The 230,686-nt window shown below is 72.4% G+C and carries 185 protein-coding genes and 1 pseudogene; 105 read left to right on the forward strand and 81 right to left on the reverse strand.

Annotated elements, in window-relative coordinates:
• Both KUM39_RS05495 and KUM39_RS05500 read right to left on the reverse strand, forming a co-directional pair.
• Positions 1-710, reverse strand: a 710-nt coding sequence (locus tag KUM39_RS05495) for a helix-turn-helix domain-containing protein (RefSeq protein ID WP_246619658.1), incomplete at its 3' end; no start/stop codon positions are given.
• Positions 707-1,345 (reverse strand): hypothetical protein, encoded by a 639-nt coding sequence (locus KUM39_RS05500; protein ID WP_217784247.1) that lies wholly within the window; start codon positions 1,343-1,345, stop codon positions 707-709. The genes KUM39_RS05500 and KUM39_RS05495, both read right to left, overlap by 4 nt.
• A gap of 397 nt (positions 1,346-1,742) precedes the next feature.
• On the opposite strand from KUM39_RS05500, the gene KUM39_RS05505 reads away from it, so the two are divergent.
• From KUM39_RS05505 to KUM39_RS05525, 5 genes and pseudogenes are all read left to right on the forward strand, one after another.
• Positions 1,743-3,149, forward strand: coding sequence for an MFS transporter (locus KUM39_RS05505; protein WP_372455716.1), 1,407 nt, complete (start codon positions 1,743-1,745; stop codon positions 3,147-3,149).
• Between the two features lie 134 nt (positions 3,150-3,283).
• Entirely contained in the window at positions 3,284-3,502 is a 219-nt protein-coding gene (locus KUM39_RS05510) for a hypothetical protein (RefSeq protein WP_217784446.1), read from the forward strand.
• A 149-nt stretch (positions 3,503-3,651) separates the two neighbouring features.
• A complete protein-coding gene (locus tag KUM39_RS05515; protein ID WP_308288043.1) occupies positions 3,652-3,918 on the forward strand; it encodes a transposase family protein in 267 nt (88 codons plus the stop codon).
• A 193-nt stretch (positions 3,919-4,111) separates the two neighbouring features.
• Positions 4,112-4,492, forward strand: coding sequence for a hypothetical protein (locus KUM39_RS05520; protein WP_217784249.1), 381 nt, complete (start codon positions 4,112-4,114; stop codon positions 4,490-4,492).
• A 550-nt stretch (positions 4,493-5,042) separates the two neighbouring features.
• A pseudogene (locus tag KUM39_RS05525) lies at positions 5,043-5,273 on the forward strand (transposase); the annotation flags it as partial.
• 53 nt (positions 5,274-5,326) lie between these two features.
• Here KUM39_RS05525 and KUM39_RS05530 read toward each other — a convergent pair.
• The 3 genes from KUM39_RS05530 to KUM39_RS05540 form a co-directional block, all read right to left on the reverse strand.
• Complete coding sequence (locus tag KUM39_RS05530) at positions 5,327-8,653, reverse strand: TIM-barrel domain-containing protein (RefSeq protein WP_504740061.1); 3,327 nt, start codon at positions 8,651-8,653, stop codon at positions 5,327-5,329.
• A 330-nt stretch (positions 8,654-8,983) separates the two neighbouring features.
• A complete protein-coding gene (locus tag KUM39_RS05535; protein ID WP_246619659.1) occupies positions 8,984-9,742 on the reverse strand; it encodes a response regulator in 759 nt (252 codons plus the stop codon).
• Positions 9,739-10,761 carry a HAMP domain-containing sensor histidine kinase gene (locus tag KUM39_RS05540; RefSeq protein WP_217784250.1) on the reverse strand — a complete coding sequence of 341 codons (1,023 nt, stop codon included), beginning with the start codon at positions 10,759-10,761 and terminating at the stop codon, positions 9,739-9,741. Before KUM39_RS05540 ends, KUM39_RS05535 begins: the two co-directional genes overlap by 4 nt.
• Before the next feature lie 243 nt (positions 10,762-11,004).
• Here KUM39_RS05540 and KUM39_RS05545 point away from each other — a divergent pair, with 243 nt between their 5' ends.
• Together KUM39_RS05545 and KUM39_RS05550 are read left to right on the forward strand one after the other, a co-directional pair.
• A complete protein-coding gene (locus tag KUM39_RS05545) occupies positions 11,005-11,289 on the forward strand; it encodes a DUF3040 domain-containing protein (RefSeq protein ID WP_217784251.1) in 285 nt (94 codons plus the stop codon).
• Between the two features lie 190 nt (positions 11,290-11,479).
• Positions 11,480-12,742, forward strand: a complete 1,263-nt coding sequence (locus KUM39_RS05550) for a cation:proton antiporter (RefSeq protein WP_217784252.1) — start codon at positions 11,480-11,482, stop codon at positions 12,740-12,742.
• Positions 12,743-12,756: 14 nt separating this feature from the next.
• On the opposite strand, the gene KUM39_RS05555 is transcribed toward KUM39_RS05550, so the two are convergent.
• Both KUM39_RS05555 and KUM39_RS05560 read right to left on the reverse strand, forming a co-directional pair.
• Positions 12,757-13,134 (reverse strand): fic family toxin-antitoxin system, toxin component, encoded by a 378-nt coding sequence (locus KUM39_RS05555; protein ID WP_217784253.1) that lies wholly within the window; start codon positions 13,132-13,134, stop codon positions 12,757-12,759.
• The gene (locus tag KUM39_RS05560; protein WP_217784254.1) at positions 13,134-13,373 is read right to left on the reverse strand and encodes a hypothetical protein; all 240 of its coding nucleotides are present in this window, start codon (positions 13,371-13,373) and stop codon (positions 13,134-13,136) included. Before KUM39_RS05560 ends, KUM39_RS05555 begins: the two co-directional genes overlap by 1 nt.
• A 94-nt stretch (positions 13,374-13,467) precedes the next feature.
• On the opposite strand from KUM39_RS05560, the gene KUM39_RS05565 reads away from it, so the two are divergent.
• The gene (locus KUM39_RS05565; protein WP_217784255.1) at positions 13,468-14,613 is read left to right on the forward strand and encodes a PP2C family protein-serine/threonine phosphatase; all 1,146 of its coding nucleotides are present in this window, start codon (positions 13,468-13,470) and stop codon (positions 14,611-14,613) included.
• Positions 14,614-14,626: 13 nt separating this feature from the next.
• Here KUM39_RS05565 and KUM39_RS05570 read toward each other — a convergent pair whose 3' ends face one another.
• From KUM39_RS05570 to KUM39_RS05590, 5 genes are all read right to left on the reverse strand, one after another.
• Entirely contained in the window at positions 14,627-15,817 is a 1,191-nt protein-coding gene (locus KUM39_RS05570) for a cytochrome P450 (protein WP_217784256.1), read from the reverse strand.
• Positions 15,818-15,860: 43 nt separating this feature from the next.
• On the reverse strand, positions 15,861-16,754 hold the full coding sequence (ubiA, locus tag KUM39_RS05575; RefSeq protein ID WP_217784257.1) for a 4-hydroxybenzoate octaprenyltransferase: 894 nt from the start codon (positions 16,752-16,754) through the stop codon (positions 15,861-15,863).
• Between the two features lie 188 nt (positions 16,755-16,942).
• The gene (locus KUM39_RS05580; RefSeq protein ID WP_217784258.1) at positions 16,943-17,344 is read right to left on the reverse strand and encodes a DUF6009 family protein; all 402 of its coding nucleotides are present in this window, start codon (positions 17,342-17,344) and stop codon (positions 16,943-16,945) included.
• Complete coding sequence (locus KUM39_RS05585) at positions 17,341-18,867, reverse strand: DNA primase family protein (RefSeq protein ID WP_217784259.1); 1,527 nt, start codon at positions 18,865-18,867, stop codon at positions 17,341-17,343. Before KUM39_RS05585 ends, KUM39_RS05580 begins: the two co-directional genes overlap by 4 nt.
• Complete coding sequence (locus tag KUM39_RS05590) at positions 18,864-19,976, reverse strand: bifunctional DNA primase/polymerase (protein WP_217784260.1); 1,113 nt, start codon at positions 19,974-19,976, stop codon at positions 18,864-18,866. Before KUM39_RS05590 ends, KUM39_RS05585 begins: the two co-directional genes overlap by 4 nt.
• Before the next feature lie 681 nt (positions 19,977-20,657).
• Here KUM39_RS05590 and KUM39_RS05595 point away from each other — a divergent pair.
• Together KUM39_RS05595 and KUM39_RS05600 are read left to right on the forward strand one after the other, a co-directional pair.
• Positions 20,658-21,308, forward strand: coding sequence for a hypothetical protein (locus KUM39_RS05595; RefSeq protein WP_308288044.1), 651 nt, complete (start codon positions 20,658-20,660; stop codon positions 21,306-21,308).
• A 441-nt stretch (positions 21,309-21,749) separates the two neighbouring features.
• Positions 21,750-22,988, forward strand: a complete 1,239-nt coding sequence (locus KUM39_RS05600) for a cytochrome P450 family protein (protein ID WP_217784262.1) — start codon at positions 21,750-21,752, stop codon at positions 22,986-22,988.
• 88 nt (positions 22,989-23,076) lie between these two features.
• Here KUM39_RS05600 and KUM39_RS05605 read toward each other — a convergent pair whose 3' ends face one another.
• The 3 genes from KUM39_RS05605 to KUM39_RS05615 all read right to left on the reverse strand — a co-directional run bounded on the left by KUM39_RS05605 (position 23,077) and on the right by KUM39_RS05615 (position 25,470).
• Entirely contained in the window at positions 23,077-24,183 is a 1,107-nt protein-coding gene (locus KUM39_RS05605; protein ID WP_217784263.1) for an NAD(P)/FAD-dependent oxidoreductase, read from the reverse strand.
• 280 nt (positions 24,184-24,463) lie between these two features.
• Positions 24,464-25,072 (reverse strand): TetR/AcrR family transcriptional regulator, encoded by a 609-nt coding sequence (locus KUM39_RS05610; RefSeq protein WP_217784264.1) that lies wholly within the window; start codon positions 25,070-25,072, stop codon positions 24,464-24,466.
• Positions 25,069-25,470, reverse strand: coding sequence for an ester cyclase (locus tag KUM39_RS05615; RefSeq protein ID WP_217784265.1), 402 nt, complete (start codon positions 25,468-25,470; stop codon positions 25,069-25,071). The genes KUM39_RS05610 and KUM39_RS05615 overlap by 4 nt, the downstream gene beginning before the upstream one ends.
• Positions 25,471-25,798: 328 nt before the next feature.
• Here KUM39_RS05615 and KUM39_RS05620 point away from each other — a divergent pair, with 328 nt between their 5' ends.
• On the forward strand, positions 25,799-28,189 hold the full coding sequence (locus KUM39_RS05620; RefSeq protein ID WP_217784266.1) for an FUSC family protein: 2,391 nt from the start codon (positions 25,799-25,801) through the stop codon (positions 28,187-28,189).
• A 123-nt stretch (positions 28,190-28,312) separates the two neighbouring features.
• On the opposite strand, the gene KUM39_RS05625 is transcribed toward KUM39_RS05620, so the two are convergent.
• From KUM39_RS05625 to KUM39_RS05640, 4 genes are read right to left on the reverse strand one after another with little or no spacing between them, the layout of a single operon-like run.
• The gene (locus tag KUM39_RS05625) at positions 28,313-29,434 is read right to left on the reverse strand and encodes an XdhC family protein (protein ID WP_217784267.1); all 1,122 of its coding nucleotides are present in this window, start codon (positions 29,432-29,434) and stop codon (positions 28,313-28,315) included.
• Between the two features lie 43 nt (positions 29,435-29,477).
• The gene (locus KUM39_RS05630; protein ID WP_217784268.1) at positions 29,478-31,673 is read right to left on the reverse strand and encodes a xanthine dehydrogenase family protein molybdopterin-binding subunit; all 2,196 of its coding nucleotides are present in this window, start codon (positions 31,671-31,673) and stop codon (positions 29,478-29,480) included.
• Positions 31,670-32,653, reverse strand: coding sequence for an FAD binding domain-containing protein (locus KUM39_RS05635; RefSeq protein WP_217784269.1), 984 nt, complete (start codon positions 32,651-32,653; stop codon positions 31,670-31,672). The genes KUM39_RS05630 and KUM39_RS05635 overlap by 4 nt, the downstream gene beginning before the upstream one ends.
• Position 32,654: 1 nt before the next feature.
• Complete coding sequence (locus tag KUM39_RS05640) at positions 32,655-33,278, reverse strand: (2Fe-2S)-binding protein (RefSeq protein ID WP_217784270.1); 624 nt, start codon at positions 33,276-33,278, stop codon at positions 32,655-32,657.
• Between the two features lie 764 nt (positions 33,279-34,042).
• On the opposite strand from KUM39_RS05640, the gene KUM39_RS05645 reads away from it, so the two are divergent.
• Together KUM39_RS05645 and KUM39_RS05650 are read left to right on the forward strand one after the other, a co-directional pair.
• Positions 34,043-35,521: a DNA primase family protein gene (locus KUM39_RS05645; protein WP_217784271.1), complete on the forward strand. Its 1,479-nt coding sequence runs from the start codon at positions 34,043-34,045 to the stop codon at positions 35,519-35,521.
• Positions 35,518-35,919 (forward strand): DUF6009 family protein, encoded by a 402-nt coding sequence (locus tag KUM39_RS05650; protein WP_217784272.1) that lies wholly within the window; start codon positions 35,518-35,520, stop codon positions 35,917-35,919. The genes KUM39_RS05645 and KUM39_RS05650 overlap by 4 nt, the downstream gene beginning before the upstream one ends.
• 41 nt (positions 35,920-35,960) lie before the next feature.
• On the opposite strand, the gene KUM39_RS05655 is transcribed toward KUM39_RS05650, so the two are convergent.
• Positions 35,961-36,815, reverse strand: a complete 855-nt coding sequence (locus tag KUM39_RS05655) for a helix-turn-helix transcriptional regulator (protein ID WP_308288045.1) — start codon at positions 36,813-36,815, stop codon at positions 35,961-35,963.
• 598 nt (positions 36,816-37,413) lie between these two features.
• Here KUM39_RS05655 and KUM39_RS05660 point away from each other — a divergent pair.
• Both KUM39_RS05660 and KUM39_RS05665 read left to right on the forward strand, forming a co-directional pair.
• Entirely contained in the window at positions 37,414-38,682 is a 1,269-nt protein-coding gene (locus KUM39_RS05660) for a ParA family protein (RefSeq protein WP_217784273.1), read from the forward strand.
• Positions 38,679-39,899, forward strand: coding sequence for a ParB/RepB/Spo0J family partition protein (locus tag KUM39_RS05665; protein ID WP_217784274.1), 1,221 nt, complete (start codon positions 38,679-38,681; stop codon positions 39,897-39,899). The genes KUM39_RS05660 and KUM39_RS05665 overlap by 4 nt, the downstream gene beginning before the upstream one ends.
• 168 nt (positions 39,900-40,067) lie before the next feature.
• Here KUM39_RS05665 and KUM39_RS05670 read toward each other — a convergent pair whose 3' ends face one another.
• Positions 40,068-41,036 (reverse strand): aldo/keto reductase, encoded by a 969-nt coding sequence (locus KUM39_RS05670; RefSeq protein ID WP_217784275.1) that lies wholly within the window; start codon positions 41,034-41,036, stop codon positions 40,068-40,070.
• Between the two features lie 17 nt (positions 41,037-41,053).
• Complete coding sequence (locus tag KUM39_RS05675; RefSeq protein WP_217784276.1) at positions 41,054-41,830, reverse strand: SDR family NAD(P)-dependent oxidoreductase; 777 nt, start codon at positions 41,828-41,830, stop codon at positions 41,054-41,056.
• 394 nt (positions 41,831-42,224) lie between these two features.
• Between KUM39_RS05675 and KUM39_RS05680 the strand changes: the two genes are divergently transcribed.
• The 6 genes from KUM39_RS05680 (at position 42,225) to KUM39_RS05705 (ending at position 51,320) form a co-directional block, all read left to right on the forward strand.
• Positions 42,225-43,235 carry an alcohol dehydrogenase catalytic domain-containing protein gene (locus KUM39_RS05680; protein WP_217784277.1) on the forward strand — a complete coding sequence of 337 codons (1,011 nt, stop codon included), beginning with the start codon at positions 42,225-42,227 and terminating at the stop codon, positions 43,233-43,235.
• A 106-nt stretch (positions 43,236-43,341) separates the two neighbouring features.
• A complete protein-coding gene (locus KUM39_RS05685) occupies positions 43,342-44,247 on the forward strand; it encodes an SDR family oxidoreductase (protein WP_217784278.1) in 906 nt (301 codons plus the stop codon).
• A gap of 119 nt (positions 44,248-44,366) precedes the next feature.
• Complete coding sequence (locus KUM39_RS05690) at positions 44,367-45,851, forward strand: aldehyde dehydrogenase family protein (RefSeq protein ID WP_217784279.1); 1,485 nt, start codon at positions 44,367-44,369, stop codon at positions 45,849-45,851.
• 154 nt (positions 45,852-46,005) lie between these two features.
• A complete protein-coding gene (locus KUM39_RS05695) occupies positions 46,006-47,628 on the forward strand; it encodes an FUSC family protein (protein WP_217784280.1) in 1,623 nt (540 codons plus the stop codon).
• Between the two features lie 226 nt (positions 47,629-47,854).
• A complete protein-coding gene (locus KUM39_RS05700) occupies positions 47,855-50,647 on the forward strand; it encodes an ATP-binding protein (RefSeq protein ID WP_217784281.1) in 2,793 nt (930 codons plus the stop codon).
• A 187-nt stretch (positions 50,648-50,834) separates the two neighbouring features.
• Positions 50,835-51,320, forward strand: coding sequence for an SRPBCC family protein (locus KUM39_RS05705; protein WP_217784282.1), 486 nt, complete (start codon positions 50,835-50,837; stop codon positions 51,318-51,320).
• Positions 51,321-51,383: 63 nt separating this feature from the next.
• Here KUM39_RS05705 and KUM39_RS05710 read toward each other — a convergent pair whose 3' ends face one another.
• On the reverse strand, positions 51,384-51,953 hold the full coding sequence (locus tag KUM39_RS05710) for a TetR/AcrR family transcriptional regulator (RefSeq protein ID WP_217784283.1): 570 nt from the start codon (positions 51,951-51,953) through the stop codon (positions 51,384-51,386).
• A gap of 86 nt (positions 51,954-52,039) precedes the next feature.
• On the opposite strand from KUM39_RS05710, the gene KUM39_RS05715 reads away from it, so the two are divergent.
• Both KUM39_RS05715 and KUM39_RS05720 read left to right on the forward strand, forming a co-directional pair.
• On the forward strand, positions 52,040-52,855 hold the full coding sequence (locus KUM39_RS05715) for a LysR family transcriptional regulator (RefSeq protein WP_217784284.1): 816 nt from the start codon (positions 52,040-52,042) through the stop codon (positions 52,853-52,855).
• A gap of 173 nt (positions 52,856-53,028) precedes the next feature.
• Positions 53,029-53,871, forward strand: a complete 843-nt coding sequence (locus KUM39_RS05720; RefSeq protein WP_217784285.1) for an SDR family oxidoreductase — start codon at positions 53,029-53,031, stop codon at positions 53,869-53,871.
• Positions 53,872-53,968: 97 nt separating this feature from the next.
• On the opposite strand, the gene KUM39_RS05725 is transcribed toward KUM39_RS05720, so the two are convergent.
• Complete coding sequence (locus KUM39_RS05725) at positions 53,969-54,274, reverse strand: WhiB family transcriptional regulator (RefSeq protein ID WP_217784286.1); 306 nt, start codon at positions 54,272-54,274, stop codon at positions 53,969-53,971.
• 457 nt (positions 54,275-54,731) lie between these two features.
• Between KUM39_RS05725 and KUM39_RS05730 the strand changes: the two genes are divergently transcribed.
• Together KUM39_RS05730 and KUM39_RS05735 are read left to right on the forward strand one after the other, a co-directional pair.
• On the forward strand, positions 54,732-56,177 hold the full coding sequence (locus KUM39_RS05730; protein WP_217784287.1) for an aldehyde dehydrogenase: 1,446 nt from the start codon (positions 54,732-54,734) through the stop codon (positions 56,175-56,177).
• 124 nt (positions 56,178-56,301) lie between these two features.
• Positions 56,302-57,891, forward strand: a complete 1,590-nt coding sequence (locus KUM39_RS05735; RefSeq protein ID WP_217784288.1) for an MDR family MFS transporter — start codon at positions 56,302-56,304, stop codon at positions 57,889-57,891.
• Here KUM39_RS05735 and KUM39_RS05740 read toward each other — a convergent pair.
• From KUM39_RS05740 to KUM39_RS05760, 5 genes are read right to left on the reverse strand one after another with little or no spacing between them, the layout of a single operon-like run.
• On the reverse strand, positions 57,846-58,751 hold the full coding sequence (locus KUM39_RS05740; protein ID WP_217784289.1) for an amidohydrolase family protein: 906 nt from the start codon (positions 58,749-58,751) through the stop codon (positions 57,846-57,848). The two genes, KUM39_RS05735 and KUM39_RS05740, sit on opposite strands and share 46 nt — an antisense overlap.
• Positions 58,748-59,728, reverse strand: coding sequence for an aldo/keto reductase (locus KUM39_RS05745; protein WP_372455717.1), 981 nt, complete (start codon positions 59,726-59,728; stop codon positions 58,748-58,750). The genes KUM39_RS05740 and KUM39_RS05745 overlap by 4 nt, the downstream gene beginning before the upstream one ends.
• A gap of 44 nt (positions 59,729-59,772) precedes the next feature.
• The gene (locus KUM39_RS05750; protein ID WP_217784291.1) at positions 59,773-60,531 is read right to left on the reverse strand and encodes an SDR family NAD(P)-dependent oxidoreductase; all 759 of its coding nucleotides are present in this window, start codon (positions 60,529-60,531) and stop codon (positions 59,773-59,775) included.
• Positions 60,528-61,865, reverse strand: coding sequence for an enolase C-terminal domain-like protein (locus KUM39_RS05755; RefSeq protein WP_217784292.1), 1,338 nt, complete (start codon positions 61,863-61,865; stop codon positions 60,528-60,530). The genes KUM39_RS05750 and KUM39_RS05755 overlap by 4 nt, the downstream gene beginning before the upstream one ends.
• A 13-nt stretch (positions 61,866-61,878) precedes the next feature.
• Positions 61,879-62,730: a fumarylacetoacetate hydrolase family protein gene (locus KUM39_RS05760; protein ID WP_217784293.1), complete on the reverse strand. Its 852-nt coding sequence runs from the start codon at positions 62,728-62,730 to the stop codon at positions 61,879-61,881.
• A gap of 616 nt (positions 62,731-63,346) precedes the next feature.
• Between KUM39_RS05760 and KUM39_RS05765 the strand changes: the two genes are divergently transcribed.
• The 12 genes from KUM39_RS05765 (at position 63,347) to KUM39_RS05820 (ending at position 75,422) form a co-directional block, all read left to right on the forward strand.
• Positions 63,347-64,393, forward strand: a complete 1,047-nt coding sequence (locus KUM39_RS05765) for a sugar ABC transporter substrate-binding protein (RefSeq protein ID WP_217784294.1) — start codon at positions 63,347-63,349, stop codon at positions 64,391-64,393.
• Between the two features lie 135 nt (positions 64,394-64,528).
• Positions 64,529-66,157: a sugar ABC transporter ATP-binding protein gene (locus KUM39_RS05770; protein ID WP_217784295.1), complete on the forward strand. Its 1,629-nt coding sequence runs from the start codon at positions 64,529-64,531 to the stop codon at positions 66,155-66,157.
• 2 nt (positions 66,158-66,159) lie between these two features.
• A complete protein-coding gene (locus tag KUM39_RS05775; protein ID WP_217784296.1) occupies positions 66,160-67,200 on the forward strand; it encodes an ABC transporter permease in 1,041 nt (346 codons plus the stop codon).
• An 85-nt stretch (positions 67,201-67,285) separates the two neighbouring features.
• A complete protein-coding gene (locus KUM39_RS05780) occupies positions 67,286-67,987 on the forward strand; it encodes a FadR/GntR family transcriptional regulator (RefSeq protein WP_217784297.1) in 702 nt (233 codons plus the stop codon).
• Positions 67,988-68,173: 186 nt separating this feature from the next.
• Complete coding sequence (locus KUM39_RS05785) at positions 68,174-69,118, forward strand: AEC family transporter (RefSeq protein ID WP_217784298.1); 945 nt, start codon at positions 68,174-68,176, stop codon at positions 69,116-69,118.
• Positions 69,119-69,190: 72 nt separating this feature from the next.
• Complete coding sequence (gene mdcA, locus KUM39_RS05790; RefSeq protein WP_217784299.1) at positions 69,191-70,849, forward strand: malonate decarboxylase subunit alpha; 1,659 nt, start codon at positions 69,191-69,193, stop codon at positions 70,847-70,849.
• A gap of 7 nt (positions 70,850-70,856) precedes the next feature.
• Complete coding sequence (locus tag KUM39_RS05795) at positions 70,857-71,759, forward strand: triphosphoribosyl-dephospho-CoA synthase (protein ID WP_217784300.1); 903 nt, start codon at positions 70,857-70,859, stop codon at positions 71,757-71,759.
• A gap of 3 nt (positions 71,760-71,762) precedes the next feature.
• Positions 71,763-72,050 carry a malonate decarboxylase subunit delta gene (locus KUM39_RS05800; RefSeq protein WP_217784301.1) on the forward strand — a complete coding sequence of 96 codons (288 nt, stop codon included), beginning with the start codon at positions 71,763-71,765 and terminating at the stop codon, positions 72,048-72,050.
• Positions 72,047-72,985: a biotin-independent malonate decarboxylase subunit beta gene (locus KUM39_RS05805; RefSeq protein WP_217784302.1), complete on the forward strand. Its 939-nt coding sequence runs from the start codon at positions 72,047-72,049 to the stop codon at positions 72,983-72,985. The genes KUM39_RS05800 and KUM39_RS05805 overlap by 4 nt, the downstream gene beginning before the upstream one ends.
• Positions 72,982-73,788, forward strand: a complete 807-nt coding sequence (gene mdcE, locus KUM39_RS05810) for a biotin-independent malonate decarboxylase subunit gamma (RefSeq protein ID WP_217784303.1) — start codon at positions 72,982-72,984, stop codon at positions 73,786-73,788. Before KUM39_RS05805 ends, mdcE begins: the two co-directional genes overlap by 4 nt.
• 6 nt (positions 73,789-73,794) lie before the next feature.
• Positions 73,795-74,490, forward strand: a complete 696-nt coding sequence (locus tag KUM39_RS05815) for a malonate decarboxylase holo-ACP synthase (protein ID WP_217784304.1) — start codon at positions 73,795-73,797, stop codon at positions 74,488-74,490.
• Entirely contained in the window at positions 74,487-75,422 is a 936-nt protein-coding gene (locus KUM39_RS05820) for an ACP S-malonyltransferase (RefSeq protein WP_217784305.1), read from the forward strand. Before KUM39_RS05815 ends, KUM39_RS05820 begins: the two co-directional genes overlap by 4 nt.
• A gap of 57 nt (positions 75,423-75,479) precedes the next feature.
• Here KUM39_RS05820 and KUM39_RS05825 read toward each other — a convergent pair whose 3' ends face one another.
• Both KUM39_RS05825 and KUM39_RS05830 read right to left on the reverse strand, forming a co-directional pair.
• Positions 75,480-76,838 (reverse strand): cytochrome P450, encoded by a 1,359-nt coding sequence (locus tag KUM39_RS05825; RefSeq protein ID WP_308288046.1) that lies wholly within the window; start codon positions 76,836-76,838, stop codon positions 75,480-75,482.
• The gene (locus KUM39_RS05830; RefSeq protein ID WP_246619661.1) at positions 76,828-77,880 is read right to left on the reverse strand and encodes a (-)-delta-cadinene synthase; all 1,053 of its coding nucleotides are present in this window, start codon (positions 77,878-77,880) and stop codon (positions 76,828-76,830) included. The genes KUM39_RS05825 and KUM39_RS05830 overlap by 11 nt, the downstream gene beginning before the upstream one ends.
• A gap of 561 nt (positions 77,881-78,441) precedes the next feature.
• On the opposite strand from KUM39_RS05830, the gene KUM39_RS05835 reads away from it, so the two are divergent.
• Together KUM39_RS05835 and KUM39_RS05840 are read left to right on the forward strand one after the other, a co-directional pair.
• Positions 78,442-78,897 carry an SsgA family sporulation/cell division regulator gene (locus KUM39_RS05835; protein WP_217784307.1) on the forward strand — a complete coding sequence of 152 codons (456 nt, stop codon included), beginning with the start codon at positions 78,442-78,444 and terminating at the stop codon, positions 78,895-78,897.
• Between the two features lie 31 nt (positions 78,898-78,928).
• Entirely contained in the window at positions 78,929-79,405 is a 477-nt protein-coding gene (locus tag KUM39_RS05840) for a hypothetical protein (RefSeq protein WP_246619662.1), read from the forward strand.
• Between the two features lie 36 nt (positions 79,406-79,441).
• Here KUM39_RS05840 and KUM39_RS05845 read toward each other — a convergent pair whose 3' ends face one another.
• A complete protein-coding gene (locus tag KUM39_RS05845) occupies positions 79,442-80,467 on the reverse strand; it encodes an EamA family transporter (protein WP_217784308.1) in 1,026 nt (341 codons plus the stop codon).
• A 130-nt stretch (positions 80,468-80,597) separates the two neighbouring features.
• Between KUM39_RS05845 and KUM39_RS28670 the strand changes: the two genes are divergently transcribed.
• Complete coding sequence (locus tag KUM39_RS28670) at positions 80,598-81,119, forward strand: CGNR zinc finger domain-containing protein (protein ID WP_217784309.1); 522 nt, start codon at positions 80,598-80,600, stop codon at positions 81,117-81,119.
• Between the two features lie 37 nt (positions 81,120-81,156).
• Here the strand turns inward: KUM39_RS28670 and KUM39_RS05855 are convergent, their stop codons facing one another.
• The 7 genes from KUM39_RS05855 to KUM39_RS05885 all read right to left on the reverse strand — a co-directional run bounded on the left by KUM39_RS05855 (position 81,157) and on the right by KUM39_RS05885 (position 88,809).
• A complete protein-coding gene (locus tag KUM39_RS05855) occupies positions 81,157-81,645 on the reverse strand; it encodes a TetR/AcrR family transcriptional regulator (protein ID WP_217784428.1) in 489 nt (162 codons plus the stop codon).
• A gap of 191 nt (positions 81,646-81,836) precedes the next feature.
• Complete coding sequence (locus KUM39_RS05860; RefSeq protein WP_217784310.1) at positions 81,837-82,589, reverse strand: zf-HC2 domain-containing protein; 753 nt, start codon at positions 82,587-82,589, stop codon at positions 81,837-81,839.
• Positions 82,586-83,161, reverse strand: a complete 576-nt coding sequence (locus KUM39_RS05865; RefSeq protein WP_217784311.1) for a sigma-70 family RNA polymerase sigma factor — start codon at positions 83,159-83,161, stop codon at positions 82,586-82,588. Before KUM39_RS05865 ends, KUM39_RS05860 begins: the two co-directional genes overlap by 4 nt.
• 275 nt (positions 83,162-83,436) lie before the next feature.
• Positions 83,437-83,676, reverse strand: a complete 240-nt coding sequence (locus KUM39_RS05870) for a DUF1653 domain-containing protein (RefSeq protein WP_217784312.1) — start codon at positions 83,674-83,676, stop codon at positions 83,437-83,439.
• A 40-nt stretch (positions 83,677-83,716) separates the two neighbouring features.
• Positions 83,717-85,663 (reverse strand): FHA domain-containing protein, encoded by a 1,947-nt coding sequence (locus KUM39_RS05875; RefSeq protein ID WP_372455709.1) that lies wholly within the window; start codon positions 85,661-85,663, stop codon positions 83,717-83,719.
• A 231-nt stretch (positions 85,664-85,894) separates the two neighbouring features.
• Complete coding sequence (locus KUM39_RS05880) at positions 85,895-86,884, reverse strand: amidohydrolase family protein (protein ID WP_217784314.1); 990 nt, start codon at positions 86,882-86,884, stop codon at positions 85,895-85,897.
• Positions 86,885-87,060: 176 nt separating this feature from the next.
• A complete protein-coding gene (locus KUM39_RS05885; RefSeq protein WP_217784315.1) occupies positions 87,061-88,809 on the reverse strand; it encodes a serine/threonine-protein kinase in 1,749 nt (582 codons plus the stop codon).
• Between the two features lie 367 nt (positions 88,810-89,176).
• Between KUM39_RS05885 and KUM39_RS05890 the strand changes: the two genes are divergently transcribed.
• The 3 genes from KUM39_RS05890 to KUM39_RS05900 all read left to right on the forward strand — a co-directional run bounded on the left by KUM39_RS05890 (position 89,177) and on the right by KUM39_RS05900 (position 92,260).
• Positions 89,177-90,010 carry a fumarylacetoacetate hydrolase family protein gene (locus KUM39_RS05890; RefSeq protein WP_217784316.1) on the forward strand — a complete coding sequence of 278 codons (834 nt, stop codon included), beginning with the start codon at positions 89,177-89,179 and terminating at the stop codon, positions 90,008-90,010.
• Between the two features lie 72 nt (positions 90,011-90,082).
• Positions 90,083-90,577: a VOC family protein gene (locus KUM39_RS05895; protein WP_217784317.1), complete on the forward strand. Its 495-nt coding sequence runs from the start codon at positions 90,083-90,085 to the stop codon at positions 90,575-90,577.
• Between the two features lie 39 nt (positions 90,578-90,616).
• Positions 90,617-92,260: a bifunctional 3-(3-hydroxy-phenyl)propionate/3-hydroxycinnamic acid hydroxylase gene (locus KUM39_RS05900; protein WP_217784318.1), complete on the forward strand. Its 1,644-nt coding sequence runs from the start codon at positions 90,617-90,619 to the stop codon at positions 92,258-92,260.
• A 97-nt stretch (positions 92,261-92,357) separates the two neighbouring features.
• Here the strand turns inward: KUM39_RS05900 and KUM39_RS05905 are convergent, their stop codons facing one another.
• The 5 genes from KUM39_RS05905 to KUM39_RS05925 form a co-directional block, all read right to left on the reverse strand.
• Positions 92,358-93,152: an IclR family transcriptional regulator gene (locus KUM39_RS05905; protein ID WP_217784319.1), complete on the reverse strand. Its 795-nt coding sequence runs from the start codon at positions 93,150-93,152 to the stop codon at positions 92,358-92,360.
• A 149-nt stretch (positions 93,153-93,301) separates the two neighbouring features.
• The gene (locus KUM39_RS05910; protein ID WP_217784320.1) at positions 93,302-94,813 is read right to left on the reverse strand and encodes an aldehyde dehydrogenase family protein; all 1,512 of its coding nucleotides are present in this window, start codon (positions 94,811-94,813) and stop codon (positions 93,302-93,304) included.
• A 109-nt stretch (positions 94,814-94,922) separates the two neighbouring features.
• Positions 94,923-95,705, reverse strand: coding sequence for a class II aldolase/adducin family protein (locus tag KUM39_RS05915; protein WP_217784321.1), 783 nt, complete (start codon positions 95,703-95,705; stop codon positions 94,923-94,925).
• Entirely contained in the window at positions 95,702-97,000 is a 1,299-nt protein-coding gene (locus tag KUM39_RS05920; RefSeq protein ID WP_217784322.1) for an MFS transporter, read from the reverse strand. Before KUM39_RS05920 ends, KUM39_RS05915 begins: the two co-directional genes overlap by 4 nt.
• A gap of 242 nt (positions 97,001-97,242) precedes the next feature.
• Positions 97,243-98,103, reverse strand: a complete 861-nt coding sequence (locus KUM39_RS05925; protein WP_217784323.1) for a Vgb family protein — start codon at positions 98,101-98,103, stop codon at positions 97,243-97,245.
• 182 nt (positions 98,104-98,285) lie between these two features.
• On the opposite strand from KUM39_RS05925, the gene KUM39_RS05930 reads away from it, so the two are divergent.
• Positions 98,286-99,251, forward strand: coding sequence for a helix-turn-helix transcriptional regulator (locus KUM39_RS05930; RefSeq protein WP_217784324.1), 966 nt, complete (start codon positions 98,286-98,288; stop codon positions 99,249-99,251).
• Between the two features lie 253 nt (positions 99,252-99,504).
• Here KUM39_RS05930 and KUM39_RS05935 read toward each other — a convergent pair whose 3' ends face one another.
• Both KUM39_RS05935 and KUM39_RS05940 read right to left on the reverse strand, forming a co-directional pair.
• On the reverse strand, positions 99,505-100,374 hold the full coding sequence (locus KUM39_RS05935; RefSeq protein ID WP_217784325.1) for a LysR family transcriptional regulator: 870 nt from the start codon (positions 100,372-100,374) through the stop codon (positions 99,505-99,507).
• A gap of 170 nt (positions 100,375-100,544) precedes the next feature.
• On the reverse strand, positions 100,545-101,405 hold the full coding sequence (locus KUM39_RS05940; RefSeq protein WP_217784326.1) for an NAD-dependent epimerase/dehydratase family protein: 861 nt from the start codon (positions 101,403-101,405) through the stop codon (positions 100,545-100,547).
• 425 nt (positions 101,406-101,830) lie between these two features.
• On the opposite strand from KUM39_RS05940, the gene KUM39_RS05945 reads away from it, so the two are divergent.
• From KUM39_RS05945 to KUM39_RS05955, 3 genes are all read left to right on the forward strand, one after another.
• Entirely contained in the window at positions 101,831-103,063 is a 1,233-nt protein-coding gene (locus KUM39_RS05945) for an MFS transporter (RefSeq protein WP_217784327.1), read from the forward strand.
• Between the two features lie 244 nt (positions 103,064-103,307).
• On the forward strand, positions 103,308-106,331 hold the full coding sequence (locus KUM39_RS05950; protein WP_217784328.1) for an AfsR/SARP family transcriptional regulator: 3,024 nt from the start codon (positions 103,308-103,310) through the stop codon (positions 106,329-106,331).
• Between the two features lie 238 nt (positions 106,332-106,569).
• Positions 106,570-107,073 carry a sigma-70 family RNA polymerase sigma factor gene (locus KUM39_RS05955; protein WP_217784329.1) on the forward strand — a complete coding sequence of 168 codons (504 nt, stop codon included), beginning with the start codon at positions 106,570-106,572 and terminating at the stop codon, positions 107,071-107,073.
• A gap of 242 nt (positions 107,074-107,315) precedes the next feature.
• Here the strand turns inward: KUM39_RS05955 and KUM39_RS05960 are convergent, their stop codons facing one another.
• On the reverse strand, positions 107,316-109,220 hold the full coding sequence (locus KUM39_RS05960; protein WP_217784330.1) for an RICIN domain-containing protein: 1,905 nt from the start codon (positions 109,218-109,220) through the stop codon (positions 107,316-107,318).
• A 179-nt stretch (positions 109,221-109,399) separates the two neighbouring features.
• Positions 109,400-112,072: a beta-glucosidase family protein gene (locus KUM39_RS05965; RefSeq protein WP_217784331.1), complete on the reverse strand. Its 2,673-nt coding sequence runs from the start codon at positions 112,070-112,072 to the stop codon at positions 109,400-109,402.
• Between the two features lie 218 nt (positions 112,073-112,290).
• Here KUM39_RS05965 and KUM39_RS05970 point away from each other — a divergent pair, with 218 nt between their 5' ends.
• Positions 112,291-112,953, forward strand: a complete 663-nt coding sequence (locus tag KUM39_RS05970; RefSeq protein WP_372455710.1) for a TetR/AcrR family transcriptional regulator — start codon at positions 112,291-112,293, stop codon at positions 112,951-112,953.
• A 616-nt stretch (positions 112,954-113,569) separates the two neighbouring features.
• Positions 113,570-114,220, forward strand: a complete 651-nt coding sequence (locus KUM39_RS05975; protein WP_217784332.1) for a hypothetical protein — start codon at positions 113,570-113,572, stop codon at positions 114,218-114,220.
• Between the two features lie 38 nt (positions 114,221-114,258).
• Here the strand turns inward: KUM39_RS05975 and KUM39_RS05980 are convergent, their stop codons facing one another.
• Entirely contained in the window at positions 114,259-114,846 is a 588-nt protein-coding gene (locus KUM39_RS05980; RefSeq protein WP_246619663.1) for a sigma-70 family RNA polymerase sigma factor, read from the reverse strand.
• Between the two features lie 250 nt (positions 114,847-115,096).
• Between KUM39_RS05980 and KUM39_RS05985 the strand changes: the two genes are divergently transcribed.
• From KUM39_RS05985 to fumC, 3 genes are all read left to right on the forward strand, one after another.
• Positions 115,097-115,852, forward strand: a complete 756-nt coding sequence (locus KUM39_RS05985; protein ID WP_217784333.1) for a YoaK family protein — start codon at positions 115,097-115,099, stop codon at positions 115,850-115,852.
• Positions 115,853-116,250: 398 nt separating this feature from the next.
• Complete coding sequence (locus tag KUM39_RS05990) at positions 116,251-116,589, forward strand: hypothetical protein (protein WP_217784334.1); 339 nt, start codon at positions 116,251-116,253, stop codon at positions 116,587-116,589.
• Entirely contained in the window at positions 116,586-118,052 is a 1,467-nt protein-coding gene (gene fumC / locus KUM39_RS05995; RefSeq protein WP_217784335.1) for a class II fumarate hydratase, read from the forward strand. The genes KUM39_RS05990 and fumC overlap by 4 nt, the downstream gene beginning before the upstream one ends.
• Before the next feature lie 165 nt (positions 118,053-118,217).
• Here fumC and KUM39_RS06000 read toward each other — a convergent pair whose 3' ends face one another.
• Positions 118,218-119,144: a hypothetical protein gene (locus KUM39_RS06000; protein WP_217784336.1), complete on the reverse strand. Its 927-nt coding sequence runs from the start codon at positions 119,142-119,144 to the stop codon at positions 118,218-118,220.
• A gap of 193 nt (positions 119,145-119,337) precedes the next feature.
• On the opposite strand from KUM39_RS06000, the gene KUM39_RS06005 reads away from it, so the two are divergent.
• Complete coding sequence (locus tag KUM39_RS06005; protein WP_217784337.1) at positions 119,338-121,410, forward strand: SpoIIE family protein phosphatase; 2,073 nt, start codon at positions 119,338-119,340, stop codon at positions 121,408-121,410.
• A 68-nt stretch (positions 121,411-121,478) separates the two neighbouring features.
• Here KUM39_RS06005 and KUM39_RS06010 read toward each other — a convergent pair whose 3' ends face one another.
• Entirely contained in the window at positions 121,479-125,570 is a 4,092-nt protein-coding gene (locus KUM39_RS06010; protein WP_217784338.1) for a discoidin domain-containing protein, read from the reverse strand.
• 463 nt (positions 125,571-126,033) lie between these two features.
• Here KUM39_RS06010 and KUM39_RS06015 point away from each other — a divergent pair, with 463 nt between their 5' ends.
• Complete coding sequence (locus KUM39_RS06015; protein WP_217784339.1) at positions 126,034-127,131, forward strand: hypothetical protein; 1,098 nt, start codon at positions 126,034-126,036, stop codon at positions 127,129-127,131.
• 77 nt (positions 127,132-127,208) lie between these two features.
• Here the strand turns inward: KUM39_RS06015 and KUM39_RS06020 are convergent, their stop codons facing one another.
• From KUM39_RS06020 to KUM39_RS06045, 6 genes are all read right to left on the reverse strand, one after another.
• Complete coding sequence (locus KUM39_RS06020; RefSeq protein ID WP_217784340.1) at positions 127,209-128,069, reverse strand: alpha/beta hydrolase; 861 nt, start codon at positions 128,067-128,069, stop codon at positions 127,209-127,211.
• 980 nt (positions 128,070-129,049) lie between these two features.
• Positions 129,050-129,850, reverse strand: coding sequence for an ABC transporter permease (locus KUM39_RS06025; RefSeq protein WP_217784341.1), 801 nt, complete (start codon positions 129,848-129,850; stop codon positions 129,050-129,052).
• Complete coding sequence (locus tag KUM39_RS06030; protein WP_246619664.1) at positions 129,847-130,860, reverse strand: ATP-binding cassette domain-containing protein; 1,014 nt, start codon at positions 130,858-130,860, stop codon at positions 129,847-129,849. The genes KUM39_RS06025 and KUM39_RS06030 overlap by 4 nt, the downstream gene beginning before the upstream one ends.
• A 207-nt stretch (positions 130,861-131,067) precedes the next feature.
• Complete coding sequence (locus KUM39_RS06035) at positions 131,068-131,910, reverse strand: DUF4097 family beta strand repeat-containing protein (protein WP_217784342.1); 843 nt, start codon at positions 131,908-131,910, stop codon at positions 131,068-131,070.
• 124 nt (positions 131,911-132,034) lie between these two features.
• Positions 132,035-132,580: a hypothetical protein gene (locus KUM39_RS06040; protein ID WP_217784343.1), complete on the reverse strand. Its 546-nt coding sequence runs from the start codon at positions 132,578-132,580 to the stop codon at positions 132,035-132,037.
• A gap of 394 nt (positions 132,581-132,974) precedes the next feature.
• Positions 132,975-135,998 (reverse strand): S8 family serine peptidase, encoded by a 3,024-nt coding sequence (locus KUM39_RS06045; RefSeq protein ID WP_308288048.1) that lies wholly within the window; start codon positions 135,996-135,998, stop codon positions 132,975-132,977.
• 317 nt (positions 135,999-136,315) lie between these two features.
• On the opposite strand from KUM39_RS06045, the gene KUM39_RS06050 reads away from it, so the two are divergent.
• The 4 genes from KUM39_RS06050 to KUM39_RS06065 all read left to right on the forward strand — a co-directional run bounded on the left by KUM39_RS06050 (position 136,316) and on the right by KUM39_RS06065 (position 140,943).
• Positions 136,316-137,356 carry a TrmB family transcriptional regulator gene (locus KUM39_RS06050; RefSeq protein WP_217784345.1) on the forward strand — a complete coding sequence of 347 codons (1,041 nt, stop codon included), beginning with the start codon at positions 136,316-136,318 and terminating at the stop codon, positions 137,354-137,356.
• Between the two features lie 65 nt (positions 137,357-137,421).
• Positions 137,422-138,108: an alpha/beta fold hydrolase gene (locus KUM39_RS06055; protein WP_217784346.1), complete on the forward strand. Its 687-nt coding sequence runs from the start codon at positions 137,422-137,424 to the stop codon at positions 138,106-138,108.
• A 400-nt stretch (positions 138,109-138,508) separates the two neighbouring features.
• On the forward strand, positions 138,509-139,942 hold the full coding sequence (locus tag KUM39_RS06060) for a cytochrome ubiquinol oxidase subunit I (protein WP_217784347.1): 1,434 nt from the start codon (positions 138,509-138,511) through the stop codon (positions 139,940-139,942).
• A complete protein-coding gene (locus KUM39_RS06065) occupies positions 139,939-140,943 on the forward strand; it encodes a cytochrome d ubiquinol oxidase subunit II (RefSeq protein ID WP_308288049.1) in 1,005 nt (334 codons plus the stop codon). Before KUM39_RS06060 ends, KUM39_RS06065 begins: the two co-directional genes overlap by 4 nt.
• A gap of 78 nt (positions 140,944-141,021) precedes the next feature.
• Here KUM39_RS06065 and KUM39_RS06070 read toward each other — a convergent pair whose 3' ends face one another.
• Together KUM39_RS06070 and KUM39_RS06075 are read right to left on the reverse strand one after the other, a co-directional pair.
• Positions 141,022-142,548 carry an alpha/beta hydrolase gene (locus KUM39_RS06070; RefSeq protein ID WP_217784348.1) on the reverse strand — a complete coding sequence of 509 codons (1,527 nt, stop codon included), beginning with the start codon at positions 142,546-142,548 and terminating at the stop codon, positions 141,022-141,024.
• Between the two features lie 318 nt (positions 142,549-142,866).
• Positions 142,867-143,445, reverse strand: coding sequence for a TetR family transcriptional regulator (locus KUM39_RS06075; RefSeq protein WP_217784349.1), 579 nt, complete (start codon positions 143,443-143,445; stop codon positions 142,867-142,869).
• Between the two features lie 144 nt (positions 143,446-143,589).
• Here KUM39_RS06075 and KUM39_RS06080 point away from each other — a divergent pair, with 144 nt between their 5' ends.
• A complete protein-coding gene (locus tag KUM39_RS06080; RefSeq protein ID WP_217784350.1) occupies positions 143,590-144,330 on the forward strand; it encodes an NADPH-dependent F420 reductase in 741 nt (246 codons plus the stop codon).
• A gap of 73 nt (positions 144,331-144,403) precedes the next feature.
• On the opposite strand, the gene KUM39_RS06085 is transcribed toward KUM39_RS06080, so the two are convergent.
• Positions 144,404-145,942: a peptide MFS transporter gene (locus tag KUM39_RS06085; RefSeq protein WP_217784351.1), complete on the reverse strand. Its 1,539-nt coding sequence runs from the start codon at positions 145,940-145,942 to the stop codon at positions 144,404-144,406.
• Between the two features lie 864 nt (positions 145,943-146,806).
• Between KUM39_RS06085 and KUM39_RS06090 the strand changes: the two genes are divergently transcribed.
• The gene (locus tag KUM39_RS06090; protein WP_217784352.1) at positions 146,807-147,661 is read left to right on the forward strand and encodes a phosphatase PAP2 family protein; all 855 of its coding nucleotides are present in this window, start codon (positions 146,807-146,809) and stop codon (positions 147,659-147,661) included.
• Here the strand turns inward: KUM39_RS06090 and KUM39_RS06095 are convergent.
• A complete protein-coding gene (locus KUM39_RS06095) occupies positions 147,547-148,245 on the reverse strand; it encodes a hypothetical protein (RefSeq protein ID WP_217784353.1) in 699 nt (232 codons plus the stop codon). The two genes, KUM39_RS06090 and KUM39_RS06095, sit on opposite strands and share 115 nt — an antisense overlap.
• Before the next feature lie 248 nt (positions 148,246-148,493).
• Here KUM39_RS06095 and KUM39_RS06100 point away from each other — a divergent pair, with 248 nt between their 5' ends.
• On the forward strand, positions 148,494-149,162 hold the full coding sequence (locus KUM39_RS06100; protein WP_217784354.1) for a TetR/AcrR family transcriptional regulator: 669 nt from the start codon (positions 148,494-148,496) through the stop codon (positions 149,160-149,162).
• A gap of 301 nt (positions 149,163-149,463) precedes the next feature.
• On the forward strand, positions 149,464-151,464 hold the full coding sequence (locus KUM39_RS28520) for an AfsR/SARP family transcriptional regulator (RefSeq protein ID WP_217784355.1): 2,001 nt from the start codon (positions 149,464-149,466) through the stop codon (positions 151,462-151,464).
• Between the two features lie 62 nt (positions 151,465-151,526).
• Here KUM39_RS28520 and KUM39_RS06110 read toward each other — a convergent pair whose 3' ends face one another.
• On the reverse strand, positions 151,527-152,537 hold the full coding sequence (locus KUM39_RS06110) for a LysR family transcriptional regulator (protein ID WP_217784356.1): 1,011 nt from the start codon (positions 152,535-152,537) through the stop codon (positions 151,527-151,529).
• A 129-nt stretch (positions 152,538-152,666) separates the two neighbouring features.
• Here KUM39_RS06110 and KUM39_RS06115 point away from each other — a divergent pair, with 129 nt between their 5' ends.
• The 3 genes from KUM39_RS06115 (at position 152,667) to KUM39_RS06125 (ending at position 155,115) form a co-directional block, all read left to right on the forward strand.
• Entirely contained in the window at positions 152,667-154,052 is a 1,386-nt protein-coding gene (locus KUM39_RS06115; RefSeq protein WP_217784357.1) for an MFS transporter, read from the forward strand.
• Positions 154,053-154,110: 58 nt separating this feature from the next.
• The gene (locus tag KUM39_RS06120; protein WP_217784433.1) at positions 154,111-154,632 is read left to right on the forward strand and encodes a GNAT family N-acetyltransferase; all 522 of its coding nucleotides are present in this window, start codon (positions 154,111-154,113) and stop codon (positions 154,630-154,632) included.
• An 84-nt stretch (positions 154,633-154,716) separates the two neighbouring features.
• Positions 154,717-155,115: a DUF4291 family protein gene (locus KUM39_RS06125; RefSeq protein ID WP_246619666.1), complete on the forward strand. Its 399-nt coding sequence runs from the start codon at positions 154,717-154,719 to the stop codon at positions 155,113-155,115.
• A gap of 76 nt (positions 155,116-155,191) precedes the next feature.
• On the opposite strand, the gene KUM39_RS06130 is transcribed toward KUM39_RS06125, so the two are convergent.
• Both KUM39_RS06130 and KUM39_RS06135 read right to left on the reverse strand, forming a co-directional pair.
• Positions 155,192-156,241, reverse strand: coding sequence for an aldo/keto reductase (locus KUM39_RS06130; protein WP_217784359.1), 1,050 nt, complete (start codon positions 156,239-156,241; stop codon positions 155,192-155,194).
• A 116-nt stretch (positions 156,242-156,357) separates the two neighbouring features.
• A complete protein-coding gene (locus KUM39_RS06135; protein ID WP_217784360.1) occupies positions 156,358-157,197 on the reverse strand; it encodes an SDR family oxidoreductase in 840 nt (279 codons plus the stop codon).
• Positions 157,198-157,568: 371 nt separating this feature from the next.
• On the opposite strand from KUM39_RS06135, the gene KUM39_RS06140 reads away from it, so the two are divergent.
• A complete protein-coding gene (locus KUM39_RS06140; protein ID WP_217784361.1) occupies positions 157,569-157,895 on the forward strand; it encodes a nuclear transport factor 2 family protein in 327 nt (108 codons plus the stop codon).
• 142 nt (positions 157,896-158,037) lie between these two features.
• On the opposite strand, the gene KUM39_RS06145 is transcribed toward KUM39_RS06140, so the two are convergent.
• Positions 158,038-158,814, reverse strand: coding sequence for an SDR family NAD(P)-dependent oxidoreductase (locus KUM39_RS06145; protein ID WP_217784362.1), 777 nt, complete (start codon positions 158,812-158,814; stop codon positions 158,038-158,040).
• A gap of 299 nt (positions 158,815-159,113) precedes the next feature.
• On the opposite strand from KUM39_RS06145, the gene KUM39_RS06150 reads away from it, so the two are divergent.
• The 9 genes from KUM39_RS06150 (at position 159,114) to KUM39_RS06190 (ending at position 169,478) form a co-directional block, all read left to right on the forward strand.
• Positions 159,114-159,488 carry a hypothetical protein gene (locus KUM39_RS06150; RefSeq protein WP_217784363.1) on the forward strand — a complete coding sequence of 125 codons (375 nt, stop codon included), beginning with the start codon at positions 159,114-159,116 and terminating at the stop codon, positions 159,486-159,488.
• A 353-nt stretch (positions 159,489-159,841) separates the two neighbouring features.
• A complete protein-coding gene (locus KUM39_RS06155; RefSeq protein ID WP_217784364.1) occupies positions 159,842-160,867 on the forward strand; it encodes a LacI family DNA-binding transcriptional regulator in 1,026 nt (341 codons plus the stop codon).
• 132 nt (positions 160,868-160,999) lie between these two features.
• Complete coding sequence (locus tag KUM39_RS06160; protein ID WP_217784365.1) at positions 161,000-162,268, forward strand: extracellular solute-binding protein; 1,269 nt, start codon at positions 161,000-161,002, stop codon at positions 162,266-162,268.
• A 9-nt stretch (positions 162,269-162,277) separates the two neighbouring features.
• Positions 162,278-163,240: a carbohydrate ABC transporter permease gene (locus tag KUM39_RS06165; protein WP_217784366.1), complete on the forward strand. Its 963-nt coding sequence runs from the start codon at positions 162,278-162,280 to the stop codon at positions 163,238-163,240.
• 1 nt (position 163,241) lies between these two features.
• Entirely contained in the window at positions 163,242-164,144 is a 903-nt protein-coding gene (locus tag KUM39_RS06170) for a carbohydrate ABC transporter permease (RefSeq protein ID WP_217784367.1), read from the forward strand.
• A 6-nt stretch (positions 164,145-164,150) separates the two neighbouring features.
• Positions 164,151-165,224, forward strand: a complete 1,074-nt coding sequence (locus KUM39_RS06175) for a glycoside hydrolase family 130 protein (protein WP_217784368.1) — start codon at positions 164,151-164,153, stop codon at positions 165,222-165,224.
• On the forward strand, positions 165,221-166,501 hold the full coding sequence (locus tag KUM39_RS06180) for a Gfo/Idh/MocA family protein (RefSeq protein ID WP_217784369.1): 1,281 nt from the start codon (positions 165,221-165,223) through the stop codon (positions 166,499-166,501). The genes KUM39_RS06175 and KUM39_RS06180 overlap by 4 nt, the downstream gene beginning before the upstream one ends.
• Positions 166,498-168,105: a glycoside hydrolase family 13 protein gene (locus tag KUM39_RS06185; protein ID WP_217784370.1), complete on the forward strand. Its 1,608-nt coding sequence runs from the start codon at positions 166,498-166,500 to the stop codon at positions 168,103-168,105. The genes KUM39_RS06180 and KUM39_RS06185 overlap by 4 nt, the downstream gene beginning before the upstream one ends.
• A complete protein-coding gene (locus KUM39_RS06190) occupies positions 168,102-169,478 on the forward strand; it encodes a phosphomannomutase/phosphoglucomutase (protein ID WP_217784371.1) in 1,377 nt (458 codons plus the stop codon). The genes KUM39_RS06185 and KUM39_RS06190 overlap by 4 nt, the downstream gene beginning before the upstream one ends.
• 108 nt (positions 169,479-169,586) lie before the next feature.
• Here the strand turns inward: KUM39_RS06190 and KUM39_RS06195 are convergent, their stop codons facing one another.
• From KUM39_RS06195 to KUM39_RS06205, 3 genes are all read right to left on the reverse strand, one after another.
• On the reverse strand, positions 169,587-170,804 hold the full coding sequence (locus KUM39_RS06195) for an Nramp family divalent metal transporter (protein WP_217784372.1): 1,218 nt from the start codon (positions 170,802-170,804) through the stop codon (positions 169,587-169,589).
• 61 nt (positions 170,805-170,865) lie between these two features.
• The gene (locus KUM39_RS06200) at positions 170,866-171,909 is read right to left on the reverse strand and encodes a cupin domain-containing protein (RefSeq protein WP_217784373.1); all 1,044 of its coding nucleotides are present in this window, start codon (positions 171,907-171,909) and stop codon (positions 170,866-170,868) included.
• A 116-nt stretch (positions 171,910-172,025) separates the two neighbouring features.
• Positions 172,026-172,850: a PrsW family intramembrane metalloprotease gene (locus KUM39_RS06205; RefSeq protein WP_217784374.1), complete on the reverse strand. Its 825-nt coding sequence runs from the start codon at positions 172,848-172,850 to the stop codon at positions 172,026-172,028.
• 228 nt (positions 172,851-173,078) lie between these two features.
• Here KUM39_RS06205 and KUM39_RS06210 point away from each other — a divergent pair, with 228 nt between their 5' ends.
• The 5 genes from KUM39_RS06210 to KUM39_RS06230 all read left to right on the forward strand — a co-directional run bounded on the left by KUM39_RS06210 (position 173,079) and on the right by KUM39_RS06230 (position 180,557).
• Positions 173,079-173,999: a LysR family transcriptional regulator gene (locus tag KUM39_RS06210; protein WP_217784375.1), complete on the forward strand. Its 921-nt coding sequence runs from the start codon at positions 173,079-173,081 to the stop codon at positions 173,997-173,999.
• Positions 174,000-174,095: 96 nt separating this feature from the next.
• Positions 174,096-174,842 (forward strand): YoaK family protein, encoded by a 747-nt coding sequence (locus KUM39_RS06215; RefSeq protein WP_217784376.1) that lies wholly within the window; start codon positions 174,096-174,098, stop codon positions 174,840-174,842.
• A 139-nt stretch (positions 174,843-174,981) separates the two neighbouring features.
• Positions 174,982-176,568: a Na+/H+ antiporter gene (locus KUM39_RS06220; RefSeq protein ID WP_217784377.1), complete on the forward strand. Its 1,587-nt coding sequence runs from the start codon at positions 174,982-174,984 to the stop codon at positions 176,566-176,568.
• A 227-nt stretch (positions 176,569-176,795) separates the two neighbouring features.
• Positions 176,796-178,166, forward strand: coding sequence for a lectin (locus tag KUM39_RS06225; protein WP_372455713.1), 1,371 nt, complete (start codon positions 176,796-176,798; stop codon positions 178,164-178,166).
• A gap of 231 nt (positions 178,167-178,397) precedes the next feature.
• The gene (locus KUM39_RS06230) at positions 178,398-180,557 is read left to right on the forward strand and encodes an RICIN domain-containing protein (RefSeq protein ID WP_217784434.1); all 2,160 of its coding nucleotides are present in this window, start codon (positions 178,398-178,400) and stop codon (positions 180,555-180,557) included.
• 24 nt (positions 180,558-180,581) lie between these two features.
• On the opposite strand, the gene KUM39_RS06235 is transcribed toward KUM39_RS06230, so the two are convergent.
• Positions 180,582-182,870 carry an ATP-binding SpoIIE family protein phosphatase gene (locus KUM39_RS06235; protein ID WP_217784379.1) on the reverse strand — a complete coding sequence of 763 codons (2,289 nt, stop codon included), beginning with the start codon at positions 182,868-182,870 and terminating at the stop codon, positions 180,582-180,584.
• A 296-nt stretch (positions 182,871-183,166) separates the two neighbouring features.
• Here KUM39_RS06235 and KUM39_RS06240 point away from each other — a divergent pair, with 296 nt between their 5' ends.
• Positions 183,167-184,066 (forward strand): MurR/RpiR family transcriptional regulator, encoded by a 900-nt coding sequence (locus tag KUM39_RS06240; RefSeq protein ID WP_217784380.1) that lies wholly within the window; start codon positions 183,167-183,169, stop codon positions 184,064-184,066.
• Positions 184,067-184,098: 32 nt separating this feature from the next.
• Here the strand turns inward: KUM39_RS06240 and KUM39_RS06245 are convergent, their stop codons facing one another.
• Positions 184,099-185,346: a pyridoxal phosphate-dependent aminotransferase gene (locus KUM39_RS06245; protein WP_217784381.1), complete on the reverse strand. Its 1,248-nt coding sequence runs from the start codon at positions 185,344-185,346 to the stop codon at positions 184,099-184,101.
• 136 nt (positions 185,347-185,482) lie between these two features.
• Here KUM39_RS06245 and cpt point away from each other — a divergent pair, with 136 nt between their 5' ends.
• From cpt to KUM39_RS06285, 8 genes are all read left to right on the forward strand, one after another.
• Positions 185,483-186,019 carry a chloramphenicol phosphotransferase CPT gene (gene cpt, locus KUM39_RS06250; protein ID WP_217784435.1) on the forward strand — a complete coding sequence of 179 codons (537 nt, stop codon included), beginning with the start codon at positions 185,483-185,485 and terminating at the stop codon, positions 186,017-186,019.
• Positions 186,020-186,285: 266 nt separating this feature from the next.
• Positions 186,286-187,602: a multidrug effflux MFS transporter gene (locus KUM39_RS06255; RefSeq protein WP_246619667.1), complete on the forward strand. Its 1,317-nt coding sequence runs from the start codon at positions 186,286-186,288 to the stop codon at positions 187,600-187,602.
• 70 nt (positions 187,603-187,672) lie between these two features.
• Entirely contained in the window at positions 187,673-188,419 is a 747-nt protein-coding gene (locus tag KUM39_RS06260) for an SDR family NAD(P)-dependent oxidoreductase (protein ID WP_217784382.1), read from the forward strand.
• A 66-nt stretch (positions 188,420-188,485) separates the two neighbouring features.
• Complete coding sequence (locus KUM39_RS06265) at positions 188,486-189,523, forward strand: Lrp/AsnC family transcriptional regulator (protein ID WP_217784383.1); 1,038 nt, start codon at positions 188,486-188,488, stop codon at positions 189,521-189,523.
• Positions 189,524-189,616: 93 nt separating this feature from the next.
• The gene (locus KUM39_RS06270) at positions 189,617-190,234 is read left to right on the forward strand and encodes a YceI family protein (RefSeq protein ID WP_217784384.1); all 618 of its coding nucleotides are present in this window, start codon (positions 189,617-189,619) and stop codon (positions 190,232-190,234) included.
• Positions 190,235-190,333: 99 nt separating this feature from the next.
• Complete coding sequence (locus KUM39_RS06275; protein WP_217784385.1) at positions 190,334-190,822, forward strand: nuclear transport factor 2 family protein; 489 nt, start codon at positions 190,334-190,336, stop codon at positions 190,820-190,822.
• A 195-nt stretch (positions 190,823-191,017) separates the two neighbouring features.
• On the forward strand, positions 191,018-191,647 hold the full coding sequence (locus KUM39_RS06280) for a TetR/AcrR family transcriptional regulator (RefSeq protein ID WP_308288050.1): 630 nt from the start codon (positions 191,018-191,020) through the stop codon (positions 191,645-191,647).
• Positions 191,648-191,834: 187 nt separating this feature from the next.
• Entirely contained in the window at positions 191,835-194,219 is a 2,385-nt protein-coding gene (locus KUM39_RS06285; RefSeq protein ID WP_372455714.1) for a glycoside hydrolase family 95 protein, read from the forward strand.
• 59 nt (positions 194,220-194,278) lie between these two features.
• On the opposite strand, the gene KUM39_RS06290 is transcribed toward KUM39_RS06285, so the two are convergent.
• The 5 genes from KUM39_RS06290 to KUM39_RS06310 all read right to left on the reverse strand — a co-directional run bounded on the left by KUM39_RS06290 (position 194,279) and on the right by KUM39_RS06310 (position 198,855).
• Complete coding sequence (locus KUM39_RS06290) at positions 194,279-194,728, reverse strand: RidA family protein (protein ID WP_217784387.1); 450 nt, start codon at positions 194,726-194,728, stop codon at positions 194,279-194,281.
• Complete coding sequence (locus tag KUM39_RS06295) at positions 194,725-195,450, reverse strand: HAD family hydrolase (RefSeq protein ID WP_217784388.1); 726 nt, start codon at positions 195,448-195,450, stop codon at positions 194,725-194,727. Before KUM39_RS06295 ends, KUM39_RS06290 begins: the two co-directional genes overlap by 4 nt.
• Before the next feature lie 67 nt (positions 195,451-195,517).
• Positions 195,518-196,723, reverse strand: coding sequence for a pyridoxal phosphate-dependent aminotransferase (locus KUM39_RS06300; RefSeq protein WP_217784389.1), 1,206 nt, complete (start codon positions 196,721-196,723; stop codon positions 195,518-195,520).
• Positions 196,724-196,792: 69 nt separating this feature from the next.
• Complete coding sequence (locus KUM39_RS06305; RefSeq protein WP_246619708.1) at positions 196,793-198,049, reverse strand: MFS transporter; 1,257 nt, start codon at positions 198,047-198,049, stop codon at positions 196,793-196,795.
• 137 nt (positions 198,050-198,186) lie between these two features.
• A complete protein-coding gene (locus KUM39_RS06310) occupies positions 198,187-198,855 on the reverse strand; it encodes a GntR family transcriptional regulator (protein ID WP_217784391.1) in 669 nt (222 codons plus the stop codon).
• A gap of 139 nt (positions 198,856-198,994) precedes the next feature.
• Here KUM39_RS06310 and KUM39_RS06315 point away from each other — a divergent pair, with 139 nt between their 5' ends.
• Positions 198,995-199,462, forward strand: a complete 468-nt coding sequence (locus KUM39_RS06315) for a nuclear transport factor 2 family protein (protein ID WP_217784392.1) — start codon at positions 198,995-198,997, stop codon at positions 199,460-199,462.
• Positions 199,463-199,519: 57 nt separating this feature from the next.
• Here the strand turns inward: KUM39_RS06315 and KUM39_RS06320 are convergent, their stop codons facing one another.
• Positions 199,520-201,358 (reverse strand): adenosylcobalamin-dependent ribonucleoside-diphosphate reductase, encoded by a 1,839-nt coding sequence (locus tag KUM39_RS06320; RefSeq protein ID WP_217784393.1) that lies wholly within the window; start codon positions 201,356-201,358, stop codon positions 199,520-199,522.
• A 477-nt stretch (positions 201,359-201,835) separates the two neighbouring features.
• On the opposite strand from KUM39_RS06320, the gene KUM39_RS06325 reads away from it, so the two are divergent.
• Entirely contained in the window at positions 201,836-202,690 is an 855-nt protein-coding gene (locus KUM39_RS06325) for an LLM class flavin-dependent oxidoreductase (protein WP_217784394.1), read from the forward strand.
• A 189-nt stretch (positions 202,691-202,879) separates the two neighbouring features.
• Here KUM39_RS06325 and KUM39_RS06330 read toward each other — a convergent pair whose 3' ends face one another.
• From KUM39_RS06330 to KUM39_RS06345, 4 genes are all read right to left on the reverse strand, one after another.
• On the reverse strand, positions 202,880-203,077 hold the full coding sequence (locus tag KUM39_RS06330) for an antitoxin (RefSeq protein WP_217784395.1): 198 nt from the start codon (positions 203,075-203,077) through the stop codon (positions 202,880-202,882).
• Between the two features lie 64 nt (positions 203,078-203,141).
• Complete coding sequence (locus tag KUM39_RS06335) at positions 203,142-203,810, reverse strand: class I SAM-dependent methyltransferase (protein WP_217784396.1); 669 nt, start codon at positions 203,808-203,810, stop codon at positions 203,142-203,144.
• 45 nt (positions 203,811-203,855) lie between these two features.
• The gene (locus KUM39_RS06340) at positions 203,856-205,730 is read right to left on the reverse strand and encodes a glycoside hydrolase family 2 protein (protein ID WP_246619668.1); all 1,875 of its coding nucleotides are present in this window, start codon (positions 205,728-205,730) and stop codon (positions 203,856-203,858) included.
• 441 nt (positions 205,731-206,171) lie between these two features.
• Positions 206,172-207,182, reverse strand: coding sequence for a LacI family DNA-binding transcriptional regulator (locus tag KUM39_RS06345; protein WP_217784397.1), 1,011 nt, complete (start codon positions 207,180-207,182; stop codon positions 206,172-206,174).
• A 201-nt stretch (positions 207,183-207,383) separates the two neighbouring features.
• On the opposite strand from KUM39_RS06345, the gene KUM39_RS06350 reads away from it, so the two are divergent.
• The 5 genes from KUM39_RS06350 (at position 207,384) to KUM39_RS06370 (ending at position 213,371) form a co-directional block, all read left to right on the forward strand.
• Complete coding sequence (locus tag KUM39_RS06350; RefSeq protein ID WP_217784398.1) at positions 207,384-208,709, forward strand: ABC transporter substrate-binding protein; 1,326 nt, start codon at positions 207,384-207,386, stop codon at positions 208,707-208,709.
• An 88-nt stretch (positions 208,710-208,797) separates the two neighbouring features.
• Positions 208,798-209,715, forward strand: a complete 918-nt coding sequence (locus tag KUM39_RS06355) for a carbohydrate ABC transporter permease (protein ID WP_217784399.1) — start codon at positions 208,798-208,800, stop codon at positions 209,713-209,715.
• On the forward strand, positions 209,712-210,644 hold the full coding sequence (locus KUM39_RS06360; RefSeq protein ID WP_308288051.1) for a carbohydrate ABC transporter permease: 933 nt from the start codon (positions 209,712-209,714) through the stop codon (positions 210,642-210,644). The genes KUM39_RS06355 and KUM39_RS06360 overlap by 4 nt, the downstream gene beginning before the upstream one ends.
• On the forward strand, positions 210,641-213,070 hold the full coding sequence (locus tag KUM39_RS06365; protein ID WP_308288052.1) for a glycoside hydrolase family 31 protein: 2,430 nt from the start codon (positions 210,641-210,643) through the stop codon (positions 213,068-213,070). The genes KUM39_RS06360 and KUM39_RS06365 overlap by 4 nt, the downstream gene beginning before the upstream one ends.
• 106 nt (positions 213,071-213,176) lie before the next feature.
• On the forward strand, positions 213,177-213,371 hold the full coding sequence (locus KUM39_RS06370; protein ID WP_217784400.1) for an antitoxin: 195 nt from the start codon (positions 213,177-213,179) through the stop codon (positions 213,369-213,371).
• Between the two features lie 356 nt (positions 213,372-213,727).
• Here KUM39_RS06370 and KUM39_RS06375 read toward each other — a convergent pair whose 3' ends face one another.
• A complete protein-coding gene (locus tag KUM39_RS06375; protein WP_217784401.1) occupies positions 213,728-213,946 on the reverse strand; it encodes a hypothetical protein in 219 nt (72 codons plus the stop codon).
• A gap of 279 nt (positions 213,947-214,225) precedes the next feature.
• On the opposite strand from KUM39_RS06375, the gene KUM39_RS28080 reads away from it, so the two are divergent.
• The 9 genes from KUM39_RS28080 to KUM39_RS06420 all read left to right on the forward strand — a co-directional run bounded on the left by KUM39_RS28080 (position 214,226) and on the right by KUM39_RS06420 (position 230,639).
• A complete protein-coding gene (locus KUM39_RS28080) occupies positions 214,226-215,401 on the forward strand; it encodes an AfsR/SARP family transcriptional regulator (RefSeq protein WP_308288053.1) in 1,176 nt (391 codons plus the stop codon).
• Between the two features lie 54 nt (positions 215,402-215,455).
• Complete coding sequence (locus tag KUM39_RS06385) at positions 215,456-217,765, forward strand: TOMM precursor leader peptide-binding protein (RefSeq protein ID WP_217784402.1); 2,310 nt, start codon at positions 215,456-215,458, stop codon at positions 217,763-217,765.
• Positions 217,766-218,021: 256 nt separating this feature from the next.
• Positions 218,022-219,839 carry a TOMM precursor leader peptide-binding protein gene (locus KUM39_RS06390; protein WP_217784441.1) on the forward strand — a complete coding sequence of 606 codons (1,818 nt, stop codon included), beginning with the start codon at positions 218,022-218,024 and terminating at the stop codon, positions 219,837-219,839.
• Positions 219,840-219,941: 102 nt separating this feature from the next.
• A complete protein-coding gene (locus tag KUM39_RS06395) occupies positions 219,942-221,549 on the forward strand; it encodes a nitroreductase family protein (RefSeq protein ID WP_217784403.1) in 1,608 nt (535 codons plus the stop codon).
• A 19-nt stretch (positions 221,550-221,568) separates the two neighbouring features.
• On the forward strand, positions 221,569-224,484 hold the full coding sequence (locus tag KUM39_RS06400) for a lantibiotic dehydratase (RefSeq protein WP_308288054.1): 2,916 nt from the start codon (positions 221,569-221,571) through the stop codon (positions 224,482-224,484).
• Positions 224,481-225,575, forward strand: a complete 1,095-nt coding sequence (locus KUM39_RS06405) for a lantibiotic dehydratase C-terminal domain-containing protein (RefSeq protein WP_217784404.1) — start codon at positions 224,481-224,483, stop codon at positions 225,573-225,575. The genes KUM39_RS06400 and KUM39_RS06405 overlap by 4 nt, the downstream gene beginning before the upstream one ends.
• Positions 225,572-227,920 carry an ATP-binding cassette domain-containing protein gene (locus KUM39_RS28750; RefSeq protein ID WP_372455715.1) on the forward strand — a complete coding sequence of 783 codons (2,349 nt, stop codon included), beginning with the start codon at positions 225,572-225,574 and terminating at the stop codon, positions 227,918-227,920. Before KUM39_RS06405 ends, KUM39_RS28750 begins: the two co-directional genes overlap by 4 nt.
• Complete coding sequence (locus KUM39_RS06415; RefSeq protein ID WP_217784405.1) at positions 227,917-228,669, forward strand: ABC transporter permease; 753 nt, start codon at positions 227,917-227,919, stop codon at positions 228,667-228,669. Before KUM39_RS28750 ends, KUM39_RS06415 begins: the two co-directional genes overlap by 4 nt.
• A complete protein-coding gene (locus KUM39_RS06420) occupies positions 228,666-230,639 on the forward strand; it encodes a TOMM precursor leader peptide-binding protein (protein WP_308288055.1) in 1,974 nt (657 codons plus the stop codon). The genes KUM39_RS06415 and KUM39_RS06420 overlap by 4 nt, the downstream gene beginning before the upstream one ends.
• Positions 230,640-230,686: the final 47 nt, after the last annotated feature.

Here is a 230,686-nt window from a genome sequence, read left to right on the forward strand (position 1 = left end):
GGGGGCGGGGGGGGGGGGGCGGTGGTTTCCGGGCGGGCGGTGGTCTTCGGGCGGGCGGGCCTGCGGTCCGGGGCGGGGGCTTCCCTTACGGGCTGCTCCCGTACGGGTGCCTCCCTTACGGGCTTCTCCCCTACGGGTGCTTCCCCCAGGGGCGCTTCCCCTACGGGTGTCTCCGGGGTCACCGCACCGCACTCCGCCGGGTCGAGGTGCTGGGCGAAACCGGCGACCTGATGGTGGGCGGGGCGACCGCAGAGGACGCAGGGCTGGGGGGTGGTGAGGGCGGCCACGTCCTCGTCGTAGAGGTCGGCGGCGGGTACGGCGGTGTCGGCGGGCGGCGCGGCGGTGTCGGCGGGCGGTGCGGGGGGCTCGGTTTCGGCCAGCGTCCCCGGCCCCGCTTCTGTCCCCGGCTCCGGCTCTGTCTCCGTCTCCGGCTGCTGCTCCGGCTCCGGCTGCCGCTCCTCTGGTGGGGTCAGTCTCGTGCGGGCGCCGTCGAGGAAGTAGGCGTACTTCTGGCGGAGTTCGCCGCTGGGGTCGCGGCCGGTCTCCCAGCCCTTGAGGGTGGACGGGCTGACGCCGAGGGCGCGGGCGACCTCGGCGCGGGAGAGGTTCAACTCCTCGCGCAGGGTGCGCCGTTCCTCGGCGGGAGGCAGGGGGACCTCCTGCCGGGCGCCGTCCAGGAGGGCGTCGATGGCGTCGAAGCCGCCGTTCATGCGTGCTCCCGGTGGCCGGTGCGGGGTTTGAGGTAGGCGATGGGGCCGCCGGACACGGCCGACTGGACGCGGGCGCCGAGCAGTTGGCCGGTCAGGTCGGCCAGGTGCGGATCGGTGGTGAGGACACGGGCGGTGGCCGGGTCGTCGAGGGTGCCGACGCGGCCCGCGACGGTGGCGGCGAAGGAGTGCCGTACCTCTTGGGGGCCGAGGCGCCGGGTGTCGTCCACGCCGTGCACGGCGAGTACGCCGGTCACCCACCCGGCGACGGCGACGGGCAGCACTCCGGCGGCGACGATGGTCTCGGGTTCGCAGCGCCACCAGCGGCGGGACGCCTGGAGGAACTCGTCGTCGGAGAGGTGGGCGGAGTCGCCGATGTAGGCGCGGTCGTCGTCCGCGTCGGCGGGCGGTCCGGCGGCGGCGGTGCGCAGCACGGGCAGGACACCGTGGGTGACGCCGACGTGCGGGGCGCGGGCGAGGACACCGACCCGGTCGGCCTCAAGGCCGGTGAGGAAGCGGCTGGCCAGCAGTTTGGTGACCGTGTTGGGCGACAGGCCGAGAGCGGTGGCCGCCTGGCTCCGGGTGAGGATCTGCGCGGTCGGGGCCTGCGGTTCCGCCAGGATGATGGACGGGAGCAAGGATCGACCTCTTCGGGCTGTGTCTCTCGGGGCGCTGCGTGGGATGGGTGATCATCCCTGGGGGATCGCCGGGGCTGGCTGAACCCTCACCGGGACCCGTAGGGGTTCACCCTGCTTCACCGGGAGAAGTGAATCACTCGACATTGCCTTGCGTCAACGCACTCCGGCCGCGCGCGCAAATGTCGTGAATCAGTACGTTCCGGTTGCGCGGACCGGCGTGTGCCAGTGGGGTGGTGGGGAATACGGATGAGCCTGGACCCCGGTGAGAGGAGGGCGTGTGGCAACGTCGGAGTCGGGGGCGAGAGCGGGAGAACCTCCGCTGGGGGGACAGGACGACACCTACGTACCGGACCCACGGCGCTGGCAGGCGCTCTCCGTCGCGTTGATCGCGGCGTTCATGACCCTGCTGGACGTCACCATCGTCGCGGTCGCCCTGCCGACGATCCAGCGCGATCTGAACGCCTCGGCCGCGCAGGTGCAGTGGGTGGTCTCCGGGTACGCGCTCACCTACGCGCTGGCCCTCATCACCGCCGGGCGGCTCGGGGACGCCTTCGACCGCCGGAAGATCTTCCTGGTGGCGCTGGCCGGTTTCGTCGTCTTCAGCGCGTGCAGCGGGGCGGCGCCGAACATCACCGTACTGGTCGTCGCGCGGCTCGCGCAGGGGCTGGCCGCCGGGTTCATGGCGCCGCAGAACTCGGCGCTCATCCAGCAGTTGTTCCGGGGCGCCGAACGCGGTCGGGCCTTCGGTGTCTACGGCGCCACCGTCGGCATCTCCTCGGCGGCCGGGCCCATCACCGGTGGGATCATCCTGGCGCTGGCCTCCGGTGAGCACGGCTGGCGGTGGATCTTCTTCGTCAACGTGCCCATCGGTGTCGCCGGTCTCCTGGTCGGCCGCCGGGTGCTGCCGCACTTCCCCAGTTCCCAGCGGCCCCACCTCGATCTGCCAGGCATCCTCATCCTGGGCTGCGGTGTACTCGCGCTGATGTTCCCGCTGGTGGAGGCGGATGCCGGGGGTCTGAGCCGGTTGTGGTGGCTGTTCCCCGTCGCCGCCGTCCTGCTCACCGCGTTCATGATGCGGCAGCGGAGGCTGGTGCGGCAGGGCCGGGAACCGCTGCTGGACCCGCGCCTGTTCACGACGGTGCGCGGCTATGCCAGCGGTTCCGGGCTGGCCACCCTGTACTTCATCGGGTTCAGCGGGGTCTGGCTGGTGTTCGCGCTGTTCTTCCAGCACGGACTGGGTTTCTCCCCGCTGATGTCGGGGCTCGCGGTCACACCGTTCGCCATCGGGTCGGCGTGCGCCGCCGTCATCGCCGGACGGCTCGTGGAGCGGTTCGGGCGGCTGCTGACGGTGTGCGGGCTGGCGGCCGTCATCCTCGGGCTCGGCGGGACCGCGCTGCTGCTGTGGTTCGCGCCGCTGCACATCGCGCCCTGGGTGGCCGCGCCGACGCTGTTCCTCGGCGGGGTCGGCAGCGGGTTCGTGGTGTCCCCGAACATCACCATGACTCTGCGGGACGTGCCGGTGCACATGGCCGGTGCGGCGGGCGGCGCGCTCCAGACCGGACAGCGGCTCGGTGCCGCGGTGGGTACGGCCGCGCTGCCCGGCCTCTTCTACGTCACGCTCGGCCACCAGAACCCCGACTACCGCATGGCGGTGGTGGTGGCGCTGGCCGCCGGGCTCGTCGGCATGGCCGCGGCCTTCGTGCTCGCGGCCTTCGACTGGCAGCGCGACCGGGGCGCCCGCTCCCCGCACAAGCCGTGCCCGGACGAGGTGGCAAACAGCCCGGTGCACTCCCGGCAGAGCTGAACCCCCCGCATCTCGTCCGTCCGTGAGGGTCGGCGGTGGTGGGCTATGACCGTGGCTTACGTCTCCGCCGAAGGCGACCCCGTCAACCGCATCGACCCCAACGGGCTCCTCGACTGGGGCAAGTACGCGACCGAGTGCGTCAAGGGCGGTGCTCAATCGGCGTCATCGGCCTGGCCATCGGTGCGACGGAGACGGGTGTGGGCGCGGTGGCCGCGTTCGGCAAGCACGGCCGCTGGGGGCGGATCTGCGTACTGCCCGACGTTCACAAGACCTCGTTGGAGGAACCGCACTGGGGCCGCAACAGCGAGGGCCGGCCCATCGCGTGGGTGGGCAGCGCACCCGACGACTGGTGAGCGGCGGCGGTGAGACCGGCGACAGGACCCCGGGCGCAGGGCGGCCCGGGGTCCTTCGCTGTCCGGGGCCAGCGGCACCGCACCCAGGCCCTACACGCGCTGAGGTGCGATGCCCGGGGGGGGCTGACCTGCGGTTCTTCCTGGAGGCAGTGCCCGATCCTCGCTCCCGGTGGGGCCGCTGGTACTCGTTGACCTCGATCCTGCTGGTCTGCGCGGCCGCCGCGGTCTCGGGAGCCCGGACCATCGACGAACTCGCCGAGTGGGGCGCCCGCGCCGACGCAGGGCTGCTCGCCGCGCTCGGCGTGCGCCGTCACCTGCTGCGCTGGCGGCATGCGCCGTCCAGGTCGGCGATCGGGAGGGTCCTCGAGCGTCTCGACACCGACCCACACGACGATCCGTCACGGAAAACACCCTGACCGTGAACTTTCACCGTGGTCATCTACGTCTTCCAGTTGCGGCACCCTGCCGCTGAAGCGTGAGCAGCGATGGGCGAACGCGGGGAACGTCCGCCGTCCATGACGGTCGTCCCCGCTCTCCCGCCGCTCGTCCACTCCCCGCCGAACAAATCCGGCGGATACCAACAATCCAATACACAGTAAGGGAAAATAAGTGCGTTTCATCAAGAACACCAAGCGGGTTGCCGCTGCCGTAGTTGCCGCAGGCGCCATGACCGCCGGTCTGCTCGCCGGCACGGCCGGAACGGCTTCCGCCTCCACGATCCAGAACCAGTGGGTCCAGCTGTGCGCCCAGGGCAACTACCCCGCCGTGGTCCAGTTCCCCCAGCGAGGGAATTTTGAGAGCGTCATCGTCTCCCCCGGACAGTGCCAGTGGTGGAACTTCGGTTCCATCCACGCCTGGGAGCCCATCAACGTCATAGACGTCTGGTCGAACAGGACCGTGGGCACCACCTGGTACAACGGCGATGTCTCCGGAGTGGGAATCGGCGCTCAGGGCCAGGAAGGCGGAAGCCAGTGGATCCAGACCTGGTAAGTGCCTGTTTCTGAACCCTTGGACGCGTGCCCTCGGTACCCTGAAATCCGGCAGGGCCCTGGGCCAAGTTGACCGCGGTGAACTTGAGAACGATCAAGGTTCCGAGCGTCCTCAGTAGGCTCCAGGTGGCGACGCTGATCAGCGTGGCGGGTCCTTCCCCTCCCGTCACACCAGCCTCGGAGCTTCGGTTCGGGGAACGGTCACGGTGACCGTTCCCCGAACGCCTGCGCAAAGCTCTCATTCCGGACCGGTGGCCCCTGATCTGTCCCCTCTCATTCGATCTTGTCTCTGTCTCGCCGTCGTCGTCGCGGCCGGGTGCGGCGCAGCATGTGCACGGCCGGGGTGCGACGACGACGGCCAGGAGCGCGAGCAGTTGCCCGGCGCGGCCCGGCGAAGTTCACTGCCTCACACGCGCACGACACACGCGCGCCGTGGAGCCCGCCGGTGGAGCTCCCGGCCCCTGGCGGTGACGAAGAACCTCCAGGGCGGCAAGAACCGGGCGATGACCGACCACCGCCCGCCGGGCACCGGACCCGCCGCCGAACGCATCCCCACCGCCGCCCACCTGGCCTCATACGCCGGCCTCGCCCCGACGACCAAGTCGTCGGGAACCTCGATCCACGGCGAACACGCACCCAGAGGCGGCAACCGGCAGCTCAAACGCGCGATGTTCCTGTCCGCGTTCGTCGCCCTGCACGATGCCACCTCCCGCACCTGCTACGACCGCTGCCGAGCCCGCGGGAAGACCCACACCCAGGCACTCCTCCGCCTGGCCCGACAACCAACCCAGAACCCCACGCCTCGCTCGACGAAAGACATAGAGGCACTCCCCTCTCAGCCCAGACGCACCGTCACCGGCGTTCGGACGTTCTGCGCGGGCAGGGTGACCCGCACGCTGTGCTGCTCGGGGTTCCAGGTCCAGGCCGATGTGTGCAGCCGGGTGCCGTCGGCCGTGACGCTCGCGGGGGCGTGGTCGGCGCCGAGGAACGTCACCGTCCAGGAGCGGGTGCGCGGCTGGCCGCGATATGTGCCCTTGGCCGGGCCGATGCGCAGGGTGCCGTCGCCGTAGGTCAGCGGGGTGACCGCCTTGCGGGACGCGTGGACCGTTCCGGTGCCGTCGTCCTCGTAGAGCGGGAAGCTGCCCCGGCCCCCGGTGGCGACGGTGACCGCGACCCGGTCGGGTGTGCTGCCCGCGTCGTGGGCGACGGGGGTCGCGCGGGTGGTGACGATGCCTCCGGCGCGGACGAAGACGGGCATGGTGTCGAGGGTCGTCGTCACGTCCCGGGTGCTGCCGCCGGGTCCCGCGGTGTACGTGGCGCCGGTGAAGTAGTCCGTCCAGCGGCCCGGCGGGAACCACACGTGGGTGGTGGCCGTGCCGCCGGGCTCGGTGACCGGGGCGACGAGCAGGTCGGGGCCGTACAGGTACTCGCTGCCCGCCCGCGTGTAGGCGGCCTCCTCCTCCGGATACTGGAGGTACAGCGGGCGGACGACGGGCACGCCGGTGGCGGTGGCGCGCTCGGCCAGGGTGTACGTGTACGGCACGAGGTCCTCGCGGAGCCTCAGGAACTTCGTGGCCGAACGGTTCGCGTCCGGGCCGTACTGCCAGGGCAGCCGGTCGCTGTGGTTGCTGTGCAGCCGGTCGATGGGCTGGAAGGTGCCGAACTGCACCCAGCGGGCGTACAGGTCGTCGGGGAGTTTGGTGGTGCGGTGGGTCGTGCCGCCGTCGGTCCAGGTGTCGGAGCCGGGGATGCCGAAGCCGTCGTTGTGGCCGCCGATGTCGTGGCTGACGGCGGACAGGCCGGTGGCCGCCGACTCCCCCGGTGTGTAACCGACCTCGGCGCGCAGGGTGCCCCAGGTGGAGGCGGTGTCACCGGAGAAGTGCACGGTGGTCCGCTTGTCCGCCCACGGCCCGGTGCTCAGGCCGACCCCGCCGCTGTAGCCGCCCGCCTGGAGCGAGCCGTAGGCGCGGGAGAGGACGAAGGGGCGTTCGGAGGTCTCGCCGGTCAGCTCGGTGTACTTCTGGTTGATCCACGCGTCCGGGGTGACGCCCGGTTGCGAGGAGCGCGAGGCGTCGCAGCACCAGTCGAGCCACCAGAAGTCGTTACCGGCGCGTTCCATCGGCCGGTGCAGGTCGAGGTAGGCGCGGAGCTGGTCGGGGTCGCCGAAGTCGAAGACGTAGCAGTCGGCGCCGCCCGCCGAGGCGCAGCCGCCCTTGCGCAGCTTGCCGTTGGCGGTGGCCTGCGCGGCGGGGAAGCGGGGGTCGTCGGCGAGGATGCTGGGGTGGATGTTCAGGGTGTTGTGCAGGCCCTGGGCGGTGGACCAGTCGAAGAAGCCCTTGGGGTCGGGAAACTTGGCCGGGTCGAAGTTCCAGCCGCTCCAGGTGTTGGGCGCCTTGAAGTCGGTGTCGGTGACCAGCACGTCCAGCGGGACGCCCGCCTCGCGGAACGCGGGCAGCACGGTGTTCTGATAGTCGGCGGCCGTGCGGTCCAGATACTCCGAGTACCAGACGCCGTACGCCCAGCGGGGCAGCAGCGGGGACGGGCCGGTGAGCGCGGCCAGGTCGGTGAGCGCCCGCTGGTAGTCGTGGCCGTAGCCGAAGAGGTAGCCGTCCTGGTACGGGCGGCCCGCGTGTCCGGGGCGCGGGGTGGCTCGGTGGGTGCGGGTGTCGTAGACGGCTGAGGGGGTGTCGTCGAGGAGGTACCAGCCGTCGCGGTGCAGCAGGCCGGGGGTGGTCCAGGGGTGCGGGTCGCGGTCGCCGTCCAGGCCGTCGAGGCTGCGCCGGTAGCCGCCGAGGGCGAGGTGCGGCGGGGGTGCGGCGGCACCGGTGCGGGTGACGGCGAGGGTGTCGAGGTTGACGTGGCAGTCGGCGGCCTGCGGGCAGTCGAGGGTGATCTCGTCGGTGCCCGCCCGGAGTTGGACGGGGACGGACGCGGAGGTCCAGGTGTCCCAGTCGTCGGTGACCGGCAGGGCGAGGGTGCGGGTTCCGGCGGCCGTGCCGACCCTGATGTTCCGCGTCTCGTGGCGGCCGTCACCGCCGGTGCCGTTGGCGTAGCGCAGGTGCAGCAGGTAGGTGCCGTCGGCGGGTATGCCGGTGATCCGGTCCGACACCTTTGTGTCCTGGCCGAGTTCGGCGGCGAACGCGTCCCCGGAGTGGTCCCGGTGGTCGGTGGCGATCATGGCCGGGCCGGTCAGCAGGGCGTCCTCCGCCTCGCAGTTGGTGCCGTAGCGGCAGCCGGGCACCACGGTGTCCGCCCGGCCGGGGTAGGCGGCGCCGGGCTGGAGCAGGGCGACGCTGTCCACGTTGACGTTGCCGGAGTCGCCGGGGGCCCGGCGCAGGGTCACGCTGTGCTGCCCGGCGCCGAGGGACAGGCGCAGCCGGGCCACGCCCCAGGTGTCCCAGTCGGCGGTCGCGGGCAGGGTGAGCTTCTGCTCGGCGCCGCCGTCCACCCGGGCGCTCAGGGTGCGGGCCTCGTGCCTGCCGTCTCCGCCCGCCCCGTTGGCGTACCGCACGGCGAACTCGTACGTCCCGTTCGCGGCCGTACGTACGTCGCTGGTCAGGGAGTTGGTGTCCACCTCGAAGCCCGCGAGGAAACCCCGGCCGGTGTAGCCCTTGTGGTCGGCGGCGAGTCCGGTGCCGTCGTGCGGCTGGCCCTCCGCCTCGCACAGCGCGCCCACCGCGCACTCCGGGTGCTGCCAGGGGGCGGTCTCCACGGGGGTGGTGCCCGCCTTGTACACGATGCTCAGGTTGCCCGCGCCGAACGGGCCCGAGCCGAGCCGGTAGCGCAGGGTCAGGGCGCTCGTGGTGATCGTCAGGGTGCCGTTCCGGACGGTGGAGGTGTAGGGGGCGGGGGTGAAGGTGTCCCTGCCGACGGCGTTGAAGGTGGGGCGGTCCTCGAAGCGGCCGTCCGCCGCGTACTCGGTGCGGATGAGGGTCGGGGAGAGGATCTGGAAGCGGGCGTCGGGGAGTTGGACGGTGGGGGTGGTGCGGTGCGGGGCGGCGGCCGTGGTCGCCGCGGGCATCGCAGGTGTCGCGGTCGCACCGGTGGCGGTCAGGGCCAGGGGCAGGGCGGCGCAGGACAGGACGATGCCGAGGGCCCGGGCGCGGCGGGTTCCGGGACGGGTTCCCGGGCGGGGGCGGGGCCTGGTACGGGGTGGTCGCACGGCGCGGCTCCATCCGGAGGTCGGCGCTCGGGGAGCGCGGACGGGCAGGGGGGTGCGGACGGGCAAGGGGGGGTGCCGGGTCGCTCTGCTACAACGTTGTAAAGGGACGCGTCAGGCATGAGAACACGGGCGCCGGACGGCTGTCCATGCCTGTAACAGACATTGCTGGACGAGGTGTTGGGATTTCGGCTGGCGCGTTTTACAGCGCGGGAAATGGCCGGGGCTCTGTGGCACGACCGGTCACGGGAGCGGGAGCGGGAGCGGCACCGGCACCGGCACCGGCAGCGACCTCGCACCGGCAGAGGGTCACGGCCCGGGCAGCGGCACCGGTCACGGCTCCACGAGCCCCGCTCGGATGGCGTACCGGGTGAGTTCGAGGCGGTCGCGGAGGCCGAGTTTCTGGAGCAGGTTGGCGCGGTGGCGTTCGACGGTCTTCACGCTGATGACGAGCAGGTCGGCGATCTGCTGCGAGGTGTGGCCCTCGGCGACCAGCTTGAGGATCTCCTCCTCGCGGTCGGTGATCGCCCGCTCGGGCACCTGGCCGCCGCTCTGCCGGGTGCGGTCCAGGTAGGTGCGGATCAGGGCGTTGACGGCGCCGGGGTAGAGGAATGGCTCGCCGCGCATGGTGGCCCGGCATGCCTCGATCAGATCGCGGTCGGCCACGGACTTCAGGACGTACCCGGAGGCACCGGCCGCCAAGGCCTCGAAGAAGAACTGTTCGTTGTCGTACATCGTCAGCATGAGCAGGCGGATCCCGGGGTGGCTGCGGGAGAGTTCGCGGGCTGCCTGGAGGCCGGTCATGCGGGGCATGGCGATGTCGAGGATGGCGAGATCCGGCCGGTGGGCGCGGGCCGCGTCGATCGCCTCGGCGCCGTTGCCCGCTTCGGCCACGACGGTGAGGTCGGGTTCGGCGTCGAGGATGAGACGGACTCCCCGGCGGACGAGGTGGTGGTCGTCGGCGAGGAGGATGCGGGTGGGGCGCTCGGCGGGGGCGGGGGTGCCGGGGTTCTCCCGGGGCGGCGGCTCGGGGTTCTCCCGGTGCGCGCTCCCGGGGTGCTGGGCCTCGGCGGGCTGGGGTGGGCCGGTCATCTCGGGTGCTCCGTGGGGGTGTTGCCGTACGGGGGCTGTGCTTCCGGGGTCGGCTTCGCCGTCGTCGCCGTACGGGGTCCGCGCGCGCCGTTCGGTACCGCGAGGCGTACCTCCGTACCGCTGCCGGAACCCGGAGTGAGGGTGAGGGTGGCGCCGACTAGGAGGGCGCGTTCGCGCATGCCGCTGATTCCGGCGCCCTCGAGGGCGTCCCCGATGCCGTGGCCGTCGTCGCGGACGCTCAGTTCGATGCCGTGGGCGACGCGGCGGAGGGTGAGGTCCACGCGGTGGGCGCCGGAGTGGCGGGCCGCGTTGGTGAGGGATTCCTGCGCGACCCGGTAGAGGACGAGTTCGGTGTCGTGGCCGAGCGGGGGCAGGTCGGAGTCGATGTGGTGCCGGGCGGTGAGGGCGGGTCCGGTGAACTCACCGGTGAGGGCCTTGAGGGCGCTGGGCAGGCCGAGTTCCTCCAGGACGCCGGGGCGCAGGCGGCGGGCGATGCGGCGGATCTCGTCCAGGCCCGCTCTGGTGGCCTCCTGCACCTGGTGGAGTTCGGTGGCGACGTCGGGCGGGGCGTGGCCGGAGACGCGTTTGAGTTCGAGCAGGACGGCGGTGAGGGTCTGGCCGACCTCGTCGTGCAGTTCGCGGGCGATGCGGTGCCGTTCGCTCTCCTGCGCGGACAGGGCGTGTGCCGCGCTGGCGGCGCGTTCGGCTTCGAGGCGGTCGAGCATCGCGTTGTACGCGGTGATCAGTTCGGCCACTTCGGCACGGCCGGTGACGGTGGGGCGTACGCCGGGGCGCAGCAGGTCGGTGGTGGTCATGGCGCGGGTGAGGCGTTGCAGCGGGGCGAGGCCGACGCGGAGCAGCATGCCGTTGGCGACCAGCATGGCGGCGAGGCCGCCGGTGAGGACGGCGGCCTCGGTGAGCAGTACGGGTGTGGAGACGGTCACCGGGCCGAGCAGGAGTGCCGTGGCGGCGATGAGGACGACGGCGTTGAGCAGGAAGATCCGCCAGAACAGGGACACGGGTGCCGCCTCCTGTCCGCGTCGTCGGGGTGTGAGCGTGTCATGGTCAGCCTGCGGGGGCGGGGCGGTGCTGTCCACACAGGGCCGGGTGTGGGTGTCGCACTCCGGCGGTTTTGGGTGTCGTACCCGATGGTGCGGGTGGGTGGGGGCGTGTGAGGGTGACAGTGATTCCCCGTTGTGGTTCGCGCCGGTACGCCGGTGTGGTTCCGCGTTGCCGTTGCCGTTCCTGCGGAGGGAGGAGTCATGACACAGCCCGGTACCGATCCCCTGCGGGATCTCGCGGAGCAGACGCGGCTCAGCGATTCGCCGTTCGCGCGCGGTATGGAGACGGGGCACCCCCGGCGTCCGCGCGAGTACCGGCGCGGGCGTGGTCCGGGGTGGGCACTGCTGGGGCTGGCGGCGCTGCTGCTGGTGTTCGGGGTGCTGCTGCCCCAGGGGCTGATGCTCGCGTCCGGCCTGGTCGTGGCCGGTATGGGGGCGTATCTGCTGGCGCCACCGGTCGGGCCGCATCATCTGGACCGGCCGTGAGGTCCAGACCGGCCGTGAGGTCCGGACCGGCCGTGAGGTGAGGCCGCCCCTGTCCGACCGAGCCCGCTCCGACCACCTCGCCTCCCCCCACGCCCCCTCCGACCGAGCCCCCTCCCCCCACGCCTCCTCCGACCACGCCTCCTCCGACCCAGCCCTCTGACCCGGACCTCTGAGTGGAAAGGGGTGGCCCGTGGGGCATGCAGACGTCCTCATAGCGATGGGCGGCGCCTTTCTGGCCGCCGCCGTACTCGCCCGGCTCGGCAGACGCATCGGGCTGCCGACCATCCCGTTGTTCATCCTGGCCGGGATTCTGCTGGGCCCGCACACACCGGGGCCGGTGCTGGTCGAGGACGCCGAGGACTTCGAGATGCTGTCCTCGCTGGGGCTGGTGCTGCTGCTGTTCTATCTGGGCCTGGAATTCCACCTGGACGATCTGCGGCGCGGCGGGCGGCGGCTGTTGGCGGCCGGGGGGACGTATCTGCTGCTGAACGTGGGCGCGGGGCTCGGTTTCGGGTTCGCGCTGGGGTGGGGGGCGCGGGAGGCACTGGTGCTGGCCGGGGTGCTGGGCATCTCGTCGTCGGCGATCGTCACGAAGATCCTGGTGGACCTGGGCCGGATCGGGCGCCCGGAGACGCGGCTGATCCTCGGGGTGACGGTGGTGGAGGACATTTTCCTCGCGCTGTACCTGGCCGCGCTCCAGCCAGTGATCAGCGGGGCGCAGGGGGTCGGGGAGACCGTGCTCCAGGCGTCGAAGGCGTTCGCGTTCCTGATGGTGCTGGCCATCGCCGCCCGCTACGGGACGCGGCTGATCGGGCGGCTGATCTCGGTGCGGGACAACGAGCTGCTGGTGCTGAGCTTCCTGGGCGCGGCGATCCTGGTGGCGGGGATCTCCGAGGTGCTGGGCGTGGTGGACGCGATCGGCGCGTTCATGGTCGGCCTGATCCTGGCGGGCACACCGTCCGGGCCGCGCATCCGCTCCCTGGTGCATCCGCTGCGGGACGCCTTCGCGGCCATCTTCTTCTTCGCGTTCGGCCTGGCCATCGATCCGGCCCTGCTCCCCGCCGTCGCCGTCCCGGTGGCCGCCGCCGCTGCCCTGACCATCGTCATGAACATCGTCGCCGGTCTCCTCGCCGCCCGCCTCTACGGCTTCGGCCCCACCCCGGCCGCCAACGTCGCCACCACCCTGCTCGGCCGGGGCGAGTTCGCCCTCATCCTCGCCGCGATGGCAGCGGGCACGGGGCTGGACAGCCGCCTCGCCCCCTTCATCGCCAGTTACGTCCTCGTCCTGGCCGTGCTGGCGCCGGTGATCGCGGGCCGCTCGCATCTGCTGGCACGGGCGTTGGCGGGGGTACGGCCACTGTTCCCGGACGCGGGCACAGCCCCGACGCGCGACGGTCCGCCCGGCGCTCCCCCAACCGCGCCCACGGAGGTGCCGGTCAAGGCGGAGCGGTGAACAGGGGCAGGCCCTCAGCCCTCCGTCGGCCACCCTCGCAGCAGTGCGGTGATCCGGGCCGTCGTGCACGTCGGGTCGCGCAGGAGGTCGCGCAGGGACAGGGCGTGGTCTCGGGTCGGGTGGACCGGGTGGCCGGAGGCTTCGAGGTACATGACGCCGGTCGCGGCGGCGACGGCGAGGTTGGAGCGTTCGAGCCAGCGGCAGCGGCCGAGGACATGGACGAGGGCGGCGGCGCGGGCGTAGGGGCCGTCGTAGACCGGGGTGTCCAGGAGTTCGGCGCGGTGGCAGGCGACGGCGGCGACCGGGACTCCGTAGTCGTCGGGGGCGGGGTCGGCGGCGCCCGCGAGTTCGGCGACCTGGAGAATCCAGGGGACGTCGATGTGGAGTTCCATCAGGCGGCGCGGGGGCCGGTCTCCGCGCCCTCGGTCTCCTCGATCTCGTCGAAGAGGGCCTGGTGCTGGTCCAGGAAGCGGCGGGCGGCTTCGAGACCGCGTCGGCGCATGCCGTCCACGTCCTCGCGGACCAGCGCCGCGATGTAGTCGCCGACGCTCATGCCCCGGTCCTTGGCGCGCGCGGTGGCCAGCTCGGCGATCTCGTCATCGACGCGCCAGCCCTTCTGTGTCTTCGCCATACTGGGATGGTAACAGCCGGTACCACGCCGGTGCGGGGCGCGCGGGCACCGTGCTGCATACAGTACGAAGATCGCCGTCTGTTCGGGAGTTCCTGTGATCGCTCACCGTCGCACCCGGCCCCGTGAGGCCATCGAGCCGCCGCGCAACGGCGGGCTGGCCGCTGCCGTGGGCGCGGCGACGCTGCTGGTGGAGCTGCTCGGCGCGCTGTCCGGGTCGGCGGTGTGGCTGTTCGGGCTGCTGGTCTTCCTGCCCGGTGCGGCCACGGCGTTCTGCAGTGTGGCGCAGACCCGGTGGGTGGCCGCGTGGACGGTGTTCGTGGTCACGCTGGCCGTGGTGGTGCAGGACCGGCACGGCAACGACTGGCTGGACCGGGCGCTGACCGTCGCACTGACCGTGGGGCTGGCGCTGACCTCCGTGTACGCCTGTGCGCGGCGCATCCGGCGCGAGGACGAGATGTTCCGGCTACGCTCGACGGCCGCCGCGATCCAGCGGCACATCCTGCATCCGCTGCCGCTGGTCACCGAAGACGTCCTCGTCCACGGTGTCTACGAACCCCTGCACGAGGACCGGCTGTTCGGCGGGGACATCTACGACGTGGTCGCCTCGCCGTGGGGGACACGGGTGCTGATCGGGGACGTGCAGGGCAAGGGGCTGGCCGCGGTGGGTGCCGCGTTCTCGGTGCTGGGCGCGTTCCGGGAGGCGGCGCACCGGGAGCCGACGCTGACGGGGCTGGTGGACGCCCTGGACGCGTCGGTCGTCCGGCACAACTCCTACGCCGGGCAGTTCGGGGACGACGAGCGGTTCGTCACCGCGCTGGTCCTCGGGGTCGGGGCGGACAGCGAGGCACAGGCCGTCAACTGCGGGCACGTGCCTCCGCTGCTGATGTGCGACGGGTCGGTGGACACGCCTCCGATGCGCTCGGGGGTGCCGCTGGGGCTCGCGGCGCTGGCCGACGCGCCCCCGGTGGTGGACTGGTTCGCGTTCCCGCCGGGCGCCACCGTGCTGCTGACCACGGACGGCCTGACCGAGACGCGCGCCGACGACGGCGGTTTCTACCCCCTCCCCGAACGCCTGGCCAAGCGCCTGGACGTGCCCCCGGCCGAACTGGCCCGCTCGCTGCACGAGGACGCGCGGGAGTTCGCCGGGGGCAGCCGCCGCCACGACGACATCGCGGTCCTGACGGTACGGCGCACACCGGGGCGCACCGTCCGCGAGGAGACCTTCCGCTCCGTGGAGTAGCGGTGGTGGCCGCTCACCACGTCACCGGCAGCTCCCGTACGCCGTAGACCACGGCCTGGTCGCGGAAGACGAGCCGGTCCTCGGGGACGGCAAGGCGCAGGCCGGGGAAGCGGCCGAGGAGCGCGGGCAGCGCGATCCGGAGTTCGGCGCGGGCGAGCGGCTGGCCGATGCACTGGTGGACTCCGAAGCCGAAGGCGACGTGCTGCTGTGCGGCGCGCCGGAGGTCGAGGGTGTCCGGGTCGTCGTAGACGCGCTCGTCGCGGTTGGCGGACTGGAGCGGGAGGATGATGCCCTCCCCCGCCCGGATGGTGACGTCCCCGACGGTGATGTCCTCGGTGGCGACGCGGCGCATGCCGAAGTGGATGACCGTGACGTGGCGCAGCAGTTCCTCGACGGCGGCGGGTACGGCGTCCGGCTCGGCGGTGAGGAGCGCGGCCCGCGCGGGGTCGCGCAGCAGGGCGAGGACGCTGAGCGCGAGGGTGTTGGCGGTGGGTTCCTGGCCCGCGAAGAGCAGCAGGGTGCCCATTCCGGCGGCTTCCAGGGAGGTGAGTTCGCCGGTGCGGACGCGGTGGACGGCGAGTTCGGAGAACAGGTCCTCGCCGGGGTCGCGGTCCTTCCGCTCCAGCAGTTTCAGCAGGTAGTCGCTGAGTTCGGTGCGGGCGGCGGCGACTTCGGCGCCGGGTGCCTCCAGGTCGGAGATGGTGTGCGCGATGCGCTGGAAGAGGGCGTGGTCCTGGTAGGGGACGCCGAGGAGTTCGCAGAGCACGCGGGTCTGGAGCGGCTGGGCGAAGTCCGCGACGAGGTCGGCGGGGCGCGGGCCGTTCTCGATGCCGTCCAGGAGTTGCCGGGTGAGTCCTGCGACGGCCGGCTTGAGCCGTTCGATGTTGCGGTGCCGGAACGTGGAGGTCAGCATCCGCCGCAGCCGGGTGTGTTCGGGCGCGTCGGAGGTGATGAAGGAGCCGGGGCGCGGCGGCCGGTCGTCGGCGCGGATGCGCGGGTAGTCGTCGTGCGCGGGGTCGGCGCTGACGCCGGGGTGGGCGAGCACGGACCGGATGTCGTGGTAGCCCGTCACGAGCCAGTAGTCACGCCCGTTGGGCAGCGCGATCCGGCGCACGGGGCCTTCGGCACGCATGCGGCCGTACGCGCTGGGCGGGTCGAGGGGGGAGACGTCCCGGTCGAAGGGGAGGAGGGGGATGGAGGGCATGACGCGTCCCTGGGGTGGCGGACGGGGGTGGTGGTACGGGCTTTCAGTGCGACTGGGCGAGCAGGGCGGCCGCGAAGACGATGAGCCCGGCCCAGCGGTTGGAGACGAACAGCCGCAGGCAGCGGTCCGGGGAGTCGATGTCGAGGGTGACCAGCTGCCGGACGAGGTGCCCGGCGAAGGGCACCAGCAGCACGTAGTAACCCCATCCGGCCCCGGCGAGCGTGCCCGCCCAGAGGAGTCCGGCGACCGTGAGCGCGTAGAAGAGGCTCACCCAGGCACGGGTGGCGGCGCCGAACAGCAGCGAGGTGGAGCCGACGCCGATCCGCCGGTCGTCCTCCTTGTCCTGGTGGCCGTAGATCGTGTCGTAGCCGATGGTCCAGAACACGCCCGCGCCCCACAGTGCGAGCACGGGTGCGGTGATACGGCCCGTGACGGCGAGGGACCCGGCGAAGGCGTACGTGTTGAAGCACAGGCCCAGCCAGAACTGGGGCAGGTTCGAGAACTTCTTGACGTACGGGTAGATCACGAAGAGCGGGAAGGACGCGGCGACCGCCGCGACCGTGCGCCCGCCGGTGGGGATCAGCAGGGCGAGGGTGACGGCGAGTTGGACGGCGGTGAAGACCCGGGCGGTGCCGACGCCGACGGCGCCGGAGGGCAGCGGCCGGGAGGCGGTGCGGCGGACCCTGGCATCGATGTCACGGTCCACGATGTCGTTGACGGTGCAGACGGCACCCCGCATGAACACGGCGGCGAGCCCGAACAGCACGAGGTCGAGGAGACGGACACCGCTGGTGGTGGAGAGCGCGATGGCCCACCAGCCGGGCAGCAGATACAGCCAGGTCCCGATGGGTGCCTGAAGCCGCATCAGCCGCAGATACGGCACCATCGCGGCGGGCGCTGCGGCCAGTGGCCGGGCCACCAGCCTTCCGTGCAGCATGGGTCGCGGTGTCTTGGGCTCGGTGTGTTCGGCCTGGGTGAGCAAGGCGTACTCCCGCTGGAGCGGAACAGCGCGACGCCTCGGCCATCACTGCGACGGAGCGCCACACAGGGCACGACGTTCGTCGCCCCACCGATAAAGGTGGACACAGCGGGACAGAACATCCCGAACATGCGTAGTGATATGGATCACAACGGCAGCGTTATGCCCAGCTCCTGCATGGCCGTTGACGGAGGGCCGCCCTCGGAGCGTTCGGTCTTGTAGCCCTTGACGCGGGCCGCGAGGGTGCGAGGGTCCACGGCCTCGGCGGGGGCGCCCTTGGCGTAGAGGCCGTCGGGGTCGGTGTCGCGGTCGTGCGGGAGGACCCAGAAGACGCGGCGGCGGAAGGTGCCGGAGGAGCGGGAGGGCTTGGCCTGGGGGCCGAGCCGGGCGTAGCCGATCATGCGGCCGTCGCGGTGGTAGGCCGGCTTGCCGCCGCGCGTGGGCAGGCGGTCCAGGCTCTGGCGCACGTAGTCGAGATCGCTGATGTCCTCCAGCCACACCAGTTCGGTCTCGTGGCTGATCTCGTCCTCGGTGATCAGGGAGCTCATTCGGTCGCTTCCCTCTCCTCGTCGGTGAGCAGTCCGATGCCCGGATAGTGCTTGCGCTGGTTGGACAGGATCATCTCCTTGGGCGATGCCAGCCCGACCAGTTCACGGGTGCGGACGGCGAACGCGCGCGAGGACATGGCGGGTGCCCCTTCATTCTGGCACCAGATCCGGTACGCGGCGTAGAGGGCCGTCTGCTCTGCGCGCAGTTCGGAGCCGAGCCGACAGCATTCGTCGTAGAAGCGCCCGGTGTGGTCCTCGGTCTCGGCGTACGCCGTCGTGGCGATACGGACCCGTTCGGGACCCGTGAGATCCCGGTGCCCGGCAAGATAACGACGAGCACCGTCGATGAGCCAGCCCAGGATGCCCGGCCCCTCCTCCGTGACGAGGATGTCCGCCAGGTTGTCGATCTTGCGGTCGTCGGAGACAGTCCGCTCGAACGGGATCAGCCGCATACGGCGCCAGAACGCGAAGCCACCGGTGCCCACTTCGGGGCGGTGGTTGCCGAGCAGCCAGAGCTTGTGGGTGGGCTGGAAGCTGAAGAAGTCCTGCCGCATCCGGCGCGCCTTGATCCGGTCACCACCGGTCAGCAGCTTCACCCGGGCCTCGTCGAACTTGTCGCCGTGCTTCACCTCGGAGCACACGATGACCCGACGTCCGTGCAGTTCGGCGAGGTCGGTGGGGTGGCCCTCGTAGGGGCGGGCCATCAGGAAGCCGGGCGGGGCCGCGTCGGCGTAGTCCCCGAGGAGCTTCATCAGCACGTCCAGCAGCACCGACTTGCCGTTCTTGCCCGCACCGAACAGGAACGGCAGAACCTGACCACCCACATCACCCGTGATCGAGTACCCGAGGAGGAGCTGGAGGAAGGAGATCATCTCCTGGCCCTCCTCGTCCTCGCCGAAGGTGTCGGTGAGGAAGCGGTTCCAGCGCGGGGTGGCGACGTGGTGGGGGCCGACCGTGGTGGACCGGGAGTGGAAGTCCTTGTTGGGGTCGGGGCTCTTGATGAGGCCGCTGCGCAGATCGACGATGCCGTCCGGGGTGCAGAGCGCGTACGGGTCGGCGTCCAGCAGCGAGGCGTTGAGGACCATGCCGGGGGCGGACTTGGCCTGCGTGAGCATCGCGTTCATGCCGGTGGTGGACAGGGCGCGGCGGCGGTGGGTCTGGAGGGCCTGCGCGGTGTGCATGCCGCGCGGGTCGTGGGCGGCGATGGCCTCCGCGAGGTCGCCCGCGGCCCACAGGACGGTGTCGTCCTCGTCGATCTGCCAGCGGGTGGTGTCCCAGCGGTACCAGCCGATGCCGGGGACGTGCCGGTAGTCGCGGCCGTAGAGCTTCACGAACAGCTTGGCGTTGCCCCGGTCGGTCAGGGTGTCCGGGAGCAGCCCGGAGGAGGTCGCCTCCCCCGTGACGGCGGGTGCGGCGGGGGCCGACTGGGCGGGGACGGGCACCGAGGTGCCCTGTGCGCGGATCTGGGCGGCGACGGCCTCGGGGTCGAAGTCGAAGAGCGTCTCGTTGCCGGGCGACGTCATGGACGCCCTCCGCGGGGTTGCAGGGGGTACTTGAGACCGGCGGTGAGACCGCTGCGGATGATCTGTTGGGCGCGCGGCTCCTGACCGGGGCGGGCGGCCGTCGCGGCGGCTTCCAGGGCGCGTTCGGCCTCCTCCTGGCTGAGCCGCCCGGCGGCGACGAGACCGCCCAGGGTGAACGCGGCCCGGTTCAGGGTGCTGGAGAAACCGGCGCCCTCGGCCTGCTGGCCGCACGCCTCGACGGGGGCGAGTACGGAGGCCAGCAGACCCCGGTCGCGGTCGCGGTGTCCGCCCGCCGCGAGAACGGCCTGCTGGGCGCGTGGAGGGACCGGCCGGGGGGTGGGGATGTTGGGGGCGGGCAGGTGGCTGGTGCGCTCCAGTTCCTGGGCGAGCCAGGCGGGCAGCACGGCGGGTTCGCGGACGGCTCCGACGGGGGTGTAGCCGCCCTGGTGGGTGGTGGTGCCGGGGGCGATGATGTAGCCGCCGTGCGCACGGACGTCCACCTGCCAGGCGAGGGCGCGGCCGGGGCTGGAGCCGGAGGAGCAGTGCCAGCGGCGGTTGTCGGCCGCCCGGTACCAGACGTGCAGGCCCCCCGAGGGAGTGCGGACCCGCAGCGTGGAGTCGTCGTCGGCCGGGCTGGGCTGGCCGCGGAGCGCGGCGAGCACGCCGAGGGTGTGGAAGCCGTTGGCGAGCCCGGTGAGGTCGATGTGGTCGGCGATCCGGATGCCGGGCAGGATGCGGTCCCTGCTGGGCGGCTGGGTGGGGTGGGCGTCGATGTCGATGACGACCAGCCGGGCCGGGCCGCAGGCGATACCGACCCCGAACTCGGGATGGGCACCCCACCACTGGGTGATGCGCTGCTGGTCGAGGGTGGCGGCGTGGAAGCCGTGGCACCAGCGGCCTGCGGGGAGGCAGGGGCACTCGGCGGGCGGGTGCGGGTTGGCGCGGCACTGGGCGCAGTTGGCGGCGGGTGTCTTGCGGCCTGCGGCGAGCGGGTGAACCGGCCAGCCGCGCCGGGCGCACCAGCTCGCGGTGGTCAGTGCGGGGACACCTGGAGTGCCCGGACCGGGGCGCGTTGAGTCGCTGTTGGAAACACGCAGCTCAGCAGGCATGTGGACCCCCCTACCAGCGACCGAAGCGACTCTACGACGGACACAGACTAGCGAACGGAGCAGCTGAGGTCGTGGAGCACGTGCGGAGAACGGTGGTTTACGTGTCGATGGTGACGCCTCGTTCCGGGTGGCCGAAACCCCTGTGGATAACTCCAGCGACTGAGACTGAAGGGGCAGCGACTGGGGGGCTTCAGTCGCTGTTGCTCGTCGCTGTGCAAATGTGCAGGTCAAGAAGATCCAAAAGCTAAAACAGCGACTGAAGCGACTGAAGGCTTCTATATATGACGCACACGAGCACCCTATAACTAGCTCATATATGGGGCCCTTGAGTCGCTTCAGTCGCTATCGAGCAAGGGACACCCCTCTTACCTGCGCTTTCTCTCTGAGACTGAGAGCGACTGAACAGTCGCTGGGTAGCTCCCCCTTCAGTCGCTGTGGCCAGAGTTTCACGCTCTGCTGACGACTGAGGAGCGACCGAGCAGCTACTGAACGAGAGGGGCAGCGACTGAAGAAATCGGCCAGCGACTCAAGCCTCCGGCCGGAGCACCCGGCCGAGGGCCGCCACCGCTCCCGCCGCTGTGCTGAGCCTGTGCGGAAGGACATCGGTAGCGGCTCCGGCCCCGCTGGAGGACCATGACCATGACGACCTCTGTGCCGCTGTCCGGAAGGGGTGCACGCGTCGTGTCGGAACGCAGCGCGGGAGCCACCGGGCTCACCTCCCAGTACTCCGCCCAGGTGGCTGGCGATCTCGAACGCAACCGTCGGGAGCAGGAGCGGATCGGCAAGGAGATCGAGGCTCTCCAGGCCCAGCTCGCCGGGCTGCACCACGACCGTGCCGTTCTGGAGAACATGCGCCAGGTGCTCGGTCTCCAGTCGGTCCAGCAGGCCGCCGTCCCGGAGCCGGTCGGCGCCGACACCCTCGCCGTAATGCCCTCGCCGCGTGCCGACGCGGCCTCCGGGACGGGCACCGAGGGGGCCACGGACATCCAGGGCGCCTCGGAGGCCGTGCCGCCCGCTGAGAGCGAGCGGCACACCAGAGACGCGCCGGTGGACCCCCGCTCCCCCAGAGTCGTACCGCCTACCCTGGTCGAACTGGTCCGTGCCCACCTGCGTGCGCAGGCCGAGCCGCGTTCCGCGCTGGAGATCGCCACCGAGCTGGCCCGGCGCCACCCCGACCGGACCGTCAAGAAGACCGTCGTACGGACGACCCTGGAGGCGCTGGTCGCCAAGGCGCAGGCCCAGCGCATCAAGCAGGGCACGTCCGTCTTCTACACGGCCGCCGGGAGCCACGGACCGGGGTCCGGGCTCCCGGCGGGGCCGAAGTCCTTCTGAGCCGCCCTGTGCGGGCCGGGTACGGGTCCGGCGCTTTCTGGTCTACCTCTGGATTGGCGCGAGCCGTGTACCGCCCGTTTTCCTACGAGCGCGAGGCGTTTGCAGTGCCGTTGCCGCCCTGGGGACCCGAGGGGGCTCTCATCCGCTCTTCTCGGTTCATCGGGTGGACCGGCCCGCGCACTCCCCGCGAGATCGTCGCCGTAGTGGAACCGGTGAGGCCGTCCATCGCCTCCGGACAGCGGAGGCGATGGACCCAACCCTAGGAAGTGGCGGCCGCGAACGGCATACGTCATCCAACTGCGTCCTGTGCCGCCGTCACGCCGTTCCTTAAGCAGCGCACCGCTCCGGCCTGCGACATCTCCGTCTCCGAGGTCCGTTGAACCGAGTCCGCGCGCCGTACGTGTCCAGCACGACGGTTCCGTACGGAGAGGACACCACCTCATGGACGCCACCCCCGGTGCGCCGCACCGCCTGGACGTGTCGGGTGGCTGCCCGCACGCGGCCAACGCCCGCCTGCTCGCCGAGGGGCCGGTCGCCTCTGTCGTGCTGCCCGGTGAGGTGCCCGCGGTCGCCGTACTGGGTCACCAGGAACTGAAGGCGTTCCTGTCCCACCCGGACGTGGCGAAGCACCCCGCCCACTTCGGCGCGCTCCGGCGCGGGGAGATCCCCGACGGCTGGCCGCTCGCGCTGTTCTGCTCGCCCGAGGGCATGGGCAACCGGGACGGCGACGACCACCGCAGGCTGCGCAGGCTCGTCGGTGAGGCGTTCACCCCGCGCCGGGTCGCGGACCTCCGCCCCCGCATCGAGGCCCTCACCGACGAACTCCTCGACGGCCTCGCCGCCGGTGCCTCCCAGGACGGCACCGCCGACCTGCGCGAGGGACTCGCGCTCCGGCTCCCGCTGGACGTCATCGGAGAACTCCTCGGGGTCCCGCGCGCCCACCGGGATCGGCTGCACGAGCTGTCGGGGCGGGTCGTCGCCACCGACATCGGGCCCGCCGAGGCGGTCGCCGCGCACCACGAACTCGCCGCGCTGCTCGGCTCCGTCGTCGCGGCCCGCGCCGAGCAGCCCGGCGACGATCTCATCAGCGCGCTGCTCGCGGCCCGTGACGAGGGCGACCGGCTCACCCAGGAGGAGCTGATGGGGACCCTGGTCATCCTCATCGTCGCCGGGCACGAGACGACCATGCACCTGATCACCAACGCCGTCCGCGCCCTGTGCGCGCACCCGGACCAGCTCGCTCTGGTCCAGGCGGGCAAGGTCTCCTGGGACGACGTCGTCGAGGAGACGCTGCGCTGGGACGCGCCGGTGAGCTACTTCCCGTTCCGCTATCCCGTGCGGGACATGGAGATCGGCGGCACCCCGGTTCCCGAGGGCACCGCCGTTCTCGCCGCGTACTCCGCGGCGGGCCGAGACCCGCGCGCGTTCGGCCCGGACGCCGACCGGTTCGACATCACCCGCCCCGGCCGCCCCGGCGCCGTACGGCACCTCTCCCTCGGCCACGGCGCCCACTACTGCCCCGGTGCTCCCCTGGCCCGGCTGGAGGCCACCGTCGCCCTGGAACGCCTCTTCGCCCGCTGGCCCGGCCTGCGGGTCGCGGCTGCCGAGGAGGAACTTGGCCGCCACCCCACCTTCGTCGGCAACAGCGTGGCCCGGCTCCCGGTCCGGCTCGACGGCTGAGGCGCGCGGCGGCGCTGGTACGGCGGCGGAGGTCGTACCAGCGCCGCGCGCCGCCGGGTCCCCCCGCGTCTCCCCTGCGGCAACTCCCCTACGGAACCGGCTGGTTCAGCAGCCGGGCCACGTAGGGGACCGCCAGATGCCTGCTCTTGACCGCGTCCGTCACCTTGTGCCCGAGCACCGCCAGCCCGTGGCCCTTGACCGGGATCAGGGTCGTCCCGGCGCCGGGACCGAACGGCACGGAGAAGATGCGCAGCGGGGTCGTGCGGTACGGGCGCGGCTGCGAGCCGTGCTTGGCGGTGCGGTCCAGGAAGGAACGGATGTTGTAGGTCGCGGCGGACGCCTGCGCGATGGCGGACGGCGACAGCTTCGCCTCGGCCACGTCGTTCACGTCCCCGATGGCGAAGATGTCCGGGTGGCCCTGCACCCGTAGATGCGCGTCCACCCGGACGTGCCCGGCCGCGTTCAGCCAACTGCCGTGCCCGGCGAGCCGCAGCCACAGAGTGTTCGGCGTGGTGCCGGTCGTCCAGAACACGAGGTCCGCCCGGTAGGCGGCGCCGGACTGGTCGATCAGTGCGGCGCCCGCCGAGGTGATGACCGTGTTCAGCCGCACCCGCACGGCGTTGCGCTCCAGGTGCTCCTGCGCCCTGGCGCCCATTCGGCGGCTCTGGGCGCGGGACAGCAGATACGGACCCGAGTGGGCGAGGGTCACCTCGCTGCCCGGCTGGGTGCGGCGCAGCTCCGAGGCCAGCTCCACCCCGGAGGGACCGCCGCCGACGACCAGGATCGACCCGGCCCGCGCCGCCTGCTTCTGGTGCTCCGTGAACGCCGTCGCGGCCTCGTCCACCGTGACCCCGGTGAACCGCGCGGGCTCCTGGTAGTCGGCGCCGGTGGCGATCACCAGGGCGTCGTACGGCAGCCGCATGCCGCTGCGCAGCAGGACCAGGCGGTCACCGGTGTCGATGCCCGTCGCCTTGTCCCGCAGCACCCGGCCCCGGGCGAGCAGCCTGTCGTACGGGAAGAAGGGCGCGGTGGTCCAGTCGGGATCGACGCTGGCCCGCAGGGAGGCGACCCGGTGGAAGAAGGCGTCCTTGCCGTCCACCATCGTCACGTCCGCGACCTCGTCCAGGTCGCGGGCCAGTTTGACCCCGGCGTAGCCGCCGCCGATGACGACGACCCGCCGTCCGCTTGTGTCCATGCTGCTCGACTCCCGTTGCTGTGCTGCGTCGCGCTCGGGCACCGGCCGCCCGTGCGGGGACGGGAGCGGTCTCCACGGCGGGGCGGGTCCGCCGCCGCCGGAGAGCACGGGCGCGCTGCCTGGCCCGTGGGCCGGTCCGGTGTCGTCGCGGGCGCCGTCCCGGGGGCCCGCCGTCACCGGTCGTACCGGCCGGTGGGAACGCGGTGCGTTCCTGCACAGAGCACGGTCCGGAGCGGGGGAAGGTTCAACCGTCCCCCGCTCCGGACCGTGCTCCACCGGATCAGCGCGCCGACGGGATGCGGTCGGCCACGGCGTCCACCGAGGCCACGACCGCCGCCCGGTGCTGTGCCAGGCGGGTCTTCTCGTCGGCGCCCGCCGGGTTGCGGATGGCGGCCGGGGTGGAGAGCCAGGACTGCGCGGCGGCGAGCGCGATCATCAGCGCGTCCATCCCGCCCGCCAGGTCGGTGCCGTACGCCTCCGCGACCGCGCGGGCCTTGTCGATGTGGTTGTCCCGCTCGGCGTCCGTCGCCTCCGGGCGCTCCAGCGTCCGCCACTGGGTGAGCCGGATGAGGTCCGGGTCGTCGGCGAACGCGTCGAAGAGGGCGCCCGCGTATCCGGCCAGGTCGTCCGGGGTGAAGGGGACGACATCGGCCAGGACGCGGATACGGGCCTCCAGGACCGCTTCGAACAGCTCTTCCTTCGAGCCGAAGTAGGCATAGATCGCCTGCTTGTTGGCGGGTGCGTTCCTGGCGATGCGTTCGACGCGGGCCCCCGCGGGCCCGTGGGTGACGAACTCCTCGTAGGCGGCCTCCAGCAGCCGGGCGCGGGTGGCGGAGGCGCCCCGGCCCGGTGCCGGTGCCCGTACCGGGCCGGGGCGCGTGCCGCTCACCGGGTGCCCGCCAGCAGGCCGAGGAAGTAGTCCGTGCCGACCTCGCCCCAGTGCTCGACGATCTTCCCGTCGCGGATCACGTCCACCGTGGTGCCGTTCAGGGTCGCGGTGCGGCCGGTCGAGGTGACTCCGAGGAAGTCCTGGGTCTGGGTGGCGGTCAGCACCCAGCGGGTGGCCACCTTGTCGCCCTCGGCCACCTGGTCGAGGACCTCGACCGAGATGTCCTTGAACGAGGCGATCAGGGACTTCTCGATGTCCAGCCACGTCTGCCGGGTGAAGGCGAAGCCGCCGGTGGGGTGGATGACCAGATCCTCGTCCACGAACTGCGCCCAGGTGGCGTCCAGGTCGCCCTTGGCGTAGCTGGCCCAGAAGTCGCTGACGACGGTCTTGTTGCTCATGGTGATCTCCTGTGTGGGTGACCCGGCCCGTAGGGGCCGTGGTGTCCGGCTGGTGACTCCCGGCGTTGAATCCATCCGGTTGGTTGAAAACTTACCCCCGACGGATCAGTAAAACAACCGGATGGTTGAAAAGTTCGCTGTGACGCGCGTCACATGAGGGAGGGGGCCGGGCGGGCCGGTGTGGTGCACCGGGACGGTCCGGGAACCGCACCGCCAGGAACAGGAGTGCCGTGTCCGGTTGTTCTTCCTCCGGGTCGCCGTCGATCCGGGCGGCCCGCGGTCACACGGGCACGGTGTCACGCAGGCCCTGACGGAGGTGGGGACGTCCATGCCGATCCCAGGTCGAACACGGGCCGGGGTGTTCGTCGCGTGGCTGCGCGCCCACGATCCCGACCTCGCCGCCACCCGCAGATCCGTGCGCACCGCTCTGGTCATGCCGTCGCTCTACGCCCTCTGCATCGAGGTGCTGCACTCCGTCACGATGGCCACCTTCGCCGCGTTCGGCTCGTTCGCCATGCTGCTGCTCGTGGAGTTCACCGGCCCCATGACCCAGCGGGTACGGGCCCATGTGGCGCTGACGGCCGCCTGGGTCGTGCTGATCTGCCTCGGGACCCTCGTCGCGGGACAGGCGTGGCTCGCCGTCGTCAGCATGGTCGTCATCGGTTTCCTCGTGCTGTTCTCCGGCGTGGTCAGCTCGGTGCTCGCCGGGGCCTCGACCCCCCTGCTGCTGGCCTTCGTGCTGCCGCTGACCGTCCCCGCACCGCTCTCCGCGCTGCCCCAGCGGCTCGCCGGGGTGGGGCTCGCCGCTGTCGTCGCGCTCGGCGCGATCACCCTGCTGTGGCCGCGCCGGGCGAGCGATCCGTTGGCGGCGCCCGCCGCGCGGGCCTGCCGGGCGTTCGCCGGACATCTGCGGTTCCTGGCGGACGGCGGGGGCGACGGCGGTCCGGGCGGGCCCGCCGCCACCGCCGACGTGGCCGGTGCCGAGCTGCGCCGCGTCTTCGACGCCACCCCCTACCGCCCCACCGGCCTCGGCAGCGGCTCGCGTGCCCTGGTCCGGCTCATCGACGAACTCGCCTGGCTGCACGGCATGATCGACGACGACGCCGCCGCCTCGGCCGCCGCTCCCACCCGCATCCCCGCCGTGGACGACGCCCGGCACGCGGCGGCCCTCGTCCTGGACCGCGCCGCCGACCTGCTGGACCGCCCGCAGGCCGACCCCGAGCCGTTCGACGCGGCCGTACGGGAGCTGCGGACCGCGATGGCTGCCCTGGACCGGGACGCGGCGGGCGGACTGCCGCTGCGCCCGCCCGCCGGAGCCGGGTCCGGCGGGCGCCCGGCCGACCTCATCGACGAGTGGGACCGCTCCTTCCGCGCCCACGAACTCTGCTTCGCCACCCTGCTCGTCGCCGGGGACGTGGACCGGATGGCGGCGGCCGAACGGCGCGGCTGGCGCGAGCGGCTGCTCGGCCACGACCCCGACACCCTCACCACCCCGCTGGCCTCCGCCCGGGAACGCGCCGCCTCGCACGCACGGCCGCACTCGGTGTGGCTGCACAACAGCGTCCGGGGCGCCCTCACCCTGGGCCTCGCGGTCGCCGTCGTACGGGTCACCGGCGTGGCGCACTCCTTCTGGGTGCTGCTCGGCATCCTGGCCGTGCTCAGCTCCAGCGCCGTCACCACAGGTCAGCGGGCGCTGCGCGCGCTTGCCGGGACCGTCGCCGGTGCGCTGGTCGGCGTGGGGCTGCTGGAGGTGTTCGGCGCGCACGAGGGGGTGCTGTGGGCGATGCTCCCGCTGGCCATCCTGTGCGCGGGCATCGCCACGCCCGTCTCCTTCGCGGTCGGCCAGGCGAGCTTCTCCGTCATCCTGTGCCTGCTGTTCAACGTGGGTCAGCCGCTGAACCTCCAGGTCGCCGTCGCCCGCGTCGAGGACATCGCGCTCGGCTGCGCGGTCAGCCTGCTCGCCGCCCTCGCCTTCTGGCCGCGCGGCGCCGCCGGAGTCGTCCACCGGACGCTGGGGCAGGCGTACGTGGCCGCCGCCCGGTACCTGGACCGCGCGGTGCGGTACGGGGCGGTGCGGGGCGGGGTGGAAGAGACGGGCGGGGCGGGCAGGGCGGGTGTGGTGTCCGGGGCGGATGACGGCGTCCCGCACTCCCCCGTCCCGCACCGCCCCCTCCCGCACTCCCCCGCCCCCGCTCCCCCGCTGGAGGAGCGGCGGGAGGCGGCAGCGGCGGCGCGGCGGCTGGACGACGCGCTGCGGGGCTACCTCGTGGAGCGCGGTGCCGACAAGCTGCCGCTCGCCGACATCACCACCCTGGTCACCGGCGTCGCCGCCGTGCGCATGGCCGCCGACGCCATCTCCGGGATCTGGGAGCACCGGACCGTCAACCCGTCCGCCGGTGAGGAGACGCGCGCGCTGCTCGCCGTACGGTCCGCCGCCGACCGCATCACCGAGTGGTACGAGGAGTTGGCGGCGAGCCTGGACGGCGGGCGCCCGGTGCCGGTGCCGCTTCCCGCCATCGCCCACGTCGAGGCGATGCTCTCCCAACTGCTGAGCACCACCCCGGCCGCCCGCGACCCGCACGCCGGTACGGCCGTCCTCGTGCTGTGGACGGCCGACTACCTCAAGGCCACCCGGCGCCTCCAGCCCAGCCTGACGGCGGCCCTGCGGTCCAAGGCGGAACGTTCCCGCGCGACGGGGACGCCGAGGGCGAGGCTGTGAGACGCGGGCGCGTGGGCAGGGGTGCGACGGGGGAGCGCGTCGGGGCGTACATGAGGCGTCAGGGCGTACGTGAGGGAGGGGCGCGTCGTGTATTTCGCGCGCCCCTCCCTCACGAGCCGTTCTCTAGGCCACCGGCGCCAGTGCCCTGTTCGTCCTGTTGTGCACCGGGCCCTCCAGCTGGCGCAGCGGCAGGCCGGTGGCGCCGTTCCGGCGGGCGACCACCTCGGCCATGATGGACAGCGCGGTCTCCTCGGGGGTGTGCGCGCCGAGGTCGAGGCCGATCGGCGAGTGCAGCCGGTCGAGCTGGTCCGGGCCGACGCCCGCCTCCATCAGCATCCGCAGCCGCTGCTCATGGGTACGGCGCGAGCCCATCGCGCCGATGTAGCCCAGCGGCATCCGCAACGCCCTGGTCAGCAGCGGTACGTCGAACTTGGCGTCATGGGTGAGCACGCACACCACCGTGCGGGGGTCGGTCGGTGTCGCCGCGAGGTACCGGTGCGGCCAGTCCACGACCACCTCGTCGGCTCCGGGGAACCGCGCCGGGGTGGCGAACACCGGCCGGGCGTCGCACACCGTCACCCGGTACCCGAGCAGACCGCCCACGCGGGCCAGCGCGGCGGCGAAGTCGATCGCCCCGAAGATCAGCAGCCGGGGTGCCGTGGTGTGCGACTCCACCAGCAGCGTCACCGTCTCGTCGCCGCACAGATGATGGACCAGCCCGGTGACACCCGCGCTGAGCAGGGCGCCCGCCTCGTGCGCGGCCCAGCGGTCGAGGTCGCCGCCGTCCAGCGTGCCGACCGCCTCCCCCGCCGACCGGACCAGCATGGCCCGGCCCAGCAGGTGCGCGGGGCCGGAGACCACGCGGGTCAGGGCGACGGACTCCCCCACGGAGGCCGCCGCGAGCGCCGCCGCGATCTCCGGCTGTTCGCCCGGAACCACCTTCTGTACGAAGACGTCCAGTGCCCCGCCGCAGGTCAGGCCCACGGCGAACGCGTCGTCCTCGCTGTACCCGAAGTGTTCGAGGGACGACTCGCGTCCCGCCAGCACCTCCTGGCACAGTTCGTAGACCGCGCCCTCGACGCAGCCGCCGGAGACGCTGCCGACCGCGTTGCCGGAGACGTCCACGGCCATCGCGGCGCCCGCCGGGCGTGGCGCGCTGCCGCTGGTCGTCACGACGGTGGCGACGGCGAACGGTTCGGTTCGCACGCTCCATTCGTGCAGTGCCTCGGCTGCGATGTCCAGCACCGTTTCCTCCGGGGGTGGCTCTGGTGGTCCGGCCGGGCCGGACTCACATACGGGGGTCGAGAAGCTTCTCGGGAGTGATCGGAAGGTCCCGCACCCGACGCCCCGTCGCGTCGAACACGGCGTTGGCGACGGCCGCCGCGATACCCGTCGCGGACAGCTCGCCCACACCCTTGGCGCCGAGCGGCCCGACATGCGGGTCGAACTCGTCCACGAAGGACATGTCGATGTGCGGCGGGATGTCGGCGTTGACCGGCAGCGGCACCCCGGCGAGGTCCTGGGACAGCCAGCGGCCCAGGTTGGGTTCGAAGTGACTGGCCTCCATCGCGGCCATGCCCCAGCCCCACACCAGTCCGCCGATCATCTGGGAGCGCGCGGTGCGCTCGTTGACGACCGCGCCCACGCTGTAGACACCGGTCGCCCGGCGCAGCCGCAGCAGCCCGAGGTCCGGATCGACGCCCACCTCGATGAACATCGCGCCGAACGTCCGGGTGGACATACCGGGCGCCCCCGCGTCGGCGGACGCGCCGTTCGGCAGCACCATCGCGCCGTCGCCGATCACCTCGTCCAGCCGGGCCGCGCGCAGGATGTCCGCGTAGGGCCTGCGGTGGTCGCGCCAGGTCAGGGCGCCGTCGTCGGCCCGCACCTCCTCGGCCGGCCAGGACATGACGTCGGCCAGCCGCCGCAGCACGTCACCGGCGGCCAGGTGCACCGCCGTGCCCATCGCGATCGTGGTGCCGGACCCGTACGTCGGTCCCGCGTACGGCAGTTCGCTGTCTCCGGAGACGCCCTGGACGGAGCGGATGTCCAGGCCCAGGGTCTGGGCGGCGATCTGCGGGAAGATCGTGGTGGAGCCCGCGCCGATGTCGGTGTAGCCCGCCTCGACCTTCACACTGCCGTCCGCCCGCAGCCGCACCCGCGCGTTGGACGTGAACCGGAACTGGCCCTGGGTGCAGTCGGCCATGCCGCAGCCGATCAGCCAGTGTCCGTCCCGCGTGCCGCCCTTGGGCCTGTCCCACCAGCCGAACCGGCGGGCGCCCTCCTCGTACGCCTCGCGGAGCTTCTTCGAGGACCAGGGGGTGCCGTCGGCCGGGGAGACCTCGGCGTAGTTGGTCAGGCGCAGCGTCAGCGGGTCCACGGACAGGGTGTGCGCCAGCTCGTCCATCGCGGAGCCGAGCGCCCAGGTGCCGGGGCCGTCGATCGGGGAGCGCATGAACGACGACAGGTTGACGTTGCCGCGCCGCACCCGCTGGCTGGTGGAGATGTTCGGGACGTCGTACAGCGCCTTGGAGGGCGCCGAGCCGAACTCGACGTAGTCGTCGGTGAGGGCGGTGACGTTGTCCACCTCGTGCACGATCGCCTGGAGCTCGCCGCTCTCGTTCGCGCCCAGCTCGACGCGGTGCTCCATCAGCGGCTGGTAGCCGACGATCGAGTACATGTCCTGCCGGGTCAGTACCAGCTTCACCGGGCGATCGACCGCCTTCGCGGCCTGCGAGGCGAGGATCTCGTGCGGCCAGATGAACGCCTTGGTGCCGAAACCGCCGCCGGTGTGCGGGTTGATCACGCGCACCTTGTCGGAGGCGAGTCCGAACACGGCGGCCAGCGTGTCCCGCACCGCGTACACGTGCTGCACCGAGTCGTGCACGGTCAGCCGCCCGTCGTGCCACTCGGCGAGGATCGCGCTCGGCTCCATCGGATTGCCGTGCCGGGAGGGCTGCGTGTACGTGCCCGAGGCGCGTACCGGCGACCCGGCGAGCGCGCCGGCCGCGTCGCCCTTGCGGAACTCGTGGGCGTCGAGCATGCCGTAACCGCTGTCCGGGGACGGGGTGACGGCCAGTGCGGTGTCCGGGTTGACGAACGGCTGCCGGTCGTAGCTGACCCGTACGCGGGTCGCCGCGCCCTCGGCGGCCTCCAGGGAGTCGGCCAGGACCATCGCCACCGGCTGGCCCCAGTAGTGGATCTCGTCGTTCTGCATCGGCAGGAAACGCGTGGCCAGCGGGGGGCTGGGCAGCCCGGCGAACGCCTCGTGCACGGTCGGCAGCCCGGTCAGCACATGGACGACGCCCGGCTCGGCCTCCGCCTCGGCGGTGTCGTAGCCGGTGACCCGGCCCGCCGTGACCGACGAGCCGACCAGCACCGCGTAGAGCTGGCCCTCGGCGTTGTAGTCGGCCGCGTAGGTCGCCGCGCCGGTGACCTTGGCGGGGCCGTCCTGCCGCGTGATGCCGTAGGTGCCGCTCATCATGCCTCCAGGGCCAGTTCGAGGGCGCGCAGCGCGGTGTTGCGGGCGAGCGGGATCTTGTACGCGTTCGAGGACAGCGGGCGGGCCGCGGAGAACCCGGAGGTGACCGCGTCGCGCACCTCGGGGCTGCCCGGCGTGAGCCCGACGAGGGCCGCCTCCGCGTCGTACAGCCGCCAGGGGCGCAGCGCGACCGAGCCGAGCGCGACGCGGGCGCGGGAGATCACCCCGTCGGTGACCTCGACCGCCGCTGCGGCCGACACCAGCGCGTACTCGTAGCTCTGCCGTTCGCGCACCTTCACGTACGCGGAACGGGGCGCGGGGGCGCCGAGCTCGATGCCGGTGATCAGCTCGCCGGGGCGCAGCACGTTGTGCGCGGCCGGGTCCACGTCGGGCAGGGTGTGGAACTCGGTGGCCGGGATGCGCCGTCCGCCGTCCCCGTGCTCGGTGATGATCTCCGCGTCCAGGCAGGCCAGCGCCACAGCCGGGTCGGAGGGCTGGACGGCGACACAGTCCTCGGTCCAGCCGAAGATGGCGAACCGCTCGCTGTTCGCGCCGTGCAGCGCCGCGCAACCCGAGCCGGGGACCCGCTTGTTGCAGGCGACCGGCCCGTTGGAGCGGAAGTACGGGCAGCGCACCCGCTGCACCGGGTTGCCGCCGATGGTCGCCAGGTTCCGCAACTGGGCGGAGGCGGCCTTCAGGATGGCCTGCGAGAACACCGGGTACGCCGTCTCGACGCGGGCGTCCTGCGCCACGTCGTTCAGCCGGGCCAGCGCGCCGATGCGCAGGCCGCCGTCCTCGGTCGGGGTGATCTCGTGCAGCTCGGGCAGCCGCCCGATGTCCACCAGGCGGCTCGGGGTCTCGATGCCGATGCGGGCCCAGTTGAGCAGTTCGGTGCCGCCCGCGAGGAACATCGTGTTGTCGGTGCGGGCGCTGTCGAGGGCGCCGGGGAGGGTCTCGGCGCGGACGTAGGTGAACGGTCGCATGTCAGCGCCTCTTTCCGGTCGCGGAGGCGGTGACGGTCGCCGGGGTGGGGGCGGGGGGACGCCCGTCGGTGGAGGCCGGGGTACGGCCGGATGCTCCCGCCGGGGCCTCGTCCGAGGCCGACACCGGAGCCGCGTCCGAGGCGGTGGCCGCCGCTGCGGCTTCCACGGCGGCGGCGATCTGCGGATAGGCCGAGCAACGGCAGATGTTGCCGCTCATCCACTCGCGGATCTCTTCGTTGGACCCGGTGTGACCCTCGCGGATGCAGCAGACGGCCGACATGATCTGACCGGGGGTGCAGAAACCGCACTGGAAGGCGTCCGCCTCGATGAACGCGCGCTGCACGGGATGCAGTTCGCCGTCCGTGGCGAGTCCCTCGACGGTCGTGACCTCACGGCCGTCCGCGCTCGCGGCCAGCACCAGGCACGCGTTCACCCGGCGGCCGTCGAGATGCACGGTGCAGGCTCCGCATTCGCCGCGATTGCACCCCTTTTTCGCTCCAGTGAGCCGCAAACGCTCCCGCAGGAGATCGAGAAGAGTGGTGCGCACATCGCATGTCACCTGCGACTGCGCCCCGTTGACCTGCAAGGTCACCGTGATTTCGGGGGTGGGGCTCTCGTCCGGCATGTGCTTCGCTCCTGTGGAGGGCGTGGCGGCCAATCTTTCGAAGGCGAAAGGAAGTTACTTTCCGTAAGGAATGAGTAGCATGCGCATACTATGCACTATGCCGGATTTATTCCTTATCGGCGGTTCGGGCGCGAAAGGATTCCGCGCTCGGTGCCGCCAGGGAATGAGTTCCTGTGTGCCGCACCAGCCTGGCGTGGACGGCCGGGGAGGGCATCAGTCAAGTGACTGGCCGCGGCTACTGCCCCGGTGGGGGCACCGGTGCGGCACCGGTCGGTGCGGTGGGAACGTGATCGCCGGTGATTGGTCGCCTGCTGGATCGGTCGCTTCGGTCGCTGTTCGGGTTCTGGTCGATGACTGTTCCCCGGGCTTTTCTGTTCGGTCGCTGACCACATCCGGTTTCGGTCGCTGTCCGGTCGCTGTCCGGTCGCTGCTGGGGCGCTGCTCGGTCGCTGTCCGGCCCGTCGTTCGGTGGCCGCCGGGGGTGGCGCACGCGGGGGCGCGCGTGCGCGTATAGGCGTGCGTGGGGGTGCGCGTCGTGTGGGACTTTGAGTCGCTTGAGTCGCTCGGTCCTGGTGGCGCACCGCTGACCTGCGGTTTTCCGGGTGGTGGCGGAGATGTGTGGAGATTCTGTTCAGTCGCTCGGTCTCGTGGGCGCCGACGGTCAAGGTAAGGAAGATGCCCTATGCATCTGGTTGATCCGGGTCTTCATCGCTTCGCTACGCTGTGCTCTCCGCTGAGTCGCTTGAGTCGCTGATGGGAGACGCATGCCCGGCCTCCAGGCCGCCACGCCGGGTCGCGGCACCGCGCTCCACGCCGTCGCGTCCGGGACGTCCACCGCCGACAACGTTGCCGCTGAGGCGCGTCTGCTGCCGGACACCCTCTCCGACCGGGGCAACGCGAAACTCTTCGTCCACCTCTACGCCGGGACCTACCGCCACGTGGCCGGGCTCGGCTGGTACCGCTGGGACGGTACGAGGTGGAGCTACGACGAGCACGACAGCGTGCTGTGGGCCGCGGGTGACCTCGCGGAACGCCTCGCCGTGCAGGACGCGCGGGGCGGACACTCCTCCCAGTCGCTCCAGCGGCACCGCTGCCGTGCCCTGTCCACCAAGGGCATCAACGCCATGCTGGCCCAGGCGAAGTCGGCTCCCGGCATGGCCCTCGGCGCCTCGCTGCTGGACGCCGACCCGCACGTCCTGTGCACGCCGCGCGGCATCGTGGATCTGCGCACCGGGCGCCTCAGGAACCCGGACCCGGACAAGGACTTCCACTCCCGCTCCACCACGGTGAGCCCGCTGCCGGTACCCACCCCGCGCTGGCGCAGGTTCCTCACCGACACCCTCGGGGACGACGAGGAGGGCCGGGAGATGATCGACTATCTCCAGCTCCTCCTCGGGTACTCGATCACCGGGGATGTCGGCGGTCAGGTTCTGCCATTCCTGTTCGGTGCGGGCAAGAACGGCAAGTCGGTGCTGCTGGACGTGCTGATGAAGCTCCTCGGGGACTACGCCGACGCCGCTCCCCCGGGCTTCCTCATGGCCCGCCCCTACGAGGAACATCCGACCGACCTCGCCGAACTGCACGGACGACGGGTCGTCGTCTGCTCCGAGGTGAAGCACGGCGACAAGTTCGACGAGACACGGGTGAAGCTGCTGACCGGCGGCGACCGGATCAAGGCCCGCCGGATGCGGCAGGACTACTTCAGCTTCCAGCCCACCCACAAGCTCTGGCTGCTCGGCAACCACCGCCCCGAGGTCGGCACCGGCGGGTTCGCCTTCTGGCGCCGTATGCGGCTCATCCCGTTCGAGCGGACCGTCTCCGACGACCAGAAGATCGACAACCTGGCGGACATCCTCGTCACGGAGGAGGGGCCCGGCATCCTGGGCTGGCTCATCGACGGTGCTCGTCGTTATCTTGCCGGGCACCGGGACCTCACCGGCCCCGAACGGGTCCGCATCGCCACGACGGCGTACGCAGAGACCGAGGACCACACGGCCCGTTTCTACGAGGAGTGCTGTCGGCTCGGCTCCGAACTGCGCGCGGAACAGGCAGCGCTGTACGCGGTGTACCGCGCCTGGTGCCAGCAGGAGGGGGCGCCCCCGATGTCCTCGCGCGCGTTCGCCACCCGCACCCGTGAACTGGTCGGGCTGGTCTCCCCCCGGGACATGATCCTGTCCAACCAGCGCAAGCACTATCCCGGTGTCGGACTGCTGGCCGACGAGGAGAGGGGGACGGTCCGATGAGCTCCCTCATCACCGCGGCCGAGATCAGCCACGAGGCCGAGATCCGCTGGCTGGAGGAGATCGACGGCCTCGACTACGTCCGTCAGAGCCTCGACCGGCTGCCCACCCGCACCGCCCGGCCCGCCTACCACCGCCCCGGCCGGATGGTCGGCTACGCGCTGCTCGTGGTCGGTGCCCGCTCCTCCCGCTCCTCCGGCACCTTCCGCCGCCGCGTCTTCTGGCTCCTCCCCCACGACCGGGACAGTGCGCCCGCCGGTCTCTACGAGACGGGCGCCCCGGCCGAGGCGATCGACCCGCGCACCCTGGCGCCGTGCGTCAAGGGGTACAAGACGGAGCGGTCGGAGGGCGGGCCGCCGTCGGCGGCGATGCGCGAACTGGGAATCACCCTGCCGTCGTAGCCGCTCGGGCCTCTCCCGTACCTACCGCCGGCGCGGGGAAGCTACGGCTGACACAGGGAAGCGAGCTGGAGTTCGGCCGGGCTGCCGGACGGGGTGCTGACCCAGACCAGTCGCTGGCGGCCGTCCTCGCTGCACACGTTCAGCAGATCCACCTCGACCGTGCCGAGCGCCGGATGCAGGAACCGCCTGCGCTCCCGCTGGTCCACCGTCACCTCGCCCTGCGCCCAGACCCGGTCGAACTCCTCGCTGTTCTGCCGCAGTCTGCTGATCATCAGCCGGGTCTCCTCGTCTCCCCCGCGCCGGGCAGCGCACGCCCGCAGATCGGCGACGAGCACACCGGAGATGAACGCGTGGTCCTCCGCCGGGTGGACCAGCCGCAGTTCCGGCTCGGCGAACCACCGGTAGATCATGCTCGCCTCCATCCCCTTCGTCGGCAGCGGTGCCTGGAACAGCGCTCGGCCCACCTCGTTCTGGAGCAGCGGGACATAGAGGTCCGTCATGATCATCGCCGGGACCGCGCCCAGCAGCTCCATCAGGACGACGAGCGCCCGCTGCGGACGGAGCCGCTCCTGCTCCGGGGCGGGCAGCACCCGGCCCGCCACATGGAAGAGATACGTCTGCTCCTCCACGTCCAGGCGCAGGGTGCGGGCCAGCGCGCTCAGCATCTGCGCGGACGGCTGCGCTCCCCTGGCCTGCTCCAGTTCCGTGTAGTACGCCAGGGACACCCCGGCGAGCTGCGCCACTTCGGCCCGGCGGAGTCCCGCGACGCGACGGCGCGGGCCGGGCACGATGCCCACCTCACCGGGCGGGATACGGCGGCGCCTGGTCTTCAGGAAGGCCCCGAGTTCGGGCAGATCCATGCTGTGTCGCCAGCCGTTCGTCTCGTCCTCAAGCACCGGGACGAGGTTCCCGACGCCGGTACCGCCGCACTCCGGGTCACCTGCGCGACGGCCCGGCGAGCGTATCCAGGGCACCTGACCCTGCCAAGGCCGCTCCGTGACCGGGCCGGGCTATTACGCCGTAATAGCCCGGCGAGCCGACAGCCCGGGACAGCACCTGCCCTGCCCTCGGAGGCTCCTGGCGGGGCCGACCTATTACGTCGTAATAGCTCCGGCGCCCCTACCGGGCGCCCTCATCCGGCCCCCCTCCCCCGCGCCGAGCTATTACGCCGTAATAGCTTCGGCCTCCGCTCGGTGCCCCGTCCGGCTCGCCTCTCCCCCGCGCCGACCTATTACGTCGTAATAGCTCCGGCCCCCATCCGGCCCCCGCCCGCAACCCGACCCCGCAGCCCGACCCGGCAACCCCACCCGGCCCCCCTCCCCCGCGCTGAGCTATTACGACGTAATAGGCCGGGTGGGCGTCGGTTGGGGGATGGGGGGTTCTGGGGTGGTGTGGGGGGTATGGCGGTGTGCGGTGGTATCTGATGGGGTGACAGGTCGTCTAACTAACGTGTCAATGGGGCCTGGCGGGGCGGACGTTAGTATGGTGTCTCTCATGAGTTCGCCAGCCACCTCCAGCGACCGCGAGAAGGTCGTCTCCAAGCTGCCGGGATGGCTCCGGCAGAACCTCAAGATCAGAGCCGCACAGCACGGCATCGAGATCCAGGCGGCCGTGGAACAGGGCATCACCGAGTGGTGTCGCCTGGCCGCCTCCCCGCCCACGCTCGACACCGCCGGTGCCGACTCCTTCTCCACCTTCCTGCCCACCGGGCAGTGGGAGGAGTTCCGGAGTGTCGCCGCCGACCGCAGGGTCTCCCTCACTCAGGGCCTCGCCCAGGCCGTCCAGTTCTGGCTGGACACCAACCCCGCCCCGAACGTGGCGCGTCCGGCCGTCACCCGCCGCATCGTCGTCTGCAACCAGAAGGGCGGAGTCGGCAAGACGGCCATCACCGCCGGTCTGGGCGAAGCGCTCGCCGAGGACGACAACGCGCTGCACCCGGTCAGGGTCGCCAAGGCGCTCGCCAAGGCGCTGCGCACCAGTGAGGCCGCCGACGGCGAGGAGCGGATCGAGGCGAGCAACCCGCTCGATGTCGAGAACCTGCCCGGCCTCGGGCTGCGGGTACTGCTCGTGGACTTCGACCCGCAGTGCCACCTCACCAACCAACTGGGCGCCACTCCCCTGCCATTGACCGGTGACAGCCTCACCAATCACATGGCGGGCGACCCCAAGGGCGACCTGCGCGACCTGATCGTCTCCGTGGACGAGGAGTCGTTCGGCGGCAGGCTCCATCTGCTGCCCGCCTGCAACGACGCCTTCCTGCTGGACGTGCGTCTCTCCGCCGTGCGCGCGCGGGAAGCCGCGCTGGAGCGGGCGCTGTCCCCGCTGGAGGACGACTACGACGTCATCCTCGTGGACTGCCCGCCCAGCCTCGGCCTCAGCATGGACGCCGCCGCCTACTACGGCCGCCGCCGTGACGGCGAGAAGCTCGGCCAGTCCGGCGCGCTCATCGTCGTCCAGGCCGAGGACAGCTCCGCCGACGCGTACGAACTGCTCACTACCCAGATCGACGATCTGCGCGGTGACCTCCAGATCGACATCGACTACCTCGGGATCGTGGTCAACCTCTACGACTCGCGGCGCGGCTACATCGCCACCTCCTCGCTCCAGGGGTGGGTGGACATAAAGGATCCGCGGGTCGTCGGCCTCATCGGTGATCTCAAGGAGCAGAAGGAAGCGGTCCGGGTGAAGAAGCCGCTGCTGTCCTACGCGCCCCGCTCGCAGCAGGCCGTGGGTATGCGCGCGCTCGCCAGGGAGGTGTCATGAGCAAGGCCGACCAGCTCGGCGCGGGCCGGTTCGGTGGGGGAGTGCGCCCGGTCAGCGCGCGTCGTCAGGCGGTCGCCGCCGCCACCGGCGTCCCCACCGACGGGGTGGCCCCGCCCACCGAACTCCCCCCGCACCGGATCAGCCCCAACCCGGACAACCCCCGCTCCACCCTCGGTGATCTCACCGACCTCGCGGGCAGCCTGCGCACCCACGGCCAGAAGCAGGCCATCACGGTGATGAACCGGGACGCCTACATCAAGGTCAATCCGGGACGCGAAGCCGACCTGGAGGCCGACGCCGCCTATGTCGTCATCGACGGCAGCAGTCGGCTGGCCGCCGCCCGTGAGGCCGGACTCGTCACCCTCAAGGTAATGGTCAGCGATGAACAGGGCACCAACGCCGAGGAGTTGCTGGAGTCCGCCCTCGTCGCCAACATCCACCGCCAGGACCTGGAGGAGCTGGACGAGGCCCGGGCCCTGCAACGGCTGCTTGGTATCCACGGCAGCCAGACCGCTCTCGCCAAGCGGCTGCACCGCTCCCAGGGCTGGGTCTCCCAGCGGCTCGCCCTGCTCAACCTCACTCCGGAACTCCAGCAGCGCATCGGCCAGGAGCCGATCGACCTCCTGCGGGCCGTCGGCAACAAGCCGCACGACCAGCAGGAAACGGCGCTGGAGGAACTGAAGGCCGAGCGGCTGCGCAAGGAGGCGGAGAAGTACGACCGCCGCCAGCGCACCCTGGAGGAACGCCAGGTACCGCGTCAGCAGACCGGGCCCGGTTCCGGGGCGCGGAGCGAAAGCGCCGTGGGCGCGGAGGACACCGGGGGCGACGGGGATGCCGCGGATGCCGGGGACACGTTCGCCGGTGCTTCGGAGGGCGCGAGCTATTACGACGTAATAGAGGACGCCCCCGAGGACGCCCCCGAGGACCGTGCCGATGAGGTGGCGGAGGTCGTCACGGAGACGGTGGGGGAGGGGAGTGGTGCGACGGCTCCGGTCGCCGCCACGACCTCGGCTGTGCCGACCGCACCGGTCGGCTCGCCCGCTCCGGCCGTCACGGCTCCGCAGAAACTCCCCTACGACAACGGCACGTTCGTTGCCATGCACCTCATCCGGAAGATGAGCGACGTGGAGTTCGACCGCATGCTGCAGATCCTCAACGATCACCAGCGGCAGCGGACGGCCACCGCCGACAGCGAAGACCCCGCTATTACGACGTAATAGCGGGGCGGGTGAACTGGAACGGGCGGCCGTTCTCCAAAGGGGGGGAGGAGAACGACCGCCCTGCCCCTGCGCCCCGTCGGGGTGGCAGGGAGTCTTCAGCAGGTACACGGGGTGGGTGGGAGAAGTGGTTCAACCCCGGTACGGAAATGTTTTTTTGACGTGGAGTCAGCGGTCGATGGGGGACATGTCCGCGTACCGGTCGCCCAGGGGTGGGGCTACCGCGTCCAGCCGGTCCAGCTGATCGGCCGTCAGCTTCACCTGGGCCGCACCGAGGTTCTCCTCCACCCGTGAGACCCGCTTGGTGCCGGGGATCGGGACGATGTCCTCGCCCTGGGCGAGCAGCCAGGCCAGCGCGACCTGCGCCGGAGTGCCGCCCACCTCGGCGGCGACGTCCTCCACGACCGTGACGATGGAGAGGTTGTGGTCGAGAGCGTCCGCCGTGAAGCGCGGGTTGCTCTTGCGGAAGTCGCCGTCCGCCAGCTCCTGGGGGCTGCGGATGCTGCCGGTGAGGAAGCCCCGGCCCAGCGGGGCGTACGCGACGAAGCCGATGCCGAGTTCCCGGAGCAGGGGAAGCAGTGCGCGCTCCGGCTCGCGGCTCCACAGGGAGAACTCGGTCTGGAGCGCGGTCACCGGGTGCACGGCGTGCGCGCGGCGGATCGTCTCGGGGGAGGCCTCGGAGAGCCCGATGGAGCGGACCTTGCCCTGCCGGACCAGCTCGGCGAGCACACCGACCGTCTCCTCGATGGGCGTCCCCGGGTCCACCCGGTGCTGGTAGTACAGGTCGATACGGTCCGTGCCGAGCCGTTTCAGGGAGCCCTCGACGGCGGTGGTGATGCTCGCGGGGGAGCTGTCCAGACCGCGCTCGCCGCTCGGGTGGGAGATCTGCCCGAACTTGGTGGCCAGCACGACCTGGTCCCGGCGGTCCGCGATCGCCCGGCCGACCAGCTCCTCGTTGGTGTACGGGCCGTACACCTCGGCGGTGTCGATCATCGTCACCCCGAGGTCCAGCGCCCGGTGGATCGTACGGACCGACTCGGCGTCGTCCGAGCCGGCGCCCGCGTAGAAGGCGGACATGCCCATGCAGCCCAGGCCGATCCGGGAGCTGTCGAGACCGCCGAGAGAAACCCGCTCCATCACTGCCGCCTCTCGTCTCAGGAACGCGGGAACGGCACGGAGGTCAGCTCCTCCAGCGTCGCCAGCAGATCGTCCTGGAAACCGGTGTCCAGCGCGGCGAGCGCCGCGGGCACTTCCTTCTGGTGGTAGAAGTACTGGCCGGTCACCTTCGCCTCGGGGTCCTCGCTCACCGCGAGCCACGCCTGCGTGATGTGGGCCTGGGTGATGTCGTCCGGTGCGCCGGGGCCGCCCATCTTGGTGGGCACCCAGCCGGGCTCCAGGGAATTGCTCAGCACCTCCGGCCAGAGCCGGGCGACGGCGAACGCGAGCGTGGCGTCGTACAGCTTGCTGTCGGAGTACGCCTGCGAGCCGTTCCACGGACGGCGCTCCCAGTCCAGGTCGCGGGTGTCGCCCCGGCCGCCTTGGTGCATGCCGCTGCTCAGATAGACCAGGCGCTTGGGGCGGTGCATCAGGGAGGTCAGGATGTAGGGCGCGAGCACGTTGATGGCGAGGACGTGCGCGTGCCCGTCCTCGGTGGTGATCTTGGCCCGCTCGCGGTAGCCGACACCGGCGTTGTGGATCACGGCGTCGAAGGGGTCCAGCTCGTTGGCCTGCTCGGCGAGGCGGACGGTCTGTTTCCGGCTGGACAGATCGGCCGCGAGGACCGTCTCCGCCTCCGGGAGCCGCTCGCGCAGTTGCTGCGCCCGCCGCTCGTTCCTGGCATGCCCGATGACCGTGTGTCCCTGCTCGACGAGCAGCCGGGCCGCGGCCAGACCGAGCCCGTCGGTCGTGCCGGTGATGAAAACGCGGGCCATGAAAGTGCTCCTTCCCGCTGTCGGTGCTGATGGGGGGCGCGGTGCGCCGTGTTTTCCATGCTCGGGGAGGCGGCGCGACCGGACATCGGTCATGTGACTGGCCCCGGGCACGTCACCCGGTGTCCGTTCGGGCGGACACCGGAGCCGGGACCCCGGCGGCCCCGTCCCGGCCCTTCCGTTCGGCGCCCCGCCCCCGGTGTTCCCCGGGCGCGGACCGGAGCGGACACACGGGTGGGCACCGCCACCGTCGAGCCACCGAACTGCTCGCAGTCATTTGACGCATCCGCCGCAATCGGTACACGGCGAACACTCAAGGGCAGACGCAGACGGCCTGTCCGGCCGTGAAGGCACGCGGCTCCGGCCGTGAGAACCCGAGGAACCCGAGGTCCCACTCATGCACGCTGCCATCGCCACCGCGGTTGACGCACCGCTGTCCCTCGCCGAGCGCGACATCCCCGAGCCCGGCTTCGGCGAGGTACTCGTCCGGGTGACCGCCTGCGGGGTCTGCTTCTCCGACCTCAACCTGATCCGCGGCCACTATCCCTTCGCCCGCTTCCCCGTCATCCCCGGCCACGAGATCACCGGTGTGGTCGAGGCCACCGGCCCCGGTGTCACCTCGCCCGCCGTCGGCACGGCCGTCGGCGGACAGTTCCTGTACGACTCCTGCGGCCACTGCGACTACTGCGTGCGCGGCGAGCAGATCCTCTGCACCGCCAAGCGGATCACCGGAATCGTCGCGGACGGCGGCTACGCCGAGTACGTGATCCTCAAGGCCGGTTACGTCACCGAACTGCCCGCCGGGCTCGACCCGGTGGCCGCCGCACCCCTGATGTGCGCGGGCATCACCGCGTTCAACGGGCTGCGGCAGGGCGGAGTGAAGGCCGGTTCGCGGGTCGCGGTCGTCGGCGCGGGCGGCATCGGCGCGCTCGCCATCAACTACGCGGTGGCGATGGGCGCCCGGGTCGCCGTGATCGGCCGCTCGCAGAGCGGTGCCGACGCCGCCAAGGAGATGGGCGCCGAACTCTACGTCGCCACCCAGGACAACGACCCGGCGCAGGAGCTCAAGCAGTGGGAGGGCGGCGCCAACGTCGTGCTGAACGCGGCCCCCTCCACCGCGGCGGGCGCCGCCACCCTCGGCGGTCTCGCCCCCGACGGCACCCTCGTGTTCTGCGGCTACGGTGCCGAGCCGCTCCAACTCCCCATCCAGCCGATGGTGTTGAACCGGCTGCACGTGATGGCCTCGCCGTCCGGCTCGCCGCACGACATGCGCGACACCCTCGCGTTCTCCGCGGCCCACGGCATCCTCCCCAAGGTCACGCCGATCACGCTGGACGACGCCCCCGCCGCGCTGGACGCGATGGCGGCGGGCCGCAGTTCCGGGCGCTCGGTCATCACCTTCGCGTGACAACTCCCCCTGTCACCGGCGGACTTGGTGCCTGCCTCCGTCCGCCTCTCCTCTCTTCCCCTCCCCTCTCTTCCCCTTTCCTCTCCACTCGTTTCCAGGAGTCATCATGAGCAAGACCATCCTCATCACCGGGGCCGGTTCGGGCTTCGGCGCGCTCAGCGCCCGTGAGCTGGCCAAGGCGGGCCACACCGTCTACGCCGCGATGCGCGACACCCGTGGCCGCAACGCCGGACGCGTCGCGGACGCCGCGCAGTGGGCCGCCGACAACGACGCCGACCTGCGTACCGTCGAACTGGACGTGCTCTCCCAGGAGTCGGCCGACGCGGCGATCAAGACCGTGATCGACCAGGCCGGTCGTATCGACGTCGTCGTGCACAACGCGGGACACATGGTGACCGGTCCGACCGAGGCGTTCACCCCCGAGGAGATCGCCGCCGTCTACGACACCAACGTGCTCGGTACCCAGCGGGTCAACCGCGCCGTGCTGCCCCGGCTGCGCGAGCAGGGCGAGGGTCTGCTGCTGTGGATCGGCTCCACCAGCACGCGCGGCGGCACCCCGCCGTACCTCGCGCCGTACTTCGCCGCCAAGGCCGCGATGGACTCCCTCGCGGTGAGCTACGCGGCCGAGCTGGCCCGGTTCAACATCGAGACGACCATCGTGGTTCCCGGTTCCTTCACCAAGGGCACCAACCACTTCGCCACCGGCGGCCACCCGGCCGACGAGCAGACCGTGAAGGCGTACGAGGCGCTCTACCCCGGCCTGGTGGAGCAGGTGAGCCAGCGGCTCGCCGCGCTCGCCCCCGCCGACGCCGATGTCTCGCAGGTCGCCGACGCGGTGGTGCAGGTCGTGGACACTCCGCACGGCGAGCGGCCGTTCCGGGTGCACGTGGACCCCGCGAACGACGGTTCGGAAGAGGTCAGCGACGTCGCGGACCGTATCCGCCGGGAGTTCCTCTCCCGGGTCGGCCTGGAGGACGTGCTCCACCCGCACGCCCTGCACCCGCAGCACTGAACCACCCAGCGAGAACCCTTCCGTACGGGGCTGTGCCGGATTCCCGGCGCGGCCCCGCGGCCTGACCGCACCGGGCCCACCCGCCCGGGAACAAGCACATCGACCAGCAGGAGCAAGCGATGATCGACCAGATCCAGGAACGGGCGCTCGGCACACGAGGTCTGCTCATCGGCGGCACCGAGGTACCGGCCGCCTCCGGACGCACCACCGACGACATCAACCCCGTGACCGGAGAGGTGTATCTGACCGTCCCGGCCGCCGGTGCCGAGGACGTGGAGCGCGCGGTCGCCGCCGCGCACGCCGCCTTCCCCGGCTGGGCCGCCACCGCGCCCTCCACCCGCCGCGCGCTGCTGGAGAAGGCCGCCGATCTGCTGGAGGAGCGGGCCGACGAGTTCACCGGGATCATGCTCCAGGAAACCGCCGGAACCCGTACCTGGGCGGCGTTCAACATCCGGATGTCCGCCGAACTGCTGCGCCAGGCGGCCACGATGGCGACCCGGCCGTCCGGTGCGCTGCTGGCGACCGACGTGCCGGGGGAGTGGTCGATGGCGGTGCGCTCGCCCGCCGGTGTCGTCGCCGCCTTCGTCCCCTGGAACGGTCCGCTGATCCTGTGCGCCCGCGCGGTCGCGGTCGCGCTGGCCACCGGTAACCCGGTGGTCATACGGCCCAGTGAGGACGCCCCCGTGACCAGCGGGTTCTTCCTCGCCGACGTGCTCTCGGCGGCGGGCGTCCCGGACGGCGTCGTCAATGTCGTCACCAACGACCGCGCGGACGCGCCCGGTGTGGTGGAGGCGCTGATCGCGGACGACCGGGTCACGCGGGTCAACTTCACCGGTTCGACCCCGGTCGGCCGGATCGTCGGACGGCTCGCGGGCGAGCATCTCAAGCCCGTCATCCTGGAGTTGGGCGGCAAGAATCCCATCCTCGTACTGGACGACGCCGACCCCGAGTACGCGGCCTCCGGGGTGACCCTGGCGAAGTTCATGAACTCCGGCCAGATCTGCATGTGCGTGGACCGGGTCATCGTGCAGAACGGTGTCGCGGACGCGTTCGTCCGTGCCTTCGTCGCCAAGGTCGCCGCGCTCGGGCAGGGCGACCCGGACCGGCCGGACACCCTGGTCGGCCCGCTGGTCAACACCCGGGCCGCCGAGCGGGTCGCCGGTCTGGTCGCGGACGCCGTGGAGAAGGGCGCCGAGGTGCTGTTCGGCGGCGGCCCGGCGGACGGCGCGTTCTACCCGGCCACCGTCCTCGACAAGGTCACCCCGGACATGCGGATCTACCACGAGGAGGTCTTCGGCCCGGTCGCCACGATCTTCCGCGTGGACACCGTGGACGAGGCCGTCGATCTCGCCAACGACACCGAATACGGCCTGTCCAGCGCGGTGTTCACCGAGAACGCCACCCGCGGTCTCGACGTGGCCCGGCGGCTGCGGCACGGTGCCACGCACGTCAACGACCAGTCGGTGGCCGACGAGCCGCAGGCTCCGGTGGGCGGCGTGAAGAACAGCGGCTACGGCCACTTCGGCAGCGAGTGGGGCGCGGAGTTCTTCACCGAGACCCGCTGGGTGACGGTGGCCGACCGGCACTCCGAGTACCCGGTCTGACCCGTCAGACCCGATCGCACGCCCCGGCGCACGCGACGCGGAAGGCTGCCGTACCGGCCGTACGGGATCACCCGCACCGGCCGTACGGCAGCCGCGTACCCGTGTCCGGAGCACCCGTCGTCCCCGGCCTTCCGCCGATCAGGAGCCGTCCGTCATGACCCCAGCGTCGCCGTCCGACCCGGCAGGCCGCCCCGTCCCGCCTCGTCAACACGCCCTGTCCGCAAAGCTGTTGCGGACCCGGTCCGCGCCCCAGCGGTTCCGTACCGCGACCATCGCGGGGGTCTGCATGGCGCTGCCGATGGCGCTCGCGTTCGGCGCGGGGCGGCCCGGACTGGGTGCCGTGGGTGGGCTCGGCTCGCTCGCCGCGCTGTACGGCCGCCCCGGTCCGCCCGCGAGGGACGCCCGCGCGGTGGCCTTCGCCACGCTCGGCCTGGCCGCCGGGTTCCTCCTCTGTTCCACGGCGCAGGGCCACGCCTGGCTCGCGGTGCTGGTCACCGCCGGGTGGGCGGGCGTGGTCACCGTCGTCTGCGGCGCGTTCGCGGCCCGGCCGCCGGGCATCGTGATGCCGGTGCTGGTCGGCGCGGTCGCCACCGCGCTGCCACCCGGCGATCCGCTGCCGCTGACCGGCGCGGTCGCGGCGACCGGCCTGCTGGCGACCCTGCTGGTGTGGGGGAGCGCGGCCCTCCGCGATGTCCGCGCCAGGCACACCGCGACCCCGTCCGCGCCCACCCGGCCGACTCGCGGCACGCCGGGGGACCTCACCGCCCCGCACCGTTCGGCGCGTCACCTCTTCTGGCGACCCCACGTCCACATCCTGGGCTGGGCCGGGCTGCGCACGGCCGCCGGGGTCGGGCTCGCCGGTGTCCTCTCCCTGGCCGTCGGGGCCCCGCATCCCTTCTGGGCGCTCGCCGCCGCCGCCGCGGTGCTGGCCGCGGGGAACCAGGCGGCCAGCGTCAACGACCGTGCCCTGCTGCGTGGCGCGGGCACGCTGGCGGGCTGTCTGGTGGCCGGGGGAGTCTTCGCGGCGGCTCCGGGGCCCACGGCGATCGTGGTGCTGCTCGCCCTGTTCGCGTTCGTCACCGAGTGCGTGGTGGCGCGCAACTACGCGCTGGCGATGGTGTTCGTGACGCCGATGGGCATCCTGCTGTCCGCCGTGGCGTCGCCGGTCGCGGCCGGACCGTGGGCGCTGACCGGGGAACGGCTGCTCCAGACGGTGCTCGGATGCGTCGGCGCGGTGGCCGTCGGCCAGCTCGTCACCGTGCGCTGGGCGGTCGCCCGACGGCTTCAGGCCGTACGGGGGGTACTGCGGGCGGCGGCGGACGTGGTCGCATGGCCGGAACCGGACGGTCCGGGCGCCGCGCGCGCGGAGCTGCTCGGCCGTGAGGTCCGTCATCTCGCCCTGGTCTCGGAGCGGGTGGCGGGTGAGCGGCGTTCGGTGCGGGAGGGAACCGCGCGGCTGGACGCTGTCGTAGCGGGCGCCGACGCGGTGGCGCGGGAAGCGTTGCGGCGCCGTGCGGCGGCCGGGGACGGCGACCAGGATTACGCCGAGAGCCTGCGCGCTCTGGCCGCGCTCTTGGACACCCAGCATTCCGAAAATGGACAGAACGGACTTCTCAAAACTCAACCGGCATATGAGTCGGTGGATTTGGCGAATCTGTCGGACAGCGTGCGAGATTGGATCTTCACACGGGGTATCGGTGCGGGGAGTCGTGGTGCAGCGTCGTCGGCCGAAGGCTTCGGGGGTGGGGGAGTGCGGATGCCCCGGGCACGAATTTAGGCTTGCATAGCATAGATTCGGCCGATTAGTCTTAATGTCGCCTGCAAGATCGGGTTAAATCTCAAGGCCGTGTGCCTCGGAGAGCCTGTCCGGGCCCTCCGGGCTTCCGCGACGGGCGACATCGGCACGAAATATCGGCCGAGCTGCCTCCACGGCGGGAAGGTGACCGCAAGTGGGTATGCAGGGTTCCGTTGCCCACACGGCCCCACGGAGGAGAGACCGGCCGATGGATTCCACCCCAGTGCATCATTCGCGGCTGCTGATCGGCAGGACAGAGGAACTCCACTTCATCCGCCGCTTCTTCACCGAGGCATCCGTCAGGGGTGGCGCCCTGGTCATCACCGGTGACCCCGGCATCGGCAAGTCGGCCCTGCTGGGAGCCGTCACCGAGGACGCACAGGCCAACGGCGCCACCGTGCTGCGGGTGGCGGGCGTCCAGTTCGAGGCCGACATCAGCTACTCCGGCCTCAACCAGCTCGTCGTCCCCCTCCTGCCGTACCTGGACGGACTCGGCGCGGCGCACCGGGACGCGCTGCGGGTGGCGACCGGCATCGGCTCCGGGACCGCCCCGGACCGGCTGCTCGTCTCGACGGCGACCCTGCTGCTGCTCCGCCAGGTCGCGGAGAAGGCACCCGTGCTGCTCGTCGTGGACGACGTGCCCTGGCTCGACCGGTCCACCGCCGTCGTCCTCGGGTTCGTCGCCCGCCGCCTCATCGGCAGCCGGATCGGCTTCCTGGCCTCCGCCCGCTCCGACACCGACGGCTACTTCGAACGCGGTGGCCTGCCCGAACACGTCGTGCGCGCCCTCGACGACGACGCGGCGCATGATCTGTTGCGCGCCGTCCACCCCCGGCTGGCCTTCAGTGTCCGCCGCCGCATCGTCACCGAGGCACGCGGCAACCCCCTCGCCCTGGTCGAACTCCCCGGAGTGCTCACCACCACCCAGCAGCAGGCCGAGACGGGCATGCCCGCCATCCTTCCGCTGGGCGAACGGCTCAAGGCGCTGTTCGCGGAACGCGTGGCGGAGCTGCCGCCCGGCAGCCGGGAGGCGCTGCTGCTCGCCGCACTCGACGGCACCGGCGACCTCGCCGTCATCGAGCAGGGCGTCGGCCCCTCCTACGTGGACGACCTGGGCCCGGCCGAACGCGCGCGGGTCGTCACCGTGGACCTGGCCGCGTACCGGCTGGCGTTCAGTCATCCGCTGCTGGCCTCCGCCGTGGTGGAGACCGCCACCTCCGGCGAGCGGCGCGAGGCGCACCGCAGGCTGGCCGACGCCCTGACCGGCCACCCCGAGCGCCGGGCCTGGCACCTGGGGGAGGCCGCCGTCACCGCCGACGAGGAGGTGGCCAAGCAACTGGAGGCCGCCGCCCAGCGCAGCCTGGCGCGTGGGGACGCCACCGGTGCCATCGCCGCCCTCTCCCGTGCCGCCCGGCTCAGCCCGCTGGCCCAGGACAAGAGCCGCAGACTCGCGGAGGCCGCGTACATCGGCGCCGACGCCGGTGGTGAACTGCGCAACGCCTCCGTCCTCCTCGACAACGCCCGCCGCGCCGACCCGGCGCTGCGCGGGTCCCTGCTGGCCGCCGCGGCCACCGCGCACCTGCTGATCAATACCGACGGTGACGTGGACACCGCGCACAGCCTCCTCGTCGGCGCCGTGGACGCCCACCTCGCCGGAGGTGAGCCGTACGACGAGTTCGCGCTCGCCGAAGCGCTCCACACCCTGCTGCTGATGTGCTGGTACGGCGGCCGGGCCGAGATGTGGGAACCGCTGTTCCAGGCGATGGACACGCTCGGTGACCGCGTACCCGAACTGCTCTGGCTGACCGCGCACACCTTCGGTGACGCGGCCCGTACCGGTGTGCTGGCCCTGGACCGGCTGGACCGGGCGCTGCGCGCCGCCGCCGAGGAGACCGATCCGACACGGGTCATCCGCCTGGGCACCGCTTCCGTCTACCCCGACCGCCTCGGTGAACTGCGCGAGGCGTCCTGGCGCGTGGTCCGCCAGGGCCGCCGGGGCGAGAGTCCCGCCCGCCGTCACCTCGGTGCGCTGATGCATCTGTGCGTGGAGTATCTGTTCGCCGGGCGCTGGGAGGAGGTGGACGGCCTCACCGAGGAGGGCCTGCGGATCTGCGAGGAGCAGGAGTTCAGCTTCTTCGTCTGGTACTTCCGCTACTGCCAGGCGTACGTCGCCGCCGGGCGCGGACAGAGCGACACCAGCCGGGTGCTCAGCGAGCAGATCGTGCAGTGGGCCGCGCCGCGCGGCGCCCACGGTGCCGCCCTGTGGGCCGCGCAGGCACGGGCGCTGTGCGCGCTCGGCGGCGGCGACTTCGAAGAGGCGTACCGCCAGTCCTGTCTGATCTCCCCGCCCGGCGAACTCGCCCCCTATGTACCGCACGCCCTGTGGAACGCCCTCGACCTCGTCGAGTCCGCGATCCGCACCGGCCGCACCGAGGAGGCCCGGGCCCACGCCCGTGCCGTCGAGGAGTCGGAGATGGCCGGGCTGTCCCCGAGGATGCGGATGCAAGCGGGCGCCGTGGCGGCGCTGACCGCCGGGGGAAAGAAGGCCAGAGCCCACTTCGAGGCCGCCCTCGACAGCGATCCGGGCCGCCGCTGGCCCTTCGAGCACGCTCGGGTGGAGCTGCTGTACGGCGAGTATCTGCGCCGCGCCCGCAGCACCGGCGAGGCCCGGACCCAGCTGGCGTCCGCGCTCACCGCGTTCCGGGGCCTGGGCGCCGCACCCTGGGCGGACCGGGCCGCCGCCGAACTCCGCGCGGCGGGGGAGACCCTGCCCCGCGAGACCGGCGAGGGTGCCAAGGCGCTGCTCACTCCGCAGGAACTGGAGATCGCCACGCTCGCCGCGACCGGCCTCACCAACAAGCAGATCGGTGAGCGGCTGTTCCTGTCCCACCGGACCGTCGGGTCACACCTGTACCAGATCTATCCCAAGCTCGGGATCACCACCCGTGCGGCGCTGCGCGACGCTCTCGCCGCCCTCGACGAGGTACCCACGGCGGGCTGACCGGCATGTTTGGCCTCGCGCGTCGGTGCGGGGCGGGCCGATGGGGCCGCTCCGCATCCGACAGTCACATGACGGATGCGGAGATCCGCCGGGGCGCGCGACGCTAGGGGATGAGCGGCCCCTGCCCCGATGCATTTGCGGTCGCGTCAGAACGACGTCGCGGGCTCAGCGAGGGGAATACGACGACATGCCCACCGACCACGAGGGCCTGAGGATTCACTGGCCCGCCGGGTTCGCCCCGGACGAGGCCGACTACCACTTCCAGGCCAGGATCACGGTCAAGGCAGCACCCGAAGGGGTTTTCTGCTGTCTGGCCGACCTCAACCGCTGGCCGCTGTGGGTGCCCGGCGTCACCGAGGCCGGCCCGACCATGTCGGGCGGTCCCCTCGCCCTTCAGGAGTCCTTCCGGGTGAGGCTCTTCGGTGTGGGCCTCGAATGCCTGGTCGGGGAGTGGCAGCCGGGCGCCCGCCTCGGCTGGTCCGGGCTCGGACCGGGCCTGCACTTCTACCACGCCTGGACGTTCGAGCCGCGCCAGGACACCACCGTCGTGGTCACCGAGCAGACCGCGCGCGGAGCGACCGCCGTCACCATGCGCGACGGGCATCCCGAGTGGGAGAACTTCCTGCGCTACGGCTGGCTCGACTCCCTCAAGCAGCGGGCCGAGGTCCGCTGACGCACACCGAGCCCCCCGCCGTCCGCCGGTTCACCAGCCCGGACGGCGGGGCAGGCCAAGCCCTCAGGCTTTCGGCAGCAGCCGTTCCGTGACCGCCTCCACCGCCGCGACGACGGCCGCGCGGTGCCGCTTCAGGCGGGCGCCCTCGTCGTCACCGGCCGGGTTGCGGATGGCCGGCGGGGTGAACAGCCACGACTGGGCGGCGGCGAGCGCGATCATCAGGGCGTCCATGCCGGTCTCCAGATCGGCCCCGTAGGCGTCCGCGACGGCCTGCGCCTTGCTGAGATGCGACTCCAGTTCGGCCGCCGAGGCCTCCGGGCGCTCCAGCATCTTCCACTGGGTCAGCCGGATCAGCTCCGGGTCGGCGACGAACGCGTCGAACAGCGCACCGGTGTACGCGGGCAGATCCGCCGGTGTGAAGCCGACGACGTCCACGAGCAACTGGATACGGGCTTCCAGGACGGAGTCGAACAGTTCGTCCTTGGAGCCGAAGTAGGCGTAGATCGCCTGTTTGTTCGCCGGAGCGTTCTTGGCGATGCGCTCGACGCGCGCTCCGGCGAGGCCGTGTGCGACGAACTCCTCGTGCGCGGCCTCCAGCAGCCGGGCACGCGTCGCGGAAGAGTCATAACCCATGACCCCAGCCTAAAATACAAACGTCTGGATGGAACACCTCGGTGGCCGGGATGCCCGGCCGCGAGATGCGGCGATACCCTGGACGCATGAATCGTCTGGAGACCCGGGACCTCGTGTACTTCGCGGAGATCGCCGAGGAACTGCACTTCAGCAAGGCTGCGGAGAACCTGGGCATCTCCCAGCCGGTGCTCTCGCGGGCCATCGCGCGGCTGGAGCGGCGGATGGGTGTCCGGCTGCTCGACCGCACGAGCCGACGGGTGGAGCTGACGGAGGCGGGGCGCACCTTCCGCGACGAGTGCCGCCACCTCCTGCGCGGCCTGGACATCGCGGTACGGCGCACCCGGCGGGCCGCCGACGCGCCCCGGCTGGTCGTGGCGGTACGGCCCGGCACCGGCAGCGGGCTGCTCACCCAGGTGCTGAGCCGCTACACCGGTCCCGAGCCCGAGCTGGTCTTCACGCACGAACGGGCGGCGGCCGTCCGGGACGGGATCGCGGACATGGCGCTGGTGTGCCTCGGCACCGAGGACATCAGCGGGCTGCGGGGCGTGGAGGTGGGGGAGGAGCTGCCGATGGCGCTGCTGCCCGTGGGGCACCCTCTCGCCGGTCGCTCGGCGCTCGGTGTGGCCGACCTCGTGGACGAGCCGGGCTATCGCGCCCGCTGCCCCGAGATCGGCATCGACGAGATCATGGACCGGGTCGCGCTCGGGCGGCTGGTCACCGTGGTCGGCTCGGCCGCGTCCGAGCGTCTGCCCCGGGACGTGGTGGCCGTGCCGGTCACCGACCTTCCGCCGACCACGCTGGCGTTCTGCTGGTCGCCCACCACCCGGAATCCCGGCCTGCTGGACCTTGTGCAGCGGCTGGCGGCGGACGAGACGACGGGACGGCTGGTACGCGCGGCGTGACGCCGGGTCCGGTGGGGGTGAGCCCCTCCGCCCGGTCGGCGTGGGTCTCCCCGTAGGTGGCGCAAGGGGACGTTTGGTGTTCCCCGCCGCGCGGACTAGTATTCAACCATCCGGTTGGATTTGATTCCGGCGGGGCCGTCCAGCCCGGCCGGACAGGCTGGGAGGCCGTTCGCATGACGACTCGTACGTGGTTCATCACCGGCATCAGCAGCGGCTTCGGCCGCGAGATGGCGCGGCAACTGCTGGAGCGGGGCGACCGTGTCGCCGGTACGGTCCGCGACCCCGACAGTGTCAAGGACCTCGCCGCACGGTTCCCCGAACGGCTGTGGACCGCGCGGCTGGACCTGACCGAGACCGCGGAGATCCGGCCGGTCGTGGACCGGGCGTTCGCCGAACTCGGCCGCATCGACGTGGTCGTCAACAACGCCGGTTACGCACTGCTCGGCGCGGCCGAGGAGGTCAGTGACGACCAGATCGCCCACGCCGTCGCCACCAACCTCGTCGGCTCCATCCAGGTGACCCGCGCCGCCCTGCCGCACCTGCGGGCCCAGCAGGGGGGCCGCATCATCCAGGTCTCCACCTGGGGCGGCCAGGCCGCCGCACCCGGCGGCGCCTTCTACCACGCCACCAAGTGGGGCATCGAGGGGTTCACCGAGGCCACCGCGCTCGACGTCGCCGGTTTCGGCATCGGCGTCACCATCGTGGCGCCCGGCGGGACCGACACCGACTTCCGCAGCCGCAGCGCCCAGTTCGGGACACCGCTCCCCGCGTACGACGACAGCCCGGCCAGCGGTGTCCGCGCGCTGCGCAGCATGCCGCCGGGCAACGGTGATCTCCCGGCGATGGTCCGTGCGATCCTCGACAGCGCCGAGCAGACGCCCGCCCCGCGTCGCGTGATCCTCGGCAGCGACGCCCAGACCTACATCTCCCGCGCCCTCGCGGACCGGCTCGAAGAGGCCCGCAATCAGCGGGAGTCGGCGGCGGCGGTCGATATCCGCCCGGCGGAAGGCCGCTGACGACAGGCCCTGGTCCGGCACTTTCCGGCCCGGCTTCCGCTCCGGCGGGAGCCGGGCTTTCGTATGCCGTGGCGTCCCGTCGCCCCCGGGGTGTCTCTCAGACGTCCGGGTCCGTGCCGGTCGTGATACCGGCGAAATGCCGGGTCCGCGCGGTGATCAGCAGGAGCTGCCAGGACTCCACGTCCGGCCTGCGGCGCAGCAGCGCCCGCCGCTCCCGCTCCGTCATACCGCCCCAGACGCCGTGCTCGATCCGGTGGTCCAGCGCGTACGCCAGACACTCCGTGCGCACCGGGCAGTTCCCGCACACCGCCTTGGCGCGGTGCTGCGCCGCGCCCTCCACGAACAGGGCGTCGGGGTCCGTGCTCCGGCACGCGCCCCGCTCCGCCCACAGGTAATCCGTCATCACCCGGTGTCGCCCCTCCCCAGCCACGTCCGCGTCGGCCGTTCCCCCGGCCGGAGCGTCGGACGATCACGCTAACCCTCCGGTCCCGGATTCGCCATTGCATGTACATGCATGGGGGAGTTTGGTATCCTCCCGCGCCGCCGGACGGTAATCCCTTGCGTGGTAAGGAAGTTGAGCCTTTCCTTCTGTGTCCGGCGACGGCCGCGCCGGGTGTTCTTCCGGCCGGTGTTCTTCCGTCCGGCGCGATGGCCGGAACCCGTCGGCTCCGGCCCGGACGGCGCCCCCTCGCCCGTGTCCGGGGGCCGTCCCGCCCGTCCCTCCCCGTCGTGAACAGCCTCCCCGCCGTGTTGAAGCGTGGGGCATAAACCACATGGCTGCGCCGTTACACCTATCAAGTGCTACATTGGAGTGACAGTTAGGGCTTGGGTCCTGCTGGTCCACTGGAAAGGAAACCGAAGTGATCACCTACGACCGGCTCTACATCGGCGGCACCTGGACCGAACCCAGCGACCCGGACCTGCTCGACATCCGCTCCCCGCACGACCAGTCCGTCGTCGCGCGGGCCGCCCAGGCGCGGCCCGCAGACATCGACCGCGCGGTGGCCGCCGCCCGCGCCGCCTTCGACAGCGGTGTGTGGAGCGGCACGGCACCGGCCGAGCGTCTGGCGCTGCTGCGCCGCTTCAACGAACTGCGGGAGGAGAACGCCGAGAAGGTCGCCTCCCTCATCACCGCCGAGAACGGTTCGGCCGGCTGGTTCACGCTGGCCGGGCAGGCCGGTCTGACCCGGCAGGCCAACGCCGTCTTCAAGGCGGCCGAGGAGTTCGACTGGGAGACCGCCCTCACCCCGTCCGACCCGGCCAACCCCTTCCGCAGCGTGGTGCGCCGGGAGGCGATCGGCGTCGTCGCGGCCGTCATCCCGTGGAACTCGCCGTTCTCCTCCGCGACCGCGAAGATCATCCCGGCGCTGCTCGCGGGCAACACGGTCGTCCTGAAGGTGTCCCCGGAGAACTCCCTCAGCATGGGCTTCCTCGCTGAACTCCTGGAGCGGACCGGGCTGCCGGAGGGCGTGATCAGCGTGCTGCCCGCCGACCGCGAGACCAGCGAGTACCTGATCTCCCACCCGGACGTGGACAAGATCGCTTTCACCGGCTCCACCCGTGCCGGACGCACCATCGCCTCCATCGCCGGACAGCAGCTCAAGCGGGTCAGCCTGGAACTGGGCGGCAAGTCGGCCGCGCTGATCCTTCCGGACGCCGATGTGCAGCAGGCGGTCCAGGGGCTGAAGTTCGGCTCGCTGCTCAACAACGGCGAGGCGTGCATCGCGCAGACCCGCATCCTCGCCCCGCGCGAGAAGTACGACGAGGTCGTGGCCGCGCTCGGGGAACTGGTCGCGTCGCTCAAGGTCGGTGACCCGCTCGACCAGGACACCTTCATCGGCCCGATGATCCGCCGCGACCAGCAGCAGCGCGTCATCGACTACATCAACATCGGTATCGAGGAAGGCGCCCGCCTGGTCACCGGCGGCCCCCAGGTCCCCGAGGGACTGGAGGGCGGCAACTATGTCACCCCGACCGTCTTCGCCGACGTGGACAACTCCATGCGCGTCGCCCAGGAGGAGATCTTCGGCCCCGTCCTGGTCGTCATCGCCTACGACGACGAGGACGACGCCGTCCGGCTCGCCAACGACTCCGAGTACGGCCTCTCCGGCGGCGTCTGGTCCGCCGACCCCGAGCACGCGCTCGCCGTCGCCCGCCGCCTGCGTACCGGCACGGTGACCGTCAACGGGGCACCGATCGGCTTCGACGGCCCCTTCGGCGGCTTCAAGAACAGCGGCGTCGGCCGCGAGTACGGCGCCGTCGGCCTCGGCACGTACACCGAGTACAAGACCGTCACCCTCGCCTGAGCCCGCCGGGAGCCGCTCCGGGGCCGTGCCGGTCGTACCGCCCGGCCCCGGAGCGGCGAGCCCTCGTGCCGCCCCCCTGCCCCCGCTCCCGTCTTCGCCTTCGTCCTCGAAAGGCCCTCTCCGCATGTCACAGGCATCCTCCCCGGCGTCAGCCGCGCCCAGGGTCGGGGCCGCCATGAGCGCCCTGGTCCTGGCGGTGCTGCTGGCCGCCCTCGACCAGACCATCGTCTCCACCGCCCTGCCCCGCATAGCCGAGGACCTGAACGGGTTCGCGTCCATCTCCTGGGTCAGCGCCGCCTATCTCCTCGCCTCCACCGCGGCCACCCCCCTGTGGGGGAAGCTGGGCGACATGTTCGGGCGCAGGCGTCTGTACCTCGTCTCCACCGGCCTCTTCCTGCTTGCCTCCGCCGCCTGCGGCCTCGCGCAGAACCTGCCCGAACTCATCGCCGCCCGTGCCCTCCAGGGCATCGGCGGAGGCGGCATGATCGTCCTCACCTTCGCCCTCGTCGGCGATGTGGTCCCGCCCGCCGAACGAGGCCGCTACCAGGGCATGTTCGGGTCCGTCTACGGCGTCGCCAGCATCGTCGGCCCGCTGCTCGGCGGCGTCTTCACCGACCAGCTCTCCTGGCGCTGGGCCTTCCTGATCAACCTGCCCGTCGGCGCCGTCACCCTCGTCATCGCCGCCCGCGCGCTGCCGTCCGGCGTCCGCCGCGCCACCGCCCGCATCGACTGCGCGGGTGCGCTGCTGCTCGCCGCGCTGGCCACCGGCATCGTCCTGGTCACCTCGTTCGGACAGCGCTGGGGCTGGGCGTCGCCCCGGATCATCGCCCTCGTCGCGGCCACCGCGGCCCTCGCCGCGATCCTGCCCGCCGTCGAACGCCGGGCCGCCGCACCGGTCCTCCCGGTGACCATGCTCGCCTCGCGCACCGTCGTGTTCGCCTCGCTGATCGGCTTCGTCGCCAACGCCGCGATGTTCAGCGTGCTCGTCTACCTGCCGACCTACCTCCAGATCGTGCACGGCGTCTCCGCCACCCTGTCCGGGGTGCACCTGCTGCCGCTGGTCGTCGGCCTCGTGGTCAGCCAGTCCCTGGCCGGGCGTTGGGCCGCGCACGCCGAACGGCTCCGTACGATCCTGGTCACCGGTCTCGCGCTGAACGTCGTCGGCCTGCTGCTCCTCGGCACCGTGGGCGCCGACACCCCGACCCTCGTGCTCAGCGGCTACTTCCTGGTGACCGGTGTGGGCATCGGCATGGTTCCGATGGTCGTGCTGACCGCCGTGCAGAACACCGTGGCCCCCGAGGACATCGGCGCCGCCAGTGCCGTCGTCACCTTCGCCCGCTCCATCGGGGCCGCCTTCGGCGTCGCCGTCTTCGGCACCCTTCTCACCTCAGGTTTCGCCGGTCGGCTCCGCGACCTCCCGTTGCCGCCCGCCTTCGACGCCGCCCGTCCCGAGACGGTCCGGTCCCTGTCCGGCGCCCTGCGGCCCGCGGTGCTCGACGCCTTCGCCCACGCCACCGGCGCCGGTTTCCTCTGGATCACCCCCCTCGTCGCGCTCGGCGCCTTCCTCGCCCTCCTGCTCGGGCCCGGCCGCGAGACACCCGCCGCGCCCCTGAGCGCACCGGCCCAAGCGGTCGGCGCCCATGACTCGGTCCCGGGCGGGCAGGGGGGTCAGGGCGAGGTCGTGCGGCCGGGGGACGGAGGGCGCAGCCGGTAGACCCGGGTCGCCGTGCCGGTGAAGACCGCGTGCCGTTCGGCCGCGCTCAGCGCCGACGTCAACTCCCGCGCGGCGCCCAGCACATCGGCGTACTCCGCGGCGAGCAGGCACACCGGCCAGTCGGAGCCGAACATCAGGCGCTCCGGGCCGAACGCCTCCAGCACCGTCTCCGCGTACGGCCGCAGGTCCGCCACCGTCCAGGTGTCCCAGTGGGCCTCGGTGACCAGCCCCGACAGCTTGCACACGGTGTTGGGCAGCGCCGCCAGCTCCCGGACCCCGTCCGGCCAGGAACCCGGCGCACCGGACGCCACCGGCGGTTTGCCGAGGTGGTCCAGGACGAAGGTGAGACCGGGCAGCAGCCGTGCCGCCTCGACGGCCGCCGGAAGCTGGTGCGGCTTCACCACCAGGTCGTAGGCGAGCCCCGCGTCCTGGAGCGCGGCCAGTCCCCGCAGCACCTCGGGGCGGACCAGCCAGCGCGGATCGGGTTCCTCCTGGACCTGGTGGCGGATGCCGACCAGCCGCTCCCCGCCGGGTGACGACCTGAGCGCGGCCACGGTGTCCGCGACGCCGGGCGCCGTCAGATCGGTCCAGCCGACCACACCGGCCACCAGATCGTCCCGCGCGGCCAGCGACAGGAACTCCGGTGTCTCCTCCGCGACGGTCACCGTCTGCACCAGCACCGTCGCGAAGACGCCCGCGGCCCGCGCGTGCGGTGCCAGGTCGGCGACCGTGAAGTCCCGCCGCAGCGGCGCCAGTTCGGGCCCGGTGATCCACTCCTGGTCCCGCACGGAGAGGTCCCACACATGGTGATGGGCGTCCACGATCCCGGTGTCCGGGGCCGGGCGGGGTGCGCCGCTCACGGCCGCTTCCCGGCGGGGGACGCCGTGGGCACCGGCACGCCCGGCGCGAGCAGGCCCCGCGCACGCAGGTCGTCCCACAGGGCATCGGGCAGGGGCAGCCGCAGCAGCTCCACGGTGTCCCGCACCTCCTCGGCGGAGCGTGCGCCGCTGAGCACCCGGTCCACCGCCGGATGCCCGAACGGGAAGCGGAGCGCCGCCGCCCGCAGCGGGACTCCGTGCGCCTCGGTGACCGACGCCAGCCGCCGTGCCCGGTCGAGCAACGAGTCGGGCGCGGGCGCGTAGTCGTAGGTGGCGCCCGCCTCCGGCGAGGTCAGCAGCCCGGAGTTGAAGACACCGCCGACGACCACGGTCCGGCCGCGTGCGGCGGCCTCCGGCAGCAGCTCGTCCAGTCCGTCCTGGTCCAGCAGGGTGTACCGCCCCGCGAGCAGCACCACGTCGATGTCCGTCTCGCGCAGGAAGCGGGCGGGCAGCGCCGACTGGTTCATGCCGATGCCGATGGAGCCGACGACACCCTCCGCGCGCAGCCGCTCCAGCGCCGGGTACGCCTCCCGCAGCGCCTGCTCGGCATGGTCGTCCGGGTCGTGCAGCAGGACCGTGTCCACCCGGTCGAGACCGAGCCGGTCCAGGCTCGCCGCCAGCGACTTCCGCACTCCCTCGGCGCTGAAGTCCCACACCCGGCGGTGCGTCGCCGGTACGGCGAAGCCGTTCGCCAGGTCGTCGCCGTCCCCGCCGCCCGGCACCGGTTCCAGGAGCCGCCCCACCTTGGTGGAGACCGTGTACTCCTGCCGGGACCGGGTCCGCAGCGCCTCGCCCAGGCGGCGTTCCGACAGTCCGAGCCCGTAGTGGGGCGCGGTGTCGAAGGCACGGACCCCCGCCTCCCAGGCGGCGTCCACGGCGGCCAGCGCGGCCTCGTCACCGACCGGCCGGTACAGGTTGCCGATCCCCGCGCAGCCGAGCGCGATCCGCGAGGGCGGCACCGCGCCGTCCCGCCCCGTCGTACCGTCGTCCCGCTCCGCCGTGCTCACGACTGTCCCGCCGGACGCAGCCGCAGGCCCTGCATGCCTCCGTCCACCGCGAGCGCGGTGCCGGTGACGGACGCCGCGCCGGGACCGGCGAGATAGACGATGGCCTCGGCCACCTCCCGCGCGCTCACCAGGCGTCCCATCGGCTGCCGGGCGTTGAGCGCGGCGCGCTCGGCCTCGGCGTCGTCGGCCGAGTCCAGCAGCCGGGCCACCCACGGGGTGTCCGCGGTGCCGGGGTTGACGCAGTTGACCCGGATGCCCTCGCGCACGTGGTCGGCGGCCATCGCCAGGGTCAGCGACAGGACGGCGCCCTTGCTGGCCGAGTACAGCGCACGCTGCGGAAGCCCGGCGGTCGCGGCGATGGAGCAGGTGTTGACGACGGCCGCGTGCGCGGAGCGGCGCAGATGGGGCAGGGCGGCGCGGGTGGTGCGCACCATGCCGACCACGTTCACGTCGAGCACCTGCCGCCACTGCTCGTCCGGGTTGTCCTCGACCGTGCCCTGCGCGCCGATGCCCGCGTTGTTGACGACGATGTCGATCCCGCCGAGCCGCGCCGCCGCGCTCTCCACCGCCTCCCGTACGGAGCTGTCGTCGCCGACGTCCGCGCGCAGCGCCGTCAGGTGCTCCGGGGCCCCGTCGGGCGCGAGGTCCAGCACGGCGACCGACGCGCCCCGCTCGGCCAGCAGCAGGGCGGTGGCGAGCCCGATCCCGGACGCGCCGCCGGTCACGACCGCCCGCAGTCCGGTCAGCTCCGTCATACGGCCTCCTCCTGTGCGGCCCGGTCGGCGGTCCAGAACACGCCGTCGGGATAACGGAACTCGGTGATCGACTCCGCGCGCATCGTGGCGGAGAAGCCGGGGGCGAGCGGGGCGGCGTAGTGGCCGTCGCGCATCACCACCGGTTCGGTGAAGTGCTGGTGCAGATGATCCACGTACTCGATGACCCGGCCCTCGGTGGTGCCCGACAGCGCCAGGTAGTCGAACATCGACAGGTGCTGTACGAGTTCGCACAGGCCGACCCCGCCCGCGTGCGGGCACACCGGCACCCCGAACTTGGCGGCCAGCAGCAGGATCGCCAGGTTCTCGTTGACCCCGCCGACCCGTGCCGCGTCGATCTGGAGGACGTCGAGCGAACCCGCCTGGAGCAGCTGCTTGAAGACGATGCGGTTCTGCACGTGCTCGCCGGTGGCCACCCGGACCGGGGCGACCGCCTGCCGGACGGTCGCGTGCCCGAGGACGTCGTCGGGGCTGGTCGGTTCCTCGATCCAGTAGGGATCGAACTCGGCGAGCGCCTTGGTCCACTCGATCGCCTCGGCCACGTTCCACCGCTGGTTGGCGTCGATGGCGATCCGTACGCCGTCGCCCACGGCGGCCCGCGCGGCGCGCAGCCGCCGCACGTCGTCCTCCAGGTCCGCGCCGACCTTCAGCTTGATCTGGGTGAACCCGTCGCGTACGGCCTCCTCCGCCAGCCGCGTCAGCTTCTCGTCGGAGTAGCCGAGCCACCCCGGCGAGGTGGTGTAGCCGGGGTAGCCGCGGCGCAGCAGCAGTTCCTCGCGCTCGGCCAGACCGCGTCTGCCCTCGCGCAGCAGGCCGAGGGCGTCCTCGGGGGTGAGGGCGTCCGCGATGTAGCGGAAGTCCACCTGGGAGACCAGCCACTCCGGATCGGCGTGCGCCAGCAGACGCCACAGCGGTTCACCGGCCCGCTTGGCGGCCAGATCCCAGACGGCGTTGACCACGGCGCCGATCGCCATGTGCATCACGCCCTTCTCGGGCCCCAGCCAGCGCAGTTGGCTGTCGCCGATCAGGTCGCGGCTGAGCGAGCCGGGGTCCGCGCACAGTTCCTCGACGGACCGGCCGAGCACATGGGAGCGCAGCGCGTCGAGCGCGGTCACCTGGATCTCGTTGCCACGCCCGATCGTGAACGTGAAGCCGTGGCCTTCGAGGCCGTCGCCCGCGTCGGTGCGCAGCACCACGTACGCGGCCGAGTAGTCGGGGTCCGGGTTCATCGCGTCCGAGCCGTCCAGCTCCCGTGACGTGGGGAAGCGGACGTCATGGGTGTCCAGGGCGGTGATCCTGGCGGATGTCGCGGTCAAGGGAGGCTGCCTTTCAGGCCTGGGCGAAGGTCTGGCGCTGGGTGCCGAGGCCGTCGATGCTGAGTTCGACGGTGTCCCCGGCGCGCAGGTAGGGGTTGCCGGGCAGCCCCAGGGCCACCCCGGCGGGCGTTCCGGTGTTGATGACGTCGCCCGGCTCCAGCACCATGTACCGGCTGAGGTACGCCACGATGTGGTGGACGGCGAAGATCATGTCGCCGGTGTGGCCGTCCTGGCGCTTGGTGCCGTTGACGTCCAGTCGCAGCCGGAGATCCTGCGGGTCGCCCACCTCGTCGGCGGTGACGAGCCACGGGCCGAGCGGGTTGAACGTCTCGCAGGACTTGCCGAGGTCCCACTGGGGCGAGTATTCGAGCTGGAACTCGCGCTCGGAGACGTCGTTGCTGACCGCGTAGCCCGCGATCACCGCCGCGGCCTCCTCGGGGCCGTCGAGGTACCGCGCCCGGCGGCCGACGACCACCGCCAGCTCGACCTCCCAGTCCGTCTTCACCGAGCCGCGCGGAATCAGGACCTGGTCGAAAGGTCCGACGACCGTGCCGGGGTCCTTCATGAAGACCACCGGCCGCTGGGGGATCGCGGCGCCCGTCTCGGCGGCGTGGTCGCGGTAGTTGAGGCCCACGCAGACCACCTTGCCGGGGCGGGCGACGGGGGCTCCGACGCGCAGTCCGGCGGGGTCGAGTTCCGGCAGCCCGCCCGCCTCGACGGCGGCCCGCGCGCGGGCCACCCCGTCCCCGGCGAGGAAGGCGCCGTCGATCTCGGAGGTCACGGAGGACAGGTCGAGGAGGGTGCCGTCGTCGGCGAGGACGGCGGGCCGCTCCTCACCCGGTGCGCCGACTCGTAGCAGTTTCACTTGCCCGTTTCCTTGTCATGGGGGGTCGCCGTGCGTGCGCCGCCGCCGGGCGCACCGAGGGTCCGGCTTGTCCGGGCCATGATCATCCGTGATCATCTGCACCCACAGTCATCGGATGTATGGCGGCATGGCGACTGTAGCTCCAGGCCGTCGCGCTGACAATGGAGCCGACGGCGGACCGCCTCGGACGACCGCTCCGCGTGGGGATGCGGTGCCCCCGTGCCCCTCCCCCCAACACACAGGTCAGCAAGGGGCATCGGAAGACGGGGAGGGAGACGGCGCATGGCTCGGCATCCGGGCGCGGTCCGCGTCCGAGAACCCCGGTACGAAGTCTTGTCAACGCGGGGGGCACCGTCGTAACGTCCTCCGCGTCCCGAGATACATCGGAGGAATGAGGCAGGTTGCGCGACGGGCCCAGCACGGTCCGGCGGGTGGCCGTTCATCCGCCGACCCTGTCACCGGCGCCCGCACCTCCTCTCCCGCCGGGAGCGGTCCGCGTCCACCGGTCCCCGACCCGTCCGCTGTCCGGCAGCGGCCTCACCGCGTACCGCACCCGGCGAGACCGCTCCTGCGCCCCTTCCCGCGGCTCCCAGCCGGCCTAGGAGAGATCACGGCCATGACCACCGCCCGCACCCGTTCCCTCGCCGCGGCCACCGCCGTCCTCGCGGTGCTGAGCCTCGCCACCGCCTGCAACCGGGAGAGCGCCTCGTCGCCCGCCGGACAGGGCAAGAAGGCCGCCATCGGCATCGACCTGCCCCGCTCCGACTCCGACTTCTGGAACTCCTACGCCGACTACCTGCGCAAGGACATCAAGTCCGACGGCGTGGACGCCCTGCCGCTGAGCAACTCGCAGAACGACGTCACCAAGCTCGTCGCCAACGTCCAGGTGTTCCGGCAGACCGGTGCCAAGGCCGTCGTCATGGCCCCCCAGGACACCGGTGCCATCGCCTCCACCCTCGACACCCTGGCCTCGGCCAAGATCCCGGTGGTCAGCGTGGACACCCGGCCCGACAAGGGCGACGTCTACATGGTGGTGCGCGCCGACAACCGCGCCTACGGCACCAAGGCCTGCGAGTTCCTCGGCAAGCAGCTCGGCGGGAAGGGCAAGGTCGCCGAACTCCAGGGCGCGCTGGACTCCATCAACGGCCGCGACCGTTCGGAGGCCTTCGCCGCCTGCATGAAGCAGAAGTTCCCCGCCATCAAGGTCTTCGAGCTGCCCACCGACTGGAAGGGCGACGTCGCCTCCGCCAAGCTCCAGTCGCTGCTCGCCCAGCACCCGGACCTGAACGGCATCTACATGCAGGCCGGTGGCGTGTTCCTCCAGCCGACGCTGGCGCTGCTGGAGCAGAAGGGCCTGCTGAAGCCGCCGGGCGACAAGAAGCACATCTCGATCATCTCCAACGACGGCATCCCGCAGGAGTTGGACGCCATCCGCAAGGGCCGTATCGACGCCACCGTCTCCCAGCCCGCGGACCTCTACGCCAAGTACGCGCTGTACTACGCCACCGCCGCCGCGCAGGGCAAGGAGTTCAAGCCCGGCGCCACCGATCACGACTCCACCATCGTGAAGATCCCCAACGGGCTGGAGGACCAGCTCCCGGCACCGCTGGTGACCAAGGAGAACGTGGACGACAAGGCCCTGTGGGGCAACAACGTCGGCTGACGCCGCACCGCCCGCCCGGGCGGCCGGTGCGGGACCCGCGGCCGTACGCGCCTCGTGGCCCCGCACCGCCCGGCACCCCGCGCGGGCCCGCACCGCCGCACCCCGCACACCCGCACCCGAAGGACGGCAACCACCATGACGGACACCGCGAGCGGCACGGCGGCCGACTCCGGGCGGCCCGCGCCGCCGGTGGCCGAGGCGACCGGCATCGGCAAGAGATTCGGGGCGACGGTCGCCCTGCGCGACGCCCGCATCCGGGTCGCCGCGGGCGAGTCGCACGCCCTGGTGGGACGCAACGGCGCCGGCAAGTCCACGCTGGTGTCCGTCCTCACCGGCATCCAGCAGCCCGACACCGGCACCCTGCGCTTCTCCGGCGAACCGGCGCCCGCCTTCGGCGACATCGACGCCTGGCGCACCCGCGTCGCCTGCGTCTACCAGCACTCCACCGTCATCGGTGAGCTCACCGTCGCGGAGAACCTCTTCCTCAACCGGCAGAGCGAGGGGGCCGTCCGCCCGATCCGCTGGCGGCAGCTGCGGCGACGCGCCACCGAACTGCTCGGCGAGTACGGCGTGGAGGTCGATCCCGCCGCCCGCGCCCGCGACCTCACCGTCGAGCAGCGGCAGTTCGTCGAGATCGCACGGGCCCTGTCCTTCGGCGCGCGCTTCATCATCCTCGACGAACCCACCGCCAAACTCGACGCCCGCGGCATCGCCCGCCTCTTCGACCGGCTCCGCGCCCTCCAGCGGCAGGGCGTCGCCTTCCTGTTCATCTCCCACCACCTCCAGGAGGTCTACGACCTCTGCGCGACGGTCACCGTCTACCGCGACGCCGGGCACGTCCTGACCGCACCCGTCGCGGAGCTGGGCCACCAGGCGCTGGTGGAGGCCATGACCGGCGAGACCGCCGGACGGGCCCCGTTCGTCGCCGGACCGCCCCCGGCCGTCGCCACGCCGGGCGCGGACCTGCTGGCCGTCGAGCACCTGACCCTGCCCGGCGCCTGCGAGGACCTCTCGCTCACCGTCCGCTCCGGCGAGGTGGTCGGCCTCGCCGGAGCCGCCGCCAGCGGCAACGTACGGGTCGGTGAGACCGTCGCGGGGCTGCACCGCGCGGCCGGGGGAGCGGTCACCGTCGCCGGACGCGGTGTCCGGCTCGGCAGCGTGCCCTCCGCCCTCGCCGCGGGCGTCGGCCTCATCCCGGAGGACCGGCACCTGCAAGGGTTGGTCGCGGGCCGGAGCGTGGCGGAGAACGCCACGCTGACGGTCACCGGCCAGCTCGGCCCGTTCGGCACCGTGCTGCCCGGCCGCACCCGGACGTTCGCCCAGCGCATGATCAGCGACCTGGACATCAAGACACCGGGCGCCGCCACCCCCGTCTCCGCGCTCTCCGGCGGCAACCAGCAGAAGGTCGTGGCCGCCCGCGCCCTGGCCACCGACCCGCACGTGCTGGTCGCGGTACGTCCCACCAACGGCGTGGACGTGCGCTCCAAGGAGTTCCTGCTCGGCAGGATCCGGGACGTGGCCGCCGACGGGAAGGCGGCCCTGATCGTCTCCGACGAACTGGACGACCTGCGCGCCTGTGACCGGGTCGTCGTCATGTTCCACGGCCGGGTCGTCGCCGAGTTCGGCGGCGGCTGGCAGGACGAACACCTGGTGGCGGCGATGGAGGGCGTCGGAGCCGCCGACGACGACGATCCGCCCGCGTCCGGCACCGCCCCCGCGTCCGGCGCCACCCCCGCATCCGGTACCGAAGAGCACGGAAGGTAGCCATGTCCGCCACCACAGATCTCACCGAGCCCGCCGCGAGCACGGCTCCCCCCGCGGGCGGGGGGAGCGGGCGACGGCTGGACCTCGGCCGGTTCCGGGACCTGTCCCTCGTCCCGGCCATCCTCGTGCTGATGGTGATCGGGTTCATCGTCTCGCCGGCCTTCCTCACCGCCGACAACCTCATCGGCGTGGCCCAGCAGTCCACCGAGCTGAGCCTGCTGGTGCTGGCCGCCGCGCTCATCCTCATCTGCGGGCGCATGGACCTGTCGCTGGAGTCCACCATCGGCGTGGCCCCGGTCGTCGCCGTCTGGCTGGTGCTGCCGACCAGCGGGGGCCGGTTCAACGGTCTCGGCCTGCTGCCCGAGTGGACCGCCGTACCGCTCTGTCTGCTCGTGGGCATGGTGATCGGTGCCGTCAACGGCTTCCTGATCCTGAAGCTGCGGCTCAACGGCTTCATCGTGACCCTCGGCGGTCTGACCATGCTGCGCGGCCTCCAGGTGGCGCTGTCCAAGGGGCAGTCGATCGTGGACCTGCCGCCCTCGTTCACCTACCTCGGCCGGGCCTCCTGGCTGGGTGTGCCCGCCGCGATCTGGATCTGCGCCCTGCTCTTCGCGCTCGGCGGCTGCGCGCTGGCCTGGCTGCGGCACGGGCGCGCGCTCTACGCCATCGGCGGCAACCCGGCCGCGGCCCGCACCGCCGGTATCCGCGTGGACCGTGTCGTCTGGCTCGTGCTGATCCTGGGCAGCCTGCTCGCCGCGTTCGCCGGCATCCTCTACAGCGGGCACTACGGGTCCATCTCCGCGACCCAGGGCAGCGGCTGGATCTTCCAGGTGTTCGCCGCCACCGTGATCGGCGGGGTCAGCCTGAACGGCGGCAAGGGATCGGTGGTCGGCGCGCTGACCGGTGTGCTGACCCTCCAGCTCGTGGTGAACGTCATGACGCTGGCGGGCGTACCGCCCCTGTGGAACCAGTTCCTCAACGGTGCGATCATCATCGTCGCGCTGGTCATCTCCCGCTTCGCCTCCGGCGAGAAGCAGGAGTAGCGGAGCGTCCGCGGACCGGACGCGCCGACCCCGCGGCCGTCCGGACGCGTTCTCCCCCCACGACTCGGCACGAAGAGGCATCCACGTGGCACTGACCGACGAGGCCATCGACAAGATCAAGGGAATGATCGTGTCCGGCGAACTGGCCCCCGGTTCCCGGCTGCCCAAGGAGGAGATCCTCGCCGGTCAGCTCGGGCTGTCCCGGAGTTCGCTGCGCGAGGCCGTACGGGCGCTGACCGCGATGCGCATCCTCATCACCCGCCAGGGCGACGGCACCTACGTGTCCAGCCTGGAGCCGCACGTCCTGCTGGACGGGCTGTCCTTCGCCGCGGACGTCTCCCGCGGCCGGACCGCCCAGCAGCTGCTCCAGGTGCGCCGGATGCTCGAACCGCAGGCCACCGGGCTGGCCGCCGCCCTGCTCGGCCCGGACGACCTCGAAGAACTGCGCGGCATCCTCGACCTGAGCAGGTCGGCGACCACCGTCGAGGAGTTCGTGGCGCACGACATCGCCTTCCACCTCCGGATCGTCGAGGTCATCGGCAACCCGGTGCTGTCGCTGCTGCTGAGGGTGCTGTCCACCCGGACCCAGCGCGCGCGCATCGTGCGCGGCAGCCGGATGGACCACGCCCTGGAGAACGCGCACCGCGACCACGAGGAGATCCTGCACGCGCTCCAGGCCCGTGACTCGCTGCTCGCGGTGTCCGCCGCCACCGTGCACATCGCCGCCGTCGAGCAGTGGCTCGCGGACGGGCTGGACGACGCGTCGCTGCGGGACATGGGCGACTGAGGCGTCCCCGGGGCGGGACACCCGGCGCCGGGCGGCCGTGGGTGCCGTGGCCTGTGGCCTGCGTCACTCCTGCGGTGGCGGCCGGTCCGACGGAGCTGGTCAGCGGCCCTTACTGATGGGCAAAGGATGGCTTGACCGTCAAATGACGCATTGGTGGCGTAAGGCACCTCGCTGCATGATCGTGTCATGGCCCACGAAATCGCTGCGGCTCTTCTGCCTGTCTTCTTCGTGCTCATCCTCGGCTACGCGGCCGGGCGCTACAAGATCGTGGACAACCGTGACGTGTCGTCCATCAACCGGCTGGTGATGACCTTCGCCATCCCGACATCCCTGTTCCTTGCCATCACCTCCACCACGCGGGCCGACATCGTGTCCCACGGCGGCTACATCGCCGTCGTGGTCATCTCCCTCTTCGTCGTCTACGCGGCCGTGCTGCTCCTTGAGCTCAAGGTGTTCAAGCACGACAAGGGCGTCGCCTCCGTGCAGGCCCTGACCGTCTCCTTCCCCAACTACGCCTCGATCGGGCTGCCCCTGTCGGCGGCGGTGATCGGCAACGAGGGCGCCATCGCCGTGGCGATCGGCATCGCGCTCGGCTCCGTCACCGTCTCGCCCATCACGCTGGCACTGCTGGAGGACTACAGCCACGGGGCCGACGCCCCCGGCTCCGCCCTCTCGCACTTCGGTTCCGCGCTTCTGAAGTCCGTGCGCAAGCCCATCTTCTGGGCGCCGATGCTCGCCTTCGTGCTGGTCCTCGCCGGGGTCCGGCTGCCCGAGCTGCTCGGCACCACCCTCAAGCCGATGGCCGCCGTCGGCGCGGGCGCCGCCCTCTTCCTCACCGGTCTGATCCTCTCCGCGCAGAAGATCGTCTTCGGCACCGGCGTGGCCATCGGCGTGGTGGTCAAGAACGCGCTGATGCCCCTGTTCGCCTGGGGCCTGTGCGTGCTGTTCGGTCTCGACCGCCTCGCCACCGCCGAGGCCGTCCTGCTGATCGCCCTGCCCTCCGGCTTCTTCGGTCTCGTCTTCGGAGCGCCGTACGGGGTACTGCCGAAGGTCTCCGGATCGACGCTGATGCTCTCCACCGTGGCGGGGGTGATCTCCCTGTCCGTCGTCATCGGCCTGCTGCCCGTCTGACGCCCCCGCGCCGGACATCCGTACGACACATCCCACCCGCCCGGCCCACGACGCCATCCCGGAAGGAATCCCATGACATCCGACCCCGCCGCCCGCTCCTGGAGCACCCGCCGCGCGGACAAGGCCAGCCGCATCGAGCGCGCCGCCGCCCTCGCCGACGGCAAGGTCATCCCCACCGAGCGCGCCACCGCCGCCCTGGAGGCCCTCCTCGAACCCGGCGACAAGGTCATCCTGGAGGGCGACAACCAGAAGCAGGCCGACTTCCTCTCCCGCTCGCTGGCCGCCGTGGACCCCGGCCGCGTGCACGACCTGCACCTGCTGCTCTCCACGTTCTCCCGCCCCGAACAGCTCGACCTCTTCGAGGACGGCATCGCCCGGCGCACCGACTTCGCCTACGCCGGTGCCCAGTCCCACCGCGTCGCCCAGCTGCTGGCCGACGGCAAGATGGAGGTCGGGGCGATCCACACCTACGTGGAGCTGTACGGCCGCCTCTTCGTGGACCTCATCCCGAAGGTCGCCCTGGTCGCCGCCAACGCCGCCGACCGCAACGGCAACCTCTACACCGGGCCCAACACCGAGGACACGCCCACCCTGGTCGAGGCCACCGCCTTCCGCGACGGCATCGTCATCGCCCAGGTGGACAAGCTCGTGGACGACGTCACCGACCTGCCCCGCGTGGACATCCCCGGCGACTGGATCGACTACGTCATCCCCGCCGACCGCCCGTACCAGATCGAACCGCTCTTCACCCGCGACCCCCGTGGCATCACCGAGGTGCAGATCCTCATGGCGATGATGGCCATCCGGGGCGTCTACGAACGCCATCAGGTCACCACCCTCAACCACGGCATCGGCTTCGACACCGCCGCCATCGAGCTGCTGCTCCCCACCTACGGGGAGTCCCTGGGGCTGCGCGGCAAGATCGCCAAGAACTGGGTGCTCAACCCGCACCCGACCCTGATCCCGGCCATCGAGTCCGGCTGGGTGGAGTCCGTGGTCGCCTTCGGCGGCGAGGTCGGCATGGAGAAGTACTGCGCCGCCCGCCCCGACGTGTTCGCCACCGGCCGCGACGGCAGCCTCCGCTCCAACCGGCTGCTCGGCCAGAACTCCGGCCACTACGCGGCGGACATGTTCATCGGCGCCTCCCTCCAGATCGACCGGGACGCCAACTCCTCGACCGTCACCCACGGCCGCCTCTCCGGCTTCGGCGGCGCACCCAACATGGGCGCCGACGCCCGTGGCCGCCGCCACGCCTCACCCGCCTGGCTCGACCTCGCGTACGGCGTGGACGGCGTCGAACGCGGCCGGAAGCTGGTCGTCCAGACCGTCGAGACGTACGCCAAGGGCGGCGTCCCCAAGCTGGTCGAGTCGCTGGACGCGGTGGACGTCGGCAAGAGCGCCGGGCTCCCGGTCGCGCCCGTGATGATCTACGGCGACGACGTCACCCACGTCATCACCGAGGAGGGCATCGCCTACCTCTACAAGGCGCGTGACCTGGAGGAACGCCGGGAGGCCCTGGCCGCGATCGCCGGAGTCAGCCCCATCGCGGGCAAGCACGACGCGGCCCGCGAGGAGCGGCTGCGCCGGGACGGCCTCATCGCCCTCCCCTCCGACCTCAAGGTCGCCCCCGGCGACGCCAGCCGCAGCCTGCTCGCCGCGAAGTCCATCGAGGATCTGGTGACGTGGTCCGGCGGACTGTACGACCCGCCGGCCAAGTTCCGGAGCTGGTGAGGCAGCCGTGAGCGTCACCGCCGTCAACACCGTCGGCCCCGGTCCCGCCACACCCTCACCCACGGCCCCCACGCCCCACACCCCCGACCTCCTCGCCGACCTCGCCGTACGCGCCCTGACCGACGAGGCCCGCCTGACCCCCAAGCCCGGTCTGGTGGACCGGCGCGGTTCCGGGGCCCATCACGACATGGACCTCGGCATGCTGCTGGCCTCCGCCGAGAGCCTGCGGGACGGCTTCGCGGACATGGCGCGCGCGGCCCGCCGCATCGGTACGACCGGACCCGCGCTGCGCGGCGAACTCGCCCGCGTCGGACGGGCCGCCGAGACCCGGATGCTCGCCGTCACCGGCGGGGTCAACACCCACCGGGGCGCGATCTGGGCGCTCGGCCTGCTGACCGGCGCCGCCGCGCTCGGCACCGGCGACCCGTGCCGCCTCGCCGCCGAGACCGCCCGGCACCCCGACCCGGCCGCACCGCGGCCCGGCCTCACGCACGGCGCCCTGGTCCGGCTCCGGTACGGCAGCGGAGGTGCCCGCACCGAGGCGCAGCGGGGGTTCCCGCACGTCCGCCGGGCGCTCGGCACCCTGCGGACCGCCCGCGCGGCCGGTGCCGACGAGACACAGGCCCGGCTCGACGCGCTGCTGTCGCTGATCGCCGCCCTCGACGACACCTGCCTGCTGCACCGGGGCGGACGCGAGGGACTGGCCCTGGCACAGAGCGGCGCCCGCGCCGTACTGCACGCCGGGGGAACGGCGACCCCCGCCGGACGGACCCGGCTCGCCGCTCTCGACACCGCGTGCGCCGACCGCCGCCTCTCACCCGGCGGCAGCGCCGACCTGCTCGCCGCCGCGCTCTACCTGGACGCCCTCGACCGGGCACCGGCCACCCGACCCCTCTCCCCGCGGAGCTGACTCATGGAACAGCACACCCTCACCTTCCCCGGCGGCGCACCGGTCGCCCGGCGCTCGCACGTCGGCGTCGTCGGCTCCGGCGACCTCGAAGTGCTCCTCGAACCGGCCGACGACGGTGTCACCATCGATCTGCGCACCAGCGTCAACGGGTTCGACGCCACCTGGACGGCCGTCCTGGAGCGCTTCTTCTCCCGCGCGGGCATCGCCGCGAAGGTCCAGATCAACGACTTCGGAGCGACCCCCGGCACGGTGGCGCTCCGCCTCGCCCAGGCAGTGGAGGCCGCCAAGTGAACGCCCAGACCGACACCCCCACCGGAACGGTCACCGACACCGTCCGCACCCCGGCCGTCGTCCTCAAGGACGCCTTCACCGAGCTGTCCGCCCGCGAGCGTGCCGCCTCCCTGCTGGACGAGGGCACGTTCCGTGAACTCCTCGGCCCCTTCGAGCGGCTGGAGTCCCCGCACCTCGCCCCGCAGGGCATCGTCCCGCAGAGCGACGACGGCGCGGTGGTCGCCCGCGGCACCCTCGGCGGCGAACGCGCCGTGGTCGTGGCGCTCGACGGCAAGTTCCAGGGCGGCGGCATCGGCGAGGTGAACGGCGCGAAGCTCGCCGCCGCGCTCGAACTCGCCGCCGACGACTGGGAGTCGGGCAAGCCGATCCGGCCCGTGGTGCTGCTGGAGACCGGCGGCATCCGGCTCCAGGAGGCCAACCTCGGCCTGCTCGCCATCGCGGACATCCACGCGGCCATCGTCCGGCTGCGCCAGTACACCCCCGTGGTCGGTGTCGTCGCCGGGATGGTCGGCTGCTTCGGCGGCATGGGCATCGCCGCCGGACTCTGCACCGACCTGGTCGTGACCCGGCAGGGCCGCCTGGGGCTGAACGGCCCCGAGGTCATCGAACAGGAGGCGGGCGTGGAGGAGTTCGACTCCCGCGACCGCGCTCTGGTCTGGGCGACCATCGGCGGCGCCGCGCGGGCCGCCACCGGACTGGCCGAACGGCTGGTGGACGACGACGTGAGCGCCGTGGCCGACGCCGTGCACGGCGTCTTCGCCGCCGGGGGCACCGAGCCGCCGCGCAGCGCCCGGGTCGAGGACGCCCTCGCCCTCCTCGCCCGCATCGACCCCGCCCGCCGCCTCACCGCCCGCGACCTGGCCGAGCTGTCCGGCCTGCCCAGCCCCACGGACCTCACCGCCCTCACCGACGAGCCGAACGGAGCAGCCAAGTGACCACCGACACCGCGCAGCAGCAGTCCCGGGGCCGTGACTGGTTCACCCGTCTCACCGGTGCGGCGGGCACCACCCGGCTGGGCTCCGTCCTCTCCGCCGAGGGCCGTCTCGGGGACGAGACGGTGCAGTTCATCGCCGTCGTACCCGACCCGCAGGGCAGGTTCCCGCGCGCCCACGCCGGTGAGACCGGTCTGGAGGAGGGCTGGACGCTGGCCGCCGAGGTGGACAAGGTGATCGCCGCCGACGCGGACCGGGACGTCAAGCGGCCCATCGTCGCCGTGGTCGATGTGCCCAGCCAGGCGTACGGCCACCGGGAGGAACTGGTCGGCATCCACCAGGCGCTCGCCGCGTCCGCCGGTGCCTACGCCGCCGCCCGGCTCGCCGGGCACCCGGTCGTCGCGTTCATCGTCGGCAAGGCGATCAGCGGCGCGTTCCTCGCGCACGGGCTCCAGGCGAACCGGCTGGTCGCCCTGGACGACGACGCCGTGCAGGTCCAGGTCATGGGCAAGGAGGCCGCCGCGCGGATCACCCGCCGCACCCTCGCGGAAATGGCCGAGGCCGCCAAGAGCGTCCCCGCGACCGCCTACGACGTGCGGTCCTTCGCCACCCTCGGCGCACTGCACCGGCTGCTGCCCGGCGACACGGACCTGGAGCAGGCCCGCGAGGTGCTGGTCGAGACGGTGGCCGACGCGCGGAGCGGTCCCCGCGACCTCTCCAGCCGCCTCGCCTCGCCGGAGGCCCGGCAGGCCCGTGCCGCCTCGGCCGAGGTCCGCAGCCGGCTGGCCGCCGCCTGGGAGGCGTGAGACCAAGTGATCCTGGAAGCAGTGGAGTCGGGGCGGGTGTCCGGTGCGGACGCGGCGGTGTTCCTGCCGCACGACCTGCTGCACCTGGCCGACCCCGGCCGCCTGGCCCCCGCCCCCTGCGCGGGCCCGGACCGGCCGGGCTGGGTGCGGGACAGCCTCGCGGCGGCCCCCTGGGCGGTCGTCCGGCGGGCCCCCGCGCCGCCCGGTCTCGTCCCGGTCGGCGTCCGGGGCGCGGAGCGCGGGCACCGCTGGGCGGCCTTCGTCCCGGCCGGGACGGTGGCCGCCCGGCTGCGCCCGGAGCAGCTGACCGGCCGCCCGGCCCCCCGTGACCTGCCCGTCTTCCGCGCCCTGACCGAACTCGCGCGCACCCCGCGCCCCGCCTGGGCCACCGCCTGGGGCCCCGGCGGCAGCGCGGGTTTCGAACTCGCCACCGGCCGCCCGACGGCCCGTACGGGGAGCGACCTGGACCTGGTGGTGCGGGTCCCGGCGCCCGTCGCCGCCCCGGAGGTGGCGCGTCTCCTGGCCCGCCTGGCGTCCCTGCCCCTCCGTGTGGACGTCCAACTCCAGTCCCCCTGGGGCGGGTTCGCGGCAGCGGAGTACGCCCGCGACACCGGCGAAGTGCTGCTCCGTACCGACACCGGCCCGGTGCTGGTGCGGGACCCCTGGAGCCGGGCCACTCCTCCCCTCGGAGACCTCGTATGAGCACCGTGTTCCTCTTCTCGGGGCAGGGCGAGCAGTACCCCGGCATGCTGGCCGACCTGCCCCGGCACCCGGCGGCCCGTGCGGTCCTGGACGAGGTGTCGCGTGAACTGGGGCATGACGTGGGCGAGTTGGACGACCGGGAGGCGTTGCGCTCCAACGCCAATGTCCAAGTCGCCCTGTTCACCGCCGCTGTGGCCTCCTGGCGGGTGGTGGACGCGCTCGGTGGGCGGGCGGAGTTCGTGGCGGGCCACTCCATCGGCGCGTTCGGGGCGGCCGTGGCCTCCGGGGCGCTCTCCCTCACGGACGCGCTCGGGGCCGTACGGGTACGCGGGCGGGCGATGGAGGCGGCGTATCCCAGCGGGTACGGGATGGGCGTCGTGCTGGGGCTGGACGAGCGGGCGGTGGCGGAACTGGCGGAGCGGGCCGCGCGGCCCGGTGAGCCGGTGTACGCCACCAACGTCAACGCGCCCCGGCAGATCGCGGTGTCCGGCGCCGACCCGGCCGTGGACCGCGTACTGGAACTGGCGGGCCCGGCCGGTGCCACCAAGGCCGAGCGGCTGCGGGTCAACGTGCCCGCGCACTGCCCGCTGATGAGCGGCCCCGAGGAACAGCTCGCCGCCGTACTGCGGGACGTCAAGTTCGCCGGCCCCACCGTGCCGTACGCGGCGAACCGCACCGGCCGCACCCTGCGCTCGGCGGATCAGGTCCGCGAGGACCTGATCCGCTCGGCGGCCAACCCCGTCCGCTGGCACGACGCGGTCAGCGTGCTCTACGAGCGCGGGGCCCGCCTCTTCGTCCAGATGTGGCCCGGCGACACCCTCAGCCGCCTCGCCGCCACCGCCTTCCCGGACGCCCGTGCCACCAGCCTGCGCGAGACGGGCCCGGACCACGTCCTGGAACTGGTGCGCAGGGAGGCGGCGGGGTCCGGGTAGGGCCGCGGCGCCCGCCGGGGACTCGGCGGTGTCACCCGTCAACCGGCCGACCGGCGTTCAGGACCCCTGCCGTACGGCCGCCCCGGGCCGGTCCGCCGGGCGCCCGGCACGCGCGGTGACGGTCATGCGCACGGGGGCCGGACCGAGCGTGGCCTCCGGTACGGGCACGAGGTCGCCGCCGGGCTCGGGATCGAGCTGCCAGCGTGCCGCCACGGCCGCGGTGAGCAGGGTGAGTTCGCCGAGGGCGAGGTCCTTGCCGGGGCAGCTGTGCCGTCCGGCGCCGAACGGCAGGTAGGCGCCGCGCGGCGGCTGGGGGTGGAGTGCGGGGTCCCAGCGGTCGGGGTCGAAGGACTCCGGCTCGGGGAACCAGCGGGGGTCCCGGTGCAGGGAGTAGGGGCTGTAGAACACCTGGGCCCCTGCCTTCAGGGGGTGACCGCCGACCTCGCAGGCGGTGACCGCGCGCCGGGGGAACAGCCAGATCGGCGGGTACAGGCGCAGGGTCTCCTGGACGACGCGGTGGGTGAGGACGAGGTCCGGCAGGTGCGCGGAGGTGACCGGGCCGTCCCCGACGACGCGGTCGATCTCCCGCCGGACCCGGTCGCGGACGCGCGGGTGCCGGCTCAGCAGGAGGAAGATCCAGGCCGCCGCCGCACCGGTGGTGTGGCCTCCGCCGATCAGCAGGGACGTGACGTCGTCGTGGACCTGTTTCGCGTCCGCCCCGGCGGCCAGCTCCGCCAGCACCGGGTTGGTGCGGTGCTCCTCGACGAGCGCGTCCACCACACGGTGCACGTCCGCCAACGCGGAGTGGTAGCGCGTCCGTTCGCGTCCGGGGAGCCGGTCGAGCAACGCCGCCGCCGGGCCGTAGGCGCGGCGGGCGAGACCGCCGACGATGACCGGCAGCGCCCGGTGCAGGATGTGCGCGCAGCCGGGCGGCATGGGGCGGCCGAAGACGGTGGCGGCCACCGAGTCCATCGCCAGTTCGGCCGTCTCCGCGTTCAGGTCGATGGTGCCGCCGTCCTCCCAGACCGCCGTCCGGGCGGCGACGAGATCGGCCAGGGTGTCGAGGTAACCGGGCAGCCGGGCGGAACCCAGGAGGGGCTGGACGGCGCGGCGGCGGTCGCGGTGATGGACGCCGTTGGCCACGACCACACCCCGTCCGAACAGCGGCTCGGCCTTGGTGAAGGTGTCCCCGCGGTCGAAGCGGCCCGCGGGGCCGGTCAGCACCGCCAGGAGCAGATCGGGGTGGTTGACGACGTAGGCGGGCTGTCGGCCGAGACGGAACTCCACGAGGTCGCCCAGCGCCCGCTGCCGGTCGAGGAAGGCCAGCGGGTCGGTGAGCAGGCCCACCGCGTGCCCGACGAGGGGCAGACCGCCCGGTACCCGGGGCGGGCGGGGCGCGATCGTCTCATCGGACACCGGTACGGGAGCCTCCTTCCGCGGTCGCATCGACCGCCGCTGCCGCCGGGGTGCCTTCCGCGTCGTAGCGGGGGGTGCGCAGGCCCCACTCCAGGTGTCCGCGTACCCAGATGAGCAGCGCGGCGGCGTAGTGGTCGGCCTCCCCGTGGGAACCGGTGAGCTCCCGGTGGGCGCGGTAGTGCGTCCGCAGCCGCTCCTCGCAGGCGTCGGCCACGATCCCGACGGCGGCCTGCCGGTCCAGTTCCCGGTGGTGCGCGGTGACGAGGACGAGGTTGTGCGGGTCGCCGTACGCGGCCTCCTTGTCCGCCGTCATCAGGTCGTTGGTCCAGCACACGAGGTCGGCCGCCGCGAGCAGCATGTCCTGGCCGGGCCGGGAGGAGTGGAGGGAGGCGGGCAGGAGCACCCGGTCCGTCTTCTCGATCAGGTCGAACATGGGCATGACCGCCCCGAACGCCCGTCGCCGGGACGGGAATTCGGCCAGCGAGGGAACCTGCCCGCCCTGCCGGTGGGCCGCCTGCCAGACACACGCGGCGAGGTAGTCGGCCACGTTCCGCCGGAACCGCAGGCGCCATCCCGTGGGCATGTCCGCGCAGGCCCGCTCGATGATCTCCGCCAGAGCGCGCCCCATCGGGGAGTCCGGGCCGGACAGGCCCAGGGCGACCGCCTGGAGTCCTTCGAGATACAGCTCCAGCTGGTCGGCGTCGCGGCCGAGCGCGCTCTCGTCGATCCGGTCGTCCAGCAGGAACAGCCAGGACATCCACATGGCCACCAGCGCGAGATCCGCCTCACCGGCATCGGGGTGGCACCAGGCGGCCAGCAGCCCCGGACGTATCCGGCGCAGATTCCCCAGCTCCACCGGGTCCTCGCTCAGCTCCGCCGATTCCGCCCAGCTCGTGGCCGCCTCGTCGGCCGCGCGGGCGTACGGGCTGCACCGGGCCGGAAGATCCCAGACCGCTGATCCCGCCAGGACCGGGGAAGCCGAGCGGGACGCTCCGACCCGCTGCGCCGGGATGTCAGCGGCGATCAGTTGCCCTTGTTGCATGTCGAAGCCTGTTCCACGAGAGAAGGGGGGGACGACGTTCTGGGGGCCGGACGGCAGCCGATCCGGATGCGGACGGTTCACGGGCCCTGGGCCGAAGTGCCTGCCGGTGGCGCGGCACGCCTGGAGTATCGCAGCGCGTCGGCGCCCGTGGACGGGTCTCCAGGTGTCACCTTCTGGCCATGCGGAAGAGGACACCGCCGAGGCTGCCGCGCGGAGGGGCCACCTCCGGGCGCCGGGGCTCCTCCGGCCCGGCCCGCCGGTACGGCGACGGTCCGCGGGTCCGCGCGACGCCGGGCACAGTCGCCGTACGGCCCACCCGCCCCAGTAACGGGCGGGCCGCACGGAGGGGACGGAAACCGCAGGTCGGCCGGGGGACGACTGGCCGCGAGGAGGAGTTGCGGCGCGCGGGCCGGTGGGGGTGTGACCGATGACGGTGCCGGAGGCGTACGTCGATCGGGGAGTCGTTCCCAGTCACTCGACGGATGCCCTCACGGCGGCCCGGCGGCCAAGCTGAGGTCAGAACGAAGGCCCGGACACAGCCGGACACAGGCGGAGGAGCCCATGAGCGGGAAGCAGTTCGAATCGGGGGCGCGGCAGCAGCGCGCGACCAGCCAGCTGGAACCGTTGACGGTGACCGCGCACCGCGTGATGTGGGAGACCAGAATCCCGCTGCGCGCCGAGTTCCGTTTCGACACCACCGAGCCCCTGCTCGTGACCGTGGTGTTCCGTCCGGCGGACGGCCCGGCGGTGACCTGGCAGATCAGCCGCGACCTGCTGTGCGACGGCCTGCTCCAGTCCAGCGGCATCGGCGACGTCCGGGTCTGGCCCGTTCGCCACCGGGGCCGCCCGCTCGTCCGGGTCCGCCTGGAGGCACGCGGCAGCACCGCTCTGTTCGAGATCAACCTGCACGTCCTGGAGGACTGGCTGACCCGCACCTGCGAGCTGGTCGCGCCGGGCGAGGAACTGGACGGGGTGGACTGGGACGCCGTCGTCGCCGGTCTCCTGGAAGACCGGTGACACGGTGACCACGGAACTTCGGAGGGACGACATGACGACGCAGGAAAGCTCGCTCCACCCGCACCGGCTGCCGCCCACGCGGGCCCGGCACCGCCGCCACACCGCCCCCCTCGGACCGCTGCCCGTCCACGAGACCACCACCCGGACCCCGCCGACGGAGCTGCGTTCCGTCAGCCGGACCCCGATGCCCGCCGGGGTGCGCGGCGCGGTCGTGACCTCGGTCGCCGCCGTACCGGGCGGCACCCTGAAGACGGTCTGGGTGCCCGCCACCCAGGAGCGCCTGCCCGCCGGGCGCATCGTGCTCTCCTGGGAACCGGCCGGTGAGGGCCTGACGACCGTCACCGCCCACCTGCGGCTGGCCCGCGGCGAGGTCCTCCTCGCCACCTGGCCCCTGCTCACCGGCGAGTGGTCCGACACCGTCCGCCCCACCCTCGCCGAGGTCACCGAACTCCACGCCGCCCTGCGCCTCGCGGCGAACATCCTGGAGGAGACGGCGGGCCGCGAGTGAGCACCCGCCGCGAGCCGGACCGTACGGCGTGAGCGTTCAGCCGTCGCGGTCGCCCGGGGCGCGGGACTCCTCCACCGCGTGCCCGGCCACGGGATCAGGCGCCTGCCCGGCCACGGGTCCCGGTACGGCGTCCGGCGCGCTGCCGTCGCCCTCCGCGCCCGGCCGCAGCTCCTTCCCGACCCCCTCGTCCCCCTTCCCCGCGCCCGCCTGGCGCCGGACCGTCCAGGCCCCCGCCGCGACCACCAGTGCCATCGCGGTCAACTGCCGTACGGTGAGCCGTTCGCCGAGTGCCAGGTAGCCGATCAGGGCGCCGACCGCCGGGCTCAGGGCCAGCAGGACACCGAAGGCGCGGGCGTCGATGCGGCGCAGCAGGGTCATGTCCAGGGAGTACGGGATCACCGAGGACAGCAGGGCCACCGCGAGACCCGGCAGCAGCACCCACGGACGGGCGGCGACCGTGCCGCCGCCGGAGAACGCCGACACGGGCACGAGGACGCACGCGCCGCAGGCCAGCGCGATGGCGAGGCCGCCGAAGTCGGGGAAGAGCCGGCCCAGGCGCCGGTTGAGCACGACGTAGGTCGCCCGGCACACCGCGGCGAGGCAGCCCAGCGCCACACCCACCGCCGGGAGCGACGCGCCCGGTGTCGCCAGCAGCAGCACGCCCGCGAGCGCCAGGACCGCCGCCGCCAGATGGGCCGCGCTGCGGGACAGCGCCGCCGACAGCAGCAGCGGGCCGAGCAGCTCCAGCGTGGCGGCGACACCGATCGGGAGATGGTCCAGCGCCTGGAAGTAGGCCAGGTTCATCACCGCCAGGGTCAGGCCCAGCGCGAGCGCCGCCCCCCACTGCGCACGGGACACGGCACGCAGCTTGGGCCGGACCAGCGCGCACATGATCACGGCGGCGAAGCCCAGGCGTATCCCCGCGAGCGCGGTCGGACTGATCGTCCCGTACGTGAGCTTGGCGACCGCCGCACCCGTTTGCAGGCTGGCGACCTGCCCGAGCATCAACAGCGGCGCGACCAGCGCGGTCGAACGCCGGGGGAGCGGTGTGGGGTGCGACATGGGGAGGGGCGGCCCTTTCACGGGTCGTGGGGGGTGTGCGGCGGGCCGTACGCCCGTGCCGCACGCCGGAGGTCCGAGCGGCACCAGGTCATCCGCTCATCCGTTCTTCACACCATGATGTAATCCCTTTGTGCACTTCAACCATTACGGCGGTGACGCGGCCCGGCTCGGTGCCGACCTCGTCAACCTCCCCGCCCCGCCCGCACCGGAGGACCTGGCCGCGCTGCTCGCCGCGCACGGGGTCGCCCGCCGGGCACTGGACACCGCGCGGGCACGGGAGATCTGGGAGTGGAGCCGCCGCCTGTCCGCCTGCTTCGGGCCGACCTCGCTGGAGGAGCGCGTCCGCGCGGTCAACGCCCTGCTCGCGGACGCGTCCAGCCGCCCGCGGATCTCCCTGCACGACGGACACCCGCACCTGCACTACAGCGCCCCGGACGCCGATCCCGCCGCCCACGTCCGCGCGGTCACCGCCGCCGGGCTCGCCTACGTCGTCTGCTTCGCCGGTGCCGACCGCCTCGGCCGCTGCGCCCGCGAGGGCTGCGGCACCGCCTACGTGGACACCTCGCGCAACGGCCGCCGCACCTACTGCACGGTGCGCTGCGCCAACAACGACGCGGTCGCCCGGCACCGGAGGCGCACCAACGGGCCGTGAGGGAACGTGAGGGAAAGGGAGTCCGTGGCTCGGTCCGTCAGTGCGCGCCGAGGCCGCGGAGGAAGGTGTCCACCGCCGTGTCCGCCGCCTGCGCGGGGGTGAGGGCGGGGAGGCCGTGGGAGGCGAGGTGCATGACCTGGCGCAGGAGGCCGCCGGCCCAGCCGTCCGGCAGGCCGGGGCGGAGCAGGCCCTCGTCGGCCGCGCGCCGGAGGAAGTCGTCCACCTCGGTGATCAGGACGTTCCGGCGGGCGCGGATGGACTCCTCGGCCCGCATCCGGGTCAGCTCCACCGGCCAGGCGCGGTTCACCGCGATCACGCCCTCCATGTACCGGTGCAGGGCGACCGTCACCGGTGCCTCGCGCAGCCGAGCCTCCGCGACGACCCTCTCCAGCGCGTCCAGCCGGGCCGCGTACACCGCGTCCAGCAGGGCTTCCCGGGTGGCGAAACGCCGGTAGACCGTACGCCGGTCCACCCCGGCCTCGGCCGCGATCGCCGCGATGCTCACGGCCGGGTCGTCGGCGAGCATACGGGCCCCGGTCCGCAGGACCAGCTCCAGATTGCGCGCGGCGTCAGATCTCACGTGCGCATTATAGACACGAGACAGTGCCATTTGGCGTCCTTTATGGCACGTCAGTGTGGCAGAACGGATGCTTCCCGGCGTTCCGCCGGGAAGCCCCGCCACACGCACCGGGACGCCCGGCGGGCGCCCCGGTTACCTCAGGTGGGCCGTACCGTGACGAACCGCTTGCCCTGTTCGTTCTCGACCACTATTTCCCTCACGTGGTCCGGCGCGACCGCGGCGGCGCCGTCCAGACCGCCCTGGCCCAGCGGCGGGAACGCGGTGGGGCCGCCGTTCCCCGGGATCACCCAGCCCAGCGCGGTCTCCTGGGCGCCGTCGTCCGAGACGACGACGACTCTGCACCGTTCGCCCGCCGGGATGCCGGTGACCGCCGCGTTGATCTTCACCCAGTCGTTGACCGGGGTCAGTTCTACGCGCATCGCCGCCTTCGTCGTGCTGTCGGTGGCCGACGCGACGCGGACGCCCGGCGGGAGGCCGCCGGGCGCCGGAGTCGTGCTCGCGGGCGCGCTCGTCGCGGGCGGACCCGCCACCTCGCGCGCCGTGCCGTTGCCACCGGCCGCGTACCCGCCGAGAAACAGGACGGCGGCCGAGGCGGCCGCGCCGATTCCGACGACCAGCGAACGGCGACGCCAGGCCCCGGCCTCCTCGGCGCGGACCTGGCGCAGCGTGCGCTGGAGCAGGAGGTCACCGCCCTCGGGCGGGCCGTCCAGAAACGCCTCGGGCGGCACCTCGCCGAGGGCCGCTTCCATCTCCCGCAGTGCCGCGAGTTCCATCCGGCACCCCTCGCACTCGGCGGTGTGTCCGTCGATCTCCGACCGCTCGGCACTGCCAAGGACGTCCAGCGCGTAGGCGCCGAGCAGTTCGTTGCCCGGATGCTGCTGCGTACTCATGCCGCGCCCACCTTCCGAAGCCTCAGGCCGTTGCCGGCGGTGTTGTCGCCGCTGCCGGCGTAGAGCTTGCGCAGCGCCTTGAGGGCGTGGTGCGCGCGGGACTTGACCGTACCCTCCGGTATGCCGAGGCGCCCGGCCGCCTCCGACGCGGTGCGACCCCGATAGTAGATCTCCACCAGGACGTCACGGTGCTCGGGCTTGAGCTTGTGCAGGGCGTCCAGCATCACGACCGAATCGACGACCTTCTCGGCGTGGTCCTGGAGCATCGGGGGATTCGCGTCGGACTCGGCGACCTCGTTGGGCCGGGCCGCCTTCGCGCGGAACCGGTCCGTGACGATGTTCCGGGCCACGGTGAGCAGCCAGCCGCGCAGGGAGCCCTGCGGGTTGGAGACGACCTCCGGATGCTTCCACGCCCGGATCAGCGTCTCCTGCACCACGTCCTCGGCCGCGGCGCGGTCGCCGGTCAGCCGGGTCGCGTACGCGAGCAGGGCCTTGCCATGCTCCGCGTACAAGGTGCGGATCAACGCTTCGTGACTCGTGGCCTGTGGGGCACGAGACCGTAGGATCGCCATCTAGCTACTCCATCCCCATGAGTTCACCAGGCACACGACATGCCCCCGGTGCGGGGTTCGGAGTTCAAACGTGACCTCCGTCACGACTTCTGATCTTCCAAGGGCCCTGTGCCATCCGCCGGATGACACCGGGTCACGCGGGCGCTGAGGCCCCGTTCTGCTTGTGTGTCCCACAATTGTTCTTCTACGTAGCCCAGTTGAGGATGGTTCAAAACCGACCGGGCCACCGGCGGACCCGGCCTCCGGGTGGCTGTCACCCGGAGGCCGGGGCGGTGTCACGCCTCCGGCTGGAGGGCGAAACGGGGGACCGTCTCGCCGTTCTTCTCCACCGACTCCTCGAACATCGTGCGCGGCCGGGCCCACATGCCGTGCTCGCCGTAGAGGGCCTGGTAGACGACCAGATCCTCGCCGGTCTCGGTGTGGCGGGCCAGACAGAGCACGCGGTAGCGGTTGCCCTTGTGGTGGACGTAGGTGCGGCCGGGCTCGTAGGAGTAGGAGCCCTCGGTGTGGGTCATGTGGTCCTCGGTTCGTTCCGTGCCGTGCGCGGGGAGCCGGTCAGGGCGCCGCGACGGCCTCCCCCGCATTGTGCGGGTTCAGGAACATCGCCTCCTGCGGGACGTGCGGGACCGGCGGGGTCTGTGGGACCGGCGGGGTCTGCGCGGGGATCTCGTCGCGGGGGTCGGGGCGGGGGACGAAGACCGGCGCGTCGTTCTGGTAGAAGATGTCGATGTCGGCCTCCTCGCCGCCGACGATCAGCGTGTCCCACGCCCCGCTCTCCTGGAGCGTCCGCAGCGTCTCCGGGGTGAGCGCCGACAGATGGGCACGGAGTTCCTCGTCGTCCGGCATGCCCGGCAGCCGGGACGCCAGCCGGTCCCGGATCGCCCCCATCCGCTCCACCAGCAGATCCAGGTCGGAACGGCGCGCGGCCGAACCGTCGTCGGGCCGCATGCTGAGCGCCACCACGTCCTTGATGGCACGGGTCACGCCCTGCTCGTCGGTGGCCACCATCGCGTTCCAGGCACGGGACTTGTGCCGGTACTGGAGCATCGACATCGCCGCCTCGTGCCGGATGAAGTCCGCGTCCCGCAGCGGGCGCCCGGTCCACGCCCGGCTCAGCGAGCGGGCCAGCGAAGTGGCCGACGCCAGACCGCTGTTGAGCCCGCGGCCCGGCCAGAAGTGGATGGCGTTGGCCGCGTCGCCCAGCAGGAACCCGAACGTGCCCGGCGTCGTCGCGGTCGGTCGGCTCAGCTGCGCCGTGAAGCGGGGCCGCTGCACCATGTCCAGCCGGAACGAGGTCACCGCCGACAGATCGTCCTCGGCCACCCCGAACAGCTTCAGTCCCTCCAGAATCCGCTTCCACAGCGGCGAGCTCCGCAGCAGCGCGGGCAGGAACAGCGTGCCGTGCGTCGGGCACACGAACTCGTTGTGCTCACCGCGCGCCATCACGCACGGCCGGGCCGCGATGCACTCCTCGAACACCTTGCGCACCGGGTCGATCCCGATGACGTTCTCGGCCTCCTCGCGGGTGAGCCGCATGTTCAGGAAGCCCTCCCCGCGCAGGGAGTTGAGCAGGAACCGGTTCTGCGACACGGCCAGTAGCACACTCATCGGGTCCCGCAGCGCCGACTTCACCCGCAGGCCCAGCACCACGTCCTGGAGGTGCTCCCCGTCCAGTGAGTAGATCGAGGAGTCGGCGGCGCCGAAGCGGGCCGCGAAGTGCTCACGGGTGCGCGACCGGCCGCCCTCGGCGATGACGAGGATGTGCTCCTTCTCTAGCCGCGCCCGCTGCTCCTCCGCGTCGAACCGCTCGGTCACCAGCCGGATTCCGGGCCGCCGGTTCGCCAGCTCCAGCAGCCGGTCCTCGATGTAGGCGATCCGGATGTTGCGTGGCGGACGCCCGTCCACCGAGTCCGGGCCGACCGGCCACATCTCCGAGAAGCCGTCCGCGTCCCCGAACAGCGCCCCGCGCACCTCGTCCGACAGCGCCAGATACTGCCGGCTCTGCACCGTGACGACCTGCTGACGGCGTACGTTGCCGTCCCGCTGGTCCTTCCAGACGACCGCGGAGCCCTCCTCGCGCCACCGCCCGTCGTGCACGGTGATCCGCACCCGCCCGGCGAGCTGCTCGTCCAGCGCCAGCGCGAACGCGAGTCCGACCGGGCCGCCACCGGCGACCGTGACACGCAGGGTGCCGGGGTCAACGGCCCGGTCCAGGCGCGGCAGCTTCAGCGAGGAGAGGTCCATGACCGTCTCCATCGCGTCCTGCGCCTCGTAGAGGAAGGTCTCGTCGCCGATGCGGATGGCGTCGCCCGACCGCAGCACGTGCCGGGTGATCCGCTCGCCGTTGACGAACGTGCCGTTGCTGCTGCCCCGGTCGTGCAGGACGAACCCGGCGTCCTCCGCGACGATCTCGGCGTGCAGCCGCGAGGCGCTGGGGCTGACGATGACGACGCCGTTGTCGCTCTTGCGACCGAACGTCAGCGGCGCACCGTCCAGAACCACGCTCTGACCAGTGAAAGGACCGGTACGTCCCACGATGACCGACGGCACTTGGGCAACTCCTAGGGAACGGTGCTCGACGCGCGGGACGGGCCGCACGGCGCGGACCGTCCCGCGTGAAGACGGATCTCTTCCACACCTACACGTGCCGGGACCTGACGAGGGTTCAACCCGCCGCGAAATTGTTCGAGCGATCGTCCGCCCGTTCGCCGTGCCGTTCTGTACGACGCCGGGTCAGGAAGCGTTCAGGCGCGGGAAGAGACGGCGCGCGTTCCGCGTGGTGAGCGCCCGCCAGGTGTCGCCGTCCGGCTGCCGAGCGGCGTCCACGGAGGCGATCTGCGCCGTGGTGCCGGCGGCCGGGGTGAAGCAGTAGTCACTCCCGTACAGCAGCCGCTCGGAGCCGAACGCGGTGGTCAGCGCCGGGACCTGATGCGGGAACGGGGTGCCCGCCATGTCGAACCAGAGCCGCCGGACCTGGTCCGGGACCGGGCCGATGGGCGGGGCGGTGCCGGTCGGGTCGCTGTCCCCGGCGAACACACTGCGGAACAGCTCCATCCGGTCCGTAAGCAGCGGCAGGACACCCCCGCCGTGCGTGAACACCCAGGGAATGTCCGGGTACTTGACGAGGTGTCCGCTGAACACGAGGTCGCTGACCGTACGGGTGGAGTCGAAGATGAACTCCAGCATCGGCCGGGGCCGCCCCAGCGCCACCTGCTCCTGGTTGGGCGGCGAGGTGGGGTGCACGAAGACCGGGGTACGCCTGCGGTTCAGCTCCTCCAGCAGTGGTTCGAGGCGCGAGTTCCCCAGGTACATCCCGTGCGCGTTGCTCTCGAACGTGACGCCGTCACTGCCGAGCTGGTCCATCGCGTACGCCAACTCCTCGAGCGCGCCGTCCACATCGGGCAGCGGCAGCGAGGCGAAGTGGCCGAAGCGGGCCGGGTTGGCGCGCTTCAGCTCCGCGCCCGCCTCGTTGACGTGGCGGCTCAGCGCGCGGGAGGCGGTGTCGTCCCCGAAGTGCACACCGGGGGAGGAGATCGACAGCAGGGACGTGGCCACACCCCACTCGTCCATCAGTTCCAGGTGCGCCGACGCCTCCCAGTCCGGGAACCGGGCCATGCCGTCCGGCCGTCCGTTACCGGCGTCCTGCGCCTCCCGCACGTAACGGGGGGTGAGGAAGTGGGCGTGCACATCGATGAGGGGCGTGGAGTCCGGGGCCACGGTCATGGTGGTTTCTCCTGGGGCTGGACGACCTGTTTGCCAGGTATAGCCCGGAAAGGGTGCCCCGGATTCCCGGCGGGGCACGGAGAATCAGCGGCAAGGACCGGGGAAGACCGGGGAAGACCGGAGAGGGGCCGCCGTCTCCGGCCGCCCCTCTCCCGTGTGAACTCCCGTGCCCCGCGTCAGCCCTGGTCGCCCGAGCCCGACCCGGACCCGGCGGAACCCGAGCCCGAGTCCGCACCCGACCCGGACGTGTCCGACCCGGAACCCGACCCGCCTCCGGACGACCCCTCGCACGTGATCGAGAACGGCACCGTGTTCGACGTGGTGATCCCCCCGGCGCCCTTGACCTCCACCCCGATCTCCGTGCTCAGCGTGCCGCCCTTGGACCACGTCGTCAGGCTCACCACGTCCTGCCCCGTGCGGTCGCCGCCGCTGGGGAAGGAGAGCTGGCGCCACTGGTGGTCCACGACCGAGCCGTCCTTGGACACCCACCGGTAGGTGATCTTCGCCGGGGCCTGGTCCACCGCGAACGTGGCGGTGAAGGTGGGCGCCTGGTCGGCGGGGGGCGCGCAGGCGCCGACGTACGTCGTGTTGGCGCCGGTCACCGTGACCCGTACGGCCTGCGAGGCGGGCGCGTTCTCCTGCTGCTGCTCACTGCCCGCCTGCTGCTGGCCGGAATCCTGCCCCGACCCCTGCGGGTCGGAGCCCTGCTGCTGGCCCTGGTTCGGCGTGGCGCCCGCGCCCGGCGCCTCGCGGGTGCCGGTGGACGGCGAGGCGCCGGAGCCGGTCGCCTCGTTCCTGGTGCCGCTCTTGTGGCTCGCCAGCTCGTAGCTGAGCCCGCCGACGAGGAGCGCGCCGACGACCGCGGCGGCGACCAGCACACCGGTCCGCCTGCCACGCCCCGGTGTCCCGGCGGCGGGCGGCGGGCCGAAACCGGCACCGGGGGAGTAGGCGGCGGGCGGCGGGGGCAGCGGGGTGGGCGCGGCCGACTGCGCGGGCCGTACGGCCTGGGCCGGGGAGGTCCGGGTCACCGCGCCGGACGGCACCGTGGCGGGTCCGGCGGCCGGGGCCGGGCCGGGCGTGCCGCCGCCCGCGACCGTCCTGAGGTCCCGCTCGGCCTGCTCGGCGGTCATCCGCTCGGCCGGTTCCTTGACCAGCAGGCCCTCGATGACCGAGGTCAGCGCGCCGCTGCGGCACGGGGGCGGCAACTCCTCGTCCACGATGGCGCGCAGCGTGCTCAGCGGGGTGTCGTGCCGGAACGGCGACACGCCCTCGACGGAGGCGTAGAGCAGGACGCCCAGCGACCACAGGTCCGACTCGGGGCCGGGGACCCGGCCGAGGGCGCGCTCCGGCGGCAGATACTCGGGGGAGCCGACGACCTCGCCGGTCATGGTGAGCGAGGAGTCGCCCTCGACGGTGGCGATGCCGAAGTCGGTGAGGATCACCCGGCCGTCGTCGGAGAGCAGCACGTTCGCGGGCTTCACATCGCGGTGCAGCACCCCGGCGCCGTGCGCGGCACGCAGCGCGGAGAGCACCTCGGCGCCGATCTCGGCGGCCCGGCACGGGTCCATCGGGCCGTCGTCGCGCAGCAGGTCGCCCAGTGAGCGCCCACGCACCAGCTCCATGACGATCCAGGGGCGGCCGTCGTCGGTGGCCACGTCGTACACGGTCACCACGTTGCGGTTGGGTATGCGGGCCGCGGCCCACGCCTCGCGCTCCAGCCGGGTGTACATCTTCTCGATGTCGGCGGCGGCCATCCCGGAGGGCGCCCGCACCTCCTTGACGGCGACCTCGCGGTGCAGCGTCTCGTCCTCCGCGCGCCACACGGTTCCCATGCCGCCCTCGCCGAGGGGCGCCAGCAGCCGGTACCGGCCCGCGATCGTGCGTTGCTGGTCCGGTGGCACCTGTACGGACTCCTTGTTCTGCATCCGGCGGTTCTCCCCTTTTTGTGTCCCTGTCACTGCGCGGACGCCGGGAGCCCCTCGTGCGGAACGCTCCCGTCCGGGCCGCCCGCCTCCCGGACCTTCCAAGAGTCGCTACGAGCTACACGTGGCGGAGGGGGTGTTCGGTTCAACTCCCGGCGAAATCAGGGGTTTGAAGTGTCGGCGGAGCTGTTCACCTGCGGCGGGGCGGTGTCGTGCGCCGCCCCTCTCTCCGGGATACGGGCGAAGACCCTCACTGCGGTCTGTTTCGTTTTGCAGGACATGCTTCCTCATTGTCAGGACTCGTGTTAGCGTTGCGTCCAGACGGTCGGCAGAGCTGGGATGCCGCCAGAAGCTGGGACGAGGTGAACCGATGCGATTCGTTTCCATCGAGCACGCGGGCGTGCGGCGCGCGGCTGTCGTACGCGACGGCTGGGCCGTACCGCTGGACGGCGTGAGCGAGCTGGGTAGGCAGACGCCGCTGGAGGTGCTGCGGGCGCCCCGGCTGCTGGAGGACGAACGCGTCCCGCTGGAGGAGGTGCGGCTGCTCCCGGTCGTGCCCCACCCCGAGAAGATCGTGTGCGTCGGGCTGAACTACCTGACCCACGTGGACGAGACCCGCCGTGAACTGCCCACCTACCCGGTGCTGTTCACCAAGTTCCCGTCCAGCCTGATCGCCCACGGCGACGCCATCGCCGTACCCCCGGAGTCGCAGCAGGTGGACTACGAGGCGGAACTGGCCGTGATCATCGGCGCCACCGCCCGCCGGGTGCCCAGGGAGCGCGCGTTCGACGTGGTCGCCGGATACGCCGTCGCCAACGACGTGACGATGCGCGACTACCAGTACAAGACCCACCAGTGGCTCCAGGGCAAGGCGTGGGACGCCTCCACCCCGGTCGGCCCGGAGCTGGTCACGCACGACGAGATCGGCGACCGCATCGGGGAACTGGACATCAGCCTCAGCCTCAACGGCGAGGTGCTCCAGTCCTCCGACACCGCCAAGCTGATCTTCGACATCCCGACGCTGATCGCCACCGTCTCGGAGTTCACCACCCTGACCCCCGGCGACATCATCCTCACCGGCACCCCCGGCGGGGTCGGCTTCCGCCGCGACCCGCAGGTCTTCCTGGCCCCCGGCGACAAGGTCACCGTCACCATCGACGGCCTCGGCACCCTGGAGAACACGGTCACCGCCGAGCAGGTCTGAGCCGCCCGCACCCCCCCCGCACAACCCCGCACCCCCCATCCCCTCCCCGCACAGCCCGAAAGCGAGTACGTCATGGCAGTCGTCGAACTGGGACACACCGGAGTCTGGGTCGAGGACCTGGCGGTCATGCGCGACTTCTACAGCCGCGTCCTCGGCCTCACGGTCACCGACGAGGACGCGGAGCGCGAGATCGTCTTCTTCAGCTCCCGCCCCGACGAGGAGCACCACGAGTTCGTCATCCAGCGCGGCCGTACCGCCGCGCCCGGCGCCAAGCTCACCCACCAGATCTCCTGGCGCATCGACTCCCTGGAGACCCTGGTCGAGTTCCACAAGCGCTTCCAGGCCGAGGGCATCGAGGTCCAGCAGGAAGTCACCCACGGCAACGCGTACGGCATCTACTTCTTCGACCCCGAGGGCAACCGCAACGAGGTCTACGTCCGGGTGGACCGCGATGTGCGCCAGCCGTTCCGCAAGACCCTCAACCTCGACCTGCCGCTGGACGAGATCGAGGCCGAGGCCGAGCGCCTGCTCGCCGACGGCGGCCCCGCCTACCAGCCCGTGCAGTAACTCCCCGAGCCCGAACCACCCTTGACCCCAGGAGGCACCGTGCGCGCCCATGAACTGGACGACGCGGCAGGCGTCACGCTGGAAGCGGACGTGGCGGTGGTCGGAGCCGGCCCCGTGGGCATGACGGCCGCCGCGCTGCTCGCCGCCCACGGTCTGGGCGTCGTGGTGGTGGAACGCAACGCCACCACCAGCGACGCCCCCAAGGCCATCAGCATCGACGACGAGGCGCTCCGCGTGTACCAGGCCGCCGGTCTGGCCGAGCGCGCGATGCGCATCATCCTCCCCGGCACCGGCACAAAATACTTCGACGCGGACGGCGAACCCGTCTTCCAGGCCCGCGCCGAGGTGCCCTACCGGTTCGGGCACCCCTTCAAGAACCCGTTCGCCCAGCCCGACCTGGAGCGCGAACTCCACGCCCATCTGAGCGAACACCCCCGCACGCACGTCCTGATGGGCACCGAGCTGACCGGGCTCACCCAGGACGAGTGGGGCGCGGAACTGCGCTGCCGCTCCGCCGACGGCCCGGTCACCGTGAAGGCCGCGTACGTCCTCGGCTGCGACGGCGGCCGGTCCAAGGTCCGCGAAGTCCTCGACATCGGCATGACCGGCCGCAGCTTCCAGGACGTGTGGCTGGTCGCGGACGTGCTCCAGGACCCGCACACCGAGCGGTACGGCATGCACCACGGAGACCCGGAGCGCCCGCACGTCATCGTCCCCGGCCGCGACGGCCGCTGCCGGTACGAGTTCTACCTTTACCCCGGCGAGTGCGCGGCCGGTGACCCCCCGCCGTTCGAGCTGGTCCGGCGCCTGCTGGAGCCGTTCCGCCCGCTCGCCCCGGAGCAGATCCAGCGGGCGGTGACGTACCGCTTCAACGCCGTCGTCGCCGACCGCTGGCGGGTCGGCCGGTGCTTCCTGCTCGGCGACGCGGCGCACATGATGCCGCCGTTCGCCGGACAGGGCCTCAACTCCGGCATCCGGGACGCGGCCAACCTGTGCTGGAAGATCGCGGACGTGCTGGGCGGCCGGCTCACCGACGAGGCCCTCGACACGTACGAGACCGAGCGGCGCCCGCACGCCGAGGCGACCGTGGCCCTGTCGGCGCGGCTCGGCCGGATCGTGATGACCACCGACGCGCGCTACGCCGCCCGCCGGGACGCCTACGTCCGCGACCTCATCGCCACCCCCGAAGGCCGCGCCTACCTGGAACACATGCGCTACCGCCCGGCCCACCACTACACCGACGGCCTGGTGGACACCGGTGCCGACGCCGACGGTGCCGACGCCGCCCCGGCCGGTGTCATGATCGGCCAGCCGCGCGTCTTCGACGTGGAGCACGGACGCGTCCGGCTGCTCGACGAGGTCACCGGCAACGGCTGGGTCCTGCTCGGCGTCGGCGTCCCCGAGGACGGCTACGCCGCCGTCACGGCCGCGCTCGCGCCGCTCCGCCCGGTCGTCGCACACGTCGCGGTGGGGGAGCGGCTGCCCTCCTCGCCGGACGCCCCGCGTGTCCTGGTGGACGTGGACGGCGGCCTGGAAACGGAGATGGCGCCCTATCGCGGCCGGTACGTCCTGCTGCGCCCCGACCGGTTCGTGGCGGCCAGCTGGGCACCGGACGCGCTCCCCGAACTCGCCAAGGCGCTCGCGCTGAACACGGCCGGGGACGCGCTGCCGCTGGCGGGCTGAGCGGCTCGCGTACGGCCGTACGCGACAGCGAGAGGGAGGTGGGACCGGCCCCGCGGGGCCGGTCCCACCTCCCTCTCGCCTGTGTGCGCCGGTGCGCTCAGGACTGCACCACGCTCACCAGCCGGCTGATCTCGGCGGCGGCCTCGCGGACCTGGCGGACGATGGTCTCCTCCGCGACCTGCGAGGTGCGGGAGGCGACGGCGGCGACACTGACCGCCGCCACCACGGACTCCGCCTCGTCGAAGACGGGCGCCGCGATGCCCAGCACGTCGTGGTCCACCTCGGAGCGGGTCACCGAGAAGCCCTGGGTACGGATCTGCCCCAGCCGCTCCATGATGGCGTCCACGTCCGTCAGGGTCAGCGGGGTGATCTTGCGCAGCTCGGTGCCGCGCAGCAGCGACTCGGCCTCCGCGGGCGGGCTCCAGGCCAGCAGGACCAGCGCCGACGCGCCCGCGTTGATGGGCAGCGTCATGCCGCGGTCGTAGGAGATGCGCACCCGGTGGGTCTGGGACTCCGCGCGGTCCAGGCAGACGACGAGGTCGCCGACCCGCCGGGTCAGCAGCACCGTCTCGTGCACGCTGCCCGCCAGCGCGTTCAGCGTCGGCAGGGCCACGTCCGACAGGCCGTAGCTCTTGCGCGCCACGCGGGCCAGCTCCAGTACGCGCAGCCCCAGCCGGAAGCCGCCGCCGGGCGCCTCCTCCAGGAAGCGGTTGGTGACCAGGGACTGGAGATAGCGGTACGCGGTGGACTTGGCCGCGCCCAGCGCGGCGGCCACCTCGATGCCGGTCAGCACCGGGCGCTCCTCGGTGAACATCCCGAGAATGTCCAGCGCGCGGTCGGCCGTGGAATTACGCTCCCGATACGAGGAAGCCTTGGTTGTTGGTCCTGACATACGAAACAGTCTACTCCTCATGCAGGACTGATGAGGGTGCGAAATCGGCCACATCCCGGCCCGCGGGTCCGGACGCACCGGTGGGCCGGGTACACGTGTACCCGGCCCACCACTGTGTCAGGAGCCGCGGGCTCACTCGAAGTCGAGGCTCACTCGAAGTCGAGGTGGACCGCCTTGGTCTCGGTGAAGCTGATCAGCTCCTCCTCGCACTCCTCACGGCCGAGCCCCGAGGACTTCAGCCCGCCGAAGGGCGTGCCCACGAAGTGGCGGGAGGAGTTGTTGATCCACACGTACCCGGCCTGGAGGGCGGCGGCCACCCGGTGCGCGCGGCGCACGTCGTTGGTGAAGACCGAGCCGGTCAGGCCGTACTCCACCGAGTTGGCGACGGTGACCGCCTCGGCCTCCTCGCGGAACGTCAGCACCGACAGGATCGGCCCGAACACCTCCTCCTGGGCGATCCGCATCTCCGGGGTGACCCCGGTCAGCACGGTCGGCGCGACCAGCAGCGCGCGGTCCAGGCCGGGCGGGGTCAGCGGGGTACCGCCCGCGACCGCCGTGGCACCCTCGGCGCGCGCGATGTCCAGATAGCCGGTGACCTTGGCGAACTGCTCCGGCGACACCACCGTGCCCACGTCGGTCGTCTCGTCGTACGGGTCACCGATGCGCAGCTCGCCCACCAGGCGCACCACCTCGGCGACGGTCTCCTCCGCGATGTCCTCGTGCACGACCAGCCGGGTGGTGGAGCCGCAGGACTGGCCCGCCCAGGAGAAGTTCATGCCCCGCACCACCGCGGCGGCCACCTTCAGCGGGTCGGCGTCCGGGAACGCCACCATCGCGTTCTTGCCGCCCAGCTCCAGCGACACGTCCTTCACCCCGCTCTGCGCCGCCGTCTGCTGGATGCGCAGACCGGTGGCGGCGCTGCCGATGAAGGCGATCCGGCGGATGGCCGGGTGGCGCACGATCGCCTCGCCGGTCGCCGGACCCTGGCCGGTGAGGATCGACAGCACGCCCTCCGGCAGCAGGTCGGCGATCAGCTCACCGATGCGCAGCGCGGACAGCGGGGTCTGGTGCGGCGGCTTCAGGATCACGCAGTTGCCCGCGATCAGCGGCGCGGCGATCTTCCCGGCGGCGAACATCGTCGGGTGGTTGTACGGGATGATCCGGGCGACGACGCCGATCGGCTGCTGCACCGTGTAGTGCAGCGCGCCCGAGGTCAGCGGCACCGTCTCGCCCTTGAGGGCGTGGGCCGCGTCCGCGAAGTAGTCCAGCATGGCCGCGCCGGAGTGCACGTCGGCCTGCGCGAGGCGGCGGATGTTGCCGCCGTCCAGGGTGTCCAGCGCGCCCAGCTCGGCCGCGTGCTCGCGCAGCCGCTCCGCGATCCGGCGGACCACCTTCACGCGCTCCGCGACCGGGGTCGCGGACCAGGCGGGGAACGCGCGCTGAGCGGCGGCCACCGCCGCGTCCACGTCCTCGGGACCGGCGTCGGGAACCTCGGCGATCACCTCTCCGGTCACCGGCGAGGTGTCGGTGTAGCGGGCGCCCGAGAGCGGAGCGGCCGGGCGGCCCCCGACCAGCAGGGACCAGGCACGCTTGCGCGTACCGGCGGTCAGGGTCTCGGCGCTGGTGACGTCCAGGGCATCGTGCTGCGGGGTCTCGGACATGTGGTCTTTCTTTCTGCGGGTGCGGGTGCGGGTGCGGATCGGGTGGTCGGGGAGGGGGCCGGGGCGGCGGCGCGGGACGGGCCTGTCGCGCCCGCCGCCGCCCGGCCGGTCAGGACGGCCCGCGCGTCGGCTCCGACATCGGCTCGCGCGTCGGCTCGGGCGCCGCGCCGGGCGCCGGTTCACGCAGCGGCGAGCCCTCGGGGAACGCCTGCCGCAGCAGATAGCGCCAGCCCGCCTCGATCTGGCTCGGCGGCCAGCACTCGGCGCGCTTCGCGGCGGCCTCCGCCGGGTCCGACCACGTGGTCAGCGGCCCGGCGGCCAGCGCGGCGAGCTGGTCCCGGCAGGCCCGCTCCAGGAGTACGGCGTACAGCACGGCGTGGGCGACGTCTCGCCCCGCCGTGACCAGGCCGTGGTGCGGCATCAGCGCGCCCGCCGCGTTCCCGAGGGAGAGCGCGAGCGCCCTGCCCAGCTCGCGGTCCTTGATCAGACCGCCGGTGAGGGTGAAGCGGGGCACGTCCGGGTCGGCGAACAGCACGCCGTCGTGGCTGAGCGGGCGCAGCGGCACGCCCAGCGCGGCGAAGGCGTTGGCCGCCGGGGCGTGCGTGTGCACCACGCTCGTCACGTCCGGCCGGGCCGCCATGATCCCGGTGTGGATCGGGAACTCGATGTGCCGCTTGCCGGTGCCGGAGAGCACCTCCCCGTCCGGGGAGACCAGCACCACCCGGCTCGCGTCGATCTCCTCGAAGCCCCAGCCGGAGGCCTTCATCCACACTCCGCGCCCCTCGGGGTCGCGGACCGAGACATGGCCCCAGACCATGTCCCCCTGCCCGGCCGCCGCGAGCGCCTGGTGCGCGCGCACCACGTCGTCGGCCGGATCGGTGTACGTCGTCACGAGTGCGTCCCCGCTTCCGTGAGAGTGCCCGGCGCGGTGGGGGCCTCATCGGCCTCCCGGCGCCGGGACCGGCCCAGCAGGGCCAGTGCGAACAGCACGACGGCGGAACAGGCCGAGGTCGCGGCGAAGGTGCCGAACACCGCGCCCGGACCGAGTCCCGCCGCCAGGACCCAGCCGCCCAGCGAGGGAGCCAGGATGGCGCCCGTCCTGCCCAGTCCATTGGACCAGCCGATGGCCGAGCCCCGCAGCCTGGCGGGATACGCGTCCGCCACCGAGGCGAGCAGCATGGTCAGGCTGGACTGGCCGCCGACGCCCACCACGACCACCAGCGCCATCAGCCCGGCGGTGCTGTCGGGCCGCAGGGCGAGGCCCACGATCCCGGCCGCCGTCATGAGCGCGCAGCACATCGCCACCGTCCGCGAACCCCAGCGGTGGGCGCAGGCCACGGCGACGAACGAGCCGATCACCGCGCCCAGGTTCATCGTCATGGAGAACCGCAGGGCGGAGGTCAGCGGGTAGTGCAGCTCCTGCATGAGCGAGGTCAGCCAGGTGTTGATGCCGTACCACGTCAGCATGTTGGTGAAGGTGGCCAGCGCGAACAGCACGGTCAGCACAAGCATCGAGCCCCGGAACAGGTCGGAGGCGCGGGGCCGCCGCCCGGCCGGGGTGCCGTCCGCCGGGGCGAGGGCCGCCGCCGCGACGCGGTCCTTGAACTCCTGGGACTCCGGCAGCAGCGCCACACAGCCCGCCAGGACGACGACGGAGAACACGCCGCCGATGACGAACATGGTCCGCCAGCCGTGCGTGGGCAGCACGGACTGGGCGATCAGGGCGGCGGCACTGCCGCCGAGCGGCACCCCGCCCATCAGGATGTTGGAGACCAGCGCGGTGCGCCCCGCCTTGGAGTGCTCCTTGGCCAGCGCCAGCGCGGCCGGGATGACCGCGCCCATGCCGAGTCCGGCCAGGAAGCGGTAGAGGCTCAGTTCCCACGGTGCCTGCGCGGTGGCGCAGACGAACGTCCACACCGCGAACCAGGCCACCGAGGCGTTGATGAAGGGGCGGCGGCCGAACCGGTCGCAGAGCCGCCCCCCGGCCAGCGCTCCGAACAGCATGCCCGCGTAGACGTAGCTGCCGACGGCCCCGGCGTCCGCGCGGGTCAGGTGCCAGCCCGGTTCCTTCAGCAGGTCCGGCAGCAGCGCGCCGTAGACGATCAGGTCGTAGCCCTCGACGATCACGACGAGCGTACAGAGGGCCACCACGGTCCAGGCATGGGTCCGAAGGCGAGTAGGCGACATCACGGCTCCTCGAAGGGTGTCGTCCCGCAGCCGGTGCGTGTCCCGTACCCGGCTGTCCTCGCACTATAGAGTCCTGAAAATTGGAATACAAGTCCTCTAATTCAGGACTGCAAGGGATGAGGGTGGAGGCCGGGTGGGGGCGGGGGTGGACGCGGACGCCTCCGGACGGACAGAAAAGCGCACCCGCGCGGAATGCGTGGGTGCGCTTCGGGACGCCATGCGTTCGCGGCGGGACGGCGCCGCTACAGGCGCGTCAGCCCCTCCACCTGCCAGACGGAACCGTTCTGCCCGCTGGAGACCGCCTGTGCCACGCCCTGCCGGTCCAGGGTCAGGGTGAAGGTGTAGAGGCCGTTCAGCCGGGCGGCGACGGTGTGCGCGCCGGACGCCGGGTCGTAGCGGTGCACGTCCGAGCCCACCGTGAAGTAGACGCGGCCGTCCGGTCCGTAGGAGAGCGAGTCGGGCTCGTAGGCGTCGGTCGCCACCGTGGTGACCGCGCCGGAGGAGATGTTGACGCGCAGAATGCGCCGGGTGAACATGTCCCCCGTGTACGCGGAGCCCTTGCCGTCGAGGGCGACGCTCTGGGAGTAGCCGATGCCGCTCGCCACCGTGCGCACCGGCTGTCCCTCGCGCACCTCGAAGAGCTTGCCGGCGTTTCCGACGACGTAGACCGCGCCGTTCCCGTACGCGAGACCCTGTGCGGCGCCGACGCCGGAGGCGATCCTGGTGGTTCCCCCCGTGGCGAGATCGACCTTCGTGATGTTGCCGTCGAAATCACCGGTGTAGAGGTGTCCCGTGCCGTCGGCGGCGACACCGCGCAGGTTGCCGAGCCCCTGGGCGACGGTGCGCACCGCCCCCGTCGCCGTGGTCACCTCGACCACTCTGCCGTCGCGGAAGGTCTGGTAGTCGTGGCCCAGACTGTCCGTGGCGATCCGGGTCGGGTCGCCCAGGCCGGTGGCCGCGGCCTTGCACGCGGAGGAGGGGCAGGCCACCGCGGGCGTGCCGACGGCGGCCGAGGCGCCGGTGGTGAGCGGGCCGGCGAGGGCGAGAGCGGCGGCGGTCAGGCTGACGGCCGCGGTACGGCGGGCGAAGGCGCGGAAGTTCAAGGATGTGCTCCCTCGATGGGTGGGCGGGGCGCCAAGTGACCGTATGGGCAAGGCCACTTGGCGCGATTTCGACCTATTGTTATCCGACGTGCGGGGAAAAGCCCATAGTTTGCTTATATTTGCGCGCGATGGGGCGGCAAATAAGGTGATGGCGCCGTATCGGAAAACGGGAGTGAAGAACGATGCCCTCGGAGCCCCTGCGTGCCCTCGGACTGTCCGAGGCCGCCGAGTCGTCCTATCTCGACCTCATGGAGACCGGCGAGTGCGACCTCGCCGAACTCGGCGCGCGCCGCGCGCTCACCGGCCCCCGGCTGGGGCTCGCGCTGGCCGAGCTGGAGGCCGTGGGCCTGGTGCACCTGCGCGCCGACCGGGTCGTGCCCGTACCGCCCCGGCTCGCCCTGGAGGCGCTCGCCGCCCGGCGTTCGCGCGAGGCGGCCCTCGCGCGGGAGAGCGCCGAGATCCTGTCGCAGATGTGGTCGCGCGGCTCCGGGCGCCGTGCCGACTTCGAGCTGCTGCCCTCACACGAGGCCGGGCGCCGGGTCCTCGACGGCATCCAGCGCGACGCCCGCGAACGCGTGCGCGCCATGACCCTGGGCAACCTCTCCGCCGAGGGCAGCCGCATCGTGGACGGCCTCTTCGACGCCCTCGCCCGCGGGGTGCGCTACGAGGTCATCTACGGCGCCCACGTCCTGCGCGACCTGGACGCCCTGCACATGGTGCAGCGGTGCGTGGAGGCGGGCGAGAAGGCGCGGGTGTTCGCGCACGTGCCGATGAACCTGACCATCGTGGACGACCGGTGGGCGCTGGTCGCGGCCCGCCGCACCGCCGACGGCGGCGGCAGACCGCGGGTCGCGGCCGTGGTCGTGCACGACTCGCCGTTCCTCACCGGGCTCGTGGGGTTCTTCGACGCCTTCTGGCGGATGGCGGTGCCCATCACCAGCTCCTCGCCCGGCGAGGACACCGCCTCCCGCGAGCACAAGCAACTGCTCACCTATCTCAGCGCCGGGCTCACCGACGAGGCCATCGCGCGCGAGTTCGGGGTGAGTGAGCGGACCGTCGCCCGCCGGGTCAGCCGACTCCAGGAACTGCTGGGCGCCCAGACCCGCTTCCAGCTCGGGCTCCAGGCGGCCCGGCAGGGGTGGCTCTGAGAAAGCGAACAGAATTCGCTTTGCTCAAGCAATTGATCTCGGATCGAAAAAGGGCGTGCTGAACACCCGTACCCGATCCACCCGAACGGACGTCGGCGCCGCACCTCCCGTCCCCTACACGGCCGGAACCCGCGGAACGGTTCACAGCGGGTACGAAAAGCGGCCGGGGCGGCCTGTGCCGGGGCGCCCAGGGCCGAGGCGCACGGTGCCGGGGGAGGGGCGGCGGGGGCGGGCGCGGGAAGGCGGGCGGTGCTCACCGGTTGCCCAGGGTCTCCCCGGCCGCCTCGGCGAAGTCGTCGATGAGCGGGGCCCGCCGGGACGCCACCCAGGCGAGCGCCACCTCGTTGGGACCGATGTCCTCCACGGGCAGCGGCACCACGTCCGGCCGGGTGTAGAAGTTCGCGGTGGACAGCGGGATCACCGCGATGCCCGCCCCGGCCGCGACCAGTTCGAGTTTCTCCTCCACCTGGTGCATCACCGGCACCTCGGGCCGCCGCCGTCCGCGCAGCTCCACGGCGATGTCCCGCCACTCGGGGACGGCGTCCGGGTCCTGGAGCAGATGTTCCGCCGCCAGGTCCCCGATGGTCACCGACGCCCGGTCCGCCAGCCGGTGCCCGATCGGCAGCACCACCACCCGCGGCTCCTTGAACAGCGGCAGCACGGTCAGCCCCTGCGGGTCGATCGGCAGCCGGACCACGCTCACGTCCGCCCGGCCGTCCACCAGCACCTCCACCTGGTCGTCCCAGCTGGTGCGCAGCAGACGGACGTTGACGGTGGGATGGCGGCCGGTGAACACCACCATCGCCGGGGTCACCGTGATCCCCGGCATGAAGCCGATCGTGAGGGTCGGCGTGCCCTGCGCGGCGGTCTTCACCCGGCGCAGCAGCGCCTGCGCGGACGCCAGCAGCGGCACCGCGTCCTCCAGCAGTTGTTCCCCGGCCGGGGTGAGCAGCGTGCCGCGCCGGTCCCGGTCGAAGACCTCCGCACCGAGGTCGTCCTCCAGACTGCGGATCTGCCGGGACAGCACCGGCTGCGCGATGTGCAGCCGTTCGGCCGCCCGCCCGAAGTGGAGTTCCTCGGCCACGGCCACGAAGTACCGGAGCTTCCGCAGGTCAAGATCCACCCGGTGTCACCGCTCATTCTCTGGGGAGGGCGGCCCCGCGTCCGCGCCGGACCGTCCCTGGGAAAAACGCCTGCCCCGGCCGTCCACTGCGACGACCGAGGCATGAGGGCATGAATCTACCGCCCGGACCCGGTGGACGGCCGCCGCCCACCGCTGTGTCCGGGACCGGGTCACTCGCCGCGCGCGAGGACACCCAGCGGGTCGGTGTACTTCGGCTTCCAGCCCAGCTCCGCCTCGGCGCGCGCCGGGGTGAGCTGCTGGTCCAGCACGAACGCGTCCGCGACGGCGCCCATCTGCTCGTACGCCTGGTCCAGCGTGATGGAGGCGACCTTGCCCTCCAGGCCCACGGACTTGGCGACCGCGAGGGAGACGTCCTTGGCGGTCGGGTTCACGCCGCCGACACCCGCGTACACGGAACCGGCCTTGGCCTTCAGCGCGGCCACGTACAGCTCGGCGATGTCCTCGATGTGGACCAGTGCCCAGCGGTTGGCGCCGTCACCGATGAAGGGGATGACACCGGCCTCCTTGCCGGGGGCGGTGTAGAAGATGTCGATGAGGCGGTTCTCGCCGCCGTACAGCAGCCCCGGCTGCACCACCACGGGGCGTCCGCCCTGCTCGGCGCGGGCGAGGACGGCGTCCTCGACGGGCTTGCGCCAGGCGACCAGGCCCGGCGGGTTCCAGGGGGCGGTCTCGTCCACGACACCGTTGGTGTCGCCGTAGACCCAGGTGCCGCCGGTGTGCACGTAGGTGCCGGTGCCGATGCCGTCCTGCATCGCGGTGGCCGCGGCGAGGTCCTCGTCACCCGTCTCGGCCTGCGCGAGGTGTACGACGGCCTCCGCGCGGGCGGCGGCGGCGTTCAGTACACCGAGGTCGCCCAGCCCGCCGCGCACCGGCGTCGCTCCCACGGAGCTGACGATCTCGGCGGCGCGGTCGTTGCGCGCCAGGGCCTCGACGGTGTGCCCGTGCTTGACGAGGGCGCTGATCGTGGCCTGGCCGATGTATCCGGATCCGCCGGTGAGGAAGACCTTCATTGCGTGGCTCCAAATCTCCGTAGTTCGCTTGCTTCGTCATCCAGCCTGCGCCCCAGGTCGGGCCGTGTCCAAGACCCTTTGCGCGCTCTCTGATACCCGGCCGGTATGAGCGGTGATGCGTCCGGGGTATGGACAGTCATGTCCGACGGGTATCAGAGATGCCGAAACAGGTCTTGGACTTTCCCCGGCGTCCGCCCGAAGCTGAATGAGGCCCCGCCAGAGGGGCCGTGAGCCTGTGACCGCCGGCGGCCCGAATCGGAGCGCCGGAACCGGCCGAGCACCGCACGGAGCCGTACGCCGACGTACGGAGGACGCGGGAGCAGTACGGGAGCGCCCCCCTTGGAGAGCGCCCGCCGGACCGGGATTCAGCAACGTCGCTGCGCGCCGCAGACCAGCTCAGTGCTTCATGTACGAGGAGATGCTCCATGTCCCAGACCGCAGTGCGGCCCGCCCCGAAGGCGGCTGCCGCCAACCCCGGCATATCGCGTGCCCTGACCTTGCTCCTGGCAGTGGCCACCGGTGCGATAGCCGCCAACCTGTACTACGCCCAGCCGCTCCTCGACGTGATCGCGCGCTCGCTCGGCACCTCCACCGGCACCGCCGGTGTCATCGTCACCGTCACCCAGCTCGGCTTCGCCTTCGGCCTGGTCTTCGTACTGCCGCTCGCGGACATCCTGCGCCGCCGCTCCCTGCTGACCGGCCTGCTCGTGGTGGACGCCGCCGCCCTCGCCGCCGTCGGTGTGGCCCCCGGTATCGCCGTCGCGCTGATCGCGTTCGCCGCGCTCGGCCTCGCCAACGTCGCCGCCCAGGTCCTGGTGCCCGCCGCCGCCCAGCTCGCCAACGACGAACAGCGCGGACGCACCGTCGCCACCGTCATCAGCGGTCTGCTCACCGGCATGCTGCTGGCCCGTACCGTCGCCGGTGTCGTCACCCAACTGGTCGGCTGGCGGCCCCTGTTCATCGGTGCCGCCGTGCTGATGGTCGTGGTGAACCTCGTGCTGCGCCGCGCCCTGCACGGGCTGGACGGCGCCCCCGCCCAGCGCGTGGGCTACGGCGAGGTGCTGCGCTCCACCGTCCGCATCTACCGCACCAACTCCGCGGTCCGCGTCCGCTCCGCCTACGGCGCCCTCGGCTTCGCCGCGTTCAGCGTCTTCTGGTCCACCGCCGCGCTCCAGCTGAGCCGGGCCCCCTTCCACTACTCGCCCGCCGTCATCGGCCTGTTCGGTCTGCTCGGCGCCGCCGGTGCCACCGCCGCCAACCTCACCGGGCGCGTCCGCAAGCACACCCACCCGATGCCGACCGCCGTCGCCATCGCCCTGATCGGTGTCTCGTACGCCGTGCTGCTGCTCGCCGGGAACACCCTCGGCGGGATCATCGCCGGTGTGCTGATCCTCGACATCGGTGTGCAGGGCCTGCACGTCCTCAACCAGCGCGTCATCTACGACGTGGACGCCGCCGCCCGCAACCGGGTCAACAGCATCTACATGACGTTCTACTTCGTCGGCGGTGCCATCGGCTCCGCGCTCGCCTCGGCCCTGTGGTCGCAGGCGGGTTGGGCGGGCATCTGCCTCACCGGACTCGGCGTCACCGCGCTGGCCGCCGTCCTCTGGGCCGCCACCGCCTTCCGCGGCCGCCGCGCCGTGGCCGCCGCCCACTGACGCCGGGCCGGACACCCCGGCCCGCCGAACCGGCCATCCCACCCCATGCCTGGCCGAAACCCGTTGCCGCCGCCGGTCCCCGACCGGCGGCGGCAACGGGTCACCGCACGACTACAGGTACGCTCGGCAGTCCGCTCCCCGCACGGGGTGCGGACCGCGCCCGTCGGCCGGTCACCCGTGCGGTCGGCCGGACCACTTCATCGAAGCCGCGACTCGTCGTCATCAGGGACGCAAGAGGGACACTGTGCACACGCGTTTCACCGTGCTGGGCCCGCTGAGGGCCTGGCGGGGCGGGACCGAGCTGGTACTGGGACCGCCCAAGCGGCGCGGCCTGCTCGCGTTCCTCCTGGCACAGCCCGGCCGTTCCGTCGCCGTCCACGAGATCGTGGCCGCGCTCTGGGAGGACGAGCCGCCGGACAGCGCGGTCAACGTCGTGCACCGGCACATCGGCGCCCTGCGCCGCCTGCTGGAACCCGAACTCCCCGCCCGCGGGGAGTCCCGCCAACTGGTCCGCGACGCCACCGGCTACCGCCTCGACGCCGACCCCGACTCGCTGGACCTGCTGCGCTTCCGCCGGTTGCGGGACCAGGCGGCGGACGTCGAACCCGCCGAGGCCACCGTGCTGCTCACCGAGGCCCTGGTCCTGTGGCGCGGCCCCAGCGCCTCAGGCATCCCCGCCGAGATCCGCGCCCACCCGGTGTTCGCGGGCGTGGACGCCGAACACCGGGCCACCGTCAAGGACGCCGCCGAACTCGCCCTGCGGGCCGGGCCGGAACAGAGCGCCCGCGTCCTGGTGACGCTCCGCCAGGGCGCCGCCCAGCACCTGCTGGACGAAGCCCTCCAGGCGCGGCTCATCCTGGTCCTCGCCGCCACCGGCCACCAGGCCGAGGCACTCGACGTCTACCGCACCGTCCGCGCCCAGCTCGCCGACGACCTCGGCGTCCAGCCCGGCCCCGAACTCCAGGCCGCCCACCAGCGCGTCCTGGCCCAGACCTACGTGTGGGGCGAGTCGGGGTACACGGGCCGGGCACCGGCTACGGCGGGCGCGGAGAGGACGGGAGACCCGGACAGTACGGGAAGCCCGGACGGGGCGGGGAGCGCCGGGAGCACGGGAAGCGCCGGGAGCGCACGGAGCGCCGTACCCCCGGAGAGCCCCGCGCCCGGGCCGCCCGCCGAGCCCGCCGAGATACCCTCCGCCGGGCACCCCGCCCCCGAGACCCCCGACCCCGCCCCCCTCCCCGTCCGCCCCGCGCAGCTTCCGGCCGCGCTCGCCTCCTTCACCGGGCGGCAGGCCGAACTCGACCGGCTCGGCGAGCTGTTGCCCGCCCCGCACTCCTCCGCCGCCGTCGTCATCAGCGCCATCGGCGGCATGGCGGGCGTCGGCAAGACCGCGCTCGCCGTGCACTGGGCCCACCGGATGGCCCCCGAGTTCCCCGACGGCCAGCTCTACGTGGATCTACGGGGCTTCCACCCCACCGGCGCCATGATGAGCTCCGCCGAGGCCATGCGCTCCTTCCTGGACGCCCTCGGGGTGCCCGCGCCGCGCATCCCGGCCGGGCTCGACGCCCAGGCCGCGCTGTACCGCAGCCTGCTCGCCCGGCGCCGGGTGCTCATCGTGCTGGACAACGCCCGCGACACCGAGCACGTACGGCCCCTGCTGCCCGGCGCCCCCGGCTGCCTGGTCGTCGTCACCAGCCGCCACCAGCTCTACGGCCTGGTCGCGGGCGAGGGCGCCCACTCCGTCACCCTGGACGTGCTCGGCGAGGACGACGCGCTGCGCTTCCTCGCCGACCGGCTCGGCGCCGAACGCGTCGCCGCCGAACCCCGCGCCGCCACCGGCATCGTCGCCGCCTGCGGCGGGCTGCCGCTCGCGCTGGCCGTCGTCGCCGCCCGCGCGGTCGGCAACCCCGGCCTCCCGCTCGCCACCGTCGCCGCCGAACTGGCCGACAGCGGCGGCGGACTCCAGGCGTTCGCCGGGGAGCTGCCCGCCGCCGACGCGCGCAGCGCCTTCTCCTGGTCCTACCAACTGCTCAGCCCGGAGGCCGCCCGGCTGTTCCGGCTGCTCGCGCTCTCCCCCGGCCACGACTGCTCGCTCGCCGCCGCGGCCAGCCTCGCCTTCCGCCGCCCCGGCCTGGTCCGGCCGCTGCTCGCGGAACTGAGCCGCGCCCACCTCGTCACCGAGACCGCCCCCGGCCGCTTCACCTGCCACGAACTGCTGCGCGCCTACGGCACCGAACTGGGCGAGGCCCACGACACGCCCGAGGAACGGCGGGCCGCCCGGCGCCGCTTGTTCGACCACTACCTGTACAGCGCGCACGCCGCCGACCTGACCCTCGCGCCGAGCCGCGAGCGCGTCACCCTCGGCCCGCACCTGCCCGGCATCACGGTGACCCGCTTCACCGACCAGGCGAGCGCCGCCGACTGGCTGGACGCCAACCGTTCCGTACTGCTCGCCGCCGTCGAACAGAGCGCCCGGCACGACTGCGCCGACCAGAGCTGGCAGCTCGCGGCCACCATCGAGCTGTACCTCGACCGCAACGGGCACCGGCAGGAACAGGTCCGCGTCCAGACCATCGCCAACCGGGCCGCGTACGGCCTCGGCGACCTGCGCGCGCAGGCGTACGCCCACCGGGCGCTCGGCTTCGCCAACGGCAGGATCGGCCTGTGGGACGACGCCGGGCAGCATCTGGCCCGCGCGCAACGGCTGTTCGGGGAGATCGGGGACCAGGCTGGGCGGGCGCGCGTCCACCGCTACAGCGCGTTCCTCGCCAACGCGCGCGGGCGGCACCCCGACGCCCTGGACCACTACGCCCGCGCCCGCGTCCTGTACCGGGCGGCCGGACACCGCAGCGGCGAGGCCAGTGTCGCCAACGAGGTCGGCTGGACCCACATCCTCACCGGCGACCACCGCAGGGCCCTGGCGGAGTGCGGCCGGGCCCGCGACGTCCACCACGAGATCGGGGACCCCAACGGCGAGGCCGCCGCCTGGGACAGCCTCGGCTACGCCCACCACCACCTGGGCGACCACTCCGAGGCGCTGCGCTGCTACGCACAGGCGCTCACCCTCTACCGTGCCCTGCGCGACCGCTACCTGGAAGCGGACACCCTCGGCCATGTCGCCGACGCCCTGCACGCGGCCGGTGACACCGAACGGGCCGCGCGTACCTGGCAGGAGGCGCTGGACATCCTCACCCGCATCGGCCACCCGGACGCGGAAGCGGTCCGCGAGAAGCTGGCCGGAGCGCGCGACGGGTCCGCCAAACCCTGACGAACCGGCCCGCGAGGCCAACGTCAGAAAAGCGTCAGCGTTTGGAAAGTGGGGGCCGGTTACGCTCGCCGCGCGCCGCTTCCTCCGGGGCCCCAACCCGCCCCTTTCCCGCGCGCGTCCCGCCGTACCGGCGACCCCGGTCCGGCACCGTCACCGGCCCGCGCCCTACGCACGCGAGCCGGCCGACGCGACGCACGGGAGAAGGGCGGACGGAACTCCCCCGGCAGAAACACGGAAAATGAACACGATCCTCGCGCACCGCCCCCACCCGCTGAACGACCTCGTCGCCGACCACGCGACCGCCCTGCTGGCCTACGCGGAGAAGCTGACCGGCGACCGGCACACCGCCGAGGACATCGTCCAGGAGGCGGTGATCCGTGCCTGGCCGCACGCCGAACGCCTCTACAGCACCGAGGGCTCGGTGCGCGGCTGGCTGCTCACCGTGACCCGCAACCTCGTCGTGGACCGCATGCGCAGCGCCGCCGTACGGCACGAGAGCGTCGGCGCCGAGGAACGCGACGTGGCCCTCCCCGACCACGCCGAGTCCGTCCTCGTCTCCGTGGAGGCCGCGGGACTGCTGGAACAGCTCTCCCACGACCACCGCGAGGTCCTGCTGCACACCTACCTGTGCGACCGGACCGTGCAGGAGACCGCGCAGATCCTGGGCATACCGGCGGGCACCGTGAAGTCCCGCCAGCACTACGCCCTGAACTCGCTGCGCGCCCGGGCCGCCGCCGCCTGACCGGGTGGCCGGGGCCGGACACCCGCCGCGTGTGTGATGCCGCGCCATCCCGCCTCCTCCATCCGGTCACCGCTCTCCGGCGGCTGTCAGCATCTACACGGGACGACCCCCGCGCAGGGTTCGATCCGGTTTCCCGGGACACGGCGGAACACGGAGGAAGACGGCGGAAGACGGAACGGCGGCGGTGGGGTCCGGGAGGCCGGACCCCACCGCCGCCGCGTGCGGGGGAGTTGCGTACCGCGTCAGCCGGTGAGGCGGAACGACTGCGCCGCCGAGCCGTTGCAGGACTGCTGCGACACCTTCGCGCCGTTCGCCGTGGACGAGCCGTCGATGCTCAGGCACTTGTTGCTGTGCCGCGCCACGAACCGGTACGTGCCGGTGCCCGTGGACTCGGCCCGCCACTGCTGGTTGGTGCCGCCCACGTAGTCCCACAGGTGGACCTTGGCGCCGTCGGCGGTCGCACCGGCCCCGCCGTCCACGTCCCAGGACTTGTTGTTGTGCTGGTTGACCACCTGGTAGTAGCCGCTGTCCGTGGACCGGAACTGCCACTTCTCGTTGGCGCCGTCACCGCACGCCCACTGCTGCACCAGGGTGCCGTTGGCGGTGCCCCAGTCGGTGGCGTCCAGGCAGGCGTTGCTGTTGGTGTTGGCCACCCGGTACCAGGCACTGGTGTCGATCGGGCCCGTGGAGCCGCCGCCACCCCCACCGGCGACGGGGTTCCACACGAAGGTGGCCACCGCGCCCGACGGCATCGTGTAGGCGATCGACCGCCCGTTGTCCGTGATCGAGAACCGCTGCGAGCCGCCCGAGGTGTTCACCACGTACGCCACCCGCGAGCCGTCCGGGTTCTGGAACGCCACGTCCTGCACGCCCCCGCCGCCCTGGCTGGTGGAGCCGATCCGGGTGGCGCCGACCTTCACGAACTTGCTGAGCTGGCCCAGCGAGTAGTACTCGGCGCCCCGGGTGACACCGCCGCCCGCTATCTCCACCACGCCGTTGCAGCGGGTGCCGCACAGGCCCTGGTGCGGGCCGCCGTTCTGGTCCAGGGCCAGGTTCCAGGTGACGACGGTCTCGCCGCCGTTGCGCATGTTGCCCACGACCAGGTTCTCGGCCTGCCAGCGCAGGCTGTCACCGAAGGTGTTGGCCTTGTTGTCGCTGTCGGTGCCGGAGCACTCGGTGAAGAACACCCGCTTGCCCGCGTTGATCACCTGCTGCTGCGCGGAGTAGTTGCCGCCGTAGCAGTGGAACGCGGCGCCGATCACCCGCGGGATGTTGCCGATCCGGGAGAACACGTCCAGCGGGTAGTTGGGGTGGTCCCAGTTGTGGTCGAACGCCAGGACGTTCGTCGGCAGCCCGGCCGCCGTCAGCTTCGGGTCCAGGACCTTCAGGAAGTCGGCCTGCTGTGCCGAGGTCATCGACATCGAGGGGTAACTCGTCGGGTTCTCGGGCTCGTTCTGCACCGTCAGGTCGGTGAGGGTGATGCCCTCCTGCCCGTACGCCTTGATCGCCTTGACCAAGTAGTCGGCGTAGGCGCCGTAGTTCTCGGTCTTCAGGCTGCCGCCGTTGAGGGAGTTGTTCGTCTTCATCCACGCGGGCGGCGACCAGGGGGTGCCCATCAGCCGGATCGACGGGTTGAGGCCGAGCGCCTGCTTCACGACCGGGATGATCTCCTGCTTGTCCCGGTCGATGGAGAACTGCCCGCGGGTGTCCTCGTAGGAGTAGGGGGAGTTGGAGGCGTCGAAGTCGGTGCTGCCGAGCGGCTGGCGCAGGTAGGTCAGGCCGATGCCGTCGCCCGAGGTGGAGAACAGCGACCGCATCAGGTCGTTGCGCTGGGTCTGCCCGAGCCCCTGGATGAGGTGCGCCGACGCCCCGGTCACCGAGGCACCGGCGCCGGTGTAGCGCTGGCCGCGCTGGTTGCCGTCGATCTGGAGGTCGATGCCCTGACGCGCGCTGTTGAAGGTGAGCGTGCCGTCGGAGCTGAGCTTGCGCGAGCCGTCGCCGGTGGTGATCCAGACCTGGGCGGTGGGGTCGGCGGCGTGCGCGGTGCCGGTGGCGGTCAGGCCGAGGCCGAGACCGCTCCCGGCGAGGGCCAGGGTCAGGGCGGCTGCCCCGGCCCGCGGGTTACGGATTCTGCTGCGCTGGGACACGGTGCGGGTCTCCTTCGGTCGGTGACACGTGGGGGTGCTCCGGCCGGCTCGCCGTGGAACTGGGGAGGTCGGCGGGCCGGCCGGGGTTCGAAGGGGTGGTGCACTCGGGCCGCCCGGCCGTGCGGGACCGGAGACGGGCGCCCTCGCGGCGTCGGGGCCGTGGGAGGAAGGGCGCGGCGTCACTCCCGGTCGTGCGGGGAGGGGACGACGGGCCGTACGACGAGACGGGGGAGGCGGTCCGCGTCCCCGGCGGTGACGGTGGCCTCCAGATCGAGGGCGAGCCGCAGATCACGGCTGGACCGGCCGATCCGCAGCCGGTGCCGGCCCGGCCGGGTGCGCCAGGCGCCGGAGCACTCGTCCCACTCCTGGAACGCGCGCAGCGGCAGGGTCAGCGAGGCCGTGACCCGCTCGTCCGGCTCCGCCGCGACCACCGCGAACCCGGCGAGCACCCGGAGCGGCCGGTCGCCCGGCACCGCACCGGCGACCCTCTCCTCGGGCCCCTCCAGATATGCCTGGACGACCTCGCGGCCCGCCCGCGCACCGGTGTTGGCCAGCGTCACGGTGACGGTGGGGCCGCCCCCGCTCGCCGGACTCGGCAACTCCGCGGGCACCGACACCTCACCGGCGACCGCGCCCTCGTAGGACCACGTGGTCCAGCCCAGGCCGTGGCCGAACGGGAACGCGGGCCCGGTGCCCGCGCGGTCGTAGGCGCGGTGGCCGATCAGCCTGCCCTCGGTGTAGTCCACGATCCCGTCCACCGGGACGGCGTGCGGCACCGGCACGTCCTCGCGGCGCGCGGGCAGCGTCCAGGGCAGCCGCCCGGTGGGTTCCGCGCGCCCGAGCAGTACGTCCGCGAGCGCGTGCCCGGCCTCCTGGCCCGGCAGCCACGCCCACAGCAGCGCGGGCACCGTGTCCGCCCACGGCAGCAGCAGCGGCGCGCCCGCGTTGACGACGACGACCGTGCGCGGGTTCGCGGCGGTCACCGCGCGCACCAACCGGTGCTGCTGTTCGGTCAGTTCGAGGTCCGGGCGGTCCCAGCCCTCGGACTCGGTCTCCTCGTCGGTGCCGATCACGACCACCGCCACGTCCGAGCGTTCCGCCAGCGCGACCGCCTCCGCGATCTCCTCCTCCACGGACGGGCCGGGCGGCTGGTGGCGCAGGTGCGCGGTGACGAACCTGCCGTACCCGGCGCCGTCCACCACCCTCATGTCGATGCGCAGGTCCAGCACCACGGGCTCGCCGTCCACCCGCACCCGGTGGCGGTGCGGTACGGGATGGCTGTGACTGGAGTCGAGGACCAGCTCGACGCCCCGGTCGTCGTCGCCCCGGTGCACGGTCTCGCCGTCCAGCGCCATGTCGAACCGCCCGCACGAGCCCAACTGAAGTTCGTGCGTGCCTGGTTCGGCCAGCGTGATGCGCGCGGTGACCACCACCCGCTCCGCGCCCTTGGGCACCGCGCCGAAACCGCTGAACTTGCCCGTGCGCCGCACCTCGGTGCCGACGACATCGCCGGTGCGGTCCAAGTACGTGGCGTGCAGGCCGTGTTCACCGCTGCCGGGCACGGTGATCCGGCCCAGCTCGATGAACGGCGCGTATCTGCGGGCCGAGCAGCCCCGGTGCACGGCGAGCGGCACCGCCTCCGGCAGCGCGGCCCGCAGCCCCGCCTCGAAGGACACCGTGCGCACGGCGGGCACGAACGCGCTGCCGCCGCCCTGGAGATACGGCTGCACGGCGTTCGGGCCGATCAGCGCGACACCGCCGAGCCCCGCCGCGTCCAGCGGGAGCAGCCCGGGCTCGTCCCGGAGCAGCACCATGCCGCGTACGGCCACCTCGCGCAGCAGCGCGAAGTCGGCCTCGCCGACCGGGTGTCGCGCGTGCCCGGGCAGCGGGGGAGGGGGCGCGTCCGGCGCCCAGGGCTCGGTGAGCCTGCCGACCCGGTGGGCCAGCCGCATCAGCCGCAGCACCTTGTCGTCCACCACCGCCTCGGCCACCTCGCCCGCGCGGACCGCCCGCACCAGCGCGTCGCCCCACGGCCCGTCGGGGCCGGGCATCACGAGGTCCAGTCCGGCGTTCGCGGTGGGCGCGGTGGTACGGGCGGCGGCCCAGTCGCTGATCACCGCGCCGTCGTAGCCCCACTCGCGCTTGAGCACCCCGGTCAGCAGCCGCCGGTGCTCCAGCAGCGGGGCGTCCTCCACGCCGTCGTCCACCCCGGAGTAGGCGCCCATCACGCTCCACGGCCCCGCGTCCGCGAGGGCCTGCTCGAACGGGGCGAGGTAGACCTCGCGCAGCGTGCGGGCGTCGATCCGGGCCCGGTAGCGGGTGCGGTCGGTCTCGGAGTCGTTGGCGACGAAGTGCTTCAGACAGGCCGCGACCCCCTCCGCCTGGAGCCCGCGCGCGAGTGCCGCGCCGAGCGTGCCGGTGAGCAGCGGGTCCTCGGAGACGTACTCGAAGTGCCGGCCCGCGACCGGGGTGCGCTGGAGGTTGACCAGCGGGGCGAGGACCACGTCCACGTCCTTGCGCCGGGCCTCCTCGGCGAACAGCCCGCCGAGCCGCTCCGCGAGCGCGGTGTCCCAGGTGGCACCGACCGCGCTCGGCGCCGGGGCGAGCAGCCCCGACTCCGACTTCTCGCCGCCGGTGCCGCGTACGCCCTGGGGTCCGTCGGAGGTGACCACCGGGTGCAGTCCGAGCCGGGGTTCGGCGGGCAGCGCCCACAGGGTGGCGCCGGTCAGCAGCCGGACCTTGGCGGGCAGGTCCAGGGCGGCGATCAGCCCGGCCCAGCGGGTCTCGTCAGCGGATGCGGCGCCGGGCGGTTCCCCGTCCGTGGCGACGGCGGCTGGCGACAGCGAAGACATGCGGGTCCTTGGGTGCTCGGCAGCGGTGCTACGGGGTGACGCGGCGGTGCTACGGGGGAGACGCGGGGGCTGCCGCGCGGGAGACGCGGGGGTTCCAGCGCGACGTGGCCGTCATGAAAGCACACCCACTGAACACTTAGTAAGTGGTCTGCATCACAAGGATGCAGGGGGTGGAAGATCATCGCTCCGGGGGTGCGGGGGCCGCGTATGGTGGGCGGGTGACCGACCAGTCAGTAGGTGGTTCGCCGAGCGGCACCGCCGGGGGCTCCAGGCCCCGCGGGCGCGCGGCGGCACCCCGCGTCCCCCGCAGCCCCGAGGCGCGCCGACGCCAGCAGGACATCCTGCGCATCGCGATGGACGCCTTCGCCGCCCGTGGCTACAACAACGCCTCGCTCGCGGAGATCGCGGACCGGGTGGGCCTCACCCAGGCGGGCGTCCTGCACTACTTCCGCTCCAAGTCGCTGCTGCTCACCAGCGTGCTCGAACTGCGCGACGAGACCGACATCGAACAGCTCGGCACGGAGCGGCCGCACGGCCTGGAGTTCCTGCGCCATCTGGTGGACACCGCCCGGCGCAACGCCGAACGCGAGGGCATCGTCCGGCTCTACGCCGTGCTCTCCGCCGAGTCGGTCACCGACGACCACCCGGCCCAGGTCTACTTCCGCGACCGGTACGCGGGCCTGCGTGCCTTCGTCACCGACGCGGTCACCGAGGCGTGCGGCCTGGACGCCTCCGACATCCGCGCCCGCACCGCCGCCAACGCGGTCATCGCCGTCATGGACGGACTCCAGGTCCAGTGGCTGTTGGAACCCGGCGCGGTGGACATGACCGCCTCCACCGGACTGGTGATCGACTCGATCCTGGCGGGCCTGCGGCGATAGCACACCGGGCGGCCACCCGAGCGGCCCGCACCCGGTCGTCCGCGCACGCGGCCGAGGCGTCATGGGCCGGGTCCGCACCCGGCGCGGGCCCGTGGCGTCCGGCCTGAGCCGCCGGACGCCACGGACCGGCCGCGCCCCCGCCCGAGCCCGAGCCCGGCCGATACGACCGCCGCCGGTCACCGGCACCCCCACAGGGCCGATGACCGGCGACGATCCGCGCCGCGGACCGGTGTCCGCGCGCGCGCCTCGGGAAGGTCCGTTGTTCCCGGCGCCCCCCGTGAGGTCCCGCCCCGGTGCGCGGTCCGCGGGCGTCCTCGTCCGACGGGTGCCGGAGAACGGCTGTCGTGATCCGTTCCGCCTGCCACACGTGCGCGGGGCCGGGCGGAGTTCAACTCCGTCACGAGGACCGGTCGGCCACCTCCGGACGGCAGGGCGGTGCGGTAGCCCGCCCATGAGATGCGCGTAGGCGGCCTTCGGTTCGGCGGATCATGGTCAAGATTCGGTAGAGACACGCGGCGCGCCGCCTGGACACTGAACATTCCGCGCGCCCCGTTCCGTGTCCTACGAGGAATGCGGAACACGTCCGGTCCGGGGCGAGACGGAGGCAGCAGGCGTGATGACGGGGTACATCGAGCGTCCCGGAGACCGGTGCGCGGTCCGGACCGCCAAACCGTTCCGTCTCGACGTCCCGGACAGCTGGGGCCCGGTGGACTCGTGCGGCACGGCGTTCGAGAAGTCCCGCGCCCGCGTGCTGGCCGCGACGGACGATCCGGGGGAACGGGCGCGCATCGTCGCCCTGTTCCGGCTGGGCGAGGAAGTGGTGCGCACGGCGCGCGAGCACGGCGATCTGCTCGCGGCGGGCACGGCGTCCCGCTCGGTGCACGGGCTGTTCATGGCGTACGGCGCGGTCTTCGAAGTGACCGCTCCCGAGGGCCAGTCGGCGGCGATCTCCGCGCTCTCGGCGCGCCTCGGGGTGCGTGCGGACCCCGGTGCCGTGCCCGAGGACCGGGTCGTGACGTGGGTGGACGTGCCGTGGGTCGGACGGGCCGTGCGGATCACCGCCACGGAGGCGGCCCCGGCGCCCGCTGCCCCGGACACCCGGCTGCTGACGATGCACACGATGATGCCGGTGCCGGGCGTGCCCGGCAGCTACTTCGTCGTGACCCTCGTCAGTCCCAACCTGGCCATGCGCAACGGCATCTACGACCTGTTCGACGCGATCACCAGTACGTTCCGCTACCCGGCCGGACTGGACACCCGGCCGTGAGGCTCCCGACGTCCGGGCAGGCGACCCGGACAGCGTTGTCAGGAAGCCAGGACAGCGTTGTCGGTGGCCCGGCGGACGACGCGCCGACCGGGCGCCTTGGCGCGCAGACTGTTGAGCGCGTAGTGCTGCCGGGACTTCACCGTCCCGGTGGGGATGCCCAGGATGCGGGCGGTCTCCTGCACGGTGCGGTCGCACAGGTAGGTGTGCAGCAGCACCTCGCGGTGCTCCCGCGACAGATCCCGCAGCAGCGCGGCGGCCTCGACCGAGGCGAGTACGGAGTCCGAGTGGTCCGGCAGCGTGGCGTCCCGGTCCTCGGTGCCGACGGTCTCGCGGCGGGCGGTCGCGGTGCGCATGCGGTCGATGACGAGGTTGCGGGTGACCGTGAGGAGCCAGCCGCGCACCGACCCCTCGGTGCTGTACAGCCGCTCGGCGTGCGGCCAGGCCCGGATGAGGGTCTCCTGGACGATGTCCTCGGCCATGTGGCGGTCGTTGAGCAGCTTCTCCGCGTAGGCGAGCAGCGCCTTCTCGTGCTCCGCGATCAGGGTGTGGAGTAACTGCTTCTGCTGAGCCGGAGCCGGAGCCGGAGCCGGAGCCGGAGCGGTGGCGGTGGCGGTGGTCATGGTCATCCTCGGGTTTCCTGAGGGGGAGGGACTGCGGGAGGGGCGGGCATCCGTGCCGCGCTCGCCCCCCGTGGCCGAGTGCGGCGGCACCACGCGGCGTGAGCGTAGACAGGGCGCTCTTCCGAAACGCTGACGCTTTACTGACCACCGCGCTTACTGCGCGAAAGTGCCCGACACCCCTTCGCCGCAAGGCCGTTGATCTCCCGCCGGGCGTTCCGGCCGCTCCGGAGTTACGATGGCTGACCTTGAGTCACCGATGACGACGACGAGCCCCCGGGGGGACATCGTGGAGCAGCAGGTGCAGGCGAAGGCCGGGAGCCCCGGACGGTCCCTGCGGATCGCCGTGGTGCTGCTGGTGGCCGCGTCCGGCGGGGTGGAGGCCGTCTCCTTCCTCGCGCTGGACAAGGTCTTCGCCGGTGTCATGACCAGCAACCTCGCCCTGCTCGGCATGGCCGCGGGCCGCGCCGAGGGCGCCGGGGTGAAGGCGGCGGTGCTCGCCCTCGGCGGGTTCGCCGTCGGTGTGCTGGTGGTCGCCCTGCTCACCCGCGGCTGTGCCGCCCTCACCACCCGCTGGCCGCGCCGGGTCATGCTCGTCCTCTGCGTGGACGGTCTGCTGCTCGCCGCCGGGGCCCTCGTCTGGGGGCTCACCGGAGGAGCGCCCGGCCCGGTCACCCGTGACATCCTCCAGTGCGGGGCCGCACTGGTCATGGGCTCCCAGTCCGCCGCGATGGTCGCCGCCGGACGCGCCGCCGCCCCGACCACCTACCTCACCGGCACCCTGGCCACCTTCATCACCAAGGGCGTCGGCACCGGCCGCCCCGGTGTCTGGGTGCCGCTGCGCTTCGTCGGCCTCATCGCGGGCGCCGCCCTCTCCGCCGGGCTCCTCAAGCACGCGCCCGCCTGGGCCGCGTTCCCGCCGGTCGTCCTCATCCTGGCCGCGATCACGACGGCCTGCGTCCCCCTGCTGAAGCCCCCGGCGGCAGCGGAGGCCACCGCGTCACAGCCCTCGTAACCCGGCCGTCCGCGCGGTCTCCCGGCGCGGTGCGCCGCCTCCACCCGAACGCCACGTGCCGGATGCCGTGTCCGCTCGGCTCGGGCAGGTTGGGCCTGGCGGCGGCCGGGCGACCGGCCGGAGACGGAGGAGGGCGGCCAGATGGTGCTCAGCGGTCCGTACGCCGCTCAGTGGCGGAGCCAGTCACATGACGGATGTGTGCTCTGTCCGTTTTCTCCACAGTGGAGGACGAACGCGCGACCGCTGACCTCCTCGGTACGACATCGGGCGCGAGGTCACCCCGGCGCGGCAGTGGCGCCGCCGGGGCACACTCCCGGTCCGGTGAGGAGCGGTCGGCCCGCGCGAGCACGGGCCGGCGCACTCGTGCCGGCCCGTGCGGAGCCCACGAGGAGTCCGACATGACAGAGGGCACCGAGCACCCCCCGGCCGTCCCGGGCCTCCCGAGCGACCCGCCGCCGAGCCACGGCATCGGGTTCACGGAGGCCGAGCGGAAGAAGCCGGGGCGGGCCGGACGGCTGCCCGCCGACGTCATCACCCGGAGCGCGGACCGTGCCCTCGTCCCCACCGGCACCCCGGTGGACCCGGCCGAGGAGCCGGGGAAGTCGTCCGTCACCGCCGCCGCAGGCACCGCGACCGCCGAGGGCGTCGCGGAGAACCGGCCCGCCCACCCGGCACACGCGGTCCGTGACCGCGTGCGGGAGCCCGGCCACCAGCACAAGGAGCGTGTGACGGCATGACCCCCCGCGACACCGACAGCAACGCGCCTACGATCCGGGACGTACCCATCGGTATCGACGCGACCGGCACCCGCCGCGAGACCGACTCGATGGGCGCCATCGACGTGCCCGCCGACCGCTACTGGGGCGCCCAGACCCAGCGCAGCCTGGCCCACTTCTCCATCGGCGACGACCACATGCCCAAGGCGGTCTACCACGCGTACGGGCACGTCAAGAGGGCGGCGGCGATCGTCAACGGCCGCGCCGGACGGCTCCCCGCCTGGCAGGCCGAGCTGATCGCCCGCGTCGCGCGGGAGGTCGTCGCGGGCGAGCTGGACGACCACTTCCCGCTGTACGTCTGGCAGACCGGCTCGGGCACGCAGTCCAACATGAACACCAACGAGGTCATCGGCAACCGGGCCGTCCAGCTCGCCGGGGGCACCCTCGGCAGCAAGACCCCCGTGCATCCCAACGACCACGTCAACATGGGGCAGTCGTCCAACGACACCTTCCCCACCGCCATGCACATCGCCGCCGTACAGGCCGTGCACGAGCGGGTGCTGCCCAGCGTCCGCGCCCTCCAGCGGGCCATCGCGGACAAGGCCGAGCGGTGGCGTGAGGTGGTGAAGATCGGGCGGACCCACCTGGAGGACGCCGTACCCCTCACCGTCGGCCAGGAATGGTCCGGCTACGCACGCCAGTTGGAGCAGGCCGCCGAACGGGTCGCGGACAGTGCCGAGGGGCTGCTCGAACTGGCGATGGGCGGCACCGCCGTCGGTACCGGCCTCAACGCCCCCGAGGGCTTCGCCGAACAGGTCGCGGACGAGATCGCCCGCGCCACCGGCTACTCCTTCACCACCGCGCGCAACAAGTTCGCCGCACAGGGCGGCCTGGACGCGATGGTCGGCGCCTCCGCCGGGCTGCGGGCGCTGGCCGTCCCGCTGATGAAGATCGCCAACGACATCCGCTGGCTCGCCTCCGGACCGCGCTGCGGCCTCGGTGAACTCGTCCTGCCGTCCAACGAACCGGGCTCCTCGATCATGCCGGGCAAGGTCAACCCGACCCAGTGCGAGGCCCTGGTCATGGTGTGCGTCCAGGTGCTCTCCGAGGACCAGGCCATCGCCTTCGCCGGTTCCCAGGGCAACTTCGAACTGAACGCGATGCGTCCGGTCGTCGTGAACAACTTCCTGCACATGGCGGCGATCCTGGCCGACGCCTGCGACAGGTTCCGCGAATTCTGCGTCGAGGGCGTGGAGTTGAACCGGGAACGGATCGAGGAGTACGTCAACCGCTCGCTGATGCTCGTCACCGCCCTGTCCCCGGCCATCGGCTACGACAAGGCGTCCGCCATCGCGCACAAGGCGAACGACGAGGGCACCACACTCAGGGAGGCCGCGCTCGCCACCGGATACGTCGGCGCGGCGGAGTTCGACCGGATCGTCGAACCCGCCGCGATGACCGGCCTCACCCCGCACCACGCCTGAGCGGCCATGACACCCCGAGCCGCCCACAAGGCCACCCCGCCCGGTCCCGATGCTCGCCGGGACCGGGCGGGGGCCCGGACACCCTCCGCCCCGCGGCGGCGGGTAGGTGGGCGTGTTCCGGAAGTACCGCCCTCCGGGCGGACGGCGCTACTTCCGCAGCATGCTCTAGCTGAAGCGGATCGAGGCGATCCGGTTGTCGAAGCCGATCGTGCTCAGGTCCCGGATGTCACCGTTGACCACGGCCGACCTGCCGGTGCAGTTCGGGCCGTCCCAGATCTTCACGGTGCCGTCGGTCTTCAGCGACGAGGCGACCGTGGGGCGGAAGACCTTCTCGCAGCTCTGGGCGCCGGAGACCGCCTGCGAGCCGTTGTCCGCGAAGTTCTTGTCGTCGAACAGCTGCACCCGCGTGCCCGGCTTGCCCCCAGGGGCAGCCGCCTCGCCGCCGGCCGCCGCCTGGCCCGCCTTGCCGCCGTTCGGCGTCACACCGAACCACGTACCGCCCACGCCCTGGCCGTTGGTGTCACCCGGCTTCAGGTCCTTGCTGAAGCGGTACACCGGCCAGCCGCCGATGGTCACCTGGAGACGGCCGTCGTCCCGCTTGACCACACCGACGTCCTTCTTCGCCACACCCTTGATGAAGATCTTGCCGTGCGGCGCGACCACCAGCGGCGGCCAGGTCGTGGCGCACGCGTCGTTGCAGTTGGACTTCGACGGGTTCGCCGTGTCCTTGTCGAACCGGTACAGCGTGAAACCGGCGCCGTTGAGCACCACCGGGTTCAGCGCGCCCGCCTTCGCGGCCACCAGGCCCACCCACTTGGCGCCCGCCGGAGTGGTCTGCTTGCCCGGCTGGTTCACGAAGTCGCCCGTGTTCCGCGGGGCGTTGTTGGACTGCGCGGTCCCGCTCATCAGGCTCAGATCGGCCTGGGCGGCCATCCGGTTGACCGCGTCCCCGGCGGCCGTACCGCCCGCCGTCGCGGTGGCGGGGGCGGAAGCAGCCGGGGCGCCGCTGTCGTCCGACGGCCCGCACGCGGTCAGCGACAGCGCGGCTACGGCGGCGGTGGCGGCGAGGATTCCGGCCTGCTTGATACGCATCTTGACTCCTGGTCTCCGGCGGCCCCGTCCATCGGGGCGTCGTCACCAGGCACACGGCGACCGGACCGCGATCAGGTCTCCCAGTGACCGTTCCGAGACACAAACAGGTTTCCCACGTGACAACCCTCACCGCCCCCGCACACCCGACACCTCCCCGAGACCTCAGCCACCCGGCCAGGAACGGAGCGACCACGTGACCGGCACGACCCCGAAGCCCCCGCACGACTCCTCCGTCCTGCGCTGGGCGTTCGAGCAGAGCCCCACCCTGCTCATGGTCTTCGACACCGCGGGCCGCCTGCTCCGCCTCAACGACGCCGCCGTACAGACCCTCGGCCGCCCCGCCGAGGACGCCGTCGGCAAACGCCTCACCGAACTCCTCCCCGGCCCCGAGTACGAGGACGCCCAGCGGCGCATCGACAAGGTCGTCACCACCGGCGACTCCGACTACGCCGAACTCACCCTGCGCCTGCCCGGCGAGACCTGGGCCCACGACTGGGCCGTCAGCACCTTCCCGCTCACCGACGGCGGCTCCGGCGTCCGCGCCGTCGGCATGGTCGTCCGCGACTACGCCCAGCTCCAGGGCGCCCGCGAACGCCTCGAACTCCTCAACGAGTCCCGCAGCCGCATCGGCGAGAGCCTGGAGGTCACCGGCACCGCCCGCGAACTCGCCGACGTCACCGTCCCCCGCTTCGCCGACGTCGTCGCCGTGGACCTCTTCGAAGCCGTGCTGCGCGGCGACCAGCCCGACCCCGTCCCGGCGGGACCCGTCCTCCTGCACCGCGCGGTGCACCGCTCCGTACGCGGCGCCGACGAACGCACCACCGCCGGACTGGTCCACCAGTACCCCGGCAGCTCCGTCGCCGCCCGCTGCCTGGCCACCGGCCGCGCCGAACTGTACGACCCCGCGCCCGCCGACGCCGTACGCCAGCTCATCGGCGTCACCCCCAGCGGCGGCCGACCGCGCTACTCCCTGATCGTCGCCCCCGTCCGCGCGCGCGGCACCGTCCTCGGCCTGACCTGGCTGCTCCGCGACACCACCGTGCGGCGCGCCTTCACCCCCGACGACCTGTCCGTGGTGGAGAACCTGCTCGGCCGGGTCGCCGTCTGCCTCGACAACGCCCGCCGCTACACCCGCGAACGCGGCATCGCGCTCACCCTCCAGCGCAGCATGCTCCCCGCGGCCCCGCCCCAGCACATCGCCGCCGAGACCGCCATGCGCTACCTCCCGGCGGGCGGCGGCGCGGGCGCCTGCGGCGACTGGTTCGACGTCATCCCGCTGCCCGGCGCCCGCGTCGGACTCGTCGTCGGCGACGTCGTCGGCCACGGCGTGCACGCCTCCGCCGCGATGGGCCGACTGCGCACCGCCGTCCGCACCCTCGCCGACATCGACCTGCCCCCCGACGAACTCCTCGCCCGCCTCGACGCCATCGTCACCCACTCGGGACCCGACCGCTGCGACAGCGACGACAACAGCGGCCAGATCCCCGGCGACATCGGCGCCACCTGCCTCTACGCCGTCTACGACCCCGTCGCCCGCACCCTCGCCGTCTCCCGCGCCGGACACCCCCCGCCCGTCCTCGTCACCCCCGACGGCTCCGCGCAGATCATCGACGTCCCCGCCGGACCGCCCCTCGGCCTGGGCAGCCTGCTGTTCGAGACCACCGAACTCGCCCTGCCCGACGGCAGCCTGCTCGCCCTCTTCACCGACGGCCTCTTCGAAGGACGCGGCCTCGACCCCGACGAACGCCTCGACCAGCTCGGCCACGCCCTGGCCGCACCCGCCGCCTCCCTGGAGGACCTGTCCGACCGGGTGGTCAAGGCGATGGCACTGGAGACCCAGGCCGACGACATCGCGCTGCTGCTCGCCCGCGTCCAGGGCCTGGACCGCGCCCAGGTGGCCAGCTGGGACTTCCGCGCCGACCCGGCCGTCGTCGCCGAGGCCCGGCTGCGGGCCTGCCGGAAACTCGTGGACTGGGGTCTGGAGGACGCCATGTTCACCACCGAACTCGTGGTCAGCGAACTCGTCACCAACGCCATCACCCACGCCTCCGGACCCGTCCGCCTCCGCCTCATCAAGGACCGCTCCTCGCTGATCTGCGAGGTCTCCGACTCCACCAGCACCGCCCCCCAGGTCCGCCGCGCCCGCCTCTCCGACGAGGACGGCCGGGGCCTGATGCTCGTCGCCCAGCTCACCGAACGCTGGGGCACCCGCAACACCTCGGGCGGCAAGACCATCTGGACCGAACAGCCCCTCACCGGCGACTGACGACGGAAAGCCCCCGGACTCCGGCCGAGAGGAACGGAGTTCGGGGGCATGCCCGCACGGGGCCGCGCTCAGCCGTGCATCAGCGTCCGCGGGCTGTTGTACGCCTCGGCGGTCAGCACCGGGTGCCGGGTGCCGCACGCCTCCGCCGGCCAGGACAGCCGGACCGTACGCGACTCACCCGGCAGCAGCCACAGGTAGTTGTCGCTGTACAGCGTCGGCAGCACCCGGCGCCCGCGGGCGTCCTGGAGCAGCGACAGCCGCACCATCGCCGCCACCGACGTACCCGTGTTGCGGATCGTCGCCGTCAGCTCCTGCCGCTCGCCCGAGCGGGACACGTGCGTGACCGCACCGGCCAGCCTGGTCTGCTTCGCCTTGCTCAGACCCTGCATGTCGGCGGGCTTGCGGTACCGCCAGTACGTGTTGCGGGACACCTCACGGCCGCCCGCGTCCGTCAGCGTCAGCCGCAGCAGGTGCAGCGTCGGCAGCGCGTCCGTCCAGCCCGCCGTGAACGCCTTCGCGGTCGTCGCCCGCTCGACGTCCACCTTGGCCGTACGGGCCTTGCCCAGCTCCTTGCCCGACAGGTCGTACAACCGCGCGGTGACCGTCGCGCCCCGCAGGTCCGCCGAGGTGTGGTTCACCGCGATGACCTGCCAGTTGACCGGGTCGGCCTGCACGTGCAGCGGCTCGCACGCCGAACGGGCGCCGTAGTACACGCCGTTGACGTCGAAGTCGTAGTCGTACGTCTGCCAGACCGTGGAGTGCCACGCCGGGTGGGACATCCACAGCATCAGACCCGAGGCGTTGTCCCACAGGTTCTGGTTCCACGCCTCGAACATCGCGCGGGTGTTCTCGTAGTTGACGAACTGCGCCTTGCGGGCGAAGTCGTCCAGGCCGCTCACCCCGCCGAGCCGCGCTTCGATGGCCGCCTTGTAGGTCTGCGGCGCCTGGTTCCCGCGCTCGCTCCAGTCGTGGTGGTACCACGCGCCCCTGATCGGCCACTCCGGCTCGTCACCCGTCATGTTCCGGGTGCTGGCCGCCGTGGAGACCACCGGCATGCCGATCTCGGTGTGGAAGCCGAAGTCCCGGCTGCCGTACGTCATCGGGTCGAAGTACTTCTCCGGCTCCACCCAGCTGTAGGGGCCGCCACCGGTGATGATGCCGCCCGCCGAGGTGTTCTGGTAGAGCAGGCCCGGCACCTGGTCCTCCACCGCCGCCCGCATGCCCTTGTCGATCGCGGCCGGGGGGTTGCCCTCGTTCGCGCCGCACCACACCACCACGCTCGGGTGGAGGCGGTAGCGCAGCACGGTGTCGCGCGCGAGGGAGTTGAACGCGTCGTGGTCCGGCGGGTCCATGCCCCACGCGTTCGGGAAGTCGTTCCACACCAGGATGCCGTGCCGGTCGCAGGCCGCGAAGAACTCCTCGCGGTCGCTGGAGCCGACCCAGTTGCGGATCATGGTGAAGTTCATGTCCCGGTGCATGCGCACCGCCGCGTCCATCCGCTCCGGCGGCATCCGGCGCAGCAGCTCGTCCCAGCCCCAGTTGCCGCCGCGCGCCAGCACGCGCACACCGTTGACCGAGATCTTCAGCGGTTCGGGCTCGTTGGAGACCGACTTGACGTCCGTCCACTTCTGCCCGTCGTCGGACACCTGGATCGTGTACGACTTCGGGTACGCTGACTCCCACACGACCGCGACCCGGTCGAAGGTGCGGGACGCGCCGAGGTCCACCGCGATCCACTGGTTGTCCGCGTACTCCGAGGACCAGCGGGTGTTCGGGTCGCCGTCGGTGGCGTTGGAGGCGGGCTTGTCCGACTCCTCGGTGGAGGCGGTCGCCTTCTGCCCGCGCGCCAGGTCGGTGCCGGGGTCGCTCCGGTCCACGACGCCGAACGACCACAGGGAGTTGCCCCAACTGGTGTTCCGCAGACCACAGTTGAGCCGGACGTAGCGCGCGGTCCGCTGGTCGAAGTCCTCGACTTGGAGACTGGCGTTGCCGTTGTTGAACGGCAGCGGGACCGCGCCGTTGTCCACCGACTTCACATCGGTCCAGTCCGAGCCGTTCGCCGAGACCTGCACGGTGAACGTCTTGGCGTACGCCTGCTCCCAGGTGAGGTCCACCCGGTCGAAGGACTGCGTCGAACCGAGATCGACGGAGATCCACTGGTCGTCCTCGTAGGCCGAGGACCAGCGGGTGTTCGCGTCGCCGTCGGTGGCGTTGCCCGGCCCGTTGCCGTCGTCGCCGGACGCGGTGGCCGACTGGTGCAGCGCGAGGTCCACCCCGGGCCGGGTGCTGTCCAGCACGGACAGCGTCCACAGCGAGCTGCCCCAGCCGGTGGCGCGGGTCAGGCAGCGGATGCGCACGTACCGGGCCTGCTGCCGGTCGAAGTCCACCGTCTGGGTGTACGCGTTGCCGGAGGCAGCGAACTTCAGCGGCACGTCGAACTCGTAGCCGAACTGGCGGATGCCGAACCGGGTGGTGCGGCGGTCGCTCTCCTGGCCGCCGACCGTCGCGGTGAGCGTCAGCTCGTGCAGGTTGGCGTCACCGAGACCGTTGGGCCACCACAACTTCGGCTTGTTCAGCTTCAGTTCGCGGAAGGCGTCCGGCGCGAACACCACGTCCAGGCTCTCGCCCGCCTTCACGGTGACCGTCTTCGACACCTTCACGCCGTCGAACGCGGCGGTGACGGTGGCCTGCTGGTCGGCGCTGTCGGCGTTGCGCACCGGGACGACCACGGTGACCTCGGCCACCGACACGTCCGGCAGCTTGGGCAGCACGGTGTCCACACGCGGGTCGCCGATCACCACGTGCCCGGTCGATCTCAGCCGCACGTGGTTCCAGATCCCGGCCGCGCGGTCACGCACGGCGGGCATCCAGTCCCAGCCCGAAGAGGCCAGGTACGTGGGCGAGTTGAGGTTCATCTGGTTGGCGCCCGCGTCCACCCAGGAGTCCCCGACGGGCCCCTTGTCGCCGGGGCTGCCGGGCACCGGCATCGGCGTGATCCGCACCGCCAGGGCGTTGTCACCGCTCGCCGCGAGCTGCTTGGTCACATCGAAGGCGGCCCGCGCGAACGGGTACGTCAGGTCACCGACCCGGGTGCCGTTCAGCCACACGTCCGCCTTGTGGTTGACGCCGTCGAACTCCAGCCAGACATGGCGTCCGGCACCGGTGCGCAGCCCGCGCGGCAGCGCGAAGTCCCGCTTGTACCACCAGGAGTGGCGTGACAGCGCCTCCGGAATACGCAGGTTGTTCAGGCCCGCGACCGGGTCGGGCAGCTTGCCCTCCGTCACCAGCGAGCCCAGCACCGTACCGGGCACGACCGCGGGCAGCCAGCGGCTCGTGTCGTACGACGGCTTCGACAGCGCGGCGCCCTCGGCACCGGCCCAGTCGTCCATCGTCAGCCGCCAGCCCGACTCCACGGGCACGGTGCCGTCACCGGCGACCGTCAGCTTGGGCGCGGGGGTGCGGTCCACACCCCAGTCGGTCCAGCCGGTGACCGCCGGGCGGGCGGCGCCCTTGGCGCTGCCGTACACCTCGAAGCCGTTGAGGCCCAGCGGCAGCGGGCTGGACCGCTTCTGCGAGGTCATCCGTACGTACCGCGCGCCGACCGGGCGGGTGAGCTGGACGTCCACCACACCGCCGGTGCCCGCGGTGGTGCGGTACGCGGTCGTCCAGGTCTTCTTGTCCAGCGACGTCTCGACCGTGAAGACCAGCGAGTAACTCGACTGGATCTCCTTGCCGGTGGTGCCGCTGTGCACGTTGCCCGTGGTCGGCGGGGTGTAGACCGGGTCGGAGGCGTCCGCCTCGAAGGTCAGCCTGACCCGGGTGACCTCGCAGGCGCTCTGCAGGTCCACGGATATCCACTGCGGGTCGCCGTCCTCGGCACGCCAGCCGCTGCCCCGCACACCGGCGGAGGTCAGGCGGTCCACGACGAACGAGCCGGGGGTGGCGGCGTAGGCGGTCGAGGAGACCGACACCGGTCGGTACAGGGCCAGTTCGCCGGGGGTGGCGGACGGGCCGGTGGTGCTGGTGGAGCCGGTGGGGGCGGCTGCGGCGGTCGCCGCGGGCAGCACGGTGTTCAGGCCGAAACCGGCCAGCAGCGTGGTGCCCGTGGTGACGACGGTCCGGCGCGACGGGTGGCGCGGCGGACCCGACTTCTCTGTCATGTGTGTGACGTCCCATCAAACAGCGGCGCAAGCCGAGCCGGCTCCGGGCGTCCCGTGCCCCGGCCGAAATGACAACGTTGCCAAAGGCTGTGGTGTACGACGCCGCATGTCAACCCCTCTGGGGGTGATCGTCCTGGTGCGCTCGGTGTCCGAAACCCGCCGCCCGGTACGGCGTTCGGGCCGCCCTCCGGCCGGGCGTGGCATTGGCGAACGCGGGAAGGGGGCGGGGGCCGGTCCGACCGCTTTGGCCGACTCGGGTGTCCTGCGCGGGAATCGGCGGTGATGCGCGGGGTTGGGTACGGCGCCCGCGCGTCGGATTCCTGTCATGCCGATTTCCGCCAGCGGCAGGCGTCGCGGCGGGACCCGGCGGCCGTGAAGAGTGTGCCCACCGCGAACTCACGACCTCTGTAGGGACGTTATGAAGAGATCCGTAAGACTCCGTACCGCGGCCGTTTCCCTGGCGATGACCGCGGGACTGCTGGCCCTGCCCGTCCAGGCGCACGCCGCGGCCTCGGACGGACTCACCCGCGCGCAGGCCCAGACCCTCATCGACGAGTTCGAGGCCCGGCCGGTGCCGCCGACCTCACCGGCCGCGCGGTTGCAGAAGCGACTGGCCGAGGACGGCGACCCCGCCGACGTGATCGACCCCGCGGACTACCGCTGCGACACCAACACCCCGGTACGGAACTGGCTGGCCGACTCCCGCGCCGACTGGACCGCGTCCGACCAGAGCGCCGGTGACCTCTTCCTCCAGGTCGTGCTGCTCGACAGCGTGCTGTTCCCGGACGCCCACAGCAAGGACTTCGGCCCGCACGGCGAGTTCACCAAGGCGGTCAACAAGAGCTTCACCGGCCTCGGCAGGTTCTGGGACATCGACCCGTCCCGCATATCCGTCGTGGCCATGCACTCCGACGTGCTGCGGGACCCGGCCGGTATCGCGCGGGTCTTCGAGGAGGCGTTCGGCGTCGAGGAGAGCGCCGCCCTCCAGTTCGGCGAGGCCCTCGCCACCATCGCCGACCAGGACAAGTTCGACCACGGCGACCACCCGTACTTCACGTTCAACGCCTTCGCCATCAACGGGCTCGACCTCGGCGACGGCCGCAGCATCCCGCCGGAGATCATCATGGGCGACGGCGTGCTCCAGGGCTTCAAGGCCGTCGGTCTCGACGACGTCGCCCCCGCCTCGATCGTCGCCCATGAGTACGGACACCATGTCCAGTACCAGCGCGACCTGTTCGACTCCCCGCTCACCGGCCCCGAGGCCAGCCGCCGCACCGAGCTGATGGCCGACTCCTTCGCCGGTTACTACCTCACCCACGTCCGGGGCGCCCACCTCGGCTGGAACCGGGTGCGCGACTTCCAGAAGGTCTTCTTCCAGCTCGGTGACTGCTCCTTCGCCGCCGCCTCCCACCACGGCACCCCGGAACAGCGCCTGCACGCGGCCCAGTACGGATTCACCCTCGCGGAACTCGCCTTCCCGCGCGGCCAGGTGATGCCGACGACGAAGTTCGCGGCGAAGTTCGAGCGGGTGCTGCCGCTGCTGGTGGCGCCGAACGCGTGAGGGACCGTACGGCCCCGGACACCGAAGGGGGTGGCGTGCGCCGACGGCGCACGCCACCCCTGGTGCGATCCGGCGCGCTACTTCACGGAGTTGGCGGCCTGCGTGATGGTCTTGGTCACGGCGGCCGGGTCGGAGACCAGGGTGAGGTGCGAACCGCCCTTGTAGTCGGTGACCTTGGAGCCGGCCCGCTTGGCCATCATGTGCTCGGACTCGGGCGTGATGATCTGGTCGCCGCTGCTGATGAAGTACCAGGACGGGATCGTCTTCCACGCCTCGTACTTCGAAGGCGTGTTGAAGGCGACGGTGGTCGCGGCCCGCTGCGTGGCCCAGAGGTTGACCGCCTGGTCACGGGGGACGCTGGAGGCGAACTTGTCCAGGAACACGTTCTCCTTGAGGTAGAGGTTGGACGCGTTGGCCGGGGCGCCGGGGTACGACACCATGTCGTACAGCGCGGAGGGCGAGCCCGAGAGGGCGGAGGTCTTGCCGCTGAGCTGGCCGGTGGTCTCGCCGACGGCCGGGGCGGCGGCATCGACGTACACGAGCGCCTTGACGTTGCTGACGCCGTTCGCCGCGTTGGTGATCACGGAGCCGCCGTAGGAGTGCCCCACGAGGACGATCGGGCCCTTGATGCTCTTGAGGAAGCCCTGGACGGTCTGCGCGTCGGTGGTCAGGTTCAGGAGCGGGTTGGCTATCGACCGCACCGGGTATCCGGCGGCCCGCAGCAGCTTGACCTCACCGTCCCAGCTCGACGTGCCCGCCCACGCGCCGTGCACGAGGACCACCGTCGGCTTGGGCTTACCCGACGGCGACGGCGCGTGCGGATGCCCGGCGGTGACCGCGCCGCTCTGTGCGCCGGTCGCCACGAGCGCGGTGACTGCGATCGTGGTCACCGCCAGAGTGGCCGGGACCGTCCGCCGACGAGCACTGAAGATCTTCATGAGGAGCCTCCTGGCTGGAACACACCTGTAGGGGTCATTTCCGGACGTAGCTCTTATGCACGCTGCATCACCGTGTATGCCCCCAATCCAACACAGAACGCTAATCCACCATTCCCGGCTCGGCATTTCGGCAAGAAGTGATCGAAGGCCGGGCAGCCGGGGTAAGTGGATGGGTTCGGGGGAGTGTTGGGAGCCCGGAAACCCCCTGGACGCCTTCTCCCACCGGCCTTTCGCACGGCGCCTTGTGCGATTCTCCAGACCGCCGCGCCGGGCGGGTCATTTCCTGTAAGTCGGGACAGCTCCGCATGGTTCCGGAGCGGAACCGTTCCGGCGTCGCACGCGGAGATCACCAAGCGTCACGCAGGAGTTGCGGGCCACGGGTCCGGAGGGTAGGGCTCGGGCGCCGGGTGCCTGCCGTGGCACGCACCACCACGCCGGACCACTGAACACGCCCACCAAGGACCGCCCCCGCGACGGAACATGACGGTGCGTCGGATACGGGGAGCGTGCGCCGCGCACGGGCACCGGTATCGCTGCGGGCGGCCGCCGAAGCGCGCGGCGATGTACCGCCGGTCCTGGTTGTCGCCCTCGGCCGCTTTCCGTGTCCCCGGAGACGGGTAATACATCCGAACAGTTGTAAACAAGTGCGCCAGAGCTGCCGCGCCCTCCTGGAAACCATCCGGTTGGTTGCATGGGAATGCTTCCTTCACCGCTCGTACGCTGCTCAACGCACCCGCCGACGCCGACGCCGACGCCGACGCTGAGGAAGGCGGCTGCCCGCCAACTGGGACGGCTGGCCGGGCGCCGCTGTCCGTCTGGTGGACGTGCTGTGGGGAGTCGCACTCGGCGCGCTCCGCGGGAAGTAGCCGCGGCGAGCCGAACGGCAGAACCCGCGCCGAGACGCCCCGCACCATTCGATGCGGGGCGTGACTCCGGCCGGGGCACGGCATGTTGGGGTCGGGCGGGGCGGAACCGGTGGCTCAGCGCTTCGTCGTCGTGTGGAACAGCGACCGTGCCCACACGTACCCCACCACCCCGATCCCCGCGCACCACGCGAGGGAGATCCACCAGGCGCTGCCGACCGGGGAGCCCGTCAGCAGGCCGCGCAGGGTCTCGGTCATGGGGGTGAAGGGCTGGTGCCGGGCGAACCAGCGGAGGCCGGAGGGCATCGTGGAGGTGGGGACGAAGGTGGAGCCGAGGAAGGGGAGGAACTGGATGAGGAGGGGCTTGTTGGAGGCGGACTCGACCGTCCGGGAGATCAGACCGAGCGCCGCCGACAGCCAGGCCACCGCGAAGGCGATGGCCGCGAGCAGCCCCGCCGCCGCCAGCCACTCCAGCGGCCCCGCGCCGGACCGGAAGCCGAGGGCCAGCGCGACCCCGACCACCAGGAGGAGGCCCGCCAGTGTCTGTACGACGCTCCCGACGACATGCCCCGTCAGGAACGACGACCGGCTGATGTTCATCGTGCGGAAGCGGTTCACGACCCCCTCCGTCATGTCGGAGCACACCGCGATCGACGTGGACATCGCCCCGGCCGCGACCCCCATCACGATCACTCCGGGCGTCAGGTACTCCAGGTACCCCGCACGCCCCCCGTCCTGCCCCGAGCCCGCGCCGACCCCCGCCCCCAGCGCACCGCCGAACGCGTACACGAACAGCAGCAGCATCAGGATCGGCAGCAGCGCGGGCCCCAGGGACACGCTCGGGTACCGGACCGCGTGCCGCAGATTGCGCCGCAGCATCGTCATCGAGTCGTGCACGGTGTAACCGAGAGTGCTCATCGCTGGTTCTCCTCTGCCGGGTGAAGTGCGGTGTCCGCGCCCCGGCCGGTCAGGGCCAGGAACACGTCGTCCAGGTCGGGCGTGTGCACGGAGAAGCCGGTGGCCCGCACCCCGGCCGTGTCGAGCCGGGCGAGCAGGGCGCGCAGCGCGTCCAGGCCGCCGTCGCCCGCGACCCGCAGCGCCAGGTTCTCGTCGTCCCGCGCCGCCCCGGCGAACACCTCCGCCGCCCGCTCGTACGCCGCCGGGTCGTCGAACCGCAGCCGTACGTGGGCGCCGGGGATGCGCGCCTTCAACTCCTCGGCGGTGCCCTCCGCGACGATCCGGCCGCCGTCGAGCACGGCGATCCGGTCGGCCAACTGGTCGGCCTCCTCCAGGTATTGAGTGGTGAGGAAGACCGTCGTACCGCCCGCGACCAGCGAACGCACCGTCTCCCACATCGTGCGGCGGCTGCGCGGGTCCAGCCCGGTCGTCGGCTCGTCCAGGAAGATCACCTCCGGCCGCCCGACCAGCGTCATCGCCAGGTCGAGCCGCCGCCGCATCCCCCCGGAGAAGGTCGCCGCCCGCTGCCCGGCCACGTCCGCGATCTCGAACCGCTCCAGCAACTCCCTTGTGCGGGAACGCCCTTCCCGCTTGCCGAGGCGCAGCAGGTCGGCCATCAGGAGCAGGTTCTCCTCGGCGGTGAGCAGGTTGTCCAGCGCCGCGAACTGGCCGGTGACACCGATCGCGGCCCGTACCCCGTCCGGCGCGGTGTCCACGTCGTGGCCCGCGACCGACGCCCGCCCGCCGTCGGCGGCGACGAGCGTGGACAGGATGTGCACGGTCGTGGTCTTCCCGGCGCCGTTCGGACCGAGCAGCGCGAACACGGTCCCGGCCGGGATGTGCAGGTCGATACCGTCCAGCACGGTCTTGTCGCCGTACGACTTGCGCAGTCCGGTGACGGTGACGGCGGCGGGCGGACGGGGGCCGCCACCACCGCCCTGACGCGGCATGGGCATGACAGAAGAAGGCATGGCGTTCTCCCGATCCATGAGAGGGGTGAGGTGAAGTGATTTGCTCTTGACGGTGGTTGGGGTGGGGGAGGGGCCTGCCCGGAGGCGGTGCCACGGCTCGGCCGTCGCCATCTGCCCGTAGGCGGCACTACGGCTCGGCCGTGAACCCCCGGCGCGGAGGCGTTGCCACGGCTCGGCCGTGAACCCCTGCCCGAGACGCGGTACGTCTCAGCCGCGAGCGCGCCGTACGTCGATGTTGCCCCAGCTGGTGCGCGCGTGTACCCGCACGCTGCCCTCGCTCTGTTCCGGCGCCCCCGACGCGGTGAGCGTGTTGCGCACCTGCCCGCGCGTCGAGCTGACGTCCAGCCAGGCGGCGACCCCCTCGCGGACGCCGACCTCGATGGAACCGTTGGAGGTCTTCAACTCCACCGTGCCGGAGACGACTTCGGTGACCCGGAGGTGCCCGTGGGTCGTGGTGCCGAGCACCGACGACTCGGCGCGCGCCACGTCGATGCCGCCGTTGGCCCCGCTCACCCGCAGCTCACCCGTCACCGCGCCGACGGACGTGCTGCCGTGGGAGTTCTTCAGCACGGCCGGGCCGTCCACCGTACCGACGCGGATGTTGCCCGTGCTGGAGGTGATCTCGGCCGCGCCCTCGACCCGCTCGACGCTCACCGAGCCGTGGGAGACGGTCAGTTGGAGCGGTCCGGTCGTCTCGAAGCGCATGTCGCCGGACGTCGTCTTCCCCCGCACCTCACCGAGCGGCCCCTCGCCGACCACTTGGGCCCACGAGCCGCTCACCTCGACGGCCGACCCGGCGGGCAGGTCCACCGTGACGTCCACGGTGCCGGTCCGGCCGAACAGCCCGGCCTTGGGCGTCCGCACGGTCAGGACGCCGTTCGTGTACGACACCTCGGTCTGGTCGGCGGCCCGTACGTCCTGGTCGCGCTTCGGGTCGCGCGGCAGCGCCGTCACGACGGTGTCGGCGCGGTCGGCCGCCGCGAAGCGGATGGAACCGGCGTACACCTGGGCGTTGACCGAGACCGGTCCGGGGGTGGTGAAAGCAGGCATGGCTGTACCGTCCTCTTGACTCGTGGGTACGTTCCCGCAGGTGGGACGTGGTGTGGATGAACTGGTACGCGTACGGGGGCGGGGCGGACGAGATGTCGGTACGTCCAACCCCGGCGGACCGGCGCTAGCGCACCCAGCCCGTGAAGCTCTGGCCGACCGTCTGGGTGCGTTCCGGGGTGCGCGGGCGGCCTCCGCCGTCCACCGCCGCCGAGACGGCCCGCACCAGCCAGGCGTTGACCGACAGCCCCTCGCGGCCCGCCGCCTCCTCGGCGCGCGCCTTCAGGTGGGCCGGGAGCCGCAGGTTCACGCGGGCGGTCCCGCCCTCGTCGCCCTCGGCGGTCACCGGCGCGGCCGGTGCCTCGCCGGGTGCGACGCCCGGCGCCACGGCCGGTGCCTCAGCCGATGCCTCAGTGGTGCCACCCTCCACGGGGGGCGGTGTCACCACGAAGTCCGGGTCGAGACCCCGAAGCCGTACATCGACCGAACCCGGCGCGAGATCACGGGTGATCTCGTCCATCGCGGCGGAGAGCACGTTGAGCATGGTCAGCCGAGTCGCCGACTCCAGCGGAGCGGTGAGCCGCTCCGCCAACTCGCGTGCCTCCACGCCACCGGCCTCGGCGGCCACCGCCAACTCGCGGCGAAGGTTCTCGACATACGGGGTGAGGTCCATGCCGTCATAGTGGCACCACTTTGGCGCCACCTACAACCCCGAATGGCGCCATTTTTGGTGCCAGTCGGGCTCAATGCGCCCTGAGCTGCGGTGATGAGTCGAATCCGGGGTGTGCGAGGAGGTGTCGTACGGGACGTCGCGCCACCTCTGCGGGGGTGGATGGCACCGCAATGGCACCGCATGACACCACGCGGTACCACTACTGGCCCCACCCAGCTCCGCCCCGCTGCACTGCCCGCCCTCGCCCCGCCCGCCCTCGCCCCACCCGCTCTGCCCCGCCCTCCCCGCGCACGCCAAAACGCCGGGCGGAGCCGATCATCCCGACCGACCCCGCCCGGCACCCCGAGGCCCCCTGGGCCCCTCAACCAGCCAACCAACCGACCAACCCAGCAGGCTAGTTCAGACTCACCACCGTCCCCGCCCCGTTCGGATACTCCACCCACCCCGTGGTCCGAGCCCGCGTCCCCACGCCGGACCAGTCGGCCGTCAGGGTCACCGGAGTGCCCACCGCCCCCGAGGACCGTGCGGGACTCACCCGCAGCGAGCCCGGAGCCTCGGCCCCTCTGCCTCCCGCCGCCTTGCCCCCGACCACGTTCGACTGGAAGGTGAACGGCGTCGCCGAAGTCCCCGGCGCGTCCCCCAGCGTGACCACGGCGACCAGGTAGTCACCGCTCTCGGGATGCGGAAGGGAGACCACGGCGTCCGGAGTCGGCAGGACGACCTGAATCGCGGAGGTCCATTTCCCGCCCACCAACTTGCCTGCCACCAGAGCGACTTGGGCATCGGAGTCATCCGGCCGGGCGGTGAACTCCACCGCCTTCGCGCCCTTCGGCACCGGCACCGTGAAGTACCGCTCGGCGTCCGCGTCGGAAGACCCGTGGCTCGTCACCGAGCCCGGCACCGGCGCCGCCGAGACCGGGCCGTACGCCGTCGCGGTGAAGGGGCGTACGGCGGGCGTGACGGCGTAGGAGACCGTGCCGCGCGCGCCCGTACCGGTGACGCGTTCCGGGGCCCGCGCGCTGTGCGGGGTGAGGACGAACGGGCTGCGGACGGCCGTGCCCGCGCCGCGCCAGGTCAGGGCGCCGGAGACCGTACGGTCGGCCGGGGCGTCCCCGATGGCGAAGGTGACCGTGAACGTACGGCTCTCCCCGGCGTGTGCGAAGCGCAGGGTGGACGGGGACACCGTGACGCGCAGCCCGGCCGGGGCGCTGATCCGCGCGCGGTAGGTTCCGGCCCGTACCGCCGTGACCGTACGGGTGACCGTCTGGCTGCCGAGCAGGTCACCGACCGCGATGGACGGGTAGTTGAGGTCGCTGGGGTCGATCGGGGCGACCCCGGAACCGGTCCGCCTGCCCAGCCCCTCCAGGTAGGCCAGCCAGTCCCGCACACCGGAGTCGTAGACCAGACCCGGGTTCAGCATGGCGGGCGGGCTCACCTGGCCCGCGCCCTGGGCGAACACGTCCTTCGAGGGGCGGCCGTCGGCGCCCTTCGTCGCCGTGGCCGTCGTCATCAGCGCCGACTTGACCCGCATCGGGGACCACGTCGGATACCGGCCCAGATACAGCGCGGCCAGCCCGGATATGTGCGGGGTGGCCATCGAGGTGCCCGACTCGAAGGCGTACGCACGGCCGCCGTTGGTGGGCGGGGCCACCGCCGCGAGGATCGAGACGCCGGGCGCTGCCAGGTCGGGCTTGAGCACGTCACCGCCGGTGCTGTGCGAGGGGCCGCGCGAGGAGAAGCCCGCCACCTGCGGATACGCGATGCCGGAGCCGCCCGGCGCCAGCGTGGCGGTGGCGCCCGCCGTCGCCGCGTACGCGCGCACGGTGTCCGCCGCCGGGACGTTGAGGTGCACGGTCGGGATGCCGTGCAGGTCGGCGTCCATGCTGAGATCGTCCCGGTTGACGAGGACCATCCCGACGCCGCCCGCGCGTGCCACCTCGGCCGACTTCTCGGTGCGCGCGTTCACCCCCCGGTCGCACACCACCAACTTCCCTGCCACCAGCGCCGGTTCGAGCGTGCCGGTCCGGCAGAGCGCGGCGGAGGCGGCGTCCGCGCCCGCCGCCCGGACGTTCTCCGCGAGCACCAGCGGCTTCGGGCCGAGCGCGGCCGGGACCGTCGTGCTCACTCCGGTGTACCGCCGCCCGTCGCCGAGGACGACCGTTCCCGTGTACGGCGCGACGGTGGACGCGGCGACCGTCGTCACCCACGGCGAGGTGTTGTCCAGCGTCGCCGGGTCGGGGCCGTTGTTGCCCGCCGCCGCCGACACGAACACCCCGGCCGCCGCCGCGTTGCGGAACGCGGTCTGGATCGGGTCGTCGGCCTTCGACTCCACCGAGGAGCCCACCGAGTAGTTGATGACGTCCACGCCGTCCGCCGTGGCCTGGTCGATCGCCTGCACGATGTCGCTGGTCATCCCGCCGGACTGGGTGCCGTCCTTGCTCTCCCACAGCGCCTTGTACGCGGCGACCACCGCGCCCGGCGCCACCCCCGACACCCGGCCGAGGTCCCGGCCGTCCACCGTGACCGGCACGTTCGCACGGCCCGCCGCCGTGGACGCGGTGTGCGTGCCGTGGCCCTCGCCGTCGCGCGGCGAGACGTAGTCCGCGCGGTTCGCCTCGGGCACGGACTTCAGCCACGCCGTACCGAAGTAACGCGCGCTCACCACCTTCCGGTTGCACAGGTCGGCGGTGAACGACTCGCCCGTCTGGCAGACCCCGGTGAACGTACTGCCGTCCGCCTTGCGCATCACCGTCGCCGCGCCCGTACGGTACGGCCGGTACGGGTCGGAGGCGGGCGGTGGCGCCGTGCCCAGCGCGGGCGCGGCGAACGACGGGCTCTCCGGCCAGATCCCGGTGTCGATGTCCCCGATGACGACCCCCCTGCCCGCCGACGCGCTGCCGCCCAGCGCGGCCCACAGCCCGTCCCGGCCGGTCAGCCGCAGGAAGTCCGCCGAGTTCCGGTCGTCGGTGAGGTGGTGCAGCGTGTCCGGCACCACCGAGGTGACCCCGTGCGCCGCCGCCAGCCGCACCACCTGGGCGGCGGTCAGTGTCGCGGTGAAGGTGTCCGTGGTGACCGCGTAGTGCCGGACCGCCCGCGCCCCGACCGAGGCGGCCAGCCGGGACTGCCGGTCCTCCAGGTGCGCGCGGTAGCGCCGCGCGGCCGAACTGGCCACGTCCACCTTGCCGTTGCGGGCGGGGCGCGTCGCGGCGAAACCCGCCGTGCCGCCGTCGTACGTGACGAGGGGCGCCTCGGAGAGGGTGACGAGGTACTGCCCGGAGGCGGGCCGGGCCGCGCCCCCTCCGGTGGCCGCGTGGCCGGTGGCGGGCAGCGCGGCCAGCGCCAGCGCGGCCACGGCCACCGCCGTACCAGCCCTGCGGCCCCGGCCGCGGTGCGTGGATCTTCGTGACTGGGACGTCACGGATTCCTCCCCTTGGGATACGGGATGCTGCGTACGACATGCCGGACACACCGGACACGGGATACGGAGCGTGGAGTCGGACAGGGGTCGGCGAGCGCCGAACAGACCCTTTGGACACATCAGTTGAGTCAGGTGATGGAGACGCGCGGTACGGCAGCAGTGAACGTCGCGCGTACGGACCCCGTCCAGATAATCTCGTGGCGTCTTCGGCCACCGTGTCCGAAGACGCCAACCGCACCGCCACCGCAGCCGGTGCCCCGCACTCCGGGCGCGCCCCCGCAAGCCGCGCGCCCCGCGCGCCCAGTGGAGAGGTGCCCGTGCTCGACGTGCTCGGCGTCCGTCCCTTCGACGAGCGGGTCTACCGCGCCCTGCTCGCCCACCCCGGCACCACCGTGGCCGCGCTCGCCGGTGCCGTGGACGGCAGCTCGGGCCAGGTGGCGCACGCGCTGCGACGACTGGCCGGGCACGGCCTCGTACAGCACACCGGTCCCGGGCGCTGGGAGGCCACCGGTCCGCGCACCGCCGTCACCGCCCTGCTCAACCAGCGCCGTACGGCCGTGAGTTCGGCGCTCTCCGAGGCCGAGTCCGGAGTGGACGCGCTGCACGAGCTGTACCTCACCGGGCGCCTGCACACCGACCCGAGCCGACTGGTGGAGGTGCTCAGCGGCCGGGACGCCGTGGTCCGCCGGGTGGGGGAGCTGAGCCGTTCCGTCCGCACCCACCTCTGGATACTCGACCGGCCGCCCTACCTCAGCCGTCCCGACGGCCGTCCGCACGACGACTCCACGGAGACCGCCGTCACCCGCTCATGGCTGGAACGCGGCGTGGACATCCGCTCCGTCTACTGTCCCGAGTCCATGTCGTACCCCGGCCGCTTCGAGACGATCCTGCGGCTGACCGCGCTCGGCGAACAGGCCCGTATGCTCGACCGGCTCCCGCTCAAGCTGCACATCGTGGACCGCCGCGCGGCCATCGTCCCGCTCGCCGGGTCCCTGTACGACAGCGTCGCCGTCGTCCACCCCTCCGGACTGCTCGACGCCCTGATCGAACTCTTCGAGGCCCACTGGCGCCGCGCCCAGCCCCTGGCCGCACCGGGCACTCCCGGCAGCCCCGCCCCGGCCGCCGCCCCCGGCGCCTCCCCGGTCCCCGGAGCCGCCGCCGACACTCCCACCGCCGCCGAACTGCTCCTCCTCCGCATGCTGCACAGCGGCCTCAAGGACCAGGCCATCGCCCGCCAGCTCGGTATCAGCACCCGTACCGCCACCCGCCGCGTCGCCGCCCTCATGCACCGCCTCGGCGCGGGCACCCGGTTCCAGGCGGGTGCCAACGCCCGCAGCCGGGGCTGGCTGGAGCCGTAGCCCCTTCCGAGAAACTTCTCCCCGTACCGGTGCATGTTCCTGACATGTCCCGTAGAAAGAACGACATGAACCCTCTCCCCTCCCTCCTCCTCGTCCACGGTGCCTGGCACGCCCCCTGGTGCTGGGAACAGCTCGCCGCCGAGCTGCCCGACGTGGACGTGCGCACCGTCGCGCTGCCCAGCAGCGGTTCCGACCCGAAGGCGCTCGGTGACCTCTACGACGACGCGGCGGCGATCTCCGGCGCGGTACGGGAGATCGGCGGGCCGACCGTGGTCGTCGGACATTCCTACGGCGGCTGCCCGGTGACCCAGGCCGCCGGGTCGGCCGGGGACGTGCGCCGGGTGGTCTACCTCAGCGCGCTGATGCAGGACGTCGGGGACTCGCTGCTGAGCCTGGTGGGCGGCGCCTACCCGCCGGACTGGGACGTGCACGAGGAGACGGAGTGCTTCGGGGTGCACGACCCGCTGCACGCCCTCTACGCCGATGTCGAGCCGGAACTGGCCGCCCGCAGCGCCGCCCGGCTCGGGTACGAGTCGCTGCGCGCGGTACGCCAGCCGCTCACCGAGGCCGCGTGGCACACGGTGCCGAGCACGTACATCGTGTGCGAGGAGGACGTGGCCATCCCGCCGGTGCTCCAGGAGCAGATGGCGGTGCGGGCCGACCGGGTGCGCCGTATCCGGTCCTCGCACTCCCCGTTCCTGAGCCGCCCGGCGGAACTGGCCGCGCTGCTGCGGGAGGAGATGACCGTCTGACAGACCCGTTCCGGGCGACCAGGCGGGGGATGGAAGCGGTCCGCCCGGAACGGATCTTCACTTGTACTCCACGAGTGTGCGCGTCGAACGGTTCACCCGAAATCCCCGGGGCCCCGCCCCGCCCCTCCGGCCCCCGCTCCCGCCCCCCGGCGCCCGCCCCGCCGCCGCCCGCGTACGGCGCACCCCCGTTCCCCCGTGCGGTGGAACACGGTGACCGTGTCGGGCGTATCGAGCCGCCCACGACATGACGAGACGATATTCAGCTCTTTATGTTGCTAACCGTGTCTGATCGGACAGGCTGGACGGATGGGGGCGCGATGGCGGTGCCGTACACGGGCGCGACCCGGGACCTCGGCGGTGCCCGGGACCTGACCGCGGCTTCCCACCTCGGGGGTGTCCGATGAGCGTGCTCGCCCTGGACTCCGTCACGCAGGTGCTGGCCTTCGCCGACGAACCCCCGCAGCTTCTGCCCGCACGGCAGCAGATGGCCTTCACCCTCGGCTTCCACATCATCCTGGTGCCGTTCGGTGTCGCGCTGACCTCGCTGATGCTCATCGCCAACTACCGGGGTCTGCGCAAGGGCGACGCCGACGCCCTGCTGCTCGCCAAGCGCTGGTCGAAGGTCGCCGCCGTGCTGTTCGCGGTCGGCGCGATCACCGGCACCGTGCTCTCCTTCGAACTCGGCCTGCTCTGGCCGGGACTGATGGGCCGCTACGGCGCCGCGTTCGGCTTCCCCTTCGCCATCGAGGGACTCTTCTTCTTCACCGAGGCCATCTTCGTCTCCATCTACATCTACGGCTGGGACCGCCTCAGGCCCTGGGCGCACTTCTGGACCGGCGTCCCCGTCGCCCTCGCCAGCATCGGCGGCGCGGCGGCCGTCATCGGCGCCAACAGCTGGATGAACAAGCCCGGCGGCTTCACCGTCCGGGGCGGCGAGGTCGTCGAGGTCCACCCGGCCCAGGTCTTCTTCAACGGCGCCTTCTGGTACGAGTTCGCGCACATGCTGCTCGCCGCCTACATCGTCGCCGGGTTCGGCGTGGCCAGCGTGTACGCGGTCGGCATCCTGCGCGGGCGCCGGGGCCGCTACCACCGGGTCGGCTTCCTGATCTCCTTCGTCACCGCCGCCGTGATCCTGCCGGTGCAGATGATCGTCGGCGACACCATCGCCCGGTACGTCTTCGACTCCGAGCCGCACAAGTTCGCCGCGATCGAACTCCTGCCGAAGACCGGCACCAACGTCCCCGAGACCCTCGGCGGCATCCTGGTGGACGGCGAGGTCCGCTACGGCATCCCGATCCCGGACATGGCGTCGATCCTGGCCGCGTTCAAGCCGTCCACCCGCATCCAGGGCCTGGACGCCATCCCCGCCGACGTACGGCCCTCGGACCAGATCGTCAGCACCGTGCACCTCGCCTTCGACGTGATGGTCGGGCTCTCCTCGATCCTCATGGTGCTGGTGCTGTGGTTCGCCTGGATCATGTGGCGGCGCCGCCCGGTGGAGCGCCAGACGTGGTTCCTGCGCTGCTGCGCACCGGCCGGGCTGGCCGCCATCGCCTGTCTGGAGACCGGCTGGATGGTCACCGAACTCGGCCGCCAGCCCTGGACGGTCGTCGGCCACCTGCTCACCCTCGACGCGGTGACCCGGCAGGGCAACATCTGGCCGCTGTTCGCCGCCGTCCTCGCCATCTACATCGCCGTCGGCGTCAGCGCCATCACCGTGCTGCTGTCGATGCGCAAGCGCTGGCAGGCCGAGGGCGACTCCGGCGTGGAAGTCCCCTACGGCCCCCAGTCCGGACCCCGGCTCGCGGACGCCACCAGCAGATCGGAGCGATGATGCCCGACGTCGTCGTCAGTTTCCTCTTCATCGGCGTCATCGCCTACTCGCTGCTCGCCGGTGCCGACTTCGGCGCCGGGTTCTGGGACCTCACGGCGGGCGGCGCGGAACGCGGCAAGGAACCCCGGCATCTGATCGACATCTCGCTGGGCCCGGTCTGGGAGGCCAACCACACCTGGCTCGTCTACTGCCTGGTGTTCCTGTGGACGTCGTTCCCCACCGCGTTCGCCGCCATCACCACCACGCTGTACCTCCCGCTCGGCCTCGCTGCCCTCGGCATCGTGCTGCGCGGCGCGGGCTTCGCCTTCCGCAAGGCGTCCCTGCGCACTCCCCAACGGCGCCTGTTCGGCGTGGCGTTCGCGGTGTCCTCGCTGCTGACGCCGTTCTGCTTCGGCGCCATCGCGGGCGGCATCGCCTCCGGCCGGGTCCCGGCGGCGGGCGCGGGCGACGCCCTCACCTCCTGGCTGAACCCCACCTCGATCCTCGGCGGCGTCCTCGCCGTGCTGACCTGCGCCTACCTCGCGGCGATCTACCTGTACGCCACCGCGGCGCGCCTGAACGCCACCATCCTGGTCCGCTACTACCGGGCCCGCGCGTTCGCCGCCGCCGTCGTCACCGGTGTCGTCAGCATCGCCGGCATCTTCGTCCTCCAGGCCGACTCGCCCCGGCTGTTCGGCGAACTCAGCGGCAAGGCCCTGCCGTTGGTGATCATCGCCGCCGTGTGCGGACTGGCCACCATCGTGCTGCTCCGCCTGAAGGTGCTGCGCAACCTGCGCATCCTCGCGGGCGGCGCCGTCGCCCTGGTCGTCCTCGGCTGGGGTGTCGCGCAGTACCCGTACCTGCTCGGCACGCATCTGACGATCGACGAGGCGGCGGCGCCGTCCTCCTCGCTGAACGTCGTCGTCGGCGTCGCCATCGTCGCCGGTCTGGTCATCGTCCCGTCGCTGATCCTGCTGTTCCGCCTGGCCGTCCGCGGCCGACTGGAGCCCGAGGAGCACTGACCGCTCTCCCACCGGAGCACCTCCGGGCCCGTACGGCGCACGCCGCACGGGCCCGGAGTCGTTGCCAGGGGGCAGGGATCAGCCCGCGGGCAGCGGGTCGGGGAGCGGGGCGCAGATGAGGTCGGCCCGGCGGCCGGACGCGCGGGCGGGCAGGGTGCCGTCCGCGAGGTAGCGGGCGATGGCGCCGTCCACACAGGGATTGCCGGACAGCGTACCCCCGTGGTCGAGGCCGCCGTCGATGGCGATCAGCGAGGAGTGCGGGTAGCGCGCCCGCACCTCCAGGCTGCCCTCGAACGGGGTCGCCGCGTCCTTCGTACCGTCCACCAGCAGCGCGGACGCCACCCGCGAACCGTCCACGGTCACCGGAGTGCCGGGCCGCGCGGGCCAGTTCAGGCAGGGCGCGTTGAACCAGGTGTTGCCCCAGGTGGTGTCCGGGGCGAGCGCGTGGGCCGCGTCGGAGTCGCGCCGCCAGGTCGCCCAGTCCGCCGGGTAGGGGCCGTCGGTGCAGATCTCCGCGAGCAGCGCCGCGTACGTGTTGTCGTTGCCGCGCTGGGCCAGTTGGGAGAACAGCGCCTTCAGCGTCTCGCCGTCACCGGAGTTGACCCAGCCGGAGAACGCCGAGCCGAGCAGCGGCCAGGTCTGCTGGAAGTAGGACGCGACGAGGAAGACGTCGATCCACTCGTCCGGCCCGACCGCCCCGGCTGCCGGGTGCTCCCGCACCCGCGCCAGCTGCGCGTCCCACACCCGGGCGACCTCGGCGCGGGTGGCGCCCAGGTGGTACGTCGCGTCGTGCGCGGCCAGCCAGTCGAACCACGTGCGCAGGTTCTCCTCCAGCGGGACCGCCTGGTCGAAGCCGTTGGCGTGGTACCAGTCCCGGCGCGGGTCCACGTTGCTGTCCAGCACCATCCGGCGCACCCGGTCCGGGTGCAGCGTGCTGTAGACCTGCGCGACGTACGTGCCGTACGACTGCGCGTACACCGAGACCTCGTCCAGGCCGAGGGCCCGGCGGATCGACTCCATGTCGGCGGCGGTGTCGGTGGTCTTCATGTGGTCGAGCAGCCCGCCGGGGTGCGCGGCACCGCAGTCGGCCGCGTAACCGGCGGTCCGGTCGCGCCAGAGGACCTCGTCGGCCGGGGCGCTCGGCACGTAGTCGGGTCGGTCGAAGTCCATGTACGCCGGGTCGCAGGACAGGGCCGGGACGCTCGGGGCGAGACCCCGGCGGGCGAAGCCGATCCAGTCGTAGGCGCCCGCCGTGCCGCCCGGCAGCCGGGCCGACAGCAGCGGGGAGGTGTAGCCGGAGCCGCCCAGCGGGTTGGGCGCGAAGAGGACCGCGCCCTGGTAGTCGCGGGCGGCCGAGGTGTGCACGACGCGTGAGAGGGCCAGGGTGATCCTCGGCCCCTCGGGGTGCGCGCGGTCCACCGGTACGTCCAGCGTGCCGCACTCCGCACCGGCCTGCGCGAGCGTCGGCTCGGCGCACGTCCCCCACGCGACCCCGGTCGCGGCACTCCCCGGCGCCCGCTCGGGCACGGCCGCCGCGGGCAGGGCGGGCAGCAGCCCACCGGCAGCCAGCAGCGCCGCCGCCAGTGTCGTGACGGTTCTTCTCACCCTGGTCCTCCTCAGATCCGCCCGTACTTCGTACAGCGGTCATAGGACCACGAAGTCCCCTGATTACCGGCGAGTTGACGATCGCCGATGCGAAGCGGGGCCGCTGGTCAGGGACTTGCGAGGCGGTGACATCGTTCACAGCGCGGTGCGTGAACCCACGGGGTGGGACGGATCGTGAAGCAGGGGGCGGCGTACGGCGGTTGGGGCATGTTCCCGGCCCGGCGGTGACCGGCCGGGCGTACGACCCGATCCGCACCGCTCCCACCGGCCGCCCCTCAGGCGAACGCCCCTCAGTAGAACCCCCTCAGCCGAACGCCCTCAGCCGAACGCCCCGAACCCCTCGTCCAGCAGCTCCGCCATCGACCCCGTGCCGTCCCCGGCGACCCAGTGCTCCAGGGCCACCGTCAGACAGTCCAGCGCGGCGGCCACCCGCACCTGGCGGACGAGCGTGGAGGCGCCGGGGGAGCGCTCCGCGAGCACGCCGAGCAGCCGGGGATGCCAGCCGACGTGCTTCTCCCGCAGCCGTGCGCACAACGCCGGCGTCCCCTGCACCAGCCGCAGCAGCGCCAGCCGCTCGGCGGGCCGCGCCGAGAAGTGGACGGCGACCGGGTCGAGGGCCCGGCGCAGCGCGCTCCAGTCGTCCTCGTCGGCCGGGCGGGCGCGCAGCGCGTCGGTCATCAGGCCGCCGAGCGGGTCGAACGCGCCGAGGACCACGTCCTCCTTGGTGCCGAAGTAGCGCAGGAAGGTGCTGCGCGACACCCCGGCCGCCGCCGCGAGGCCGTCCAGGGTGACCCGGTCGAATCCCTCGTCCTGGAACAGCCCGAGCGCCACCTGGGCCAGTTCCTCCCGTACGGCGTCCCGTGCGATGTCCCGTGTTCTGCTCCGTGCTGTGGTCACCGGCCCATCGTAGTGGGTGTGGATTGCACAGGGGGTACTCAATGGCTACTCTGACACTCAGTATCAGAAAGGTGAGTCAGTTTCGGGGCCTCGGCGGTGAGCCACGGACAACCCGGCGTGACCACCCCCCCGAACGGAGCGCACATGGCCAGGACCCTGGGACTCATCGGCAGCGGCATGATCGGCGGCACGCTCGCGCGGCTCGCCGTGAACGCGGGCTGGGACGTGGTCCTCAGCAACTCGCGCGGCCCGGAGACGCTGGCCGATCTGGTCGCCGAGCTGGGGGAGCACGCGCGGGCCGCGACCCCCGCCGAGGCGGCGCGCGCCGGTGACATCGTCGTGGCGACGGTCCCGCTGTTCGCCCTGGAGAAGCTCCCGGTCGCCGAGCTGGCGGGCAAGACCGTCATCGACACGCTCAACTATTACCCGGAGCGCGACGGCAGCCTCCCGGTGCTGGACAACGACGAGCTGACCTCCAGCGAACTCGTGCAGCGCCACCTGTCCGGCGCCCGCGTCGTCAAGGCGTTCAACAGCATCGGGGCCAAGCAGCTCGGCTCGCTGGCCCGCCCGGCCGGTGCCCCGGACCGCAGTGGCCTGCCCATCGCGGGCGACGACCCGGAGGCCAAGCGGGAGGTGACGGAGCTGCTGGACGCGCTCGGCTACGACGCGGTGGACGTGGCCCCGCTCGCCGAGAGCTGGCGCAGCGGCCCCAACACCCCGCTCTACTGCTTCCCGTACTTCGGTGAGATTCCGGCCGGGCTGTCCGGTGAGGACATGATGCGCTGGATCTTCGAGACGCCCGGCGCGCCGGTCCCCGCCGAGCGGGTCCGGGAACTGGCCGCGTCGGCGGTGCGGGGCCCGGCCGGGGCGTCGCTCAGCGGCTGACGTTCCGCCGCCCGACGCGTGAGGGCCGCCGCACCTTTCCGGTGCGGCGGCCCTCACGTGGTGCTCCGGGACGTCAGTGCAGGTCGCCCATGAGCTGGTTGACGCGGCGCCGGTTCACGTAGACGCCGACACCCGCCAGCGCGCACAGCACGGCCTCGACGAGCACCGCGTTGAAGCTGCTCAGGTCCACACCGGCGACGGCCGGGTTGGACAGCAGGCTGGTGATCGAGTCGCCGGCGGTGACCGCGAGGAACCACACGCCCATCATCTGGGAGGCGTACTTCGCGGGCGCCATCTTCGTGGTCGCGCCCAGACCGACCGGGGAGATGCACAGCTCGGCGGCGGTCTGGATCAGGAAGATGCCCACGATCCACATCGGGCTGACCAGGTGCCCGCCCTTGGCCAGGGCCAGCGGGATCAGGAAGAAGAAGAACGTCGCGGCGGCGATGAACAGCGCGGCGGCGAACTTGCCGACCGTGCTGGGCTCCTTGCGCTTGCGGTTCAGGTACAGCCAGAAGGCGGCGAACATCGGCGCCAGGATCATGATGAACAGCGAGTTCAGCGACTGGTACCAGGACGACGGGAAGCCGAGCCCGAACACCGCGCTGTTCGCGTGGTTCTCACCGAACGCCTGGACGGTCGAGCCGCCCTGGTCGTACAGCATCCAGAAGATCGTCGCGCCGATGAAGAACCAGATGTAGGCGTTCATCTTCGACTGCTCGACGCCGGTCAGCTCCTTGTCCCGCTTGATCCGGGTGAGCACCCCGATCGGGATGAGCAGACCGATGATCGTCAGCGGGATCATCGCCCAGTTCAGGGTGAAGTGACCGGTACCGGCCACGATCGCGTAGAACACCACGCCGATGGCCAGCCAGATCAGGCCCTTGCGCAGCCACGAGTTGCGCTCGGCCGGGGTCAGCGGCTTCGGCACGACGTTGCTCTGCGGGCTCAGATGACGGGTGCCGACCAGGAAGAAGATCAGGCCGATGCCCATACCGGCGGCGGCGAGCAGGAACCCGAGGTGCCAGCTCACCTCCTGGCCGATGGTGCCGATCACCAGCGGCGCGAAGAAACCGCCCGCGTTGATGCCCATGTAGAAGATGGTGAAGCCACCGTCGAGGCGCGGGTCGTCGGCGCCCTTGTAGAGCTGGCCGACCATCGTGGAGATGTTGGCCTTCAGCAGACCCGAACCCAGCGCCACCAGCAGCAGACCGCCGAAGAACGGGCCCTTGCCGAACGGCAGCGACAGCACGACATGGCCGCACATGATGGTGATGGCGGCGATCGCCACGGTCTTGCGCGGACCCCACACCCGGTCGCCGAGCCAGCCACCCGGCATCGCCAGCAGGTACACCATCGACAGGTACACGGAGTAGATGGCCGTCGTGGTGGCCAGGCTCATGCCCAGACCGCCGCCCATGCTGCCGTGCCGCGCGTCCGGACCGCCGGAGAGCAGGTAGAGCACCAGGAGCGCGCGCATGCCGTAGAAGCTGAAGCGCTCCCACATCTCGGTCATGAAGAGGGTGGCCAGTCCGCGGGGGTGGCCGAAGAAGGTCTTCCCCGAACCGGGGGACCCCGGTCGGAAGGATTCCTTCGTCAGGCTGGACGCCATGCTTGTTCCTTGCTGATCGGGACGCGTCCGCCGTGACGGAGAACGCGTCCTGTGGGGGCGACCGGCACCGGCGGCCGCGCGTCTCCCCACGCCCAGGGAGTTCGCTCCGGTTACGGAGCGCGGACGGCGGCCACCGGGATCCACACCTCACGGTCACACTGCGCACCGTGAGGCCCGGCCCTAGGTCATTGCTCGCGGGTCGGCCCGAGGTCCGACCCGCACACGAAAGAGACCCCCAGCGTCGAGCATCGCTGAAGGTCGTCGAAGTGCTACGGGCGTGTTCGTCACCATACGCCACGAAACCGCTGGGTATGGAAGGAGTTGAGTCGTGAATCACAAGGTGGGGACGGGTGCGTCCCCACCTCCTGTCAGACCGCTCCATGCTCCCACGCCTGATGGGTGGCCCTTACACGGGCATAGCTCACCGTGACCGTCGGGACCGCGCGACCGGTGTTCCCGAGAGCAAAGAGTGGTGGACCTCACAGGACCGGGAAGTCTTTTCCGGGAACCGATCCCGGCTGTCGGTACGGACGAGGGTCCGCGCGAGCGGCTGCGCGTCGGGCGCCGGGCGGTGACGATGAGACCCGGCGCCCCTCTCCGGCGCCGTGACACGGACCGGAAGGGCGGACGGTGGACAGGGTGCGGGCGGACGGGCCGGGTCGGGGCGGTACGGGTGCGGGCGAACCCGGCGGTACGGGTGAGCCGGACGAGAAATGGACCGGGTGGGGGAAGAGGGCTCGCGGGCAGGGGAGTTGGGACGACCCGCCCCGCACCGGCCGCACCGGCTCAGCCCACCCCGCTGATCCCACTGGTCCCACGGACCCCGCCGTTCTCGCCGCCTTCGCGCGGCGGGTGCGCATCCGGATGACCGTCACGGCCGTCGTCGCCGTCCTGCTGATGGCCCTCGTCTATGCCGTCCTCGTGCTCACCGTGCCCGGCCAGCTCTGGGAGGACGCCGTCCTCGTCGGGCGGCACCAGGACGAGACGCTCGCCGCCGCCCACGAGGCGAGCCGCACCCTGGACCACATCACCGCCACCTCGCTCGGCCTCGCCGTCCTGCTGCTCGCCGCCGTCGGACTGCTCCGCCGCCGGTACGCCCTGACCGCCGTCGCCGTGGGCTGCGTGGCCGTCTCCCTCCTCCTGGCCGAGGTGCTCAAGCGCTTCGTGCTGCCCCGCCCCGACCTCACCGAAGCGCCCCGCCACCTGCTCGGCAACAGCTTCCCCAGCGGGCACACCTCCATCGCCATGAGCGTGATGTTCGGCCTGGTGCTGGTGGTGCCGTACCGGATGCGGGGCCTGGCGGCGGGGCTCTGCTTCCCGTGGGCCGCGTTCGTCGGCGCCTACACGGTCGCGGCGGGCTGGCACCGGCCCAGCGACACCTTCGGCGCGGATCTCCTCGTCCTCGCCGTCGCCTGCGCGCTCACGGCGGCGCTCGCCCGCGCGGGCCTGGTACGGCCCGGCCCCGCGCGCCGCTTCCCGCTCCGGTTCGTGTTCGTCGTCGTCCCCCTCGCCCTGGTCGCCGTGGTCGGACTCCTCACCGGTGCCGTCCTGCTGGAGGCGATGCCCGCGCTGCCCTCGCCCGGCCCGCGCGGTCCCGCCCTCGCCTACCGCGCCGGGCACGCCCTGGCGGCCGGGGCGAGCGCGCTCACCGCGCTGTGCTTCCTGGCGCTGCTGCGCCGGGTGGACCTGGACCGGCCGTCGAGCAGGGCGGACACCTGATCCAGATAGGCGAGGTAGGCCGTCTCCTGGCCCGCGTCCAGGACGACCGGCACCGGCGGTCCGTCCCCCGCGTCCTGCGCGCGGGCACCCGATCCGGCGCCGTCGTCCCCCGCCAGGGCGTCGGACAGCGTGCGCGGCGGGCGCAGCCGGAGCACGGCGAGCGTCCGGTCCAGCCCCGCCAGCGCCTCCCGGCCCGGCGCCCCCAGTTCCGCCAGCGCCCGCGCCAGCGGACCCTCCCCGGACGCCGCCGCCGTCTGGAGCACGGTGTTGCAGCGGACCAGATCGGTGAACTGCTCGTCGGGCAGGTGCACGGAGTACACCCCGGCCAGTTCCGCGCCGGTGCGGCTGCGCGGCGCGTATCCGCGGCGACGGGTCAGGACGCTGCCGACCGCACGCGGACGGCGTGCGCAGGGCGGCAGCAGATTCTCGGTGTCCGACCAGCAGTCGTAGCCGTTCTGGATCGCGCCCGCCTGCTCCGGCGGGAGGTCCGGCAGGTAGAAGGCGCACAACTGCTGGAGCAGCGACTCCTCCACGCCCCGGAAGGTGGTGGTGAAGGACGGGCAGTCGGGGATGAGCACGTTCATGGGTGGGACACCTCCGTCGCGTCTTCGGTTCTCGGGTCGTCGCGGCCGTCGGCGCAGACGCGGATGCCAACCGGTGCGGGGTGTCTCGTACGAAGGGAAACGAGGCGTCAGCCTTTGATGGTTCAAGTTCATTTTGGGCCGGTGGCGCTTTACTCAAGGCTCTGACCTGGTACTTCACCAAAAAAGCGCAAACCGGAGGTGGTAACTTCACTTGTGGAAGCACGATCGGTCGTTCTAGCCTTCAGCGCATGACAGGCTCACTGCCCAGGCGGTCGCGTCCCCCCGCACGCGACGCCGAGGGCGGACGGAACCGGCGCACCGACGGTGAACGCAGCTACCGGGCCATCGTCGAGGCCGCCGCCCGCCTCGCCACCACGCGGGGGCTGGAGGGCCTGTCCCTCGGTGACCTCGCCGCACACGTCGGGATGAGCAAGAGCGGGCTCTACGCGCACTTCGGCTCCAAGGAGCAGCTCCAGCTCGCGGTGGTGCGGGCGGCGGCCGAACTGATGGAGGAGGCCGTCCTCTCCCCGGCCCGGGGAGCGGCCGATCCGCTGACGGGGCTGCGCGTCCTGTGCGACCGGTTCCTCGGCTACGCCCAGGAGACGTTTCCCGGCGGCTGCTTCTTCGCCTCCGCCGGTGCGGAACAGGACACCAGACCCGGCGAGGTCCGCGACCGGATCAGGGACCAGCACCGGGTCTGGTCCGAGACCCTGGCCGCGTTCGTCTCGGCGGCGCAGGACCAGGGGCGCATCCGGGCGACGGAGGAACCCGAGCAAGTGGCGTTCGAGCTGAACAGCCTGCTGCACCTGGGCAATGACGCGTACGTCATGTTCCAGGACCGGGCGCAGATCGAACGGGCGCGCACGGGGATCGACCGGTTGCTCGTCCGCATGGCCGTGACACCGGGGGCGGCGTAGACGCCCGGCGGAACCGCCGCCGGATCGTGCGCGGGGGGCGGCCCGGCCGGGCGCCCCGGAAGCGGTTCGCTCACGGGGAACGACGGTCCGTGACCCGATCCGTCGCCCGTGACGTACCCACAGCGAGAGCCCGTCACCGAAGAAAGAAAGTCCGGGAGCGCCAACAAAACCGCTGTCGGGCGCATCGGACACCACTGGAGAAGCAAGCAGCACAGGCGCCACCGGAGCCACACCGGCGACGGGTGGGACGACCACACCGACCGCCTGTCCCCGAACCATCCGACGAAACCAGGGAGCGCGAGTGGACATCCTTTTCACTCTTCTCGGGCCCGTGCGGGCCTGGCGCGGCGAGACCGAGCTCGAACTCGGGCCGCCCAAGCAGAGAAGTTTGCTCGCCCTGCTGCTCGCGCACGCGGGCAACCCGGTGACGACCTCCGAGATCGTGGACGTCCTGTGGGGCGAGGACCCGCCGGACACCGCCGTCAACGTCATCCAGCGCCATGTCGGCGCCCTGCGGCGGCTGTTGGAGCCCGCCCTGCCCACGGGCGGCGCCTCCCGCTGGCTGGTGCGCGGCTCGGGCGGCTACCGGCTGCACGCCGAGGCCGACACCCTCGACCTGCTGCGCTTCCGGAATCTCAGGCAGCGGGCGGCGACCGCCGCCGCGGCGGGCCGGGCGGACGAGGCGACCACCGAACTGCTCCGCGCCCTCGCGCTGTGGCGCGGGCCGGTGGCCGCGGGAATCCCGGCCGAGGCGCGCTCGCACCCGATCTTCACCGCCGTGGACAACGAATATCCCGCCGCCGTCAAGGATCTCGCCGAACACGCCCTCCGGGCCGGACCCGAGGCCGTCGCCCAGGCGCTTCCCGCCGTCGGCAGCGCGGCGGCACGGCACACGCTGGACGAGGCCCTCCAGGCCAAGCTGATGGCCCTGCTCGTCGCCCGCGGCCTGCGCGCGGAGGCGCAGGACGTCTACGAGACGGTACGCCGCAGCCTCGACGGCAGCCTGGGCGTGGAACCGGGACCCGAACTGCGGGCCGCCCACGGGCTGGCGCTCGCTCCGGCCCCCGCCGCGCCCACCGGCATCCCCGTACCCCGCCCCCGTGCCGGTGCCCCCGCGCCCCTGACCCCGGGCCCCGCGGACGCCCCCGAGCAGCCCGCCGCCTGTACCCGGCCCGCCCAGTTGCCCATGTCCTCGACCGCCTTCACCGGGCGTGCGCGGGAACTCGCGCTGATGGACGCGCTGTTGCCGCCGCAGGACCCGGCGGCGCCGATTCCGTCCACCGTGGTCGGCACGATCACCGGCACGGCCGGTGTCGGCAAGACCGCGCTGGCCGTGCACTGGGCGCACCGGGTGGCCGACCGCTTCCCCGACGGCCAGCTCCACATCGACCTGCGGGGCTTCCATCCGGGCGACGAGCCGCTCGGCGTCGCGGAGGCGGTGGGTTCCTTCCTCGACGCTCTCGGCGTGCCGCGCGACGCCGTACCGGCCGCCCTGGACGCGCAGATCCTGCTCTACCGCAGCCTGGTCGCCGACCGGCGCTTCCTGATCCTGCTGGACAACGCCCGCGACAGCGAGCACGTCCTGCCGCTGCTGCCGGGTACGTCCCGCAGCCTGGTCCTGGTCACCAGCCGCAGCAGGCTGACCGGCCTGATCGCCTCGGTGGGCGCCCGCTGCGTCACCCTGGGCGTCCTGGACGAGGAGGAGGCCCGCGAGGTGCTGCGCCGCCGCCTCGGCTCCCACCGGGTGGACCACGAACCCGACGCCGCCGCCGAGATCGCCACCCGCTGCGCCCGGCTGCCGCTGGCCCTGGCCGTCGTCACCGCGCGCGCCGCCATGAACCCGTCCTTCCCGCTCACCGCCATCGCCGCCGAACTCCGCGACGAGGCGCGGACCTTGGACGCCTTCACGGCGGAGGTGCCGCTGGCCGACGTACGCAGTGCGCTCTCCTGGTCCTACAACGCGCTGTCCCCGGGGGCCGCCGCCGTCTTCCGCGTCCTGGCCCGGCACGACGGTCCGTACTGCACCCCGGCCGACATCACCGCCCTCACCGGTCTCCCGGCCGCCCGCGTCCGCCCCCTGCTGGCAGAACTCAGCCACCATCACCTGGCCGAGGAGACCTCGCCCGGCCGCTTCACCCAGCACGCCCTGCTGCGCGTCTACGGCACGGAACTCGCCGACGAGGAAAACGATGTCGCACCGGCCTCCCTCCCGCTGACCCGGCCCCGGCACATGGTTCCGCGCCAGGGCACCCGCCCCCATCTGACCCTGGTCGGCGTTCCTCCCGCCGCGTCGAGCAGATAGCGCCCGCGGGGGAGCGGGGGGAGTAGGGGGAGTAGGGGGGAACGGTGGGCACGGGCTCCGGGTCAGGCCGGTTCCCGCGCGTCCCCCGTCCCGGAGGTCCACGCGGGTGTCCACACGTCCGCCTCGGGGACGTGGGTGTCCGCCAGGTACCGGCGCAGCGCGGCCAGCACCGGATGCCGGTCCTCCGCCCGGTGCAGCAGGGAGTGCCGGTAGACCGGGGTGGGCGCGCGCAGCGGGACACGGCGCAGGCCGTGCTCCGGCGGCCAGACGAGGTGGGTCATGGCGCCGACCAGGGTGGCGAGCGCACCGGACTCCGCGAGCGTGTCCAGCAGGGGCGCGGCACCGAAGTCCGGCCCGCTGACCTCGATGACCAGCCCGAACGCCGCCGCGAACGCGTCGTAGTACGCGGCGGACTCCGTACCCGCCACGAGTCCCGGCATCCACAGCCGGTGCCCGGCGAGGTCGGCCGGGGTGACGGCGCGGGCACCGGCCAGGGGATGGCGGGGGCCGGTGAGCAGTTGGATCGGCTCGTCGAAGGCGGGGACGGCGGCGATGCCGTCCGGCGGCCGGTGGCGGAGCGCGCTTCCGTCCGGCGGCCGGTTCCCGGGCGCGGTCCCGTCCGGCATACGGCTTCCGGGCGCCGGGACGGCCCGGAAGGCGGCGTCCACCGTCCCGGCCCGCAGCGCCTCGACCGCCGTACCGGCGTCCGCGAGGGTCACGACGTCCAGTTCGGCGTCCGGGTGCCGGGTGTGGAAACCGCGCAGCACGGCCGCCGGGCCGTACCGGCGCCCGACCACGTCCACCCGCAGCGCCCGCGCTCCCGGCCGTACGGCGGCCAGCGCCCGCTGCTCGGCACGCAGCAGCTCGCGCGCGTACGGCAGGAACGCCTCGCCGTCGATGCTGAGCCGCGCCCCGCGCGGGGTCCGCGTCAGCAGCCGCACCCCGAGCGCCCGCTCCAGCGCGGCCACCCGCTTGGACACGGCCTGCTGCGTGACGGACAGCTCCGCGGCGGCGTCCTGGAACCGTCCGCAGTCCGCCACGGCCACGAAGGTGCGCACGCCGTCCAGATCCACGTACGGCATCGTATCCGCACAACCATTGGTTGTACGTCCTGTTCCATCGGGTTGTTTGCCGGAACGGCGCCCGGAGCTGTTTGATGCCGGGGCGGTTGCCGAGCGCGGCGGAACAGGAGCTTCAGGAGTATGGCGGGCAGGAGGGCGCTGGGGCGCCGGTTCGGGTGGCTGTGGGCGTCGTACGCGGTGAGCGCGTACGGCACCGGGCTCGCCTTCGGCGCGTTTCCGCTGCTCGCGGTCCTCGTCCTGCACTGCGGCCCGGCCGGTGTCGCCGCGCTGGCTGCCGTGGGCCGTGCCGTCGGCGCGGTCCTGGCGGTACCGCTCGGCCCGTGGATGGAGTTCCGCCGCAAACGCCCGGTGATGATCACCGCCGACCTGATCCGCTCCGCGGCGATGCTGAGCGTCCCGGTGGCCTACGCGTACGGGGCGCTGAGTTTCGCCCAGCTTTTGATCGTCTCCGTCGTCGCCGCCGCGGCCGACATCGCGTTCCGCGCGGCGAGCGGGGCGTACCTGAAGTCCCTGGTCCCGGCCGAGGACCTGCTCGTCGCCAACAGCCGCTTCGAGTCCACGAGTTGGTCCGCGACGATGATCGGGCCCCCGCTGGGCGGGGCGATCATCGGGTTGCTCGGGCCGGTGGTGACGGTACTGGCGGACGCGGTGAGCTATCTGCTGTCGGCGCTGGGGGTTCGGGCGATCGGGGGGTGGGAGCGGGCGCCGCGAATGAGGAAGGGGACGGCTGGGCCGGACAGGACCGTTGGTGCTGGTGGTGCTGGTGGTGCTGGTGGTGCTGGTGGTGCTGGTGGTGCTGGTGGTGCTGGTGGTGCTGGTGGTGCTGATGTTTCTGTTGGTTCCGGTGAGGCCGGTGGTCTGCGGGGGGCGGAGTTGCTGGCGGGGTGGCGGCACATCCTGGGCGACCCCACCCTCCGCCCCCTCTTCTTCAACGCGATCATGGTGAACGGCCTGATCATGGCGGCGGAACCGCTGCTCGCCGTCCTCCTCCTGGGCCGCCTGGGCTTCGCGCCCTGGCAGTACGGCCTGGCGTTCGCGGCGCCCTGTGTCGGCGGTCTGGTCGGCTCCCGCCTGGCCCGCCCGCTGGCCGCCCGCCACGGCGCGCGCCGGGTGCTGCTGGTCACGGGCGCCCTGCGCGCGTGCTGGCCGCTCGGCCTGGCGTTCGTCGGCCCCGGCACGCCCGGCCTGGTTCTGGTGATGCTGGTCGAGTTCGGCCTGATCACCTCCTGCGCCCTCTTCAACCCCCTCCTCACCACCCACCGCCTCCAGCACACCCCCATCCCCCTGCTCGCCCGCACCCTCACCGCCTGGACCATCAGCACCAGCACCGGCATTGCCCTCCTGACCGCCGCCTGGGGCGTCCTCGCCACCGTGACCACCCCGCGCACGGCGCTCGCGGCGGCGGGAGTCCTCCTGCTGGCGTCCCCGCTGCTGCTCCCGTGGCGCTCCGCCGGCGCCCCGGAGGAGCGCGCCCCCGAGGCGGTACGGGAGGTTCCCGTACGGTGATCGCGTGACGGAGACGGGGCCGGGAACGGGGCTGTACGACACGGGGGCCGGAAGCTCGATGAGCGAGCACGACGAGGGACGGACACCGCCGATCCACCCCACCCGGCGGCTCGACTTCCTCCCCCTGCGCGTGGACCACGCCGAGGAGATGACCGGGGTCCTCTCCGACCCCCGCCTCCACGAGTTCATCGGCGGCACGCCGTACGACGTGGCCCAACTCCGCGCCCGTTACGAGCGGTTGACGGCAGGCTCACCCCGCCCGGGCGAGCGCTGGCTGAACTGGGTCCTCCACCTGCGCACCGAGGGCCGCCTGGTGGGCACCGTCCAGGCCACCGTGCTCCCCTGCACCGCCGAACTCGCCTGGATCATCGGCACCCCCTGGCAGGGCCGCGGTCTCGCCTCGGAAGCGGCGAAAGCCCTGGCAACAGCCCTCGCGTCGGACGAGGCGCACCGCACCCTGACCGCCCACATCCACCCCTCCCACCACGCCTCCCAGGCAGTCGCCCGCGCGGCGGGCCTCACCCCGACGGAACACTGGCACGACGGCGAACTCCGCTGGGGACGTGGCCCGTTGCCCTGACGGATGGTCGAGCACACTCCTGCACGGTCACGGCTACTGCCGCCCCGCGCCGCACGCGGCCTCGCGGGGCGGCGGCGTAATCCGATGGCCCCGGCGTACGCCCCGCACATCGGGGTCCCGGCCGCGCGGGAGGGGCGGTTTCCGGGGGTGTGGAAGCGGGAGTTGAGGAGGGCTCCGGCCAGGGTGCAGTGGGACCCCGAACGGGACCTGCACGCGCGGCCGTTGGAGCACCGGTCGCTTCAGCTCGGGCTCTCCGGGGAGGCCGCCGCGCGGTACGCCGACGAGTGGATCGTCGGCATCACCGACGTCACCCCGCTGGCCCGCACCGTCCACGCCCACGTCAGGGAAGGGGAGTTGGCGGAGGCCCGGCGGCTTCTGCCGGTCGAGACGCCCTACCCGGTCGCATACGACGGAGTCACCCGTGTGCTTCCCCGGTTGGCCCACCAGGCCCACCACGTCCTCCGGGCCCATCGGGACGTGTGACCTCGTGTACGCCAAAGCCCCCGCCTCGCACGCCGGTTGGGGGCGTGCGGGGCGGGGGCGGAGTGGCGGGGTGGGATCAGTCGCCGGCCTTCATGCCGTTGATGACCGTCTCGCCCTGCTGCGCCGGAACGCCCAGCGCCTTGAGGAAGGGGAGGGGGAAGTTCAGGGCGGGGGCGGTGAGGCCGTCCAGTTCGGCCAGGTGGGCCGGGGTGAGGGTGACGTCCAGGGAGGCGAGGTTCGCGTCGAGCTGTGCGACCGTACGGGCACCGATCACCGTGGAGGTGACCTGCGACTGCTGCCGCGCCCAGGCCAGCGAGACCGCCGCGACCGTGGTGTCCAGCTCACCGGCGATGCGGGCCAGCACGTCGAGCAGGTCGAAGGTGCGCTCGTTCAGGTGCTGGCCGACGAACATGCCGCGACCGGTGCCCTCGGGGCTCTGGTTGTCACGGGTGTACTTGCCGGTCAGCACACCGCTCGCCAGCGGAGACCACGGCAGGATGCCGAGGTCCAACTCGCGGGCCGCGCCGAAGAGTTCACCCTCGGACGTGCGCTCAAGGAGCGAGTACTCGAGCTGGAGCGCGATCGGCCGGGCCCAGCCGCGCCACTCGGCCAGCGTCGCCATGCGGGCCACCGCCCACGCCGGGGTGTCGGACAGGCCGACGTAGCGGATCTTGCCCGCGCGGACCAGGTCGTCCAGCGTGGACAGGGTCTCTTCGAGCGGGGTGTGGCGGTCCCAGTTGTGCTGCCAGTACAGGTCGATGTAGTCCGTGCCGAGGCGCTCCAGCGACTCGTCCACGTGCTTGCGGATCGCCTTGCGGCTGGTGCCGCCGTTGTTCGGGTCGGTCCCGTCCATCGTCAGCGCGAACTTGGTGGCGATGACCAGGCGGTCGCGCTGCTCCGGGTTCTTGCGCAGGTACGAACCGATGACCTGCTCGGAGCGGCCGTCCATGTAACGGTTGGCGGTGTCCAGGAAGTTGCCGCCCTGGCCGACGTAGCGGTCGATGATGTCCAGCGAGGTCTGCTCGTCGGCACCCCAGGACGGGTCACCGAACGTCATCGTGCCCAGCGCGATGGGGCTGACGCGCAGGCCGCTGCGGCCGAGGGTGCGGTAGTCGGTGAGGCTCATGATGGGTCCTTAACTCTGCTTGTGGTGTGGGGAGTCGATGGCCGACGGGAGGTGCGGACACCCGGCGGCCGGGAGCTCGGGGTCGGAGGCGGGCGGTGGACCGCCGCCGTCCGGATCTACTGGTCGAAGTCCGTGGAGAACGCGATCTGCTTCGTCTCCTCCAGCACGTTGAGCCGCCCCTGGATCGCGCTCTTCATGGCGGAGTACGCGTCGCTGCCGAGGGCGAGCCGCAGCGGCGCCGGGTTCATCGCGGCCGAGTCGATGATCACGGCGGCCACCTTCGCCGGGTCGCCGGGCGCGTTGGCGGTCAGCTTGCCGTCCGTGGCCTCCAGGTACTGGCGGATACCGCCGACCGGGGTCTGCGCGTAGGCGTCGATGGCCGGGGCGACGGACATCATGGCGCCGAAGTCGGTGCGCACGGCGCCCGGCTGGATCATCGTGATGCCGATGCCGAACGGCGCGACCTCACCGGCGACGGACTCCATGAAGCCCTCCACGCCCCACTTGGACGCGTGGTACATGCTGGCGCCCGGCGTGCTGATCTGGCCGCCCATCGTGGAGGTCTGGATGAACCGGCCGCCGCCCTGGGCACGCAGGTGGGGGAAGACCGCGCGGGCCAGCTGGATCGGCGCCACCATGTTCAGCGCGATCTGCTGCTCGACGGCGGCGTCCTCCATCTCCTCGGCGGCACCGACGGCGCCCGAACCGGCGTTGGAGAAGACCACGTCCACCCGGCCCAGCTCGGCGAAGACCCGGTCCACCACGGCACGCAGGGCCTCGGTGTCCGTCACGTCGGCCGAGGCGGTCCAGAGCTGCTCGCCGTACTCCTTGGCGAGGTCGTCCAGGCGCTCGGTGCGGCGTGCCACGGCGGCGACCTTGTCACCGCGCTTCAGGAGCTGCTCCGTGACCTCACGGCCGATGCCCGACGACGCCCCTGTGACCAACCACGTGCTCATGACCGTTTCCTCCAGGCTGGAAGCTGAAAATCGAGAGTTAGCTGTGTGAAGCGAAGACGCCCCGCGAGGGACGGACCCGTTGGCTTGGCGCCGGGTCCATCCATCCGGTTGGTTGGAATCTACCGTGTCCCGCCCGAGAAAACAACCGGATGGTTTATGAGCGTGGGTTCGGCACTCGCGGCGCACAGCGCATCGCGGCCCCCGCCCCCGCCCGCACCGCCCCCCCGACCCCCGCCCGCACCGCCCCCCCGACCCTCCCGCACCCCCTCCAGCACCAGGCACGCGCATCACCGTCACCCCGTCCGGAATGGCACGCGCCCCCGCCCTCGTTGAGAGTTGACAGGGGAAACGGCAACCAAGGAGGCGCCACCATGACGGACATCGAGGTCCCCGCTGCCATCCACGCGTTCATCGACGCGACCAACGCGGGCGACTCGGACGCGTTCGTGGGCGCGTTCACCCCGGACGCGTATCTCAACGACTGGGGGCGGGAGTTCCACGGCCGCGACGGTGTGCGCCGCTGGGACTCCACCGACAACATCGGCGTCCAGGCCCACTTCGTCCTCAAGGACGCCGAGCGCACCGCCGACGACACCTACGTCGCCACCCTCACCGTCTCCGGCAACGGGCACAACGGCACCGGCCCCATGACCTTCGTCGTCCGCGACGGCCTGATCGCCAGCCTGCGGATCAGCTAGCGGACGTACCCCCACTGGAGGGGCACCCCCACTGGAGGGGCACCCCCACTGGAGGGGCACCCCCACTGGAGGCGTACGCACGCACGGGAAGGGCGGGACCGGAGTTCCGGTCCCGCCCTTCCCGTGCGCACGTTCCGGCCGCTCAGACCACCGGCAACTCGATCCCGCTGGCCGCCCGGCACAGCTCCGCGACCGCCGCGCCGTACTCCGGGTCGAGGACGGCGGAGTGCACCGGGCAGGTCTCCTGGTGGTAGAAGTAGTTGCCGCTGACGCGGGCGTCGGGGTCGTCGGAGACGGCCAGCCACGCCTGGGTCACCGGGGCCAGTTCGAGTTCGTCGGTGGCCTCGGGACCGCCCATCTTCGTGGCCACCCAGCCCGGCTCCAGACCGTTGCTCAGCACGTCGGGCCAGAGTCCCGCGACGTGCCGGGCGAGGGCGGTGACCATCAGCTTGCTGTCGCTGTACGCCTGGATGCCGCTCCACGGCCGGTTCTGCCACTGCCAGTCGGTGAGGTCCGCCGAGCCGCCCCGGTGCAGTCCGGAGCTGACGTAGATCAGCCGGTCCGGGCGGGTGACCAGCGCGGTCAGGACGTAGGGCGCGAGGACGTTGACCGCGAAGTGCTGCTCCAGGCCGTCCTCGGTGGCGACGCGGCGGGGCTTGAGGTAGCCGACACCGGCGTTGTGGATCACCGCGTCGAACCGGCCGGACGCGTTCGCCTGCCGGGCCACCTCGTGCGTCCCGGCCAGGGTGGAGAGGTCACCGCTGATCGCGGCCTCCGCCTTGGGCAGCGCGCCCAGAGCCTCCTCGGCGCGCTGCTCGCTCCGGGCGTGCAGGACGACCGAGTGGCCCTGATCGACGAGGAGCCGGGCGGACATGAGCCCCAGGCCGTCGGCGGAGCCGGTGACTAGTACGCGTGCCATGTGACAAGTCCTTTCGCGGTGCGTGCGGGAGCGGGAAGGGCGCGAGCGGGAGGTGGCGGACGCCCGGTGTCCGCCGCACTCCGTCCAGCATCCGCGCGCGGCGCTTCCCTGTCCAAGACCTTCTGGAGCTGCTGTCATGCCGTGCGGGTATCAGCGCAGCGTGCCTCCTCGGCATGCGGCTGACCGTCCTGTTGGCATCGTTGTCAAAGTCCGGAATTCATCTTTCCGACCAGTTGAACCATCAAGGATCTTGGAGGCTCGAACGTCTCTGCCCCCCCACTCCTCATGAGGTGATTCGTATGACCCCGTCCCGTTCCCGGCGTGCCGTACTGTCCGTCGCGGTGGCCGGTGCGGCCCTGCTGGCCCTCGGGTCGGCCGCCCCCGTGAGCGCCCAGGAGATGCCCGGTCCCGGCATGCGCTTCTACACCGGTACCGACCGCACCGGCACGGAGACGCTCATCGACGAGAACGACACCGGCGTCTGCCGTGAACTGCCCGCGCCGCAGCTCTCGTACACCGCGCTCACCACGCACAACGTCGAGATCTACTTCAACCCCGGCTGCCAGAAGGGCTTTCCGGGTGCCACCGGCGACTTCTACTACCTGAGCGGCACCTTCAACGGCGGTGACCTCCCCTTCCCGGCGCTGAGTTACCGCGTCCGCGAAGGCGCCTGAGTCCGGACGGCGGCGGGCCGTCCCGGTCGTACGGACCGGGGCGGCCCGCCTTTGTGTGTTTCCTGTGATCACGGCGACACGAGTCCGGTTCCGGGACGTGCCCGTTCGATCACCCCCCGCTGTGGACCCACCCCTTTATATCCACCCAAACAACCCACATTTTCTTGGGGCCTTGACTTTCTCGGGATGTCACGCCGAAGCTACCGCTCAGCCATTTAAACCGGTTCAAACGCCGGGACGATGACGTCTCGTACGAGTGACTCGTGCATCCCGTGTGCCCGAGGACCCGTACGCCCGCACCCTCCGTGCGGGGACGCCTCGATGGCGTCCCTGCGGAAGAGAGCGGTCCCGGCATGCCCCGTCGTCCCACCATCGCGGATGTCGCGAAGCTGGCCGGCGTGTCCCGCGCGACCGTCTCCTTCGTGCTCAACAACCGTCCCGGCGTCGCCGTGACCACCCAGGGCCGGGTCAGGTCCGCCGCCGCCGAACTCGGCTGGACCCCCAGCACCAGCGCCCGCGCCCTGTCCACCGGCCGGGCCCACGCGCTCGGTCTGGTGCTCACCCGCGAGCCGGAGCTGATCGGCACCGACCCCTTCTACCCGGCCTTCATGGCGGGCATCGAGTCGGTCATCTCGGCCACCGGCGACGGCCTGATGCTCCAGATGAGCCGGCCCGGCAAGGAGGCGGACACCTACCGCGCCCTCGCCGCCGACCGCCGGGTGGACGGCGTCTTCCTCACCGACCTGCGCGCCGACGACACCCGGCCCGCGCTCGTCGCCGAACTCGGCCTGCCCGCCGTCGTGGTGGGCGCCCCGGAGACCGACACCGGTCTGCCCACGGTCAACCTGGACGACCGGCCCGCCGTACGCGACGCCGTACTGCACCTCGCCCAGCTCGGCCACCGGGACATCGCCTACGTCGCCGGACCCGACCAGTACAGCCACGCCCGGCGCCGTACCCAGGCGTGGAGCGAGGCGCTGGCCGAGGCCGGACTGCCCGCCGGAACGTTACTGCCGGGCGGCTTCACCGCCGAGGGCGGCGCCCGCGCCACCCGGATGCTGCTCGACCTGCCCGTGCCGCCGACGGCCATCGTCTACGGCAACGACCTCTCGGCCACCGCCGGGATGGCCGTGGCGCAGAACGCGGGGCTCCGGCTGCCGGACGACCTGTCGGTCGTGGGCTTCGACGACGTACCGCTGGCCTCCTACACCAGCCCGCCGCTGACCACCTGCCGCGCCAACCCGGTCTCCTGGGGCCGGGCGTCCGCCCAGGCACTGGTCGAGGCGGTCCGCACGGGAGGCGCCGCGAACCTCGAACTGGAGCCCGCCACCCTCGTGGTGCGCGGTTCGACCGGCCCCGCGCCGGTGCGCGCCGTCTGACCGCCGTACGCCCGCCGTACGAACCGAGAACCTCACCGACCGACACGCCCTGCTGATCCGAGCGCCCGGCCCGACCGGCGGCGGACGGCCGTGTCACCCCGTTGGAACCCACCCTCAGAAACGGAACCTCCAATGAAGAAGGCCCTCCTCGCCATGTTGCCGGTGGCCGCTCTCACGCTCACCGCGTGCGGCGGCAGCTCGGACAGCGGCGCCTCCAACAGCGCCCGGGGACCGATCACGATCTGGTACTCGAACAACGCGCAGGAGGTGTCCTGGGGCAAGAACATGGTGGCCGCCTGGAACGCCGCCCACCCCAAGGAGAAGGTCACCGCGCAGGAGATCCCCGCGGGCAAGAGCAGCGAAGAGGTCATCGGCGCGGCCATCACCGCGGGCAACGCGCCCTGCCTGGTGCTGAACACCGCCCCGGCCGCCGTCCCCGGCTTCCAGAAGCAGGGTGGTCTGGTCCCGCTGAACGACTTCCCCGACGGGGAGAAGTACCTCAAGGCCCGCGTCGGCAGCAAGCTGTCGCAGTACGCCTCGCCGGACGGCAAGATCTACCAGATGCCGTGGAAGAGCAACCCGGTGATGATCTTCTACAACAAGGACCTGTTCAAGAAGGCCGGTCTCGACCCGAACGACCCCAAGCTCTCGAACTACCAGGACTTCCTGGCCACCTCGAAGAAGCTGGTGGACAGCCACGCCGCCAAGGCCGCGATCTGGCCCGCGCCCAGCTCCGAGTTCTTCCAGTCCTGGTTCGACTACTACCCGCTGTTCGCCGCGCAGACCGGCAAGCAGCTCGTGGAGAACGGCAAGTCCACCTTCGACACCCCCGAGGGTCTGAAGGCCGCCCAGTTCTGGAAGACCATGTACGCCGACCACCTGGCGCCGAACGAGACGTACAACGGTGACTCGTTCGCCGACGGCAAGGCCGCGATGGCGATCGTCGGCCCGTGGGCCGTCTCCGTCTACGGCGACAAGGTCAACTGGGGCGCGGTGCCGGTCCCGACCGCCGACGGCTCCGCGGGCAAGGGCACCTTCAGCGACGAGAAGTCCATCGGCATGTACACCGCGTGCAAGAACCGCGGCACCGCCTGGGACGTCATGAAGTTCGCCACCAGCAAGGAGCAGGACGGCAAGCTGCTCGACGAGACCGGTCAGATGCCGATGCGCGACGACCTGACCGCCGCCTACCCGGCGTACTTCGCCTCGCACAAGCAGTACACCGAGTTCGCCAAGCAGGCCGCGCACACCGTCGAGGCGCCGAACGTGCCGAACTCGGTCGAGATCTGGCAGACCTTCCGCGACGCCTACTCCAAGGCCGTCATCTTCGGCAAGGGCGACCTGGCCACGACGATGAAGGACACGGCCGCCAAGATCGACAAGCTCGCGAACGGCCAGTGAGCAGCCGTCATGTCCGCAACCAGCCATGACACCCGAGGGTCCCGGCGCACCGCCGCCGGGACCCCGGCGGGGGCACCGGGGACCAAGCCGTCCCTGCGCGCACGCCTCGGCGGCCGGCAGCCCATCGGCATGCTGTTCGTCTCGCCGTACGTGGTCTACCTCGCCGCGATCTTCCTGTACCCGCTCGGCTTCGCCGTGTGGATGTCGTTCCACTCGTACTTCTTCGCCGCCCCCGGCGTCGAGGTGGCGCGTCCCTTCGTGGGGCTGGCCAACTACGAGGAGGTGCTGACCGACCCGGCCGTGTGGCGTTCGTTCCTGAACATCGCCGTCTTCCTGGTCATCAACGTGCCGCTGACGGTGGTCGGCTCGCTGGTGCTGGCGACCGCGCTGAACAAGAAGCTGCCGTTCCGGTCGTTCTTCCGTACCGCGTACTACATCCCGTACGTCACGGCGTCCGTCGCGGTCGTCGGTGTGTGGATGTTCCTGTTCAACTCCGGCGGCCTGGTCAACAGGGTGCTCGGATCGCTCGCCCCGGACCCGTCCTGGCTGGTCAACTCGCACCTGGCCATGCCGGTCGTGGCGGTCTTCGTCGCCTGGAAACAGCTCGGCTTCTTCGTCGTGCTCTACCTCTCGGCGCTCCAGAACGTGCCGAACGAGCTGTACGAGTCGGCCGCGATGGACGGCGCGGGCAGGCTGCGCACCTTCTGGTCGATCACCGTCCCGGCGGTCCGCCCGGCGACCCTGCTGGTGCTGATCCTCGCCACCATCACCGGCGCCAACCTGTTCACCGAGCCGTACCTGCTGACCAACGGCGGCGGCCCCGACGGGGCGACCACCTCGCCGGTGCTGCTCATGTACCAGCGCGGGCTCCAGCAGGGCCACCCCGACCAGGCGGCGGCCATCGGCGTGATCCTCGTCGTGCTGATCACCGCGATCTCGCTCATCTACCGCCGACTCGTGGAGAGGGACTGAGATGACCACCGACGTCACCGCCCGCCCCGGCGGGGAGCGGAAGAACGACGGCACCGCGCCCGAGCCCGCGAAGAAGGGCCCGCGCTCCATCGGTTCGCGGATCGCCCTGCTCATCGGCGCGTTCGCGTTCCTCTTCCCCTTCTACTACATGATCATCGGGTCGTTGCAGAAGGCGCCCGACTCCAGCCCGGCGGGAGCCTTCCCGCACCTGGACAACCTGTCGTTCCGCAACTACACCGCCATCGACTCCGCGATCTCGCTGGGCCGTTCGCTGGTCAACTCCGGCATCTTCACCGGCGGTGTCATCCTCTGCACCACGGTGTTCGGCCTGCTCGCCGGATACGCCCTGGCCCGGCTGCACTTCCGGGGGCGTGGTTCCACGTTCGCCCTGGTGCTGCTCGTCCAGGTCGTCCCGTTCCAGCTGCTGCTGATCCCGCTGTACGTGCTGATCGTGCGCGACTACGGGCTCGCCGACTCCTACCTCGGCATGATCCTGCCGTTCGCCATCAACAGCAGCGCGGTCTTCATCTTCCGGCAGTTCTTCCTGCAACTGCCGCCCGCGATGTTCGAGGCCGCCCGCATCGACGGCGCGAGCGAACTGCAGATCCTGTGGCGGATCGCGCTGCCGCTGTGCCGCCCCGCCCTGCTCTCCGTGGTGCTGCTCAGCTTCACCGGCCCCTGGAACGAGTTCCTCTGGCCGTTCCTGGTCACCAAGAAGCAGGAGATGGAGCCCCTCGCGGTCTCCCTCGCCAACTACATCAGCACCGTCTCCTCCAGCGCCGCCAACCCCTTCGGCGCCATCCTCGCCGGAGCCTGCGTGCTCGCCGCCCCCGCGGTCGCGCTCTACGTGATCTTCCAGCGGCACTTCACCTCCACCGACATCGACTCAGCGACGAAGGGCTGACTCCTCGTGTCCCACAGCACCACCACCCACGTCCCCTACACCCTCACCCGGGCCGGAGTGGTCATGTCGCCGCTGCCCGGCGAGGCCAACGAGGTCGAGGGTGTGCTCAACCCGGCCTCCGGCCGCACCCCCGACGGCACCCTGCACCTGCTGCCGCGCCTGGTCTCCGAGGGCAACGTCTCCCGCGTCGGCCTCGCCGAGGTCGTCCTCACCGACGGCGTCCCCTCCGGCGTCGAGCGCCGGGGCGTCGTCCTCGCCCCCGACGAGGGCTGGGAGCGCGGCAAGAACAACGCCGGTGTCGAGGACCCGCGCATCACCTGGATCGAATCGCTCGGCCGCCACGTCATGTCGTACGTCGCCTACGGCCCGCTCGGCCCCAAGCCGGCGCTCGCCGTCTCCGCCGACCTCGTGACCTGGGAGCGGCTCGGCCCGATCCAGTTCGCCTACCAGGCCGACCTGGACACCGACCTCAACCTGTTCCCGAACAAGGACGTCGTGCACTTCCCGGAGCCGGTCCCCGGCCCCGACGGCGAGCTGTACTACGCGATGCTGCACCGCCCGATGTGGGACCTCGGCTGGTTCCGCCCCGGCGAGGGCGTCCACCTCCCGGCCGGGATCACCGACGAGCGCCCCGGTATCTGGATCTCCTACGTCCCGGTGGACGAGGTGAAGCAGGACCTCTCCGCGCTGACCCGGCCGCGCCACCACCGCCTGGTCGCGCTCTCCGAGTACGACTGGGAGGCGCTGAAGATCGGCGCCGGTCCCGCCCCGATCCGCGTCGAGGAGGGCTGGCTGCTCATCCACCACGGCGTCTCCGGCACCATCGAGGACCCGTTCGCGCAGGTCCAGACCGTCAACTACGCGGCCGGTGCGATGATCCTCGACCCCGCCGACCCCTCCCGCGTGCTCGCCCGCACCGCCGAGCCGCTGATGGCCCCGGAGACCGAGGAGGAGCGTTCCGGCACCGTCCCGAACGTGGTCTTCCCGACCGCCGTCGAGGAGATCGACGGCGTCCGCTACGTCTTCTACGGCATGGCGGACGCGCACATCGGTGTGGCCCGGCTGGACCGCTCCGAGTGACCTCCGCACCTCCCGTACACGGCGTCGCGCTGGTCGGCTGCGGTGGCTTCGGCACCTTCGTGCTCGACGCCGTCCGCGATCTGCCCGGCCTGCGCGTCGCCGCGTGCGCCGACGCCGACCGGGGGCGGGCCGAGAAGCTCGCCGCCCGGTTCGGCGCCCCGGCGCACGGCGGCCTCGACGAGGTCTGCGCCCTGCCCGACGTGGACGTGGTCCTGCTGGCCACCCCGCCCGCCGCGCACGCCGACGCCTCCGTCACCGCGCTGCGCGCCGGAAAGCACGTCTTCTGCGAGAAGCCGATGGCGCTCACCGCCGCCGACGCCCGCCGCGTCGCCGCCGAGGCCGCCCGCGCCCCCGGCGTCTACCTCGTGGACCACGTGCTCCGCTACAACCCCGTACTGCGGCTGCTCCGGCGGCTCATGGACGAACAACTCCTCGACCCCGTACGGCGGTTCGCGTTCGAGAACGACGCCGCCGACGAGGATCTGCACCCCGGCCACTGGTTCTGGGACCCCGCGCACAGCGGCGGCATCCACATCGAGCACGGGGTGCACTTCTTCGACGCCGCCAACGCCCTGCTGGGCAGCGCCCCGACGACCGTGCAGGGCACGGACGTACGACGCGAGGACGGCGCGGTGTCCGGTGGGGGCACGGTGTCCGGTGGGGGAGTGGTGGACATCGTGGTGGCCACCGCCGTCCACCCCGGCGGTGCCGTCGCCACCCACACCCACTCCTTCACCCACGCCCACCGCGCCGAGCGCCAGCTCATGCGCCTGGACCACGGGTTCGCGGAGGCGCGCGTCACCGGCTGGATACCGGTCCACGCCACCGTCACCGCCTGGACCGACGACGAGGGCGCCGCCCGCTGGGAGCGACTGCCGTCGCGGGCGCAGGAGTTGCTGGCCGTGCCCGGACTGCGCCCGCACGGCGGGGAGTCGGTCACCGTGCGGGTCGCCCGCGACGCCGGGTCCGCCGCGCCCGCGCGCGGCCGGGGCGTCAGCCGCACCGTCCCGCACCGCGTGGACTGCGTGATCGACCTCGGCGGCGAGGCCGCCAAGCAGCAGGTGTACGCCGAGAGCGTGCGCGCCGCCCTGACCGACCTGCTGCACTGCGCCACCCACGGCGGCACCCCCGCCGCCGGGGCGGAGAGCGGCCTGCTGGCCGTCGCCGTCGCGGAGGCCGCGACCCGCGCCGGACACACCGGCACCACCGTCGCGCTCACCGACGTCCTGCCCGCCGCCGAGGACCTGTCGCCCGCCGCCGAGGGAGAGAGCCGATGACGCGCGCCTGGTGGCGGGACGCCGTCACCTACGAGATCTACCCCCGCGCCTTCGCGGACGGGAACGGCGACGGCGTGGGCGACCTGCCCGGCGCCACCGCCCGCCTCGGCCACCTCGCCCACCTCGGTGTGGACTCCGTGTGGATCACCCCGTTCTACCCCTCGCCCCTCGCGGACGGCGGGTACGACATCGCGGACCACACCGGGGTCGCCGCCGACCTCGGCACGCCCGCCGACTTCGACGCCCTGGTCACCGCGGCGCACGCCCTCGGGCTCAAGGTGCTCGTGGACGTGGTCCCCAACCACACCTCCGACCACCACCCCTGGTTCCAGCGGGCGTTGAAGGACGGCGCGGCCCGCGACCGGTACCTGTTCCGGCCCGGCCGGGGTACGCACGGCGAACTCCCGCCCAACGACTGGCAGTCGGCGTTCGGCGGCCCCGCCTGGACCCGGATCACCGAACCGGACGGCACCCCGGGACCCTGGTACCTGCACCTGCACGCACCCGAGCAGCCGGACCTCGACTGGCGCCATCCCGAGGTGGTCTCGGACTTCGAGCGGATTCTCGTCCACTGGCTGGACCGGGGTGTGGACGGCTTCCGGGTGGACGTGGCGCACGCCCTCTTCAAGGCCGACGGCCTGCCCGACGCGGGCCCCGGCCAGCACCGGGACGCGCACCGCAACCACCTGATGCCGTACTACGACCAGCCCGAACTGCACCCGCTGTTCCGCACCTGGCGCACCCTGCTCGACGAACACCCCGCACCCGCCGGGGCCGTCGCCCCGCGCGAGCGGGTGTTGGTGGCCGAGGCGGGCATCTTCGACCGCGAGCGCCTCGCCCGCTACGTCGCACCCGGTGAGATGCAGCAGATCTTCAACTTCGCCTTCCTGGAATGCCCTTGGGACGGCAGGGCGATGCGCGAGGTCGTCGAGCGGTCCGCGCAGGGCATGGCCGCCGTCGGCGCCCCGGTCACCTGGGTGCTCTCCAGCCACGACGCCGTCCGCCCCGTCACCCGGTACGGCGGCGGCCCCACCGGCGCCCGGCGCGCCCGCGCCGCCGCCCTGCTGATGCTCGCCCTGCCCGGCGCCGCCTACGTCTACCAGGGCGAGGAACTCGGGCTGCCGCAGGCCCACGTCCCCGACGACCGCATCCAGGACCCGCAGTGGGAACGCTCCGGGCACACCGAACGCGGACGCGACGGCTGCCGGGTCCCGCTCCCCTGGAAGGGCACCGAACCCCCGTACGGATTCGGGGAGTCGGCGCCCGGGGCGTGCTGGTTCCCGCAGCCCGCCGACTGGGCCGCGTACACCGTGGCGGAGCAGGACGGCGACCCGGACTCCATGCTCACCCTCTACCGGATCGCGCTGCGCGCCCGCCGCGCCCACCCCGCCGCCGACGGGCCGCCGCGCGTCGAAGGCCCCGCCGACGGCTCCTGGTTCGCCGTCGCCCGCTCCGACGAGCTGACCTGCCTCGTCAACTTCGGTACGGAGGCAGTGGAGTTGGACGCCTCCGCCGAGGTCGTACTCGCCAGTGCCCCGCTCGACGGCCGCCGCGTCCCCACCGACACGGCCGTCTGGATCACCCCCAAGGAGAAGCAGCAGTGAACGACGGAACGGGCCCCGACCTGTCCGCCCTCGTCAAGGCGTACGACGTACGGGGCGTGGTCCCCGACCAGTTCGACGAGGAGCTGGCCCGGCTGTTCGGCGCCGCCTTCGTCACCGTGACCGGCGCGACCGCCATCGTCACCGGCCACGACATGCGCGACAGCTCGCCCGGCCTCGCCCGCGCCTTCGCCGAGGGCGCCGCCGCCCAAGGCGCCGACGTCACCGAGACCGGGCTGTGCTCCACCGACGGGCTGTACTTCGCCAGCGGCCTGCTCGGCCTGCCCGGCGCCATGTTCACCGCCTCCCACAACCCGGCGCGGTACAACGGCATCAAGCTGTGCCGGGCGGGCGCGGCGCCGGTCGGCCAGGACACCGGGCTCGCGGAGATCCGGACCCTGGTCGAGCGCTGGTCCGGCGGCGCACCGCTGCCCGCGCCCGCCCGCGCGCCCGGCACCCGCACCTCCCGCGATCTGCTGGACGCCTACGCCGGGCACCTGCTCGGCCTGGTGGACGTGTCCGCCGTACGCCCGCTGAAGATCGTCGTGGACGCGGGTAACGGGATGAGCGGCCTCACCGTCCCGGCCGTGTTCCGGGACGTGCCGGTGGACATCGTGCCGCTCTACTTCGAGCTGGACGGCACCTTCCCCCACCACGAGGCCAACCCGCTGGACCCGAAGAACATCGTGGACCTCCAGCACGCGGTGCGCGCCGAGGGCGCCGATCTCGGGCTGGCCTTCGACGGGGACGCCGACCGGTGCTTCGTGGTGGACGAGCGCGGCGAGGCGGTGTCGCCGTCCGCGATCACCGCGCTCATCGCCGCCCGGCTGCTCGCGGGAGACCCCGGCGCGACCGTGCTGCACAACCTGATCACCTCGGCCGCCGTGCCCGACGTGATCCGCGAGCACGGCGGCACCCCGGTGCGCACCCGCGTCGGCCACTCCTTCATCAAGGCCGAGATGAGCCGCACCGGCGCCGTCTTCGGCGGCGAGCACTCCGCGCACTACTACTTCAAGGACTTCTGGAACGCCGACACCGGCATGCTCGCCGCCCTGCACGTCATCGCCGAACTCGGCGGCCAGGACGCCCCGTTGTCCGCGCTGGTCGCCCAGTACGAGCGGTATGCGGCCTCCGGTGAGATCAACAGCACCGTCACCGACCAGGCGGCCACCGTCGCCGTCGTACGGGAGGCGTTCGCCGGGCGCCCCGGCGTCAGCGCCGACGAACTCGACGGACTGACCGTCACCGGTGACGGCTGGTGGTTCAACCTCCGCCCCTCCAACACCGAACCGCTGCTGCGGCTCAACGTGGAGGCCCCGGACCGGGCGGCCGTGACCGCGCTGCGGGACGAGGTGCTGGCCCTGGTCCGCGCCTGAGCCGACCGCCCCGGGGACCCGTACGGGACCTGACGCGCCACGGGACCTGACGGCCGTACCGCGTCAGGTCTCGTACGCATGTGTCCCCGCGTGTGGAGCGGCCCGCGCTCAGCCCGGCAGCAGCAACTGCCCCAGCAGCGCCAGGTCCAGGCCGATCACCGCGACCGTGGCGACGCCCATCACGCCGGTCAGCGCAAGGGAGTTGGCGGCCCGGCCCATGAGCCTGCGGGACGAGGTCGCCAACAGCAGCGGGATCAGCACCAGCGGCAGGCCGATGGCCAGCACCGCCTGGCTCATGATCAGCATCTGCACGGGTGAGACCCCGACCGCCAGCAGCACCACGGCGGGCAGCACGGTCGCGCAGCGCCGTACCGAGGCGGGGATACGGCGGCGCAGCAGGCCGCTGGTGACCACGGCGCCCGCCTGGGTGCCGACCGCCGTCGAGGTCAGCCCGCTCACCAGCAGCGCCACCAGGAACGCGGTCTGCGCGGCCGGGCCGATCCGGGCGGCCACGTCGGAGGCGATCCCGGAGAAGTCGTCCCCCGCCGAACCACGCAGCGCGCCCGCCCCGACCAGCAGCATCACCGCGTTGGTCGTGCCCGCCAGCAGCATGGCCAGCCCCACGTCGATGCGGTGCGCGCCCAGGCTGCGGTAGCCGCGCGCGCAGGCGCTGTGCACGTGCACGGCGTGCGGCATGATCGTCGCGCCGACGATGCCCGCCGCGAGCAGTACCGCGTCACTGCCCTTCAGGGTCGGCACCAGACCGCTGCCCAGCTCCCCGACACCGGGCGGCCGGGCGAACAGGCAGATCAGGAACGCGGCCGCGATGATCACCAGCGAGGCCAGCGACACCCCTTGCAGGAAGCGGTCGCCGAGCCGGTCGCCCACCGCCAGCAGCAGCGCGCCCACCCCGGCCGCGACCAGCCCGCCCACCGGCAGCGGCACCCCGAACAGCAGGTGCAACGCGATGGCGGCGCCCACCACTTCGGCCAGGTCGGTGGCGATGGACACGCCCTCCGCCTGCACCCAGTAGGCCAGCCGGAACGGCCGCGAGGTGTGCCCCGCGATGAGCTGCGGCAGGCTCCGCCCGGTGGTCGAACCCAGCTTGGCCGCCAGGTACTGCACCGGCCCCGCGACCACGGTGGCCAGCACCACCACCCACAGCAGCGCCGTGCCGTAGGTGGCGCCCGCCGTCACGTTGGTGACGACGTTGCCGGGATCGACGTAGGCGATGGCCGCGACGAAGGCGGGGCCCAGGCGACGCAGCAAGCCGGTCGCCGGGACCCCGCCCCGAGGGCCCGCCGGAAGGGTGCGGACGGTGGTCACCGGCCACGCCCCTCCGGCCGCCGCACACGGGACGCGGACGTCCCGCCGGGCGTCACCCGCGTCATTCCGTGGCACCCACGGGGTTGATCCGCTTCACGATCAGCGGGTCCGCCGGGGTGAACGGGAACTCCGGCAGCTCGCGCTCCGGCATGTTGAACGTGCCCGCCAGCACCTCGCGGGAGAACGTCGTCGCCGTCGCCCGGTAGCCGATGTCACCCGGCGTGGGCTGGTCGAAGAAGATGAGGAAGTGGAACCCCTCGTCGCCCAGCACCTCGATGTGGTGCGGGTAGGCACGCGGGATGAAGTACACGTCCCCCTCGTGCAGTTCGTACTCCCCGACCTCGACGTCCGGGCTCAGCACCCGCATCTTGGCCGCGCCCTTGGCGACGTAGCCCATCTCGCCGGTCACCGGGTGCCAGTGCGGCTCGCGCATGCCGTCTTCCTTGATGCGCAGCGAGTACATGGAGATGTCGTCCAGCGCCGCCCAGAACTGCTTGCGGGCCAGGTGCGCCGCGCCGTACGCGTAGGACAGCGGCGCGTTCTGCCCCTCCACGTTGAACAGGTGGGCGTTGGGCATCCGCTGCGTCGCGTCCACCTGGACACTGCCGCGCCGGGCGAAGATCTCCTCGGCGGGCGACCGCTCGAAGGCGGCGAACGCCGAGCTGGGCAGGTCGTAGGTGTTGGCGAGGACCGGGTTGGTCATCGCGTTGAGGCTGTCGCGCAGCGAGAAGTGCTGCGGGAGCTCGCTGCGGAGCGCGACGATGATCTCCGCGTCCACCGAGCCGAGGTTCTCGATGTGGTACACCGCGCCGGACTCGACGTGGTACATCTGCCCCTGACCGGCGACGAACGAGGCACGCTCACCGGCGTTGGCGAGCATCGTCACCAGGACCTCGCCGCTGATCACGTAGGCGATCTGGTTGGCGTTGACGTTCCACTGCGGTTCGCGGATCGCTCCCGGCGCCAGGATGATCCTCTTGATGGAGAGCCGCTTGAGGATGTCCAGGTGCCTGGCATCGACCACCTGGACGCTTCCGAGGTCGTTCTGGAAGGTCGGCTCGGTCTTGTGCAGGGAGACCCAGTAGGGCGACTGTGCAGACATCATTCCCCTTGCCGGTTTCGATGAAGCTCGCATCCGGACGGTCCCCGAGTTCCCAACCGAACCTGTCACGGTGCACGTTGAGGCAACAGTCGAATGCGACCAAATGGGTGAATTTCGGATCAGTGCGTTGGATTCTCCGCCAGCCCGCGCCGAGGGGCCAGTCGGCGGGTCGCGGCGATCAGCAGGGAGAGGCTGATGGCGGCCAGCACGATGTAGGAGACATCGGTGTCGAAGCTGTCCCAGGCCGTGTGCAGGGCCACCGCGACGGCGTACACCAGCACGAACAGCCCCACGGAGCGGCGGTTCCAGCCCCGCGCGGCGGCGTTCCACAGCGCGGCGGCCGTCAGACCCGTCCACGCCATGTGCGCGGCCGGGCTCAACAGGCCCCGGACGACCAGCAGATGGTCCACGGCCGACAGGTCGCCGCCCGAGCGGATCAGCTCGACGAAGGCGTAGCCCATCGTCTCGAACGCGGCGAACCCCGCGCCCGAGGCGACCCCCACCAGCAGCCCGTCGCCGGGATGCCGGTCCCGGATCACGAGCAGCAGCAGCGCCGGGACGATGAGCTTGGCCGCCTCCTCGATGATCCCGACCGCGATCATGGGCGTCACGTCGAGCAGCAGCAGGGTGCGGTACTCCAGCACACCGGCCGTGGCGACGCCGATGGCACCGCCGACGATCGCCGTACCGGCCACCGTGCCGAGCCCCACCCCGAAGTCCAGCCGCCGGCCCGCCACGAACGCGACGAACGCGGCCGGGATCAGCGCCGCGCCGAAGAAGAGGAGCGCGGGCACCAGATTCGGGTTGTTCGTGGAGATCAGGGCCGCGTGGATGGCCCAGAACAGCAGCAGTCCGACGGCGAGGACGGCGAGCCACCCCCACCGGCGGCCGGCACGGACCAGTGGACCGTCGGGGGCGCGAGCGGTCTCAGCCGCGAAGGTCACGGACACGGTTCCTCCCTCTCTCCGAACGTGCTCGTCGAACGTGCGCGTCGAAAACTGCGTGTGACCACAGCCTGGTGGAGGGGACGTACGTCACACATCGGTCAAGTGACTGGCCGCCGTATCCGGCGGATCGGTCGGCGCGATGGTTGAATCGACCGCCGCCGGGCGCCAGGTCCCGGCCCGCACGCCCATCACCAGCGGTTACGTCCGATGACGGAGGGAGTTCCCGTGGAACTGCGTCACCTCAAGTACTTCGTCGCCGTCGCCGACCAGCACAGCTTCACCCGGGCCGCCGCGCGCTGCTTCGTCGCGCAGTCCGCGCTCAGCCAGCAGATCGCCCGGCTGGAGAAGGAGGTGGGCTCCCCGCTGTTCAGCCGGAGCAGCCGCTCGGTGCGGCTCACCGCCGCCGGGGAACTCCTGCTGCCGCTGGCCCGCCGCATCCTGGCCGACGTGGACAACGCGCAGGCCGCGCTGGACGCCCTCGGCGGGCTGCGGCACGGACGGCTGCGGCTCGGCCTGGCGCAGACCGCCGTCTCCGACCTGGACATGGTCGAGGTCATGGCGGAGTACCACGCCCGCCACCCCGGCATCCACTTCTCCGTCACCAACGCGCCCAGCTACGAGATGGCCGCCTCGGTCGTCGCGGGCGAACTGGACCTGGCCGTCGTCGGCCTCGGACCCCGCCAGCTCCCCGAGGGGCTGCGCCACCGGCTGCTCGGCAGCGACCCGCTGGTCGCCGTCGTCCCGCACGACCACCCCCTCGCCGGTCACCGGGAGATCAGCCTCACCGAACTGCCCGCCGACCGGCCCCTCATCCAGTTCCTCCAGGGCTCCGGGCTGCGCCGCCAGGTCGAGGCCGCCTTCGCCCGGGCCGGTGTCGAGGCGGGCCAGCACTTCGAGATCGGCCGGGTCAGCGACATGGTCCGGCTGGCCGCGCGCGGTGTCGGCGTCACCGTCGTCCCCCGCTCCTCGCTCGGCCCGAGCGGTCCGCCCGAGGGCGCGCGGGCACTGCGCCTCGACGACGAGGAGGCGTGGCACAACCTGTACGTGGTCTACGACGAAGGACGCCTCGCCCCGGCGGCGGCCGCCTTCCTGGACCTGCTGGAATCCCCCGCGGCAGCCGGGCCCGGTCACCATCCATCTGTTTGACCGATCGCTGCGGCCGTATCCATATGTTGGACCGCTGATCGTGCGCGGGCCATGCTGGAGGAGGAGATGCCCCCTCTGTCCTGGAACGGAACTGTGATGGCGATCGACACCCGGCACGTCATGCTGCGCGAGGCATGGGCCACCGTGGTCCCCGACCCGCGCGACCGGCACGGTCCGCTGCCGCCGGTCATGCTGGCGATGACCGTGGTCACCGGACTGGTGGACGCCTTCAGCTTCCTCGGCCTCGGCCATGTGTTCGTCGCCAACATGACGGGCAACGTGATCTTCTCCGGCTTCGCGCTCGCCGGGGCCTCCGGGTTCGTCCCGGCCGCCTCGCTCGCGGCCCTCGCCGCGTTCGCCACCGGTGCCTTCCTCGGTGGGCGTACGGCTCACCGCTTCCGGGGCCACCGGGGACGCGTGCTGCACCAGGCGCTGGTCCTGGAGACGGTCCTGGTCGTCGCCGCCTTCGTCGTCGCGGCCGTGGCCGACCCCGCGCACCCGGTGCCGCGCTTCGTCCTGATCGCCCTGCTCGGCGTCGCGCTGGGCGGACAGAACGCCACCGCCCGCGCCCTCGCGGTCCCCGACCTGACCACCACCGTGCTGACCCTCACCATCACCGGCATGGCCTCCGACAACCGGGCCGCCGGGGGCAGGGGCGCCCGCTCCGGACGGCGCCTGCTCTCCGTCGCGTGCCTCTTCGCGGGCGGGGTGGGCGGCGCCGAGGCCGTCCTGCACGGGTACGCCGCGCTGCCTCTGCTGCTCGCCGCCGTCCTGCTCGCCACGGTCACCCTGATCTCCTTCCGGCTGAACCGCTCGCAGGCCGGGTGGACGGCTCCGCTGTAGAAGTCCCGCCTTCCCCGGCGGAGGCCCGCCGGGGTGTCCTCGCCGGTCGGCGGACATGTCGTAGCGTGCGAGTTCTTCCCGCGCGGGTAGGAGAGCGCGCGGGGAGAGTCCCCGTCCGCCGCCGCCCCCGGAGTGCACCGTGCTCGGTCTCGAACTCGTCGTACTGCTCGGCTTCGCGGCCCTGCTCGGCAACGCGGGAGCCAAGCGGTTCCGGATCGCACCGCCCGTCGTGCTGCTCGCCGCGGGCATCCTGCTCGGGTTCGTCCCCGCGCTGCGCCAGGTCCAGCTGCCCTCCGACGTCGTCCTGCTGCTGTTCCTGCCGGTGCTGCTCTACTGGGAGAGTCTGAACACCTCGCTGCGCGAGATCCGGGTCAACCTGCGGGGCATCGTGCTGCTCAGCACCACCCTGGTCATCGGCACCGCCGCCGCCGTCGCGGTCACCGCGCACGCCCTCGGCCTGCCGTGGGGGCCCGCCTGGGTGCTCGGCGCGGCCGTCGCCCCCACCGACGCGACGGCCGTCGGGGTCGTCGGCCGCCTGCTGCCGCGCCGCCAGGTCACCGTGCTGCGCGCCGAGAGCCTCGTCAACGACGGCACCGCCCTGGTCGTGTACGGCGTCGCCGTCGGCATCACCGTCGGCCAGGAGCACCTGGAGGCGCTCCACATCAGCTGGCTGTTCGTCCGGGCCTACCTCGGCGGCGCGCTGGTCGGCGCCGCCGTCGCCGGGGGCGCCGTGTGGGTGCGACGGCGCATCAAGGAGGACCCGCTGCACGGGCAGGTCCTGATGCTGCTGGTGCCGTTCACCACCTACCTGATCGCGCAGGAGATCGGCGCCTCCGGGGTCGTCGCGGTCGTCGTGTGCGGGCTGATCATGAGCCAGGTCGCGCCCCGCGTGGTCCGCGCCGACATGCGGCTCCAGGCCAACGCCTTCTGGACGGTGGCCACCTATCTCCTCAACGGCGCCCTGTTCGTACTCGTCGGACTCGAACTCCACTCCTCCGTCAGGACGTTGTCCGACGCCGACCTGCCCCGCGCGATCCTCATCACGGTCGCCGTCACCGCCGTGCTCGTCGCCGCCCGGCTCTCCCACCTCTTCGGCAGCGCCTACCTGATCCGCGCCCTCGACCGGCGCCCCAAGCAACTCCTGCTCCGGGTCAGCAACCGGTCCCGCGTGGTCAGCGGACTGTGCGGGTTCCGGGGCGCGGTGTCGCTGGCCGCCGCCCTCGCCGTACCGCTCCAGGTCGGCTCCGGGGCGCCGTTCCCCGGCCGGGCCGTCATCGTGTTCGTCACCGGCGGCGTGATCGTGCTGACCCTGCTCCAGGGGCTGGTGCTGCCCGCCGTGGTGCGCTGGGCGCGGCTGCCGCACGACACCTCCGTCGAACAGGAACGCCGGCTCGCCGAGAACATCGCCACCCAGGAGGCGCTGAACGCGCTGCCCCGGCTCGCCGACGAACTCGGAGTCGGCGACGACGTGGCCGACCGCCTGAGGGTGGAGTACGACAAGCACCTGGCGTTCATCCGGGCCCGCGCGGACGGCGACGAGGAACACCCCGCGCTGCGCCAGGAACAGCAGTACCGGCGGCTCCGCCAGGCGCTCGTCGCCACCAAGCGGCTCACCCTGATCCGGCTCCGCGACGAACGGCGCATCGACGACACGGTGTTGCGGCACCTCATGTCGCAACTCGACATCGAGGACGTGAGCCTGGCGTCCCGGCAGGCGACGGACTGAGCACGCTCCGCACCGCCCCCAGGCAGGGGCGGTGGTGAGCGCACGGCGCCGCGAAGAACTTTTCTCGGTTCTTACTTCACGCCTTGACGGAGCTGGTCCATACCTTTAGCTTCAGCGGTCGGACCCGCCCCACGAGTCCGATCGGCGTTCACTTTGTGAACGCACGGTCCCGCACGCCGACCGGTTGTAGTTCCCCCACGAAAGGCCACACCGTTGTGACCAGGTCTTTGCGTTCCACAGCCGCGTACACCCTGTGTATAACAGCGCTCACCTTTTCCGCCTCCCTGATCGCCCCCGCCACCGCCTCCGCCGCCACCGGCACCATCACCGGCCTCAGCGGCAAGTGCCTCGACGTGGCGGGCGCGAGCAGCGCCAACGGCACCGCCGTACAGCTCTACGACTGCAACGGCACCGCCGCCCAGCAGTGGACCGTCGGCACCGACGGCACCGTCCGCGCCCTCGGCAAGTGCCTCGACGTGACCGGCAATTCGGCCGCCGACGGAGCCAAGCTCCAGCTCTGGGACTGCGTGGGCGGCGCCAACCAGCGCTGGACCGCCTCCGGGGGCAGCCTCGTCAGCGCGCTCAGCGGCAAGTGCGCCGACGTCACCGGCAACACCGCCGCCAACTCCACGCCCGTACAGATCTGGAGCTGCACCGGGGCCGCCAACCAGAAGTGGACCGTGCCCGCGGCGGGCGGGACCGGCGGTGGCGGTGGTGGCGGCACCGCCGCGCCGATGGCCGTGGCGCCGTACCTCTACAACGGCTGGGGCAGCCCGCCCAACCCCACCACCGTCATGAACGCGACCGGCGTCAAGTGGTTCACGCTCGCGTTCGTGCTCAGCAACGGGTACTGCAACCCCCAGTGGGACGGCGGGCGTTCGCTCACCGGCGGGGTGGACCAGCAGACCATCAACACCGTCCGTTCCAACGGCGGCGACGTCATCCCGTCCTTCGGCGGCTACAGCGGCAACAAGCTGGAGAGCTCCTGCAACAGCGCGGGTGAACTCGCGGGCGCCTACCAGAAGGTGATCAGCGCCTACGGGCTGAAGGCCATCGACATCGACATCGAGGCCGACGCCTACAGCAACCCGACCGTCCAGCAGCGCACCGTGGACGCGCTGAAGACCGTCAAGGCCAACAACCCCGGCCTGAAGGTCTACGTCACCATCGGCACCAACACCAACGGCCCCGACACCAGCCTCATCAACCGGGCCGCCAACTCCGGTCTGAGCGTGGACAGCTGGACCATCATGCCGTTCGACTTCGGCGGCGCCGGGCAGAACATGGGCAACCTCACCATCTCCGCCGCCGAGGGTCTGAAGAACGCGTTGAAGAACGCCTACCGCTACAGCGACGACCAGGCGTACCGGGGCATGGGCATCTCGTCCATGAACGGCATCACCGACAACAACGAGACGGTCACGGTCAACGACTTCCGGACCATCCTCGGCTACGCCCAGCAGCACCACCTGGCGCGGCTGACCTTCTGGTCCGTCAACCGCGACCGGCCCTGCACCAGCGGGGTCGCGGACAGCTGCTCCGGCGTCGGCCAGGGCGACTGGGACTACACCCGCGTGTTCGCGCAGTACACCGGCTGACCACCGGCGTACCCGCGGCGCACGCCGTAGCGGCGGGCGGCCGGTCCGGCCGGGCAGGCACCGGCCGGACCGCCCCCGCCGCCGGGCGGCACACCCCCCCGTTCCTCCACCCCCCCTTTCGGTCTTCGGACTCTCGGACGAGGAGTCACCGTGCACCCTCCCGTACGCCCGTACGGCGCGAGCCCCCGCTCGCGCCTCGTCTCCCGGCCCTGGACGGCCGCCCTGTCGGTGATGGCGACCACGGCCTCACTGCTGGGCGCGTTCTCCGCCTCCTCCTCGGCCGCGCCCGCCGCCGTGCAGGCGCTGCCGAGCAGCTGGGCGACCGTCACCAACTCCGGCAGCGGCAAGTGCCTGGACGCGCGGGCCGCCGCCACCGCCAACGGCACCGCCGTGCAGCAGTACACCTGCAACTCCAGCAACGCCCAGCAGTGGAGCTTCACCACCACCAGCGACGGCTACGTACGGATCAACAACCGCGGTGACGCCAACCAGGTGCTGGACGTCACCAACGTCTCCACCGCCGACAACGCGGGCGTCCAGCTGTGGACCTACTCGGGCGGCAACAACCAGCAGTGGCAGGCGGTGGACGACGGCGGCGGCGCCTACCACTTCGTCAACCGCAACAGCGGCAAGTGCCTGGACGTGCCCGGCGCCTCCACCGCCGACAGCGTGCAGCTCGCGCAGTACACCTGCAACGGCACCGCCGCGCAGCGGTTCCAGGTCTCGTCCGTCGGCAGCGACCCCGGCACCCCCGGTGACATCGACCTCGGCCCGAACGTGGACGTCTTCAGCCCGTCGATGTCGTCCTCGCAGATCCAGGGACGGCTGAACCAGATCTTCCAGCAGCAGGAGACGAACCAGTTCGGCTCCGAGCGGCGCGCCGTGCTGTTCAAGCCCGGCACCTACAACAACGACGTCAACGTCGGCTTCTACACCCAGGTCCTCGGCCTCGGTCTGAACCCTGACTCCGTCAACATCAACGGCGCCGTGCACGCGGAGGCCGACTGGTTCCAGGGCAACGCCACGCAGAACTTCTGGCGGGCCGCGGAGAACCTGTCCGTCACCCCCAACGGCGGCAACGACCGCTGGGCCGTCTCGCAGGCCGCGCCGTACCGCCGGATGCACCTGCGCGGCAACCTCCAGCTCGACGACAACGGCTGGTCCAGCGGCGGCTACCTGGCCGACAGCAAGATCGACGGACAGGTCCGCTCCGGCAGCCAGCAGCAGTGGATCACCCGCAACTCCCAGCTCGGCAGCTGGACCGGCTCCAACTGGAACATGGTGTTCGTCGGCAGCCAGGGAGTCCCGGGCACCAGCTTCCCGAACCCGCCGTACACCACGGTGGCGCAGAGCCCGGTCACCCGTGAGAAGCCGTTCCTCTACATCGACTCGGCCGGCAAGTACCAGGTGTTCAAGCCCGCCAAGCGGACCAACACCAACACCAACAGCTGGAGCGCGGGCAACCCGGCCGGGACCTCGATCCCGATCGACCAGTTCTTCGTCGTCAAGCCCGGCGCCACCGCCCAGCAGATGAACGACGCGCTCGCACAGGGCAAGAACCTGCTGGTCACGCCCGGTGTCTACCACCTCAACCAGACGCTGCGGGTCACCCGGCCCGACACCGTGGTCCTGGGCCTCGGCCTCGCCACGCTCATCCCGGACAACGGCATCACCGCGATGACCGTCGCCGACGTGGACGGCGTCCAGCTCGCCGGTCTCCTCTTCGACGCGGGCACCGTCAACTCCCCGCAGCTGCTGGAGTTCGGCCCCAGCGGCGCCTCCGCCGACCACGCGGCCAACCCCAGTTCCCTGAACGACGTGTTCTTCCGGGTCGGCGGCGCCGGTGTCGGCAAGGCCACCGTCAGTCTCACCGTCAACAGCGACGACGTCATCGGCGACCACACCTGGATCTGGCGCGCCGACCACGGCAGCGGGGTCGGCTGGAACACCAACACCGCCGACACCGGCCTCATCGTGAACGGCGACGACGTCACCATGTACGGCCTGTTCGTCGAGCACTACCAGAAGCACCAGACCATCTGGAACGGCAACGGCGGCCGGACGTACTTCTACCAGAACGAGATGCCGTACGACCCGCCGAACCAGGCCGCCTGGATGAACGGCAGCGTCCAGGGCTACGACGCCTACAAGGTCGCGAACAACGTGACCAGCCACCAGGTGTACGGGTTCGGCAGCTACTGCTTCTTCAACGTGAACCCCTCGGTCACCGCCGAGCACGCCATCGAAGCGCCGAACAACTCCAACGTCCGCTTCACCAGCATGGTCACCGTCACCCTGGGCGGCAGCGGCACCATCCGCCACGTCATCAACGACCGGGGCGACTCGGCCAATCCGGGTCACACCGTGGTCAACCTCAACAACTACCCTTGAGCGTCGGCCAGTTGACGTGAACGCCTAGTGGTTCTGGGGCGGCCCGCCGGTCACCGGCGGGCCGCCCGTGTTCTGCCGGGTCCACACCGTCTTGCCGTGCGGGTGGTAGCGGATGCCCCAACTGTCCGCGACCGACGCGATGATGAACAGGCCCCGCCCGTCCTCGTCCACCTGCCGGGCGTGCTTCAGATGCGGCACGCTGGTCCCCGCGTCCCGCACCTCGCAGGTGAGACGCTCGTCGAGGATGAGCCGGAGCCGGAACGGCGGAGCGCCGTAGCGGACGGCGTTGGCGACCAGCTCGCTCACGATCAGCTCGGCCGTGAACGCGGCGTCCGGGGCCACACCCCACTCCCCGAGCCGGGCACGCGCCGCCGTACGGGCCGCGGGCACCGCCGACAGGTCCTCCGCCAGCGGCAGGGTCAGCACCCGCTCGGCGGGCAGCCCCCGCGCCCGGGCCAGCAGGATCAGCTTCTCCGTGTCGTGACGGTCGCGGAGTTCGTAGGAGAGGTCGTCCGCCAGCACCGGCAGCGGGGCGTCCGCGCCGTCCCGCAACAGCACGCGCAGCCCCGGCTCGCCCCGCAGTAGATCCTCGTTGCCGACCGCCAGGAGACTCCCCGCGGGCATCGGGAACGCCGTCTCCGGGAACGGCGCCTGGTCCGGCCCGGCCAGCACCGGACCGCCCGGCGCGGGCACGGCCGCCCCGTCACCGCCGGGCAGCACCAGGAACGGTTCCGACAGCCCGGCCCGCACCAGCGTGCACGTGTGGTCCACCGCGTCGTACACCGCGATGAGACAGCCCGCGGTGAGCGGCTGGCGGTTCAGCGGATCACCGGACGGCAACCGCGTCCGCTCGGCGGCCAGCCGTACGGCGGTGTCGCTGAGCCGGGCCATCAGCTCGTCCGGCTCCAGGTCCAGCCCGGCCAGCGCGTGGATGACCGTACGCAGCTGGCCCATCGTCGTCGCCGTCGCCACCCCCCGCCCGGTCACGTCCCCCAGCACCAACAGGGTCCGCCCACCGGCCAGTTCGATCACGTCGAACCAGGCACCGCCACCGCCCGGCCCCGTGATGTGCATCTGCGCCACGTCCAACGTCGCCGGAACGGAGGGGCGTTGGGGGAGCAGCCTGCGCTTCACCGTGGCCGCGATGGTCCGTTCACGGGTGAAACGGCGGGCGTTGTCGATGCACAGGGCCGCGTGCGCGCACACGTCCGACGCCAGCGCGATGTCGTCCTCGTCGAACGGCTCCTCCGCCCGGTGCCGGTAGAAACTGACCACGCCCAGCGCCTGCCCGCGCACCGTCAGCGGTGCCACGATCAGCGAGTGCGCGCCCGACACCGTGATGGAGTTGGCCCGCGCCGGGTCCGCCGACAGCCAGGCGCTGTCCTCGGTCACGGGGACCAGCCTGGGCCGCAGATCCTGGAGCACCCGCGAGAACGGCGTGCCGTCCGGCAGCCGCCGCACGTCACCGACCGCGTGCGCGGACAGCACCCCCTTGAACGCGGCCCGCCGCAGCGGCACTTCATGGTCCACCGGCGCCAACGGCGGTTCCTCGCCCCGGATCACGTCGTCGATCACCTCGACCACCACGATCCCGGTGAACGCCGGTACCACCGCGTCCGCCAACTCCCGGCACACCGCCGTCACTTCGAGCCGCGTGCCGACCGTCGTACGGACCGTCTCCAGCACCCGCAGCCGGTGCAGCGCCCGCTCGCGGTCGGTGACGTCCAGCGCCGACGCGATCAGCCCCAGCACCTCCCCGTCCGGCCCCTGTAGCCGCACGTACGACAACGACAGGTCCACCGGGCGCCCGGTGCCGCCCGCCGGAGCGGCCCGTACCAGCCGCTGGAGCACGGGCTCCCCGGTGTCCAGCACCCCGCCCGCCACCGCCCGCTCCGCCACCGGGTCCTCCAGGCCCAGCGTGGCCGGGAGGTCCGGGGCGCCGGGCGCCGCCGCCGACGGAGCGGCATCCCGCACGCCGTCCCGCGAGTACAGCACCCGCAGCTCCCGGTCGAGGACGTACAGCGCCATCGGGGCGTGCGTGAACAGCGTGCGCAGCACCGCCTGGTCCCGGCGGGCCGCGCCCGCGTCCCGTCCCTCGCGCACCTCCCAGGTCAGCTCGGCACCGGACAGCACCGGCCGCACCGACACCGCGCCCAGCGCCCCGGCCAGCTCAGGAGCGCCGTCCAGCAGTTCGGGCACGGTACGGCCCTCCGCCTCCGACCGCGACCGGCCGAGCAGCGCCTCGGCGCGGGCCGACCACTCGACGATCCGTCCGTCGCCGGTGATCCGCACGAGCACGGCACCGCTCGCCATCCGCACCACACCTCCGCCTCGGCCCCCGCGTCCCCTTCCATAGTGCGGGCGGCACCGGACCGGCTCACTTCGGTGCGCGGGGCACACGGGGCGCGGGGCACGAATGGCCCAAGGGGAGAGGGCGGGGGCGGCACGGGGGTGGGTGCGGGGGCGGCGTGCGGGTGCGGCGCGGGCGCGGGGCCGAGTGCGGCGCGGGGCCGAGTGCGGCGCGGAGGCGGGTGCAATCGGATTTGCCTCGGGGTGATCGACGCAAGTTTTCTTTGCGTCACCGGTGCGGAGCGGGAGACAATCCCCGCATGCCCTCGACACCCCCGCCCGCGCCCGCCCCGCAGACCTACGACGAACTCCTCGCCGAGCTGCACCGCAGGGGGCGCACCCTCACCCCGTCGCAGCGGCGGCTGGCCGAGCGGGTCATGGCCGACCCCGAGGGCATCGCGTTCATGACGGTGTCGGAGCTGGCGCACGCGGTGGGCGTGAACGAGGCGACGGTCGTACGGTTCGCTGCCGGTCTCGGTCTGGACGGCTATCCGGGGCTGACCCGGCTGTGCCGCGAACGGCTGCGCGAACAGGCGCAGTTGCTGAGCCGGTACCACAACCTGGAGCAGCTCACCGCCGAGGGCGGGGACCCGCTGGAGCGGGCCGTGGCGCTGGACCGGGCCAACATCGCCCGCACCTTCGCCAGGGTCGCGCCCGAGCAGTGGCGCGAAACGGTGTCCGCGCTGGCCGACGCGCCGAACGTGCACGTCATGGGGTTGCGCAAGTGCCATGCCCCGGCCTATCTGCTCGGCTATCTGCTGGGCATGCTCCGCGAGGACGTCCGTACGATCAGCGCCGGGGCGGGCGGCCTCACCGACGAACTGCGCCGCGTCCGCGAGGGCGACTGCTTCGTGGCCGTCTCCATCCACCGCTACAGCGCGGAGACCGTCAAGGCGCTCGCCTGGGCGCGGAGCCGGGGCGCCCGGTGCGTGGCCCTCACCGACAACCCCGGCTCACCCCTGACCGCCTCGGCGCACCACCCGTTCTACGTGGACGCCGCCGGACCCTCCGTCTTGCGCTCCATGACGGCGTTCACCGCGCTGGTCCAGGCGCTGGCCACCGGGGTCGCCCAGGAACGCGGCCTCGACGCGCGCTCCACGCTGCTGCGCGAGGAGGAACTGCTGGAGGAGTTCGGGGTGTACGTGACACCGGAGAGCTGAGCGGCGGCCGGGGCGCGGGGGAGCGGAAGGTCCTACCCGACCAGGGAACTCAGCGCCCCCCGTAGGTGGTTGAGGGAATCCGCCACCCACGGCAGCGCCACCGGGTCGTCGCTGCGCAGCGCTTCCCAACGCTCGTCGGCCGTCTCGCCGTACAGCAGGCTGGTGGCGACGCGGGCGCGCAGGCCGGACACCTCGTCGCCGAACGCCTCGCCCGCGAGGACGCCCACGCCGTGCCGCTCCAGCAGGGCCGAGGCCAACTGGGCGCCGGTGGTGATGTGTTGCCGGGCGAGGTCCGCGCGGACCGGAGCGAAGTCGGGGTAGAGGTAGAAACCCGCCCGGGGGGCGCGGCAGACGGCACCGGCGCGGACGAACTCGGCGTGCACCGCGCGGGCGACGGTGCCGTGCAGCCCGCGCGCGGCGGCGATGTGCGCGGTCACCTCCGCCGGGTCGTCCAGTACGTACGCGGCGGCGGCCTGCATCGGCGCGGCGAGCGCCGACCACACCTCGCTGCCGACACCGATCAGGTCCTCCAGGAGCCGCGCGCCCCACGGCCCCTCGGGCACGCGGGCGAACCCGATGCGCCAGCCGCCCAGGGCCATCGACTTGCTCAACCCGCTGGTCACGACGGTGCGTTCGGGCAGGTACGCGGTGGCGGACGGCGCGGGCGTGCCGTCATGGGTCAGCTCGGCGTAGATCTCGTCGGAGATCACCGCGAGCCCGTGCCGGTCGGCCACCGCGCACACCTCGCGGAGCTGGTCGGCGCGGGCGACGGTGCCGGTCGGGTTGTCCGGCACGGTCAGCAGCAGCACACCGGGCCGGGCCCCCTCCGTACGGGCCCGCACGAGCGCCCGGTCCAGCAGCGCCGGGTCGGGAATCCCGCCGGACTCGGCAGGGACGGGCACCTCGACGACCCGCTTGCCCACCAGCGCCGCCTGCGCCGCGTAACTCACCCAGGCCGGGCAGGGCAGCACCAGATCGCCGGGGAGCGCGGCGAGCAGCGCGAACAGCAGCGCCTTGCTGCCGGGCGCGAACAGCACCTGACCGGCGTCCGTGGGCAGCGCGCGCCGGGTGAACCAGCCCGCCGCCGCCTCACGCGCCTCGCGCGAGCCGACCACGGGCCCGTACCCGTTCCGCCCCGCCGCCTCGCCGAGCACGGCCGCCACCCGCTCCGGCACCGGCAGCCCGGCTTCGCCGAACCCGAGGTGCAACACCTTCTCACCTGCGGCTTTACGGGCCTGAATCGCCTCGTTGATGGCCAGGGTCGCCGAGTGCATGGTCACGGGGGTCCACTCTCCTCAGAGGTCTACGGCAGGTCTCCGGTACCTACCGACAACTCTAACTGCATCACTCGGGATGAATGCAATTCTATTTGCACACCCTTGGAACCCCTATGGTGACGCGGTGACGACCGGTGACATGACGACCCAGGTGATCGTTCTCAACGGCGGCTCCAGCGCGGGCAAGTCGGGTATCGCCCGCTGTCTCCAGGCGGTGCTGCCCGGCGCGTGGCTCGCGCTCGGCACGGACACGCTGGTGGACGCCCTTCCGGCGGTGATGCGGGCCGGGGGCGCCGGGATCGGGTTCGCGCCGGACGGCGAGGTGAGCGTGGGCCCGGAATTCCGGGAGACCGAGGCGGCCTGGATCGCGGGCGTCGCCGCGATGGCCCGCGCGGGCGCCCGGATCGTGGTGGACGAGGTGTTCCTCGGCGGCCCGGCCTCGCAGGAGCGCTGGCGTACGGCGCTGGACGGGGTCGGCGTGCTCTGGGTCGGGGTGCGCTGTGACGCGCGGGTCGCGGCCGGCCGCGAGACCGCGCGCGGCGACCGCACCCCCGGCATGGCCGCCCACCAGGCCGACCTGGTCCACCGGGGCGTGCGCTACGACCTGGAGGTGGACACGACCGCCACCGAGGCGCTGGAGTGCGCCCGCGCCATCGCCGCGAGGTGCCTCGGCTGACGTGGCGCGTCCGCGGCTCGTCGGGCACCTTCGAGCGGTGCGACGGGTCGCCGGGAGGTGCTGGGCGGTACTACGGTGCCGAGGGGGCGCCGCGCGGTATCCAGGGTGGCCCCGCTCGGGAAACGGTGTCCCGGGTGCGGGAAAAGTGTCGATCGGCCCCCCGGTGCTGACGGAAACGGCCACCGGACCGGCTTTTCCCGGCGGGTTTCCTCCACCGGGCCGGTGATCGGCCTCGTACGCGTTCCGCCGTGGCCGATGCTCTGTGCATGGACATGGACCAGCCGCCCGTGCGGGAGCTCTCCCCCTCCGCCCGCCGCGAAGAGCCAGAAGTCACCCCCGACGAGGCCGCCCCGCGCACCGCTGTCACCGGCGACGGCGTGCTGCACGGCAAGCGGTGGAAGCTCGTGCTGCTGCTCGGTGCGCTGGTCGCGATCGGGCCGCTCACCACCGACATGTACCTGCCCGCCCTGCCCGCCATCTCCGACCAGTTGCACGCCGGTGCGGCGGCCGTACAGCTCACCCTGACCGCCACCCTCGCCGGACTGGCACTCGGCCAGTTGCTGGTCGGACCGCTGTCCGACGCGGTGGGCCGCCGCCTCCCGCTGCTCGTCGGCGTGGCCGTGCACATCGTCGCCTCCGCGCTGTGCTCCGTCGCGCCCAACCTCGCGCTGCTCGACGTGCTGCGGGTCGTCCAGGGACTGGGCGCCGCCACCTCGACGGTGATCACGATGGCCATCGTCCGCGACCTCTACGACGGTTCCGCCGCGGCGACCCTGCTCTCCCGCCTGATGCTGGTGCTCGGCGTCGCCCCGATCCTGGCGCCCACCATCGGCGGCGCGGTACTCGCCGGAACCTCCTGGCGGGGCATCTTCCTGCTGATGGCGCTGCTCAGCCTTGTCATCATCCTGATCACGGCCCGCGCCCTGCCGGAGACCCTGCCCGTCGAACGCCGCCGCTCCGGGGGCGTCCGCAACTCGATGCGCGACTACGGACAGCTCCTGCACGACCGCGTCTTCATCGGTCTGATCCTGCTGGCCGGTCTGGCCATGAGCACCATCTTCGCCTTCGTCTCCGGCTCGCCGTTCGTCTTCCAGGACCACTTCGGCCTCAGCGAGCAGCAGTTCGCCCTCGTCTTCGGCTCGGGTTCCATCTGGGTCATCGTGGCCACCCAGCTCAACGTGCGGCTGCTGCGCCGCTGGAGCCCGATGCGGGTCCTCGTCACGGCGGTGATCGCCGCGACCGCCGCCGGGGTCCTGCTCCTCGCCCTCAGCGCCGCCGACATCGGCGGGATGACCGGCGTACTGCTCCCGCTCTGGCTCGCGCTCTTCGCCACCGGGTTCGCCATGCCCAACGCCCCGGCGCTCGCCCTGTCCCGGCACGGCCATTTCGCGGGCACGGCCGCCGCGCTGCTGGGCGCGGTGCAGTTCGGCATCGGAGCGCTGACCGCCCCCGTCGTCGGCCTGATCGGCACCGGCCCCGCCGCGATGGCGGGCGTCATCACCGGCGGCCTGGTCATCGGCCTGCTGGTACTCGTCACCCTGGTCCGGCCCTGGCAGCACCCGGCCACCACCGACACCCACTGACCCGCACCGCGCGACTCCGCGCACCCGCTGATCTCTCACCCGTACCAATGGACACAAGGAGACAACTCCCATGATCGCTCTGGTCACCGGCGGCAACCGTGGTCTCGGACGGGAGACCGTCCTGCAACTGGCCGAGGCCGGAACCGACATCATCCTGACCTACCGCACGCACGCCGACGAGGCCGACGCCGTCGCCGACAAGGTCCGCTCGCTGGGGCGGAAGGTCCGGGTGCTGCGCCTCGACGTCGCCGAGATCGCCGGTTTCGCCTCGTTCACCGACCGGGTACGGGACGAGCTGCGCGCCGAATGGGACCGCGACACCTTCGACTTCCTGGTCAACAACGCGGGCTCCGGCGGCCTCACCCCGTTCACCGACGTGACCGAGGGGTACTTCGACGAGCTGCTGAACGTCCACTTCAAGGGCGTGTTCTTCCTGACCCAGCACCTGCTGCCGCTGCTCGCCGACGGTGGCCGCATCGTCAATGTCTCCACGGCGCTGACCCGCTTCACCAACCCCGGCATGTCCGCCTACGCTTCGATGAAGGCGGCCGTCGAGGCCCTCACCCGGTACCTCGCGGCCGAACTGGCACCGCGCGGGATCACCGTCAACGTCGTCGCGCCGGGTGCGACCGCGACCGACTTCGCCGGTGGCTTCGCGGGCAGCCCCGAGGGCAGGGCGGCGCTCGGCAACATCACCGCGCTCGGCCGGGCCGGTGAGGCCGGGGACATCGGCGGTGTGGTCGCCGCGCTCCTCGCGCCCGGCACCGGCTGGATCACCGGCCAGCGGGTGGAGGCCAGCGGCGGCATGATGCTGTAGCCCGGCCCCGGCCGCCCGCACCACCCCGGACCGACCACCCGCGCCCGCTTCCCGAAGGGACACGCCATGACCTCGGCTCTCTCCGACCGGCTCAACGAGGACGACCTGCGCATCATCGGCGCGTTGCAGATCGCGCCGCGCGAGGGGTTCGCGCGGATCGGAGAGGTGCTCGGGCTGTCGGAGGCCACGGTGGCACGCCGCTACCGCCGCCTCCGGCAGGACGGCGTCCTCCAGGTCGTCGGCGTGGTGGACACCGCGGCCCTGGGACAGAGCGAGTGGATCATCCGGGTGCAGTGCCGCCCGGACGCGACGAAGGCCATCTCCGACGCGCTGGCCGGGCGGGACGACGTCAGCTGGGTCTCGCTGAACGGCGCCGGTTCCGAGATCACCTGCGCCCTGCGTTCCCGTTCGCAACAGGACCGCGAGCAGTTGCTGGTGGAACTGCTGCCCCGCGTCTCCTCCGTGCTGCGCATCGAGGCGGCCGTCGCGCTGCACGTGTTCACCCGGGGATGCTCGCAGGAGTGGACGTTCCTGCACGACGCGCTCACCGACGCCGAACGCCTCGCGCTCACCCCGGCCCCGGTCCTGACCGAGGCGGGGGGCGTACGGCTCCAGCCGCACGACGAGTCGATCCTGCTCGCCCTCGCCGACGACGGCCGCGCCAGCCACGTCAGCCTGGCCACGGCGGCCGGAGTCACCCCCGCACGGGCCGGTCGCCGCGTCAAGGCGCTGCTGGAGGCGGGCGTGGTCCACCTGGACGTCGAACTGTCCCGTGTCGCCCTCGGCTTCACCACGCGGGCCAACCTCTGGCTCCAGGTCGCTCCCTCCGCCGTCCGCACGGTCGGCAAGTCGCTGGCCCACATGTCCGAGGTCGCCTTCGCGGCGGGCGTCTCCGGCCTCTACAACATGCACGCGGTCGTCAACTGCCGTTCGCTGGAAGACCTGTTCACCTTCGTCACCGACCATGTCGGCTCGCTGGAGGGCGTCCAGCACGTGGAGGTCTCGCCGGTGCTGCGGCAGGTCAAGCAGTTCAGCACGCTGATGAAGGACGAAATGCTGACCGCGGCGAAGCCCCTGGCCACGGGACGCCGCAACGCGGGCTGACCGGCCCGCGCTCCTTCCACCCGCGCTCCCTCCACCCGCCGTCCCGCCACCTCCTCCCCGTCTCCTTCCCACCCGAACAGACCGGAGATTTCCATGAGTTCCCCGCAGAACTTCGTCCCCGAGCCGGACACCGCGCTGGCCGCGCAGCGGGACTGGTACGTGGACCCCTGGCACACCGGAGTCCACTTCACCGTGCGCAACCGCGGACTGGGGCTCGTACGCGGCCGGTTCCTGCGCGTGTCCGGCACCGCCGAGGTCCCCGACGGCGACCTCGCCAAGACCGCCGTCAGTGTCACGCTGGAGACGGCCTCCCTCACCACCGGCGTCAAGGCGCGCGACGCCAACCTCCGGGGGTCCCTGTACCTCGACACCGAGAAGCACCCGACGGCCACGTTCGTCTCCACCGAACTCGTCCGCACCGGCGCCCTGCACGGCGTACTGCGCGGCACCCTGGAACTCCTCGGCACCCGCCACGACCTGGACCTGGAGGTCCGCTGGCTCGGCCGGGGCGGCGACCCGTTCCGCGAGGACGGCTCGCAGCTGGCGTTCACCGCCTCCGGCCGACTCTCCCTGCGCGAACTCGGACTCGGGCAGAAGCTGCTTCCGTACCTGCCGATCCCCGGTCTCGGCGACGCCGTGGAACTGGTCCTCGACGTGGTGCTGCTCCCCTACGACCCGACGCCGATGCTGGGTGACATCCCCATCGACTGACGCCCGATGCCCCACGGGCGGGCCATCCATACCTCTGGGGCATGGGTTCATGCGTGGATGATCATTGTTCCGGCCGCCGGACGGTGCTGAAATCAAGTCATGACCGATCGCGAAGACATCATCGAGGTCCTGGCCCGCTACGTACGCGCCAACGACACCCGCAACGGCTCCACCCTGGGAGAACTCTTCACCAAGGACGTACTGATCGAGATCTTCCAGCACGACGGCAGAGGTGGCCGCAGCGAACTCGCGCCGCCCACCCGCGGCCGGGACACCCTGGTGGACATCTACGACAACCTGATGCCCCCGCACGAGCCGGACCACTGGAGCCACCACGTCACCTCCGACCACATCGTCAAGGTGGACGGCGACCGGGCCACCCTCAGCGCCCAGTTCATGATGTTCCGGGTCCGCGGCGTGCGGAAGCCGGACGGTGGCTGGCCGGCCGGGACGTTCGGCGCGCAGGGCACCATCACGCCGGAGGAGAGCGGCTACTACGAGACGGACCTGGTCCGGGAGGACGGCGTCTGGCGCATCGCGCACCACCGCGTCCTGCACGACATCCCGTTCGTCATCCCGGCCGGCTGACCGCGCCCGCCCGCCGCACGGCCGCCCCGCGCGTGCCGCCCCCCGACGACGCCCCGGACCTCCACTCCGGGGCGTCGTCGGCTTTCCCCGACCAACGGCCCTCAACTCCGCACCTATAGAGCACAGTTCGCAACACGCAACCCGCAACCCGCAACCCCACCGCAGCGCCACCGAGTCGCAGAGGAGCGGATCGCCGTGCACGTGAACCCGTCCACGGGAGCGACCGGCCGGGCCGGGGCGGTACGCACCCCACGCGCCGACGCGGTGCGCAACCGCGGCCTGCTGCTGCGCACCGCCCGCGCGATGGTGGCCGAGGACGGGGCGCACCGCGTCACGATGGAGCACCTGGCCGAACGGGCCGGAGTCGGCAAGGGCACGGTGTTCCGCCGGTTCGGCAGCAGGGCGGGCCTCTTCCGCGCGTTGCTGGAGGACGACGAGCGGGACTTCGACGCGCGGTTCCGGTACGGACCGCCGCCGCTGGGGCCGGGCGGCGACCCCCTGACCCGGCTGATCGCCTACGGAGCCGAGCGGGCCGCCTTCCTCCAGGACCGGCACGCCGTCGTGCGGAGCTGCTTCGACAGCAGGCAGACCGTCCCGGCCGAGGTGTCCGCCACCACCCGCGATCATCTGCGGCTGCTGCTCCGGCAGGCCGGACTGGCCTTCGCCGATCCCGAGAGCCTCGCCCTCCAGCTCACCGGGGCACTGGAGGGGCCGGTCTTCCTGCGCCTGGCGCAACCCGATTCCGCCGCGGCGCCCTCCTCCTGGGACACCGCCGCCCTGGCCGCCTGCTGGCGCACCCTCATCGAGCGGCTCGCCCTGGCGTGACGCCGGTGCGCGACGCGATACATCGGATCTAAGTGGTTTCCGGGCGAGGAAAAGCCGAGTACGAACCCCAGCGAAACCCCTTTTATCCGTGCGTAATCCAAGTACCCCTCAGTAAAGGTCGGATGAAAAACGTCATCACTGTTGACATGGCTGAAACATGTCACCTAGGTTTCGGGCTCGCGCGCTCATGCCCCCCTGGAAGGGAACTCCCGTGCCCGCTTCCTCTCGTCGCGATTTTCTCCGCCTCGGCGGTGCCGCCGGTGGCGGCCTCGCCCTCGCGGGCGGACTGCCCGCCTTCACGGCGCACGCCGCGCCGAACCGGCCCGCCGACGTGGACCTGGTCCCCGAGGACAGAGCCACCACCATCTGGTACCGGACGCCCGCCGACGAGGCGCGCATCATCCAGGAGGCCCTCCCGGTCGGCAACGGCCGACTCGGCGCCCTGGTCGGATGCGACCCCGCGGACGACTACGTCTATCTCACCGACGGCTCCTTCTGGAGCGGCGGACGCAACGACACCATTACCGATGACGGACAACTTCCCTACGGACGCGACGACTTCGGCAGCTTCGGGCTGCTGGCCAAGCTGCGTATCGCCCTGCCGGGCCACTCCGGGCCGGAGTTGAGCGACTACCGCCGCCAACTCGACCTGAGCAACGGCGTGGTGTCCGCGTCGTACAAGCTGCGCGGTGTCCGCTACCGGCGCGAGGTGTACGCGAGCCACCCGGACGACGTGGTCGTCGTCCGCCTCACCGGCGGCCCGCACACCGGAAAGATCTCCCTCGCCGGTACGCACGAGGAGACCACGTCCGGCGGCAGCGGCCGACTCACCTTCTCCGGCAAGCTGGGCAACGGCCTGCGCTACGCGGCGGCGGTGACCGCGGTCAGCTCCACCGGCCGGATCAAGGTGGACCGCGACACGCTGTCCTTCACCGACTGCCGGGAACTGCTGATCGTGCTGTGCGCGGGCACCGACTACGCGCCCGACGCCGCCCACGACTTCCGTGACCCCAAGAGCGACCCGCTCGCCCTGGCCCAGAGCAAGGTGGCCGCCGCCGCCCGCGTCTCCGGGGGCCGGCTGCTGGACACCCACGTCGCCGACTACCAGAAGCTGTACAACCGCTTCTCCCTCGACCTCGGCCGCTCCAGCACGCTCCAGCGCTCCCTCGACTCCTGGTCGCGCATCGCCGTCCGCTACACCGACCACACCACGCCCGACCCGGAGCTGGAGGCCGCGTACGTCCAGTACGGCCGCTACCTCACCATCACCGGGTCCCGCGACTGGCTCCCGATGAACCTCCAGGGCGTCTGGGTGCACAACAACACCCCGGACTGGTACGCGGACTACCACACCGACATCAACATCCAGATGAACTACTGGCTGGCCGACCCGGCCGGTCTCGGTGAGAACTCGTACGCCCTCGCCCGGTACTGCGTCTCCCAGCTGCCGGTGTGGACGGACGTCACCAAGCGCCTGTTCAACAACGAGAAGAACCGCTTCCGCAACAGCAGCGGCAAGATCGCCGGATGGGCGGTGGCGTTCTCCACCAACATCCACGGCGGCAGCGGCTGGGCCTGGCACCCCTCCGGCAACGCCTGGCTGTGCAACTCCCTGTGGCGGCACTACGAGTACAGCCAGGACCGCGCCTACCTGGAGCTGATCTACCCGGTGCTGAAGGGCGCCGCCGAGTTCTGGCAGGCCCGCCTGATCACCAAGAACATCACCGAGAACGGCACCTCCCGCGAGGTGCTGATCGACGACACCGCCTGGTCCCCCGAGCACGGACCGGACAGCCAGGGCATCACCTACGCGCAGGAACTCGCCTGGGAACTGTTCCAGGAGTTCACCACCGCCGCCCGCGTCCTCGGCCGGGACGCCGACCTGGCCGCCGATCTCGCCGCCATGCAGAAGAAGCTCTACCTCCCCCAGGTCAGCGCCAAGACCGGCTGGCTGGAGGAGTGGATGAGCCCGGACAACCTCGGTGAGACGACCCACCGGCACCTGTCCCCGCTCATCGGCTTCTTCCCCGGCGACCGGATCTCCGCCGACCGCAGCCCCGCCGAGCTGATCGACGGGGTGCGCGCCCTGCTGACGGCCCGTGGCACGGACACCTTCGGCTGGGGATGCGCCTGGCGGTCGCTGTGCTGGTCGCGGCTGAAGGACGCCGACAAGGCGTACCAGCTCTACCTGAACGTGCTGCGGCCCTCCGTCGCCAACAGCAACGGCACCTCGGCCAACTGGTTCGACATGTACAGCCAGGGCAGCTACACGATCTTCCAGATCGACGCCAACCTCGGCGGGGCCACCGCCGCGCTGGAGATGCTCCTGTACTCCCGGCCCGGGGTGATCGAGCTGCTGCCCGCGCTGCCCGGAGCCTGGGCGGAGAAGGGCTCGGTGACCGGTGTCGGCGCCCGCGGCGGCTTCACCGTGGACTTCACCTGGCGGGACGGCAGGGCGACCTCCGCCACCGTCCGCAGCGTCGGAGGCACCACCACGGAGCTGCGGGCCGGGCGGTTCCGCAAGCAGATCAGCCTCAAGCCCGGCAAGTCCGTGACGGTCCGCATCCCCTGACGGGCGGACCGGACACCCGTGGGCGGCGGCACCCGAAGGTGCCGCCGCCCACGCGGCGTTCAGCCGACGTCCGGACCCGCGCCGCCCGGGAACTCCAGGGCCGCGTTCAGCACGACTTCCACCGGCGCGTCACCGGGCAGCCGGGCGACGCCGACCGCCGCACGGGCGGGCAGCGCCCCGAGGTGCCGCAGCCACACCGGGGAGGCCCCGTCGGCGACCTCGCTGATCCGCGTGAACGAGCCGTCCACCGCCACATAGACGGTGACCTGCGCCCCCGGACCCAGCACGCCGCCCGCCGCGTCCGCCGCCGCCCCGGCCGCCGCCACCGCGCGCTCGGCGGCGAGGGCGGCGAGCCGTTGCCCCTCGGCCAGGTCGATCTCCGCGCCGAGCCGACCGGTCCGTACCAGCGTCCGGCCCTCCTTCGGCGTCATCCCCGCGACCCGCACCTCACCGCCGACCACGCTCGTCAGCGCGTACGCCCCGGCCGGAGTGGATGCCTCGGCGGTCATCGGGCCGACCCCCCGTCCGCTGCGCCGACGAACCCCAGCACCCGCGGCACGTCGCGCAGGTCCGGCAGTTCGAGAGTCGGCGCGGGGTGCTCGGGCAGCAGGGTCTGGCCCTGGCGGTTGATCCAGATGGTGGCGATGCCCATCGGCACCGAGCGGGGCAGGTCCACGTACTGGGACTGGGCGATGTGCACCGTCTCCTCCGGCCGCACCCCCGCCCGTTCCAGGACGAGGTCGAACAGCGGCCGGGCGGGCTTGTACGCGCCGACCACCTCGCCGGTGATCTGGTGCGTGAAGGGGTCGCCCATCCTGCGGGCGCTCGACTCCAGGATGTCCCGCTGGCTGTTGGAGATGGTGGCGAGCGGCACGTGACGGCGCAGCTCCGTCAGCACCTCCACGGTGTCCGGGAACGGCTCGGCGGCGGCCATCACGTCGCCGAGCGCGGCCAGTTCGCTCTCCTCCACGCTCACCCCGGCCGCGGCGAGGGCGCGCCGCATGGTCGTCCGCAGCAGGTCCCGGTAAAGCATGAAGTCGGCGGACAGCGTGGGCAGGGCGTAGGAGTAGTACCACTCGGTGTAGAAGGCGGCCACGTCGAGTCCGACCCCGCGGGCGTCGAACAGGGAGCGCAGGTGGTCCCGGAGCGCGCTGTCCCAGTCGATGAGGGTTCCGTAGGTGTCGAAGGTGATCAGTTTGGGCCGGGCGGGGAACGGTGCTGCGGTGGTCATGGTGTCTACTCCGGGGTGCGGTGGACGCGCCGCGGGAGGGCGGCGCGGAAGGGAACGGCGGACCGGCTCACGCCGTGAGGAGCGCGGTCGTCTCGACGACGGCCCGGGCACCGGCGACGGCCCGGCCGTGGTCCTGGCTGAAGTTGAGGCGGACGCTGTGGCCGTGACGCGGACCGAACTCCTCGCCGGACGTGACGACGGTGCCCGTCCGCTCGCGCAGCTCGGCGACGAACGCGGCGGTCGGCACGGTCAGCCGGGGCAGCCGGGGGAAGAGGTAGCTGCCCGCCTCCGTCGGACGGACCCGGAATCCGGGCGCGCCCCGGAACACGTCCACGAGGTCGTCCCGGATACGGCGGTGCGCCGCGACGCGCTCCGCGAACCAGCCGTCCGGCTCGGTGAACCAGGAGTGCAGCGCGGACTGGTTGTAGCCCGCCGTGCGCAGCGAGACGATCGCCAGCAGCTTCTCCATCCGGTCGATGACCGCCGGGGCGCCGATCGCCGTACCCACCCGGAAGCCGCTCAGCGACTCGGACTTGGACGGGCCGAGCAGGGTCACGCACCGGTCGGGGGCGATGCCGCAGGCCCGCAGGTGGGCCGCCGTGCCACCGGGGTAGACGAGCCGGGAGTACAGCTCGTCGGTGACGACGAACACGCCGTGCCGGTCGGCCGTCGCCGCGATCCGCCGGAGCTGGTCCGCGCCCAGCAGCGCCCCGGTGGGGTTGTTCGGGTTGGAGAAGACAAGGACCTTCGCTCCGGCCGCCGCTGCCGCCTCGACCCGGTCGAGGTCGAGCCCGGCGGGGGCGGCGGCGTCCTCGTAGGCCAGCGGCACGGGGACGACCTCGCCGCCGAGGTACGTGACGATCCGGCGGTTGGCGAAGTAGTCGGGTTCGACCACCATCACCTTGTCACCGGGTCCGACCAGCGAGGACAGCGCGAGGAACAGGCCCGCCTGGGTGCCCGGAGTGATGATCATCTCCTGGGACGGATCGACCGGAGCGCCGGTGAACGCGGCCAGCCGCTCCGCCAGCGGCTCCCGCACCGACCAGTGCCCCCGGTAGCGGGAGTAGGCCTGTCCGCCGCCGTCGGCGATCGCCGCCTCCACCGCCGCGACGGCGGCCGGGTGGGGCGGGAAGGCGCCCACGTCACCGTGCGAGAAGTCGATACCGGCGTGCGGCGCGCGCCCTTCCCCGTCGCCCGCGTGTTCACCGGGGGCGTTGCGGATGCTGATGGTGTCGAACCGGTTCGGTGCCGGTTCCCTCTTCGGGGTGCTCAACGTGCTCTCCTGTGCTGGGGGTTCTCGACGGGGTCCGGCGGTGTTACCTGGGGGCTGCCGGGCGGACGGTCACACCGGGGCGTGCTCCGGCTCGGGCACGAGCGAGGTGCGGAAGGTCTCGGGCAGACACAGCACCGACACGAGGCTGACCAGGGCGAGCGCGGCCAGCCAGGCCGGTGCGGGCCAGAAGTGCCCGGTGTCCGCGACCAGGGCGGTGACGAGCAGGGGAGTGGTGCCGCCGACCAGGCCCGCCGAGACCTGCTGGCCGATCGACGCGCCCGTGTACCGCACCGACGGGTGGAAGATCTCCGCGCTCAGCGACCCCATCAGCCCGTACAGCGAGCCGTTCGCCAGCCCGCCGAGTGCCAGTGCCACCCAGATGACCAGCGGTTTCTCCGTCTGGACCAGCAGGAACATCGGCAGCGCGTACACGACGGTGAAGCCGGACATCAGCAGGAACACCGGCCGTCGTCCCACCCGGTCGGAGACGAGACCCGACAGCAGCGAACCGGCGATCCCGAACGCGGAGAAGACGATGCCGCCGGTCAGCATGGTGGTCCGGGCGATGTGCAGGTCGTTCGTCCCGTACGCCACCATGTAGGTGGAGTAGACGTAGTAGCCGCCGCTCGTGACGGCGAAGGAACCGATGCTCAGCAGCACGGTCCTGCGGTGCTCGCGCAGCAGGACCACCAGCGGGGTACGGCGTCGCGCCGGGGCGAGGGCCCGCTGTTGCTCGAAGACCGGCGTCTCGGGGATGGTCGCCCTGATCACCAGGCCGACGACCACGAGGACGCCGCTGAGCAGGAACGGGATGCGCCAGCCCCAGGTGTCGAAGCCGTCGCCGGTGGTGGCCGAGACGATCGTGAACACGAGGGTCGCGAGCAGGAAACCCGCCGGTGACCCGACCTGGGGGAGACTGCCGTACAGTCCCCGCTTCCGCTCCGGCGCGTGCTCGACGCTGAGCAGGACGGCGCCGCCCCACTCGCCGCCCAGCCCGATCCCGCCGAGCAGCCGCAGCAGGATCAGCAGCAGGGGCGCGGCGATGCCGATGGACGAGTAGGACGGGATCACCCCCACCAGGAAGGTGGAGACCCCCATGAGGATCAGGGTGACGAGCAGGACGTTGCGCCGCCCGACGCGGTCGCCGAAGTGGCCGAAGATCAGCCCGCCCAGGGGGCGCGCGAGGAAGCCCAGGGCGAAGACGCCGAAGGACGCGATCGTGCCGTTGACCGAGTTGACGTCCGGAAAGAACGTCTTGTTGAAGACCACGGCGGCGGACAGGCCGTAGATCTGGAAGTCGTACCACTCGATCGTCGTGCCGATCATGCTGGCCACACCGGCTCGTCGCCGACTTTGAGAACTGTTCATTGTTAACAACACCTCCGATCGTGAAACGTGCGGGTGATGCGTCAGAACATGTGCCGCGCGCACCGGGGGTGCGCGCGGGCGGCCCGTGGCGGCCGTCAGTCCGGGTACTGCTGGGCCAGGCGTTCGTAGGCTCCGGCCAGGTGGGCGCGGACCGCGTCCACCAGTGCGGCGGTGTCGCGCGCGGTCAGCAGCTCGACCAGCCCGCTGTGCTCGTCGAGCACGACTTCCCGGCTGGTGGCGGCCACGGTGTTGCGGGAGAAGAGGCAGAGCGAGACCTGCGACCGGATGTTCTTCCACGCCGTCTCCAGGCGCCCGTGCCGCGCGGCGCGGTAGAAGGTGTCGTGGAAGCGCAGGTCGGCCTCGGTGACCGCGCGGCGGTCGCCGTCGGCCAGCGCTTCCGCGATGGCGGGCAGGGTGGCCGCGAGCGCCGCGATGTCCTCGTCCCGCGCGTGCGCGACCGCCTGTTCGGCGGCGAGCGTCTCCAGGGCGAGCCGGAGGCTGTAGACCTCCTCGACATCCCTGCGCAGCAGCAGCGGAACGGTCGCTCCCTTGTGGGGTTCGGCCGTCACCAGCCCCTCGTGCGCGAGGGCCGCCAGCGCGTCGCGCACCGGACCGCGGCTGACCTGGAGGCGGTCCGCCAGCTCCGTCTCGTTCAGATGCTCGCCCGGCGCGAACTCGCCGTTCAGGATCGCGGCGCGCAGCACCATGAGAACGTCGTCCTTGACGCGGACCCGCTTGGCGGCCCGGAGGGCGGACGTTGCCATCTGTTCTCCGTTCATTGTTAACAACGGTCACCGTAGTTTCGGCCAACCGTGTCGTCAAGACCTGGTGAGGTGCGCCGCCCCGCTCCGCGCGGTCTACTTGGACTTGCATATTTCCATGTCGTCCGAGACAGGAGAGACGATGACGAGCAGGCCCCCGCTGCCGCCGTTCACTCAGGAGACCGCCGCCCAGAAGGTGCGGGGCGCGGAGAACGGCTGGAACTCGCGCGACCCCGAGAAGGTGTCGCTCGTGTACACGCCGGACAGCGAGTGGCGCAACCGCGCCGAGTTCATCAAGGGACGCGACGAGATCGTCCGGTTCCTCACCCGGAAGTGGCAGCGTGAGCAGGACTACCGGCTCATCAAGGAACTCTGGGCGTTCGAGGGCAACCGCATCGCGGTGCGCTTCGCCTACGAGTGCCACGACGACTCCGGCAACTGGTACCGCTCCTACGGCAACGAGAACTGGGAGTTCGACGAGAACGGCCTGATGCGTCGGCGCATCGCCAGCATCAACGACCTCCGCATCGAGGAGGCCGACCGCAAGTTCTTCTGGCCGCTGGGTCCGCGCCCCGACGACCACCCCGGTCTTTCCGAACTCGGTCTCTGACCCGAGGCACCCGACCGACGGGGCGGCTCCGCGGACACCCGCGGAGCCGCCCCCGGTTCAGGACCCGTCCAGTCCCACCAGCGCCGCCAACTGCTTGCTCTGGCGCGGCGGTTCGGGCTCACCGCCCTCCAGCAGTGCGGGGTCGGCCGCCGGGCGCCCGCTCGCGCCCTGCGCGCCCGCCGCGGTGAGGAGATCGCGGGTGCGGGAGCCCTCCCGGTACACCGACAGGCCCTTGCAGCCGAGCCGCCACGCCTCCAGGAAGGCCGCCGACACATCGGCCGGGGTGCAGTCGTAGGGCAGGTTCACCGTCTTTGACACCGCGTTGTCGGTGTACCGCTGCCAACGGGCCACCGTCCGTACGTGCCACTCCGGCGGGACCGAGTGCGCGTACCGGAACGGCGCCAGCACCTCGGCGGGCAGCGGGAGTTCGTCCAGCGCCTTGTGCCGGAGCAGATCGAGGGCGTCCTCGCGGGACAGCCCGGCGTACCGCTCCAGCGCGGCGAGCAGGTCCTCGTCGGCCTGCACGATGCCGTCGGCGCGGATCACGTCCTTGTTCCACACCGGCGCGAAACGCGGCTCGATACCGCTGGAGCACCCGGCCACCATCGATATCGTGCCGGTCGGCGCGATGGTCGTGATGGCGCAGTTGCGCACCGGCACGGCCCGGTGCGCGGGCGTCCAGTTCGGGTACGCCCCGCGCTCGGCGGCCAGTTCCTCGCTCGCCGCCCACGCCGCGTCCCGGATCGTCGTACCCAGCTCGTCGATGAGGTCCATCGCCGCGTCGGAGTCGTAGGCGATGCCCAGCCGGACCAGCAGATCCGCGTACCCCATCACACCGAGGCCCAGCCGCCGGTTGGAGCGGGACACCTCGCCGATGCGCGGCTCCGGGTAGCGGGAGGCGTCGATCGCGCTGTCCAGCAGCCGTACGGCGTCCCGGACGGACTCGGCGAGCAGGGCGAGGTCCACACCGGAGCCGTCGGGCAGCAGGAACGCGGTGAGGTTCAGCGAACCGAGGTTGCTCGCCTCGTAGGGGTAGAGGGTCTGCTCCCCGCAGGGGTTGGTGGTGCGGATCGGGCCGAGCCGCTCCAGCAGCGGGTTGCCGCGGTTGATGGCGTCGGTGAACAGCACACCGGGGTCGCCGGTGCGCCAGGCGTTCTCGCAGATCCGGTCCCACAGATCGGCCGCCGCGATACGCTCGGTGACCTCGCCGGAGAGCGGGCTGACCAGCTCGATCTTTCCGTCCTCCACGACGGCGCGGAGGAACGCGTCGTCCACGGCGACGGAGATGTTGAAGTTGTGCAGCCGCCCGACGGTCCGCTTGGCGTCCACGAACTCCAGGATGTCCGGGTGGTACACCGACATCGAGGCCAGGTTCGCGCCGCGCATCTTGCCGCCCGCCGAGACGACCGCGGTCTCCGCGTCGAACAGTCGCAGCCAGGACACCGGACCGCTCGCGCCCGCCGCCTCGGCGGTCGAGATCGGCGCGCCGCGCTCTCGCAGCGGCGTCAGGTCGAAGCCCGTACCGCCGCCGGTGCGGTGGCAGGTCGCGGCGGTGGCGAGGGTGTCGAACACGGACCGGAAGTCGTCCGCGAGCGGCAGTACGAAGCAGGAGGCCAGCTGCGCCTGCGGGGTGCCGGTGTTGTTCAGGATGCGGCCCGACGGCCAGAACCTGTTCTCGGCCATCAGCGCCCGGAAGCGGGCGGCCCAGTGCCGTACCCGTTCCTCGGCCTCCGGGCCGGAGTGGTAGGTGCGCTCGGCACCGGCGAGGGTGCCGGAGACCCGGTCGAGGAGTTCGCCGGCGGATTCGACGCGTCGGTCCTCACCGGTGCGGCGCGCCAGCTTCGCGCGGATCACTTCGGTGTTCACGCGCGTCCAGCCCGTGGAGATCGCTGTCAAGGGTGTCCTTGCGGTTCGTGCTCACACGCGACGGCCCGCCCGCCCGGTGACACGGGGCGCGCGCGACGAGGCGGCGAAGGGGAAGCGTACGCGCGTCGAGAGCGACCGCTCGGCCGGTCGGACAACAGCCTTGTTCACGACCGTGCCGACGGGGATCTCACGCTGTACGAATGCGAATTGCTCCGTCACTCTACGCGCGTCACGCTTCCCCCCGCTGCGGCGGGGATCACACGAACCCCGTTACGGAGTAAAGGAATCGCAAGTTTTTTTGGCATATGCCTCACCGGGTCCTGACGGCCAGGACTCTCCGGAGAAGGGCCCCCGCCCCGCGTCCAACTCCCCGGACAGGACGGCCGGGACGGGGCCGAAAAGGTGCCGCGGTGGTGAACGCTCCGGCTGCCCTGGTACGTGTGTCTCCGGGGGGCCGCAGAGGCGGCCCCCCGGAGTCCGCAAGTGCAGAGTCAAGGAGAGCCGCTCGTGAAAATCGGCATCGGTCTTCCCAATCAGGTCCGCGACGTGCGGGCGTCGGTCATCCCCGAGTGGGCGAGGGAGGCCGAGCGAGCGGGTTTCTCGACGCTGGGCAGCGTCGGCCGGGTCGCCTATCCGGGCGTGATGGACACCGTCGCGCTGGCCGCCGCCGCCGGTGCCACCAGCACCATCGGGCTGATCAGCAACGTCCTGCTCGGCCCGGTGTGGCCCGCCGCCCTGCTCGCCAAGGAGGCCGCGGGCATCGACGGTGTCTCCGGCGGGCGGCTCAGCCTCGGCATCGGACTCGGCGGCCGACCCGACGACTTCCTCGCCCCCGGCCTCGGCCCGCGCGGCACCGGCAAGCGCCTGGACGAGGACATCGAGGTCTACCGCAGCGCCTGGCGCGGCGAGGTGCTGCCCGGCACCGACAACGCGATGGTGCCCGCCGGTACCCGTGAGGTCCCGCTGCTGTTCGGCGGCATGGTCCAGGCGTCGTTCGACCGTGTCGCCCGCTCCGGCGAGGGATACATCGGCGGCTCCGTACCGCCCGCGATGGTCGCGCCCGCCTTCGACGGTGTCCGCGCCGCCTGGAAGGAGGCCGGCCGCGAGGGCGCGCCGCGCCTGGTCGCCATCGCCTACTTCACCCTGGGCGATGCCGACGCGGGCCGTGCCTCGGTCCACGACTACTACGCCTCCGCGGGCGCCGACATCGCGGCCTTCATCTCCTCCGGCGTCAGCGCGGGTGCGGCTGCCATCAAGGCGACCATCGAGGAGTTCGCGGCCATCGGCGCCGACGAACTCATCCTCAACCCCACCTCGGACACCACCGACCAGATCGCCCGGCTGGCCGACCTCGTCCTCTGACCCCCGAGCCCCCGAGGCGTGTGACCCACGCCATGCCCGCGCACAGGTGTGACGCCCGCCCCTGAGGGGACCCTGACCGCACCGGCGGCAGGGACGGCGTACCACTGGGGAGTGTCATCCGTCCCTGCCGCTTCCCGCCCCGGAGGGCGGGAAGCCCCCGGGGCGGACGGCAGTGCCCCGAGCGGCGGGTCAGCTCTTCTTCCCGCCCAGCTTCCCGACGTACTCCTGGGCCTTGTCCACGGCCGTGTCGATCTTGTCGCCGTGCTTGCCGCCGGTCCGGTCGTCGATCAGGTCGCCCGCCTTCTCAAGCCCGGCGCTGATCCGGTCGCCGTGCTCCTCGGCGATGTCCTCGGCCTTCTCCTTGAGCTTGCGCAGGTTCTCGAACACGTGAACTCCCTTTCTACAGACGTGTAGCGGTGAGCCGCCGGGGCCATGATCCCACCCGCGCCCCCTACTCCGGCCGCTTCGCCATCACCACCACGCTCGGCCCGCTGAACCGGTCCGGTGGCAGCCGGAGTTCCGCGACCGGAGTGAGTCCGGCCCGCTCGATCAGCTCCACATACCGTTCCGGGCGCCAGCGGTGCGTCGTCCAGCGCACGGGCACGTCCCCGTACGCCTCGGTCCGCACCACGTCCTCGTCCCCGGCGTGCGTCCCGGTCAGGAAGTACCCGCCCGGCCTCAACGCGTACGCGAACCGGGCGAGCACCTGGGGCAACACCGCGCGGGGCAGGTTGAACAGCGACCACCACCCGAGAACCCCGCCCAACGAGGCTTCTTCCAGGTCCAGTTCCGTGGCCGAGGCCACGCTGAACCGGCACTCCGGGTACAGCCGGCGCGCGTTCTCGACCATGCGCGGCGAGAGATCCACCCCGGAGACATCGAGCCCGCGCTCCGCGAGATACCCGGTCACCGTCCCCGGCCCGCACCCCACGTCCAGCACCGGTCCGAGCCCGCCCACACTGTCCGCGAAGGCGTCCACCGACGCCTTCAGCCACGGCTGCCGCCGGATGTCCCCCATTCCCGTGGTCGCCACCATCTCGGCGTAGTTGTCCGCCACCCGGTCGTACGACTCCCGAACCACGTCCAGATCGGCCGGACGGTCCACATGCGGTGCGCTCATCGGGCCACGATAGGACCGTTCGGGCCACGACAGGGCCGCGCGCCGCTACGAGGGCGGCCGTTCCGTCTCCTCGACGGCGGCCGGACGCCGCTGGGCGGCCCGTACGCGGGTCACGTCCAGCTTGGGGGAGCGGTCGAAGCGGTAGACGCCGTTCTGCTCCTGGAACACGTCGGTGAGCTGGGTGTAGCAGTAGCCGAACATGCCCGGGTCGTCCAGGAGTACGCCCGTCAGACCGGTGAACCGGCGGTGGAACGCCTCCTCGTCGCGCGGGCGCCTGCCGTACCCCCAGGACACCCCGCGGTCCTCCCCGGCGGCCCCCGCCTCGTCCGGGTTCCACCAGATCCCGCCGAACTCCGAGCAGAAATAGGGCTGTCCGCCGTAGGGGAGGGACCAGACTGCGTCCGGGTCCTCGTCCCGCGGGTTGACGAACGGCTCGTCCTTGCCGAGTCCCGCCATCAACTCCCGGAAGGCATCGGGGTCCTGCTCGTAGCAGTGCGCGTCGTACACGTCCGTCTCCGGCACCCGGTGCGCGTACCCGGAGGCGTCCAGTACGGGACGGGAGGTGTCGGCGGCCTTGGTGGCGAGGAACATCGCGCGGGTCACGTCGTCCAGCACCGTCGGCCGGTCGGTGAGGAGTTGGCGCGTCTCGTTCAGCGGGCACCAGCCGACGACCGACGGGTGGGAGTAGTCCCGCTCCACCGCCTCCAGCCACTGCGCGACGAAACCCGCCGTCGGCCGCTGGTTGTCCCCGCCCACCGGACCCGTGCCCGCGCCCCAGTCCCCGAACTCGCCCCACACCAGATAGCCCAGCCGGTCCGCGTGGTGCAGGAACCGCTCCTCGAACACCTTCTGGTGCAGCCGCGCCCCGTTGAACCCGGCCGCGAGCGACAGTTCGATGTCCCGGACCAGTGCCGCGTCGTCCGGCGCGGTCATCAGCCCGTCCGGATACCAGCCCTGGTCCAGCACCAGCCGTTGGAACACCGGCCGCCCGTTGAGCAGCACCCGCTTGCCGTCCAGCGTCACCGAGCGCAGCCCGGCCGTGCACACCGCCGCGTCCACCACCGTGCCGTCCGGGGCCAGCACCTCGAGCGCCACGTCGTACAGGTGCGGGTCCTCCGGTGCCCACAGGCGCCGCCGCCCCTCCGGCACCGGCAGCACCAGGCGCGGGGCGAGATCGTAGTCGGCGCTCACCTCGGCGCCTGCGACCTCGCCCGCCGCGTCCCGCAGCACCGCCCGAACCCGGTGCCCGGTACGCGGTCCGGCGAGCGGAACCTCCAGGTGGAAGCAGCTTCCGGCCAGGTCGGGAGTGATCCGGGGCCGTTTCATGTGGGTCGGCCACACGGGCTCCAGCCACACGGTCTGCCAGATTCCCGTGGTGCGTGTGTACAGGCAGCTCTCGTTGGCGTACTCCGTGGACTGCTTGCCGCGTGCCTGCGGGCCCCGCGCGCTGTCCCTGGCCCGCACGACGATCACCGCGTCCTCGCCGGGCCGCACGACCTCCCCGAGATCGGCGCTGAACGGGGTGAAACCCCCGCTGTGCCGGACCACCTCGGTGCCGTTCACCCACACCGTGGTGTCGTGGTCCACGGCACCGAAGTGCAGCACCGGGCGACGGCCCGCCCACGCGCCGGGCACCCGCACCGTACGCCGGTACCAGACCGCGTGATGGAAGTCGGTGTCCCCGATCCCGGACAGCTCCGACTCCGGACAGAACGGCACGGTGATCAGCTCGGGCAACTCGGCCCCGACCAGGCCCCGTTCCAGCCCGCTGTCCCCCGGATCACGGGCGAACCGCCAGGTGCCGTTCAGGTTCAGCCAGTCCGCGCGGACGAAACTCGGGCGGGGATACTCCGGGCGCGGGACGGCGGGCTCGGAGGGCGTGGCGGGCGCGGTCACGGGGTGCGATTCAGGCGTGGCCAAGGGTGTCTCCGTAAGGGCAGGGGAACAGCTCGGACGGATACGCGTCGCGGAACCCTCATCACAGCACGTACTTACAGCGCTGTAAATGGGTCCCACGGGTACCTGGCCCGTGTACTCCGCACCCATGTGCTCGGCCCACACGTGTCCTGTCCCTCGCCCGCACATGTGCCGCCCACGCGTGAGCTCAGTACATGGGTTCCGCCCACATGTGTCCCGCCCACGTGTGGGCCGCCCATGTGTGGGCCGAGCACATGTGTCCCGCCCACATGGGCCCGGCGCACACGCCGTATCCGTCCCCACCTGCCCGAGCCACATACATGGGCCCGCCCACATGGGCCCGCCCACATGGGCCCGCCCCACATGGGCCGGTCCCACACGGGCCCGCCCCACATGGGCCCGACCCCCACATTCCCCGGCTCACCCCTCCCGCCGGAACCCCCCTCACACCCCCGGCGCGCTCTCCCGCACCACCAGCGAGTGCCCCACCACCTCGTGCCGTCCCAGCCCGTCGAACCCGTCGATCCGCTCCAGCAGCAAGTCCAGCGCGCGGCGCGCCAGTTCGCGGCCGTCGGCGCGGATCGAGGTCAGGGAGGGCCGGACCGCGGTGGCGAGGGTGATGTCGTCCCAGCCGGTGACCGCCACGTCCTCCGGCACCCGGAGCCCCCGCTCGGCCAGGGCGCGCAGCGCGCCCATCGCGGCGAGGTCGTCCCTGCACACCAGGGCGTCCGGTGCCATGCCCGCGTCCAGCGCGGCGCCGAGCGCGTCGCGGGCCGCGTCCGCGTTGCCGACCGTCCCCGACACGATCAGCGACGGGTCCACCGGCAGCCCGCACGCCTCCAGTCCCTGCTGGTAGCCGATGAGCCGCAGCCGCGAGGTCTCCGAGGGCCTCGGGTGCTCGGCGCACACGTACGCGATGCGCCGTCGGCCCAGCGCGGCCAGGTGTTCCACCACCTGCACGGCGGCGGCGATGTTGTCGATGTGCACGTGGTCCACGGTGAGCGGCGCGGTGTTCTCGCCCAGCAGCACCACGGGGATGTCCCCCCGGTGCTGGGCGATCTCGGTGGAGGTCAGCCACACCGGCTGGAAGAGGACACCGTCCACGATGCCCGCCTCGTCGGCGGAGAGGATCGCCCGCTCCACCTCGCGCGCCCCGCCGGACTCCTCCAGCAGCAGCCGGTAGCCGCGTTCCCCGGCGGCCTCCGCGATGACGTGCGCCAGCTCCGCGAAGTAGGGGATGCGCAGGTCGGGGAAGGCGAGCGCGAGCATCATGGTGCGCCCGGTGGCGAGACTCCGGCCGCGTACGTCGGGCCGGTAGCCCAGCTCGTCAATGGCCTGCTGCACCCTGGCCCTGGTGGTGTCGCGCACATGCGCGTAGCCGTGCACGACGTTCGAGACCGTCTTCGGCGACACCCCCGCGAGCTTCGCCACGTCGGACAGCCGGATGTTGGCCATGTCGCCCCTCCTCCGCGGGACCCGGTCCCGCGGCTTCCCCGTGACCCTATCGGTGCGCCGGAGTCCTGTGCGGGACGGCGGCGAACAGTGGGCGACAACTGGTTGACACCCATTTTTACAGCGCTGTAAGTTCACCGCACTCGCTTGCACATGGCTCACGCCGCCCCACCGGGCGCGTGACGGACCCCTGGAGGCAACGAGGTGAAGACTTCCACAGGGCGCCCCACGGGACGGGGCACCCGAGGCATCGGCCGCCGGAGCCTGCTCGGCGCGGCCGGTGGCGGTGCCCTGCTCGGTACGGGCGGCCTGCTCGGCGGGGCCGGGCTGACCGGCTGCGCGGGCCCACCGGGCGGCGGCCCCCTCACCCTCCGCTTCTACGAGCAGAAGTCCGAGGTGCTCGCCTACTTCGACGCGCTGCTGCGCCGCTTCGAGAGGCGGCGGCCCGGCATCCGGGTCGTGCACGACGAAACGGCCATCATCGCCCCGCAGTTCGTCCGGGACGCGCCCGCCGACGTCGGCTGTTTCAACGACAACCTCGAACTGGCCCGCTACATCGAGCGCGGTGTCCTCTCCGACCTCGCGGACCGCCCCGCCGCCCGCCGCATCCCCGCGAACATCGCCGCGCTGACCGAGCCGTACGCCACGTATCCGGGCCGCACCAGCGTGCTGCCGTACTCGCTGACCGCCGCCGGGGTCGTCTACAACAAGCGGATCTTCGCCGAGCACCGGTTGCCGGTGCCCGAGACGTGGTCCCAGTTCATCGACGTGTGCGAGGAGTTGAGGAAGGCCGGAGTCACACCGATCTACGCCACCCTCAAGGAGGTGTGGACGGTGTGGCAGGGGCTCTTCGACTACGCGGTGGGCAGCCTGGTCGATACGCCCTCGTTCTTCTCCCGGCTCACCGCGCAGGGCGAGGACATCGGGCCCGACTCGCCCGTCTCCTTCCAGAAGGACTTCGCGCTGCCGATGGAGCGGGCCCGCACGCTCACGAAGTACTTCAACAAGGACGCGGCGGGCCGGACCTACTCCGACGGCAACCTCGCCTTCGGCAAGGGGAAGGCCGCGATGTACTTCCAGGGGCCGTGGGCGCTCACCCAGATCGCCGCCGTCGATCCGCACCTCGAACTCGGCACCTTCGCCCTGCCGGTCACCGAGCGGGCCGCCGACCGCAGGGCCCGCGTCAGCATCGACCTCGGCCTGTGGATACCGACAGCGGCCCAACACCCGGAAGAGGCGAAGGAGTTGGTCGATTTCCTGATGGAGCCCGAGATCATCGACGCCTACAACCGGGACAACCTCGCCTACGGGGTCACCAAGGACGCCCCGCCCGCGAGCGACCCCCGGCTCGCCGGGCTCCAGCCCTACGTGGACAAGGGCTCCTTCTACCTGGGCGCGGGCACCTTCGTCCCGCTCTCCGTCCCGCTCGGCAACTATCTCCAGTCCGCCGTCGCCACCGGCGACTTCGACTCCATGCTCAGACAACTGGACGGCGACTGGCGCAGGTTGGCGATCCGCGCCGCAGGCTGATCCCCTCCGGAGCCACCTCCCCGAGCCGCCCCCCGAACCGCACCCTCCCGAGCCGCCACCCCTCCCGAGCCGCACCGAGGAGACCCCCATGCCCGTACCCGCGCGGGTGGATCGAGGTGTGACCGGCGTGCCCCGCCGCACGGGCCGGCGCCGCGTCGAACCCGTCTTCCACTGGTTCCTGCTGCCCACACTGCTGCTGTTCACCGTCCTGGTGCCGCTGCCCGCGCTGGTCGGCATCTTCTACAGCTTCACCGACTACGTCGGCTTCGGCCGCTGGTCCTTCACCGGAGTGACCAACTACCGTGCCCTGTTCACCGATCCGGCGGTGCTGGACGCGTACAAGTTCACCCTCGGCTTCGCCGTCGTCACCGTGATCGTCACCCAAGTCGTCGCCCTCGCGCTGGCGTTGGGGCTGACCAGTCGTATCCGGTTCGCCACCGCGCTGCGTACCGTGTTCGTCGTCCCGATGGTGATCTCCGCGATCGTCATCTCCTACGTCTTCAACTACCTGTTCTCCACCACCCTGCCCGACCTGGCGACCTCGGTCGGCTTCGGGCCGCTGGAGCAGAGTGTCCTCGGCGACCCGCACCTCGCCTGGATCGCCATCGTCCTGGTCACCGCCTGGCAGACCGTCCCCGGCTCACTGCTCATCTACATCGCCGGACTCCTCTCCGTGCCGGGCGAGTTGTACGAGGCCGCCGCGCTCGACGGGGCGTCGCCCTGGCGCCGGTTCCGGTCCGTGACGCTGCCGCTGATCGCCGGGTTCGTCCTCATCAACACCGTCCTCGGCGTCAAGGGGTACCTCAACGCCTACGACGTCATCGTCGCCCTCACCGGAGGCGGCCCCGGCACCTCCACCAGCAGCGTCGCCATGCGCGTCTTCTCCGGCTACACCGGCGGCGACTACGCCTACCAGATGGCCAACGCGGCCGTCTTCTTCGTCCTCACCGTGCTGGTCTCGCTGCTCCAGGTGCTGGCCACCCGGGGAAGGAGCCCGCGCCCGTGACTGCCCCGACCGGCACACCCGGCCCCGTACTCCCGGACCCCGAACGCCCCGACGCCGCACGCCCGGACCGGCCCGCACCCGCGACCCGCACCCGCCGCCGCCGTCGTATCGGCGCCCCGAGCCTGCCGCTCACCCTCGCTCTGGCCGCCGCCGCCCTCACGGTCGTCGTCCCGCTCTACGTCACGGTGGCGATGGCGCTGAAGACGCCCGCCCAGGCCGCCGACGGCAACGCCTTCGCGCCGCCCTGGCCGCTCGACGGACACAGCTTCGTCACCGCCTGGCGGCTGACCCGCTTCCCGGTGTCCTTCGCCGTCTCGCTCGGCGTGGCCGCCGCCACCGTCCTCGGCACCCTGCTGCTCAGCTCGCTGGCCGCCTACGCCATCGCCCGCAACTGGGACCGGCGCCGCTTCCGCTGGTCGGCGTACTACCTGCTCGCGGCGATGTTCCTGCCGTTCCCGGTGGTCGCCCTGCCGCAGATCAAACTCACCGCGCTGCTCGGCATCGACAACCCGCTCGGTGTCGCCCTGCTGCACATCGCCTTCCAGCTCTCCTTCAGCGTGCTGCTCTACAGCGCGTATCTCCGGTCCATCCCGCCCGAGCTGGAGGAGAACGCGCGCATCGACGGTGCCACCACGGGGCAGATCTTCCGGCGGATCGTGCTGCCGCTGCTGGGGCCGATGAACGCCACCGTCGGCATCTTCGCGTTCCTCGCCTCCTGGAACGACTTCATGATGCCGTCGCTCATCACCGCCGACCCGGCCCAACAGACCCTGCCCGTCGTCCAGTACATCTTTCAGAGCAAGTTCGGAACGGACTACAACACCGCCTTCGCCTCCTACCTGATGGCGATGGCGCCGACCGTACTCGTCTACCTGTTCGCCCAGCGCTGGGTGATCAGCGGAGTGACCCGAGGGGCAGTCAAGCAGTGACCCGCGAAGCCGATCGGCCCACCGACACCTCCGCACACCCCCAACGGAACGCCTCCACCAGCCCGTTGCCGAAGTTCGACGCGCGCCCCCGTGCCCACGACGCGTCCGTGCTGCGCGGCGACCACTGGCGCCTGACCGTGCTGACGGACGGGCTGGTGCGCCTGGAGTGGTCCGAGGACGGCGGTTTCGAGGACCGCGCGTCCAGCTTCGCCCTCCACCGGGACGCGCCCACCCCCGAGTTCACCGTCACCGACGTGGACGGCACCCTCCTCGTCGCCACCGCACGGCTCCATCTCCGCTACGACCGGCGGGAGTTCAGCGCCGAGGGCCTCGGCGTGGTCACCCCGGCCGGTGGCCGCTGGCACTACGGGGAGCCGTCCGGCGACCTCGGCGGCACCGCCCGCACCCTGGACGACGCCGACGGACGCGTTCCGCTCGGCGCCGGGGTCGTCGCCCGTGGCGGCATCGCCGTCCTGGACGACTCCGCGTCCTTCCTCCTCGACGCCGACGGCTGGCTCGCCCCACGCCGACCGGGCCGCCGCGACCTGTACGTCTTCGCCTACGGCCACGACCACGAGGGCGCCCTGCGCGCCTTCTACGAGCTGTCCGGCCCCCCGCCGGTGCTGCCCCGCTGGACGCTCGGCAACTGGTGGAGCCGCTACCACGCCTACACCGACACCGAGTACCTGGACCTCCTGGACCGGTTCGACGCCGAACGGCTCCCGTTCTCCGTCGCCGTGATCGACATGGACTGGCACCGGGTGGGCTCCGTACCCGCCCGGTACGGCACCGGCTGGACCGGCTACTCCTGGAACCGGGAGCTGTTCCCCGACCCGCCCGGCTTCCTCGCCGAACTGCACCGGCGCGGGCTGCGCACCACCCTCAATCTGCACCCCGCCGACGGGGTCCGCGCCTTCGAGGACGCCTACCCGGAGATGGCCCGCGCCCTCGGCGTCGATCCCGCCACCGAGGCCCCCCTCCCCTTCGACCTGACCGACCGGGCCTTCCTGGACGCCTACTTCCGTCTGCTGCACCACCCGCTGGAGGAACAGGGCGTCGATTTCTGGTGGATCGACTGGCAGCAGGGCGGCACCTCACGGCTGCCCGGCGTGGACCCGCTGTGGCTGCTCAACCACTTCCACTTCCTGGACTCCGGACGCGACGGGCGCCGCCCGATGACCTTCTCCCGCTACGCCGGACCCGGCAGCCACCGCTACGGCGTCGGCTTCTCCGGCGACACCGTCGTCTCGTGGGAATCCCTCGCCTTCCAGCCCGAGTTCACCGCGACCGCCGCCAACATCGGCTACCCCTGGTGGAGTCACGACATCGGCGGCCACACCAGGGGCGTACGGGACGACGAACTCGCCACCCGCTGGCTCCAGTCGGGCGTCTTCTCACCGGTGCTGCGGCTGCACTCCGCGAACAACCCCTTCATCCGCAAGGAACCCTGGGAGTTCCCGGCCGAACCCCGCGCCGCGATGGGCGAGGCGCTGCGGTTCCGGCACCGGCTCGTGCCGTATCTGCACACCATGAACCACCGCGCGGCGGGCGGCCCCGCGCTGGTCCGGCCCATGTACCACCTCGCGCCGGAGCGGGACGAGGCGTACACCGTGCCCAACCAGTTCGCCTTCGGCACCGAACTGATCGTCGCCCCCGTCACCACGCCCCGCGACCCCGTCACCCTGCTCGGCACCGCCCCCGTCTGGCTGCCGCCCGGCACCTGGACGGACATCTTCACCGGCACGGTCTACGAAGGCGACCGCCGCGCCGACCTCCACCGCGACCTGAGCGGTGTGCCCGCGCTGCTCCGGGCCGGTGGCATCCTCCCGCTCACCGCACCCGACGACCTCGACGCCACCCGCAACCCCCGCAGCCTGGAACTCCTCGTCGCGCCCTCGGCCGATGGCACGTTCACGCTGGTCGAGGACGACGGGCGGGGGGACGGCACCCGGCTGCGCACGGCGGCCACCGTGCTGGCCTGGGACGCGGCGGCGGGCGAGTTCCGGATCGGACCGGCGACCGGCGCACCGGACGGCGTCGTACCGGAGACCCGCACCTGGACGGTGACGTTCCTGACCTCCGCCCGCCCGACCGCACCGGTCCCCGGCGACGCCGAACTCACCTACGGGGACGGCAGGTTCAGCATCACGCTCGCGGACCGCCCGACCGGAGCCGAGACCGTCGTCAAGGTCGGGCTCCCGGAGCCCGCCGCCCCGGACGACCCCGCCCGCACCCTGGACACGCTCCGGAACATCCTCAGCCGCGCCCAGTGCGGCAACCCGGTCAAGCTGGAGTTGTGGGAGACGCTCTCCTCGTCCCGCTCCCTCCCCGCCAGACTCGCGGCCCTGCACGCCCTGCACCCGCCCGCCGCCCTGCTGTCGGCGCTGGTGGAACACCTCACGGCGCGGGTCCCGCCGACGCCGTGAACGCGCGCGGCCCGCGTCCGGTCCGGGACCGGGGGGCATGCGGGCCGCCGCGGCGGGTATCCGGCAGGACGTACGACGTAGGCACGACTGCGGGAGGGATTCCCTCATGGGCATGCTGGGTGACATGGCGAACAAGGCCAAGGAACTGGCCAAGGGCCATCCGGACCAGGCCGACAAGGGCGTCGAGCGGGTCGAGCGGGAGATCGACACGCGTACCGGCGGCAAGTACGACGCGCAGACCGACAAGGCCGCCGACGCGATCCGCCGGTCCTACGGAGGCGGCACCACACCCCGCGCCTGACCACACGCCCGCCCCGGCGCCCCGACGCGAACCGCGCCGGGGCGCCGTTCTGTTTCCGGGACCTCTCCGGTGCCCCTCCGTGCCGCGCGGTGCCTTCCGGGGGTTTCCCTATTCCTCGTCCGCGCCGCTTCCCGTTCCGGGCGTTCTTCCGATTCGCTCCGGTATTCCACTTCCCGGAGTCCCCGAGTCCCGGAATTCAGGACCGTGCGGAAGTTGATACCGAGCACGAGTCACCGCCGTCAGGAATTCGACGTGGATATGCGCGCGGACGCATTCGGGTGAACGGCGGGGAAAACTCCGGTTTCCCGGCGGGTGCCGGTGTAAGAGCGGGTGCCGGTGTACGGGGCGTGCGGACGTCAGCGGTCCCCGGTGCGCCCCTCGCGCCCCTCGGGGAGTTCACCGCGCCGGGTGTCCTCCAGCAGCTCGGTGTACTTGCGGGACAGCTCGTCGTAGCGTTCCCGGTCCACGCTGTCCCGTTCGTCCTGGTCGTCCCGGCGCTTGCGGCGCGCCAGGACGTACAGGGCGGCGGGCCCGGTGACCATCGAGATCAGCGGGATGAAACCCCACCACGGCATGTCCGTCCCCCAGTGCGCGATTCGCGCCGGAGCGTGCGGCACGCTCCGGTCCGACCGCAGAGTAGCCGTTCGCGGCCCGTACGCCAATGGCGCACAAGGCCGAATGGATTCGTCGCAGAAGTTGCTTGCGGTCACCACTCGAACCACTGGACGGGTGCCGTATCGGCCCTCTAAGTTGCCGTCCTGGCGGGGGCGTTGATCACGGTCGAAATCCGGCGTGGCACCGAACTGCCCGACAGATCCGTTGTTGCACCACCTTTCGTGCGATGAAAGAGACCTGTGGACCAGACCAATGCAGCCGTACGCCGTCCTGTGCGTCCCGACCGCGTGCCGACCACGCCCGAAACCGGCCGCCCCCGGTTCCTCGTCCTCGGCCTGCTCGCCATCACCGACGGCCACGAGACCGTGGTGCTACAGCCGTCCCGCCCGGCCGCTCTCCTCGCAGCGCTCCTCCTGCACCCCGGCTCCGTCGTCCCCACCGGCTTCCTCCAGCGCGTCGTCTGGGGCGAACACCCCCCGGCCGGTGGCAAGTCGGCCCTGCACACCTGCGTCCTCAGGCTGCGGCGGCTGTTCGCCAAGTACGGCGTCGCGGACCACGCCATCGAGGCCGTGCCCGGCGGCTACCGGCTGCGCGCCGACGCCGACACCCTCGACCTGCTCCACTTCCGCGACCTGCTCGCCCGCGCGTGGGCGAGCGACGACCCCGAGTCCGCGCTCGCCCTCGCCCGCGAGGCCCTCGCGCTCTGGCAGCGACCGCTGCTCGCCAACGTCCACTCCGACGACCTGCACCGCGACCTCGTGCCCCGGCTCGACGAGGAACGCCTCCTCGCCGTGGAACTCGTCTTCGACGGCGAACTCCGCCTCGGCCGCCACCGCGAGATGATCGCGGAGGCCCGCCGCGCCGTACAGGACCGCCCCGGCCACGAACGGCTCTCCGCGCTGCTCATCGAGGCGCTCTACCGCTCCGGACGGCGCGCCGAGGCCCTCGCGGAGTACCGGCGCGTCCACGCCCACCTCGCCGCCGAACTCGGCCTGGAACCGGGACCCGTGCTACGGGACCTGCAACTGGCGGTGCTGCGCGGCGAGTCGCCACCCGAGGCCCCGTCCGTCCCGGCGGCCCCCTCCGTCCCGGCGGCCCCCGCGCTGCCGCCCGGCCCGCCGGCGCCCCCGCTCGTCCCGCCCGGAGCGGCACGCGGTCAGGGCCGCGCCTCCCCGCCGACGCCCCCCGAGGGGCCCGGCGGACCCGCGCCCAACACCCCGGCGCGGGGCGCCACTTCGGCCCCCGGCGCCCTCGTCCTCCGCTCCCTCGTGGAGGCCGGACTCCTCCAGGAGGGGCCGCCCGGCCGCTACCGGGTCCACGACCTGCTCCGCCTCTTCACCCAGGCCGCCGCCGACACGCTGGCCGCCACCCCGCACCCCGCGCCGACCGACTTCCCCCCGTCCTCGGTCGGCTGACGCCCCGCCCCGCCCCGTTCAGCGCCGTTCCTTACGGAAGGTTCCGGAACCCACATGGCCCACACGCCCGCGTCGCCCGAGGAGATCGCGCAGTCGCGGCCCCGCATCCGCAGGGACGTGCTGTTCACCCGCACCCCGTCCGGCGTCCTCTTCCACAACGCCCACGGCGGGTTCAACGTCGTCACCCAGTCCGCGTACCGCTTCGCCTCGCTGATCGTGCCGCACCTCGACGGCGAACGCCGGGTGGACGAGATCTGCGCGGGCCTGGGGGACAAGCAGCGCGACATGGTGGTCCAACTCGTGCGCGCGCTCTACGCGCGTGGCTTCGCCCGCGACGCCGCTCCCGGCACCTCGGCCGACGTGCTTCCGCCGCAGGTGGCGGATCGTTTCGCCCAGCAGCTCGCCTACCTCGACCACTACGCCGACGACGCCCCCGGCCGGTTCCTGCGCTACCGGGACACCAGGGTCGCCGTCCTCGGTGACGACGCCCTCGCCCGCTGGGCCGCGCTCGGCCTGCTCCGCAACGGCTGCGCGCACGTGGCCGTCACCGGAGCCGCGGACGACGGCGCCCCCGGTCACACCGCCGAGACGGCCCGCGTACTCCGCCGCGACCTGCACGGCGTCGAGGGAACCACCGAACTGGACGTGGAAGAAGCCGAGTTGACCGAGGCGGGCTGCGCACCCGACCTCGTACGCCTCCCCGCGGACGCGGCGCCGGACGGGACGTACGGGTGGGACCGGCTCGACGGCTGGGACACCGTCCTCGTCACCCCCGGCCCCGCCGGGCGCCGCCAGACGCTGCGCCTGCTCGGGGAGGGCGTGCCGCCCGGCCGCCGACTGCTGCCCGCCTGGACCTTCGGGGACCGGGCCGTGGTCGGCCCGGTCATGGCCGACGCCACCCCCGGCTGCTGGTGCTGCGCCGCGCTCCGCCTCGGCGCGGGCGCCGACGCCGCCGACAGCGCCGACTTCTGGGCCTCCGTGGGCCCCGCCGCCCCGCTCGGCACCCCGGCCCCCGACCTCACCGGACCGCTCGCCGGGATGCTCGGCAACCTCCTCGCCTTCGAGGTGTTCCGCCTCGTCACCGGCGCCCTGCCCGCCGAGACCCGCAACCAGCTCGTCGTCCAGGACCTCGACTCCCTCGACGTCCTCACCGAGCCCCTGCTGCCGCACCCCCGCTGCCCCCACTGCGTCCCGGCCGAACTCGCCTTCCCCGCACCCGACGTGCTGCGCACCCCGCACACCGACGACGAGCCCACCGCGCTCCCCGCCGACGGCGGCGCCGACGAGCGGGCCGCCCAGGACGCCCTCGCCGCGCTGGAGGCCCGCGACATCCTGGTCCACCCCTCGGCCGGAGTCTTCACCGCCTACGCCGACGACGACCACGAGCAGACCCCGCTCAAGGTGGGCACCGTCCGCCTGGGCACCGGACCCGGCCGGGTCCGCGAGGTCTCCGCCCCCGACGTGCACCATGTGGCGGGCGCCCGCCTCGCCGCCCTGCTCCGGGCCGCCGAGGTCTACGCCGAACACGTCGTCCCGCCCCGCGTCCTCGCCCCGGCCGCGCTGGAGGCCGCCTCCGGCACGTGGCCGCGCGTCGCCCCCGCCCGACTCGCCCTCACCACGGGGTTGGACGTGCCCGCCGGGCAGGTCGCGCACTGGAGCGAGGCCGTCTCCCTGCTGGACGGGCGGACCGTCCTCGTTCCGGCCGCCGCCACCCGCACCCTCGGCCACTGGAACGACCAGCGCCTGTTCGAACCCACCCCGGCGGGCACCGGCGCCGGAACCGGCCCCCGCGCCGCCCTCACCCGCGCCCTGCGCTCCGCGCTCACCCACGACGCGCTCCAGCGCGCCCTGCGCCGGACCGCCCCGGTGACCTTGCTGGACCTCACCGGGCAACAGGACGATCCGGAGCTGGTGTTCCTGCTGCGCACGGCCGAAAACCTCGGTGTACGAGCCGAGTTGCTGGATCTGACCGCCACCGGGGGCAGCACGCTGCCGGTCGTCCTCGCCCGCCGCACCGACCCCGGTGACGGCACCCCGCGCTGGGCGGCGGGCAGCGGACTCCGGCCGCGCGAGGCCGTGTTGGAGGCGCTGCGCGACCTGCTCGGCACCGAGCAGCTCCGGCGCGCGGACGGCGAACCCGACACCGGCGACCCGCTGTGGGCCGACCTCGACCCCACCACGCCGGCCGCCTCCGACGCCGTACCGCTGCCGGACACCGCGACCACCTGGGCCGCCGTCCTGGACACCCTCGCCGGGGCGGGCCGCGACGCGTTCGCCGTACCGGTCGCCGCCCCCGACCTCGCCGCCGGACACCTCCACACCGTCAAGGTGCTGCTGGCCGACGGGGAACGCCGTGCCGACTGACCGCGGCACCACGGGGGTGGACGCGCGTCCGGCGGAACCCCCGGGCGCGGTCGGCGGTCCGGGCGCGTGCGCCACCGACGGATACGGTGCGAGCGCCCCCGGCGGCGCAGCCGTACGGCTCCCGGCCGCCCCTGCCCCCGCGCCCGCGCCCGCGCCTGCCCCCGCGCCGGATGCGGAGGCGTCCGGAGCCCCCTGGTCCGACCTCTGCCACGCCCTCACCGCGGCCCTCGCCGCCGGGGCCGCCCGGCACCCCGGCATGCCCCCCGCCGTCGTACGGCCCCTCGGGGTACGGGACGAACTCGCGCCCGGGGCAGAGGAGTTCGCCCCGGGCGCCGTGCCCGTCGGGGTCTACGGGCACCACGCCGTCGTCGGTCCCGTACCGCGCGCGGCCGGTGCTCCCGGCTGTCCGCGGTGTCTGGCCCGGCGATGGCAGGCGGTGCGGGCCGGGTATCTGCGGGACGCGCTGGAGCGGGGCGGGGAGCCGCGCGCCACCGGGACCCCGCCGTGGCTCGCGGGGTTCACCGTGGACGCGCTGGCCCGGCTGGTCGAGGCGGCGGCCCGCCGACCGGGCCCCGCGCACCGCCCGTGGGTCTGGCTGCTGGACCTGGAGACGCTGCGCGTGTCGCGGCTGCCGCTGGTGCCCGACGGCGAGTGCCCGGCGTGCGGACCGCACCGCGCCGACACCGCCGAGGGCGCCCGCGTCACCCTGGCGCCCGCCCCGAAACACGCCCCGGACGGGTTCCGGCAGCACCCGGTCCACGACTACGACCTGCCGCTCGCGGCGTTCGTCAACCCGGTCACCGGGATGCTCGGTCCGTCCGTCGCCCCCGACCTGGCCTCCGCCTCCACCTCCTCCGCCATCGGCGCCTTCACCAGCCGCTCGGGCGGCTACCTGCGCGAGACCTACTGGGGCGGGCACACCGGGGCGTACGGCACGAGCGTCCGCGTCGGCGTGCTGGAAGGGCTGGAACGGTTCGCCGGGATGCGGGCCCGCGCCCGCCGGACCACCGTCACAGCGGCCCTGGACGACCTGGGCGACACGGCCGTGGACCCGCGCGTCACCGGCCTGTACTCCGACGCCTTCCACACGGCCGAACCCGAGGTGCCCCGCTTCCGCCCGGACGAGCCCGTGACCTGGGTGTGGGGCTGGTCGCTCCGCGACGACCGGCCCGTCCTCGTCCCCGAGGTCGTCGCGTACTACCACGCGCCCGGCGGCCTGCGGCACCGCTTCGTACAGGAGAGTTCCAACGGCTGCGCGTCCGGCGGCTCGCTCACCGAGGCCGTCCACCACGGGCTGATGGAGGCCGTTGAACGCGACGCATTCCTGCTCGCCTGGTTCGGCCGCGCCCGCCTCCCCGAGATCGACCCGGCGAGCAGCACCAGCACCGCGACCCGCGCGATGGTGCACCGCCTGGAAATGTACGGCTACCGGGCCCGGTTCTTCGACACCCGGATCACCTTCCCGGTGCCGGTCGTCACCGCCGTCGCCGAACGCCTCGACGGCGGGCCGGGGTTGCTCTGCTTCGGCGCGGGCGCCTCCCCGGACCCGGAGGCGGCGCTCGCGGGCGGGCTCTGCGAGATCGCCACCGACAGCGTCAACCTGCGCCGCCGCACCGCCCGCGAGGAACACCGGCTGCGCCGGATGGCCGCCGACTTCGACGAGGTACGCGTCCTGCACGACCATCCGCTGCTCTACGGACTCCCGGAGATGCGCCCGTACACCGACTTCCTGCTGCGCGACCGGGACGACGCGGACCGGGTGCCGCTCGCCTCGCTCGCGTCCGGGTCCGGCCCCGGCGCCGATCTGCGCGACGACGTGGCGGCGTGCGTCGCGGAGATCACCGCGCACGGCTTCGACGTGATCGTGGTGGACCAGACCGCGCCCGAACAGACCGCCCTCGGCCTGTACACGGTGAAAGTGCTGGTCCCCGGCCTGCTCCCGATCGACTTCGGCTGGCGCCGCCAGCGCGGCGCACGCATGCCCCGCGTCCGCACGGCGCTGCGCGAGGCGGGTCTGCGGGCCGACGACCTCACACCCGACCAGCTCAACCCGGCACCGCATCCGTTCCCCTGAGCCCTCCGTCCACACGCGTCACGCACCGCCCGCCCGACGGCGACCCGGCCCCCTCCGGGACGCCCCAACTCCTCTCCAGCGAAAAGAAGTTAGGGAGTGATCATGGGATACGCCCATGAGTACGCGACCGCGGTGATGCGGCGGGGCCGGATTCCGATGGAACCGGCCGACTTCGTGCCCGACTGGGCCGACCGCCCCCGCAGGGGCAAGCACTTCCCCGGCGCCCCGTCCGTCCCCCTGCCCGACGGCGGCTGCGCGCCCGGCGCCACCCTCGGACGCGGCCTGTTCGGGGAGCCCGGCACCGGCGCCTTCACCCTGCCCCGGCTGGGCGCGATGCTCCGCGACTCCTACGGCCTCACCGGGCGCCGCCTCGCCGTACAGGCCAACACCGACCTCGGCTCGCTGCCGTTCCACGCGCACGCCAACTGGTCGCGCGGCACCGCCTCCGGCGGCGGTCTCTACCCGGTCGGCGTGCACTGGATCAGCGGCCCGAGCGGCCCCCTCACACCGGGCGTCCACTACTACGACACCCCGCGCCACCGCTTCACCCGGCTGCTCTCCGGCGACGTCACCGGCGAGGTCCGCGCCGCCCTCGGAGACCTCGAAATCGCCGCCGGTGCCGATCAGTTCCTCGTCCTGGGTGTCACGTTCTGGCAGAACTCCTTCAAGTACAACAGCTTCTGCTACCACGCCGTCACGATGGACATCGGCGCCCTCTGGCAGACCTGGCGGATGTGGGCCCGCGCGCACGGTCTGGCGCTCGGCACCGCGCTCTGGTTCGACGAGGCCCGACTCGGGCGGCTGCTCGGGCTGGACCCGGCCGAGGACGGGGTGTTCGCGGTCGTACCGCTGCGCTGGGAGGCGCGGCCCGGCGAGGCGACCCCACCCGCCAACTCCGTTGCACAGGAAGCTTTTTGTGCCCGGGTGCGGCGTGTGCCCGACGAGAGGTCCCGCCGTGTGCTCTCCTTCGAGACCCTGCGCCGTATCCATACCGCCACCCTGGAGGGCGCCGCCGACCGGCCCGCCCCCGGCGCCCTCGACCCCGCCCTCGCCCCGCCCGCCGGACCCGGCGCTCGCGTTCCACTGCCCGCGCCCACCGAGTTGGACATGCCGGTACGGCGCGCACTGCGCGAACGGCGCAGCAGCTTCGGCCGATTCACCGCACTTACCCCGCTCGACCCGGCCCAACTCGCCGTGACCCTGGCCGCCGCCGTGGCCGCCGGAACCCTCGACAGCGACACCGAGACCCCCGGCGGCGCCCCCCTCACCCGGCTCTGCGTCTTCGTCAACCACGTCCACGACGTGCCCCCCGGGCTCTACGAGTACGACCGCGACACCGGCGACCTCGTCCTCCTCAAGGCGGGCGACCACGGCGCCTTCCTCCAGCGGAACTACTTCCTCGCCAACTACAACGTCGAGCAGGCCGCCGCCGTACTCGTCCCCACCGCCCGCACGCACGCGGTGCTCGACCAGGTCGGGGACCGGGGATACCGCCTGGTCAACGCGGCCGTCGGCGCCACCGCCCAGGCCGTCTACACCGCCGCCACCGCCGCCGGGACGGCCTGCGGAGTCGCCCTCGGCTTCGACAGCGTCTCCTTCGAGGAGGAACTCGGCCTCGCCGAACGCGGCGAGATCCCCCTGCTGATCATGATGATCGGCGGCGAACGCCCGCACCCCGCCGACTACCGCTACGACATCGTCGCGCCCTGACGAGCGAAAGGGGGAGGGCGTGAGCCCGACCACCACCACCGCCCCGCAGGACACGGGCGCCGCAGACCGACTCGCCCTCCCGCACCGGCGGTTCATGCTGCGCGTCGCCGGACTGCCCCTCGACACCGTGCACGCCCTGCGCGCCCCCGGCACCACCGACTGGGCCGCACGCACCGCCGCCGGTGAGGACGCCCTGCGTGCCCTCGGCGCCCGACTCGGCGACCCGCTCGCGGCGGCGGTCGGCGCCACCGACGACCCCGCGCTGCGCCGACGCCTGCTCGCCCTGCGCCGCCAGGTCTTCAACAACCGCCTGCCCGGCGACCCGGACGCGGCCCGCGCACTCGCCGCCGCACTCGACGGCACCGTGGGGTCCGACCTGGCCGACTGGCTCGACGCCCGCGAACGCTGGGAAGAACTCCGCCGGGCCGGGGACGGCGTCCTCGCCGACGGCTTCGCCCGCACCCGCGCCGCGCTGCGCGCCCTCGCCCGTGACGACCGCCTCCGCCGGGGCCTGCTCCTCGCCTCACCCACCCTGGAGGAACGCCTCGACGCCTTCGCCGCCGACAGCACACCCGCACCGGGCAAGCGGACCCGCAAGATGGAACGCTCACTGCTGTCGTACGTGTACCGGACGGCCTGCAAGACCAGTCCGTTCAGCACGCTGGGGGGAGTGGCGCTCGGAGAGTTCCGGGCCCACCCCGGCACCGGCACCGGCACCCACCCCGACCCCGACCCCCACCCCGACACGCGTACCGACCACGTCCACGACGACTGGACCGGTCACGTCCGCCTCAACGTCGTCGTCCTCAGCCGCCTCGCGGAGCTGATCGCGGCCGACCCGGAGCGCCGCGCCGACCTGCCCGTGACGCTCGCCTCCGGCTGGACCCTGGACGAGGACCGGGTCCGCTACGTCCAGCGGGCGGTCACCGCAGGCGACGACAGCGCGCCCGTCAGCTTCGACGCCGCCCAGGACCGGCTGTTCTTCCTGCGCCGCCAGGGCGCCCTGGACGGCATGCTCGCCCTGCTGCACGACCACGGCGGCACCCTGCGCCACGGCGACCTGGCCCGCTGGCTGGCCGACACCACCGGCGCCGGGGAGGAGGAGGCCGGGCACTACCTCACCGCGCTGCGCGACCTCGGCATCCTCCAACTCCCCTCCCTGGCGACGAGCGTGCACGGCGGAGACCCGCTCCACGCCTTCCAGCGCGCGCTGCACGCCCTGGACCGCCCCTGGGCACGCGCCCTCGCCGCCCGCCTCGACGGCCCCGCCGACGCGCTCGCCCGCTACCCGCACGCGGACGTCCCCGGCCGACGCGCCCTCCTCACCCGACTGCGCGCCGAACTCCTCACCCTGCAAAGCGACGTGGGCGCCGAACACCCCGTCCTCCCGCAGACCCTCGTCTACGAGGACGTGTCCGCCGGAACGGCGAGCGCCGACCTCGCCGAGTGGACGCCGATCACCGCACCCCTCGCCTCCATCGGACGCGTGCTGCCCGGCTTCGACGTGGCCCTGCCCCAACGCCTCACTCTCAAGGGCTTCTTCCTCGCCCGCCACGGCAGGGGCGGACGCTGCGAGGACGTGCTGCGGCTCGTCCACGACTTCCACGAGGACATCTTCCGGCAGTACCTCCAGTTCACCGCCACCAAGGACGACTTCCTGCCCGACGGCAGCCACGCCCCCGAGGAGAACTGGCTCGGCCTCCCGGAGATCACCGCCGTGGACCGCGCCCGCGCGACCCTCACCGACCGGGTGCGGACAGCGTGGTCCGAACTGCCCGAGGAAGCAGAAGAGTTGGTCATCGACGACCGGCTCGTGGACGACGTGGCCGCCGAACTCGCCCCGGCCGTGCCCGCCTTCCAGCCCCACGCCCACTTCCTCCAGCTCGCCCGCCGCGCGGACGGCCCGCTCGCCGTCCTCAACGACTCCTTCGGCGGCCTCTGCTTCCCGTTCACCCGCTTCACCCACTGCTTCGACACAGGCGGAAGCACCGGTGCCCGCCGGACCGCCGACGCCCTCCCGGCCGACGCCCACCGGTCCGACACCGCCCCGTCCGACGCCACCCTCACCACGGCACTCCGCGACCGGCTCCGGCAACTCCTGCCCACAGGCGCCGTGTTCGCGGAGATCACCGCCGGGTCCGCCACCACCAACCTCAACCTGCACGGCCGCCTGACCGACTACGAGATCGTCTGCCCCGGCGAGCACAGCACCGCCCCCGAGGACGCCCGCCTCCACCTGGACGACCTCTACGCCGTGCACGACGCGACCACCGACCGGCTCGCACTCCGCTCCCGCCGCCTCGGCCGCGAGGTCGTCCCCCTCTACCTCGGCTACCTCGTCCCGATGGTGCTGCCCGAGATCCCCCGCACCCTGCTGCTGTTCTCCCCGACCGCCCGCGCCGTCCTCGACGTGTGGCGGGGCGTCCCGGCGGGCCCCGACGACGCGGGCGTCACCCGCCGCCCCCGCGTCCGCCATCACCGGCTCGTCCTCCAGCGCCGCTCCTGGACGGCCGCCGACGGCAGCCTCCCGCTGCGCGCCCCCGGCACCCCGGACGGCGAGTGGTTCCTCGCCTGGCACCGCTGGCGCACCCGGCACGGCCTGCCCGAACAGGTCTTCGCCACCGTCCACCGGCAGACGGCGGACGAGGCGCCGGGCGGCTGGTTCGGCGGCTCCAAACCGCAGTACGTCGATTTCGCCAGCCCCCTGTCACTGACCGCCCTCGAAGCCCTCCTCGCGGGGCACCGCGCCCGCACCGTCTTCGAGGAGATGCTCCCCGGCGAGGACGAACTGCACCTCACCTCCCCGCGCGGCCGACACGTCGCCGAACTCGCCGTCGAAATGCTGCCCGCCCCGGCCGCCCCACCCGCCGCCTCCCTCGCCCCGGCCACCCCGGCCACCCCGCCCGCCCGGACCGAACAGGACCCCGCCCGATGACCGCACCGACCGGCCCCGCGCCCGTACCCACCGCCGAAGCGGCGGCCACACCGGCCGAGCCGGCTCCCGGCGACTGGATCGCCGTCCACGTCTTCTACGCGGCCAGCCCCCGCCCCCTGCTGCTCCAGTGCGTGCGGCCCCTGGTGGACGCGCTCACCCAAGAGGGCCTGATCACCGGGTACTTCTTCATCAACTACTGGCTGGAGGGCCCCCACCTCCGGCTCCGCCTCAAGCCCGCCCGCGCCGCCGACACCGGTGCCGTACGGGACCGGGCGCACACCGCGCTCGCCGCGTTCCTGCGCGAACGCCCCGCGCTGTACGAGGTGAAGGCGGGATTCCTCGCCGAGCTGTACGAGACCCTGTTCACGCTGGAGTACACCGAGGACCAGCGGGCCGAACTCCTCGGCCCGGACGGGCGGATGTCGCTGCGCCCCAACAACACCTTCGAGGACCGGCCCTACGAACCCGAGTACGGCAAGTACGGCGGACCGGCCGGAGTCGCCCTCGCGGAATGGCACTTCCAGCACTCCAGCGACCTCGTCATCGAGGCCGCCCGCACCATGAACCTGCATCTGCGCACCGTGCTGCTCGGACTCTCCGCCCAGCTCATGATGGTCATGGCGGGCACCTTCCTGCCCGACGACGAGGCACTCATGGCCTTCCTCGACCGCTACCACGCCTTCTGGAACAGTGCGTTCAGCGGCACCAACTACACGGCCGACGACGGCTACGACCGCGCGTACACCACGATGGGCGACACCCTCCCGGCCCGCTTCCGGCACATCCGGGACGCCGTCGCCCACGGCGACCACGGCAGCCTCCCCGCCTTCCTGCGCGGCTGGGCCGCACACAGCGTCGAACTCCGCGACCGGGCAGAGGAGTTGGCCCGCGAGGGCGAGCTGACCTTCCGCTCCTGGGACGGCACCCGCGACCTCCACCTCACCGACCCCGCCCAGGTCCTGCCGATGCTGCTCTCGCCGTATCTGCACATGACCAACAACCGGCTCGGCATGACCGTCCGGGACGAGGCGTTCCTCTCCTACGTCCTCGGCCGCGCCCTGCGCGCCGGGGCACCGGAGGCCGCCGGATGACCACGGACGCCTTCCTCGCCGCCCGGCCGCGCGTCCGCCCCGACCTCGTCCAGGGCCCCACCCTGGTGCGCGGCACGGCGCGGATTCATCTGCTGAAGGACCCGCGCACCGGGCGGCGCATGGAGGTCGGCCCCAAGGAACACTTCCTGATCAGCCGCCTGGACGGCACCCGTTCGCTCGCCGAGATCGGACAGGCGTACACGGGGGAGTTCGGCACCCGGCTGGGCGAGCGGCAGTGGGGGCAGCTGCTCGGACTGCTGCACGGCCGGGGTCTGCTCGACGGCGCCCCGGCCGCCCCGGCGGCGCCCGCCGCCGACCCCCCGGCCCGCCCCAACGGCATCCTCGCGGGGCGCACCCGGCTCGTCGCGGACGCCCCCGCGCTCATGGACCGGCTGCACCGCGTCACCGCGCCCGCCCGGCGGCCCCCGGTACTCGTCGCGCTCACCGCCGTGGCCGTGGCACTGCTCGTGGCGGTCACCGCGCAGGCGGGCACGCTGTGGCGACAGACCCAACTGGTGCTGGAGCAACCGGTGCTGCTGCTCGCCGTGGGCTGCGTCCTGTGGTGCTCGCTCGCCCTGCACGAGCTGGCCCACGGGCTGTTCGCCCGCGCGTTCGGCGGGCACGTCAAGGAGATAGGGCTGCGCTGGACGCTCGGTGCCACCTATCTGTACTGCGAGGTAGAGGACGTGCAGTTCCTCGGCAGCCGCGCCCGCAAAGTCGCCACCGCCTGCGCGGGCGCCTTCGTCAACATCCTCTTCCTGCTGCCGTTCTACGCGCTCTGGGCCCTCCTGCCGACCGGCGCCCAGGCCCGCCCCGCGCTCGGCGCCCTCCTGCTGCTCGGCACGGTCGGCGGCCTCGCCAACCTGCTCCCGCTGCCACCCCTCGACGGCTACAAGGCCCTCGGCCACGCCCTCGGCATCACCGAACTGGCCCCCGGCAGCCGCGTGTTCCTCACCGACACCGTGCGCGGACTCCTCCGGCGCGGCCCCGGCATCGCCGCCTACCCACGTCAACTACGGTTCTTCTATGGTGGGTTCGCGCTGCTTACCGCCGTACAGACCGCCGCGCTGCTGCTCCTCGCGGGCTCCGTGCTGCGGGCCGTGCTGCCCGACGGGCGGGCGGCGCTGGCGTGGAGCCTTCCGCCCGCCGCCCTCGCGGCCGTCCTGCTGCTGTGGGCACTCGGGGCGTACGGCCGCACGGCCCGCGCCCGCCGCACCCCGCCCCCGCTCCCGTCCGCGTCCCCCGCGGCGCCCGCACCGGAACCGGCGCACCAGTCCGCGCACCGACCCACCCACCACCCGGCACATCACGTGAGGAAAGGCGAGATGAGCGCACCCGAGAACGGCAGCGAGGCCGAGACGGTCGTCGTGCTGGACGGCATCACCAAGCGGTACGGAGAGGTGACGGCGCTGGACGGCGTCTCCTTCGCCGTGCGCAAGGGCGAGTTCTTCGGCATCCTCGGCCCCAACGGCGCCGGAAAGACCACCCTGGTGGAGATCGTGGAAGGCATGCGCCGACCCGACTCCGGGACAGTGAGCCTGCTCGGCCGGAGTCCCTGGCCGCGCGACCCGGCGCTCCTCGCGCGGATCGGCGTGCAGACCCAGGCATCCGCGTTCTTCGCCCGCCTCACCGCGGGCGAACACCTGCGCACCGTCGCCGCGTTGTACGGCATGGACGCCGCGCCCGCCGCCAGGGCCGCGTTGGAGCGGGTCGGGCTCACCGGCAAGGAGAAGGCCCGTATCGACCACCTGTCCGGCGGGCAGCGGCAGCGCCTCGCCCTCGCCACCGCGCTGCTCAACGAGCCCGAACTGATCTTCCTGGACGAGCCGACCGCCGCCCTCGACCCCGAGGCGCGGCGTGAACTCTGGTCCCTGCTCAGGTCGTTGCGCTCCGAGGGGCGCACCATCATCTGCACCACGCACTACCTGGACGAGGCCGAGGCGCTCTGCGACCGCGTGGCGATCGTCACCGAGGGCCGCCTCGCCGCCCTGGACGCCCCGCGCAGCCTCATCCGCTCGCTCGCCGCCCCCACGCGGCTGCTGCTGCCCGCGTCCCGTATCTCCCCGGAGGCCGCGCTCGCCGTGACCGGCGTGGACCGCGCCACCGTCGAGGGCGACGACCTCGTCATCGAGACGGCCTCCGCCAACCGCGTCCTCACCGGCCTCGGCGACCTCGTGGACATCGACGACATCACCGTGCGCACCGCCACCCTGGAGGACGCGTACCTCGCGCTGACCGGCCACGGGGGCGCTCCCGCCGCCGACAGCGCGCCCGCCCCCACGGGCGGCCTCACCCCCACCGACCGCCCCGCCCCCGCCGCGACCCGAACGGAGCACGACCGTTGAGCGCGTACGCCGCACTGACCAGGGCCACCTATGTCGCCGGCGTGCGCGACAAGACCACCCTGTTCTTCACCTTCGCCTTCCCGCTGGCCTTCCTCGTGCTGTTCGGCCTGATCTTCCAGGGCCAGCAGGTCAAGGGCGGCCTGTCGTCCATCAACTACATCGCGCCGGGCGTGCTCTCCTGGGGGGTGGGCAACGCCTCGGTCTTCTCGGTGGGGTTCGCGCTGATGCAGTGGCGCCGCGACGATCTGCTCCGGCTGATCTGGCGCACCCCGACCCCGTTGCGCACGCTGATCGCCTCCCGCTGGACGGTGGCGGTCGCCGCGGCCCTCGTGCAGACCGTGCTGTTCACCGCCGTCGCCCTGCTCCCCTTCTTCGGGCTCAAGCTGACCGGTCCCTGGTGGGCGGTGCTGCCGCTGCTGGTGCTCGGCGTCACCGCCTTCCTCGCGCTCGGGCTGATCGTCGGCAGCGTCGCCAACACCCCGGAGGCGGTCGCCGCCATCGCCAACATCCTGATGGTGCCGATGGCGTTCCTGTCCGGCTCGTTCTTCCCCGACGACCTCATGCCGGGCTGGCTGCGCACCGTCGCCAAGGTGCTGCCGCTGCACTACCTCAACGACGGTGTCACCGACGCGATGGGCGGACGCGGCGGCCTCGGGGACATCTGGCTGGACTGCGCCGGACTCGCCGTGTTCGCCCTGGTGTTCGGACTGATCGCCGTACGCATCTTCCGCTGGAGCAACCGGCCGTGACGACCACCGCCCCCGTCCCGGTGCGCGCGGCCCCGCTGGAGGCAGCCCGCGCCGACCTCGAAACCCGCCTCGCCGCCCGCGCCGCCCACGCGGGAACACCACCGCCGTCCGTGTCCCGGATGGGGGACACGAACGTACTGGGCGCACCGAACTCGTCCGACGCGGCGGATGAGGTGGCGCCGTCGTCGCTCGCCGGGATTCATCTGACCGCGCAGGCGGTCCTCCTCGGCCCGTGGGGCGGCGGCCCGGACACGGAACCCGCCTGCGGCACCTGCCTCGCCATGCGCCGCCAGCGGCTGCGGACCCGGACCGAGCGGGACGCCCTGGAGACCGGTGCCGAGACCATGACCGCCGGGCGCTGGCCCGCGCTGCCCGACCACACGGTGGACGCCGTCTGGCAGACGCACCGCCTGATCGCCTCCGGCGCCGCCCGCCACACCGCGCCCGGCGCCGACGGCACCCTGCCCCAGGTCACCGAACTCGACCTGGAAACCCTGCGGTTGCGCACCTTCCCGCTGGTCCCCGAGCCGATGTGCCCGCACTGCCGTCCCCCGACCGGGGCCGCCGCACGGCGGGCCGCCGCCGAGGCCACCGTGCCCCCGCTGCGCTCCCGCCCCAAGTCCCGTCCGGACGCCTACCGTTCACGCCGCCCCGCCGACTACGCCCTCCCCGTGAAGGGCCTCGCCAACCCGGTGTGCGGGGTGCTCGGCGGCGGCACCTGGACCGACGTGACCTCACCCACCACGGCGCCGGTCGCGGGCAGCGTCTTCATGCGGGGCTACGCGGGACTCACGGACGTGACCTGGAGCGGCCAGGCCAACTCCTTCGCCCGCAGCCGGAACCTGGCCTGGCTGGAAGGGCTGGAACGGTACGCGGGCACGCACCGCAGACACCGGGCGCCGGTGGTCACCGCCGCGCTGGACGACCTCGGCGACCGCGCCCTGGACCCGCGCGTCTGCGGGCTCTACGCACCCCGTACCTACGCCGGGGACCCGATGGTCCGGCCGTTCGACCCGGCCAGGCCCATTCCCTGGGTCACCGGCTGGTCCCTGCGCGACGAACGCCCCGTCCTCGTCCCCGCCCGGCTCGTCTACTACAGCGCGGGCACCCACGCGGACAACTTCGTCTTCGAATGCTCCAACGGCTGTGCCACGGGCGGGAGTCCGGAGGAGGCGATCCTCTTCGGGCTGCTCGAACTGATCGAGCGGGACGCCTTCCTGCTCGGCTGGTACGGGAACCTGCCGCTGCCCGAGATCGACCTCGCCTCGGTCGGCTCCCCGGAAGTGCGGGCCATGACCGCCCGCGCCGCCCTCCAGGGCTACGACGTGCACGTCTTCGACAACCGGGTGGATCTGCCGCTGCCCGTCGTGACCGGCCTCGCCGTCCGCCGCGACGACGGCCCCGGCACCCTCGCCTTCGCCGCCGGGGCCTCCTTCGACCCCGAGACGGCCGTCGAGTCGGCGCTCTCCGAGATCCTCACGTACATCCCCCACCTGCCCCGCCAGGTGGGGGAGCGGCCCGAGGAACTCAGCCTGATGGCGACGGACTTCGACTTGGTGAAACGACTCCCTGACCACGCGGCGCTGTACGGACTGCCGGTCATGCGCCAACACGCCCGCAGCTATCTGGAGCCGCCCCGCACGGCACCGCTGGCCGAGCTGTTCGGGGCGTGGGAGGGCCAACGGCCGCGTACGACAGATCTGTTGGACGACCTGACCCATCTGCGGGATCTCCTCGCGGGTGCCGGATGCGATGTGATCGCCGTGGACCAGACGACCCCGGAGCAGCGGCGGATGGGACTGCGCACGGTGGCCACGCTGGCACCGGGACTGCTGCCGATCGACTTCGGCTGGTCGCGGCAGCGGGCCCTGCACATGCCCCGGCTGCGGACGGCGCCCTTCCGGGCGGGGCTGACACAAGCACCTTTGCAGGAGGGGGAGTTGAGACGGGTGCCGCACCCCTTCCCCTGACGGGCGGGCGACGCGGCCCGTCGGGGCCGTCCGCGAAAGCCCCCGGA

The organism is Streptomyces corallincola (genome assembly GCF_019104725.1).
In the GTDB taxonomy this organism is placed as follows: domain Bacteria; phylum Actinomycetota; class Actinomycetes; order Streptomycetales; family Streptomycetaceae; genus Streptomyces; species Streptomyces corallincola.

Coding starts and splice junctions, on each gene's coding strand:
- KUM39_RS05505 (WP_372455716.1), top strand. CDS start 1,743: ATGACCCTGCTGGACGTCACCATCGTCGCGGTCGCCCTGCCGACGATC.
- KUM39_RS05535 (WP_246619659.1), bottom strand. CDS start 9,742: ATGACCGGCCCACCCCAGCCCGCCGAGGCCCAGCACCCCGGGAGCGCG.
- KUM39_RS05545 (WP_217784251.1), top strand. CDS start 11,005: ATGACACAGCCCGGTACCGATCCCCTGCGGGATCTCGCGGAGCAGACG.
- KUM39_RS05555 (WP_217784253.1), bottom strand. CDS start 13,134: ATGGAACTCCACATCGACGTCCCCTGGATTCTCCAGGTCGCCGAACTC.
- KUM39_RS05560 (WP_217784254.1), bottom strand. CDS start 13,373: ATGGCGAAGACACAGAAGGGCTGGCGCGTCGATGACGAGATCGCCGAG.
- KUM39_RS05570 (WP_217784256.1), bottom strand. CDS start 15,817: ATGCCCTCCATCCCCCTCCTCCCCTTCGACCGGGACGTCTCCCCCCTC.
- ubiA (WP_217784257.1), bottom strand. CDS start 16,754: ATGCTGCACGGAAGGCTGGTGGCCCGGCCACTGGCCGCAGCGCCCGCC.
- KUM39_RS05580 (WP_217784258.1), bottom strand. CDS start 17,344: ATGAGCTCCCTGATCACCGAGGACGAGATCAGCCACGAGACCGAACTG.
- KUM39_RS05585 (WP_217784259.1), bottom strand. CDS start 18,867: ATGACGTCGCCCGGCAACGAGACGCTCTTCGACTTCGACCCCGAGGCC.
- KUM39_RS05590 (WP_217784260.1), bottom strand. CDS start 19,976: ATGCCTGCTGAGCTGCGTGTTTCCAACAGCGACTCAACGCGCCCCGGT.
- KUM39_RS05600 (WP_217784262.1), top strand. CDS start 21,750: ATGGACGCCACCCCCGGTGCGCCGCACCGCCTGGACGTGTCGGGTGGC.
- KUM39_RS05605 (WP_217784263.1), bottom strand. CDS start 24,183: ATGGACACAAGCGGACGGCGGGTCGTCGTCATCGGCGGCGGCTACGCC.
- KUM39_RS05615 (WP_217784265.1), bottom strand. CDS start 25,470: ATGAGCAACAAGACCGTCGTCAGCGACTTCTGGGCCAGCTACGCCAAG.
- KUM39_RS05620 (WP_217784266.1), top strand. CDS start 25,799: ATGCCGATCCCAGGTCGAACACGGGCCGGGGTGTTCGTCGCGTGGCTG.
- KUM39_RS05630 (WP_217784268.1), bottom strand. CDS start 31,673: ATGATGAGCGGCACCTACGGCATCACGCGGCAGGACGGCCCCGCCAAG.
- KUM39_RS05635 (WP_217784269.1), bottom strand. CDS start 32,653: ATGCGACCGTTCACCTACGTCCGCGCCGAGACCCTCCCCGGCGCCCTC.
- KUM39_RS05640 (WP_217784270.1), bottom strand. CDS start 33,278: ATGCCGGACGAGAGCCCCACCCCCGAAATCACGGTGACCTTGCAGGTC.
- KUM39_RS05645 (WP_217784271.1), top strand. CDS start 34,043: ATGCCCGGCCTCCAGGCCGCCACGCCGGGTCGCGGCACCGCGCTCCAC.
- KUM39_RS05650 (WP_217784272.1), top strand. CDS start 35,518: ATGAGCTCCCTCATCACCGCGGCCGAGATCAGCCACGAGGCCGAGATC.
- KUM39_RS05660 (WP_217784273.1), top strand. CDS start 37,414: ATGAGTTCGCCAGCCACCTCCAGCGACCGCGAGAAGGTCGTCTCCAAG.
- KUM39_RS05665 (WP_217784274.1), top strand. CDS start 38,679: ATGAGCAAGGCCGACCAGCTCGGCGCGGGCCGGTTCGGTGGGGGAGTG.
- KUM39_RS05670 (WP_217784275.1), bottom strand. CDS start 41,036: ATGGAGCGGGTTTCTCTCGGCGGTCTCGACAGCTCCCGGATCGGCCTG.
- KUM39_RS05675 (WP_217784276.1), bottom strand. CDS start 41,830: ATGGCCCGCGTTTTCATCACCGGCACGACCGACGGGCTCGGTCTGGCC.
- KUM39_RS05680 (WP_217784277.1), top strand. CDS start 42,225: ATGCACGCTGCCATCGCCACCGCGGTTGACGCACCGCTGTCCCTCGCC.
- KUM39_RS05685 (WP_217784278.1), top strand. CDS start 43,342: ATGAGCAAGACCATCCTCATCACCGGGGCCGGTTCGGGCTTCGGCGCG.
- KUM39_RS05690 (WP_217784279.1), top strand. CDS start 44,367: ATGATCGACCAGATCCAGGAACGGGCGCTCGGCACACGAGGTCTGCTC.
- KUM39_RS05695 (WP_217784280.1), top strand. CDS start 46,006: ATGACCCCAGCGTCGCCGTCCGACCCGGCAGGCCGCCCCGTCCCGCCT.
- KUM39_RS05700 (WP_217784281.1), top strand. CDS start 47,855: ATGGATTCCACCCCAGTGCATCATTCGCGGCTGCTGATCGGCAGGACA.
- KUM39_RS05705 (WP_217784282.1), top strand. CDS start 50,835: ATGCCCACCGACCACGAGGGCCTGAGGATTCACTGGCCCGCCGGGTTC.
- KUM39_RS05710 (WP_217784283.1), bottom strand. CDS start 51,953: ATGGGTTATGACTCTTCCGCGACGCGTGCCCGGCTGCTGGAGGCCGCG.
- KUM39_RS05715 (WP_217784284.1), top strand. CDS start 52,040: ATGAATCGTCTGGAGACCCGGGACCTCGTGTACTTCGCGGAGATCGCC.
- KUM39_RS05720 (WP_217784285.1), top strand. CDS start 53,029: ATGACGACTCGTACGTGGTTCATCACCGGCATCAGCAGCGGCTTCGGC.
- KUM39_RS05725 (WP_217784286.1), bottom strand. CDS start 54,274: ATGACGGATTACCTGTGGGCGGAGCGGGGCGCGTGCCGGAGCACGGAC.
- KUM39_RS05735 (WP_217784288.1), top strand. CDS start 56,302: ATGTCACAGGCATCCTCCCCGGCGTCAGCCGCGCCCAGGGTCGGGGCC.
- KUM39_RS05750 (WP_217784291.1), bottom strand. CDS start 60,531: ATGACGGAGCTGACCGGACTGCGGGCGGTCGTGACCGGCGGCGCGTCC.
- KUM39_RS05765 (WP_217784294.1), top strand. CDS start 63,347: ATGACCACCGCCCGCACCCGTTCCCTCGCCGCGGCCACCGCCGTCCTC.
- KUM39_RS05770 (WP_217784295.1), top strand. CDS start 64,529: ATGACGGACACCGCGAGCGGCACGGCGGCCGACTCCGGGCGGCCCGCG.
- KUM39_RS05775 (WP_217784296.1), top strand. CDS start 66,160: ATGTCCGCCACCACAGATCTCACCGAGCCCGCCGCGAGCACGGCTCCC.
- KUM39_RS05785 (WP_217784298.1), top strand. CDS start 68,174: ATGGCCCACGAAATCGCTGCGGCTCTTCTGCCTGTCTTCTTCGTGCTC.
- mdcA (WP_217784299.1), top strand. CDS start 69,191: ATGACATCCGACCCCGCCGCCCGCTCCTGGAGCACCCGCCGCGCGGAC.
- KUM39_RS05800 (WP_217784301.1), top strand. CDS start 71,763: ATGGAACAGCACACCCTCACCTTCCCCGGCGGCGCACCGGTCGCCCGG.
- KUM39_RS05820 (WP_217784305.1), top strand. CDS start 74,487: ATGAGCACCGTGTTCCTCTTCTCGGGGCAGGGCGAGCAGTACCCCGGC.
- KUM39_RS05830 (WP_246619661.1), bottom strand. CDS start 77,880: ATGCAACAAGGGCAACTGATCGCCGCTGACATCCCGGCGCAGCGGGTC.
- KUM39_RS05835 (WP_217784307.1), top strand. CDS start 78,442: ATGAGCGGGAAGCAGTTCGAATCGGGGGCGCGGCAGCAGCGCGCGACC.
- KUM39_RS05840 (WP_246619662.1), top strand. CDS start 78,929: ATGACGACGCAGGAAAGCTCGCTCCACCCGCACCGGCTGCCGCCCACG.
- KUM39_RS05845 (WP_217784308.1), bottom strand. CDS start 80,467: ATGTCGCACCCCACACCGCTCCCCCGGCGTTCGACCGCGCTGGTCGCG.
- KUM39_RS05855 (WP_217784428.1), bottom strand. CDS start 81,645: ATGCTCGCCGACGACCCGGCCGTGAGCATCGCGGCGATCGCGGCCGAG.
- KUM39_RS05860 (WP_217784310.1), bottom strand. CDS start 82,589: ATGAGTACGCAGCAGCATCCGGGCAACGAACTGCTCGGCGCCTACGCG.
- KUM39_RS05865 (WP_217784311.1), bottom strand. CDS start 83,161: ATGGCGATCCTACGGTCTCGTGCCCCACAGGCCACGAGTCACGAAGCG.
- KUM39_RS05870 (WP_217784312.1), bottom strand. CDS start 83,676: ATGACCCACACCGAGGGCTCCTACTCCTACGAGCCCGGCCGCACCTAC.
- KUM39_RS05880 (WP_217784314.1), bottom strand. CDS start 86,884: ATGACCGTGGCCCCGGACTCCACGCCCCTCATCGATGTGCACGCCCAC.
- KUM39_RS05885 (WP_217784315.1), bottom strand. CDS start 88,809: ATGCAGAACAAGGAGTCCGTACAGGTGCCACCGGACCAGCAACGCACG.
- KUM39_RS05890 (WP_217784316.1), top strand. CDS start 89,177: ATGCGATTCGTTTCCATCGAGCACGCGGGCGTGCGGCGCGCGGCTGTC.
- KUM39_RS05895 (WP_217784317.1), top strand. CDS start 90,083: ATGGCAGTCGTCGAACTGGGACACACCGGAGTCTGGGTCGAGGACCTG.
- KUM39_RS05905 (WP_217784319.1), bottom strand. CDS start 93,152: ATGTCAGGACCAACAACCAAGGCTTCCTCGTATCGGGAGCGTAATTCC.
- KUM39_RS05910 (WP_217784320.1), bottom strand. CDS start 94,813: ATGTCCGAGACCCCGCAGCACGATGCCCTGGACGTCACCAGCGCCGAG.
- KUM39_RS05920 (WP_217784322.1), bottom strand. CDS start 97,000: ATGTCGCCTACTCGCCTTCGGACCCATGCCTGGACCGTGGTGGCCCTC.
- KUM39_RS05930 (WP_217784324.1), top strand. CDS start 98,286: ATGCCCTCGGAGCCCCTGCGTGCCCTCGGACTGTCCGAGGCCGCCGAG.
- KUM39_RS05940 (WP_217784326.1), bottom strand. CDS start 101,405: ATGAAGGTCTTCCTCACCGGCGGATCCGGATACATCGGCCAGGCCACG.
- KUM39_RS05945 (WP_217784327.1), top strand. CDS start 101,831: ATGTCCCAGACCGCAGTGCGGCCCGCCCCGAAGGCGGCTGCCGCCAAC.
- KUM39_RS05955 (WP_217784329.1), top strand. CDS start 106,570: ATGAACACGATCCTCGCGCACCGCCCCCACCCGCTGAACGACCTCGTC.
- KUM39_RS05965 (WP_217784331.1), bottom strand. CDS start 112,072: ATGTCTTCGCTGTCGCCAGCCGCCGTCGCCACGGACGGGGAACCGCCC.
- KUM39_RS05975 (WP_217784332.1), top strand. CDS start 113,570: ATGACGGGGTACATCGAGCGTCCCGGAGACCGGTGCGCGGTCCGGACC.
- KUM39_RS05980 (WP_246619663.1), bottom strand. CDS start 114,846: ATGACCATGACCACCGCCACCGCCACCGCTCCGGCTCCGGCTCCGGCT.
- KUM39_RS05985 (WP_217784333.1), top strand. CDS start 115,097: ATGACGACGACGAGCCCCCGGGGGGACATCGTGGAGCAGCAGGTGCAG.
- KUM39_RS05990 (WP_217784334.1), top strand. CDS start 116,251: ATGACAGAGGGCACCGAGCACCCCCCGGCCGTCCCGGGCCTCCCGAGC.
- fumC (WP_217784335.1), top strand. CDS start 116,586: ATGACCCCCCGCGACACCGACAGCAACGCGCCTACGATCCGGGACGTA.
- KUM39_RS06000 (WP_217784336.1), bottom strand. CDS start 119,144: ATGCGTATCAAGCAGGCCGGAATCCTCGCCGCCACCGCCGCCGTAGCC.
- KUM39_RS06010 (WP_217784338.1), bottom strand. CDS start 125,570: ATGACAGAGAAGTCGGGTCCGCCGCGCCACCCGTCGCGCCGGACCGTC.
- KUM39_RS06015 (WP_217784339.1), top strand. CDS start 126,034: ATGACCGCGGGACTGCTGGCCCTGCCCGTCCAGGCGCACGCCGCGGCC.
- KUM39_RS06020 (WP_217784340.1), bottom strand. CDS start 128,069: ATGAAGATCTTCAGTGCTCGTCGGCGGACGGTCCCGGCCACTCTGGCG.
- KUM39_RS06025 (WP_217784341.1), bottom strand. CDS start 129,850: ATGAGCACTCTCGGTTACACCGTGCACGACTCGATGACGATGCTGCGG.
- KUM39_RS06030 (WP_246619664.1), bottom strand. CDS start 130,860: ATGCCTTCTTCTGTCATGCCCATGCCGCGTCAGGGCGGTGGTGGCGGC.
- KUM39_RS06035 (WP_217784342.1), bottom strand. CDS start 131,910: ATGCCTGCTTTCACCACCCCCGGACCGGTCTCGGTCAACGCCCAGGTG.
- KUM39_RS06040 (WP_217784343.1), bottom strand. CDS start 132,580: ATGGACCTCACCCCGTATGTCGAGAACCTTCGCCGCGAGTTGGCGGTG.
- KUM39_RS06055 (WP_217784346.1), top strand. CDS start 137,422: ATGAACCCTCTCCCCTCCCTCCTCCTCGTCCACGGTGCCTGGCACGCC.
- KUM39_RS06060 (WP_217784347.1), top strand. CDS start 138,509: ATGAGCGTGCTCGCCCTGGACTCCGTCACGCAGGTGCTGGCCTTCGCC.
- KUM39_RS06065 (WP_308288049.1), top strand. CDS start 139,939: ATGATGCCCGACGTCGTCGTCAGTTTCCTCTTCATCGGCGTCATCGCC.
- KUM39_RS06080 (WP_217784350.1), top strand. CDS start 143,590: ATGGCCAGGACCCTGGGACTCATCGGCAGCGGCATGATCGGCGGCACG.
- KUM39_RS06085 (WP_217784351.1), bottom strand. CDS start 145,942: ATGGCGTCCAGCCTGACGAAGGAATCCTTCCGACCGGGGTCCCCCGGT.
- KUM39_RS06090 (WP_217784352.1), top strand. CDS start 146,807: ATGACCGTCACGGCCGTCGTCGCCGTCCTGCTGATGGCCCTCGTCTAT.
- KUM39_RS06095 (WP_217784353.1), bottom strand. CDS start 148,245: ATGAACGTGCTCATCCCCGACTGCCCGTCCTTCACCACCACCTTCCGG.
- KUM39_RS06100 (WP_217784354.1), top strand. CDS start 148,494: ATGACAGGCTCACTGCCCAGGCGGTCGCGTCCCCCCGCACGCGACGCC.
- KUM39_RS06115 (WP_217784357.1), top strand. CDS start 152,667: ATGGCGGGCAGGAGGGCGCTGGGGCGCCGGTTCGGGTGGCTGTGGGCG.
- KUM39_RS06120 (WP_217784433.1), top strand. CDS start 154,111: ATGAGCGAGCACGACGAGGGACGGACACCGCCGATCCACCCCACCCGG.
- KUM39_RS06125 (WP_246619666.1), top strand. CDS start 154,717: ATGGCCCCGGCGTACGCCCCGCACATCGGGGTCCCGGCCGCGCGGGAG.
- KUM39_RS06130 (WP_217784359.1), bottom strand. CDS start 156,241: ATGAGCCTCACCGACTACCGCACCCTCGGCCGCAGCGGCCTGCGCGTC.
- KUM39_RS06135 (WP_217784360.1), bottom strand. CDS start 157,197: ATGAGCACGTGGTTGGTCACAGGGGCGTCGTCGGGCATCGGCCGTGAG.
- KUM39_RS06140 (WP_217784361.1), top strand. CDS start 157,569: ATGACGGACATCGAGGTCCCCGCTGCCATCCACGCGTTCATCGACGCG.
- KUM39_RS06145 (WP_217784362.1), bottom strand. CDS start 158,814: ATGGCACGCGTACTAGTCACCGGCTCCGCCGACGGCCTGGGGCTCATG.
- KUM39_RS06150 (WP_217784363.1), top strand. CDS start 159,114: ATGACCCCGTCCCGTTCCCGGCGTGCCGTACTGTCCGTCGCGGTGGCC.
- KUM39_RS06155 (WP_217784364.1), top strand. CDS start 159,842: ATGCCCCGTCGTCCCACCATCGCGGATGTCGCGAAGCTGGCCGGCGTG.
- KUM39_RS06160 (WP_217784365.1), top strand. CDS start 161,000: ATGAAGAAGGCCCTCCTCGCCATGTTGCCGGTGGCCGCTCTCACGCTC.
- KUM39_RS06165 (WP_217784366.1), top strand. CDS start 162,278: ATGTCCGCAACCAGCCATGACACCCGAGGGTCCCGGCGCACCGCCGCC.
- KUM39_RS06170 (WP_217784367.1), top strand. CDS start 163,242: ATGACCACCGACGTCACCGCCCGCCCCGGCGGGGAGCGGAAGAACGAC.
- KUM39_RS06185 (WP_217784370.1), top strand. CDS start 166,498: ATGACGCGCGCCTGGTGGCGGGACGCCGTCACCTACGAGATCTACCCC.
- KUM39_RS06200 (WP_217784373.1), bottom strand. CDS start 171,909: ATGATGTCTGCACAGTCGCCCTACTGGGTCTCCCTGCACAAGACCGAG.
- KUM39_RS06215 (WP_217784376.1), top strand. CDS start 174,096: ATGGCGATCGACACCCGGCACGTCATGCTGCGCGAGGCATGGGCCACC.
- KUM39_RS06230 (WP_217784434.1), top strand. CDS start 178,398: ATGGCGACCACGGCCTCACTGCTGGGCGCGTTCTCCGCCTCCTCCTCG.
- KUM39_RS06235 (WP_217784379.1), bottom strand. CDS start 182,870: ATGGCGAGCGGTGCCGTGCTCGTGCGGATCACCGGCGACGGACGGATC.
- KUM39_RS06240 (WP_217784380.1), top strand. CDS start 183,167: ATGCCCTCGACACCCCCGCCCGCGCCCGCCCCGCAGACCTACGACGAA.
- cpt (WP_217784435.1), top strand. CDS start 185,483: ATGACGACCCAGGTGATCGTTCTCAACGGCGGCTCCAGCGCGGGCAAG.
- KUM39_RS06255 (WP_246619667.1), top strand. CDS start 186,286: ATGGACATGGACCAGCCGCCCGTGCGGGAGCTCTCCCCCTCCGCCCGC.
- KUM39_RS06260 (WP_217784382.1), top strand. CDS start 187,673: ATGATCGCTCTGGTCACCGGCGGCAACCGTGGTCTCGGACGGGAGACC.
- KUM39_RS06265 (WP_217784383.1), top strand. CDS start 188,486: ATGACCTCGGCTCTCTCCGACCGGCTCAACGAGGACGACCTGCGCATC.
- KUM39_RS06270 (WP_217784384.1), top strand. CDS start 189,617: ATGAGTTCCCCGCAGAACTTCGTCCCCGAGCCGGACACCGCGCTGGCC.
- KUM39_RS06275 (WP_217784385.1), top strand. CDS start 190,334: ATGACCGATCGCGAAGACATCATCGAGGTCCTGGCCCGCTACGTACGC.
- KUM39_RS06285 (WP_372455714.1), top strand. CDS start 191,835: ATGCCCCCCTGGAAGGGAACTCCCGTGCCCGCTTCCTCTCGTCGCGAT.
- KUM39_RS06290 (WP_217784387.1), bottom strand. CDS start 194,728: ATGACCGCCGAGGCATCCACTCCGGCCGGGGCGTACGCGCTGACGAGC.
- KUM39_RS06295 (WP_217784388.1), bottom strand. CDS start 195,450: ATGACCACCGCAGCACCGTTCCCCGCCCGGCCCAAACTGATCACCTTC.
- KUM39_RS06305 (WP_246619708.1), bottom strand. CDS start 198,049: ATGATCGGCACGACGATCGAGTGGTACGACTTCCAGATCTACGGCCTG.
- KUM39_RS06310 (WP_217784391.1), bottom strand. CDS start 198,855: ATGGCAACGTCCGCCCTCCGGGCCGCCAAGCGGGTCCGCGTCAAGGAC.
- KUM39_RS06315 (WP_217784392.1), top strand. CDS start 198,995: ATGACGAGCAGGCCCCCGCTGCCGCCGTTCACTCAGGAGACCGCCGCC.
- KUM39_RS06335 (WP_217784396.1), bottom strand. CDS start 203,810: ATGAGCGCACCGCATGTGGACCGTCCGGCCGATCTGGACGTGGTTCGG.
- KUM39_RS06345 (WP_217784397.1), bottom strand. CDS start 207,182: ATGGCCAACATCCGGCTGTCCGACGTGGCGAAGCTCGCGGGGGTGTCG.
- KUM39_RS06355 (WP_217784399.1), top strand. CDS start 208,798: ATGCCCGTACCCGCGCGGGTGGATCGAGGTGTGACCGGCGTGCCCCGC.
- KUM39_RS06370 (WP_217784400.1), top strand. CDS start 213,177: ATGGGCATGCTGGGTGACATGGCGAACAAGGCCAAGGAACTGGCCAAG.
- KUM39_RS06375 (WP_217784401.1), bottom strand. CDS start 213,946: ATGCCGTGGTGGGGTTTCATCCCGCTGATCTCGATGGTCACCGGGCCC.
- KUM39_RS06385 (WP_217784402.1), top strand. CDS start 215,456: ATGGCCCACACGCCCGCGTCGCCCGAGGAGATCGCGCAGTCGCGGCCC.
- KUM39_RS06390 (WP_217784441.1), top strand. CDS start 218,022: ATGCCCCCCGCCGTCGTACGGCCCCTCGGGGTACGGGACGAACTCGCG.
- KUM39_RS06395 (WP_217784403.1), top strand. CDS start 219,942: ATGGGATACGCCCATGAGTACGCGACCGCGGTGATGCGGCGGGGCCGG.
- KUM39_RS06405 (WP_217784404.1), top strand. CDS start 224,481: ATGACCGCACCGACCGGCCCCGCGCCCGTACCCACCGCCGAAGCGGCG.
- KUM39_RS28750 (WP_372455715.1), top strand. CDS start 225,572: ATGACCACGGACGCCTTCCTCGCCGCCCGGCCGCGCGTCCGCCCCGAC.